The following is a 205,715-nucleotide window of genomic DNA, read 5'->3' on the forward strand; positions in this document are numbered from 1 at the left end:
ATCGGCATTTCGCGCGAGGCAAACGGCACCTGGTATCCCGGGATCGCAATGCCCTTCAGGATCGCGCGGCGGATCATGCGCTTGGTTTGTTCATCGAGATAGGCGAAATTGTATTCACCCTGATCGAAAATCTGAGCCGTTGCGTTCATTGTGCGGCCCTCCGTTCATCGAGAATTTTGCGATAGCTTTCGAGCCGCATTTCCAGTGTGCCGGTGTGCAGCTCGAACAAATGATTGTCGGCGTCGTAGAAGTAGATGGACCTGCCTTCACCTTCGACGCGGTCGCGCGGCGGCTTGAACTCAAGGCCGAGCGATTGGATCGCGGCAAGCCGGGCCTCGAAGTCCTGTTCTTCGATCTTAAAGGCAACGTGATTGTAGGTGCGCTCGGATAGTGGCTCGCCTTTCATGATCGCAATCCAGACATCACCGACCTGGAAGAACTTTTCCTCGGACAAGGAGAAGGTGTCCTGGCCGCTGTCGTAGACTTCTTCTGCTCTCAAGACCTCGGTCAGAATCTGGGTCATCTTGTACAGATCCCTGACGATGAAGGTCATATGGCTGAGGCCATTGCTCATTCCGCAGCCTCTTTGGCAGCGGTTTCGGCGTCTTCGCGGGCCCGTTTTTCAAACCACTCCCCGCGCATGCGGCGCACCAGATCGAGTTCTGCCTGGAAGTCGACATAGTGCGGCAGCTTGAGGTGTTCGACGAACCCTGTTGCCTGGATGTTGTCGGAATGGGAGAGAACAAATTCACCGTCTTGTGCCGGCGCAACCTGTTCTTCGCCGAGTTCTTCCCAGCGCAGGGATCGGTCGACCATCGCCATGGACATGGCCTTGCGCTCGACTTGTCCGAAAACGAGGCCATAGCCGCGCGTAAAGGCGGGCGGAGCCTTTGCCGAACCCGCAAACTGGTTGATCATCTGACATTCGGTGACTTTGATCGTGCCGAGCGTGACCGCAAAGCCGAGTTCTTCTGCAAAAAACTCCACTTCGACCTCACCGTACCGAATTTCACCGGCAAAGGGGTGCGTTCGGCCGTAACCGCGCTGCGTGGAGTAGGCGAGCGCGAGCAAGAAGCCCTCGTCGCCGCGTGCAAGGTTTTGCAGACGCAGATCCCGGTCTGCCGGAAAAGACAGCGGATCGCGGGTGAGATCGCCCACCGGGGCGTCTTCATCGGCTGCCGGGTCCGGTTCGATCAGGCCTTCCTCTCCAAGGAGATCGGTGACGCGCGGCATCGGTTCGTCTTCGACCGGAGCCGTTTCTGCATCAAGGTCCCCGCCTTCACCTTCAGCGGCAAGGGCAAAATCCAGAAGCCGGTGGCTGTAGTCAAAGGTTGGGCCGAGCATCTGGCCGCCTGGCAAGTCCTTGTAGGTTGCCGAGATCCGGCGTTCGACAAGCATCTTGGCCGTGTCGACGGGCTGGCTGTAGCCGAACCGCGGCAGCGTCGTCCTGTAGGCACGCATCAGGAAGGCGGCTTCGATCAGGTCGCCGCGCGATTGTTTGATTGCAAGAGCAGCAAGCGTTTCGTCATAGAGCGAGCCTTCCCCCATCACGCGGGCCACCGCGTGTGAAAGCTGTTCGGCGATTTGCTCCAGAGTGAGCGCGGGAACGGAGGTGTCACCGCGACGCCGCTTGGCGGTCAGCTTATGGGCATTGCGGATGGCCTTTTCGCCACCCTTTACAGCAACATACATGGGCTCAGGCCTCCTTTAGAGTGACTGAGGTGGAGCGGGGGAGGGCTGCGATGGTGTCAGTGCCTGCGAAGATCAGGTCGACACCGCGTGGGAATTGGGCGTTGTTTGAAATGACCTGATCCCAGAACACTTGCGGCACTGGGGCTGTTTCAAACGTTTGCGTGTCCTTGATGCCGGGCCCTTCGAGCACAACACCGTCTGCGTTTCTCAGGTTTTGGCCTATCAAGATGAGTGTCGTGGACGTGTCCGGGTATTCCGCCGAGCCCTGATTGAAGCTTGCAAGCGGCAGCATGTTGGCCGGATCTGCGATCAGGGCTAAGGCTGCCTCGACAGGTTCGCTGACAATTGGTGCGCCCGTGTGAAAACGAAGGAAGGCCTTTACGCTCTCGGACTGTGCAAGCTGTTTGTCGAGCCAGACAGGCGTGTCATAGTCGAACAGGGTGAGCGCGATGGCTGCGGCTGCTGGTGTCAGCGGTGCTGGTGGTGTGAGATGGGTTTGACCAAGGACCTGAAGCGTTCCCGGTCGCGCCATAGCGTTCATAATGGTCCGGAAACACCCTTGTGCGTCGTGAACAGGATCTGCAAATCCGGCGGCAAGTGCAGCGGTTGCGGTCATCAGTTGTCTCCCCGCACCATCGTGAAGAAATTGACCCGCGTTGCTTCGGTTTCCTCGCGGACGGTGGTTTTGCGCTCCGTCTGGCTGTTCGAAAGCGGGCCGAGGATGTCCGTCTCGATTTGCGCCCGCGTCTCACCGCGCTGCCAAAGGGCATCAATGACGGCGGATTGCAGGGCCTTGGTCTTGTCGCGGCCAAGGGCGTAGGCGCTGCCCGTCTCACCGCTTTCAAGCTGGACGACGCAGCGGGTGACTGTGACCTCGCCTAGGTTGAACGGGCTACCGGTTCCGCCCATCCGGCCACGGACCATCACCAGACCGGTTTCCGGTTGGCGCACCAGTTCGTAAGGCGGCGGCGCCAGGGCGTTGAATTTTTCTTGCAAAACATCGGCAGGGGCCTGGGCGAGAATGGCAAGGTTATTCTGCCGGGCGGCTTGGTCGCCGGCAATGGTGGAAGACGGTGTGGGCTCGGTCATGAACACGCCTTTGTATTGGTCGGCCATTTATCGGCATCTAAGGCCGGTGCGTGAGCAGGTTGTAGACTTAATTTGTCTATTTGTATAGACAAATAATATGATTGACTCTGAAGTAGCGAAATTTGATGACGGGCGCATGACAGGCCAAACCAAACTCGACCGGGCTGCTGGCATTGCCGTGTGGCGCCAGATCATGGAGATGCTGAAAGCGGAAATCGCTGGTGGCGCCTATGAAAAGGGCAGCCGTTTGCCGACGGAATCGGAAATTGCGTCCCGCTTTGGTGTCAACCGGCACACTGTCCGCAGGGCGATCGCGGCGTTGACTGCAGAGGGTCTTCTGCGCGCTGATCAGGGCCGGGGAACGTTTGTGGCGAGCGCTCCGCTGAGCTACCCGATCAATGCCCGGACACGGTTTTCGGAGATTGTCTCCGGCCAGGACCGCTCGCCAAGCGGCCGCTTGATTGGATCAGAAATCGAAGATGCGGATGCGTTGTTGGCGCAGCACTTGGAGGTTCCGCTGGGAACACCGTTGATCCGTCTCAAGACCTTACGTGTTGCCGACAGTGTGCCAATGATGGTGGGAACCAGCTGGCTTCAGCAGGCCCGGGTTCCGAATTTGGTGGCCGACTATGCGGAATGCGGCACCATTACCGAAGCTTTGCGCCGGGGCGGCATCAAGGACTACAGCCGGCGGGAAAGCCGGATTTCTGCGGAACTGGTCGATACCGAAGATGCTCAGCAGCTTGGCATCGCCTTGGGGCAGCCGGTTGTGGTCATTGAAAGCGTTAATGTCGATCCTGATGGCCGTCCGCTGCAATACACCCGCACACGCGCCGCTGCTGACAGGATCCAGCTCGTTGTGAATGGGGAATGATGTAAGCGGCTGGCCCGATCAAAAGCGAGACCGTTTTCGTATCGCACGCATCTTGGCCAGATAAAGCGGATAAGCTGCCGTTTCTCGAAGACAGGCATAGAGCCATCTGTTGAGTGGTGTCTTTGAAACGGAACGTCCAGGGCCAGAACCTGCCGCTGAAAATCCGAGCGTTTTGAAACACAAAACCGCCCTGGGAAGATGATACCGGTCGGAGGCGATCAGAATATTTTCAAGCTTCTCCCGTCGCAAGATACGCGCGGAAAAGACGGCATTCTCCAAGGTGTTGCGTGACCGTGTCTCGGTGCGGATCGCGCTTTCCGGGACACCCAAGACGATCAGCTCGCGTTTCATGACCTCAGCTTCTGCCGGGGGATGGTTTCCAAGCCCGCCACATCCAATAATAACCGGCGCCGCGCCGGCTTGATAAAGCTCGGCTGCGTGTTTGATCCGCCTGAGAAGTGTCGGGCTGGGTCGCCCGCCTGTCCAGACCGCAGCTCCCAGCAGGACAATTGCGTCGGCTGGCGCCTGTGGATGTTGTCTTGGTTGCATCTTTGTTTGCTTACCTTGCTCGCAAACTATGGGCAATTATTTGCGAGGTCAGTCCGCTCACGCTCTTTCGTTTCCCTGAGCTGAAGGGGCTGTTCGACTTTGGCTCACGAAACCGTGAGGCTCAGAAATGGCTCAAGTCTTGGCCGTGGCCTCGGAAATGTCCCGATCTGCATTATATCCTGCGGTAATGCGCTGCAACAATGTGTGGCGTCCGACTTTTTCCGACCGATAGGAGGATATTCATGGCAGTCGATTTCTCCCGCCGGACCATTCTTGCAGCTGGCGGTGCGGCAATTGTAAGCAGCGCTTCCGGACTGATTGTTCCTGCGCAAGCAAAAGGTGTTGCCCCGACTCCGTCGATGCGCGGCGGCGCCAACAACTACCGGCCTGGAGCGCCGATCGTGGACCGAATTGGCGGCGGCGGCTTCTGGATGACGGGAACTGTGCGCCGGGCAGGTGACGGCGCGCCATTGGCGGGACAACGGATCCAGATTTGGGCACATACGACGGAAGGACATGAACGGGATCCGGAGAGCCACGGCGCTACTCTCACCGACGAGAATGGTGTGTTCCGGCTTGAAATGCCCCAAATTGTGCCAGCCTTTGGCCAGCCGCACGGGCACCTTGCCTATGACAGCGGTGACTTTGAAACCGTGTTTTTGCGCCCCGTGATGCCGAGTTCTCAAGACAAGAGCCTTGAAGCGCATTTTGTATTGAACCCGGCATAGCAGGCCGCGTTCGGAATGAAACCATCCCAAAAGGCCATTCTTTGGGGTCTCATCGGCACAGTTGTGATTGCTCCGCTGGTGGCGGCCGCTTTTAGCCCTTTGCTGGCGTGGCGTGACCCGATTTACATTACCTCCGGTTTCGCCGGCATCCTGGCGATGGCCTTGATGGTTTTGCAGCCGCTCCTGGCAAGCGGATCGTTGCCGGGGGTGTCTCTTGCAAAGAGCAAGTCCGTCCATCGCTGGGTTGGGGGGATGCTGGTCTTGATGGTGGTCCTTCACGTTGGCGGATTGTGGGTCACCAGCCCGCCGGATGTCGTCGATGCGCTTTTATTCAGGTCCCCAACACCCTTTTCCGCATGGGGTGTCATCGCCATGTGGTGCATCTTTGCAGCCGCGCTCGTTGCGGTGCTGCGGCGGGGCCTTCGTTGGCGTCCGAAAACCTGGCAGAAGATCCATTCGACCCTTGCATTGGGTGTTGTGGTGGGCGGCTCGGCTCACGCGTTTCTGATTGAAGGGACCATGGAGCCCGTCACCAAGGCAATCCTCTGTGTTGCCGCGGTTGTCGCCACCCTCAAGGCAATCCGGGATCTCAGGATCTGGTCCGGGCGCGTGGTTGCCAACCCCAACACGAGTACCGGGCGCGTCAGATGATCCGGTAAAGCGTGTCGTCCTTGCGGATGACATGATGCATCAGCACTGCGCCAATATGGACGGCGAACAATCCAAGCAGTATCCAGGCGCTCCATTCGTGAACTGCTGAAAAGATTGGTGCGATATCCGGGCTTTTGCCGATCGGGCTCCACACCTCAACAATACCGAACCACTTCAGCGGAAAACCATGCGCATTGGTGGCAAGAAAACCCGAGACCGGTATAAGGATCAAAAACAGATACAAGAGACCGTGGACCGCTTCTGCGGCATTTTTCTCAAGCGGTGGAGCTTCGTGGCGTGGCGGTCTGTTCAGCCAGCGGTTCCCGACCCGGATCAGCATGAGCCACAAAACAAGAAACCCGATGCTCTCGTGCAAGAGATAGAAATCGAGCACGACATCTTTCTTGGCAAACCCAATCATCAGCCCCAACGGCCAGGTCAGCAGCACAAGCAGCGCAATTGCCCAATGCAACAATCTGGAGGGAGCCGCATAGCGGTTTTGGGTGCCAATGGCTGCCATGTTTCATCAATCCCGTGATTTGATAATGCCTATCAAGTCTGGTGTTTGCATATCAGGCGGAATGCACAACTAGTGTGATAGACAACACGTTCACGGGACATGCCCGCCGATTTGCGATGCCTTACGACCAGAACTTCGGCACATCCTTGGTCGCATCCCAATAGCCCCGGGCGTGCTGCCACATGGCTTGGCTCTGGGCTTCATGCCAACCGATCGTGAATCCGATGGCTTGTCCGGCGGTCAACGCATTCTTGCCGGTCACATTGCTCATTTCGGGAAGGCGTTCTGCCATGGCGACATCATTGAGATAGCCGAAGATATCTTGCAGGCGTTTCATCCGCTTGAGCAGCGGTTTGACGGCATCTTTCGGGTAAAGGCTCCCGAAAAACTCAATGCCATACCGCAGCTTCTTCATGGCTTTGCGCATCTCGTGACGCTCCGGGATGGTCAACTCGTCCAGACGCTTGCCGTATTTGTTGACCTTCTTCCACTGTTTGGCGAGGGCTTGAGCTGCAAAATCCTCAATTGGCTGCGCCAGAAAGCTGCTCTGGTCAAAGTTCTCCGGATCGAGCCATCCCCGGCCTTCCGTGTATGCCGCCAGATCGAGCAGGAACGCGTTCACCTCTGCGGATTTTAGATGGGTGACCAGTGCGGTGCGGGTGTCCTTGCCGCGGGACGCATGAAGATCGGCGAGCAGCGCGTCAAAGGAAATGCTTTGAGGTGCTTTGTCCACGACCGGTTCGACGATCTCGTCAATCAGAACATCGAAATCGCGCAAGGCACCGGCTTCGGCTGCGATGGTTCTGGCCAGCTGATCCAGCGGCGCCATGGTCGCCGGATTGAGGGCTGGCTTGAACAGCCGGAATGCACTGCGAAGCCGGCGCAGGCCAACCCTCAGCTGATGCGGCCCTTCCGGGTCTTCACTAGCGAGAACCGCTAGGCGGTTTTCCGCAATCTGCGTGAGGCAAGACCGCAGCACATCGCGGAAGGCATGTTCCACGGTGATGCCTTGCTCAAACACCACGTTTTCAGCAAAGAAGGGAACGGCTTTTCCGTCCGGTTGGCCTTCGGCGAACCGGTAGCCGCGTTCGGCCTTGCTGTAGGGTGAAAAGCGGAACGGCACATCATTCAAAAGCTGCTTGGCAACATCAAAAAGTGCGGCGCTTGGTCCAGCCTTTAGTTCCATCTCCAGTTCCACCAGCGGATGGCTTTCCGGCCCGGCGAGAATGTTACCCGTGTCGAAGGCAAGTTCGATATGGGCGCCGTCGGTCTCCCGGGTCAGTTGACGCGTTGTGCGCTTCATGACCGTTTCAAAGCACTCGGAAACACCGGCGTCGCCGATCGTCTCGACAAGTTTTGCGCGCACGTCAGCATCTTCAATGACAGAAAAATCGAGCGCACGTCCGGGAACGGCATGTTCGGCCTCAACTGCGGAGGACAGGCCACCCATGACACCTGTTCCCAGCTTTGCGGTTTGCACCCAGCTGCGGCCGGATTTGCGCACACGCAAGGAGATCTTGGCCTGGCGGAGGGCTTGGTCCGGCGTATCGAAATAAATTGATTGTAGGGTCTTGGTGACCGATCGGGAGGCGGCAAAATCCTTAAGTGCGCCAGACCGTTTGATTTCGTCCTGCGCTGCCGGGTCCAGTTCGAGTTTGAGCTCGATTTCACGTGCTGATTTGGTCATGGTGAAGATGTATCGAAAGGTAAAAAGCTTGTCTAGAAAAAGCGCACAATTTGCGCCTTTCTTCGCCGGCAAAATTTCTTAAAGTTGGTCAAGCGCATGCAATCAGCGCGTTGACCTGCGAAATGTTGGAACACCTTGCGGCCCATGATTGCGGTGTGGGCGCCAGAGCCAGAGCCTGTGCTTGTGTCTGCCTCCGTCTCAGATCTCTGATCAAGCGGGTCCAGTGCTTTTTCGCTTCAGATCTGCCGCTCCAACGGTGCAATGATGCTGCGGCTGGTCAAGCCATTAGTGACTTCAGACAGCCCTTCAAATTGATCGTGGATAGTTTGCGGATTTGAGGCGTATCTGTGCTTGCATCGGCACGGGGGCGGTGATATTCACGCACCTCGGTGTCAGTTGCCCCTCTGGCGGAACTGGTAGACGCGCGGGATTCAAAATCCCGTTCCTTCGGGAGTGCCGGTTCGATTCCGGCGGGGGGCACCATTCTCGGCGAGAAACGTTTCGCGCGCCTTCAAGCACTTCCAATATGCTAAAGTCCCAGAAATGGACGCATCTGCGCTCGCATGCTCTGCGTCGGACAGAGACATTCTCGCGCGCTGACCTATTTTCTCTTTTGAGCAAAAAAAACGGCGGCGCGTTGGCGCCACCGTCAGGTTCATTATGCGGGTAATTGTGGACGTTATGGTCCAACAACTCCATCAACAATGATCGTATTGGTTCCCAGCAGTTGGGTTCCGGTGCTGTCATAAGCTTCCAGTGAAATGGAGAAATGACCAGCATCACTTTCAGCTTCCCAATACGTGACCGAGCCCTGTTTTGTTCCATCAAGATTATAATCATTGCCTAGGAACGTGTTGACATACCTCTCGAACGAATTAGCGAACCCATAGTTTTGAGAGTTTTGAGATACGTATGTCGGGTCATTGGAGTCATTTTCGCCAACATTATCGGAGATGATGATATTGGTGCCATTCGCGGAAGTGATTGCATTGAAAAGCGCATTCACTTGGGCGTTGTCGGAAGATTCATACAGCCAGTTTCCGCCGTCCGCTTGATCGAGGACGAGAGTAACAAAAGACTCGCCGTTTTCAGTTGGGTCGACATCAAACACTAGTTTGAACACATAATCAGCTAGTGTGGGTGCGTCGGCATCAGTACCATCAATGTCAGTCGCTATCGAGAAGTCGAAACTCCAGCGAGCTACGTTCTCTGCTCCACCACTACCGCCTGGTTGGTTCCAACTTGGTGCGTCCCAACCAGTTGCATCCAGGTTCTTGTAGATTGAGGTTTCGACTAAATCCGTCGAAGCACTATCTGCGTAGTCACCAACTTTACGCTCCTTGACCTTGATACCGAGTTCAATTTCTTGATCCACAAGCTGAACAATTCGGAACAGATCGTTTGAGTTGCCACTCCCTGCCCACATGTTGCTGCCGTCACTGGCAATGTCATCAAGCTGTCCGGTTGTCAGTTTGATGTTGCCATCTGCTCTGCTGACGCCATTGGCGATGTCCCAGTCCTTGGCAGTTTGAAAGTCGTCAAGGGTGTTTGCATTACCAGATGTGTATGGGCGATCTCCAAAGGCTTGGGCAGAGGTCGTTCTCGGATCACCGAGTGTCGGCCAATCGTAAAGGGAGTCGTCCAAATCTTCGAAACGGCTCTTTATAGGGCCGTCACCCAAGTTTCCAAGCAGATTGTCGTGAAGTGTCTGTTGGCGGCTGGTATAATCACCACTTGTTTTAACGACATCCAGAGACGCTGAGTTTCCAGCTTGGTTCAGATAATCGACATAGTCATTGCCGAGATAGACGAACCGTTCGTTTATGAACACATTGTAGTAATTGGCGCCACCTGCATAAAAGTCGTCGAATGAATCCCACCACGCTTTAAATGCGTCCAAACGGGAACCATTCACGGTAACACCATCAGGTAAGATGGACTTGTTGCCATCAAGCTCTGAGAATGTAAATCCGGCAACAGTGGGGTTGGTTGGGTTTTGGTCAGACTGCCAGACATTCGGGGACTGCAGTGTCTGTTGTTTTATGTTTCCAAAATCGACCCCAGTGATATCGAAAGTTCCGCCAGAACCGAAACCGACTATGTCTATTGTCCCGGAACCAGAGTCCGGGAACAATTGGTTAACTGTAGCACCGGAGATTTTCGCTTCGAAACCATTTAGGTCAATGGTTTTTACGTCTGCAAGATCGAAAGCTTGGCTTCTTTCAGCGTCGTTGCTTGCCGTCACAAAGAGTGTATTGCCGGTTATCGTAATTACAGCATTAGCGCTACTTAAATTTACTAACTCGATTTCGCCGTTTTCAATTGTTGCAACTGGAACAATGGGGGTGCCTGGTGCATCTGGATCTGCAGGAGAGTCATCAGGGTTACCGCTCGGTGTGCCGCTGTTGTTGGGTTGATCGATCGGGTCGCCGGCGGCGTTTTGCGCGCCAGAACGACCTTCGTCAAATCCGATCAAGAGCCAGTGCTCATAGCCGCTGGAGAATGTTCCGTTGGCGATTGCGTCTGCGATGTCTGGATTTGCGGCAAGGTATGCTGCTTCGTCAAAGCCTTCGCTCGTTTGCGAGGCGACAGACGCATTCGGCGACCGGCCTTCGCCGGCACCGTGATTGATGAAGTGCAGGAATGGACTAATGCCGGACGCTGCAACGTCCGGGTTCTGTTCCAGGTAATAGGTCGGATTGAAGATTGCGTTCGGACTGCGACCTTCCGTTTCACCAAATTGGTTGAAGTGGTTGAGCGGATTGATGCCGGCGGCAGCAACGTCGGGGTTTTGTTCCAGATAGAACGATGTGTCGAAATATGGGTTTGGATCTCGGCCTTCTGAAAAACCAAACTGATTGAAGTGTTGCTCAGCGCTCTCAAACAAACCTGCTTCAATCGCAGCAGCAACATCAGGATTTTGGGATAGATAAAAGTCTGAGTCGAATGATGATGTAATAGAAAAAGCCATGAATACCCCCTACTAGCTTTCGCTTGACTAAAAAACTCCGGTACAAACGGGATAGTTGCAGGCTTCAATTATTAAATTTTTTATTAAAATTATCAATATATTAATTAACACGGTAATTACCGGTATTTTGTTGATCAAAATTAAGCTATTGAAATTATTGATAAAATAACTCCTCTTCGCGTAAATTAATTTACCGTAAAGGTTAACAGCAAGCAACTTTTACGCGCAAAGCAGAAAGAAATAGGTTTGATTATGTCACTAGTGACAATAATCGTGCGCTGCTTGAAGTGTTCATCAAAATACTAAGGCTTCTCCTGTAATTTGTTAGCCGGTGAACAAGTGGCCATCCCTGGTTGTCAAAACTGGCTGCCGGCAAATATCTGATTGATTTCGAAAGACTGGACAAAGTGCCAAGCACTGAAATCCTTGGTCCCTGTGATGCTAATGTCCCGTTGATGAATGAAGCTTTGGCTTTTCGTTTGATGTAGCAACCGGGCCCTGTCGACCCCAACCATCTCGTCTGCCAGAAAACATCCGAGCATGCCGGTGCTGGCCGCCGCTGAAGTTCGGTGGCCAGGGCCACGCTTATGCCTAAGCAATTGTAAATGTAAATAACGAAATTTTAGTATTAATTTCAAGTTAATTGCATGTTCAAAAAATATTAATGACGTTCCAACAAACAAAAAATACTAGAATTTCGATTCAATAATTTTTACCACCTGCCGCGCATACTGCCCTCAAAAGCAAATAACAAGCTAATGCGTCAAATATTCAAATAAACAGGGGCGGTGTATTCATTTCACCGAATGAAAACCTATGTGCGGACTTTGTCACAGTGCTCTTTGTGACGGGATTGAGCATGCCCAAGACGGTACATTTGCCGCCGCTGCAGCATCGGGTCCCGGTGGCACCACTTCCCTCAACTATATCATCGGGCAGTTGAACCGCGGCGATTACAGCTGGGGCGGTATTGCTGTTGTGACCTATTCTTTCGCCAAGGTACTTCCAAGTTATGCGAAGGGCCTGGACGAGTACGACGGGTTCAATAGTTTCAACAGCCAGCAGATGGACATGGCGCGGCTAGCCCTGGAGGCATGGTCTGATGTTGCCGACATAACCTTTCAGGAAAGCAATTCGTATTTCGCGCCGATCCGGTTTGCCAACTCCGATACGTTGGCGGACTATTCGGCGGCCCATGCCTACCTTCCGGGATTTTCCTCTTGGGCCGGTGATGTCTGGGTGAACAGTGACTACGCTTATAATACGGCTCCGGAAATCGGGAATTATGGCTACAAAGTCCTGGTTCACGAGATTGGCCATGCCATCGGCCAGCCGCATCCGGGTGACTACAACGCCAGCGGCGGCAAGCTGAGCTATCAGAACAACGCCGCTTATGCCGAAGACAGCGCTCAGTATTCGATCATGTCATATTGGGATGAGAGCCATACGGGCGCTGATTTCGGAAATGCTTTTGCCCAGACCCCGATGCTTCACGATATCTTGGCTATCCAGGCAAAGTACGGCGTGAACATGTCGACGCGGACTGATGACACGGTTTACGGATTCAATTCCAACACAGAGTCACCGATTTACGATTTCAGTCAGAACACTGCGCCAGTCTTTTCGATCTGGGACGCAGACGGAACAGATACGATTGATTTCTCTGGCTATTTCGTCGATACGGTCATCAATCTGAACGAAGGCGGCTTTTCGAGCGCTGCCGGCCTCACAAACAACATCTCGATCGCCTATGGCGCAGTCATTGAAAACGCGATTGGTGGTGCGGGAGATGATGTCATCATCGGCAACCAGTGGGACAACCTTGTTGATGCCGGTGCTGGAAGCGACGTGTTCGTCCTTAACCATAGTAGTTCTTCAGCAGACACCTACGTCTTTGACAATGGTGAGACCATTGTGTTCAGCAATCACGGTACGGACCGGCTGACCAATGTCGAAACCATTTCTTATGCCGACGCTGACCTCGATGTTATCGCGCAAACGCAGATTTCAATCCTCGAATATGCCGCGAGTTATGAGGATGTCGAAGAGGCATTTGGTACGGACGAAGAGGCACTCTTTGACCACTTTGTCGAGTTCGGTTTGACCGAAGGCCGGACGATTGATTTCTCCGCCCTTGATTACATCGCCTCGCATGAGGATTTGATCGAGGTCTTCGGGGCAGATGCGGAAGCTGGCGCCCGGCACTACATCGAATTTGGCCGGGCTGAAAATCGGGAAATCACCTTTGACAGTGCGGCGTTCCTTGAGGCGAACCCGGAGTTGGTTCAGCTTCAGGGCCAAGAGGTCAATGCTGCGAAAATGTTCATAGAGATGTAATCACCGGACGGGTGCCGCGGTTGGCATTCGTTGAAATCCATAGCGCAGCTCGCGCCACGTCAGTGCTGGTTTGTTTACCCTTGGTTTCAAACCGTTCCCAGCCTGAATTTCGTTAGGTGACTTTTTGCATTGCAGCAGGTATGGAGGCGTCATGATCAGACGCCTTTATGACTGGACCCTGTCCCTTGCTGCCGGACCTCGCGCACCTACCGCGCTGGGGTCGGTTTCGTTTGTTGAAAGCTCGTTCTTTCCGATCCCGCCGGACATCTTGTTGATCCCGATGGTCATTGCCCGGCGCGAGAAGGCCTGGTGGTATGCGCTGCTGTGCACGCTGACCTCTGTTGCCGGTGGTGTGTTCGGCTATTTCATCGGCATGTTTCTGTTTGAACAGGTTGCACAGCCGGTGCTCGCGTTCTACGGCAAACTCCACTACGTCGAGGAATTCCGCCATATCTTCGCCGAGTGGGGCTGGTGGTTCGTGTTTATCGCCGGTGTGACCCCGTTTCCCTACAAGGTGATTACAGTTGCCTCCGGGGCTGCAGGTCTAAGCCTGCCAATCTTTATTCTTGCAAGCATTGTCTCCCGGGGGATCCGGTTCTTCATCGTCGCTGGGCTCTTGTATTTCTTCGGCCCGCCGATCAAGGACTTTATCGAGAAACGCCTCGGTCTTATGTTCACCGTGTTCGTCGTGCTTCTGGTCGGCGGTTTCGCCGCGCTGAAGTTTATCTAAGCAAAGAGGATCCGATGTCCGCTGAAAAACTGGCGCAGTCGTTGACACTCCTGCTATTGGCCGGTGGCCTTGTGGTGATTGGAACGGCTTGGGGATATCAGCTGATTGGCGGTTATGTCCCCTGCAAGCTGTGTTTGGAGCAGCGAATTCCTTTTTATATCGGGTTGCCGATGGCCCTTGTTTCATTGGCTGCCTTGGTGACTGGTCGCAAAGGGATTGCCGCGATCCTGTTGCTGGGTGTTGCGGTTGTGTTCGCATATGGAGCTGGCCTCGGGATTTATCAGGCCGGAGCGGAATGGCAGTTCTGGGATGGCCCGAATGATTGCGGCGGGGGCGCTGCTGCTCCGGCATCCGCTTCCAACATGCTGCAAGCCTTGCAATCGACCCGGGTTGTCAGCTGCACGGAAGCCAGCTGGCGGATGCTGGGCCTGTCCTTTGCCGGGTGGAATGCTGTTGCATCTGCCGGGTTGGCCGGACTTGGGCTTCTTGCTGCCGGAATTTTGAAATTCCGGGTCCCCATGGCAAAGTCACCGGCATGAGCACGTCAAAACACAAGGCCGATCAGGAAAGGCGCGACGAGGCGCTGAGAGCGATTGACCGCGCGCAAGCGGAAAGCGAAACGGTTGTTGGCTCGACCTTTGTTCGCATGGCCGATCGTGCGCGGGACCATATGAGCGCGGCCGATAAGGATGCCGATGACCACATCGAAGTCTGGGGCACGCGCATCGGACGGTCGCTTGGGTTGATGTTTGCAATTGGTCTGGTGATTTACCTTGCCGTTACCTACCTGTAAGTAATCTTCCAACTGAGTTGGGAGGCTCGCGAAAAAGGAAATACAGCGCTCACTGGAGCCTGGAACAAAATATGGCGTCAATTCATCCAATCAGTCGAAGCCACTGGACCGACCTCAAAGCGCCGGACCTGAAAGACTTTGAGGCAATGGCCAGCGAAACACTGGCAACCATGCCGGACGATCTGCTGCTTCGCTGCGGCAATTTGCAGATCACACTTGCCGAATACGCACCTGATGATGTTCTCGATGCACTGTCGATCGAAGATCCGCACGACCTTCTAGGGTTGTTTGAAGGTGTCGGCTTGGACGAGGGCGAAGAGCTGTCCCATACTGGGCAAATGCCAAATCGTATCTGGCTCTTCCGCCGGCCCATTCTGGATTATTGGGCCGCAATGGACGAAACGCTCGGAGATGTGGTCGCCCATGTGCTTATCCATGAGATCGGTCACCATTTCGGTTTGAGCGATCAGGACATGGAGCGTCTTGAGGCCGCTGCCGACAGATGATGCAGCGGCGGCAGCCTCAAGGATAGTCGGGCTGCATTTATTCGGCAGCTTCCGTCTTGGCGCGCTCGATTGATTCCACAATCATGCGTTTTGCAGCTTCTGCGCCTTCAACACCCGTCACTTTCACCCATTTGCCAGGTTCCAGATCCTTGTAGTGCTCGAAGAAGTGCTTAACCTGGTCGATGGTGATTTGCGGCAGGTCGGTAATGTCCGAAACATTGTCGTAGCGCTTGGTGATCTTGTGGCTTGGCACCGCAATGATCTTTTCATCCTGGCCGGACTCGTCTTCCATCAGGAGAACACCAATCGGACGGCAGGTCATGATGGCGCCAGGTACAACAGGGCGCTGGTTGACGACAACCACGTCGATCGGATCGCCATCGCCGCAAAGCGTGTGCGGGACGAAGCCGTAGTTCCCTGGATAGCGCATGGGCGTGTAGAGGAAGCGGTCGACATACATCGCGCCTGCTTCTTTATCCATCTCATACTTGATCGGTTCACCGCCAACGGGGACCTCAACAATTACGTTGATATCTTCCGGCGGGTTTTTGCCAATCGGCACGGCGTCAATACGCATCTGTGAACTCCTGTTGGATCGTTGCGCCGTCTATCGCAATCCGAAGGCAGAAGTTCAAGTCTTTAGTTTTGCATTGCACCTAATTGATTAATGGCCCGGAAGTGGCGCGGGCGTACCAGATCCTTACCTTAGAAAGCATAATGGTGAGCCTGTCAGAGCGTTCGCCTCGGCCAGATGTAGATGAGCAATTCGAGTCGTCTACCGCCGATCCGGTGCCATGATTTCCCGGCGATTTGGCCTCCCACCGCACGATAGAACTCCCGGGCAGGCGTGTTGTCGCTGAGCACCTGGACGGCAAGCCCTGAGCCATGTTGCTCGAGGAATGATGCCCGGATGTCTTCAAAAAGCCTGCGGCCGAAACCCAGGCCCTGATACTCCGGTTTGAGATAAAGTTCGTATATCTCTCCATCCATGCTGGTATTCGTTAGCCGGCACGGGCCAAAGGTGGCATATCCGGCCGGAACATCAGCAACGGATAGGATCTTGATGTTGACGCCGCGCGCCAGAGCTCCGCGCCACCAGTTTTCGCCCCGCCTTGAGACCATTCGCTGAAGGTCAAGGCCATGTAACACGCCGCGATAAGCGCCGAGCCAGGCTTCGCTATGGATGTTGGCAAGCGCTTCGCAGTCTGCCGGTCTCGCCGCACGAAGATCAATCAGGTCAAGAGTCATCTTGGGAAAAGAATACTACAAGGCGTCCGCAGGGGAAGCTTGAAACGTTTTCGGTTCGGGAAAACTGCCGGAATTCTTGAGACTGGCCGTCAAAGGTGCCCGGTAATGAAAAGGGCCGGCGTGTTGCCGGCCCTTCAGTTGCCCTGATGTTTGACTCAAAAAATCTGGTCGCTCTACATTCACCACGGGGGGCTGGGGGGCTATTGCATACCGCGGTGCCCGTAGACCGTTCCCATCAAGGTATGATGCTAATATGGGTGTGCTTTTTGGCTGGCCAAGGGCTGGAATGCGGCGAAAACATGAAAATTTTGGTATTCTTTCTTGAAAAGTTGCCCAAGCGTCAGTTTTTGATGTTTTTCGGTCACGATTGATGAATGAAAGCAACAGTTTCTCAGCTTTCTACCGGCCTGCACTTGCAATTCGCGGCGAACCACGACCATCATGACATCTGGATGACATGCACCAAGCAAATGCTGACGGCAGCGCAAGGTGCAAGGCGGTTCAAAAGGGAGGCGGAATGAGCGAAGCCGATGATAGCGCATCTCAGCACAGCCGGAGCTTGAGCCTCAACGGACCTGGGCATAAAGCTCCTCCCTCCTTACCAGTGGTGTCCTTCAACCGCCGGGAACTCGATGTCATCCTCAGGCTCTATGGCCGCATGGTCGCCGATGGTGAGTGGCGGGACTATGCAATTGACATTCTGAATGACAGGGCTGTTTTCTCAATTTTCCGCCGCGCCTCTGAAATGCCTCTTTATCGCATCGAAAAGGATCCTAAACTTGCGCGGCGGCAGGGCGCATATTCGGTCGTCGCGACTGGTGGCATGATCCTGAAACGTGGCCACGATCTTGCGCAGGTTCTGAGAGTTCTGGAAAAGAAAAAGCATCTACGGGTCGTCGACGCCTGACACAGGGCGCACGGCTCGAAACCCGGAGCGGTCTCTACTAAACTCGAGGTCGCCGCTTGCCCGTTTTTCACGTGCTGACCATCTGAGATTTGGAAGCGACATCTTTTGTCAAAAGACAACAAAAAGCCCGGCGCAATGGCCGGGCTTTCTACATTTATGATGGTGCGCAGATTATTCGCGGTTGCCGAACAGCTGCAGCAGCATCAGGAACATGTTGATGAAGTCGAGGTAGAGACGCAGAGCGCCCATCACGGACTTCTTGGTGGCAACTTCACCGGAATCGCCCTCGTAGTACATTTCCTTGATTTGCTGTGTGTCGTAGGCAGTCAAGCCAGCGAACACCAGAACACCAATCACGGAAATCGCGAACTGAAGCGCGGAAGATCCGAGGAAGATGTTCACCAGGGAGGCGATCACGATACCGATCAGGCCCATGAACAGGAACGAACCCCAAGCGGACAGGTCCTTCTTCGTGGTGTAGCCGAAGATGCTCAGCGCACCGAACGACGCTGCGGTAATGAAGAACACGCGCGCGATCGATCCGCCGGTATAAACCATGAAGATCGAGGATAGGGATACACCCATCAGGGCGGAGTAGACGAGGAACATCGTCCGAGCGGTTGACGCGCTCATGGACTGGATCCGGAACGAGAGCCAAAGCACCATGCCGAGCGGCGCCAGCATGACCACCCATTTGAGCGGTGAGGCAAAGATGGCGTTGCCGAGCGGTGTCAAACCTACGATCGAGCCAGCGTCGTTGGTCACGACGGACATCATGTAGGTACCGATGGCAAAGAAACCGGTCAGCGCGAGGCCGAACGTCATGTAGTTGTATACGCCCAGCATGTAGGCGCGCAGGCCCTGATCGATGCCGGCCTCGGCACGAGCGCCGGCAACCGAGTAAGCGCCTTGAGATTGGCGGTCAAAGGTCGACATGGTCTTAAGATTCCCCTTCGTTCAAAACTTGTGCGCGCAGGGAATCCTGCAGCACAGCTCCCTCAACATATGGGAGAATACGGACCCTAGCACAAGATGACTTTCCTGAAAAAATCGCAATCTTTCTGCTACGGCCCGTATTTCCGGCCCTTATGATTAAGAAGAGTTCTTATTTCATGGCTTTAAGACGGCTTTCGATCTGCCGATCGCAAGTGCCTTGTGGCCAGCGGAAGATTTCTTCTGCCTTGAAATCCATAACTTCTTTTGTGGTGTCGCGCATGACTTCCGGCGTTACGCCCGGCTTGAACCACTGAAGAACGCCATAATCGCCGCCAGCATCCGTGAAAAACGCCAAGGGTTTGCCGTCTTCCATGATCCCGACACGGCCCACGCGAACATCTTCGACGGTCACATTGCGCGCGTTTCCATCAATGGTCAGCTTGGATTTGGTCAGGCGGAGTTTTTTTCCGGCAGATTGCGGTGTGCCGGTCCAGGTGCCGCCGGTCAGCCTGTTGCCCTTGTTTTCAACCGAGAGGCAAGAATTCTTGTAGTTCGGGATCGACAAACGGTTCGCGGAAACCTCGATCGGGTCCTTACCCTTTTCAGAGATGGTGTATTTCATCTCATGCTCCCCGGTCCGATAAACGCGGATGCCGACCGGGGTGAAGCCGCTGTCACCGATTGAGCGGGTGAAGAAATCAAACTGGTTGGCGTCATTGGTTCCCGCGCGGCGGTAAAGCCAGCGCTTCGGCAGGCCGTCTTCCCAAACCAGCCAGTCGCTGACAACGAGGCCGCGCTTGCCAGCCGGATCATTCAGCTGCCAAACGCCGGTGTGAAACGGGCTTTCAGCTTGAGCGGCCGGCACGGCAGACAGCATGGTCAAAGCCGCAATTGAGGCTGCTAGAGTGGTCTTAAACATGGAATTCAAACGATAGCCCGGCATTTCGGAGTGCCCCTTCAAGAGATAAATCTCTCTTCCGATATCCAAGATAACCGCAGGACGCAAGGCGCGCCGGATGTAATGCGGCGCACATTTGCGGTCAGTTTGATGAAATTTTTCTGACGGTTAACACGGTCTTTGGCCACATCAGAGGTTTCTAAGAACCGGTGCAGGTTTTTCGCCAAGAACGCGCCAGGTTCCGATCAGGCCGAACCCGACAGTCAGGACAAGCGCAATTAGGGCAGCACTGAACGCCGTGACCGGCAGCAGTGTAAAGGTTCCGCCCATGATCGCAGTGATGACATACCAGGCAGCAATGCCGCCCGCCAAAACGGCAAACACGGCTGTGACAAGGCCAAGGATCGCATATTCGAGGCCATAGGCCAGGATCAGCCGCGTTCGTGTGGCGCCAATGGTCTTCAAGATGACAGCGTCATAGATGCGGCTGCGATGCCCGGCGGCGAGTGCGCCTGCTAAGACAAGAATGCTGGCAATCAGCGTGATGGAGGAGGCGCCGCGGATCGCCCATGCGAGCTGAGCCACGATGTTGTTCACCTGGGAGATCGCATCTTTCACGCGGACGCTGGTGACGGTCGGAAAGCTGCTGGAGACGGTCTTCAACAAGGCCAACTCGGTGTCTGTCTGGACGTTATCATCCCAGCCAAGGGTCATCAGATGTGCATGAGGCGCCCCAGCAAAAGTGTTGGGCGAGAACACCATGACGAAGTTGATGCCAAGCGACTGCCATTCCACGTCCCGCGTATTCGCAATCTCTGCGGAGATTTCGCGACCAAGAACGTTCACAGAAACGGTGTCGCCGATCTTGAGGCCGAGGTCTGTTGCAGCCTCCGCGTCAAAGGAGACCAGTGGAGGCCCGGAATAGTCCTGCGGCCACCATTCACCGGTCGCCAGTTCCGAGTTCGGCGGGAGCGTAGCCTCGTAAGTGATGCCGCGGTCGCCGCGCAGGACCCAGTCGGACCCTTCTTGGGCGGGCACGAAATCATCGCTGCTGATGCCGTTGAGGCTGACAATCCGGCCGCGCAACATCGGCACACTTTGAAGGTCTGCGTTTGGAGCTTCGTCGCGTAGCAGGGTTTCGAAGGCGTCCCGCTCGTGGCTTTGAATGTCGACAAAGAAGAAGCTAGGTGCCTCTCCAGCGATGGTCGCAGTCAGTTCCCGGCGGAGGTTTCCATCAATCAGGGTCAGGGCGACCAGCAGGGAGAGGCCCAAGCCAAGAGACAGAACGACGGACGGCGTCAGGGCACCAGGACGGTGAATGTTGGCAATCGCCAGCCGCAACTCTGTGGAGCGGACCGGAGGCAGGCGTTTGGCGAGCCACATGATGATCCGTGCCACAACCACCAAAAGCACAAAAGCCCCGGCGGACGCTGCGATATAGATCGTGGCAATTCGCTTGTCATAGGCCAGCAGGATGGCGATGGACGCAAGGACGACCACGGTGAGAGCCGTGGCGAACAAATAGCGTTTGCGGGGCCATTTGGAGCCTGCCGCCACAATATCGCGGAACAGGGCGGTAGGTGGAACGTCATGAGCCCGGCCAAGCGGCCAAAGCGCGAAAGCCAGCGCTGTCAAAAGACCATAGACAAGGCCCAGGCCCAGTTCGCTTGGATAGATGCCGACCGCAAGTTTGACCGGAAGAACATTGGAAAGCGCAGCACCAGCGGCAAACGGGATCATTGCTCCAATGACCAGCCCGATGCCAATCCCGATAAGGGCAAGCGCCAGCATCTGAACCAGATAGATCTGGAAGACGAAGCCGCCGGTTGCGCCCAGGCACTTGAAGCTTGCAATGACTTCCCGTTTTGTTTCCAGGAAGGCCCGGACCGCATTGGCAACGCCAACGCCACCCACAACGAGAGCTGTGAGACCAACAAGCGTCAGAAATTGTGCAAACCGGTCGATGCTGCGCTGAAGGCCGGGAGATGCGTTGGCTCTGGAGCGCACCCGCCAACCGGCATCAGCTTCGGTTTGTTCCGCTACTTCCTCGATCTGTTTAAGCTCGCCGATGCTCGGCGCGGGATCCATGCGAACCCGGTAATGCCAGCGGACCAAACTGCCCGGCTGAACGAGACCAGTTGCGCCGATGGCCTCGGTGGAGATCATCAGCCGGGGGCCGAACTCCATTCCGCCCGCGAGTTTGTCGGGCTCAGTTTCAATGACGTCTGTGATTTCAACACTCGTGCGGCCAAGCTCAAGTGTGTCACCAACTTCAACATCAAGACGGGCCAGCAGGGCCAGTTCGGCCACAGCTCCCCAGCGACCGTTACGCTGATCCAGTGCGTCCACAAGGCTTTGCCCTGATTGCAGCTCGAGCGCGCCATAGAGCGGATAAACATCATCGACCGCCTTAAGCTCTACAAGCGCCTGGTCTGCCGTGTCTGCGCGTCGGGCCATTGCGCGCAATGTCGCGACTTCCGAAACTGCACCGAGACTGTCGATATAGCTCCGCTCGTCCTCATTCACTTGACGATGAACCAGACGGAAGGACAGATCGCCGCCCAAAATGGCTTGGCCTTCCTGGGAGATCCCTTCGGTCAAGGCTCGGGAAACCGAGGTCACACCGGAGATTGCGGCCACCCCAAGCGCGATACAGGCAATGAAAATGTAAAAGCCCTTCAAGCCGCCGCGCAGTTCGCGCAGGGCAAACCGGAGGGCGAGGCGGAAGGTCTGGTTGTTGCGGCCAAGCTCGCCGGACACAAATCCGCTCATGCGGACACCTGTTCTTGCGTTGCGGCCAGATTTTGGGTGGTTTCTTCTATTTCGCCCGAGCGGACCCGGATGACCCGGTCACATTTTTCGGCAAGGGCCGGATCGTGCGTCACAAGAACCAGCGTGGTTTTGCGGTCGCGCTGCGCAGAGAACATCAGGTCGACGATCTGTGCGCCGGTGCTTTCATCCAGGTTCCCTGTCGGCTCATCTGCGATCAGGATTTCCGGCTCCACGACGAGCGCGCGCGCAACGGCGACCCGTTGTTGCTCTCCGCCGGACATCTGTGCTGGATAGTGGTGCATGCGTTTTCCAAGACCAACAGCCTCAAGCTCTGCCTGGGCCTTCTTGAAGGCGTCCGCATCGCCGGCGAGTTCAAGCGGCACTGCGACGTTTTCCAGCGCCGTCATATTCGGGACAAGGTGAAACGACTGAAAGATGATGCCGACATTGCGGCCTCTAAACAGCGCCAGTTGGTCTTCTGAAAGTCCGCCGAGTTCTGATCCGGCAACGACAACGGACCCCTCATCGGCGCGTTCCAGTCCGGCCATCACCATGAGGAGGGTCGATTTGCCCGAGCCGGATGGTCCGACCAGGCCAACGGATGTGCTCTTTCCGATCTCCAGATCAATACCCTTCAGGATGTGAACCTGTCCGGCCCCTTCTCCAAGGGTCAAGTGGACATTTTTCAGGGCAATGGCTGGTGTCGTCGTCATCTTTGGGCCTTTATAACGGTCATATGTTGGCCGTTCTGGCCATCACATGCCCTCGACAAGTGGTCACTTTGCGACCATATGGGCCTGTTGTGCCAAGTCTTCCAGTCAGGAAAGTGTATTAGAGTGTATCGTTTCTTTCTGTTGTTCATGCTGCCTCTGTTGTGGTTGGGAACCAGCACTGCAAAAGCCGCTGATCTAAAGCTCGTTGTGCTGGGAGACAGTTTGTCCGCCGGTTATCAGCTGCAGGCCGGGGAGGGCTTTCCGGAACAGCTGCAAAAAGCGCTCGATGCACGCGGGCATTCTGTGGACGTCGTCAATGCCGGTGTTTCCGGTGACACCTCCTCCGGTGGACTTTCCCGGCTCGACTGGTCGGTAGGAACTGACGCTGACGCGGTCATCGTCGAGCTTGGAGCCAATGATGCCCTTCGCGGCATTCAGCCGGACCTGACACGGAACAACCTCACACAAATCGTGAAACGCCTGACCGATAAGGACATTGCGGTGCTTGTTGCGGGCATGCTCGCCCCACGCAATCTTGGTGAGGACTATGCTGCCTCCTTCGACCCGATCTACAAAGACATCGCCGAGGCCCATGGCGCATTGCTCTATCCGTTCTTTCTGGAAGGTGTTGCGCTGAACCCGGATCTTAATCTCGCCGATGGCATTCACCCGAATGCGGAGGGCGTTGGCGTCATTGTTGAAAACATTCTGCCGACGGTCGAAGAGTTGCTGGTACAAGCCTCCAAAAAGTAGCATTCAGACATCTCTGATCCTGCCGAACACAAATTACCTGTAAACAAGGATATCCCTCATGGAACTGCGCACGCTTGGCCGCACGGATATAAAGGTCAGCGCATTGTGCCTTGGCACAATGACCTATGGCGAACAAAACACGGAAGCCGAAGGTCATGCTCAAATGGATTATGCCCTGGAGAAGGGGATCAATTTTTTCGATACAGCCGAGCTCTATGCAATTCCGCCAAAGAAGGAAACGCAGGGGCGGACGGAACGGATCATCGGCACATGGTTTAAAAAAACCGGCAACCGGGACAAAGTCGTTTTGGCGACCAAGGTTGTCGGCCGGACCGGCATGGATTGGTTCCGCGAGCACGGCAAAGGCGCCAGCCTGACACGTGCGGAAATCGAATTTGCGGTCGACCGGAGCCTGAAAAACCTTCAGACCGACTACATCGACCTTTACCAGATCCACTGGCCGGATCGGAACATGAGCAACTTCGGCGCTAATCCGGCGCGCTGGGCTCCGCCGGAGCTGCATGAAGACGAGAACAGCATCGAAAGCACGCTGGAAGTGATGGCGGACCTGGTGAAAAGCGGCAAGGTCCGCCACATCGGGATCTCCAATGAGAGCTCCTGGGGCACCATGCGCTATGTTGCGGCCTCCGAGCACCTTGGTTTGCCGCGGGTCGCCTCGATCCAGAACACCTATAATCTGGTCAACCGCACTTTCGAAACCGGATTGGCAGAGATCGCCCAACGGGAAAGTGTTGGCTTGCTTGGATACTCCGCGCTCGCGCAAGGCTATCTGACGGGCAAGTACAGGAATGGCGCAATGCCGGCTGGCTCCCGCAAAGTGCTGTTTGACCGCCTGCAACGCTATGAGCACCCGCGGTCGATCGAAGCCTATGACGCCTATTTCAATCTGGCAGATGAAGCCGGCCTCGATCCGGCACAAATGGCGATTGCCTTTGCCAAGTCCCGTGACTTCATGACGTCCGTCATTCTTGGGGCAACGCGGATGGATCAGCTGGAGAATGACATTGCTGCTGCTGATGTGACGTTAAGCAGCGACGTCCTTGAGAAGATCGACGCGATTCATCAGGAATTCGGCAACACCGCGCCGTAACTGACGTTCACGTTTTCAAAAGAATCAAACTACAGTCTCCCCCTCGAGCCGGGCAAGGAATTGCCCGGCTCGAAATCTCTCTCCACACAAAAACTGCATTGTCTTCAAAGTGTTGGTTTTTTGTCTTGCCAATTTCATCAAGTTGATTCCTGATGGGGACATCAGCGTTTGGCGGAGGGAACACCTATGCCGCGGCTTTTTACAGGCCTTGAGATTCCGTCTGAGACGGCCCTCATGTTGTCCATGCTCCGGGGAGGCCTTCGGGGCGCCCGCTGGATCGATCCGGAAAACTATCACATCACTCTGCGCTTCATTGGCGATATCGATGATCGCACGGCGGATGAAGTGGTTGATGCACTCGACCGGATCCGCCGCGATCCCATTGAGATCAGACTTGATGGCCTTGGGTCCTTCGGCAACGGCAAGCCACACGCGGTCTGGGCCGGTGTGCAGCTGACATCGGCTTTGTCTGAGCTTCAAAGCGAGCAAGAGCGCATCCTGCAACGGCTTCACTTGCCGGCAGAGAGGCGCAAGTACGTGCCTCATGTTACTCTCGCCCGCTGTAAAACATCCAACAATGAAGATGTTGCCAAGTGGTTGTGCGAGCGCGGTAACTTCCAGGCTCCGCCATTTATTGCAGGCCGGTTCGTCTTGTTCTCTGCAAAATCAAGTGTTGGTGGCGGGCCATACTTGGTGGAAGAAGCTTACCCACTGGCAGCTTGAGTGTTGCGCGAAGGTCCGATCTGCGGGTTTGCGGATCGGATGTCCAGCGGAAGCGCGAGATTTAGCCTCGACCCTGTGAGATCGCGTCAGTGACGAAGCTTCCGTGGACGCGAATTGTGACCGTCAGACATTTTCCGCTGAGTTTTGATTGATAATTCGGAATTTGGTTTGCTGGCTTAGTATTTAACCGTATTCATCATCTTTTGGTTGTAGTTTGAAAAAATTTTCAATCGGAATACATTCAAATTTTCAGTTTTCAGAGATCAGTCGTAAAGGAAAATTAATTCGTTTTGCTTCTTCTGTACTTACCTTTCGTGAGTTGTGTAATGCATCTTACGGTAATAAAAAAGAGTCTGTGCAATCATGAAGTCAATCACCAATCTGTCGATCGCCGCGCGAGTGGGCAGTCTGTCGGCCATCACCGTTGTTGCAATCGTTCTCCTGTTTTTTGTCGCCCGGCATAGCCAGGAGCTTGTCAGCACTGAAAATGATCGCCTCGCTGAATACTCCCAGATGGACTATTACGTGTCCCAGGTGCTGGCGAAGGCGCAAGACATGCGGCGGTTGGAAAAGGACTTCCTGCTGACGAAGGATGAAACGCTAACAGCCACCTATGATGAGCGGTACGGCGAAGCTGTTGAATTCCTGAAGCTTACCGCAGAAAAACCGGAAGCTGCCGATCAGATGCCGGTGATCGAAAGCCTTGAGAGTACGCTGGCACAGCACAAAGCAGATTTCGATGCGATTGTGGCTCAATCGAAAGAGATGGGGCTGGACGAAAAAGTCGGCCTGAAGGGCGAACTCCGCGGCGCGGTACATAACGTTGAAGAGCGCCTAAAAGCAGCGAACCTCGATGCACTGACCGTCAAGATGTTGATGATGCGCCGCCACGAAAAGGACTTCATGCTACGTGGCGCCGACAAATACATTGGCCGGATTGATGACCGGCGCAGTGAATTTGCAGAAATGCTTCCCAACAGCGGTTTGCCGGACGCAGAGCAAAAAGAAATCAGCGCCCTTCTCGATGCATACCATGCCACTTTCAAGAAATATGCTGAAAAGGCCCAGTTCATTGATGCGCAGGTCGCAGCCGCTGACGAGACGTTTGCGAAGATCATGCCGGATTGGTCAAAGCTGTCCGAAGCCGCTTATCTCGGCAAGCAGGCTGCCAGTGCCGGTCTCGACTCTGCGCGCAGTTTCTCGAACAACCTCTTCCTTGTGATCGGGTCGATCAGTTTGATCCTGGCGATTGGTCTCGGTTGGCTGATCGGACGCAGCATCACACGCCCGATCAAAGACCTCACCGGAGTCATGAATGAATTGGCGGGTGGCAACAACGATGTGACTGTCGGCTATGCTGACCGCGGCAATGAAATTGGCAGCATTGCGCGTGCCGTAGAAGTCTTCCGTGCAAACGCCATCCGGACCTTGGAGCTTGAACAGGAGCAACAGGATCGCACGGCGCGGGCCGAAGAAGAAAAACGCGCGTTGATGGAGAATCTGGCAAGCCAGTTCGAAGCTTCCGTGGGTGCAATCGTGGAGCGTGTTTCCAGCACCGCTGCCAATCTGGATCAGAGCGCACAGACCATGGCACGTGTCTCGGAAAACACTAGCGAACGCGCTGAAGTGGCAGCGTCAGCCTCTGCCCAGACGACAGAAAATGTCTCCGTCGTTGCGTCCGCTGCTGAGGAAATGACCGCGTCAATCAGCGAGATCAATGAGCAAATCATCCGTGCGTCCGCTGCTTCCAAGAGCGCGGCTCAGGATGTGACCGGCACCGCTACCCAGATGGAAACACTTGCCAACATGGCCGACCGCATCGGCGAAGTTGTATCGATGATTTCCGATATTGCCGAGCAGACCAACCTCCTCGCACTGAACGCGACCATCGAGTCCGCCCGCGCCGGTGAGGCCGGGAAGGGTTTTGCGGTTGTTGCCAGCGAAGTGAAGGCACTTGCGAACGAAACGGCCAAGGCAACGGAAAACATTTCGGAGCTGGTGACCGAAATTCAGGCGGAAACAAAAACAGCCGTCGGCTCCATTGCGAAGATCGGTGATGTCATGCGCGATCTCGAACAGTCCTCGACCGCGATCGCGTCCGCCATGGAAGAGCAGGGTGCAACCACCCAAAGTGTTGCGGAGAATGTTGCCCAGGCTGCGAACGGTACTCGGGACGTCTCGGACAGCATCGCGGTTGTGAAAGACGCATCAGTGGAATCCAGCCATGCCACGCATGCGGTTCAGTCCAGCATCAATGATCTGACCGAACAGTCCAATTTGCTGCGCGATGAAGTGAACCGCTTCCTCGGCCAGATCCGGGCGGCTTAAACGGAACGGTCAGCGATCCAGCAGCTTGGCATAAACGTCGAGTGTCTTGGCGCACATTGTTTCAACGGTAAAATTCCGGCTCGCGTGGGTCAGGCCCCGGCCTGTCAATGCGAGCCGGTCTTCTGGTGATAGTGCAAGCGCAGTCTTGATCGTCGAGGCCAGCGCATCGCTGTCACCAGGCGGAACGCGCCATCCGGTGCGGTCTTTTTCTGCAGCATCGGGCGGTGCCAGCACGGTTTCGGGCACTGCGCCAAGGTCAGAAACGATGACTGGAACACGGGCAGCTTGTGCTTCAACAGCGGCTCGGCCGAAGGCTTCCGGTTCGATCGAGGCAACAACAGCCAAATCGGACAGCGCCATGGCCGCCGGCACGTCTGTGCAATGGCCGACCAGCCGGACCTGATCCTGCAGGTTCCAATCGGCAATCAACTGCTTCAACTCTGCCACATAACCGTCTCGGCCTTGAGCATCGCCGGCAAGAATGGCAATCGGTGCCGTTACTCCGGACGCCTTCAGTGCGCCCATGGCCTCGATCAACACCCTCTGGCCTTTCCAGCTCGTCAAGCGGGCCATGTTCATAATAATCGGACGGCCAGTGGGAACGCCCCAACTGTCTTTCAGGGCCTGCCGGCGAAGGGCACTGACGTTTTCCGGCGCAAGCCCCTTCAAATCCGAGCCGCGATGGATCACGGTGATGCGGTCTTTCGCAAAGGGGTGCCGGCCTGAAATGAGGTTGGCGATGTATTTTGAGTTCGCAATGACGGTGTCGCCGCGGGCCATGATTGAATTGTAAAGCCCTTTGACCGCATTCGATTGGCTGTAGCTGCCGTGATAGGTGGTGACGAACGGAATGTGTGTCCGCCGGGCGGCAAAGAGCGAAGACCAGGCCGGAGCCCGGCTTCGGGCGTGAATGATGTCAACGTTCTGAGCGCGGATCAGATCGCTCAACAAGCCTGCATTTTTCCAAAGAGTGATCGGATTTTTTGATTTGACCGGCAATGTGAAATGCTGGGCACCGATGTCTTCCAGCTCGCGCACCATCTGCCCGCCCTGGCTGGCTACGAGTGCGGTTCCACCTGCAGCGATAAGAGCGCGGGCAATGTCGACAGTGGTGCGTTCCGCGCCCCCGGAGTTCAGATCGGGGATCACTTGCAGTACGGTTGGGGCGGTGGGCAGGGACACCAGCAGGGCTCCGGGCGGTCTTTTAAATGACGGATGGCTGTGCCAAAGGACACCAGCAGAAGAAACTGAAAGAGAGCCATAGTATGGGCGCGGCGGAACCGCAATTCATTGAGGTCGGAAAAAACGGTCAGAGGCGGAAAATCGCTGTCCGGAAAGAAGCAGGAAGATCGCCCGGTCTCATGTGGCTGTCGGGTTTCAAGTCTGACATGAGCGGAACCAAAGCCGAGGCCCTGTCTGCATTTGCTCGGGAGCGAGGGCAGGAAACGGTTCGCTTTGACTATTCCGGGCACGGACTATCGGAAGGCGCATTTGAAGAGGCGTGCGTGTCCGATTGGCTGGAGGAAGCCGAGGCGGTGTTCGACACCTGCACGGGCGGCGAAACCATCCTTGTCGGCTCATCCATGGGCGGCTGGATTGCTCTTATCCTGGCTCTCTCACGCAAGGAAACAAGCCGGATCAAGGGTTTGATTTTGATCGCGCCAGCGACTGACTTTACGGAAGAGCTGATGTGGAAAGAGCGGTTCTCGGACGATATACGTGCGGCTATCTTGCAGGACGGACGCTGGGAGCAGCCGTCCGACTACAGCGATGATCCCTATGTCATCACCCGCAAGTTGATCGAAGACGGGCGGTCTCATTTGCTGTTCGGCAGCTCTCTTCAGATCGGGGTGCCGGTGACGATCCTGCAAGGTGCGCTGGATCCGGATGTTCCACTTGGTCATGCGGAACGGCTGGTGCAGGCTCTGCCGCAGGATGATGTCACGTTTACAGTCGTGCCGGACGGTGATCACCGTTTGTCGCGGCCGGAAGATATCGAGTTGCTGATCCGGTCTGCCGCCTCCATGAGTGGGGCCGTGTCCTCCTAAACGCCCTTGGGAGCGGCTTGCGGATTTCGATTGGCGGCGCCTTAGCGGCCTTGAATGACTTCCTTCTCGCAATCCAGAAGGTGAATGGTCATCTCTGTGTAGAGGCTGAACTCGCTCACCTTCGATGCTCGACCGCGCAGGAACATTTCAACATCATTGGATGCGTAGTTGGCCGCACTGGTTTTTCGCAAGAAACAGCTGCAACGGGGCGCATCCATATTGCTTTTGCTCTCACACAAGGCGGAGTGTTCGCTTGGCTGACCTGAGCCACCGGACGTTCCGTCTGCCGTGCAAATTTGACGTAGTTCATCCAACTTGGCGAGTGCCTGCGCAGACAGGCGGCCCGGTTCGTTGGCGTAGTAAAATGAGAGATCGACGTTGGAAAGATTTGTGTCCAGTGACTTGGTGAAAATGCAGCCGCATTGGTCTGCCGAGAGGCCCAGCTCAGTCTGGCAGGCGTTCGACATTCGTGCCCATCTGTTTTCAGACGCTGAGAGCGGTTCGCTGGCAAAAGCGGGTGTCAGGACAAACCCAAATAGAATCGCGAAGAAACAGACAATAGTTCTCATTGCACCACCGAAACCTCACTAGAGCCCTTGCCATGAAGCCTTAGCGCAGAAGTCTTTACGGGCGATGTATCCCAGATCGATGGTTTCCGATTAGACCGGCAGGGTTTCCTTGCCCTGTTTTTGAACACGATACCAGGCCCAGAACAGCCGTGCTGCGACGCCTCTGTTCGGTGCCCAATCCAAGGCAATCCGGTCTAGTGTTTTTAAATCCGGCTTTTCATTGAGTTCGAACGCGTCGCGAACAGCGATTTGAAGGGCAAGGTCTCCACTTGGAAAAATATCCGGGTGACCTGCGCAAAAGAGAAGAAATATGTCGGCCGTCCATCGCCCGATCCCTTTGATCTCGCACAATTGGGTGTGCGCGTATTCGGCTGGGGCAGTTGCCAGCCCCGCCAAATCGAGGCCGTTCTGACACGCTGTTGTTACGGCGCGTAGAGTTCTGATTTTGGGTTTGGACAAGCCAACTGCGGCCAGATCCTCATCGCCAAAGCAGGACAGGTTCTCAGCGGTCAATGGCGTGACCAAGGTCTGCAAGCGGGCAAAGATTGCGCTCGCGCTGGCAACGGAGACCTGCTGGCCGGTGATGATGTGCGCCAATCCTTCAAAGTCAGCTGGCCGACGGCGCAGGGGCAAAGGACCTGCAATCTCAGAAATGCTCTGCAAGCGTGGATTTGCAGTAAGAAGCTCCGAAAGCCCCCGGTTCAAGTCATCTTCTGTGTGAATTGGCTTCATCACGGGACTTCGACGATCTCCAAGCTTGCGCAAGGGTAATGGAATGATAGGAACGGTTAGCCGTAAAAGACCCGCAGCTTCCAATCAACCGTTCTCAAACTTCATGACTGAGCCCGTCTTTCGTTTCGCGCCTTCTCCGAATGGACATCTGCATCTTGGCCATGCCTTGTCGGCCTTGCTCAATGCCCGGGCGGCTGTGGCATTGCATGGCCGGTTCCTGGTGCGCGTTGAAGACATCGACCAGATCCGGTGCACGCCTGAGCTGGAACGGGATATGTTTGAGGATCTGGCGTGGCTTGGGGTTCCGCTTGATGAGCCGGTGCTGCGTCAGTCGGAAGCCTTTCCGCACTACCGCTCGGCGCTGGAAAAGCTTCAGGACCTGGGGCTGGTCTATCCGGCCTATATCACGCGGGCCGAGATCAAGCGCTTCGTCGCGGGTCACGAAGAAAAGGGCAGCGCTTGGCCACGGGATCCGGATGGCGCGCCGCTTTATCCTGGAGACGATGCGGTTCTAAGCGAAGCGGAAAGGCAAGAACGGTCTCAGAGTGATGCGCCCTTTGCGCTCCGGCTTGATATGAAGGCCGCTCTGGAACGCATCGGAGAACCGCTCACCTGGCAGGAGTTTGGCGCGGAAGGGCATGCGTTGTTCGAACCAGCGAAATCCATCGCTGTGGATGCTGCAGCCTGGGGAGATGTGGTTCTGGCCCGGAAAGACACACCGACGAGTTATCACCTCTCCGTTGTCGTCGATGACGCGCGTCAGGGGATCACGGATGTACTGCGCGGCCAGGATCTCTATGCAGCAACAAGCGTCCACCGCGTTCTGCAAAAATTGCTGGACCTGCCGGAGCCGCGCTACCGCCACCACCGGCTGATCCTTGGAGACGATGGCCGTAAGCTGTCCAAGTCAAACCAGGACACAAGCCTGCGATCCTTGCGGGACGCCGGCGCGACCCATGCGGATCTTCGCAAGCGTATTGGGCTCTAATGCTCCGCCCCATTCACTACATCCTGAGGACATACTCCAGGAACCAGATCCAGAGACTTGTCGTCAAAACGGCCAGCGCTGTGGTTACGGTGATCGCGTTTGCTGACATGGCGTGACCGGTGCCGTATTTGTTCGCGAAAACATAGGCATTGATCCCGGTTGGGCAGGCGGCCGTCAAAGTGGAGACCGCCACCCAGAGCGGTGGCAAGTTGAAAACGAAACACCCCAACGAGAACACGGTTGCCGGCATGATGACGATCTTGATCGCTGACAGAACCAGACCGGGCAGTATGTTGCCGCGCATGCCATATTGAACAAGGCTCATACCCAGAGAAATCAGGGCGAGAGGCAGTGCGGTTGCGCCGATCCGGTTCAGCAGATCACTGGCCAAAGACGGCAGGTCAAACCCGGTCATGCGCCAGCAGAAGGCGGCGATTATGGTGATCACAAGCGGATTGCGGATCAGGCTCTTCGCGGCGCTTTTAATCAAGGTCAGTACCGGTGGGCTTTCCCTGCCGCTGTCATGGGCAGCGGCCCGCTCCATAACAATCGCCATCAAAACGGTCATGAAAGCCAGGTGGATGGAAACAATGAGCAGCAAGGGGACCAGGCCGTCATCTCCGTAAACCGCTGCGACCAGCGGTAGACCGACCAGAATTGTATTTGCAAAGGCCGCCGAGATCGCTCCGATCGCACCGGCACGGGCATCGCGCCCGAAGCCTTTGCGAATGACGAGAGTTCCAAGTGTCCAGGCGCACGCGATCCCGAGAAAATAACTTGCCCAAAGCGCCCATGGCAGTCCTGCCGACAGGTCTGCTGTCACTAGCGTCCGGAAAATCAGGATCGGAATGGCGACCACATAGACAAATTCGCCGAGCGCTTCGCTTACCTTCATGCTGAGGATTTTGGTTCGGGCCAGGCCGTATCCAAAGCCGATCAGAAGAAAGACAGGGGCGACGATTGTGAGTGTTTGAACAAACATGCCTTTGACGGGGCTTGAGCATGGCTGGTGGACACCGGCCAGCGGGGAAGGTAAGCAAGTCTGTCATACTGGTTCGCTGGAGATCGGGACGCAAGCCCCTGATGCCATCCGTTTTGAATTGGGGTCGCGCCGAATGGCTGAATACGATGAGGACAGTGTCAATCTTGCGCTTCTGGCGCATGATTTGCGCACGCCCTTGGGCGCCATGCGGCTGACAGCTGAACTGATTGAAACAGGGCCTTTGAATGATGCGCAATCAGAGCAACTGTCCGTGCTCATGAGGGCCATCGACTCTCTCGAGCAGATGACAACGGAATTGATTACGGACGCAGCTCCTGGGGATGTGGGCGAAGATGCAACTGTTTCAATATCATCACTTGTTCACGATTGTGCAGATTTGTTCCGTGTCGCTGCGGAGAAAAAAGGCCTGAAACTCACGGTCCGGCTTCAGGACACGGCTGGCGCGTGCCAGACTGGTGCTGCTGGCCAGCTCCGACGGGCTGTCTCTGCCTTGCTTGACAATGCGATCAAGTACACGGAGAGAGGCGGGATCAGTCTTGAGGTGATTTCCTGTCCGTTTCCTGAAAAGCAGCTTGGATCCTCCGAGCAATCGACTGCGAGCACTGCAGACGCCTACTGGGTGAGCCTCTCCATCACAGACACAGGACCTGGTATTGATCCAACGGAACGGGATGATCTGTTCCGTCCTTTTGTGCGAGGGCGCAGAGCTCGGGAAAACACACCGGGCAGCGGTCTTGGTCTTTGGGGAATCGCCCAAACGGTCCGGCAAATGGGCGGCGTCTTGAACCACTCCTCCCCGGAGGCGGGCGGCAGCCGCTTCGAAGTGCAAATTCCTGTAAGGCCGGCCGCGCCCGGGTTTAAAGTTGCCAAGATTGCTTCAAAGGCGGGCGCGGAAGACAATGAACTTCCTGACCATGTCCTGATCGTGGACGACAATGAAACCAATTGCCGCCTCTTGGCCGCCTTGTTGGAGTCCTTTGGCGTGACCTCCGACATTGCTCATTCGGGCGAAAATGCGATTAGACTGGCTCTGGAGAAGGAATACGGGGCCGTTCTCCTGGATCTTCACATGCCCGGCATGGGTGGTCTTGAAGTTGCCCAGGAGCTGCGCCGAAACCGGCCGGCGGAGGAGTTGCCGCTCATAGCGGTTACTGCAGCTCTGGAAGCCTTCGGCGATGACTTACTGCGCAAGGCTGGATTTATGGAGGGGTTGGGCAAGCCGCTGGCGCCGTCTGCTCTTTACGATGTCCTCGTAAGAGCGCAGCAACTCAAGAGTGTTCACTGGATCTAACCAGTCGTCGAGACGGGCAGCGGTGTCGCAATTAGGCTTTTGCGATCTCTATTGCCAATTCGAGCGCATCGGCGAGGCGATCATCGCCCCAGAACAGTTCGCCATTTTGAAGCACGAAACTGGGTGCACCGAAAATACCTTTTTCTTCCGCTTCGCCGACAGATGCGCGCAACGCGTCCTTTACTTCTGGCGATTTAGCAGCCTCAAGAACGTCCTTGGCAGGAGCGCCTGCCTCCAGGAGGAGGTGCGCCAAAAAGGCTTCATCGGAAATGTCCTCACCGCTGCCGAACTCGGCAACAAAAACGGCGCGCGTGAAGTCGCCGATCCAAGGCTGTGTCCGCCCTGCCTGAGCAATCCGCGCGGCCAGCAATCCGGCCTGAGGAAATGGATCCGGGATAGTCAGCGGCAAGCCATACCGGGCGCATCGGCGCTCCATATCCCGCCACATGTAACGGCCTTTGGCCGGATAAAGGTTGAACGGCGACGTGTCCCAGCCGCTCTTCTTGAAAATCGGGCCAAGCAAGAATGGTCTCCAGGATACGTTTACCCCGGCATCCCGCGCCTGTGTTTCAATCCGCATTGCAGACAAGTAACTGTAAGTAGAACCGAATTCGTACCAGAACTCGATCGTCGGCTGCTTTGACGCATGCAGTTGAACAACGTTGGACTGGAGTTTCGGGTCAGTGGTCATGGAGCGATCGAGTTTTTCATGAAGCACGCCGGAGAAAACGGCAGGAAAGGATTGGATGCGCAACGGGGATGCGGTAAACAGCGGCCATGATCGACACGCGTTTGACAAAGCATATCCAGAACATTGCCTCAAGCAAAGCTGTTGCTTGGTGCATCGCACATCCGTTCTTGGCCACCATCGCCTATGTCGCGCTGGTGTCTGCGTTTTTTCTGGCCTTTCCCCGAACTGATTTGTGGGTAAGCGGTTTTTTCTACAGTCAGACGGATGGCTTTTGGGCGCAACACAATCCGTTCCTGCAAAAAGTCCGGCATCTTGGACCGTATCTGGTTCAAACGATCGCCATCTGTTCGGTGGCCATTTTGGTGATCAAGTTTTTGCTGCCGGGCCGGCCTCCAATCGTGCCGCTGCGAAAGCCGGTGTTTCTCATCTCCACATTGATCCTGGGACCGGGCATCCTGGTCAACTCGATCCTGAAGGACAACTGGGGTCGCCCACGGCCGCGCTCGATTGAGGAGTTTGGCGGGGAGTTGCCGTTTCAACCGGTCTGGAAAATGACCGATTACTGCGAACGGAATTGCTCGTTTACGTCCGGCGAAGGGGCTGCGGGTATCTGGCTCGTGACGATGGCGTTTCTGGTTCCGGCTTCTTGGCGGAAGGCGGTTCTTGCGTTTGTGCTGCCGCTGTGTCTGATCCTGTCAATCAACCGGGTCGCCTTCGGCGGGCATTTCTTCTCCGACACCATGTTGTCCTGGGGGCTGACGTTCCTTGTGATCCTGAGCGTCTATTGGCTGCTTTATTTGAAAAAACCGCCCCTCATGACGGATCAGGGGCTGGACGAGTGGTTCACCCGAAACGGCCGGCGGCTGCATCGTTTGGCAAAACGTCTTCTAGTCCGGCTGCGTCAAGCCCTTCGCGGTTCCGGGAGCGCACAGTCGGAGAGCTAAAGAGCCCAACGGGTCACTTTTTTCTCGGCCGAGTGCGTTTGAGGATCCGGGCAAATCGCAATGGCGACCGGTCTTCCACCCAGGTGATCATGCCATTCAGGTGCGGTGCTGACTTGCGGCGTTTGCGCAAGTGGCGGGCTGCGCTCCGGCTTGTGCCGATGATGACCACACTGCCGAGCGCCAAGAGCGGCACGCCAGTCGGGATCGGCAACCATACGGTCGCCAGGCCGAGCAGGATGAGAACAGCGGCCAACAACCACCACAGGATTTTCATTTCAGCGCCAGAAATTAAAACGATCAACTTCTGATTAGCGCAGCGACTGACACGGATTTATGAACCTCTTGGTTCGAACGTCACAAATGCGCCTTCAAAGCGGTCAGCAAGGATCGGCTGCCACCATCAATCATTTGGTAGACCCGTTCGAAACCATCATCGCCGCCATAATAGGGATCCGGCACATCTGTTGGCGGTGAGTTGAGGAACAAACGCAGGCCCAGATGGTCCTTCCTGGTGCGTGATTTCAGCGTGCTCAGGTTGTTTGAGTCCATCGCCAAGATGAAATCAAACTGCGTGAAATCGCGATCCGTCACCTGGCGGGCCCGTTGTGCGGTCAAGTCAATTCCGTGCCGTGCGGCGACCTCAATCGATCGGGGGTCCGGAGGGTCTCCAGCATGCCAAGCGCCCGTTCCGGCTGAATCGATTAGGACACGATCGCTCAATCCGGCATTTTCCACTGTGGCGCGAAAAACCCCTTCGGCGAGTGGTGAGCGGCAGATGTTGCCAAGGCAGACGAAAAGTACTGAAGTCATAAGCTTATCAACCGAGCATAGTCGCCGCTGTCAAGCGGATCGGCTGCGGTCCTGACACTTGCTGTCGGGTACACGTTTTGAAAACCATCCCTCAGAGTGCCGGGCGCCGAGTTGTGAACCACCGGCACAAAGGTCGATGAGGGAAAAAATGAAGGCGTCGGGTTTGGCGGTGATTGAAAGACTCAGCAAGGTCAGGTGGCCCGTTTGGCTGAAGGGGCTGGCTTCTGCTGGCATCAGTTCAACGGATCCCTATGTCCGGCGACGGCAGATGGTCGTGAACGTTTCGGCGCTGGTTGGTATCGCTGACAACCTGTTTCATACGATCCAGAACCTGACCTATGCATTTCATGAACTGATGCCGCTCAGCATCTATGGGATCATCATGATCTGCCTGTTTGCCGCGACTTCGCGATTGCATCGCTTTGGCGACAACGTTGCAGCGATCTATTTTGTAACAGTGATTGCGACCGGAAACACGTTCGTAGTTTGGACGCTGGGTTTGGAAAGCGGGACACAGGCCTATTTTGCCCTCGGTGGTGCGGCCTTCATCTTTTTTGGAGTGGGACATTGGCGCCTTTTCGCAGGCTGTTTCTGTCTTGCTCTGGTTCTTTTGGTTTCTGCGTACGTCTTTGCGCCGAACGTTGGGCCTGTGATGCCTCATGACCTTGCCTTTCGAAAGCAATTGGCAGCGCAGGTCATGGTCAATGTTCTGATCATCTCCAGTGTCTTGATTGTATATGCCTTGACGGCGTTGCATCGCGCTGAAGCTGCTTTGGCAGCCGAACACGAGCGAGCCGAAACCCTGATCGAGACCATCATGCCCCGGGCAATCGCAGACCGGCTAAAAAAGGCGCCGGAAACACGAATTGCTGACCGGCATGACGCTGTGACCGTGCTCTTTGCGGATCTCGTTGGGTTCACTCCTGCAGCGCGGAACCTTCAACCGGATGAGGTGGTCGGGTTTCTTGATGGCCTGTTTCGGGCTTTCGATCATCTGGTCGAAGAGTTTGGCGTTGAGAAAATCAAGACGATTGGGGATGCGTACATGGTTGTTGGTGGCCTGAATGGTCCGCCCCACGAGGCTGCGGTTGCGGTCGGTCATCTGGCGCTCAAGATGATGAGTGTGATCCAGTCCAGTGAACCGCTCAGTGGTGTGCATTTGAACTTGCGGATTGGTATTCATACTGGACCAGCCATTGCCGGTGTTATTGGAAAGCGGCGGTTTTCCTACGATGTTTGGGGGGATGCCGTAAACGTTGCGAGCCGCATGGAATCGCATTCCGTGGCCGGAGAGATCCAGGTGACGGACGCATTTCGTAAAACGGCCGGGCCTAATTTCGACTTTCAAGAGCGAGGCGCTGTTGAAATCAAGGGTGTCGGCAAGATGCAGACAGCCTTCTTAAAGGGAGTGAAGCATGGTTGAAAAGCTGACGCCGGAGGAGCGCTCTGCTGGTTTGGAGAGCCTAGAGAACTGGCAACTCGTCAGTGGCCGGGATGCAATCACCGCGACTTTTAAATTCGGTGATTTTTTGGAAGCATTTGGGTTCATGACACAAGTTGCCCTGGCCGCAGAGAAGATGAACCACCATCCGGAGTGGTCGAACGTTTACAATACTGTCGAGATCACCTTGGCAACACATGACGTCGGTGGGCTGAGCGCCTTGGATTTAAAGCTTGCGAAAAAGATCGATCAGATCGCGGGTAAATAATCGCGCCGTGACGAATATTCCGGCGTTTGGGGGTATCCAAAGAGCCGGCTCCGAACTCTGCGGTTCGTTTCCGTTCATCCAGTAAAACGGCTTAGCCCTTCCGGATCACGAAGCTGTGCCCTGTTTCGGTCTTTTCTTTGTCGACCAATGTATGGCCCTGTTCCTGACAGAAGTGCGGGATGTCAATTTCCGCCATCGGATCCGTTGTTTGGACAGTGAGTTCTGCTCCGGCATTCAGTCTTGAAAGTGCTTTTTTTGTTTTCAGAACCGGAAGCGGGCATTTCAGGCCCATCAAATCCAGGGTGTTTTCGGTCACGCGCAGAACTCCATTCACAGCACCTTGCTTAACTTGCATATATATCCTGGAAACGGGCGCCGAGAATACCCTGGTGGTGCCGTGAAAAGAGGATCCTTTGATGAGCGATGGTCTGGTAAGTCCGATAGACGTCCTGGACTTTTGGTGGGAAGCGGGCGCAGAGAAATGGTTCGCGCGGGACGACGGATTTGACGCGCGCTGCCGGGATACGTTCCTTGCTACGATCAAGGCGGCACAGCAGGGCGACCTGGATGAATGGGCTGAAACGCCGAGTGGCGCGCTGGCTTTGATTCTTCTGCTGGACCAGTTCACGCGTAACGTCTTCCGAGGATCTGCGGAAGCATTTGCCGCCGATCCAAAAGCGGTTGCGATAGCAGAGGCTGCTGTCGCACGTGGATATGACAAGGCCTTCCCGAAGGCGGTTCGGGTATTCTTTTATCTGCCGTTTGAGCATGCTGAAGATATGCAGCTTCAGGAGCGTGCGGTGGATTTATGCCAGCCGCTCGGAAATACGGAGTTTTACCACTACGCATTGATCCACATGGATGTCATCCGCCGCTTCGGCCGATTTCCGCACCGAAACGACATTTTGGGCCGGGCGTCTACCGAAGCCGAGATCGCCTTCTTGAAGGGTGGTGGATTCTCTGCCTAACCTTACGGCCTTCCAGGTTGCGTTTGCGGCAGATCTTCGGATCTGCCGTTTTTTTATGCGTGTGTGCGCTGCACAAAAATTTTGCCTATTGTTTCAGCAAATTGAACTCACCTGTTTAATTCTTGTGCAAAATTGTTGCCTGAAAAACCATCACTACCCCGCTCGAAAATCTGCTCGCCGTTGAAATTCTTAACCGGTAAACGCCGGAAAACAGCCGTTTATTGAATCAAATCTTCAAGTTGGCACGGTCTTTGTAAAGAAGAGCGCAACACCGGTTCGTGTGCCGACTGTCGGCGCCACCAAGATCCAAGGCCCATCCAGAGGGGAACAACGGACATAGAGGCGGATCGGTTGCGGAGCTTCTTCGCCGGGAAGGGGCACTAAAGAGGGGAATGGAACGAGCAATGAAAATAGTGATGGCCATCATCAAGCCGTTCAAGCTCGACGAAGTGCGCGATGCCTTGACCGGCATCGGCATCCAGGGGCTCACGGTTACAGAAGTGAAGGGCTACGGCCGCCAAAAGGGTCATACCGAAATCTACCGCGGGACCGAATATGCGGTCAGCTTTCTTCCGAAGCTGAAGATCGAAGTCGCCGTAGACGGCGGATCTGTCGACAAAGTCGTCGAGGTCATCTCCGGGGCCGCAAAGACCGGTCAAATCGGGGACGGCAAGATCTTTGTCTACTCCATCGATCAAGTTGTTCGCATCCGCACCGGCGAAACCGACGCCGAAGCTCTTTGACATTCAGGTAAGGAAACGTACTCATGAAAAAACTTGTCGCTAAGGGCGCGGCATCGCTGGCTCTCTTGAGCCTCTCCGCCTTGCCGGTATTGGCTCAGGACGCTGAAGCAGCTCCGGCCGTCACACCGGAAGTCGCCTACATCTTCAACACCCTGTTGTTCCTGATCGGTGGTTTCCTGGTCATGTGGATGGCTGCTGGTTTCGCCATGCTCGAAGCCGGCCTTGTCCGCTCCAAAAACGTCTCCATGCAGTGCCTGAAGAACATTTCCCTGTACTCCATCGCAGGTTTGATGTTCTGGATCACTGGCTACAACCTGATGTACACCGGCGTTGACGGTGGGTTCATGGGTTCCTTCGGACCGTATTCCTTCGATCCGGTCGGCGGCGATGCTCTGGACACCGGTTACTCCACTGCATCTGACTGGTTCTTCCAGATGGTGTTTGTGGCAACCGCAGCATCTATCGTCTCCGGTACACTGGCTGAGCGTATCAAGCTCTGGCCGTTCCTGATCTTCACCGTTGTTCTGACCGGCTTCATCTACCCGATCGCAGGTTCCTGGCAGTGGGGTGCAGGCTGGCTCTCTGAAATGGGCTTCTCCGACTTCGCCGGTTCTACGCTGGTTCACTCCGTTGGTGGCTGGGCAGCTCTTGCTGGCGCGATCATCCTCGGTGCCCGTAAAGGCAAATATGGTACGGACGGTGCCGTTCATCCGATGCCGGGTTCTTCCATGCCGCTTGCAACACTGGGTACCTTCATCCTGTGGCTCGGCTGGTTCGGCTTCAACGGTGCATCCCAGCTCGCAATGGGCTCCATCGGTGACGTGACCGACATCTCCCGCATCTTTGCAAACACCAACATGGCTGCTGCTGCCGGTGTTGTTGCTGCGGTCATCCTGACCCAGGTCATGTACAAAAAAGTTGATGTCACAATGGCTCTGAACGGTGCTCTGGCAGGTCTTGTTTCCATCACAGCTGAGCCGCTGGCTCCGAGCGTATGGCAAGCCGTCTTCATCGGTGCCATCGGTGGTGTGATCGTTGTCTTCACTGTGCCGCTGCTCGACAAGCTGAAAATCGACGATGTTGTTGGCGCAATCCCGGTCCACCTGATTGCAGGTATCTGGGGCACGCTGATTGTACCGCTGTCCAACGACGGTGCATCCTACGGCACCCAGATCGTCGGTATTGTCTCCTACGGCGTGTTCACACTGGTTGCATCCGGCATCGTCTGGTTCATCCTGAAAGCTGCCATGGGCATCCGGGTCTCCGAAGAGGAAGAGGCTCTGGGTCTCGACAAGGTCGAGATCGGTGTCGAAGCCTATCCGGAATTCGGAACCGGCTCTCAGCGCATGTAAATCGCACTTTTGGACGGTCGCCAGAAATGGCGGCGGTCCGGCCCGGCGGGGTTTGGCTCAACATCTTTCCCCAGCCGGCCAACCGAAATCTCCCAGGCGGTCTATTGGCTCGGACCGCAAACTTGGACCCCCGGGGATTTTCCCCGGGGCTTTTTTTATGAAGATCGGGGCGTAATGCCGTCGGGCGCAGGTGAGAGAAGCAGTTGGCTACTTTTCGAAAGCCTGATTGGCGGGCCGCTAGCCGAAAACGGCCTTCAAGGCCTTCGCTTTGCTCCGCAGTGAACGCTCCAATTTGAGATCCACAGCCGTGAGGCTTGCGAGCGAAGATCCCAAAGGACCTTTTGACAGGACCAATGTTCCAATATCGACCCGGCCGCGCCAAAGCGGTTCGATCATGGAATGACCGGGGACAGCCAGAGAGTCCGCTTCAAGAATGTCCGGGCTTTGCAGGTTTTGTTTCATGGAGATGGCTGCGATCTGTGCGCCCGGTGACATCCGCGCAAACGTCTCATTGAACGCAATCTTCCAGGAGAAAACGTGAGACCCCTCAATGAAAAGGATGAGCGAGGCGATCAAGGTGTCTCCAGCCCAAAGCTGATCAATGCGAACGCCATTGTTCAAAGAGCGGTTCTTGATGACATTTCTGGAGAAGAGCGCTGTCTCCGGGTTGCTTGAGAGCGCGGTACCAGCGCGACCTTTCCAGCCTTCGGCTTCGAGCTTTAAAAACTCTTCGAAGCCTTCGATTGCCTCTTCACCCACTAGATGGGCGATCCGAATTGGGCCGTGATCCTCCAGCCGGCGCAGTTGTCTGCGCATTTCTTTGCGGCGCTTTCCGGACATCGCTGTTTTGTATTGGATTTCTCCAAGGTCTCCGGAGCTGTGGCCTGCGCGGGAAAGCTTCTCGGCCCAGCGGTTTTCCCAGCCGGTTATCTCTTCAGCCAGCGATGCGACCCGGCTCTTACAAGGCAGAAAGGGCATGGATATGAGGTTTGCCGATCCGGCCCCAGCCCGGACAAATGCAGCGACATCGTCAGGTCCGCCCGTGTCACGCAAAAGCGGCGTCCCGAGCGGCGCATAGAAAGAAGTCCATGTCGTCTTTATCGGAACAGCAAGCCCAGCCCGGCGACGCCCGATAGGTGCTGCCATTCGCCAGTTTAAGGAACCCTTTGCCCGTATCACCAGGAGGCGGACCGCTGCTGCCGGAAATGCCTGCAGAAAAGGCTGAAGAAACTCCGGTGTAAAAAAAGGATTTGGATCAACGGAGTTGTCTGCCAGATCCTGCCATTGGTCCAACGGCGTTTCGGGCGCGAGCGGGTCGAGCCAGAGGACTTCCAGCTGATCCCTCCTATCCGATGGATCGGTCAAGCGGCGGCGTTCCTAGCTTGAAACATCAATGGCAAAATGAACGTTGTGATATTGAGCTTTCGTTTGGCGGCAAAAGCAAGAGCGGTGGTTTCAAATAAAATTGCGCAACTCGTGGCAACAGCAGCGCCCATCAATCCGAGCCATGGGATGAAAATGAGATTGAGAACGACGTTCAAGACAAACGTGGTTCCATAAATGACCGCGCAGGTTTTCTGCAGTCCGGTCATGGTCAACAGCGCGTCGGCTGGACCGATAGAAGCACGTGCAAGCACGCCAATCATCAGCACGGCAATGAGCGGATACCCATCTGCGAAACCGGATCCAAACAGTTCAAGGAGCCAAGGGGCAATGATCAGCAAGCCGACCCCGGCTCCAACGGACGGCCAGAAGGTCCAGTGCACCGCCTGACGCACATAAGCTGCCAGGCCGGTCATGTCATCGCTGTGCAGGTAGCGGGAAAACCGGTGCGCGGAGGCGGCGCGTACGGCAAAATAAACAAAATGCACCAGAGCCAGTGTCTTGGAGGCTGCGAAGTAGATTGCAACCTGATCCGGTTCTTCAAAGAAGCTCACCATTATGACATCAGCACTGGTGATCAGCTGGAGAAAACCGTCGACAACCAGCATCGGCAGGGAAATCAAAATCCAGAGCCGAACATCCGTCTTTTTTGGCCCTCTCGGCAAAACCGGCTTCAAACGCTGGTTGAGGTGAACGTGCTGGTAGGCGGCGACCAGAAACGCCGACAAGACAGCTGCCATCGCCGCAGTGGTTGCGGTTGCTTTACCCGCAAAGACCAGAAAAATCAGAATGATCATCAGGAGTGCCGCTGGGCGCCAGATATAGGTTGGCAGCATTGCCAGGAACGGCCAGTCGTAACTGCGCGCGATACCGTCTTGTGCCATGGCGTAGGAGAAAAATGGCAAGGCGAGCAAGGCAACGGACAACGGAACAACGTAACTCGGATCGATCACCGGCTGCAGCAATGCGATGACCCCAATCCCGGCACCGGCAATCGCCGATCCGATCAGGAACACCGACCGGCGGCTCGTGCTGATGAAACCCCGAAGGCTCTCCGGATCTCCGGCCTCGCGGTACTTAGGAATGAATTTGCTGGCGGAGGAGGAAAATCCGCCACAGGCCATGACGCCAAGGATAATCACAAACGTCCAGGCGACGGCGAAGACGCCGTAATCATAGGCACCAAGCATTCGTGCGAGGACAACCTGGGACAGATAGGCAAGCGCTGCGCCGCCTACACGAATTCCGAACGTTGCGATGGCCATCCGCTGTGCGGCTTGATTGTCCGTTCCACCCGCCCCCAATAGGCCAAACGCCCGCGTGGCCAGTTGTTTCAACTGCGCAGCAAGGGTCGCGTCCTGACCGGTATTGGGCGTCGAGTTGTCCGGAGACTGCACGAAAAATTCCTTTTGCGTATTCTTCCGTATTTATGACATGGGGACATTAATATTCCGTGGCTTGCAGCTGCGGAAAGGCCAAGACGACAACGTAAAGATCGTATTGCAGAGCAGTTTGCATGAGAGAGTGCGCTTGCCATTTCCCTCAAGATCGCACTAACAAGGCAAACGAACTGTACGATTTTCCGGAGCGGTGTCCTGACCCTTATTGCTGAGAACCTGACCATTGATCGCGGCGGGCGCCGGGTGTTTCAAAACCTCTCTTTCACTCTCAGCCAAGGCACAGCCCTTGTGGTGACCGGCGCGAATGGTATCGGCAAGTCTTCACTGTTGCGCACCCTGGCGGGCCTTGTTGCTCTGGCGGGTGGCACGATCCGTTACGAGAGCGGTGAAGATGACAGGCCAGCGCATGAACACGCTCATTATTTCGGCCATCAAGACTCGGTGAAGCCAGCTTTGTCGGTGCTCGAAAATCTTGAGTTCTGGCAAAGTTTTACAGCACCTACGGCTGCAGCTGGTTTTGCCGGCGAGCCGCGTAAGCCGATGGAGGCTTTGGAACTGCTCGGGATTGGTCATACCGCACACTTGCCCGCTGCCTATCTGTCTGCGGGGCAAAAACGGCGGTTGTCGTTGTCCCGGCTGTTGGTAACTGCGCGGCCGATCTGGTTGATGGACGAGCCGACCTCTGCACTGGACAAGAATTCCGAAGCCCTGCTTCTGAGTTTGATGAATGGCCACCTGGAAGCCGGTGGCTTGATCGTGACGGCGACCCATACCGAGTTGGCGTTGACTAAAAATCAGACATTTCATCTGGAGGCGGCACAACCGGCTGAGCAGGCCCTTGAGGAGGGCTTCCTATGACAGGCTGGGCTATGGCGTTGTTTCAACGGGACTTGAGGCTGTCGGTTCGGGTGGGCGGCAGTGCCTTGGTCGGTGTTTTGTTTTTCCTGGCTGTTGTTACGGTCATTCCTTTCGGTGTTGGCCCGGATCTCAATCTGCTCTCACGGATCGGTCCGGCGATCCTCTGGATCGGGGCCCTGCTGGCAACGCTGCTTGGATTGGATCGCCTGTTTCAGGCGGATCGCGATGACGGAACACTTGATCTCATGTTGATGGCAGGGCGTCCCTTGGAGCTGGTTGTTCTGATCAAGTGTCTGGCGCATTGGACCGCGACAGGTTTGCCCCTGGTGGTCGCCGCGCCGGTGCTCGGTATCTTCTTGAACCTAGATCCGGTCTCCATGGCGGCGGTCACTGCAACGCTGCTGGTTGGAACCCCGGCGCTCACGTTAATTGGCGCAATCGGGGCGTCATTGACGGTTTCCTTGCGCCGTGGCGGCTTGCTGCTGGCCGTTCTGGTTGTCCCGCTCGCGATACCTGTTCTGATTTTCGGCGTCAGTTCGGCCGATGCTGCGATCCGTGATCCGGTGCCCTTCCTGACGCCGTTTCTGATCCTGTGTGCGCTGTCTCTCATTGCGGCCGTTGTTGGCCCGATAGCATCTGCCACAGCACTGCGTTTTGCGTCAGACTAACGCCATATTGATCGCCCTCAATGCCTCCTGCGGCAGACTTGTCCATTGAAGCAGGCAAAGCTCTAGATTAGAACGGTTCCATGGCATTCTGGGATTACGCAAATCCGACGCGGTTTTTGAGGTTCGTGCAGGTGGTCCTCCCCTGGTTGACAGGGCTGTGTCTCCTGTTGTTCGCGGTCGGGCTTTACATGAGCTTCTTCGTCGCGCCGGAGGACTATCAGCAAGGGGACACGGTGCGGATCATGTACATCCATGTTCCTGCCGCCTGGCTGTGCATGATGTGCTACTCGGTCATGACCCTGTCATCGATCGGCACTCTGGTCTGGAAGCATCCGCTGGCGGACGTTTCGGCGAAAAGCGCTGCTCCGATCGGTGCGGCTTTCACCTTTATGGCGCTCGTGACCGGCTCCTTGTGGGGCAAGCCCATGTGGGGCACCTACTGGGTCTGGGATGCCCGCCTGACGTCCGTCCTCGTCCTTTTCATCATGTATCTGGGCCTGATGACACTGTGGCGCACGATGGAAGACCCGATCAAGGCCGGGAAAGCTGCGGCTGTTCTGACGCTCGTCGGCGCCCTGAATCTGCCGATCATCAAGTTTTCCGTCGATTGGTGGAACACGCTTCATCAGCCGGCAAGTGTGATGCGGTTTGATGGCCCGACCATTCACCCGGATATCTTGTGGCCGCTGTTGGTGATGGCCGTTGCCTTCACGCTGATGTTCTTCGTTCTTCACTTGATGGCCATGCGCAATGAAATCCTGCGGCGGCGTGTCCGCGCTCTGCGGATGCGTGCAGCGAGTGCCGCACAGCCAGGTCCTGCCGGGGCCGCCCAACCTGCGGAGTGACGTCATGGATCTTGGACCACACGCCGGATTTATCCTCGCTTCTTATGGCCTTTGCCTATTAACGGTTCTGGTCCTGATTGCCTGGGTGCGATTGGACAAGGCCGCGCAGGAAAAAGCTCTGAACGACCTCGCTGACCAAGGCATCAAACGCGCAAGGCCGGAAGACAGGAGCACTCAGGTCTCATGAGCACACTTGAAAATGGTTCGGGATCTGAGCCCAAAAAACGTGGCTTTCCGGTCCTCGTTCTGCTGCCCTTAATCGTTTTTGCAGCGCTTGCCGGGCTGTTCCTGTTTCAGCTGACGCTCGGTGACGACCCAAGCAAGATCCCGTCCGCGCTGATCAATAAACCTGCGCCGGAGTTTTCCTTGGAGCCGCTTGAGGGCTTGTCTGAAAACGGCGCTCCAATGCCCGGATTTTCGCGTGAAGACCTGATCGGTCAGGTTTCCGTCGTGAACATCTTTGCGTCCTGGTGCGGCCCGTGCCGGCAAGAGCACCCGCTCCTGGAAGAATTGGCGAAGCTGGATGGGTTTCAGCTGCTGGGGATCAACTACAAGGACAAAGCCGCGAACGCGCGCCGGTTCCTTGGAAGTCTCGGCAACCCTTATGACCGCATCGGTGTTGATGACAGCGGACGGACAGCCATCAACTGGGGTGTCTACGGCGTTCCGGAAACCTTCATCGTCGATAAGACCGGCACCATCCGCTACAAGTTCATCGGCCCGCTCGATCCGCAAAGCTATGAGACCGGTTTCCTTCCGGAACTGCGGAAGATTATGGCCGAGGGGTGAAACCCTCGCGCTGATCACGGGCTGTCTTTCAATTTTCACAAACGTGCGAAAAACCGGTGGTGCGCGCGCTATCACCGCCACGTGACTCGCTCTTTACAAGGTGCCTGCCTATGTTACTGAAAACAGTTACGGGACAAGAGCCAATGGTGGGCATCCATACCCGGACAGCACGACACGCTGTCCGAGCGTGTTTCATTTTTGTTTGCGGATTATTTGCGGCGGGCATTTCCTCGAATGCTGCGAACGCGGGGCCGCAGAAGGTCGTCGAGCTCTTCACCAGCCAAGGCTGCTCTTCCTGCCCGCCAGCTGATCGGCTCGCTGAGCAGCTTGTACAGGAAGAGGGGGATATCCTGACGCTGGTTTTGCCGGTCGATTATTGGGATTACCTTGGATGGAAAGACACGCTTGCGAGCCCGGTTCATTCGCAGCGCCAGCGTGCGTACGCTCAAAAGCGCGGCGACCGGTCGGTTTATACTCCGCAGATGGTGATCAACGGTGAAGAACATGTTGTCGGAAGCCGCGAAGCGGATGTCCGTGCTGCCTTGAAGCGTGCCGAACCGCTGGCTACTGACGTGACACTCAAAATCTCGGATATGGCCGTTGAGGCTAAGGTCAGCGGCGAGTTGCCTGCGGGTGCAAAAATGGCAACCGTCTATTTCCTGCGCGTGCAGGATGAAGCGACAGTGGACATTGGCCGTGGGGAAAATGCGGGCCGCGAAATCACCTATGTAAACGTTGTTCGGGATCTTATGCCGATGGGCATGTGGTCGGGCGGCGAAGAGACGTTCCGCATGGCAAAGACGAAGCTGAACCTGATCAGCGACGCCCGGTGCATTATCCTGATCCAGGTTGAGGACAATGAGGGCCCCGGCCAGATCATTGGCGCCGCGGCGATGGATTGGAAGAAGGGCTTTTAGGTGCTGCTGCCAGCCGGTCCGCACAAGTTCCGAGAAACCGCCAACCCAAAAAAACCCCCGGCCAACAGCCGGGGTTTTTTTGAAAGGCTTTCAGTCCAAGTGCAGTTAGAGGATCGACCGATGATAGATTCCCGGTTTTCACTTGATAGTCCCGATTGCCGGTTGTCTTGAGGGCAAAACCTGTTACCCCTTGCAGCGCTCAGAAAACCAGCGGGCCGCCGAGGCCTTAGGGGGTCTTAATGGCGGTTGGCTCGCAGCTCCGTATTGCCTTTTTCAGCATTGCAATCGGTCTTGTGGTCCTTGGCCTGAAATTCGGTGCCTACTGGCTGACCGGGTCTGTTGCGCTCTACTCCGACGCGCTTGAGACCATCGTCAACGTTGCCTCATCCTTCGCAGCGCTCATAGCAGTCTGGTTCGCTTCCAAACCTGCTGACAGCAATCATCCTTATGGTCATGACAAGGCAGAGTATTTCGCCGCCGTTCTTGTTGGCGTGATGATTGTGTTGGCCGCCTTGTCGATCTTCAGGGCCGCCTGGATGGGGCTTGTACACGGCGACAGTCCCGATTTTTCACCGCTCGGCATCGGGCTGAATGTTCTGGCCGCACTGATCAATGGGCTTTGGGCGGCTTATCTGATGCGGGTCGGCCGAAAAGTCCGGTCGCCGGCGCTTGTCGCCGATGGCAAGCACCTTTTCACCGATGTTGTCAGTTCCCTCGGTGTCCTCATTGGCGTGGTCCTCGTTCTTCTGACCGGTTGGACGATCCTGGACTCGGTCTTGGCGATTTTGGTTGGCCTCACGGTCTTGTGGTCCGGTTGGGGACTGGTCAAAGAATCTGTCGGTGGCCTTATGGACGAGGCAGCTTCAGCCGATGTTCTCGAAAAGATCCGGCTGCAGATTTCCGAGCAAGGCGAAGGCGCGCTGGAAGCGCATGATCTGCGAACGCGTATCGCCGGAAAAACGACCTTCATTGATTTTCATCTTGTGGTTTCCGGCTCCATGACCGTTGAAGCAGCCCATGAGATCTGCGACCGGATCGAGGCAGCCATCAGTGAAGATGTGCCGGGCGCTCGGATTACCATCCACGTGGAGCCGGAACACAAGGCGAAGCATTCGGGTATTCTCGTGCTCTAAGCCTTTTCAATTCGCTGCGAATGGGTCTAATCTCCGCGCTCTTTCTTGTTTTCCGGAACACTCCTGATGCCATTCTGGCGGCGTTTTCGCGCTCAATTTGTTGACCATGTCATTCTGATTGCCGGTGCTTTGTTCATGAGCTTGCCGGTTTACGCCTTGTTTGCAGCAACCACGCATGCGCCTGGCACGCGGATCGCACCTCGCCTGGATATTGGGGCGCATGGTCTTGAGAACTACACCGCGTTTCTCACAACAAGCGCAGGCTTTTCCGGTGATGTGACGGCTGCCCTTATGCTTTGGAATTCTTTCGTTTTCGGGGCAGGATTTGCTGCATTGAAAACCGTGGTCTCGCTTCTGGCAGCCTTTGCGCTTCTCTATTTCAGGGTCCGGTTTGCGACGTTCATCTTCTGGCTGCTGCTGTTGACCTTGATGCTCCCATTGGAATCCCGGTTTCTTGCAACCTACGCCGTTGCTGCCGATCTTGGGCTCGTCAACACGCATGCCGGACTGATTTTGCCGCTCGCCGCGTCCGGACTTGGCACGCTGTTTTTCCGGCAGTTCCTGATGACGGTTCCCGACACGCTGCAAGAATCCGCGCGGCTGGACGGAGCGGGGCCTCTTCGGTTCCTAACCGATATCCTGGCGCCCTTGTGCCTGCCCACCGCATCTGCCCTGTTTCTGGTGCTGTTCGTCACAGGCTGGAACCAGTACCTCTGGCCGGTCATGACCACATCCGATGAAGCGTCCTACACAGTTGTCAGGGGGATGCAGTTTTTCGGACAGAACAGCCTGTCTGGGGTCATGCTCGCCGTTGTCGCGGTTTTGCCTCCGGCCATCCTTGTCATCTTGTTTCAAAGACAGGTGGTTAAAGGTCTCTTCGACGGCTTACACTAACAAATACGGAATGATATGACTTTTGAGGCGATTCTGTTCGACTGCGATGGCGTTCTGGTCGATTCTGAAAAAATCTATGTTGAGGTGGAGCGTGAACATCTCGCCGGGATTGGCCTGGATTATAGTCTGGACGACTACATGAACCGGTTTCAGGGGCTTGGGAGCGCCGATTTCTGGGCCAGGCTGGATGATGATCACCGCGCTTTGGGCAAAGGGCCTCTGCCCGAAACGTTTGGTCCGGAACTCGATGCCGCCACCTTGGAGCGGATCAATTCCGAGCTTGCAGAAATCGCCGGGATCAAGGCCTTGCTCGAAGCGCATGACGGTCCGCGAGCGGTTGCCTCGTCGTCCCGTCTCCACCGCCTGATTCATAAGCTTCAGCACACCGGCCTCCACGACTATTTTGCGCCGCATATCTACTCCGGTGAACAAGTGACCAACGGCAAACCGGCACCGGACTTGTTTGTGTTCGCGGCTGAAAAACTGGGTTTTGCACCGGCAAACTGTCTGGTGATTGAGGACAGTTCCAATGGTGTTCTGGCCGGCCTTGCCGCCGGGATGACCGTCTGGGGATTTGTCGGTGGTGGCCACAGTCATGATGGTCACGCGGAGCAGCTTAAAAGTGCGGGCGCGCACAAGGTGGTGGACAGCCATGCGGATCTCTCCGCCTTGCTGGCTGCCTGACCGTCCGGACTGAGGTAGCGACTCAGGCGACTTCTTCGCGGGCCTGATTGCGCAGAATTCTGCGGATGACCTTGCCTGTCGTGGTCATGGGCAGGGAGTCGACAAACCCAATTTCACGCGGGTATTCGTGTGCGGACAAGCGATCCCGAACGAACGAGCGGATGCTGTCTTCCAGGGCGGGTGTCGGCTGTTCCCCGGTTTTCAGAACCACATAGGCTTTGACGATTTCGGTGCGCAGCGGGTCCGGTTTTCCAACCGCTGCGGCCAGCGCAACGGCCGGATGTTTGATCAGGCAGTCTTCAATTTCCCCCGGACCGATCCGGTAACTGGCAGAGGTGATGAGGTCATCGTCACGGCCGACGAAATGGACATACCCGTCCTCATCCATCACTCCTTGATCCCCAGTGATCATCCAGTCGCCGATAAACTTGTCCTTCGTCGCCTCCGGTTTGTTCCAGTATTCAAGGAACATTACGGGATCTGGACGCTTTACGGCGATCTGACCGAGCGTTTCTGCAGGCACAGGATTTCCGGCTTCGTCAATGATCGCAACGTCATGGCCGGGCGTTGCCTTGCCGATCGCGCCGGACCGGGTAATGCCAAGGGCCGCGCTGGAGCCGAGGACTGCGTTGCATTCGGTCTGGCCATAGAACTCGTTGACCTTGAAGCCGAATTCATCCGCGAACCAGTCGTAGGTTTCCTTGCCGAGCGATTCTCCGGCTGATCCGACACTGCGCCAGTTCAACTTGAACCGGCTGGTCGGGTTCTCGACGGCCCGCAGCATGCGCAATGCGGTTGGTGGAATGAACGCATTGCGGATCTTCTGTTGCTCCAAGAGCCGGAATGCGAATTCCGGATCGAACTTCCGTGAAGCGTGGCAGACGACCGGAACCCCGAGCGACAAAGCTGGGAAAAGGGCGTTCAGCAGACCGCCCGCCCAAGCCCAATCGGCTGGTGTCCAGAAAAGGTCATCCGGTTGTCCAAGGAAGTTTTGCGAGAGTTCGATCCCCGGCATGTGTCCCATCAGCACACGGTGACCATGAAGTACGCCCTTGGGCTGGCCCGTAGTGCCGGATGTGTAGATCATCAAAGCCGGGTCATTCGGGCTGGTCTGAACTGTTTGAAATGCGTCTGAAGCGCGCTCTTGCAAATCAGAAAATGCTTCAACGCCTTGCTCGGTTCCATCAACGGAGATGACCAACTCCAGACCTGGAAGTTGGTCCCGGACCTCGCTCAGCTTGGCAAGGCCTGCGGTGTCTGTCACCAAAGCTTTCGCGCCGGAATCAGACAGCCGGTAGCTGAGGGCTTCCAAGCCGAACAGGGCGGCCAGTGGAACCGCGATCGCGCCGATTTTATACGTGGCAAGATGCGCAATGGCGGTTTGCGGGATTTGAGGCAGGAGCAGGGCGACCCGGTCTCCGGGCTTTACTCCGAGTGCCTGTAAGGCGTTCGCAAACCGGTTCGCAGCCCGGTTAAGCTCCAGGTGGCTCCAGTCTTCGGTCTGCCCGTCGTCAAACACACGCCGGATCGCCAGCCGGTCCGGCGTTGCGGCTGCCCATTGATCGCTGACAATCGCCGCCATGTTGTACGTCGCCGGCTGAGGCCATGCAAAACTCTGTGTGAGCGTGTCGTAAGTGCTGGCGGGCTGCAGCATGTTTCCAGGTCCGGTGCTAAATTTTTAGGCAGCGGAGTGTAGGTGTTGCTTTGCTGCGGCGCAACAGAGGATTTGCGGCCTATTTCCGGGCAAGCGGATGGGCCGTTTCCACCAGTTCCCGCAGCCGCTCATCCAGCACATGAGTATAGATTTGTGTGGTGGAAATGTCCGCGTGGCCAAGCAGTTGCTGGACCACGCGTAGGTCCGCGCCGTTTTGCAAAAGGTGGGATGCAAAGGCATGCCTCAAGACGTGCGGGGAGACTTGCGACGGATCCAACCCTGCTGCAATCGCGAGGTCTTTGAGGTCCCGACCGAAGTGTTGACGGGTCAAATGCCCGCTTCCGCCATGAGAGGGGAACAGCCACGGACTGTTGTCATGAGCGCCTTCCGCCGAGCGCAACCCGACATACATCTTCATGGCAGACTGGGCGGCATGAGACAAAGGAACTAGGCGCTCCTTACCGCCCTTGCCCTTGATCTCAATCAGCCGCGCGTCCCGTAAAGCGGCGGTGACCGGCAGTGCCACCAGTTCGGAAACCCTGAGCCCGGTCGCATAAAGCACCTCGATGAGCGTGTACATGCGCTGCGCGCGCAAGGCGGCTGCTTTTGATTTATGAGAAACTTCTGTTTGCAGACGTGCCGTTTCGATCAAGCGATCGACGTCGTCCATGGAAAGGACTTTTGGCAGGCTGCCACGTTTCTTTGGCGCCGACAACGTCCGGGTTGGATCGTCCTGGCGGCTACCCTCCGAATACAGAAACTTGTAGAACTGCTTGAGGGCCGACAGCCGCCGTGCCTGAGACGTTTCTGCGAACCCGCGGCGGGTGAGGTCGCTCATATAGCCCGAGATGTGATCCGAGTTTGCCTCAGCCAATTTTGTCCGGCCTAAAAAATCGGAATAATCTTCCAGGTCCCGCCGATAGCCTGCCAACGTGTTTTCCGCCGCGCCGCGTTCTGCGGCGAGCATTTCCAGGAAGTTTTCCAGATCAAACCCGGTTGCCATCAGCGGCCAAATCCATCTTTCTTGACCCGCACAGTAATTTCGCGTTCGCGTGGCTCCACGAATGTCGCGAGTGAATAGACCGCGCCGTAGCCGAGTGCGCCCAAGATGAGAAGAACGATCAAGAGGCGTGTGAGCGTTGGCACGGTGGTCTCCGTTGGTGTCGAATCAGACTTCTTTGAATGGTTCCCCAAGCTGTTGTCTGTTGCAAGTTCGCTGCAGAGTGCAAGCGTTGATGTTTCCCGCTGTGCCCTCGTGCGTTTTGCCGCGAATATGGTAAAACGCCGCCATGAAGAAACACGAAAACACCCAGATGTCGCCAAACCCTGCCGATGGCAGGGGGGCAGACACGGTTGATCTGAAGCACCTTGTTGCTGCGCTTGGCAAACGGTCGATTGTATTGGTCGGTATCATGGGATGCGGCAAATCAACGGTGGGTAAGCGCCTTGCTCAAAGGCTCGGCCTGGAATTTGTGGACGCTGACAGCGAGATTGAACGCGCTGCTAATATGACCGTTTCGGAAATCTTTGCAGAACACGGCGAACCTTATTTTCGCAGTGGTGAAGAGCGTGTGATTGCCCGGCTTCTCCAGGAAGGCCCGCAAGTGCTGGCCACCGGAGGCGGTGCTTTCATGAGCGACGCGACCCGCTCGGAAATTGAAACGAATGGCTTGTCGATTTGGCTGAAGGTTGATTTTGAGACTGTCATGGCGCGGGTGCGCCGCCGTTCAACACGTCCGCTTCTGCGCAATCCGGATCCGGAAGGCACCATGCGCAAGCTGATGGCCGAACGCGAACCGGTCTATGCGCGGGCTCAGCTGACGGTGACCTCGAAAGACGTGCCCCACGAGGCCGTGGTTGACCAGATTGTCCTGACCCTCGCAGACCACCTTTATGGACAAGGCTGACTGAGCCTTTCCTGACAACCATTGCAGTTTGGAACCCAAGCAAATGGCAAATCTGGATGCCGCTGACGCCAACACGTCGCAAGCAATGCAAACCGTTCGCGTCGACCTCGGGGTGCGCAGTTACGATATCCGCATCGGACGGAATGTTCTGGAAACTGCGGGCGCGGAAATTGCCGCGGTTCTGCCGGGCGCCCGGTTGGCGGTGATTGTGGATGAAAATGTCGCAAGACTTCACCTTGAAGCTTTTGGTGCCAGTCTGGAGAAGGCCGGGATTGGCTTCACGCCGATCACGGTACCTGCCGGGGAGAGCACCAAGTGCTTTTCGCAGTTTGAGCGCTTGTGCGACGAGGTGCTGAACGCGCGGCTCGAACGCAACGACGCAATCGTTGCGCTGGGCGGTGGTGTGGTTGGCGATTTGACGGGCTTTGTGGCATCTGCGGTGCGCCGGGGCATGGCCTTCATCCAGGTGCCAACGTCCTTGTTGGCGCAAGTCGACAGTTCCGTTGGCGGAAAAACCGGGATCAACTCACGCCATGGCAAGAACCTGATTGGCGCGTTTCATCAGCCGGCGCTCGTATTGGCCGATACAGCGATTCTGGACACGCTCACCCCGCGCGATTTCCGGGCCGGATACGCTGAAGTCGCGAAGTATGGTCTTCTCGGAGATACCGATTTCTTTGCGTGGCTGGAAAGCAACTGGCAGGGCATCTTTGCTGGTGGAAAAGAGCGGGACGAAGCCGTTGCGCGGTCCTGCCAGGCAAAGGCCGATGTTGTTGCCGCCGATGAACTGGAATCCGGTCGCCGGGCACTTCTGAATCTCGGTCATACATTCGGTCATGCGCTGGAGGGCGCAGTGTCCTATGAGACCGAGCGTCTTGTTCACGGTGAAGGTGTTTCGATCGGTATGATGCTGGCGCATGAGTTTTCCGAAAAACTCGGCCTCATTGGAGCAGACACTGTCGGTCGGGTTGAGAAACACCTGACAGATGTGGGACTACCGATCCGGATCACCGATATTCCAGGGCAACTGCCCGGTGTCGAGGTGTTCATGGATCTGATTGCGCAGGACAAAAAGGTGAGCCGGGGTGCTCTGACCTTTGTTTTGACGAGGGGAATCGGGGAAGCCTTTGTCGAAAAGGGTGTTGATCCCTATCTGGTGTCAGAGTTCTTGAAGGAAAAACTGAACCCATGACCGAGACCGCACTTTGGCTCTCAATTGCCGCCATCTTTTTTCTTCTGTTTTTGTCCGGCTTTTTTTCCGGTTCCGAAACAGCGTTGACTGCTGCGTCCCGCGCAAGGGTGCATCAGCTTGAGAAAACCGGAGATTGGCGGGCTCGGGTTGCGGGGCGTTTGATTGCGTCGAGGGAACGCCTGATCGGTGCGCTCTTGCTGGGCAACAATCTGGTCAACATTCTCGCGTCAGCCCTGGCGACAACAGTGTTTCTGGCGTTGTTTGGCGAAGCTGGTGTGGCGATTGCGACCTTAGTCATGACCGCACTTGTCCTGGTATTTGCAGAAGTTCTTCCGAAAACCTGGGCGATTTCCAATCCCGAGCGGTTCGCGTTGACGGTGTCGCCGATCGTGCGCGTTGTTGTCGCGGTGTTCGGCCCGGTTGTGATTGGGGTCGAATGGATCGTGCGCATGCTCCTTAAGATGCTCGGCGTGAACATTGGAGATGATGCGTCGATCCTGTCCGCACATGAGGAACTGCGCGGTGCCGTTGATTTGCAGCACATGGAAGGCGGCCTGGAAAAAGGTGAGCGCGATCGCATCGGCGGTCTGTTGGACTTGGCTGAGCTGGAAGTCTCCGATGTAATGGTCCACCGCACAAATATGGTGGCGCTCAACGCAGACGATGACCCGGCCAATCTGGTTGAGGCAGCGCTTGCCTCCCCTCACACGCGTTTGCCGCTTTGGCGTGGAGAAAGCGATAATTTTGTAGGGGTTCTCCACGCAAAGGACCTGCTGCGAGCTCTTAACCAGGCGAACGGTGATGCTGCGAAAATCAACATCCTCGAAATTGCCGGACCTGCCTGGTTCATACCGGACACGACCAGTTTGCAAGATCAGCTGAATGCGTTCCTGCGGAAGAAAACCCACTTCGCCCTGGTGGTGGATGAGTATGGTGAGGTCATGGGTCTGGTGACCCTGGAAGACATTCTGGAAGAGATCGTCGGCGAGATAGCAGACGAACATGATCTGGAGCTTGAAGGCTTACGCCCGCAAGCGGACGGGTCCGTCATTGTCGATGGCTCGGTACCGATCCGGGATCTCAATCGTGCAGCGGATTGGCACTTGCCGGATGACGAGGCAACGACCATCGCTGGTCTGGTTATCCATGAGGCGCGAATGATCCCGGAAGAGCGCCAGATCTTCACCTTCCACGGCTTCCGTTTCACGGTATTGCGGCGGGAGAAAAACCGGATCACACGGCTGAGAATTATGCCACTCAGCAAAATCCGGGCGGCGGCTTCCGCTTGATCCAATCAGTTGGTTCGGAAATTACGCGGGCTTTTTGACTTCGATGGCCAAGGCGTGAACGCTGCTGGCAAGTTCGTCGGCCAGAACCTCATTGATCGCGCGGTGCTGCCCGACGCGGGACATCGACTGAAAGGCGTCAGCGGCAATCTGAACCCGGAAATGGGTCTCGCCGCCCTCGCGCCAGCCACCATGACCGCGATGGTTTTCCGATTCGTCAATCACATTGAGGTGGGACGGCGCAAAAGCGGCCGTCAGCTTGTCGGTAATGGTCTGTTTCATGCTCATTTCCGGACTTTGGGGAGCATGGATGAAAAGTTCAAGTCTAGGCGTGTGCTGCACAGGCTGATATTGTCTCAGGCTGTTTGATTTCCTGAGCCCGTTTCATCGCCGAAAAGACTCTGGAAGACCGCCAAATACCACCGTCACCGGCTTGCCCGGTGGATACAAGATCCCATAATCGACCCAATGAAACTCGATTCAAAAATATTCGACAGCATCCGGGTGAAGCCGGACAAAGAGCGCAAGGAGCGGATGACCGAAGACCGTCATCCCGTTTGTGAACACCCGGGGTGCAAACGCCCGGGTACACACAAGGCGCCAAAAGGTCGTGACCGCGAAGGCCAGTACTTTCACTTCTGCGTCGACCACGTTCGTGAATATAATAAGACGTATAACTATTTCACTGGCATGGGCGACGATGATGTTCGCAGTTACCAGAAGGACAGCCTGACCGGCCACCGCCCGACTTGGAAAATGGGCGTCAACCGGCAAGCGGCCGATGGACCTGACGGGTTTGACGCAAGGGCATCGATGCGCGGCAATGCGCAACGCCGGGCCGAACAAGTACGCCGCCCGCGCGAAAGAAAGCTATTGACGCTTGAAAAACGGTCGCTTGATGTGCTCAATCTGCCGTACACAGCACGTGGAAGCGAAATCAAAGCGCGCTATAAAGAACTTGTGAAATTAAACCATCCGGATGCCAATGGCGGGGATCGCTCTTCGGAAGACCGCCTGCGGGAAATCATTCAGGCGTACAACGTTCTGAAAAAGGCCGGTTTCCTCTAAGCTTGCAGGCCCCTGCTCGCTTTTCCCAAACGACCCATCCCGGCGCTCCGGGACTGCGGAGGACTGATGACTGAGACGACGACTGCGGCCATGGCGATGCCGGACACTGAAATTTCCGTCGAAGAGGTGTTTGGCTTCAAGTCGGACCTGAAGGTGCCGGCCTTTTCCACGCCGTCAGAGCATGTGCCGGAACCCGATCCCGATTATCTTTTTGACAGGGCAACGACCCTCGCGATCTTGGCGGGCTTTGCGCATAACCGCCGCGTGATGGTGACCGGCTACCACGGGACGGGCAAATCGACGCACATCGAGCAGGTTGCCTCGCGTCTCAACTGGCCGTGTATCCGGGTCAATCTCGACAGTCACATCTCGCGTATCGACCTGGTCGGCAAAGACGCGATCGTTCTGAAGGACGGTCAGCAAGTCACCGAATTCAAGGACGGCATTCTGCCGTGGGCCTATCAGCACAATGTTGCGCTGGTGTTCGATGAATATGATGCCGGCCGTCCGGACGTGATGTTCGTAATCCAGCGGATCCTGGAGTCTTCGGGCCGCTTGACGCTTCTCGACCAGAGCCGGGTCATCCGTCCGCATGCCGCCTTCCGGCTGTTCGCAACAGCGAATACGGTCGGTCTCGGCGATACGTCCGGTCTTTACCACGGCACGCAGCAGATCAACCAGGCACAGATGGACCGCTGGTCGATCGTTACCACGCTGAACTATCTGCCGCACGACAACGAAGTCGATATTGTTCTGTCGAAGGCCAAGCACTTCCAGAACGATGAAGGCCGGAACACGGTGTCCAAGATGGTTCGTCTTGCGGACATGACCCGGAACGCGTTCATCAATGGGGACCTCTCCACTGTGATGAGCCCTCGTACGGTGATCACATGGGCGGAAAACGCGGAAATCTTTGGTGATGTCGGCTTCTCCTTCCGCTTGACCTTCCTGAACAAGTGCGACGACATGGAACAGTCGCTTGTGGCAGAGTTCTATCAGCGCTGCTTCGGTGAAGATCTGCCGGAATCCGCTGTCAACGTTGTAATGAGCTGAGGTCCCTATGGCGCCGCGGCCAGGTAGCAACTCTCTTCCGGGCAACAAGCCCGCCCCGACGACGGAACCGCTGAAACAGTCCGTCGCCGGAACCATGCGGGCTATATCGGGTGAGGCGGAGCTGGAAGTCACATTTTCCGGCGACCGGCCGGGCTTGTCGGGCCTGTCCGCTCGCTTGCCTGAACCGTCCCGTAAGCTGAATGCGCATGAGGTCGCGGTCACACGCGGGCTCTCGGATTCCATGGCGCTGAAGATTGCCTGTCACGATAAGGCTGTTCACGCCAAAAACATGCCCCAAGGCATGGATGCGCGGGCGATCTTCGAAGCTGTTGAGCAAGCGCGCTGTGAAGCGGTCGGTGCCCGCCGTATGCAGGGTGTGGCTGACAACCTGGCTGTGATGCTCAACGACAAGTACCGCAAGTCCGGCGCGCCGGACATCGCGAGCCGGGAAGAGGCTCCCCTTCAAGATGCTCTGTCGCTGATTGTGCGCGAACGCCTCACCGGTGCTCAGCCGCCGGAAAGTGCCGCCAAGCTGGTCGACATGTGGCGTGACTGGGTGGAGAGCAAGGCCGGCGCTGAGCTTGACAGCCTCGAAGCCGAGGTTGAGGATCAAAACGGATTTGCCTCGCGTTTGCGCGATGTTTTGAAATCTCTCGATATGGCAGATGAGCTCGGAGAACAGGACGAAGACCTGGACCCGGATCAAAACGAGGATGAGGGCAACAACGACGAAGCGGAAACCGGAGACGACACCGAGGAGGACAGCGGTGAGCAAGAAGCCGCGCCTCAGGAAATGGAACTCTCCGGCGAAGAGCAAGATTCTGGTCATACGGAAGCCTCTGAAGCCGACTTCGACCAAATGGTCGACCAGGACATGGCCGACGATTCTGAAGAAGCTGGCGAAAGTGACCGTCAGGATCACCCGTTCTCCAACAAGCCGCCTGAATCCGATTATCGGGTGTTCACGACCCAGTTTGATGAAACGATCACGGCTGAAGAGCTGTGCGACACCGCTGAGCTGGATCGCTTGCGCGGGTTCCTCGACAAGCAACTGACCCATCTGCAAGGGGCCGTGGCCCGCCTTGCCAACCGGTTGCAGCGTAAGTTGATGGCCCAGCAGAACCGGGCCTGGGATTTTGACCTTGAAGAAGGTCTTCTGGACACCGCGCGCCTGACCCGAGCTGTGACCGACCCGATGGCACCGCTAGCCTTCAAGCAAGAACGGGACACCAACTTCCGGGATACCGTCGTCACGCTTCTTCTGGACAATTCAGGTTCCATGCGCGGCCGTCCGATTACGGTGGCGGCCACCTGTGCCGACATTCTTGCACGGACCCTGGAACGGTGTGGCGTGAAAGTCGAAATTCTTGGCTTCACGACGAAAGCCTGGAAGGGCGGTCAGTCACGAGAAAGCTGGATAGGTGCTGGCAAACCACCAACACCCGGCCGGCTGAACGATCTGCGCCATATCATCTACAAGTCCGCAGATGCGCCTTGGCGGCGTGCCCGCCGCAATCTCGGCTTGATGATGCGCGAAGGCCTCTTGAAAGAGAATATTGACGGGGAGGCGCTGCTCTGGGCGCATGACCGGTTGATGGCCCGGCCGGAACAACGCCGCATCCTGATGATGATCTCAGACGGTGCACCGGTTGATGACACGACCTTGTCGGTCAACCCGGGCAACTATCTGGAGCGTCACTTGCGCCATGTGATCGAGGACATTGAAACGCGGTCGCCGGTGGAGCTGATTGCTATCGGTATCGGCCACGACGTGACACGCTACTATCGCCGGGCTGTCACCATCGTCGACGCAGAAGAACTTGCAGGCGCCATGACCGACCAGCTCGCCGACCTCTTTGATGACGAGGTCCAGATGGCGGCGCAATTCGGCAGAGGCCGTCAACGCCGGGCTGGACGCAGGTGAGCAGGTTATGAGGGCATGAGCACTTTCTTCTCAAAGATATTAGGGACCGCTGCAGCCGGATTGGCCGCAGCGGTCCTCTCGTTTTCAGCGCCCGTGTTAGCCGAAAGTCTCCTGGATGAAGCCAAAGAGGTCCGTGTAAAGACACGACCGATTGAGACCTTCCATATAGGTCATTCCAACACCGAGTTCGGGAAGCTGACGTTTCTGGGCGGTTTCGAGATCTTGGCGTCCGACCGCAAGACTGGCGGATTGTCTGGGGTGATCAGTCTTGATGACGGCAATCGCTTGCTTGCGGTGACCGATAATGGCCACTGGGTTGCCGCAACGGTCGAGCAAACGGACGAAGGTGCGCCAACCGGTTTGTCGGATCTGCGTTACGCGGTCCTGTTGGGTGCGGATGGAAAGTCACTCAGAGCCCGCTGGGGACATGACACCGAGGCGCTGACCCTCAATGCCACCGGCCTTTACGTGTCTGCAGAGCGCAATCACGCAGTATATCATTATGAGTGGCCGCTCCTGACCGGGGATGAAAGAATGCTTGGTCAGCTGGCCTTGCCGAAGGCGCTGGACAGATTGCCGGGCAACACGGGCATCGAAGCGTTGGCTGCAGGACCAGCAGGTGGTGATCTTGATGGCAAGCTGATTGCGATCAGCGAAACAACACCCAGCGATGAACACGATTTCCTGGGGTTTGTCCTTGGTCCGGACGGCGCTGAAGAGTTCTCTATCAAACGCCATGACCGCTTTGATGTGACAGATGCTGCATTCTTGCCCGACGGAGACCTTCTCCTGATGGAGCGGCGCTTCAATATGAAAGACCTGATTGGTCTCAGGTTGCGGCGGCTTCCAGGCAGCGATCTCAAGGCCGGGGCTGTCTTGGACGGGGAAATCCTTCTGGAGGCGGACTTCAATTACCAGATCGATAACATGGAAGCCCTGGCCGTTCACCAGAATGCGGCCGGTGACACCATCTTGACGCTGTTGTCGGACAACAACCGTTCGCTGCTGCAACGCACCCTGCTTTTGCGCTTCCGTTTGAATGAACAATAAAAAAGGCGCCGCAATGGGCGCCTTATGAAATTGTTGTTGAGCGTTGCCTCAGGCGGCTGATCCGTTTGGCTGCGGCTGGACCATGTTCAGCACGATCCGGTACGGTGCAAGCAGTGCGACAGCGACCAGTATCTTCACCATGAAGTCACCAACCGCCAGCGAAGCCCACAGAGGAACCTGGAATGCGTCGGCAATCCCGAGGAACGGTACCGGGAACGCAAGTGAGCCGTCTTCCATGCCAAAGCTCACGTCGACAAAGGCGAATGCCGCGGCAAAGGCAATCCCGAAGAACAGGAGGGTGTCGATCATTGAGCCGATCAGTGATGAGGCGATCGGTGCTTTCCACCAGGTCAAGCGGCGGAGTCGATCGAAAATCGTCACGTCGAGCAGTTGAGCAACAAGAAACGCTGTTCCTGAGGCGACGAGAATCCGAGGGGTCGTGAAGGCTTCATCAAACGTCCAGAACACCATCGGGACAACAATCGCAATCACAAAACCGGTGAGAACGACTTTCCGGGCTGCGGACGGACCAAAGCGCCGGTTCGTCAGGTCGGTGACGAGAAACGCGATCGGATAGGTGAAGGCGCCCCACGTAAGCAAGTCTGCCAGATTAACTCCGGCCAGCGTGTGCTCGACCGGGAACTGGACCAGAAAATTCGAGGCCACAACGACAATCGCCATCGCGAAGACCGCGATGGCGAGATCGGCCACGGAGAAACTCCGGGTTTTTCCCATTTTTGACCCCTTAAGGGTTAAGCAGCAGCAGCTTCTTCCTGCTTACGCTTGATGCTGACTTTGATCTTGCGTGCGTTGTCGGAAAGCTCAGCGTCGGAAGCCTTCATCAGGTACGCATCAAGGCCGCCACGGTGCTCAACAGAACGCAGAGCGTGGGCGCTAACTTTCAGCTTGAATGTTTCGCCGAGCGTGTCGCTCATCAGGGACACGTTGCACAGGTTCGGCAGGAACCGGCGACGGGATTTGTTGTTTGCGTGAGAGACGTTGTTGCCTGTCATCACGTCTTTGCCAGAGAGTTCGCAACGGCGAGCCATCATATCACCTTTTGTTTTTGTGGCTGGGCCGTTACAGGAACCCAGCAAGACCAACCGGAAGCGGCGCGGACCTGAGGTCCGGCGACATCGTCTCCGGCAATTCTCGGAAAAAAGTTGCTCCGCTATAAAGGGAGTGTGCACGAACGTCAAGACATCTGCGCGCCTTTGATGCGATTCCTTACTTTTATTCCGCATTCGGCAATGTGTTAACCAGTGAGTTACCAAGATTTAGAAGAATTGACACGGTTCGCAAGGGTGATTTCATGCTATTGTTGACCTTGCGGAACATCCTTGGCGCGGGGGCGCGAACGCCGCCGGCAGTGCGGCGCGGAGGTTTTGAAGTGATTGGTATAAAGTCAATTGGACGGATGGCAGTTCTGCCGTTTCTGGCAGGAGCTCTCCTGATTACTCCGGCGCACGCTAAGAAGAGCACCGTCGGGGGTGTCTACTCCATATCGATTGCCGGGTTCAAGGTTGCTCGAGGGACTCTCTCTCTGGTGATGCAAGGCAACGCCTATTCGGCAAAGGTCGCGATGGCGCCGGCTGGGATCGGAACACTGTTTTCGACCGGAAAGGGCGGCGCTGAGGCATCCGGCTGGCTTGTCGGTTCCAAGGTGGTGCCGTCTAAGTACCGCATGGCCTCTCATGCGGCCAATCTAGATTTCTATGTCAACCTCAACCAGGGCTCGGGCAACATCCGGTCCATGGAGGTAACACCGCAATTCAAGCCGAATGCGGAGCGCATCAAGGTAACAAACCGCCATCGCCGCAACGCGATGGATCCCCTAAGTGCTGCGTTGATGCCGGTTCGGCGGGCAAAGGACAGCCTCGGTCCGAAAGCCTGTTCGCGCAAATTGCCGATTTTTGACGGTTGGACCCGGTTCGACATCAAGCTGTCCTACCAGGGCACCAAGGAAGTTTCCGGCCGCGGTTATGACGGTTTGGTCGTGGTTTGCAAAGCCAAATGGGTTCCGGTTGCCGGTCACCGTCCATCTAAAGAGTCGGTGAAATACATGGCAAAGGCGCCCATGGAAATTTGGCTGGCGCCGATGGGCCGGGATAATGTTCTGGTGCCTTACCGGATTTCGATTGCAACGAAAAATGGCCGATTGCTGGTTGAGGCTTCAAAGCTCAACATTGATGGCAATGGCAGCGATCGGGCTGCTCGATAGCTTCATTTCCGGGATCCAACCTCCTGCGTTCGATGGTCTTCTATTGAATGCCAAGCCAGTCTGTTGCAGAAGTTGATCAGGCTGGCGGGATCTGAGTTGCCGGGAAAGCTTGCACCACTTCCCGTCTCTTGATACAGCCCTCATAACCATGCCGGTGGGACACCTGTGCTGCCGGCTCTTGATTTTCGGCTCCGTAACAAGCTGCGGGTCCGACATGTTTCAGGTTAGCGAGTACATGCACAGCTATTTGGAATTCGAAAAGCCCGTCGCCGACATCGAAGGCAAGATCCAGGAATTGCGGGCATTGGCCGCAGAAGATGGTGAAGCTGTTCATGTTGAAAGCGAGATCGACCGGCTGAAAACGAAGTCCGCGCAGACGCTGAAAGACATCTACGCGAAGCTGACACCCTGGCAGAAAACACTGGTGGCCCGTCATCCGGACCGGCCGCATGCGATTGAATACATCACCGGGTTGATCGAGGATTTTACTCCGCTCGCAGGTGATCGGAACTTCGCTGAAGACCATGCGCTTGTGGCTGGCATTGGCCGGTTCCGTGGCCAGTCCGTTGCCGTGCTTGGCCAGGAAAAAGGGCACGATACTGAAACCCGGCTGAAACACAACTTCGGCATGGTCCGCCCGGAAGGCTACCGCAAGGCTGTGCGCGTCATGGAAATGGCTGAGCGTTTCGGTTTGCCGCTAATTTCTTTCGTAGACACATCCGGTGCTTATCCAGGCCGCGGTGCCGAAGAGCGTGGTCAATCCGAGGCTATCGCCCGGTCGACGGATGCCGGCCTTGGGCTTGGAACGCCGTCTGTTGCCGTGGTGATCGGTGAGGGCGGCTCAGGTGGCGCGATCGCAGTTGCCACGGCCAACAAGGTCTTGATGATGGAACATGCCATCTATTCGGTGATTTCGCCGGAAGGGGCGGCATCCATCTTGTGGCGTGACAGCGCAAAGGCTCAGGACGCAGCAACAGCTCTCAAGATCACAGCTCAGGATTTGAAACAGCTGGGTGTCATCGACAGCATTGTCGATGAACCGGTTGGCGGCGCGCATCGTGCTCGTGAGATTGTCATCGACACCGCCGGATCCGCGATCGAGGAAGAGTTGAAGCAACTGGCCGGGCTGAGCGCCGATCAGCTGCGCAAGCAGCGGCGCGAGAAGTTCATCGCTATTGGCCGGACGCTCTCCTGATCCGTCTTTTCTGACGAGATTTTGATGAAAGGCCGCCACTTGGCGGCTTTTCGCCATTGTGTGGCCAGATTCTGCCGTCACTGAGGCAGGACTGCGAAAGGAGCCAGCGGGATAGCTGTGTTTATCACCGGATTGTGGTTCGCTGCCTTTCTGCAGATACAGTAACGTATCATCAACCATCCTTGCCTAGCTTGATCTTTGGGGGCGAGATGGGAGTTTTGGCCAGCCGATACGCAAACGGCTGAACAAGATCCGATCAGTTTGGGACAGGTATATGATCTTCGGGCGTTTCTCGTCTTCAGCGGAAAACCGGCAGGCGGACCATCAACGCATGCATAAACGTGCGTACACTCGCGTTGCAGCCGTTCTCTTGGCCGGCGTGTTGGTCGGATGCCAGGCCGACGACTTCGCTTCTGGTCCCAACAAGCACAAAGCTCCTGTGAGCGCGTCCATCAAGCGCAAGATGGCCGACCTCAACATGCCGTCCAATTCACCGATCATGATCCGGATTTTCAAGGAAGAATCCGAACTGGAGGTCTGGAAGCAGACACGGACGGGCAAATTCAAGCTCCTGGAAGAATTCGAGATCTGCAAATGGTCCGGCAAACTTGGACCGAAATTCAAGGAAGGTGACCGTCAGGCCCCGGAAGGTTTTTATGAAGTGACGCCAGCCTTGATGAACCCGAACTCCAGTTACCATCTGGCGTTCAATCTCGGGTTTCCAAACCGGTATGACCAAGCCCATGGGCGCACCGGCTCCCATCTGATGGTTCACGGCGCGTGCTCTTCACGCGGCTGCTATGCCATGACTGATGAACAGGTGCAGGATATCTACGCGCTGGCCCGCGACAGCTTCAAGGGCGGGGCACGGTCGTTCCAGGTACAGGCGTTCCCGTTCCGGATGACGCCAGAAAACCTGGCAAAGCATCACGACAGTGAGCACTTGGCATTCTGGAAGATGCTCAAGACCGGATATGATCATTTCGAAGTGACCAACACGCCTCCGGCAATCTCTGTCTGCGAAAAGAAATACGTCTTTGATGCAACCCCGTTGGCTGATGGGGTGCCGTTCCGTGCCAGTGCGAAGTGTCCGGCCTATGAAGTCAGCCCGCGTATTGCCATGGCGGTTGCGGCCAAGCAGAACCGCGACAGCGAGAAGTTTGAGACCATCGTGGCCCGGCTTGATGCCCGCGAAGAGCGCAAGCAGCGGTGGGAAGACCGGCAAAGCCAGATTGCCGAAGTCCTGAGCTTCGGCGATGAGGGTACGGAAGACACCGTCGCCGCCGCATCAGAAGCTGCATCGGCAGAGACGCCACCAACGGCCGTCGCAAATGCAGAGTCTCCAGCGGAAAATCAACCGGTGGAAGCCGCCTTTGCAGCCAACAATGAAAGCCGGTCGAGCTCCTCAGCCAACTTCTTCAAGCGCTGGGTGCCCTTCGGGCCGAAGGCTGCAGAAGCTGGTGTTGGTCCGATCGCGACCGACGTTGTGCCGGCTCAAAAACCCTAAAAATCGCCCCTATTTGGCGAGCTTGGGCAGCCCGGTAGAAACACCCTCTCGGATGACGGCAGGATTATAGGCCTTGCGGTCAAAGATATCGCGCACCATCGGCTCGAAAGTCTCCAGCGGTTCGCTGTTGTAGTCCGGATCGAAGGACGCCTGATCCCAGCGCTCGCAGAAATCCGCGCACGCCTGAAAATGCGGGTGATCCTTGAACTGGTCGCGGGCGTTTTCATCCCAGTTGTAGTGCTTAGCGTAATAAAGCATCTGGAAGATGCCATGATGCTCAACCACCCAGGCTACCTCGTCGCGCACGAATGGACGGATAACTTCGGCGGAAAACCGGTCGTGGTTCTGCGGTGCCAAGCCATCACCGATGTCATGCAAGAGGGCACCGACCACCCAGTCGATGTCGGCGCCTTCCCGGAGCGCACGGGTTGCCGATTGCAGGCCATGCTCCATCCGGGTGATCTTGTAACCCGTCATGGTGTCCTCGCCCTGCCGTTTCAGCTCGGCGAGGATCCGCTCGGCTGTTGCAGCATGAAACGGCTTCTCGGCCTCTGCCAGAAGATCGTAATCCTCCTTGGTGCCGTCCTTCATCTGTGTGAAAGAGACCGTTTTCATCAGCTTGCCTCCAGTTGGTCTTGAACCGGAACGCTCGCCGATTTGGTTTGGAAAGTCTATCCGGTTATTTCGGCATCAAGGCCCAGTAATCGAAATCGAGAATGACCCCGTCTTCGTATTTGCCGTCGGCACCTTTCAGCGGGAAATCGGCACAGGCGCGGTTTTTCGTGGCGACGAGCCGCAGCCGCAGGGCGGCAACGTCCGACCGGCCATCGATCTCTGCCTTCTCCAGAACTTCCGACCAGGCATAAACGGTGTCGCCAGCAAAGAGTGGGGCCACATGCCGTCCGCCATTGATCCCGGCAACATGGAAGGCATTGGCAAGGCCGTTGAACGAGAGCGCCCGGGCCAGCGAAATCACATGACCGCCATAGATCAGGCGTTTGCCGAAGCGGCTTTCTGCTTCCGTGTGCAGGTTGAAATGCACCTTGGCCGTGTTCTGGTAGAGCCGGGTCGCCATCTGGTGCTCGGCCTCTTCCACGGTCACGCCGTCGACGTGGTCGATTTTTTCGCCCACTTCGTAGTCGGCCCAGCGGAATGGCGAGCCGGAGAGGTCATTTTCCCAGTGGACGGTATCAAGCAGCGGCACGGCGTTGCCGAGCGCCTGCGGGTCGATGGCAGCGGGCAGATCCGGCACAACAGCATCGGGCGGCGGGCTGGTCACATCGCGCTTCTTCACCATGACCCAACGCACATAATCGAGCACTTCCGTGCCGTCGTCCGAATAGCCGGTGGAGCGCACGTAAACGACGCCGGTTTTGCCGTTGGAGTTTTCCTTCTTGCCGATCACTTCGGAGACAGTTGACAGCGTGTCACCCGGGTAAACGGGCGCAAGAAACCGGCCGCCGGCATAGCCGAGATTGGCAACCGCGTTCAGCGAGATGTCCGGCACGGTCTTGCCGAAGACCACATGGAACGTCAGGAGATCGTCCACCGGAGCGTGGGCATAACCGAGCGCACGGGCGAAAGCATCGGAGGACTGGACTGCGAAACGAGAGCCGTAAAGCGCGGTGTACAGCGCCTGGTCGCCGGAGGTGATCGTGCGCGGCGTGGCGTGTTTGATCACCTGACCGATTTGAAAGTCCTCGAAAAAATTACCCGCGTTCGTCTTGCTCACCCGTGCCTCCCATGAAATTTGCATTGGCCGGATTAAACCTGTTTGCGGCGCACAAGAAAAGGCCCCCAAAAGACGAAAGGGCGCCGACTATCAGCGACTGCCCGTCAACTGTTGGCGGCATGAGTTTTCCGGACCTGTCCCGGGGGCATGTGAAACACCCGTTTGAAGGCGCGGTTAAAGGCTGGTTCCGACTGGTAGCCGAGACTGGCCGATATGGCGGCGATGGGCTGGCTCGTCTCCAGGAGCCTTGCACGGGCAAGATGCATCCGCCAAACGGTCAGGTATTCGATTGCCGGCATCCCAACGAGTTCGGTGAAGCGGGCTGAGAAGGCCGAGCGGGACATGCCGGCAACGTCGGCCAGCGTTTCCAGCGTCCAGCTCTCGGCCGGAGCCCGGTGAATTGCCAGCACGGCCCGGCCGATCTGGGGGTCGCGGGCGGCTTTCAACCAGCCCCTGTTGGCCTCCGGGGCCGTGTTAATCCAGCGTCGGATTGCCTCGATCACCACAACATCGGCAAGCCGCGTGATGACGGTTTCGCCGCCCGGTCTGAGCTCCCGCGCTTCCCTCGCGATGAATTGCAGTGTGCCCTGCAACCAGCTGCCGGCATCCTCTGTCCAGGTGTCGATCTTCAAGACTTCAGGCAAGAGCTGCATCAACAGCCCGCTGGCAGCATGATCGAGGCGGACGATGCCGTACATGATGCTGGTTTCCTCACCGCCGCCGCCAAACTCCAGCGTTTCATAGAGCTCAGTGACCTTCCGGATTGGCAATTCATCAAGTGTCAGAAGCGGTGTATCCAAATCGCTTCGGAAGTTAAGCTCCTGACCCTTGGTCATCAGCACCAGGTTGCCTTTTTCCACCTGAAACGGGTCACCGCCGCCGACCGTCATCCAGCAGCGCCCGCCGATGATCACGGCGAAACTCATCACATTATCAAAGCCGGGGATCGCAACGCCCCAGGGGGCGGTGAGCCGGGACTGGCAATAAAATGTGCCGGTGAGTTTTAGAAGGTGCAGAATTTCACCAAGAGGGTCGCCAAGCGGCTGGGCAATGGCATCCGGGTTCGGCACATGCGGGGTCGCGGTCATCATCATGTACATGACTGTGCCACGAAGTTTCCTGTTCGTCCATGTTCTCTGGACGATCGGATAAGAAGTGAGGACGTTCGAGAATTGTTCGTCTCTTCGAAATCCATATCTTCGGGTCATCGCAACAGTTGATCCGGAGAGGACCCATGCAAGACAAGACCATTCTCGTAGTCGGCGCGACCGGCAAGACCGGCTCCCGCATCGCCAAATCGCTTGAAGACAAAGGCATTTCCGTTCGCCGCGGATCTCGCAGCGCGCCGGTGCCGTTTGATTGGGAGCAGCCACAAACCTGGGGTCCGGCGCTTCAGGGCGTCTCGGCTGCTTATGTGTCTTACTTTCCCGACATTGCCGTACCCGGCGCTGTGGAGCAGGTCGAGGCGTTCACCAAAACTGCGAAGGATGCCGGTGTTGAAAAACTGGTGCTTTTGACCGGCCGCGGCGAGCATCACGCGGAACGCGCCGAAGAAGTTGTCCGCACGTCCGGACTTTCCTTCACCATCGTCCGTGCCGCCTGGTTTGCGCAGAATTATTCGGAAGGCGCATTGTTTGAGCCTGTCATGGCCGGTGTGCTGCCGATGCCGGGCGGTGATATCCGCGAACCGATTGTTGATGTCGATGACATTGCAGCGGTGGCGGTCGCCGCGCTGACCGAGGACGGGCATGACGGCGAACTCTACGAAGTCACCGGTCCGCGTCTGATGAGCTTTGCCGATATGGCGCAGGAACTTTCTACTGCGATCGGACGCACCGTTCAGCATCTGCCGATCTCCTTCGAAGAATTTCATGCAGAAGTTGCCCGCTCCAGCGGCGAGATGATCGCCGGTGTCATTACCGAGATCGCCCGCGAAACACTGGATGGCCGCAACGCCCATCTTACCGATGGGGTACAGCGCGCCCTTGGCCGGCCGCCGAAAGATTTTGCGGACTATGCCCGGGATGCCGCGCGCTCCGGTGCCTGGTCGGCAGCTGCCTGAAGTGTGTGAAGAAGGAGATCCATCATGCATATCCCGTGGTTTGACAGAGCAATCCTTGGCGTCGCCGGTGTGACGGCGCTCGGCATCGGCCTTGCCATCGCCGCCGTACCGGCAGGTTTTTACGCCGCCTATGACATCGTCCTTGGCGGCAATCCGAGCCTTTTGAATGAGCTGCGCGCACCGGGCGCCAACCTGGCAGCGCTTGGGGCTTTCATTCTAGCCGGAGCGTTTCTGTCCGGTGTGAGCCGGCTTTCCGCAGCGCTTGGTGCCACCGTCTTTCTTGCCTATGCCTTTGGCCGGTGTGTCAGCCTGGGTCTGGACGGCGCACCGCACAGCGGGCTGGTGACGGCGCTGGTGGTTGAGCTGGTGATTGGCGGGCTGTGCCTCTTGAGTGTGGTCCGGCAGACCAATGCAGTCCGGTTTTCAACGCTCACGCAAAGGACCGCCTGACCGGGAACTTCTCGAGCGGCCTTGATCCCGGCTCGGCGGCCGGGACGGCACAAACAGACATGGCAAAAACATGCACGGCGCAATGAGACTGCGCCAGAACCAAAAGCGCCGCGAGGACCTCCTCCGGCGTTTTTGCTGTGTCGCCTCCCGTCTGGCACAGGAGTGGCGGGGCGCGCCAGGCTTTGCCTTGCGCTACTTGTTCAAATTGTTTCTTCGGCAAAAGCTGTCACGCCCCGCCCGGGCTGTTTCTCATGGCAATGGTGGATCCGCCTTACGAACAGACGCTTGGGTGTTACCACCCCCGCACCGCGCCCTCCGCAGCCGCACCGCCCCACCCAGGTCTACGGTCCCCGGGATCATTACCACCGGACCTGCCAGGAAAGAACCGTTACCTCTTTCCCCCAGCCCCGCCCAGCCTGTTCCCTCCCAAGGGACGGTCCCCCGGAAAGCCCGTTGAACAGGCACGGGGAAAGTATACGGGCAGGGGTGAGGGGCGTGGATAAGATTATTTGCGGGGCTTTATCCGCATTACCGTCCCGGACTTGAGGAACCTGTCCTGGACCCGATCCGGGGGACCTGTCTGTCCGGCTTAGGTCCCGGCTCAGAGGCCGGGACGGCGCGGCCTTTATCGACACTCCGCCGTCATCCCATGGCTTGACCATGGGATCCATACCGTTTCCTATCAGCACATGCAGAAGCGCTATTGGGTCTACATCCTGACAACGCGCAAGGGCGGCACGCTTTAAACCGGTGTGACGAACGATCTGTGCAGACGGCTCCATGAACATACTTCGGGCATCGGGGGGCGATTCACCGCCCGCTATGCACTCAAACGGCTGGTCTGGTATGAGGAGCATGCGACCGCCATTGAGGCAATCACGCGGGAAAAGGCCATAAAACGCTGGCCTAGAGCGTGGAAAGCCGATCTGATCGAGGCCATGAACCCGGACTGGTTTGATCTCGGCCGGCACTTAAATTTGTGAGGTTTGTTTCCTGCCTGCAAGGACTTCACCACATGGAGATGTCACGGAGTGGATCCCATGGTCAGGCCATGGGATGACCGGGTGCGGGGAATGGCGTTTGCCAAGCCCGCTGCGGTTGTTCTGAAGTTGATCCAGGGATTCTCGCTCCGAGAACGCCATGGAAAAGGTAAGGCCCCAACAAACCCATCGGCTGTCATCCCCGCCTTGTGCGGGGATCCATTGGCTCCGGAGTTATCTGGAAGGGGCGGAGACGGAAGGGAGCCTAGATGGTCAAGCATGGTATGAAGGCAGGAGAATTTGATAAAAACAAAAAGCCCGGATCTTTCGACCCGGGCTTTTCAAATTCAGACCGCCTAGAAAATCAAAAAACTCAGGCGCTTTCTTTTTTCAAGGCGCGTTCCTGGCGCTTGCGCTCGTGCGGGTCGAGTTCGGCCTTGCGCAGGCGGATGCTGGATGGGGTGACTTCGACCAGCTCGTCGTCCGCGATGTAGGAGAGCGCGGCTTCCAGCGTCAGGCGGATCGGGGTGGTGAGTTTTACCGCATCGTCCTTGCCTGCAGAGCGGATGTTGGTCAGCTGCTTGCCTTTCAGGACGTTGACTTCCAGATCGTTGCCGCGGGTGTGCTCGCCCACGATCATGCCCGGATACACCTTGGTGCCCGGATCGATCATCATTGGGCCGCGGTCTTCCAGGTTGAACAGCGCGTAAGCCACGGCCTCACCCGTGCCGTTGGACAGAAGCACACCGGTGTGGCGGCCTGTGATCGGGCCCTTGTAGGCTTCATAGGCGTGGAACAGGCGGTTGAAAATCGCAGAGCCGCGCGTGTCGGACATCAGTTCGGCTTGGTAGCCGATGAGGCCGCGGGTCGGGGCGTGGAACACCAGACGGGTGCGGCCGCCGCCGGACGGTTTCATTTCCAGAAGATCGGCTTTGCGCTCCTGAAGTTTTTGAACGACGGCGCCGGAGAATTCCTCATCGACGTCGATGATGACTTCCTCGATCGGCTCCAGACGATTGCCGGCGTCGTCGAATTGATAAACGACGCGCGGACGGCCAACGCCGAGCTCAAAGCCTTCGCGGCGCATGTTTTCGATCAGGATCGCCAGCAGAAGTTCGCCGCGGCCGGAAACGATGAAGGCGTCTGGCTCGTCGGTGTCTTCCACTTTCAGCGCGACGTTGCCTTCGGCTTCCTTCATCAGGCGCTCGCGGATGACGCGGGACTGAACCTTGGAGCCTTCGGTGCCGGCGAGCGGGCTGTCGTTGACGCGGAAGGTCATGGAGAGGGTCGGCGGATCGATCGGCTGGGCCTGGATCGGCTCGTCAACACCCGGCGCGCAGAGCGTGTCGGCAACGGTTGCCTTCGTCAGCCCCGCAATTGCGACGATGTCGCCGGCTTCTCCCTTTTCGATCGGTTGACGCTCCAGACCGCGGAAGGCGAGGATTTTCGAGACACGGCCGGTCTCGATCTGCTTGCCGTCGCGCGACAGGGCCTTGATGGCCATGTTCGGGGTGGCGGTTCCGGAGACAACACGTCCGGTCAGGATGCGGCCGAGGAACGGGTCGGATTCGATTGTTGTCGCCAGCAGCTTGAATTCGCCGTCTTCGGCTTCCGGCTCGGCGACCTTGTCGAGAACCATGTCGAACAGCGGATCCATGTTGTCCTGCGGTCCGTCCGGCTCCAGCGCCATCCATTCCTGCTTGGCAGAGCCGTAAAGAACCGGGAAGTCGAGCTGGTCTTCGTTGGCATCGAGGGAAGCGAACAAGTCGAACACTTCGTCCAGAACCTCGTCGGCGCGCTGCTCCGGCTTGTCGATCTTGTTGATGGCAACGATCGGCTTCAGGCCGAGTTTCAGTGCTTTGCCAAGAACGAATTTCGTTTGCGGCATCGGGCCTTCGGCAGCGTCGACCAGAAGGATCACGCCGTCGACCATGTGCAGGATGCGCTCCACCTCGCCGCCGAAGTCGGCGTGGCCAGGGGTGTCAACGATGTTGATGCGGGTGTCTTTCCACTCCAGCGAGGTCACCTTCGCCAGGATGGTAATGCCACGTTCGCGCTCGATGTCGTTGGAGTCCATCATGCGTTCTTCGGTGCGCTGGTTGTCGCGGAACGCACCGGATTGCTTCAGGAGGACGTCGATCAGAGTGGTTTTGCCATGGTCGACGTGCGCGATGATGGCAATGTTACGCAGTTTCATGAGTAGGCTCCAAAAGACATGAAGCGGGTCCCACTGGAACCCGCAGCACATCTGGATATGAATTTCCGGGATCGGCTGCAGTCTGGTTCTGCCGGGCCGAATTTGGCGCCTTTATACGCGCAGTCCTTGAATTGTGCAATGCAGTGGTAGTTCTGCGCATTGACAGAAATGAACCTCCGCCCTAACTAGTAAGGTATCCTTATTAATTTGAGCTGTTCATGACACTACCTCCACCCAATATCGGTGTGACGATGCTGATTGTTGACTTGGCGCGCATGCTGCGCCGCCAGTTCGAGGCAGCCCTTGCCGATGTCGAGACAGGCTTGACCGTTGGCGAGGCGCGGACGTTGTTTTACGTCTGGCGGATGCCGGGTCAGCGGCAGGCGGTTTTGGCCGATGCGATGTACGTGGAACCGATGACCCTGGTGGGCTATCTCGACTCGCTCGAAAAGTCTGGGCTTATCAAGCGCCAACCCGATCCGTCCGACAAGCGTGCGAAACTGGTGCTGCTGACCGAAGACGCCGACCCGCTGCTGGAGCGCATTAGCGTTGCTCTTGAGGGGGTTCGGGCGCGAGCGCTGGAAGGTGTGATGGGGGAAGACCGCAAGGTGCTGGAAACCCTTCTTCAAAACATGAAGGATAGTCTTTTGCTGCTTTCGCCGAACGGGAAGGGCAAATGACAGCAACACCCGCCACTTTGATGAGTGCCCGCAGAACGGCACTGCTCGGCGCCGGTCTTGTGGCCGTCGGGCCCATTTCCATGGCGCTTTATACGCCGGCCATGCCGGCGCTGGTTGAGTTTTTCGGCACGACTGATGGCGCGGTGAAGCTGACCCTGACGTCCTATTTTGCCGGATTTGCCGCCACACAGCTGGTGTGCGGGCCATTGACCGACGCTTTCGGTCGCAAGCCGATCACAATCCTGTTTCTTGGCATTTATCTGATTTCCAGCGTGCTGGCGACGTTCAGCCCGACAGTAGAGTTCATGGTGGCAGCCCGTGCCCTTCAAGGGGTTGGCGCAGCGATCGGGATTTCTGTCTCGCGCGCAATTGTGCGGGATCAATTCACCGGTCAGGCGTCCGCGCGGATTATGAACACCATTGCCATGATGCTGGCGCTTGGGCCGGCGCTTTCGCCAACGATCGGCGGATTCGTGCTCGAGCTGTTCAGCTGGCGGGAAGTCTTCTGGTGCATGGTGATCTACGGCGTGGCGCTGATGGCGGCCGTGACCGTGTTTCAAGTGGAAACGAACCCATCGCCGGGCAAACATCACCTGAACCCGCGTCAGCTCGCCATCAATTACACCACGCTTTTGAAAGATCCACGGTTTCTGGCACCGGCAATCCTGATCGGCTGTGGCCTCGGCAATATCTATGCCCTCGCAACCGTGCTGCCCTTCGTGCTGATCTACGAAGTCGGCCTGTCGCCCTCTGTCTTCGGCCTCACCATGATCCTGCAGTCCGGGTCATTTATCTTCGGGACCGTGGTAACCGGTCAGCTCTTAAAGGTAACTGACGCGCACAAGCTGGTGCCCTTCGGATTGGTCATGCTTGTCGTTGCCTCTGTCTTGATGTGCGGCATGACACTGACACAAGCGCCCTCCGTGGCGTCCGTCATGGCACCCGTTGGCTTGTTCGTATTCGCCTTGGCGTTTGTTCTTCCAGCAAGTTTTACAGATTCCATGGCTCCGTTCCCGCACATTGCAGGCGCAGCTTCGTCCATGCTGGGGTTCCTTCAGTTTGGCGGCGGTGTGGCCGCGAGCCTGATCGTGGCCGTTGTCGGTGATCCTGTTCTCGGGCTTGCTTTTGTGCTTCCGGCCATGCCGGTGGTAGGCGTTGTCTGTTACCTGTTGCTCCGCGGCCAGGACACCCAGCACGCCGCAGCCGAATAACCACATCATGATTATCCCGTGTCCGCGGGATTCATTTGCTTGACCTGCCGTCAAGAGCGGGGCATCAGACGAGGCTTCTGGTCCAATTGGTGGACGATGAAGGACGACTGATGGCCAAAGCTGCTGCCTACACCTTGCCGGAGAGCCGGGCCCATGTGATGGGCATTTTGAACGTGACACCGGATTCCTTTTCCGATGGCGGCCGGTTCGATGCGACGGACAAGGCACTTGAGCATGCCCGGTCCATGATCGCCGATGGGGCCGACATTTTGGACATTGGCGCGGAAAGCACACGGCCCGGATCTGAACCGGTTGCGCTAGAGGACGAATGGTCCCGGCTTGCACCGATTTTAGAACCTGTTTGTGAGCTTGGGTGTCCGGTCTCGATCGACACCTACAAGGCGGAGATTGCGCGCCGGGCTGGTGCTGCAGGTGCCGCGCTCGTCAACGATGTCTGGGGCTTGCAAAAAGATCCGGCGATGGCCGACACGGTTGCCGAGCTTGGCGTGCCGGTCGTGATGATGCACAACCGCGATCACGCCGATGCCGATATTGATATCCTCGCTGACATGGACCGGTTCTTTGAAACGTCCATGGAATTGGCTGAGCGGGCTGGCATCGCGAAAGAAAAACAGATCCTCGACCCGGGATTTGGTTTTGGCAAAACCATTGATCAGAATTTTCTCATTTTAAACCGGCTGGAGACCCTGCAGAAGCACGGCTTGCCTATTCTTGCCGGCGCGTCGCGGAAACGCATGATCGGCGCGGTTTTGGGCGTTGAGACCGAGGAACGGCTTTTTGGCTCCATCGCCGTGCATATGACAGCCGTTATGAAGGGTGCTTCAATAATAAGAGTCCATGACGTACGTCCACATTCCGATTGTGTGCGTATATCGGAGGCAACACGATTGGAACGGAACCCCGTATAAATGACCCTCCATCAAACAAACCTTGTCACGGCCGAAGTGGCTGCACCGACCCGATGTGCCCTCGGCCTCGGGTCGAACATAGGCGACACGGCCGCGCATTTGAAAAAAGCGCTGGAGCATCTGGACGCCAGTGAAGGAATTACGGTTGTCGCCAGATCGTCCGACTACCGCACACCGCCCTGGGGGCCGGTTCCACAGGACGACTATCGGAACATTTGTGCCGTCGTCGACACCACCTTGGCGCCACAGGACTTGTTAGCGCGGTGTCTTGCCATTGAAACCGAGCTGGGCCGGGTCCGCGATGTTCGCTGGGGACCGCGGATCATTGATATTGATGTCCTGATTTACGGGACCCGGACCGTCAACGAGCCCGATCTGGAGTTGCCGCACCCTCGCATGGGAGACCGCGCCTTTGTTCTGATCCCGCTCGCTGAAATCTGGCCGGATGCGCCGCTGGCGGGCGGTCAGACAGCCGCGGATGCTCTGACAACCTGCCCCGATCAGGACGGCGTGGTGAAGATATCCGGGTGATGACCGGCCAGAGCAGTGGTGGATTGCTTTACGGCCTGAGGCTGATCTTAGGCTAAGCCTACAAAACTCTTCATGTGAAAGCGGCCATTAGCTTCGTTAGGCGCGTGGCTCTGGCCGATAGGACAGGCTTTGCGGGCGTGGCATCCGGTCCAGCATCCGGCATCTGGTGTGCCGCCGAGATACTGAAGGCACCGTGGGACGTCATAGCCTGTGTCCAATTGAATGGCGTCTACCGGGCAGGCCGTCAGGCAGGGTTTTTCCTGGCATGAGATGCAAGGACCAGGAGTGTCTCCGGGTATGGAGATGTCCAGCTCGTCGGCGGACAGAAAGGCGGCCCGGAGCCCGGCCCAAGGTCCGTATGTTGTGTGCGTGAGAAGTCCAAACGGGCTCTGGGAGAACCCTCCGCACTTCAAAGCCCATTTTTGAAACGGATGGTAAGGCGGGCCGTCAAACGGAAAGAGTGGTTCGTAGCCGAAGTCAGCGGCAAGTTTTCTCAACACCCGCCGTGTATACCGATCCATCGGATCCGATTTTCCGTCTTCAGCTTCCGGTGCTGCCTTGAAAACTGGCCATAGGCTTGGGCCGGTACTGCCGATTATCAGCAGGGTTTTGGGCGCAGAGCCGCCGCCGATCTCCGGCACATGGTCTGTGCTGTCCGGCTGAAAACCACCGATCAAAAGAAAACCCGCCGCAACAAGCTTTTCGGAAAAGCGGGTTGCGGCGGGTGTGTTCATGGCTCAGCCGAGCCGGTTGCGCTTGGCAAGCGTGCGCAGGCGCAGAGCGTTCAGCTTGATGAAGCCGGCAGCGTCTTTTTGATCGTACGCACCGTGGTCATCTTCAAAGGTCACCAGCTCTTCTGCATAGAGCGAATAAGGTGATGCACGGCCGACAACGATCACGTTGCCCTTGTAGAGTTTCAGGCGAACGGTACCGGTCACGTGCTCCTGGCTCTTGTCAATCAGGGCCTGCAGCATTTCCCGCTCAGGCGAGAACCAGAAGCCGTTGTAAATCAGCTCGGCGTAGCGCGGCATCAACTCGTCTTTGAGATGGCCTGCCCCGCGATCGAGTGTGATCGATTCCATGGCGCGGTGCGCCTGCAGCAGGATCGTGCCGCCCGGGGTCTCATAGATGCCCCGGCTCTTCATGCCGACAAACCGGTTTTCAACCATGTCCAGGCGGCCGATGCCGTTGTCACGGCCATAGTCGTTGAGCTTTGCAAACAATGTGGCCGGGGACATTTTTTCGCCGTTCAAAGAAACCGCATCGCCCTTTTCAAAGCCGATCTCGATTTCTGTGACAACGTCCGGGGCTTCGGTTGGGTCAACAGTACGCTGGAACACATAGTTCGGCGCTTCCTCGTTCGGATCTTCCAGAACCTTTCCTTCCGAAGACGAGTGCAGCATGTTGGCGTCCACTGAGAACGGGGCTTCGCCGCGCTTGTCTTTCGGCACTGGGATCTGGTTCTTCTCGGCGAAGTCCAAGAGGTCGGTCCGGGATTTGAAGGTCCAGTCCCGCCATGGGGCGATCACCTTGATGTCCGGGTTGAGCGCATAGGCGGAGAGCTCGAAGCGAACCTGGTCATTGCCTTTGCCGGTCGCGCCATGGGCAACCGCATCGGCGCCGGTTTCTTCGGCAATCTCGATCAAGCGCTTGGAAATCAGCGGACGGGCAATCGAGGTGCCGAGCAGGTAGACACCTTCATAAACGGCGTTGGCCCGGAACATCGGGAACACGAAGTCGCGAATGAATTCTTCGCGCAGGTCATCAATGTAGATTTCCTTGATGCCCATCATCTCGGCTTTTTTGCGCGCCGGCTCCAGCTCTTCTCCCTGACCGAGATCTGCCGTGAAGGTTACAACTTCGCAGCCGAGTTCGGTTTGCAGCCATTTCAGGATGATGGACGTGTCGAGGCCGCCGGAATAGGCCAGCACGACTTTCTTGATGTCACCATACGCCATTGAGGGAGGATCCAGTTCGTGAGTTGTGCGGAGAGGTCCGCTTCGTTGAAATTTTGCGGCAATTTAGCCGGTTCTATTCGCCGCGCAAGCCCCAGAAGCGCGCAAAGGACTGCCGTTTCAAAGATCCTTCACTTGAAACACGCGTGGAGCGGGCCGCAAAGAGGGTTGCAATTGCCAGCCGGGCGTTTGAGGGTGTCGGAAGAGCGGGGCCAAACCATGTGGGGGCTGGCGCGGAGGACCCATGAACCTGATTGATTTCAAGCTCGATGGCTATGACTACCTGACCTTCTTGATCGGTGTTCTCGCGGTTGTCGCCTTCTTCTATGTCATGATCACGCTGGGCGGGCTTCCTGGCAAACTCGCGGAGAAGCGCAAGCACCCGCATGCTGAATCCGTGAAACTGGGCGGTTGGATTGGCCTGTTTACGGTCTTTCCCTGGATCCACGCGTTGATGTGGTCCTATCACGACTCCCTGACGATCGACATTCGCAAGTTGCCGAAGGGGGGGGAGATCAAGGCAAACGAAGGCGCCGGGGATGGAGGGGCGGATCAGTTGTCAGCGACGCCGGTCCTGTCCAGTGCCACCGGTGAAGCCGAGGCTCAGGTCAGCGCGCAATCAGAAGAGCTGCCCAAGTCCGGGGGCGCGGCATGACGATTGCCCTTCTGATCCTTGGGGCCTATGGCATCTTTGCCTGGCTGGTTTTCTACAAGTTCAAACTTCTGAAGTTCAACGTTGCCTGGGGTGTGGTGACCTTCTGGGTTGGGTTTCACGTCCTGTTTCTTCTGGTCGTGTTCCTGCGCTTCTTCGCGCCTTACACGATTGACGGACATGTGATCCGCCAGACGATCCAGATCGCACCCCGGCTGCCGCATCCAACCTTGTTGCAAGAGGTGTTCGTCACTCAGAACCAGCCGGTCAAGAAGGGCGACAAACTCTATCAGTTTGAATCGACGCTCTATGACGCCCAGCTCGCAGAGGCGCAGGCGAATCTGGTCGAGGCCCAGCAAAATGCGTTGATCCTTCAAGAGGATGTCGTTCTTGCGCAGGATCAGTTGGCTCAGGCTGAGGCCAATGAAACCTTCGCGGCTGAGCAAGTCAAGCGCTACACGGATCTTGTTCCGAAAGGCGGTGCCCGCCAGGAAACGCTAGATCAATGGACGGCACAATTGGCTGGGGCAAAAGCGCAGGTGGCCGAGGCCGAGGCGAATGTGACAAAAGCGCAGCTCGCTGTCGCGGCGCAAATCGATGGTGTGAATGCCCAGGTGGCGGCGGCGCGGGCCCAGGTCGACCAGGCACAATATTATGTTGATCAGACGACGATCTATGCGCCGGAGGATGGCCGGATCATCAGCCAGCAGGCGCGGCCTGGACTTGTTGTTGGCGGCTTCCGGATTGCGTCAATCGCCGCCTTTGTTGCAGACGCAAATCCTTATTTTCTTGGAACCTTTTATCAGGAACACCTGAAATTCGTGGAGCCCGGCCAGCCGGTTGAGGTTGCCCTCGATATTTATCCCGGTCAGGTGTTTACCGGAAAAGTGAAGGCGATTTGGGAAGGAACCGGGCAAGGTCAGATCAAGCCGAGCGGAAATGTGCCGAACTTCCTGTTCATGCATCCGCAGGGGCGGTTTGCGGTTGAGATCGTGATGGATGAAGATCCGGCGCTGAAGCGATTTCCGGGCGGCGCTCATGGAGCTGCAGCGATCTATACGGGCGGCGGCGGAGAATGGGTGTCTGTGCTGCGCCGGGTCAATATGCGGTTGTATGCCTGGGTGAATTTCATCATCCCGTTTGATGTGTAGGTGGTGACGGTGAGCGTGTTTCGACAATTGGGTTTGGTCGCAAGCCTTGCAGGCGCCGCTTTCTTGTCCGGGTGTATGGTCGGTCCGGATTTTGAGCGCCCCGAGGCGCCGGTGCTCGACAGCTGGAGCAAGGGCGCAAACCTTACCGTTGATCACCGCACCGGCTTTACAACCCGCAGCGCTGCCTCCGTGCCGTGGTGGCATGTTTTCAAGGATGAAACGCTGAATGGCCTGATTGCTGAGGCCTACCGCCAGAACGTTGAACTGCAGGCAGCGGGTGTCCGGGTTTACCAGGCGCGCGCTCAGCTCGGTATCGCGCGCGGCGAGCTGTTTCCTCAGGTCCAGAAGTTGAAAGGGAACTCGGAGAACATCCGGTTCAGCACGCAGGATCCGATCATCCGCGACCTTGAGCGCGCCGGGCTGGTGGACAGTCATATCTCGCGCGTTTCTGCAGGATTTGATGCGGCCTGGGAAATTGACATCTGGGGCAAGATCCGCCGGGACGTTCAATCCGCCAAGGCCAACTTGAACGCCAACCTGGCGTCCTACGACGATGCGTTGGTGACGCTCACCGGGGATATTGCGGCGACATACGTAACCATTCGGGAGTTGCAGCAACTCGTCGCCTCGAGCCGGAAAAATGCCGCGCTTCAAAAAAAGTCTCTGAACCTCACGCAGCTCCGGCTGGAAAATGGCGTTGCATCCCAGTTGGATGTTCATGAAGCGACCGTTCTTTACAACAATACCCTGGCAGCCATTCCGGGCTATGAGGCGGAACTTGCGCAGGCCTACAACGCCATGAGTGTGTTGTTGAGCGAGCCGCCAGGTAAAATGAAAGCCCGTTTTTCTGGCCGGTCTGACTTTCCCCGGGTGCCGGCGGAGGTCGCGATCGGCGTTCCGGCGGACATGCTGCGCCGCCGGCCCGACATTCGCCAAGCCGAGTACATCGCAGCTGCCCAATCGGCACAAATCGGTGTGGCGAAGGCAGATCTCTTCCCGGCATTTACCATTGCCGGGGCGATCGGTGTACGGGCAGATGATTTTTCAAATCTCTTTACTGGCGGTGCAACAACGGCCCTCTTCAATCCCGGTTTTTCCTGGAATTTCCTGAATTACGGCCGGATTCAGAACAATGTCCGGGTGCAGGATGCCAAGTTTCAGGAAGCCTTGTTGAACTATGAAAACACGGTGCTGTCCGCTTATGCGGAAGTGGAAAACGCGCTGACCGGGTTCTTACGGTCCAAGCAGCAAGCGCTTTACCTTCGGCGGAGTTTGAGGGCGGCTCGCAGTTCTGTCGGCGAGGTGGAAGCCCAATATGAAGACGGCACTGCGTCCTACAATCGCGTGGTCGATGCGCAAAAGAGCCTGCTTGTGGCCGAAGAACGGCTGATTGCTGCGGAAGCGAATGTGCTGACCAACCTCGTTGCAGTTTACAAGGGGCTCGGCGGTGGCTGGGCGCCAGAGAATGTCCGCGGTCTCATGTCAGATGAAACCCGGGCTCAAATGGCGGACCGGACACGCTGGGGACAGCTTCTGGATAACCCTGTGGGACCTTCGGGAAAAAGCTAGGATCAGGACCCGATGGGCTGATCAAGCAGACTTTTTTGCGGCTTCAGTTTCCGGTGCAGCATATTGCGCCAGGAACAGATCGACACTTTCGTTGATGATCTTGTCCATCTCATCCCGTTCGGCGACCCGATTTGCATAGATGTTCGGAAAAAAGCTGCGCGACTTGATGAGGCCGAGAAACTGCTCTGCCGCAACGGCCGGATCTCGAACCGACAAACGCCCATCGGATGTCGCCCGCTCCATGAACTCTGCGAAAATGCTGAGCTTGGTCATGCGGGCGTTCATGTCCGCCGCCAGTTCTGGATCCCGGATCGTTTCGCTCATCACCATGCGGGCAAGGTTCATGAAGCACGGAGAAACCATCAGCTCGCCCTCGGCCCAGCCGAGTTCGATCAAGGCATCGCGGATCGGTTTGTCCCGGTCATAAGGGACTTCAAGCGCTGAATTGACCTGGTCTGCCAGGCATTGGTTGATCGCTTTGAAAAGCGTTTCCTTGCTTTCAAAGTGATTGTAGACGGTCCGTTTGGAAACCTGCGCCCGTTCCGAAATCCGGTCCATGCTTGCACCGGCAAAACCTTTTTCCTGGAACTCGGCGATGGCCGCTTCGACGATTTGTTTCTTTTTCTGGTCGGATACCGACATTGTTTACCCAGCGCTTCTTATCGCTCTTTAATCCCAAAATTTGAGCCCTATGTAAACTAGGGCGTTTACAGATGCAGATCTAGAGATTACACTGCACAGTGTAGTTTACATCCTTCAGCCAGTCTAGGCCAGCCAAGGGAGACGCCTCCTCATGTCTGTAACTTTGAAAATTAACGGGGAAACGCGCACGCTTGATGCGGATCCCGAGAGCCCTCTGCTGTGGGCTCTGCGCGACGAGCTCGGAATGACCGGCACCAAATTCGGGTGCGGCATCGCATCATGCGGTGCTTGCACGGTCCACTGGGACGGTATGCCGATCCGCTCCTGCCAAACCATGGTCGGTGACCTTGAGGGCGCCGAAATCACTACAATCGAAGGCGTGAACGGGAAAGCTGCCAAAGCCGTTCAGGAAGCCTGGAACGAGCTGGACGTGCCGCAGTGCGGGTACTGCCAGTCCGGTCAGATCATGGCAGCCACGGCGCTTCTGACCGACACCCCAAAACCGACCGACGAAGACATCGACGCAGCCATGGACGGGAACGTCTGCCGCTGTGCGACCTACGCCCGGATCCGCAAGGCAATCCATGCCGCAGCCGACAAGATGGAGGCCTAAGCCATGTTGCATCTCCTCCAAAAACCTCTTGAAGCCCCAAAGCCGAGCCGCCGCACATTCCTGAAAATGTCAGCCGGTGCAGTTGGTGGTCTGATCATTGCCGCCAAGATGCCAAACGCGGCGAAAGCCGCTGCCGATGCGGGTGAATTCGTTCAGCCGTTTGTGCACATCCGACCGGACAACACGGTCGTGGTCCTGTCCAAACACCTCGACAAGGGTCAGGGCACGGCAAACGGTCTGGCAACATTGGTTGCTGATGAACTCGACGCATCTCACGAGCAAATTGTGCTGGAGCTGGCCCCGTCCAACCCACAACTTTATGCCAACAGCCTGTTCGGCGTTCAGGGCACGGGCGGGTCTACAGCCATGCCGAATGCCTTCATGCAGTACCGCCAGGCGGGTGCAGCCGCAAAGGCGATGGTTGTCTCCGCGGCTGCCAAGGAATGGGGCGTGCCGGCCGGTGAAATCACCGTTTCCGGGGGTGTTGTTTCTCATTCCTCCGGCAAATCTGCAACGCTCGGTGAGCTTGCAGGTTTGGCAGCAAACGAAGATGTTCCGGCGGAACCGGTACTGAAAACACCGGACCAGTGGGTCTATATCGGCAAGTCTTTCCCGCGGAAGGACGTCAAGAACAAAACGGTCGGTGCGCCGAACACCTACACCATCGACTTCAATCGTGAGGGAATGCTGACCGCAACAGTTGCGCGTTCGCCGCGGTTTGGCGGCACGGTCAAGTCCTTCGATGCGACTGAAGCCAAGAAGGTCGCAGGTGTCGTCGACATTTTCCAGATCCCGAATGGCGTTGCCGTGGTTGCAGAAAGCACCTGGCCGGCCATCAAGGCACGCGAACTTCTGGAGATCGAGTGGGACGACAGTGCGGCTGAGACCCGCTCCACCGACGCGATGATGACCGAACTCAAGGACATGACCACCAAGCCGGGCCTCAAGGTTCGCGAAGATGGCGATGTCGATGCCGCCTTGGACGCGTCGGCGAAGGTCATGGAAATCGACTACGATTTCCCATTCCTTGCCCATGGAGCCATGGAGCCGCTGGATATAGTCGGCGAGTTCGACGGTGAAACAGCACAGTTCTGGTTTGGCTCGCAAATCCCGACCATCGACCACAACGTTGCCTCCACCATCCTCGGCATTCCTTTCGAGAATGTCAGCATCAACACGCTGTGGGCCGGCGGGTCCTTTGGACGCCGGGCGCAGGGGGATGCACACCCAGTCTCGGAGATTTCCTTCCTGTTGAAGGCGATGCGGGAAGCCGGCATGGAGCCGCGGCCGGTGAAGATCGTCTGGACACGTGAAGACGACATGGCTGGCGGTTACTACCGCCCAATGTCAGCCCACAAGATCAAGGTTGGTCTCGACGGCGACGGCAACGTCACGGCGGTGAAATACAACATCGCGGCGAAGTCCATCATCAAGGGCACTGCCTTTGAGCCGATGCTGATGCCGAATGGTGTGGATCACAACATGACCGAAGGGGCATCCGACACGACCTATTCGTTCCCGATGATGAACATGGATCAGGCATTCCAGGAAACGCCGGTGCCGGTTCTATGGTGGCGGTCCGTGGGGCACACCCACACAGCCTATGTCATGGAAACGATGATCGACCGGATCGCAAAGGAAACCGGCAAAGACCCGGTGGCTCTGCGCCTTGAGCTTCTCAAGGACGATCAGCGCAAGACGAATGTGTTGAAGCTGGCTGCCGAAAAGGCCGGTTGGGACACGCCGTTGCCGGAGGGCCGTCACCGCGGCGTTGCCGTTCACAAGTCCTTCGGGTCTTATGTGGCGGAAGTCGTCGAGATTTCCTTCCGCGAGGATGGAACGGTCAAGGTGGAAAAGGTCACGGCAGCTGTCGACTGCGGAGTGCCTGTTAACCCGGACAACATCCGTGCACAGGTTGAAGGCGGAATTGGATATGGTCTCGGTGCAATCCTGCGCAACCAGGTGACGCTCTCCGACGGGTATGTCGAAGAGACAAACTTCGACACCTACGAGTCGCTGCGCATTTCCGACATGCCAGAAATCGAGGTGCATATCGTTGCCTCGACCGAATCTCCGACCGGCATCGGCGAACCGGGAACACCGCCAATTGGCCCGGCTGTGGCCAATGCAATCGCGGCCGCAAAGGACGAGTGGATCACAAGTCTGCCGTTCACGAAAGCCGGTCTGGTCTAGGACGAATCAGATCACGAATGCGAAAGGCCGCCCTTGAGGCGGCCTTTTTGCGGTTATGGGATCAGAGCGCTGTTACGCCCTGCGCAGAGCAACGATCCCGGCAACGGCAAGGCCGTACAGCAAGTGCCCAAAGAACGAGGCAAATGCCAGATCCCCAAAACCCAGAAACGCTGGAAAGCCGGCGACCAGGTGCGCCATCACATACATGGCAAAGATCCAAAGGCCGATGCCAAAGCCTGCGCCTGTCAGTGACCAGGGAAACTCGACCGGCAGAAGCCGGGCGATGGGTTGCGCGACAAAAAGGTATCCGAGTGGATAGATAATGAGACCGGTTGCTATGTGGATCGTCTCGGCCAGAAAACTGGAGGATATCCCGAAACTGGATTTGATAAGGCCCGCAGGCTCCAAGGGTCCTCCGATTAAAAGAGGTGTTACACCCCGCGCCCAAACTTCCCAGACACCGGTGGCAACCAAGCCGGCGAGAAGCAGAGTGATGGTTGTGGCTGGGGTAAGAGGAGGGAGGAGGTGCGGCGCACTTGGCTCGCGGCGGCGGGAGCCGCTGTAATCAATACTCGTCATGACGATCTCCGGGGGTTTCTGTTCGGCAGAAAAGCCGGGACCAACCCCGGCAACCCGTGAAATGGGGATTCAAAGCGTCACGTTCAACTCACAGATGAGTTAGGAACTGATCGGTTTGGCAAAGCACTTATGCGTCCGACGCAACTCTTCCTGTCATGATCCCAAACCGTACCGCTCAAGTATCATTTGAAGAGAGCCATCGGACCGCATCACGTCAAACGCCTCCCGGATCGGCCGAAGTATTTCTTCAGGCGTTTCGAGAGTTGCAGCAATGGAAACGTCGAACCGGTCCAGAACTTCGCCCGGAACCAATCGCTCCGGATCGAGCCCCTCTCGTTCCATCGACCAGAGCGCCAGCATTCTGAAACTGATCATTGCGTTCGAGTTGCCATACGCCAACATTTTCACCATGGAAAAATTGTCTGGCGCGACGTCCAGATTTTGAAGCCCCAGCCGGATCCCGAGTTCTTCCATCGCAGATCCGCCCTGTACTGTGATGCTTGGGAGTTTGCGCGCAGCCTCGAGTGTCAGGATGGGACCGCCGTCAATGGTGTAAAGGCGGACTTCTTCGGTGAGGATCGGGACGACCCATTTGTATCGCGTCTCGCGGTCCGGCGTGCGCGCCAATGGCGCCATCAGGACGTTTTCGCCCTGTTTCAGGGTCTCCATGGCTCTGCGCCAAGGCAGCGAAACGATTTCCAAAGGAGCGTCCAGACGCGACAGAAGTTCGCGCACCACGTCAATGACAAATCCGGTTCGGCCTTCATCAGATGGCAGGGAGTAGGGCGGCACTTCCGCGGTTACAAATATATATCGTTGGGCAGCCATAGACGTCGTCAGCGGACCAAAGCCGAGGCTTGAACAAATCCCGAATACAATATGTCTGCGTGTAACTCGCCTTGCGGCCATATTCTGTCACCCAGCAACCCTACATTGATTGTAGTTGGTGCACGGGCGTTTGCTGGCAAGGTGGAAGCAACAATCCTACGGTTTGATCCACTGGATACCGGGACGAGATTGTCCCGGCTTTCTTCAATATACCGCGGCCTTTTTTGCCGCCAATGCATCCCGGTCCTTCTTGCGCATGCGCTCAGAGGCTGATTTCAGCTGCCCGCAGGCGGCAAAGATATCGCGGCCGCGCGGGGTGCGGATCGGAGAGGCGTAACCGGCCCTGTTGACGATGTCTGCGAATTCCTCGATCCGCTCCCAGTCGGAACAGGCATATTGGGAGCCCGGCCATGGGTTGAACGGGATCAGATTGATTTTCGCCGGAATGCCTTTGAGCAACCGAACCAGCTCCAGCGCGTCTTCGTTGCTGTCGTTGATGTCTTTCAGCATAACGTATTCAAAGGTGATGCGTTTGGCGTTCGACAGGCCTGGATAGTTGCGGCAGGCGTCCAGAAGTTCCTTGATGTTCCACTTCTTGTTGATCGGCACCAGGATGTCGCGATCCTCGTCCCGAACAGCATGGAGGGAAATTGCCAGCATGCAGCCGATCTCGTCACCTGTGCGGAAAATCTCCGGGACAACGCCGGATGTCGACAGGGTGATCCGTCGTTTGGAGAGCGACAGTCCGTCCCCATCTGAGGCGATGAGCAGGGCCTTTTTGACGTTCTCGAAATTATAGAGCGGCTCGCCCATGCCCATCATGACGATGTTGGTGACCAGACGGCCTTCGGACGGCACGATCGCGCCTTGCGGCGTATGTGCATCCGGAAAATCTCCAAGCCGGTCGCGAGCGATTAGTATCTGGGACAGGATCTCTTCAGATGTCAGATTGCGGACCAACTTTTGGGTGCCGGTATGGCAGAAGGTGCAGGTGAGGGTGCAGCCGACCTGGGACGACACACAAAGCGTGCCACGGCCTTCTTCCGGGATGTAAACGGTTTCGACTTCGACAGGGTTTCCGGCGCCGCGCGGCGGAAACTGGAACAGCCACTTGCGGGTGCCATCAACGGAGATCTGTTCCGACACGATTTTCGGACGGGCGATGGTGAACGCCTCATCCAGCTTGGCGCGCAAATCCTTGGCGATGTTCGTCATTTCCGCGAAGTCGGAAACGCCGCGCACATAAAGCCAATGCCACAGCTGCGACGACCGCATACGCCATTGCTTTTGCGGCACGCCGATCGTTCCCAGAGCTTCGCCAAGTTCCTCGCGCGACAGGCCGATGAGCGTCGGCTTGTCTTCATCTGCGCCCGGAGTTGCTGCAATGCCTGTAACTGTTTGCGCGTTGGGATTTTCCCGCGCGATGTCGAGCGTAACCGCCATTTTGTGATCCGTTTTTTGTCCGGCCACGAAAGCGTGCCGCCTGCCGCGGCGGCGCTGATGCCGGTTCACCTGTTATTGTCAGGGAAATGCTGACGGTCTCAAAACCACAAAGCGCCCGGAAAATCAAGTTTTCCGAGCGCAACGGAGCTATGCGTGAAGCCGTCCGGGAGACGATGCCTGCCGTTAGCGGCAGGCCTGACTTGCTGTGTCGATGGCGGCAGTCACGCCGGAGAGCGAAAACTTGTAGGTTGTCCGTGTCCCCCGGCTGGATTCACCATTTACGGACATCTCACGGCCAGCCTTCATCGCGGCAACCAACTGAGCCTCCGTGGCGGCGTTTTCGACCCAGGCGCCGTCATTGTTGGTGAACAAGGTAAAGCCTTGTCCGTCCACATCCACACTGACAGACGACTTGTCCTTAAACGGATAACCGACCAGCAGGCTCGGCTCAGAACTGACACCTTCGGCCGGACGGGACGTCACGAAGAAGAAGACATCGCCGTGGTTTCTGTCGCCGGGAAGCATCGTCGTTGGTTTGGTCAAAGCGTAACAAACTTTGCCGCTGCCACTCGTCAACGCGTAGGCCGCCCAATCCCTGTGCTGTTTCAACAGCGTCGGGGTCTGTGCGAACGCTACCGCAGTTGAGGCGGCGAAACCTGCCAGGGCCAGTACCAGCGTTTTTGCTTTCATGATCTCCACACCGTTTGGTTTGGGGTTCCGGTCAAATTTAATTCAATTGCCGACACACATATAAACGTTGCTTTAATGATAACTTAAAGCGGGTTACGAAAGGGTTGAAGCCCCAAAGCCGACAATTCCTTTCTTTAGAATGCAAAGGCGCGCCCTCGCGAATGTTCATCATTGCCTCTCGCGAGAAAACAGGGCGACAGTGTGGCGATGTTGCTGTTCCCTCTTCCGAATTGCGCCGAACCTGCTAAACAGAGGGGACTGAAGTGGAGTTGATTGGCCTTTGGCACAAACGCAATATTTTTCCGATCTGATTGTTAAGGTCGCGACAAGCCGGGATAAAGCGGCGTTTGTCGAGCTGTTCGATCATTTCGCACCGCGTCTGAAAGGCTACCTGATGAAACAGGGCGCCGATGACGCCGTTGCCGAAGAAGTCGCACAAGACGTCATGGTGACACTATGGCGCAAGGCTGACCTGTTTGATCCACGCAAGTCGTCTGCAAGCACCTGGTTGTTTCGTATCGCCAGGAACCGCCGGATTGACCGGTTGCGGCGGCAAAAAACCGCAGAGCTGGATCCGGAAGAACCCGCATTGCAGCCAACGCCGCTTCCCGATGTTGCTGATGAAATGGATGCCCGGCTCCGCGAAGAGCGCGTGAGAGCCGCGATGGCCTCGCTTCCCGATGAGCAAAAAGAAGTCGTGCGCCTTGCGTTTTTCATCGGGCTGTCGCACAGCGAGATTTCCGACCAGACAGGCTTACCGCTTGGAACGGTAAAATCTCGTATTCGTCTCGCCTTTGGCCGGCTCCGTCAGCTGATAGAGGCTGACGAAGCTGTCGACGTGAACTGATCAATTCCCCGGAACAACCCGCCCGGTCCGACTGATTGGGCCGCCGCTGACATGCTTTGGGCGTTCAACAGTCGGGGCACCAGACGACACGGCCCTGTCCGCATACCGGCCCAGGGCACGGTGCCGGTCATACATGACGATAGCGCCAGCCATGGCGACATTGATGCAGAACTTCGTCGGAATTTTCACCACATGATCGCAGCGTTCAAGCATTTGCGGTGAAAGTGACCCTCGTTCTGGGCCCAGCACATAGGCGGCCTGCAGGGGATGACCGAAGCTTGGCAGGTCGATGGACTCGTCCGTCAGTTCGATCCCGACCAGCTGGCAGCCGCGGGGAAGGTCCATGGTGTCCACGCTGTCCCAGTCAAAAGTCGGCAAATGTCCCGGGCTTTTGGAAGTGTCCGATTTAGGGGCCCTGCGGATCTTCTGTTCGGCGTCCACGGTGAAGAAGAAGCTCGCACCAAAGGCATGAGCGGACCGCATCAGCGTTCCAAGGTTCATCCGTTTTGACAGGCCTTCGGCTCCGACCGCGAAATATCCGCGCATTTTTCTTCCGTTCTTCGTTCATTATGATGGATTTCCGGTCTCATACCCGAAAGCCGTCGCAGTTTGAACCTTTGCCGGCAGGATCAATTGCCGACCTTGCCAGCCGTTACGACTTTTGAGCCAGTTCCCCTGTCTTTCATGGCTTGCTAAGCATAGACAACGTATCAGAGTTCCTGATTGAGAGAGTGACCCGTGAAAGCTTGTATTTGCCCGTCCTACGGCCCGCCATCAAATCTCGTCATCGAGGAACTCGCAGATCCGGTGGCCGCAACTGGCGAAGTCGTCGTTGCCGTAAAGGCCTGTGCGCTCAACTTCTTCGACACCCTGATCATTCAGGGCAAATACCAGTTCAAGGCCGAGCCGCCGTTTTCTCCGAGCGCGGAATTCGCCGGGATTGTCGAACAGGTCGGCGATGGTGTCACGGAATTTGCCGTCGGTGACCGGGTAATGGGCTACATGGTTTTTGGAGCGGCGCGGGAAAAAGTGGTCATCATGCCGGATTCTCTGGTCAAAATGCCTGACGACATTTCGTTCGAGACCGCTGCCGGTCTCACAGTCACTTATGGCACGACCCTCCATGCGTTCCGCGACCGGGCCGACCTCAAGGCAGGGGAAACTGTCGCGGTTCTCGGGGCATCCGGTGGTGTTGGTCAGGCCGCCGTCGAGATCGCATCGATCATGGGCGCCAAGGTGATCGCCTGTGCCTCGTCGGAAGAAAAACTCGCCTTTGCAAAATCTCTTGGGGCTGATGAGTTGGTCGATTACTCCAATGCCTCGCTCAAGGACACCTTGAAGGAGCTCACTGGCGGCGCCGGTGTCGATGTCGTCTATGATCCGGTTGGTGGAGATCTCGCCGAACAAGCGCTTCGGGCGACCGCTTGGGAAGGGCGCTTCCTGGTGATCGGTTTTGCCTCGGGGGATATTCCGAAAATCCCGCTTAACCTCACCCTTTTGAAAGGCTGCGACATCCGGGGTGTATTCTGGGGCGCGGCGATCAAGAAAGATCCGGACGGCCACAAAGCCAATATGCGCCAGCTGCTGGCCTGGGTGAGTGAGGGCAAGCTCAAGCCGCACATTCACGCTGTTTATCCATTTGAGAAGATAGGAACGGCGCTGGATGAAATTGCGGCACGGAAGGTGTTTGGCAAGGTTATTCTCGTGCCGTAGTCTGGCGGAATTACCGTCCATTACTCAGAAAGCTGCCATCCATGTCCTCCATCGTCGATGTTCGCGTTACCGTCGCAGATCTCTCCAACGGTGCCGCGTGGATGTGTGGCAGGCTCATGCCGATTTCCGAGGCCGCATTGCCTGTCACAGATTGGGGGCTGATCCATTCAGACATCACTTATGATGTGGTCCCGGTACTGGACGGTGCATTCTTTCGCTTGCCCCATTATCTGGCCCGTTTCCGCCGCTCGATGGACGAACTGCGGTTGGACCCCGGGTTGAGCGATGATGCGATAGAAGACGCCCTTCAATCACTCGTGGCGGCGACGGGATTGCAAAAGGCCTATGTGGCCATTGTCACCTCCCGGGGCGTGAACCAGGTGCCGGGTTCGCGAGACCCGAGGGACTGCAAGAACCACTTCTTTGCCTGGTGCGTGCCATATATTCACGTCATCCGGCCGGAGATCGCGGAAAGAGGCGCCCATGTTCATGTTGCCAAGACCGTGCACCGGATTTCGCCCGGCAGCGTCAATCCGAAGGTCAAAAACTACCACTGGGGGGATTTCACCAGGGGGCTGTTTGAAGCCAAGGACCACGGCGCGGAGACTGTCATCTTGCTGGATGATAATGGCAATGTGACCGAAGGACCGGGCTTCAATGTGTTTGCCGTGAAAGGTCGAACGCTGGTGACGGCCGAAAGCGGTGTTTTGGAAGGCATCAGCCGTCAGACGGTGCTGGATATCGCGGCAGAACAGGGGCTTGAGATCGAGATCCGGGCTTTGCCGCTCAGCGAGCTCTTCGAGAGCGACGAAGTTTTCATCACGACATCCGGTGGCGGCGTCGCTCCGGTCACGCGGGTGGATGACCGGATCTTTTCAAATGACGCGCCGGGTCTGATTACCACAGCGCTGCACAAGGCCTATTTTGAATGGGCCGCCCGTCCGGAAAACCGGACGGAGATTTCTTATCGGGATTAAGTCTCAAACACGGCAACAACAGGCGCGTGGTCGGATGGTTTTTCCCAGCCGCGGGCATCACGCAGCACTTCCGTGCTCTTGATGTGGCTTGATGCCGGTTCGGACACCCAGACATGGTCCAGACGGCGGCCCTTGTCGGCTGCCGACCAGTCTTTTGCCCGGTAGCTCCACCATGTGTAGAGCTTTTCCTCCATCGGTGTGAACTGGCGCATGGCGTCCAGCCAGCCGCCGGTTTCCCGCACGTTTTCGAAAAGCTCCGTCTCGATTGGTGTGTGTGAGACGACCTTCAACAGTTTCTTGTGAGACCAGACATCGTGTTCATAAGGGGCGACGTTCAAGTCACCGACCAGAACGGCGGGTTTGGCTGTTTCTGCGCCTTGCAGCCAGTCTTGCATTTCGCCAAAAAAGTCGAGCTTGTGGCCGAACTTGTCGTTTTTTGTCCGGTCGGGCTCATCGCCGCCCGCCGGCACATAGAAATTGTGAACCCTCAAGGCTGACCCGTTGAACGGCACATCGACTGCCACATGCCGACTATCGCCAACATTGCAGAAATCCCGCTTCTCGACATTGCTGAGCGGCAGCTTGGAAATCGTTGCGACCCCGTGATAGCCCTTCTGGCCATTGATGGCCATGTGCTCATAGCCGGCCGCCCGGAAGGCTTTTTCCGGAAAATTTGCGTCCGGGCATTTGGTTTCCTGTAGGCAAATGACGTCCGGTGCGACTTCCTCGATCAATTGTTCGACAATCGGCATGCGCAGACGCACGGAATTGATGTTCCAGGTGACGAGTTTAAGCCGGTTTGTCATGAGGATCCTTGGGCTGATCAGCCGTGAATGAGAGTTTGGATGAAGCCGCGTATCGCGCAGCGGCGGGATCGTCAACAATAGTCTCCACCTGGTCAACCCGATACCATCATCTCTCCTGACAAAGGATATGGGCCCCTATGTCTGAAAGAGCCGAGGGAACCTTGCATGGGGATGCAGTTTGATGGCTCTGTTGCCGACTTTGATCCGCCGCATTTCAGCCGTAGTCAGATGATCGTGAAGATGCCTACGTAATTTTGCTTGGAAATTCGAGTTTCGTCCACGTTCCGTTAGGAAGTCCATAGCATTTTAGCGGTTGAAAAAACCTTTTCTTAACCCTGCCGAGGTTGCTGTGCTCGCAATGATCAAAACGGTTTGTTCTTTGGTCGGTTTCGCGTTTTTGAGCGCGTGTTCTGCCTATGATTTTCCAGATCCGACACCGGAGGACTTTGCGGTTCACGGGATCGATATCTCAAGATGGCAGGGGGATATTGATTGGGACCGGGTTCGCCAGTCCGGCGTTGCCTTTGCCTGGATCAAGGCTACCGAAGGTGGGGACCACGCCGATCCCCGGTTTGTCGACAACTGGATTGGGGCCCGGAAAGCCGGTGTGCGGCGCGGGGCTTATCACTTCTATTACTTCTGCCGTCCGGTCGAGGAACAGATCTCGTGGGTCAAGGAAGTTGTTCCGGTCGATCCGCAGGCTTTGCCGCTGGTTCTGGATATGGAGTGGAACGCGCACTCCAAGACCTGTACGACGCGTCCGCCTCGGGAGCGGATCCTTCCGGACATGAAGCTCTTTCTGGACGAGATGGAGCGCCACTATGGCAAGCGGCCGGTAATCTATTCATCCGTGGACTTTCACCGGGATCGCCTTGTGGGGGCGTTCCCGGACGAACACTTCTGGCTGCGCTCAGTGGCGACTTATCCGAACAACATCTACGAACAGCGGGACGACTGGGTGTTCTGGCAATACACCGCAGAAGGCAGGATCCCGGGCATCAAGGGTGATGTCGACCGCAATGCCTTTTTCGGCACGAAGTCGCAATTCCGGGATTGGCTGAACGGCGAGCTGAAGCGCTAGTCTCATCCGTGTTGGCTGGATCAGTTCACCTTGATCTGGTGGGTGACATCCTTGCCGTTGCTGACGGTGACTTGCTTGAAGCCAATCAGTTTGCAGAAATCGAGGAAGTTCAATTCCTGCGGCTGATCGGTCCGGGCGAAGAGCTCTGTGCCCCTGGCCATGGAGGTCAGCGACGCCAAAAGGGCGCGCATCCGGTAGAGCGTGTCGTACTGACCGTCGCCTTTGGCGACGATGATCAGTTTTTCCAACTCCGCGCCCTTGGCAAACAGGTGGTAGCCCGGGGCATAAGCTTGTTTCGACTGCTGAGCGGCAAGGCCGATCACAAAGGCTGCTCTTGAGCGCTTGTTTGCATCAAGGGCTGTTTCGACGTTTGAAATGTAGGGCTCACTGGTCTGAGGAGCTGGATAATAATAGCCCGCATGCGAATCGAAGGCACTGGACGGCAGCGTGGCCGCCGTCAAAACCGCCGCTATACATGCGCCCTGAAATGCCCGGCGTGCGCAGGCCTTTAGATAAAAATCGATCACGTTTTGAGCCCCCTTGAAGATAAGGCTCTATGAAGTCTGGTCTTCTGACCGAAATCAAGGGCGAACATGATACCGTCTGAAGGCGGAAACGCTTGAGGGTGCTATACTTTCGCCACGTTATCGGCTCACATGGTTGATGTCTGGGCAGATAAACAGGAGTTTTGAGAATGTTGAACCGCTTTGCGATGGCTCTGGCCGCTGCGGTCCTGACAATGACACCGGCTCTCGCCCAGTCCGGCGGCCCGGCAATCGCCTACACCACGGCTAATTTGAACATGCGCGCTGGGCCTGGAACCAACTATCCGGTGCTAACCACCTTGCCGCAAGGCGCTGGTGTCACCGTGTTCGGCTGTACCGCCGACTTTCAGTGGTGTGATGCGGCCTTCACTTCGGTTAAAGGTTGGGTCTCGGGGAAATATCTCAGCTATGGCGTTCAGGGCCGGTATTATGGCCAGCCGATTCCGCGGTCCGGGATCTATGTGGGTGTGCCGCGCTATCAACGGAACTACCCGGTCTATGGGCGTGGTCCGGTGAGGGTTCAGCCCCTGCCCGGCTACCGCCGTTACTGACCCGACGATCGATCCGGCAAAGCAAGGAGCGCCCGTATTTTGGCGGGCGCTTTCGTTTGGCAATGGCTGCCATCCTCCCGCACCAAGCCGTTCTTTTGAGTAGTTTGAAACGTATATTGGAAGATATCGTTTCATTTCTGTCTGTATTATATTTAATAATTTCATTAAGTACTTGTGGGCCCTTCAGAAAACTGCGCTGGATTTGCGACATGAACCGTAGATGAATGGCTCTGTTGCAATTGGGCCATCTTAAATCTCCACATCATTGCGGTGTCATGGGCAGTTTTTTGGAGAGAAGATCATGTTGAAGCAAGCAGCATTGGTGATGATGGCCGCAGGGTTTCTAACGCAGCCAGCCATGTCCCAAGCAAATGCATCAGTCGCCTACACCACAAGTGGGCTGAATATGCGGGCTGGGCCCGGAACCAGTTATCCTGTCATAACAACCCTGCCGCAAGGCGCGGCAGTCCAAATTTCGGGATGTACTGCTGGATATGGCTGGTGTGATGCGAGCTACGGGAACATGTCCGGATGGGTTTCGGGAAGCTATCTGGTCTACGGAACGCGTGGCAGTTACTACCGCCAGCCTATCCCGAGTGCGGGCGTCTACATCGGCGTGCCGATTATTAACCGGAACGTGACCATCTACAATCGGCCGGTGCGCCCGCGCGCTTATGCGCCGCCACCCCGCGGCCCGCGTGGTCCTTATTATCAGCCGAGACCGCCGCGTGCTGTTGCACCCATTCTGCCGGATCGCCCGCCGCGGGCCCAGGTCAGACCGCCCCGTCCACACCAGCCGATGCAACCGCCGCGTGGTCCCAGGCGTTCCTGATCAGGTTTATTGAGTCGGCGCCGGAGCAGCCAGGACAAGTGACCAGAAGACCTTGTGCTTGGCATTGGCGGAATAGGTTGTCGCGATGCCGAGGCGGGTGGCGGAATTTGCGAGAAGCACCTCGTTGTGTTTCGGAGATTCCCGCCATCCGGAAAAGGCTTCCGCAAAGGTGCGATAACCGGCACTCACATTTTCAGATGCCGCGGTTTTGGGCTCCCCGATCGCGGCCATGCGGGTTTCCAATTGCAGATTGGACGCAAGCGATGCCTGAACCGTTCCGGCGGACGCCATGGCGTTGGCTTGGGTCTGCGCAATGGAGGTCAGTCGCGGGTCGGGCGTGACGGCCGGTAAACCGTTGTTGATGCGGTATTGCGAGATCATCTGGGCGGCCGTTGCCGGATCAACCTGTCCGTCTGTTTTTGCCAGATCCTGATAAAACGGCGGCGTCTGCAGGCGATCGCCCATGCAGGCGGACAGCCCCAAGGCCGCAAGCCCGATAGGGATCAACATGAGTCTGGAGAGGGATCGCCTGGCTGTCGCACGCATGTTCAATAAGCGCCTGTATCTGGAATGCATCGTGATTCGATGCAGGAACAGTGTCGGCGAATAGCAGCAGAATTGGGACTGGTTCGACAAGCCATGTGATCAATGCAGAGAGGGCTGCCCACAGATGGCGAAAGTCTGACGGTGCCAGCCAACAAAAAAGCCAGCCCGAACATCGGGCTGGCAGGCTGCATTAGGCTCTAAGCCTTCGGGGAGAATGGTTGATCTAGCGTTTTCCCGCTTCAATCACGTCTTCCAAGGTCCGCAGACCCGTCGTCGGCGCACAAACAAGAACGGACATGTTGCCTGGTGCGTGTTCGTTCTTCCACATCTTGGTGTGCGCTTGCGGGATCTGATCCCACGGGAACACTTCAGACATGTACGGATCGATCCGGCGTTCAATCATGAGCTTGTTGGCGGCCGATGCCTGCTTCAGATGCGCAAAGTGCGAGCCTTGCAGGCGCTTTTGGTGCATCCACATGTAGCGGACGTCAAAGGTGCAGTTGAAGCCCGACGTGCCGGCACAGATCACGACCATGCCGCCCTTTTTACAGACGAACGTTGAGACAGGGAATGTTGCTTCGCCCGGGTGCTCAAAGACGATATCGACGTTGTTGCCTTTACCAGTGATGTCCCAGATCGCCTTGCCGAACTTCCGCACTTCCTTGAACCAGTCGGCATATTCCGGTGAGCCGACCTTCGGCAGCTGGCCCCAGCAATTGAAGTCCTTGCGGTTCAGGACGCCCTTTGCACCCAAATCCATGACGAAGTCACGCTTGTCTTCGTCTGAAATGACACCAATGGCGTTGGCGCCCGCTGCCGTGATCAGCTGGATCGCATAGGATCCAAGACCGCCGGATGCGCCCCAAACCAGAACGTTCTGGCCCGGCTTCAGCTCATGCGGGTGGTGACCGAAGAGCATCCGGTAGGCGGTTGCGAGGGTCAGCGTGTAACAGGCGCTCTCTTCCCAAGTCTGGTGCTTCGGACGCGGCATCAGCTGCTGCGCCTGAACCCGTGTGAACTGGGAGAAGGACCCATCCGGGGTCTCGTAGCCCCAAATGCGCTGGGAATTGGAGTACATCGGGTCGCCGCCGTTGCAATCTTCGTCGTCGCCGTCGTCCTGATTACAGTGGATGACGACCTCATCGCCGACTTTCCAGCGCTTGACCTTGTCACCAACGGCCCAAACGATCCCGGATGCATCTGACCCGGCGATGTGGAACGGCGCGCCGTGGCCGTCGAACGGGCTAATCGGCTCGCCAAGGCCGGCCCAAATGCCGTTGTAGTTGACACCGGCGGCCATCACGAGAACCAAAACCTCATGGCTATCCAGTTCCCAGGTCGGCACGACCTCAAGCTTCATCGCGTCTTCCGGAGCGCCGTGACGTTCCCGGCGGATCGCCCACGCATACATGTTTTTAGGAACGTGACCGAGCGGCGGGATTTCACCGATTTCGTAGAGATCTTTCAACGGAGCGTCTCCCCGCGTTTGGTTGTCATTGGCTTGCGCTGTTGCTGTCACTCTCCCCTCCCAGGGCTGTCTTTGGCGCGATTTTCTTTCGCATGTGCAAAAGGCTCTATCGGGGCAAAACCCCAATTTGCGCAACTATTGTTCAAAAATAGATGCGTATCTATACGACTATTGCTTAACTTGCGTTTTTTGGCCAGTCGTATTTTGCATTGCAAGAGAAGGGTTTCGCGCGCGCGCAAACTCCGGCACACTGTTGGTCTTGGGAGATAGACCGGTAAATCAGGTGCTACAGGGAAAAGAAGACTGGCAAAATAAGGCCTTAGGAGGAGAAGCGGCATGAGCGCAGCAGGCGATGGCAAGGTAGAGCGGGACCGTCCTTGGATCTTCCGCACCTATGCGGGGCATTCCACAGCCGCCGAATCCAACAAGTTGTACCGAGGGAATTTGGCCAAGGGGCAGACCGGACTGTCCGTGGCTTTCGATTTGCCCACACAAACCGGTTATGATCCGGATGATCTTTTGGCGCGCGGTGAAGTGGGAAAGGTTGGTGTGCCGGTGGCCCATCTCGGCGATATGCGGACACTCTTCCATGAGATCCCGCTGGAGCGCATGAATACGTCGATGACGATCAACGCGACCGCGCCGTGGCTTTTGTCTCTTTATATAGCAGCAGCTGATGAACAGGGCGCAGACCGTAAGCTGCTCTCCGGCACAACACAGAACGACATCATCAAGGAATACCTTTCCCGCGGCACTTATGTGTTCCCGCCGGCACCTTCGCTCAGTCTGACGACGGATGTCATTTCGTGGACCTATTCCAACATGCCGAAGTGGAACCCGATGAATGTCTGCTCCTACCATTTGCAGGAAGCAGGCGCGACGCCGGTCCAGGAATTGTCCTTCGCGCTGGCGACGGCTGTTGCGATTCTCGACAGCATGAAGGCAAGCGGAGCGATTCCGGAGGAAGATTTCCCGAAGGCGGTTGGCCGGATCTCCTTCTTCGTTAATGCAGGCATGCGTTTCGTCACTGAAATGTGCAAGATGCGCGCTTTCACAGAGCTTTGGGACGAGATTTGCCGCGAGCGCTACGGCGTGGAAGACGAGCGCTACCGCCGCTTCCGCTATGGCGTTCAGGTAAACTCCCTTGGCCTGACGGAGCCGCAGCCGGAAAACAATGTCTATCGCATTCTTGTTGAGATGCTGGCCGTGGTTCTGTCCAAGAACGCCAGGGCTCGCGCTGTCCAGCTTCCGGCTTGGAACGAGGCGCTGGGCCTGCCGCGTCCGTTCGACCAGCAATGGTCGCTCAGAATGCAGCAGATCCTCGCCTACGAGACCGATCTTCTGGAGTATGCAGATATCTTCGACGGGTCTGCGGAAATTACCCGCAAGGTGGAGGAGCTGAAAGCCGAAGCCCGCGAGGAACTTGCGCGCATTGATGCGATGGGCGGGGCGGTTGCGGCCGTTGAGTCCAGCTACATGAAGCGCAAGCTGGTGGAAGCCAACTCGGCGCGCCTTGCCGGGATCGAAAGCGGTGATCAGGTCGTGGTCGGCGTTAACAAGTGGACCGAGACCGAGCCATCCCCGCTGGCAGCCGGCGAAGACGGCGGCATTCTGACAGTGCCCGAGCATGTCGAGGGCGAGGCCATCGAGAAGGTCAAGGCTTGGCGTGAGGCGCGGGATCAGGCGGCTGTTGATGCGGCCATTTCCGAACTGCGTGCGGCAGCCCAGGAAGGGCGGAACATCATGGAACCGTCCATTGCTGCGGCAAAAGCCGGTGTGACGACCGGGGAATGGGGCCGCACCTTACGTGAAGTCTTCGGTGAGTACCGGGCTCCAACGGGGGTTGGTCAATCCGTCAGCGACGACGCTGGTGATCTGGCCGCCGTGCGCGCGGATGTGGAAGCTGCGTCAGAAAAACTCGGCCGGCGTCTCAAGTTCCTCGTCGGCAAACCCGGGCTGGACGGGCATTCCAACGGCGCGGAACAGATTGCCGTGCGGGCACGCGATTGCGGCATGGAGGTCGTTTACGAGGGCATTCGCCTGACCCCTGCCCAAATCGTCAATGCGGCGGTGGAAGAAGACGTTCACGTCATTGGCCTCTCCATTCTTTCAGGATCTCACCTGGCTCTGGTGCGCGATGTAATGGATCTCCTGAGAAGCTCGGGTGCGGATGACATTCCTGTTGTTGTCGGTGGCATCATCCCGGATGAAGATGCGGCGCAACTGAAAGCGATGGGAATTGCTGCGGTTTATACGCCCAAGGACTTTCAGCTGACCGATATTATGGCCGATGTCGTTAAGATCGTTGGTGGTGCCGCTGAAAAGGCTGCTTGATCTCTAAATCTTGCCCCGGCGCCTTGCTTGCCGGGGCAATTGTTTTGGTTTTGGCGCCACAGGTCAGTGCGTCCTAAGACCGAGCCCGTGTCCTTCCAGTTGTGTGTGTCCTGTTTTCCAGTATCTGCTGTAATTTATTTGCCTGTTAACCAGTCAAATTTCTAAACTACAGTCTCTCGGCCGAGTTATTTCCTGGTTTCAATAAGATTTAACTCTATCCGTGAACAATCGTCGCGTCCTTTTTCTGATGGAAGAGTGCGATGGCGGATAGTTTTTTCGGGAACTGGTTCTTAAAGCTAAGTTCAATTCGTGACCGGATGAGTTTGCGGCAGCAGATCTCGCTGGCCACCGCCGGTCTATGCTTCCTGTCCATTATGGTGGCCGCGATTGTTGCCTCCACCATCGCGCGCCAGGCAGCCATAGAAGAGACCCGTCAGGATTTGGTTCTGATTGGGCAATCCATGGCCCAGACTCTCGATCAGGACATGTTCAACAGGTTCCGGGAGGTTCGGAACATCGCCGAGCTTGAAGTGTTGCGGCCCGTTTGGAAACGCAACCCTGATGCAATTCGCGACGTTCTGGATCAATTGCAGCAAAGCCTGCCTGTCTACGCCTGGGTCGGATTTGCTGCCCCGGATGGCACCGTGATTGCCGCAACGCAAACCATGCTTGAAGGGCAGTCGGTCGCTGAACGCCCTTGGTTTATCAATGGGCTCACAGGCCCAACGGCTGAGGATGTTCATAAAGCCAAACTGCTCGACAAATTGCTCCGCACTTCTGAGGACGAAGAACCGTTCCGATTTGTTGATGTCGCCATGCCGGTTCGGGACGAGTACGGAACAATTGCAGGTGTTCTTGGTGCGCATATGAGTTGGTCCTGGGCCTATGAAGCGCAACGAAAGTTCATGAGCCACACTCTGGCAAAGAAGCAACTCGAGATCTTTGTCCTGTCGGAGGATGACGAGGTGCTGGTCGGACAAGAACTCTTGGCCATTGATGAACATAACGTAGACGCGGAGGTTTTTACCTTTGACGCTGATGCGGCCGACATGCTGACGGTGATGGTTCCGACGCAGGGGTTTTCCGAATATGAGGGCCTTGGATGGAAAGTCGGTGTCCGTCAGCCAATGGCCGTCGTCACGGCCCAGGCGGATCGTATGGTCCTGATGATTGTGCTGATTGGTTCGGTGATCGCAGTGTTCGCGGCGCTGATATCGTGGTTCGTCTCACGAAACCTGTCTAATCCCCTGCTGCAACTCGTTGCAGCCATGGACCAGATTGGCCGGTCTGCAGACGAGGGCGCAGTGCCGCGCCAAAGCGGATCGCGTGAGGTGTTGCAGCTCTCTGTTGCGATCAGGTCCCTGTTGCGTCGACTCGGCGTCGTGGAAGCCAAGGAGAAAACGGCTCTCGGTCAGCTGGAAGAGGTTCACAGCGAGTACAAGAAACGGATCCAGACTTCGGAAGAACGCAATCGCCAGCTCGGTGCGGACTTACGCCATCTGAAAACCTTGGCCGAGCAGGATCCGCTAAGCGGTCTTATGAACCGGCGGGCTTTTCAACCCTTTGCTGATGATGCCTGGTCTACTTTTGATCGGCATCGGCGCGTCTTCAGTGTCCTGATGATCGATGCCGATCATTTCAAAGCAGTCAATGACACTTACGGCCACCAGATAGGGGATGATGTGATCCGCACGATCGGCCGGATCATCACAGAAGAAGTTCGCACCACCGACAAGGCCGCACGCTTCGGCGGCGAGGAGTTTGTCCTGCTCCTCCGGGAGAATGATGCAAACGGCGCCTGGGTGCTGGCAGAGCGGATTCGGCTTCGAATTGCATCAGAGGCGTTTCAGTCGGACCAAGGAACCTTCAATATAACCGTCAGCATCGGGCTTGCCGAAGTGACGGTGTCTGATCGTGACGTGGAGGACACCATTGCGCGGGCCGATCATGCACTTTATTCGGCCAAGTCCGCAGGTCGCAACCGCGTCGCCGTCGACATGCCGGGTTCCCAAAGCAAATCCGCCTGAGACCAAAAACAAATCTGTCTCATGTGTTTACCCTTCGTAAACACTTGTTAACCGTTCGCAGTGATACTCTAGGAATTCCGCCAGAAGGCGGTTAATCTGTGAAGGCCAGGAGGCCGAAATGGCGACGACGATTGAAAGGCCCATCGCGGCCCAGGTCGTGGCGCATGCGACAGAGTATCCCGCGGACCGGGACGGTGATAGCACCGGATATGGCCGCGACAAAAAGCGTACCGCAGAGCGCCAGGATCAAGATACCGGTTCCTCGACTGAAGACCCGGCCGTTCTCATTGACGATCAGCACACTGTAGATCATACCCTTGACGGGATTGCTGCCTACAAGGCGGCAGCTCTTGAAGTTCTGGAGCCTGGCGTTGATCACGGACCTGTTCATCCGTTGCCCGGACCGGTCGACAAAGTGCCGCCGCAAAATGTCAGGCATGCCTATGAAGATCACCCGGACGGTGAAGAGCCACCGCACGCAGTAAATGTCGCGACCTGAGCCGCGTAAGGCTTAGTCAATCGGGTGCAATCAGTGCTGTTTTTCCTTGAAATCCGCCGGGAAACGTCTCATACCGCGCGGCGTAGGTGATCCTACGTATTTTTGAGCGTGTCGGTTGGCTCGCGAAAATCAGATCAAGCAGGGGCGGCCAGAGGTGATCGAAACAATTCTTGGATTGGCGGCGCAAAACCTTTTGTCGCCTATCATCTTGTTTTTTGCGCTTGGTTTGGGAGCGGCATTCGTCCGCTCCGACCTGACGATCCCGGAAGCGGCCGCCAAATCCCTGTCGATCTATTTGCTCTTTGCGATTGGCTTCAAGGGCGGGGTGAGTGTCAGTGCGCACGGGATTGATGCGACCTTGATCCTGTCGCTGGTGGCCGGTCTGATACTGTCGTTCGCGCTGCCGTTCCTGGCGTTTGCTCTTTTGCGTGGCATGACACGGTTGAGCACGGTGGATGCGGCTGCTGTCGCTGGTCACTACGGCTCAATCTCGATTGTGACATTTGTCGCGGCAACGTCGGTTCTGCAGAGCCAGGGCATTGCCAGCGAAGGCTATTTGGTGGCTGTGGCCGCTGTGATGGAAGCGCCGGCCATTTTGTCCGCGCTCTGGATCGTTGCGCGGTTCTCTTCAAGCGCGGAAGCCAAGGAACGTGAACAGGACACGCAGGGCCTGTGGCGTGAGATCTTACTCAATGGCTCCATTGTGCTGTTGGTTGGGTCGTTCCTGATCGGTTTCCTAACCGGCGAAGACGGCCTCAAGGAAATCGAAAGTTTCATTGTTTCGCCGTTCAAAGGCGTGCTCTGCCTTTTCCTCCTCGACATGGGTCTTGTCGCGGGGCGTGGTTTGCGGGCCAGCGCCCACCAACTGCGTCCGGGCTTGATCAGTTTCGGCATCCTGATGCCGATGCTGGGATCGGCGGCCGGATTGATCGCCGCCAGCCTGATCGGTCTGTCGACCGGTGGGGCAGTTCTTTTGATGACCTTGAGCGCGTCTGCTTCCTATATCGCGGTGCCTGCGGCCATGCGTGTTGCCTTGCCCGAGGCCAATCCGTCTATTTATCTCACAATGTCGCTTGGAATAACCTTTCCATTCAACCTGACACTTGGCATACCGCTGTACTTAAGTGTCGCGCAGGCAGTGGGGGGATAAGCCATGGAAATGAAACAGGCCAAGCGGGTCGAGATCACGATCGAAGCGCCGATGGAAACGCGTTTGACCAACGCGCTCGACCGAGCAGGGGTCACCGGCTACACGATTTTGCCGGTGCTTGGGGGCAGTGGCCGGTCAGGCCGGTGGAGCCGCGAGGGACAGGTGTCCCGCGCCGGCGGCATGGTTTCGATCATTTGCATTATCCGTCCGGAACGCCTGGATGAGCTCTTGGAAGCTGCATTTGGCGTGGTTGAACGCCACATCGGCGTCGTCTGCGTGTCCGATTGTCAGGTCCTGCGCGCCGAGCGCTTCTAAGATCCCAGCACTCCAGACATTTAGCCACTTTTGCTGAGGGCGTGTACGTACTTCCCCTGATTGGGCGCGCTTGAGTGATCCCGTAAAACTGTTGGACTGCACTGCGTGCGCCAATGCTCAGGAGATCACGGCGATGGCATTCCCATCCGAATTGCTCAACGGATACAGCCGTTATCTGAACAAGGGCTTCGTGCGCCATAAGGAAATCCAGGAACATCTTGCGATCTACGGGCAAACGCCGGAAGTCATGGTGGTGTCTTGCTGCGACAGCCGTGTAACCCCGGAAGGTATTTTCGGCGCAGGCCCGGGCGAGTTGTTTGTTGTGCGCAATGTTGCCAATCTCGTACCGCCGTTCGAAGCAACCGAAGGCCAGCACGGCACAAGCGCGGCCATCGAATATGGCGTGACCGGTCTTCACGTGAAGCACATCGTGGTCATGGGCCACTGCAAGTGCGGAGGCATCCAGGCCTTCCGCGAAAGCGCCAATCAGGATCATGCACAGAAGGGCTTCATTGGACGCTGGATCAAGCTTCTGGAACCTGCAGCGATCTCAATGGCATGTATGCCGGTCGACAAGATCGAAGACCCGCAGCTGGCCATGGAATATGCTGGCGTGCGGCAATCCCTAAAGAACTTGATGACCTTCCCATTCGTCAAAGAGGCGGTTGAGCGGGGAGAGCTGCAGCTGCATGGCGCCTGGTTCGACATCGGGTCTGCGGAACTGCGGGTGATGGATCCGGTCACAGAGCGTTTTGAAACCGCAGACGGCCCGGAAGCCTTGCCAATCCCGACGGTCGCCGCTGAATAGTGCGGGTTGCTTGATTGGGCCTAGCCGGCTGAGCAGTTTTTTGGCATCAAGCGGTTCCAATTCTGATACCTGCTCTAAGGCCTTCCCATGACAACTGAAACTGCGATTTACCAGCGTCTTGCCAAGTACAACACCTGGATGACGGAAAAAGCCTATGTGGCCGCGGACAAGATGAGCGATGCGGATCGCAGGGAGGACCGCGGGGCTTTCTTCAAATCCGTTCATTCCACGCTCAATCATCTCCTATTTGGTGATCGCGCGTGGATGCGCCACTTCACGGGCCGGGATTACGAGGTCGGCGGCATGGGCGTTGATATCTTCGAGGATTACGAAGCTCTCAAGGCCGCGCATTTCGAGATCTGCGCCGATATTGAAGAGTTTGCTGGTGGATTGACTTCAGAGTGGCTGGCCGGGACCTTGGAATGGACCAGCCGCAGTGACGGTCAGACCCGGACCCGGCCGCGCTGGCTGTGCCTGACGCACATGTTCAATCACCAGACCCATCACCGGGGCCAGCTGTCCACGCTCTATATGCAGGCCGGGATCGACATCGGCAAAACGGATCTGCCGTTCATGCCGGATCTGATGTAGTTGAAGTGGGTTCCGTCAGCCCCGGGTTTTCTCGGTGCTGACGGAACCGGTCAAGGTCTTTGAACAAGAGATCGAGAAACTTTCGGACACGTGGTTCAAGGTGTTTCCTTTCCGGATACAGTGCGAGTATAGGAATGGACCCGCAGGCCACGCTTGGTAGAACCGTTTCCAGTTGACCATCCGCCAGTTCGTCTTCGACAAGCAGCCGTGGCAGGAGAGCGATTCCCAAACCGGCCAGACCGGCATCTCGCAACGCGCTGGCATTGTCGACACGAAGGCGGGAGTGGCCGGATACGCGGGTCCAAATGCCCTCTTCTTCACTCAGATGCCAGCCCTGCCTTTCCGGATGTGTTCCAAAATATAGGAGATCCAGCGGTCCGAGCTGTTCGATGGATTGGGGTCGAGCGCGATCAACGAAGTAACTTGGTGCGGCGCAAAGCACTGCTCGATCAATCAACAGTGTCCGCATGATCAGTCCCTGGTCCGGTTCGGTGACACCGATCCGAATGGCCAGGTCATAATTATCAGCAACGACGTTTTCGACGCGATCTGAGAAACTGATTTCGACCTGGATGTCAGGCCAATCCCTAAGGTAACGCTGAACGGTCGGTAACAGGAGTTTTCGCCCCATCGCTCCAGGGGCAGCGATGCGCAAGGTGCCTCGGGGTGTGCCGGCGGAATGTTGCAATGTGGTTTCTGTTTCTTCGATTGCAGCGCGTATTTGCATTCCGTGCCGATAAAGGTCCTCTCCTTCCGGTGTTAGGGACATCGCCCGGGTTGTTCGGTTGAGCAGGCGGGTTCCATAGTGATCTTCAAGTCGCGCAATTGCCTTACCTGCTGTTGAGCGGGTGAGACCAAACGCTTTTCCTCCGCCGACAAAACTGTTCTTATCGACAACCGACATGAAAATCAGAATGTCATTGACCCGCGATCCAATCATTTCTACCTGCTATTTGGCGAAAAAATTTCGTTACTATTACGAAAATAGATCGCTAATGAAATCGCGTAAAGAGAAGCCCAATCTCAAAAGCAAAGGGTTTCCAAATGTCCAACACACTTCAGCGCCTAAACCCAATCGACCTGCCTGATGCCGGCAAAATCGGATATTCGCAGATTTCAATTGTCGAACCGAAGCGACTTGCTTTTGTTTCTGGCCAAGTTGCCTGGAGTGCCGATGTAGCACCAACCCCTGCGGCATTTTCCGAACAAACCGCTCTTGTGGTTAGAAACCTGGAACGGGCCTTGGAGGCGATTGGTTCAACGCCCCATGACATTGTTCAAATGCGGATTTATGTTACTGATCTGACGAACGAAACGCTGTCCGAGGCCATGAAGCATCTCACTGTGTTTCTTGACGGTGCGCGTCCGAGCCTCACGGGAATTGGCGTTGCGAAACTCGCCAGCCCAGACTTACAAATCGAAATTGAGATGGTGGTGCAGGCAGCGTAGGCGCCTTCGCGACGTTAACTCGCAAACAGCAACGCGCTTCCAATAACGACCAGACCGGCACCGGCCCAGGCGCCAAGGGCCGGAATTTCCTTGGTTCGCCACCAGAGCATCGGCAGCATCAGGGCGGGTGTTGTCGCTGACAGGGTTGCGATGATGCCAACTTCACCGCCGGACAGCGCGAACAGGATCAGCGTCATGCCGACGCCCATGCCGAGAAAACCGGAAAGCGCGATCAGGCCAACGAGGGACGGGGTAAACCGGCCTGCCGGTTTCACCCAGGAGACCGGAAGGCGGGTCAATGCCAGAAGGCAGAGCGCAGCCATGCCGACGCGAAGGCTGGAGGCGGCAACCGGATCGGCGCCGGTTTCCATCACCGGCCGGGCGATCAACGAGCCGATGGACTGCGACAGGGCAGCGGCCAGTCCCAGCAAGACGCCGGCCCACAGCGGCCCGCGAATGCTTTCCCACTGGTGCAGCTGGGATTTGCGTTTGCCGAAGCGGATGGCCAGCAACACGCCGCTGAAGGTGATGAGAATTCCGAGGATCTGTGTGACCGTCAGGTCTTCGTTCAAGAGCAGCCAGCCGAGGATTGCCGACATCGGCGCATTCAGCGAAAACAGCATCGCTGTGCGGCGCGGGCCCATGCGGTTCAGCGTCAGGAAAAGCGCCGTGTCGCCCATGAAGATCCCGATCACGCCGGAGAGCATCAGAGGGACAACATGGTCGGAGCTGATTGATCCCCAACCGGTGGTGAGCGCCACCCAGGCAATCAGCATCAGCGCGACGAGCACCATGCGGGTGCAGTTAAAGGCAATCGCACCCAAGTGCTGCGCCGGCCCAGCCGATATCAAGCCGGTTAGAGCCCAAAGGGCGGCGGCACCAAGAGCGGCAGCTTCATAGACGAACATTCTCTTTAAGACCGCGCGGCAAGATCAGCCGGAAGAGCTGCTTCGCCCGTCCAGGCCGCGTCAAAAAACGCCGTTTCAAGCCTGCTCATTCGGGTAAAGATCACTGCCAGCCGCTCCTGTTCATCTGCGCCAAGCGAGCCGCCAACGGCATCCATCTCTTCGCGGATCCAGTTGACGAAACTCACAAAACCCTCGACCGCATGCAAATCGATCCATTCGGCGAGATAGAAGTGTTGCGGGCGTGGCTTTTGTGCTTCGCGCAAACCCCAGGTCAGATAGCACCACTCGGCGCACAGGAGGCAGGCCAGGCCCTCGGCATAGGTGCCTTTGCCGGAGGAGGTGAGAAGCAGCTCCGCGAACGCTCGGGTCACTGGACCTTGAGCGGCTGTTTCATAGACGGAAGGAGATACGCCAAGCGCCTCGAAAGAGCGCAGGAAATAGTCGTTTTCCTCCGATGTCAGCAAAGCCAGAAAACCAGACAGGCGGGCCTTGGAGCGCATGGAGGGCGCTTTGGCGACGAGATACCCGAGTGTCGATGCAAGATCGGTGATGAAGGTGTAGTCTTCAATCAAATACCGGGCATAGGCGTCATCCGGCATGCTGCCGTCGCCGATTGCCTTGGTGAAGGCATGACCGGTGGCGGCGCTCCAGTGCGGTTCGGCGCGGGCGGCAAGCCAGTCGGTAAACCGGGCATCGGGTATGCTTGTCAGGAAATCCTGAAAGGATCCGGGAAAAGCCTCGGGCATGGTGCCGGGCTCCTTGTTTTGAAAATTGCTGGCGAGATAAGAAAAAACGGGCGCCAGAGGGCGCCCGCTTAAAAAGGATCAGGCTGCTGCCTTTTTCGGAGTGATCAGGCCTCGGTTCACCAGAACCTCGGCGATCTGAACCGTGTTGAGCGCTGCGCCCTTGCGTAGGTTGTCGGAGACAACCCACATGTTCAGGCCGTTCTCGATGGTTGCGTCTTCGCGGATGCGAGAGATGTAAGTCGCGTCTTCGCCTGCAGATTCATACGGCGTGATGTAGCCGCCGTCTTCGTGCTTGTCGATGACCAGGCAACCCGGGGCTTCGCGCAGGATGTTGCGGGCTTCTTCCGCCGTGATCTCGTTCTCAAACTCGATGTTGATGCTTTCGGAGTGGCCGATGAAGACCGGGACGCGAACGGCGGTGCAGGTGACCTTGATGGCCGGATCCAGCATCTTCTTGGTTTCGGCCAGCACCTTCCATTCTTCCTTGGTGTAGCCGTCTTCCATGAAGACATCGATGTGCGGAATGACGTTGAACGCGATCCGCTTGGTGAATTTTTCCGGCTCAATCGGGTCGTTCACGAACACGGCGCGAGTCTGGTTGAACAGCTCTTCCATAGCGTCCTTACCGCCACCGGACACCGACTGGTAGGTGGAGACAACAACGCGCTTGATCTTGGCATGATCGTGCAGCGGCTTCAGCGCAACAACGAGCTGCGCAGTGGAGCAGTTCGGGTTGGCGATGATGTTCTTCTTGGTGAAACCGGTGATGGCATCGGCATTCACTTCAGGAACGATCAATGGCACGTCCGCGTCGTAGCGCCAGGCGGACGAATTGTCGATCACAACGCAGCCTTTCGCGCCAATCCTCGGAGACCATTCCTTGGAAATGGTGCCGCCAGCGGACATCAGGCAGATGTCGGTGTCGGAGAAATCATAATTCTCCATCGCCTGGACCTTCAGCGTTTTGTCGCCGAAGGAAATATCCGTGCCTTGAGAGCGGCGGGACGCCAGCGCGACGACTTCGTCCGCCGGAAAGCCGCGCTCTGCGAGAATGTCCAGCATCTCCCGGCCAACGTTTCCGGTTGCCCCAGCAATTGCGATCTTGAAACCCATGTGACTGTCCTTGTCCGTCTCCCCGCTTCACCGGCTGCCGAGGATATCAGGCATGCCAGCTTCCTGGCGCCTCCCATCCCCGGGGAGGCGGGATGAGCGGCACCTTAAGCGGTGGTCTTGGTAGTTTTTGTCGTGTGCTTGAATGTGGCTTTGGCAGGCGTCATCGTCCCGCCGCGCATGAAGGTCACGCTAGCAAGGGCTTCAGACATCATATCCAGAATGTCGGCTTTCAGCCGGGTCATCGGAAACTCACATTCGACAAAATTCGAGACGGCGCTCTTTTTGCCCGGAAAACCTTGAGAGTCAATACGCAAAGCGGCCAGATCCGGCCTTTGGGATTTCGTTTGTTGCTGAAAGGCGACGGTTTCTTCGATCAATCAAACAGCCGGCCCGGTCCGCGCCCTTTGGTTTCAATCCCGGCCAGCTTCATCATGTGCCAGGCAAGCGCGGAGTTGGAACTGATGACCGGCTTGCCGAGTTCTGTTTCACAGGCCTCGATCACCGGGAACGTCCGCAAGTTGGTGCAGGAGGCGAATACGGCATCCACGTCCTGGTCCTTTCCGACCGTACAAATGGCATCCATCGTCGAGGCTGGTGAAATCCGGGCCACCACGGCTTCTTCGGATTGGCCAAACGAGCATAACTGCACAACGGTAAGACTATTGTCTTTAAGCAGAGAAACAACCGCTTCGGAAACTTCGGCGATATAGGGCGTGACCACCCCGATCTTTTTTCCGTTCAAGTGCTCAAGCGCGGCCAGCACAGCTGTAGCCGGGTTGGTTACTTTGGCGGTCGGATGAGCTTTTTGAACGGCTTTGGCAACTTCCTCCGAGCCTATGATGGTCGAGGCGGATGTACAGGCATAGCCAATGACATCCAGAGCTCGGGCGTTCGGGAGAAGGGCAGCAGTCCCTGTCAGTTGCGCTTTCATGCGCATCAGGGTTTCGGAGGTGACTTCCGGGGCGCTTTCGATGCGGGTGTGATTTAAGGTCACGCCGTCGATGTCGAACAAGGGCCGGAATTCGTTTTCGATCGTCTCGTCCGCCTGCAGAACGATCAGCCCAAGGGCGGCTTTGTGGGCAAGGCCGTTGTCTGTTTGGAAATTGAGGTCCATGGTATCGCTCTTGTTATTAAATGACCGGAATTTCCGGATCTGCCGGCGTCGATAGGAATTCCGGTGCGCCGTCGCGGATGACGATGTTTTCCTCGTGTACCAACATCTTTCCACCGCCAAGATCAATGCCCGGTTCCAGGGTCAGAACCATCCGCTCCTGAAGGACCGTATTGTCGAACGCGGTCAGGGACGGCGTTTCCGTCAGCTGGATGCCGAGCCCATGGCCCATGCGGCCGACGTCGCCTTCAGATTGGCCCAGAACATCGGTCATGGCTTTGAAGAGATCCGCGCAGGTTTTGCCGGGCCGGGCAATGGCGGCCGCGGCATGCACCGCTTCGACAAGTTTGCGATGAGCTTGCCAGACAGGATCGCTGGCATGGCCGATCGCATAATTCCTGTCAAAGTCGCAAAAGTAGCCGCTTTTTACCGCGCCCGTGTCGAGCATGAGCACATCACCTGCCTTAAGTGGTGCATCGGTGGGCGGTGAAATCACATCGCCATACCCGCCCGTACCGGCGCCGCCGACGAGATAGGGCACCTCGTCCGCGCCGCGCTCCAGAAGATCGATCTTGAACCTTCGAAAGGCACTTTTCAGACTTTGGCCTTCGTGAAATAGGTCGGTCGCGCTTTCAAAGCTGCGCGAGGCGATCTGGCAGATTTCCCGGTGGATCGCAATTTCTGCTTCAGATTTGATATTGCGCACCGACTGGACAAGCGCGCTGGCGTTCCGGAATTCGCTACCGGGAAGGTTTGCCTTGATCCTTTCAAAATCCATGAGCGGCATACGCAGGGAACTCTCGCGGCCCATCGGCATCCCGACCACCGCGTAGGGTTTGAGCGCATTGCTTAAGAGACTGACCCCCTCATCTGTGGGGTGGGGCGCTGCAAATGTCCGGATATCATCAACCCAAGTACTGGCCATCAAATGCGCGCCGATTTGCGGGATGACGGCGATGGGTTTGCCGGTTCGGGGAAGTATGCAGAACCAGGGCCGCGCCGGGCTTTGCCAGAAGAGCGTGCGAAACCCTGTAAAATACCGGACCTCGGCTTCGGTCGTGAACAGAAGCGCGTCGAGACTCTGTTCATGCATCAAGCGCTGAGCCCGATCTGCACGATCCTCAAATTCTGTCACGGCAAAATCTGCTTCTGACATCGGCGCTTCTTTCGGGTGTTTGTTTTACTGTCGAAGCAATGCGTTTGGTATCAAGGCTTTGACTGTTCGATGGAATTGATCTCGATGCGCAGAGAGGATCAGTTCTTTTCAATCTACTCAAGCGATTTTTCCGATATCGGGCTGCCGGGACAAGGGCGAACAAGCCTGCAAAACGCCTTGCCAGTCGCCAATAAATCAATATATCATGATTTATGGATATAAATTTCGCATTGGGGGCCTTCGGTGCTCTTAGCCAGAAAACACGACTGGATGTCTTTCGCCTTTTGATCAAGGCCGGGCCGGACGGGATGAGCTCGGGAGAAATCGGAGAAGTATTGGGTGTCCGGCAAAACACCATGTCCGCAAATCTCAGTGTTTTGCTTCAGGCAGGGCTGGTGAAGAACGAACGGGAGGGCCGCAGCATCCGCTATTTCGCGAATATGGACCGGACGCGCGATCTCCTGACGTTTCTGCTGGCTGATTGTTGTGGTGGCCACCCGGATTTATGCGCGCAGGTTATGGAGATCGTGACCTGTCAAGCCGAGACAACGTCAAATGAAGACCATCGGGAAGGTTTGTAATGTCAGATAAAGCCTACAATGTTCTCTTTCTGTGTACGGGCAATTCCGCCCGCTCGATTATGGCCGAGGCGATCCTGAACCGCGACGGTCGCGGCCGTTTCAAGGCCTTTTCTGCCGGCTCCACGCCTTCTGGATCTGTGCGGCCGGAAGCCTTGGCGCTCCTTGGAAAGATGAATTACAAAACTGAAGATGCCCGTTCAAAGAGCTGGGACGAATTCGCGGCCCCGGACGCCCCGGAAATGGATTTCGTCTTTACAGTTTGTGACAATGCGGCCAAGGAAAGCTGCCCGGTTTGGCCTGGGCAGCCGATGAGTGCGCATTGGGGTGTGCCCGATCCTGTGGCTGTGGAGGGCAACGAGACCGAGCAGCAATTGGCTTTTGCCGAGGCTTTCCGGATGTTGAGCAACCGGATTTCGATTTTTACAAGCTTGCCATTGACGTCGCTCGATAAATTGTCCCTGCAGAAAAAGCTGGACGAGATCGGCAGCGCCACCTGAACCAGGTTATTCGGCCGGGGCGTCTCCACGGCGTGCCGGCCGGAATGTCACAAGCGCAAGCGCCAAAGTGATTATAGCGCAGGCGGCGATCGCGCCTGTTAGCGGCAAGGCCGTCCGGTCGAAGAACGGTGTGCAGAGGCCGATCATCACACCGCCTGCCACCATCTGCAGCGTGCCGCCGAGCGAGGACGCCATCCCTGCATGTTCGCCATGGTCTTCAAGAGCCATGACCATCGCAGGAGCAATGACCTGCCCCAGAAACGAGTTTGCAATAAACAAAAGCGCCATCAGGACCGGCAGGCCGTCTATTCCCGACCAGACCAGGATGAACAGTGTCGTTGTCGCCGCCGTGAAACCACCCACACCCACAAAGGCAACACGGGCCATGCCGTGGCGTTCGCCCAAGGGGGCGGCGAATTGAGACGAGGCAAAGAAACCAACCGCGTTGATTGCAAAGACAATGCTGAAGCCAGTCGGGGTGAGCTCATATTGGGTCATGTAGACCAGTGGTGCGGCGGCAATGAACACAAAGAAGCTTGCCAGCGCAAATCCGCCAATCAAAGTCAGTCCCAAAAAGCGGGCGTCACCGAAGAGATAAATCGTGCTGCGAACCAGGGCAGTTGCATCAATTTTGCTGCGCCGCTCGGGCGGCAGCGTTTCTGGCAGCTGGAAAAAGATCATCACCATCGATGCGAAAGCTAGAACGCCAAGGGTCAGAAATATCAGCCGCCAGCTGCCGAATGTGATGAGCACACTGCCAGCCAGTGGTGCCAGCATGGGCGAGACGCTGAAGACCAGCATAACCAGCGCCATAAGGCGGGTTGCTTCGGTCCCGGTATGTAGATCGCGGACAACAGCGCGCACAATCACCATGGGCGCGCCTGCTCCAATCGCCTGAACCAGCCGGCCGAGTGTCAAGGCGTCAACATCAGCAGCCCAGGCGCACATCAAAGACCCGATAATATAGACGACAAGCCCGAGAAACACGGGCAGGCGCCGGCCATAGCGATCGGCAAGGGGGCCATAGATCAGCTGCGCCAAACCGAACGCGATGAAATACACGGTGAACGTGAACTGGACTGCTGCATCGTCCGTGTTCAAATCAGCCACGATCTGCGGCATGGCCGGCAGATAGAGGTCAATGGCGAAGGGACCAACAACGGCCAAAAGGCCCAGCACAATGGCCGAGCGCACAAATCCAATAGACATGAAAATCCAATCTCAAAGCGCCCGGCAGAAAGATGATGGCCGGGAGCGCAAAGAAACACCCATACAATCCGCTTGTCGAGCAGTTTTCAGAAACGATGGTTTTGCGACCGGGAGTTCTGGACTTCGGCCGGGCTTCCGTCGACGCAATCGTGATTGGAATGAAACGTCTGTTTTTGTTGAAGCAGTGTACCGCTGGGCACTCCGGCGGCATTGAGTTTGTGACGGTGGGGCACTAGGTTCACCGTCACTCTGTCTAATGGGAAACCGTCAATGCTTTATGCCCTGATCTGCACCGACAAACCCGGTGCCCTGCAAACACGTCTCGATAACCGCGAAGCACATATCGCTTTCTTGAAAGGCATGGGAAATGGCCTGAAGGCAGCTGGACCGTTTCTGGATGACGATGGCAACATGACCGGGTCCCTTGTGGTGATTGAAGCGGCCAACCGGGATGAAGCGCTTGCGATCTCCGAGGAAGACCCGTACGCAAAAGCCGGTTTGTTTGAGAGCGTTGAAATCCGGCCCTGGAATTGGGTCGTGAAAAACCCGGAGAATGCATAAGTGCAGTACTGGTTGATCAAATCCGAACCGGACAAGTGGTCTTGGGAGCAGCAAAAAGCCAAGGGCGATGCCGGTGAACAATGGGACGGCATTCGCAATTATCAGGCGCGTAACAACATGCGGGCCATGGAGATTGGCGATAAAGCCTTCTTCTATCACTCCAATATCGGCAAGGAAGTCGTCGGTGTTGTTGAGGTCTGCAGCGAGATCCATCCAGACACCACAACGGATGATCCACGTTGGGAATGCGTGGACTTCAAGGCCGTGTGCGACATGCCGAACCCGGTGACACTGGCACAGGTAAAGGCGGAGCCGCGTTTGGAAAAAATGTCCCTGGTGACCTCCATGCGTCTGTCGGTTCAGCCCGTCACGGAAGAGGAATGGAAGATCGTCTGCGAAATGGGCGGACTGTCCAAGCCAGCCTGATCCGACACCCGGTTTTTGGAAACGCTTTTGGCCCGAATTACCGATCCTGAAAAGTTTATCCGGGAAGAAACCCGGATAAGGCCCGTGCCGCATGCGGAAGAGATCTCTCTTCATGTTGCAGATGAGGCGATGGATCTGTGGCAAAAAACGGAGGAGGAGCTGGGCGAGCTTGGTCTGGCTCCGCCCTTTTGGGCGTTTGCCTGGGCCGGCGGCCAGGGGCTGGCCCGGTATGTTCTCGATCACCCTGAATTGGTGCGTGACAAGCGGGTTTTGGACTTCGCCTGCGGGTCTGGTCTTGTTGCTATTGCGGCAAAAATGGCAGGTGCCGGCTCTTGTCAGGGGGTCGACATTGACCCATTTGCCATCGCGGCATCCCGGATTAACGCGGACTTGAATGGCGTCGTTGCTACGTTCGCAGAAGGAGATATCACACGGTCTTCCGTTCCGGATGTTGAGGTCGTGTTTTGCGGGGACGTGTTTTACGACCGGCATATAGCCGATCAGGTTATGACATTCTTGGACGCGCTGATTGAGGCCGGAATCGAGGTTTATGTCGGTGATCCGGGCCGGTCTTATCTGCCGAAGGAACGGCTCAAGGAACTGGCCGAATACCAAGTGCCTGTTGTTGGTCAGTTGGAGGATAACGAAATAAAGAATACGCGCGTCTACAAGGTAGCGGAAAAACAATCCTGAAGTCCGGTTCGGGCAAGGACATCCTTGCCAAACCGTTCGCATGTGTGACATTTTCCACCAACTGACAGTCTCTTCCGTCTTGGCCGCACATCATGCGCTGACGCGGACACCCCTTCAAAACTGAAGTTTTTCAAGGAGTTCTTCATGCCCATCGTAAATCGTCTCGCAGATCTGGCTGATGAGATCACAGCGTGGCGCCGCGACTTTCACGAAAATCCGGAAATCCTCTACGAAACGGTCCGCACGTCCGGCAAGGTTGCCGAGCTCTTGGAAAGCTTCGGTCTGGATGAAGTCGTCACTGGCATCGGCAAAACCGGTGTTGTCGGCGTGATCAAGGGCAAGAATGGCGGTGCTGGCAAGACGATCGGACTACGCGCAGACATGGATGCACTTCCGATCGAGGAAATCACCGGAAAACCCTACGCGTCGAAAGTCCCGGGCAAGATGCATGCGTGCGGCCATGATGGCCACACCGCGATGCTTCTGGGCGCTGCAAAGTATCTGTCAGAAACCCGCAATTTCGACGGCACCGTTGTTGTGATCTTTCAGCCGGCCGAAGAGGGCGGTGCCGGCGCAAAAGCCATGATCGATGATGGTCTGATGACCCGTTGGCCGATCGATGAAGTTTATGGCATGCACAATTTTCCGGGCATGCCGGTTGGCGAGTTCGCGATCCGTAAAGGACCGATCATGGCCGCGACCGATGAGTTCCGAATTGTTATCACCGGGCGGGGTGGTCACGCGGCCAAGCCGCATGAAACCATCGATCCGATCGTAACCGGCACGAACATGGTCAATGCCCTGCAGACGATTGCGAGCCGGAATGCCAACCCACTGGATTCTATCGTTGTATCGGTTACCGTCTTCAACGGCGGGAATGCGTTTAACGTGATCCCTCAGGAAGTAACCTTGCGTGGAACTGTTCGGACCTTGAGCCCGCAGATGCGGGATTTGGCAGAAGAGCGCATGAACAAGATCGTGACCTCTGTTGCCGATGCATTTGGCGCCACCGCTGAGCTCACGTTCCTGCGCGGCTATCCGGTTACGGCCAACCACGATGAGCAGACCGACTTTGCAGCTGGCATTGCCGAGACCATCGCCGGAGAAGGCAAGGTCAACCGGTCGATTGACCCGATGATGGGCGGTGAAGACTTCTCCTTCATGTTGGAAGAACGTCCGGGCGCTTTCATCTTTGCGGGCAACGGCGACAGCGCAGGGCTGCACCATCCGGCCTATGACTTCAATGACGAACTTATCCCAGTTGGTTGTTCCTATTGGGTCAAACTGGTTGAAACGGCAATGCCGCGCGCAGCTTGATCATATGTGCTAGAAAACGCCGGAGTACCTCCGGCGTTTTCATTTCAGGTTCCTGCCGTGTCTTTTCTATCTTCCCGCCTGCCAATCATCCCGGCTTACGTCCTCGTCGGCGCCATCGTCGGTGTTCTTGTTATTCATCCGCTCAATCTGGTGGTGGTTTGGTGGGAACTGGCGCGCTTTTCAGAAACGGCGCCGCTGCTCATCGAGTTTTTGAACGCCCGTTTGTGGTTTGTGCTTCTGCCCCGTCATTGGGACGTCGCAGTTGCCTACACCCTCGTTGGTGCCATCGTGGGTCTCGCCTTCGGTGTTTTCACCCGCAACTATCTGCGGGCCAGTGAGGCCTACAAATCCCTACGCGAAGAACAAATTGCGCTTGTTCCGCAACTGATTGCGCAGGGTGAGACTGATCGGGTCGAGTTCAAATCATCGCTGCGGTGGGACGTTCAGGAAAACAGGATCAATCGCGGACTGGAAAAGGTGATTGCGAAAACAATCGCCGGGTTCTTCAACGCCAAAGGTGGGCACCTGATTGTTGGTGTCGATGACGACGGCAAACCGCTTGGCCTTGCCAAAGACCTTGCCACCCTGCGGAGCCCCGATCACGATGCCTTTGAGCGAACTGTCAATGATATCGTTTCGAAGAACCTTGGGGGTGATTTATGTCCCTATATTCATACGGTTTTTTCTAGTGTTGGCGGGGAAGATGTTGCGATGATCATCATCCGGCCGGCACCGCGCGCTGTGTACCTCGAAGAAGGCAAATCATCGATTTTCTACGTGCGCAGTGGCAATTCCACGCGCCAGCTCGATGTTCGCGAGGCGCTTAATTACGCAAACACACGATGGTCGTGACAGCGTGAGCCTGGTTGACTTCCTCGTTCCTCAAGACCTGTCGGGTCTGGCAACGCTGTTGCTGGTTGCTTGCAGCTTCCTCACATCTGCTTTGACGGCAGCCGTCGGTTTGGGCGGGGGCATTGCTCTGATTGCGATCATGGCGCTGATCATGCCGCTAAATGCCCTGGTTCCTGTGCACGGCGTTGTCCAGTTCGGCTCCAATGCGGGCCGGGCGATGGTCCAGATCAAACATGTCGATTGGCTGATTGCTGTTTGGTTCGCAATTGGAGCTGCGGCAGGGGCGGCGTTGGGAGGCTCCATCGCGGTTCAGTTGCCGGCAGCCATTTTGAAAGCAGGGATCGCCCTGTTTGTCGTTTGGGTGGTTTGGGGCAGACCGCCGAAATTGGGCGGTATGAAAAAACGGGCCATGGCCGGTGCCGGTTTTGCGTCGACGTTCCTGTCCATGTTTTTCGGAGCTGCCGGGCCGATTGGCGGATCGGTGCTGTCTACGCTCGGTCTCACCCGCCATCAATTCGTTGCAAATCAAGCGGTTACGGCCATGATGATGCATGTCTTCAAGATTGCTGCGTTCGGCCTTCTTGGATTTGCATTCGCACCCTGGCTGGGTCTTATCATTGCGATGATCGCTAGCGGATTTCTTGGAACACTTGCAGGTAGCCAACTGCTTGGGCGGATGAATGAGCAGGCCTTCAAAAAGGGATTCCGATGGGTGATGACGGCCCTTGCATTGAACCTGATGCTACAGGCGTTGGGTGTGTTTTGACGGCGTCTTGAGCCGGCGCGGCGACAATAGAATTGATGGCCTCACGATAAAAATTAACGGCGAGGAAACATCACGTTTCAAAAAACGCAACGGCTTCGAAACTCAAACCGGATAGTGTCAATTTTAACAATCTCAACATATTGGATTGAAACGGTTTTTTGTTGCCGTAACCAATTGATAACCAACAAGTAATTTCGCCGTCTAAGTTACACACATTGGCTGCGCGCCACAGATAAGCTTCAACCGTCAACACCTTGAAAAACAAGGCTTACTTCATGACGGCACAACCGGCGTTCGTCCCATTGCTGAATGGATTTCCAAGTACGCATGCTTTCCTTGAAAGCGCGGAAACGCTCCTCGATTACGCGTTTCAGCCCATAGTCGATGCGCATTCTGGCGATGGATACGGGTTTGAAGCGTTGCTGCGCAATGTGGGGCAGCTGGGATTTCAAACGCCTTGTGATGTCTTTGATTTCGCGGCAGATGCCGGTGTTCTGGTCGAGCTGGAATGTCTTTTAAAGAAAAAGGCGATCCGGAAATTCGTCGCCATGCCCAATCGAGGCAAGACAAAACTGTTCCTGAACGTCGATGCCCGCCTGTTGGACGTCGATGGCTTTTTGTTCGACGAAACAAAGCTTCTGCTGGATGAGGGTGATCTGTCCGCCGCGCAGATTATTCTGGAGGTCAGCGAAACAGGGGACGTTAATGAGACGTGCCGGTTGAATGAGTTCACCAAACGCGGGCGCGAACTCGGGTTCGGTTTTGCAATCGACGATTATGGCCGCGGATACGCGCAGCTGAAATCCTTGTATGAGGTTGAGCCTGATATTTTGAAAGTGGACCGGTTTTTCGTCCAGTCAATCAACACCGACTCCCGCAAGCGGTTGATGGTGAAAACCGTCGTTGATATCGCGCATGTTCTTGGTATGCGCGTGGTCGCAGAGGGTGTTGAGACAACGCAGGAACTCGCGGTCTGCAAGGCAATCGGCTGCGACTTGATCCAGGGGTATCTGGTGTCGCGGCCGTTCCAGGATCTGGAAGAAGCAGAAATCCGTTATCCGGTTGTGGCCACAGCTGTGAAACGGACGCCAATGATGCCGCGGGACGACGTTGATCTGGTGGCCCGTGAAATCCGGCCGCTGGTGCCGCTTCAGGACAATGCCCGGATGGAGGAAGTCCTCAATCTGTTGCGGGCTGGCCGTGCTAATCCTTTCATTCCGGTGATCAATTCGAGCGGCGAACCCCGTGGTCTGATCCGGGAAAAGGATATCAAAACTTTCGTTTATATGCCGTTTGGCCGGGATCTTCTGCTCAACCCGGTGATGAGCAACAGCCTGGCGGCGTTTACGCACCGGTGTCCGGTGGCCAACGTCAATACGCCGCTTGATCAGCTCGTTGCGATGGTCGCGGATGAAGATGACGAGGCCGGCGGCATCATCATCACGAAAAACGGCAAGTACAGCGGCTTCCTGACAACAACATCCTTGCTGAAGATTTCGAATGAAGTCCGGATGCGTGCCGCGGAAAACCAGAATCCGTTGACCAAAATGCCCGGCAACGCGCTGATCATTCAATATGTCCAGAACGATGCCCAGAGCCCGGACATTGAGCGGTCATTTTGCTATCTCGATTTCGATAACTTCAAGCCGTTCAACGATGCCTATGGCTTCACGCTTGGAGACCGGGCGCTGCTGTTGTTCTCCGAATTGATGAAGCGCATGGCGACCAGTGAGAACGTGTTTGCCGGCCATATTGGCGGGGACGACTTTTTCATTGGCGCCCGCGGGCGGACGTCGGAAGAAATGCGGCGGATGGTCTATGATCTGCAAGAAGAATTCCGCCATCAGGCGGAGAGCCTCTATGATCCGGCGGACCGGCTTCAGGGATACATCGAGGCGTCTGACCGCCACGGTATTTCAAGGAAGTTTCCGCTTTTGCGCTGTTCGGCAGCCATTTTGCACCTGCCGGTTGGCCTGAGTGTCGATCGCAAGGACATCCTGGGCCGTCAGATCGCAAGCTTGAAAAGTGAAGCGAAGGGCAATCCGGTTGGCATTGCCGAAGCAACGCTCGGACAACTTTTCCAGCAGCCCGTGCACTGAGGCCTACTTATAACTTACGCAGCGCGCTTGACCTTTCCGTAGGCGTTGCTTGAGTTCTTTGCAACATCCCGTGCCTTGCCAGAAAGCGGCAGGCGCGGTAACCCAACGCCATCTGTTTCTATAATCTGCGGGATGGTACGCCAAATGGGCTCTCAAAACTTGCTGCTTTTGCCGGGTGACGGCATCGGCCCGGAAATAATGGTCGAAGTGAAAAAGGTCATTGCCTGGTTTAACGCCAAAGGCGGTATGGCTTTTGAAACCGACGAAGGTCTTGTGGGCGGGTCCGCCTATGATGCGCATGGGCAATCCATTTCCGAAGAAGACATGGCGAAAGCCATGGCGGCTGATGCTGTGATTTTCGGTGCGGTGGGCGGTCCGAAGTGGGACAATGTGGCCTACGAAGTTCGCCCGGAAGCCGGCCTTCTGCGCCTTCGCAAGGACATGGAGCTGTTCGCCAACCTGCGGCCGGCGATCTGTTATCCGGCACTTGCCGATGCCTCCTCGCTCAAGAAGGACGTGATCGAGGGCCTCGACATCCTGATCGTTCGGGAACTGACTGGCGGTGTCTATTTCGGGGAGCCAAAGGAAATCACCGATCTCGGCAACGGCCAGAAACGCGGTGTCGATACGCAGGTGTATGACACCTACGAAATCGAGCGGATTTCCAAGGTCGCATTCGAGCTGGCACGCACCCGGAACAACAAAGTCACGTCCATGGAAAAGCGGAACGTGATGAAGTCCGGCGTTCTCTGGAACGAAGTCGTGACGCAAACACACAAGAACGGCTTTGAAGACGTTACTCTGGAGCACATGCTGGCGGACGCCGGTGGCATGCAGCTTGTGCGCTGGCCGAAGCAGTTCGACGTGATCGTCACCGACAACCTGTTCGGCGATATGCTGTCAGACGTTGCCGCTATGCTGACCGGGTCCTTGGGCATGCTGCCGTCCGCCTCGCTCGGTGCGCCAGATGCTAAGACCGGCAAGCGCAAGGCGCTTTATGAGCCGGTCCACGGCTCTGCTCCGGACATTGCCGGCACAGGTGCGGCCAACCCGATTGCGATGATCGCATCCTTCGGAATGGCTCTGCGCTACTCCTTTGAGGAAGTTGCAGCCGCCGACCTACTGGACAAGGCCATCGCAAACGCTTTGGACAAAGGCCTGCGCACCAAAGACATCGCAGCTGAAGGCGAAGCCACTGTGTCGACCGTTGAAATGGGCGATGCCATCGTCGCCGAACTGGACGCTCTTAAGGGCTAAGCAAATCCTTGTTTGCACCCAAGGCCGTCACCGGGTATCCCGGTGGCGGCTTTTCCTTTATTTGACCTGAGACTGTTATGATCGAAGATAAAATCGCTCCGTTTCTCGGTACCTGGATCCTTGATTCTGAGGCCAGCGAATTCGAGCAAGGCGATCCGCCCAAAAGTGCGACGCTGAAGATTGAAGACAATTTCGGCATGGCGGTTTTCACCATGAACCAGGTTTCAGCTGATGGAGATGTCACCAACGACAGCTTTGAAGCCGTTCCCGATGGGCCCGAAGTCAAGCTCGGGAAAAGCGGTTTGGTCGATGCTATGCGGCTGGTCTTTGCAAATGACCGCAATCTGGTGTCCGAGGCCCGGCGCGGAGGCCTCACCATCATGAAGGCGGAGCGCGAACTCTCCGAAGATGGGCGTACGCTGACAGTGACACAAACGGTCCACCTCGTCGACGTCGCCAGCTTTACAAACGTATCGGTTTACCGCCGCGCGCAGTAGTTTATGGGAATCGAATTCGGTGGTCGCTGACTGCAGCTCAGCGCCAGGAGGTTTTTAGGGCAATTTCAAGCTACCCGAATTTATATCGACCCCCCTGACCTCTTTCTAATGCGGCCTTAGAGAAATATACGGAGGTTGCATAAAATTTGAGAAATGCAACCGCAGATTTAATAATGTATTAACCGTACTCACCAACCCTCGCGTGTAATTAGGGAGGGTTCCATGTGGGATCGTTTGTCTATTCGTTTTAAAATTCCAGCTGCAATACTGGGTTTTGCACTGGCCGTTGGCGCGGGCATTGGCCTGAGCAGCTATTTTTCTGCATCCAGCGAAATTCAAAAGCTGACAAAGAGCCGGTTGGAAGCGATTGCAACCAATCGGGTCAGCGAGCTGTCAGACTATTTGCACACCATCGAAGCAGATCTGAAGCTCGTCAGTACGCTCCCGTTCGCGCACGATGCTCTGTCAGCCTTTGATGGTGCCTGGCAAGAGATTCAAGGCGATCATACAGAGATCCTGAAGGCTGCCTATATTCGCGACAATCCACATCCGCTTGGAGAAAAACATCTCCTTGATACCGCTGGCGGCGAAACCGCCTATGATGCCGCTCACGCGGAGTTTCATCCCTGGTTTCGGGAGTTTCTGCTCGAACGCGGCTACTACGATGTTTTCCTGTTCAACCCGGACGGCGACTTGATTTATACGGTCTTCAAGGAAGAAGACTATGCGACCAATTTCAAGGTGGGTGGTCCATGGTCTGATACGGATCTCGGGCGAGCGTTTCGTGCGGCAAATGATGGTCCTGCGGATGCGATCCACTACTTTGACTTTGCGCCCTACGGACCGAGCCATGGTGCACCGGCCAGTTTCATCTCCATGCCGATGATCGAAGATGGCGAGAGAGCGGGCGTTCTCGTCTTCCAAATGCCGATTGACCGGATCAATCAACTGATGAACCGGTCTGCCGGATTGGGGGACAGCGGTGAAACGCTGATTGTCGGGTCGAACGGGTTCCTGCGGAACAATTCCAGGTTTACGGATGAGAACGACATACTTCAAACCCAATTCCAAACCGAAGCGTCGGATGCGGCCTTGAATGGCCAGACGAAAGTCATGATCGGTCCGGCGCACCGGGATGGGCGGTTTATTCAGGTCGGCAAGTCCTTTGAGTACCAAGGTGTGACTTGGGCGGTTTTGGCAATGCAGTCCGAAGCCGAAGCAATGAGGCCATTGACCGATCTCAAATTCTGGATGGGGACCGCGGGGGTTGTCTTGTTCGCCCTTGCCGGAGTGGGCGGATATCTGTTGGCATTGACCTTCACCCGCCCACTTGGACAACTGATCGGCAATATTCGGGACCTGATAGATGGACGTCTCGACACCGTGGTCGAAAATGATGACCGGGCTGACGAGCTCGGAGACATGAAACGAGCGATGAAGGTGTTTCGCGACAACGCCCTTGAGGTGAAGCGAGGTGAGGCTGCGGCGCAGGAACGCCGTGCGCAGGAAGACGTGCGTCGATCCGAGATGGACAGGCTGGTCAATCGTTTCAAAACCCAGATCTCTAACATCCAGTCACAGTTGTCGACGCAAACTGACGTGATGAGCGCGACTTCGGAAAAACTGGTGGGGATCGCGGAGGCATCTTCAGACTCCGCTGATGGAGCGCTCGCAGCGGCACGTCTGTCTGACGACAGCGTTCAGTCGTCCGCGTCCGCTGCCGAGGAACTCAGGATTTCCATTCAGGAGATCAATCAACACACAACCCGCGCATTAAGCATCACTCGTGGGGCGGCCGAGACGGCAAAATCGACGGATACCGATGTCAAGGAGCTCGCCGGAACGGCAGAAAAGATTGGCGATGTCATCAATATGATCCGGGACATTGCAGAGCAAACCAACCTTCTTGCGTTGAACGCGACGATAGAAGCGGCCCGTGCCGGTGAAGCCGGGAAAGGTTTTGCCGTTGTGGCGGCTGAGGTGAAAGAACTGTCGACGCAAACCGCAAAGGCAACCGACGAGATTTCATCTCAGGTCGCGGCCGTTCAATCGTCCACCAACCGTGCGGTAGAGGCAATCCAGTCCATCGGACAGCATATGGATACGGTTGAAGAGGTGACCGCGGGAATTGCCTCTGCTGTCGAGGAGCAAGGCGCTGCAACAGGTGAAATCAGCGAGGCGATGGCGCGCGCGGCCCAAAGCAGCCGCAGCGCAACTGATAACGTCAATGTCCTGCAAAATGCCATTACGGAAACGCGCGGCAGTTCTAATGAAGTCGAAGAACTCAGCCGTGTTTTGGCGGATGTGAGCAGTTCCCTGAGCAAGGCGGTCGACGATTTTTTGAACAGCGACATCTGGGAAAACGATCAGGACAAAGCTGCCTGATCCAGGCAGACCGCAGCAGGTTGGGGTTGGGAACTCCTTTGGATGCTTGCAGATGCAGCGTTGGAAATGACTGTTGCCCGTGATAGCGGTGCGAGCTCCGTTCCCGCAGGATAGCGTCTTCATGAAACAGTTTATCAGTGCCGTGTCACTTCTCGTACCGGACTATGACGAAGGGTTGGAATTTTACGGCAACGTGCTCGGTTTTCAGGTGATTGAAGACACGGAGTTGGAGCCGGGCAAGCGCTGGGTCCTGGTTGCCCCTCCTGGAAGCACGGAAACGCGGCTTCTCCTTGCCAAGGTAGATGGGCCGGAGCAGCAGGCAGCCATCGGCAACCAGACCGGCGGGCGGGTGTTCATGTTTCTAACGACCGATGACTTCGATCGGGATTACGCCGCTATGTCGGAGAAGGGGGGCCAGTTTCTGGAGGCCCCGCGGCGCGAACCCTATGGCACAGTGGCGGTGTTTCAGGATCCGTTTGGAAACAAATGGGATCTGATCCAGCCTGCGTGAGACCGGGATACCTAGCCGGCCTGCATTGAGGCAATTGCCCGGCGCATGAATTCCAGAAACTGCGCGGTTTCCTCTTCTGTGAAATCGTCCAGCGCAACGGCGTTTTGAGCCATGGCGGCATCGATGGCATCGTTCTTGAGCGCCCGCGCCTTGGGCGTGAGATGGATCCGCTGAACCCGGCCGTCTTCGTCACATGGTTTGCGTATCACGAGGCCGTCGCGCTCCATACGCGACAAGGTGTTTGCCAGCGTTGCCTGTTCAATGTCGAGTGCTGCGACCAGGTCTTTCTGCGTCTGGCCTTCCTTCTGCCACAGCGCGACAAGTGCAGGGAATTGGCCGGTTGCTAGCCCGAGGGGTTTGATCCGCCGTTGAAGGCCGGACGCAAACAGGCGCGCCATATGATTTGCCAGATAGCCGGCTGAAGAATTTTTTTCGAATGCCATGCCTTGCATATACGATACATAGCATGCTATGTAAATAAATATAGCTTGCTATTTAATGGAGATTGCAAATGCTCAGTAAACGAACCACCCGGACTCTCGCGATTGCTGCATCGGCCCTGTCAGTTTCCGCTCAAACGCCAGCGCAGGAGTTGTCACCCAAAGAACCGGTTACGCTCATAAATGCGTTTGAAGTGCCGGCGGACCAGGTTGAGACAACGATTGAAGGCTGGAAATCTGCGCGCGCTTTTCTGGAAACCCAGCCGGGTTACATCGAAACCCAGCTTCACAGATCAATCATGCCGAAAGCCAGGTTCCAGCTTGTGAACGTTGCAAGATGGGAGAGTGCCGATGACTATGCCGCGGCAATCCAAAAATACCGTGAGAGCGGCGCTGCGGACGCGCTCAAGGGAACTGTGTTTCATGCAGCTCTCTCCGTGCCGATCGAACAGGAGGATGGGTCGTGATGGTTCGAGTCGTTTCGAAAACCCGAACCCTTCACTGGTTGATTGCTGTGTTCGTGGCGTTGGCGCTTGCGACGGGCTACATGGCGCAGCAGATACCATCCATGAGCGGTGAGTTCCTGAGGATCCATCTCGAGGCTGGTTTGCTCGCCGGATTGTTGTCCGTGGTGCGTTTAGCCGCCTGGCTGGTTGCAGGAGGACAGGCTTCGACGATTGGGCATCAATCAAAAGGGATACATTGGGCGGCCAAGATGGTTCACGGCTTTCTGCGCGTTCTGCCCGTGATTCTTCTGGTGAGCGGGGTGGGCATGTTGGTTTTGACAGGCGCTGCGCCCGAGATCCTGAGCGGCAACACTCCCGATCCAGAACTTCTAGCCCAAGCTCCGCCGCAGTCTTTGCATCATCGAGCGGCCTTCGCCCTTTTCGTCTTGATAACGGGCCATATCGCTGCAGCCATATGGCATAGGCAGGCCAAAAGGGGCTGGAAACTGCAAAAAGAGCCTCAAAGCACAATCTCATGAAGACAAGGCTGCCGAGAAGGGCAGCCTTTTCGTGTTGATGTGTCTTGCAGTGCTAGGCGTCTCAAAAAAAGTCGGTTTCTGATTTCAGCGGCCTGGCCATGAGGGTGTTCAAAGCTTCGTCAATCGTCATGTCTTCACTGACCATCCGGGCGACGGTGTCACAAATGGGCACCTCGATCTCATGCTTTTGAGCCAATTTGACCGCGACTTGCGCCGAGTATGCCCCTTCAGCCAGCTTGCCGCCTGCGGCGATCAGCTCCGAGGCCATAAAGCCTTCACCGAGCCGCATTCCAAATGAGAAATTGCGCGACTGAGTAGAGGAGCAGGTCAGTACAAGGTCACCCAGACCGGACAGGCCTGTCAGGGTTTCGCCTTGTGCCCCCATCGCGCTGCCAAGCCTGTTCAGTTCTGCAAATCCGCGTGCCGTCAATGCTGCTTGCGCACTGGCGCCAAGTTTTCTTCCAGCTACTGCGCCACAAGCGATGGCAAGGACGTTCTTGAGCGCGCCGCCAATTTGTGTTCCGAGGACATCGATCGAGGCATAGGGACGGAAGCAGGGCGATTGCAGCGCTTCGCAAAGGCTCAGAGCTGTTTTTGCCGTGTGTGCGGCAACGGTAACTGCTGTCGGGAGGCCCTTAGCGACATCGTCAGCAAAACTCGGTCCGGACAAGACCCCGGGTTCTATGCCGGGAAGCTCTTCCTTCATCACCTGCGACAGAAGCTTGCCGGTGGTCTGCTCGATGCCCTTTGCGCATAAGACAACAGGTCCGCGCACAGCGCCGGTCTCTTTGAGAGCGCTCAGGATGGCTCGGGTAGATTGTGCCGGTGTCACAAGCAGAATCGCATCTGCATCGGCGGCATCTTTCAAAGTCGAGGTTGCATTCAGATCTTCATCGAACGTGATCCCCGGCAAATACTTCGTGTTCTGCTGCTTGCTCCGGACTTCAGAGATTGTTGCAGGATCCCGCGCCCAGAGGCGCACGGTAGTTCCAGCCCGAGCCGCAGTTAAAGCAAGCGCGGTGCCCCAGGCGCCGCCGCCGATGACACCGATCGACTTAACGGCCCCCATTGATCTGCCCTTCCATGCGCGACCGTAGTGTTTCAAGCTGCGCTCCAAACCCTTCAAAATAACGGGTCTCGGGCGGCGCTTCCTCTGAGAACAAATCAACCCAGAACAGGCGGAACCGGATTGGTGCTCCACCCGCGCTTGGCGTCATTTCAAAATGTTCCCATTCGTCAGCGGGCTTTTCCGGAATCGTGCCGTGAAAATGCCGTCTGCGATGAAGGCCATCGAGAATACCGGGCACATTGTCGATGAAGTGATCCTGGTCGGCGAACGATTCGAGGGCGATATCCAAGGTTAGTCCGGTCTCCTCGGAAAATTCGCGTATTGCCCCTTGAAGATAACTTTCGCCTGGATCGAGCGTGCCGCCGGGCACCTGAAGATCCGGCCGCGGATTGTCGGCTTCTTCGAACACCAAAAGCTCCGGTCCGCAGGTCAGATAGACATAGGCTTTGTGAAAGATCTTCATCGGAGGTTTCCGCTGCGCGCTGTGGTGCCTGCTTCGTATCAGTCCCGCACGGGCAGAAAAAGACCAAGTTGCATATCTGCCTGATTTGATTGTCTAAAGCCGTCCCTGGAACGAACTTCAAGTTAAAAAATTATTGTAACACAATAAAAAATGATTGATTTCAAGATTCGGATCAACTATCAGAACTCCCGCGGCAGGGGTCTTTCGACCCAATTTATTGCTTATCGGAGCCCCCACTGATGAATTTTGGCACTCTTTTCCCACGCCTTTCCGTGACTGCAGTCTTGGTTGTTAGTCTGACGGCTTGCGGTCAAACCGGTTCGAATTACCGGCCGATCGTCGACGGTCCGATGGGGTATACCTACGAAAAGGATCTCGGAGATTGTAAAGCTCTTGCCGAACAGCGGCGTCTCTTTAGTGACGAAACCAAGATGGCTGCCTTGGCTGGCGCCGCAATCGGTGGGGTGCTGGGAGCTGTCGAAGACGACGATGGAAAAAATGCTGCGGGGAACGCGGTGGCCGGGGCCTTGGCCGGAGGGGCTATCGGGGCTGGCGGCGGTGCTCTCAACGCGCATGGCGAACGCAAACAGATCGTCATGAACTGCATGCGTGGACGTGGGCACCGGGTTGTCGGTTAACTCCGGGGCCGGTGTGACCGGCTCCCATTTCAACCTGTTTTTTTGCCGAAGAACGGTTGGCAAAGATTGATTGTCAAAGTGATTCCTAACCGGAGATTAACCAGTCTGACCTATCGCTGTTATGTCGAAAACCGCAGCGGCGTTGGTCATGGAACACATCGAAATTGCAGTCGCGACCCTTTTTCGGTCTATCGTGGCGATCGGCGTTCCCAGCGAGCGCATTTTTGTCCTCTATGTTTTCAGTACCCTGGCGATCGTCTATGTCGTATATCGCTTCCGCAAACCCACCGTTGCGTTTCTCAAATTCTGTTTCCCAAAAGACATCTATCTGCACCCGTCTGCAAAGCAGGATTATCTCTATTACTTCTGGATGGCATTGCTGAAGGGTGTTCTCGTTGCTGTTCCCTTGGCTTGGCTTGGAACGAGCATCCATGGGATTTGGGTTGAACCTGCAACGCTGCAAGCGGGCGAAGCAGCGGACCATAGTTTTTGGTCCATTCTTGCCTTTTCCTTTCTGCTTCTGCTGGCCTTCGATTTTGCAGTATTTTTCACGCACTACCTGCAGCACAAGGTCCCGATCCTTTGGGAGTTCCACAAGGTTCATCACTCTGCAGAGGTGTTGACGCCGCTTACAGTTTTCCGGATGTCGCCCGTTGATCTAATCGTTACGGGTGCAGCAGTGGTTATCTGCGAAGCGGGCGCCCGTGCGCTCTGGTTGATGTTTATCGGGCCCGCGCCTGACATCTTCGCAATTCTTGGAATCAACGTAGGGATCTTTCTTTTCTACCTGTTCGGCTACAACTTGCGCCATTCGCACATCTGGCTGTCGTATCCCGCCTGGTTGAGCAGTCATTTGGTCAGCCCGGCCATGCACCAGATCCACCACAGCAGTGAAGTCCGGCATTGGGACAAGAACATGGGGCTGGTCTTCTCCTGGTGGGACTGGCTGTTCGGGACGCTTTATATTCCGAGAGAAAAAGAGACCTTCAAATTCGGAATTGACGGGCATGAGGCCAATCCTTTTCACGCCTCCCACGAGATGTTGTGGAAGCCGTTCATTTGGGCCTGGCGGCGGGTAAGCAGACGAGTGAAACAAGTCTTCTCCGTTATAACAGCGTGCCTCTTGTGCCTTCTCGGACCAACGCAGGACAGTGTGGCTGATGAGAGCTACAGCCCGCCCTCTTTGCATCTTGAGGACCTAACCTGGACCGAGGTCAGGAAAGCTCTGGACGCGGGCTATACGCACGTGATCGTTCCTTCCGGTGGAACTGAGCAAAACGGTCCCCACATGGTGCTTGGGAAGCACAACATCGTGGTTAGGTACACCTCTGGTGCATTGGCATCACAGCTTGGCAAGACGCTGGTTGCCCCTGTTGTGACCTATGTCCCGGAAGGAGATATCGACCCGCCGACAGGGCATATGCGGTTTCCGGGGACCTTGACGATATCGGAAGAGACCTTTGAAGACATCTTGGTGAGTACCGCGCAGAGCCTGCTCCAACACGGGTTCTCAAGGGTCTACTTCATAGGTGACAGCGGTAGCACCCAGCGGGGTCAGAAGGCTGCGGCGGACCGGATGCGCGGCGGTTGGTGGTCGTCTGCCCCAGCCCAGGTGTTTCAGATCAGCGATTACTATTTTGCCGAGGCAAACGGGCAAATCACTGAGCTTCAAGAACAAGGGTTCAGCTTAGAGCAGATCGGGACACATGCCGCTATAAGGGACACATCCGAAGTAATGGCACTCAAAGCCGATGGCGTACGCGATCTCGCCAATGCTGTTCTCGGCTTGCTGAAAGCAACTGGCGAAACAGGTGTCATAGGAGAACCGTCCCTGGCCAGCGCGGACATTGGTCGGGTCATGCTCAATTTGAAAGTGCAAGCCGCCCTCGCGCAGATCCGTGCTTTACCGGAACCCGGTCTCTAAGGACGTCTAGACTTTTGCGCCTTTTTTTCCGGCGCCCAGCACACCGGCGTTGGACTGATCGAGTGGCCAGCGCGGACGGGGCGGCAGCTTCATGTCATCTACGGGGCCTTCCAGTAGACGTTCTATTCCGGCCCAAGCAATCATGGCTGCATTGTCCGTGCAAAGCGCCATGGGGGGCGCAATGAAACGGGCGCCAGCCTCGTCAGCAGCGGAGAGCAGGCTGCTGCGGATCTCCTGATTGGCGGCGACGCCTCCTGCCACGACGATGCTCGGTATTGTCTCCGGATAACGTTCCCGAAAAAGTTCCAAAGCCGATTTCGTGCGCGCGGAGAGTACGTCTGCGACAGCACGCTGGAAGGCGGCACACAAGTCCGCAACAGTCTGATCATCGACCGGTTCCAGTTTTTTTGCCTGCGTGCGAAGAGCGGTTTTCAGACCAGCAAACGACATGTCCAAGCCGGGCCGGTCGAGCAGTGGTCGTGGCAGTTTGAAACGGGTCACGTCCCCCTTTTTCGCCATCTGCTCAACATGCGGGCCGCCGGGATAGGGCAGGCCGAGAAGTTTTGCGGTCTTGTCGAACGCTTCACCAATCGCATCGTCAATGGTCGTTCCGAGGCGTTCGTAATCGCCAACCCCGCGTACGAGCAAAAACTGACTGTGCCCGCCAGAAACAAGAAGTAGCAAAAACGGAAAGTCCAGATCATCGGTCAGGCGCGCAGTGAGCGCATGGCCTTCCAGATGATTCACTCCAATAAGAGGCTTACCGGCGGCCATGGCAATTGCCTTGGCAGTCATGAAGCCCACGATCACACCGCCAATGAGCCCGGGGCCGGCCGTTGCGGCGACAGCATCAATATCATCCCAGGAACATTTTGATTTCTGGAGCGCTTCGGCAACAATCTTGTCCAGGATCTCGATGTGTGCACGGGCCGCAATTTCCGGCACCACGCCGCCGAATTCCGTATGTTCGTCGATCTGCGACCGGATGACATTTGATAGAACGTTTTTGTCGAGCGGTCCGCGCACCACGGCAGCTGCGGTTTCATCGCAACTTGTTTCAATGCCCAGAACCGTTAATCGGGTGTCCGCTCGATTTTCATTGACGAAGGTCATTGGTCTTGCCGCAGTTATTTGTGCTAGATCATATACCAGAAAGAACGAACAGACCCGGCGCGTCTTTAGCCGGGCGTAGCATTTGGACGGTAAACCTTGCAATCAAATCCTTTGCGCATCGGAACACGGGGCAGCGCGCTGGCTCTGGCTCAAGCCCATGAAACCCGCGCCCGGCTGATGGCTGCCCATGACCTTCCAGAGGACACCTTCGAAATCGTGGTGATCAAGACCTCGGGAGACCAGATCCAGGACCGGCCCTTATCTGAAGTCGGCGGGAAAGGCCTGTTCACCAAGGAAATTGAGGAGGCCATGCTGGATGGGCGTATTGATCTGGCCGTACACTCGTCCAAGGACATGCCGACCGTTCTGCCGGACGGTTTGGCACTGACCGCCTTCTTGCCGCGTGAAGATGTTCGGGACGCATTTTTATCTCCCAAAGCCAAAACCCTGATGGATTTGCCGCATGGCGCGGTGGTCGGATCCAGCTCGCTGCGCCGCCAGGCGATGATCAAACGCCTTCGCCCCGATATTGATGTGGTGATGTACCGCGGCAACTTGCAGACCCGTTTGCGCAAGCTCGCAGAGGGTGAAGTGGATGCGACACTGCTGGCCTATGCAGGCTTGCGCCGCCTTGGCCTTGAAGGGGAGGTGACCAGTCTTCTCGAAACCGAGGATTTTCTGCCGGCTGTTGGCCAGGGCGCGATCTGCATCGAAAGCCGTGAAGGCGACGAACGAACGCTTGAAATGCTGCAGGCAATCCATGATCGGGAGACCCGAATCCGTCTTGATGCGGAACGCGCATTCCTTGCGGTTCTGGATGGATCCTGCAGAACCCCGATTGGCGGTCTGGCCCTGTTGAACGGCGACGAGTTGACCTTGAAAGGCACAGTTTTGAAACCGGACGGCTCCGAGGTTCATGATGAGGTGCGTTCCGGCCGCGCAACTGATGCTGTTCAAATCGGCCAGGCAGCAGGTGAAGCCTTGAAAGCCAAGATGGGGCCTGGGTTCCTCTCGAGCCACTGAGCCGATGCGTTTCCTTGTGACCCGTCCGCAACCCGACTGCAAGAGAACAGCCGATCGGTTGCGGGCCTTGGGACATGAGGCGGACGAAATGCCCCTGCTGCAGTTTTGCCCCTGTCCGCCGCCAAGTTTTGATCTTGCCGGTGTTGACGCTTTGGCGCTCACCAGCCGCCGTGCTGTTGATGCGATCACTCATCACGCACAGCTGACACAATTGACGTCTCTGCCTACCTTCACGGTTGGAGACAAAACCGCCGCAGCCTGTCGGGCGGCGGGTTTTGACGACGTTCGCTCCGCTGATTCCGATGTGGCGGGTCTGGCCAACCTGATCTTGTCGTCAGCTGGATCTGACTTGCGCAAGGTCCTTTATCTGTCCGCAGAACAGCGATCCGGCGATCTCGGGGGACTTCTGGAAAAGGGTGGCTTCACTTGTCAGACCCTTCCCGTTTACCGAATGGAGCCTGTTCCGGACCTGCCAAAGACTGTCTTTCCAGGGCTGACAAATGAAGACTATGACGGTGTTTTGGTGTTTTCGCGCCGCACTGGCGAAATCCTCGCGAGGCTCCTCACCGCCAATTTGCCAGAACACATTTTTTCCAATTTGCCGGTCTACGCAATTTCCGGCCAAGCAGCAGCAGGTCTCCAGGGCTTTAATGACGTTCATATCGCCAGCGCGCCGCGTGAAGATGCGCTCTTCGATCTGTTGTTAGCAGAGTGTTAACCCGAACCGGGGGAGTCGTTGTTTTGCAGCGCGCAAGACTCTTTGCCGCGGTGCTACCGCTTTGCAAAGAGACGTGTATAGTTAAGATCTTGGGACTGGCTGGGTGCGGGAGAGAGATAGATGGCAAGTGACAACAAAACTCCTGGCGGAACATCATCATCCGATGGCAAAGGATCCGGTTCATCCGCAAAATCGGGAAGCTCCGCCTCCAGTTCTGGGTCGTCCGGATCGAAGCGTCCGGTCACAATTGATCTGAAGCCGGAGAAGGTGAGCGACAAATCACCGTCTTCGACAGCATCCGGGACATCCGGATCGTCCAAGCCCGCCGAGTCGAAAACGTCCCCAACGACAAGTTCCTCAACATCTTCAACGCGTCCGTCGAGCGCCGCGTCATCTGCGACTTCGTCTTCGTCGACCGCTTCCAAGCCCGCTGGTTCGGCCGCAAGTAGCACGTCCTCTCAGTCCGCTTCGAAGCCGACGACATCAGCTACGGACGCTGGAAAGAGCAGTTCGAGCAGCACATCGGCAAGTGCGGCAACAAGCAAACCGTCTTCCAGTTCCAGTAGTTCGGCGCAGAAACCCGCATCCGGATCTGCAAGTTTCTCCAATCCGCCCGCGGCTCAGGAAAGCAGCGGTGTTGGTGCGTTCGGTGTTCTGATCGCCGCGGTGATCGGCGGCGTCCTGGTGCTCGGCGGAGGCTTTGGTCTCTATCAGGCCGGCATCGTCAAGCTGACACCTGAGCAGGATCAGGAGATGTCCCGCGCGCTGACAGCAGCAGAACGGAAAATCTCGGATCTGGAAAGCCAGCTGAGTGCGCTTGGAACGACTGTTTCCGGACAAGACGTCAGCGGAGCTCTTTCGGATTTGGAGAGCAAAGTCGCTGCCATGGAGCAGTCTTTGGCAGAAGCCGCCCAGTCTGGTGGAGCTGATGTGTCTGGTGCCGTCGATGCGTTGAAGCAGGACTTTGATGCCTTGAAAGCCGATCTGGCTTCCGGTTCTGCGACGTCTGCAGACGGAACGCCTGTAAATCTGGCGCCGCTGGAAACCCGGCTGAGCAGCCTGGAAGATACGGTGAAAGCCGCAGCACCCGTCGATCTCGCCCCAATCGAGTCCCGACTTACCGAACTGGAAGGCGGCACAACGGCTGCATCGTCAGAGACGGAAAAACTGTCCGGTTCCGTGACGGACCTTGAAGGTCAGGTCAAAGGTTTTGAGACGCAGCTGACCGAGCTTCAGACGCGTTTGCAGAACACCGAGGCAACAGCAAAAGCTGCGCAAACGGCGGTGTCGACCTCAGATGTGTCCTTGAAGACCCTTGCGGACAGTCAGGCGCGGGCGACCGAAACACTTTCGAGCCTCTCAGCAGACATTCAGTCCGTCGGTGCAGCCAACAACGCCGCACTTGAAGATTTGCGGGCTGAACTCGACAGCTTGTCCAAGAGACTGGCACAAGTTGAATCGACCATGGGCGATGCAACGGCGCGGGAGACCGCGGCGCGGGCCTTGTCTGTGTCGGCTCTGAAATCGGCAGTGGATTCGGGCCGTCCTTATGAGACAGAGCTTGCAGCCGTCAAAGCAGGCCTTCCGGCAGATATGGACCTGTCCGCGCTTGAAGCCCACGCAAAGACCGGTGTGGAGCCAGTGTCTGTCCTGATCGCGCAGTTCCCGAATGTTGCGCGCAGCGTCTACCAAACCTTTGCGGAACCGGACGAGTCCGGTGACGTCCTCCAGAGTTTCCTGGCAAGTGCCCGGTCGCTTGTGGCAGTGCGCGGGCCGGGTAATGCAGATGGCACCGGACCGGATGCTGTCTTGCGGCGGATGGAAAATGCTGTCTCCAAGGGAGATTTGAGCGCGGCGCTTGCGGCCTCCAAGGATCTACCGCAAGCGGGTCAGGACGCAGCGGCGGACTGGACAAACCGGGCAGAGGCACGGGTTGAAGTTGATGCGCTGACGGACAAGGCGTCTCAGGAAGTTCTGAGCGCGCTTGCGAAAAACGACAGCTGAGCCGGCGGCCGCTCAACGGCCGGCCGGAATTGAGTTTATTCTGCCGGGATGGTCCGGCGCACTTTGGGAGCGACACCGATGATCCGCGTCCTCATCTTTTTCGCCATGCTGTTTTTGGCTGCCCTCGGGTTTGCCTGGATGGCGGATTTGCCTGGAACGATATCGGTCAGCTGGAACGGCTATGTCTGGGAACAGCCGCCGGTGGTGGTGGCCCTGGTGGTGGGCCTTGTTCTCGTCGCGTTTCTTGTCGTTGTCGGGTTTATCCGCGCGATCCTGAAGTCGCCGCAAATCGCTGGCCGTTTCTTCAAGCAGCGCCGGAAGGACAAAGGTTACACAGCTTTGTCGCAAGGGTTGATTGCACTTGGCACGGGCAATGCCAAAATGGCACGCCGCTATGGTCTTGATGCAGACAAGCTGCTGAACGAAGAACCGGCGACAAAACTTCTTCTTGCGCAAACGGCGCAGCTTGCCGGCAAGGACGGCGAAGCGCGGCAGCGCTTTGAAGCCATGCTGGACGATCCGCAAACCAAAACGCTCGGTTTGCATGGCCTGTTTGTCGAGGCCGAACGCCAGAAGGAACCCGTTGCCGCGCGCCATTACGCCGAAGAGGCCGCGAAATCCGCGCCGGGTCTGGAGTGGGCCGGGAAAGCCGTTCTCGGGTATCAGGCGGTTGCCCATCATTGGGATGAGGCGTTGAAAACCCTTGAGCGGAACTACACGTCCAAGCTCCTGGATAAAAAGGCCTATCGCCGTCAGCGCGCAGTCATCCTCACCGCGCTTGCCCACAAACTGGAGGACAACGATCCGGACCGGGCCTTCTCGCTGGCAAAAGAGGCGCACGGGTTGGCACTGGACTTGGTTCCAGCCGCTGTCATCACATCTCGGCTGGCGACCCGCCGGGGCGATATCCGCAAGGCGTCGAAAGTGATCGAGGCGACCTGGCGGTTGTCGCCGCACCCGGAGTTGGCCGAAACCTATTCCCATGTGCGCACGGGCGATTCAGCTGTTGACAGGCTGAAGCGTGCCAAAAGCCTTGCGGCGCAACGCGCCAACACTGCAGAAGGGGCCATCGCGGTCGCCAAGGCTGCATTGGAAGCGCGCGAATTTGAAGAGGCCCGCACACAGCTGAAGAAAGTGCTGCAATCCGAGCCGACCCGGGCGGCCTTCATCCTGATGGCCGAAGTGGAAGAGGCAGAGACCGGCGACAAGGGCCGGGTCCGCGATTGGCTTGCACGGGCGGTCAAGGCGCCGCTCGACAAGGTCTGGATCGCCGACGGCGTGGTGTCTTCTGAATGGCAGGCCGTGTCGCCTGTGACCGGGAAGCTTGACGCGTTCCAATGGTCATCGCCGGGCAGCCTCAACGAGGAAGATGGTGTTCTGTTGGAAGACAGCCTGTTTGAGGCCCCTGTTCTGCCTGCGGCTGCACCTGCACCAGCCCAGGAACCTGCTGCAGAGCCAGCGGCGACCGCACCTTCGCAGCTCAAAGACGCGTCCGATGAAAAACCGGAAGAGGCCGCCGAAGCCACGGTTGTTGAGTTGAAGGCCGAGCCTCAAAGCGAGGAGCCGTCAAAAACGACCAAGGAGGCGGAGCCTGCGCCAAACGCTAAATCCGACGCAAAAGCGACTGCTGCTCCGGTTAAAAAGGAAGGCTATGAGGGGACAACGGACGATGTGAAATTCGCTCCGGCCCTCAAGGACTTGCCGGACGGTCCAACAGCTTCAACTCTGTCTGATAAGGCTTCCGCTCCCGCGGCACCTGAAAAAGATGCCGGTGCAGAGAAAGCCAAAACAGATGAGGCTGAAAAGGTTGTTTCAGACGCCACACCAGACAAACAGGCCGCTGAACCTGAGTCCGGGGTTAATGGCACATCTGAGGACAGCAAGTCTGATGAGAAAAAGGCCAAAGACGAGGACTTAGATCGTCCGATTGAATTTCCTCTCTCGCGCATGCCGGATGATCCGGGCACAGATGATGACGAGGACGCGGACGACAAGAAGAAAGGTTCCCGCCCCCGGTTCTTTAACTAGGCTGGGGAGGGAAGCTTCAATCCGGAAAGTACTGATGACCTGAACGTGTGGTCATCATTTCCTGGACCCGGAAAAGCCCTTGCATCCGGATCGAAGCTCCGGTAATTAGCGGCCCACTCGGGCAGCGACAGTTTTTGAGGACTGCCTTTGAGATCGTCTCTTGGAGTTGTTCAAGAGCCAAGCCGCTGTAGCTCAGTTGGTAGAGCACGTCATTCGTAATGATGGGGTCGTAGGTTCGAGTCCTATCAGCGGCACCACCTTCTCTTATTGCGCTATCGGCCTTCGGCCTACTTGAGCGCTTTCCTAGAACGCTTTTCTCATTTGCACCACTTCTTCAATGGTTATGACACACTATGAAGAGCGCAGCACCGCGATCAGCGGTCGGCGGCGCATATGAATGCGCCACCACTTGGGCAGTATCCTGACAGCTCAGCGGTAACTCGATGAGTAGAATGTCAGTTCATTCGTGCACGGGTTGGCATCGCTCTGGATGGAGCCATCCGGTTTGACGATCAATTCGATCAAGTTGCTGGTGATCGCCCGGTAGTAGCGGGTGCCGTCTCCATCAAAGGCCGTCAAATGCCATATGACGTAGGCTTTGCCGTTTTCCTTCGGCGTAATCTCGCAAACCGCCAAAGGTGCTGCCGCTTTGACTTTGGAAATGGTATCGTCAGCATGCGCGGCTGCACAAAAGCCGATCGCAAATGCCGCAGCAGCAAAAACGCTCATCCGCGCTGACAGTTGGCTTATCATCCAGTTATCTCCTGAAGTGTTCTCATAAGAGGCTACGCCTCACTCTATGCGGCTCCCTCAGCAGAGTACAGGCTGAGATGATGCCTCGGGGACTGGCTGGTGTTGATGCCACGGGTAATCGGCAGTTAGTTTCCAAAAAGGGAAATCAATTCCAACATTATGTCATTTTACATTACCAAGTGAATTAGTAAAAACTGAATTCGGGAGGAGACATGTCTCCTGTTTAATGGTGGGATAGGCTTCAATAGGGTGAAAATTTGTGTGCCAGCGGCACCTTGCACCCGATAAGCTTGGGCAACCAACAGCGCGAATGAGGCGCGGCCACAGCCGGACTGGTCTATTTCTTGTATTTCCGGCGTAGGAGGAGGAACGATCATGGATTTCAAGGCGGTTTTCGGCGCAGCCCTGTTGGCGCTCGGCGCAACATCAGTGCAGGCTGCAGATCACGAATTCAAGCTGCACCACTTCCTGGGCGAAAAGGCCCCGGCACACTCCAAGATGCTGGTGCCCTGGGCTAAGCAGGTGGAGGAAAATTCCGGCGGCAAGGTCTCCATCGAGATCTATCCGGCGATGACTTTGGGCGGCCGTCCGCCGGAGCTGATCAACCAGGTTCGCGACGGTGTTGTGGACCTTGTCTGGACGGTCAACGGCTATACACCCGGCCTGTTCCCGAGGTCTGAAGTCTTTGAGCTGCCGGGGGTCCACAAGAACGATACCGCAGCGACCAATCTGGCGCTTAAGGAACTCTTCGAGAGTGATCTGAAAGACGACTACAAGGGCGTTGAGGTCATGTTCCTCCATGTGCATGCCGGTCAGGGCATTCATATGCGCGACACGGAAGTGCGGTCAGTCGCAGACCTCAAGGACAAGAAAATCCGGATCCCGACACGCACGGGCGCCTGGGTGATTGAAGCGCTTGGCGCGTCCCCGGTTGCAATGCCGGTGCCGGAACTTCCACCTGCACTGCAGAAGGGTGTGATTGACGGGGCGATGATCCCTTGGGAAATCATTCCGCCGCTGAAGATCCAGGAGCAGACCAATTACCAGATCGAAGGTGCGGACAAGGAACGCTTTGGCACGACGGTGTTCCAGGTGTCCATGAACAAGGACCGCTGGGACAGCTTACCGGAAGATATCCAGAAAGCCTTCCGCGATGCATCTGATGCTGCCTGGTCGAAGGAAGTTGGCGATATCTGGGCTGGTGCAGATGATTTTGGCATTGGGCTCGCGGTGAAGGCCGGCAACACGCACATCACCTTGACGCCAGAAGAAACCGCGGAGTTCAACACAGCGCTTGAGCCGGTTGTCGGCCGCTGGGTCGAGGAAGTCTCCAGCAAAGGCATCGACGGGTCCGCTTTGGTGGACAAGGCCCGCGCCGCTGTTGCGAACAACGCGTCCAACTGATGCCGACAGATCACCAAACAGGCAATTCCGGGTTCACCGGGATTGCCAGCTGGGTCATCACGGTGTGGGCTCTCCTCGGCGGCGGTGTTCTGTTGGCCGTCGTCGCGGTGAACATGATGTCCATCATCGGATCCATGTTCGGTAAGCCTTTCCCCGGTGACTTTGAACTCACGGAAATGGGCGTCGCGATCGCAGTCTTTGCGTTCCTGCCCTTTTGCCAGCTGACAGGCGCCAATGTGTCAGCGGATATTTTCACAGCTGGAGCCTCGAAGCGGTTGATCGCGTTCTTCACGTTGCTTGGCTCACTGGTTGCGCTTGGGTTTGCGTCTCTGCTGATCTGGCGCATGTTCCACGGCATGCTCGACCAAAGAGAATACGGTTATACGACCACGATCTTGCAGATCCCGCACTGGTTGGCGTTTGTTCCGATCCTTGTGTCCCTTGTCTTGCTGGCCCTTGCAGCGCTCGTCACTTTGATGCGTGACACTTCAGCCCTGTCGAAAGGATAACGATATATGGCAGACGCTGTTGTTCTCGGCGTGGGCGGGCTCGTCGCGCTGATCATCCTGATTGCGATCCGGATGCCGATTGCCTACGCGATGATCCTGGTCGGCGGCGTCGGAACCATGCTGCTCAACGGGCCGGCGTTGGTCTTCAGCCAGTTGAAGACGTTGGCTTACGGCCAGTTCTCCATCTACGACCTGTCCGTCGTGCCGATGTTTGTTCTGATGGGGGCGATCGCCTCCAAGACGGGGCTCAGCCAGGCGCTGTTCCGGGGGGCAAATGCCTGGCTTGGCTGGCTGCGCGGTGGCACGGCGATGGCGGCAATTGCAGGCTGTGCCGGATTCGGGGCGGTGTGTGGTTCGTCCCTTGCGACGGCCTCCACCATGGGCAAGGTCGCATTGCCGGAACTGCGCCGCTACAAGTATTCCGGGGCCCTTGCCACCGGGACACTGGCGGCTGGCGGAGTGCTCGGAATCCTGATCCCGCCTTCTGTTGTCCTGATCATTTACGCGATCATCGTTGAAGCGAACATCGTGACGATGTTCATGGCGGCGTTCCTGCCCGGCCTGCTGGCCGTCGTCCTCTTCTTGCTGACCATTGCGATCTATGTGGCGATCAAGCCGGAGGCCGGCCCGAAAGGCGGGATGCCGGACCGCCGGGAGTTCATCGAGGCAACGGCCGGAATGATCCCGGTTCTGCTAATCTTTGCTCTTGTGATTGGCGGTATCTATTTCGGCTTTTTCAACCCGACCCCGGCTGCTGCTGCCGGTGTGTTTCTCGTCCTGGTCTTCGGTCTCTTGCAGCGCAAGTTGTCCTGGCCGGACATGCTGGGCGCGCTTAAAGAAACGGCTGCGACCTCGGGCATGATTTATCTGATCATACTTGGTGCGGAACTTCTGAAAATCTTCATGTCGCGGGTGCGTCTGCCTCAGGAAACCGCTGCCTGGATCGCCGGTTCGGGCCTAGAGCCGATGACGGTCCTGATCCTTCTGCTCGTTGCGCTTATCCTGCTCGGCTGCCTGATGGACAGTCTGTCGATGATCCTGCTGGTGATCCCGTTCTTCTGGCCGGTTCTGGTCGAGATAAATGGCGGGATCTATCAGGGCGCTGACGGCGCCGGGTTCGGCATGAGCACTGAAGATCTGAAGATCTGGTTCGGGATCCTCGCGCTCATTGTAGTGGAGCTTGGACTGATTACGCCGCCGGTCGGAATGAACGTGTTCGTGATTTCCTCCCTGGCCCGCGACACCCCGATGATCGAGACGTTCAAGGGCGTTGCGCCCTTCTTTGGCGCGGAGCTGGTGCGTGTGGTGCTTCTTGTCAGTTTCCCGGCGCTCACGCTGTGGCTGCCGAGTGTGCTCAGTTAGCGCATATTGCGGTCTATTGGCTTAAGGCCTGTCTGGCTTTGCGTTTGAAGCGAAGCGGAGAGCTATCTCGACCGCCGGGCAAATATCTCGGCGGTCATTTCCTTGCAGGCCGGTATGACCGTTGCCGGATCAAGAACGGCGTCCCAGTCGATCCCATTGGGCGCCAGTTCCTTCAAGGTTGATTTGAAGTCAGCCTGTGACGCGGCCTTGGCAACAATGTCTTTGGCTTCGGCTCTCGGAACGCCGTTCTTGGCAAGCGCAAAGCTGGCGGCCTCTGCCATGATTTCCGGATGGTTTTTGAAACCAGCGGAAATCCGTTCCGGGTTCGCAGACATGCTGTCTGCAAGCGCTTGGGCGTGGCGGAGGGCTGCGCCGGTTGCAATCAACATCTGGGGCAAGAACGCCCATTCCAGTGGCCAGCGCGCGCCGTCGCGCTCTTCTGCAGGACTGGCCGCTGCCGAAATCCCACCTGCGGACGTTTGCACGATGGTGTTGAGCGTCAGAATGGCTTCGGCCTGAACCGGATTGGCCTTTTGCGGCATTGTCGAGGATCCGCCGCCTGTTCCCGACGAGACCTCCGCAATGTCTGAGCGGCCGAGGAGAAGAAGATCGCCGGCCATCTTGGCGAGACCGGCGGTGAGGGCTTGTAGCCAGGCGGACAGCGCGAGGATATTCGATCGGTTCGTGTGCCAGGATGACGAAAAATGGAGCTTGAGTTCCCTGGCAAGGGCTTCTGCGATCCGCGGTCCATCTGGCACCACGGCACCGTTGATTCCGGAAGCCCCGCCGAACTGGATTTTCAGAACTTTCTTGCGAAGATCTGGCAGGTCGGCCTCAGCGTCAATTGGGCCGTGTGCCCATTGAGCAATCCGGTAGCCGAACGTGACAGGTGTCGAAATCTGCGACCGTGTCCGGCCGGCCAGAAGCTGATTGGCGTGCCGGACGCTTTCTGTTTCCAAAGTGTCGATCAGTTTGCCAAGGCGTTCTTCCAGCACATCGAGGCAGCTCTTTGCCTGGAGAACCAGCGCCGTGTCCATCACGTCTTGGCTGGTGGCTCCCCAGTGCAGCCAGCTGCCTGCGTCGTCACCGGCGATCTTTCTCAAAGAAGCCACAAGTGCGGGAACGGGAATTCCAGCAGACCGCGTGCCGTTACTCAAAGCATTCGGCTCAATCTCACTGGTTTCCAGCGCAGAGACGATCGTTGCAGCCGCACCTTCCGGAATGATGCCGAGGGCGCCTTGCACTTTTGCGAGAGCCTGCTCGAACCGGATCATATGAAGGAGATCGGCATCCTCATCCAGCCGCAAAACCAGATCGGCGTCGGAGTAAAGATCGGAAAAAACCGGGCTGGAAAACAGGGAAACAGGCATGAAACCTACGTTCAGACAGAGGATGCCTGATCAAGAAACATCGAAGACTAGATCAGCGGGCGTTTAATCGGGATCGATTTCACGTCCAAAGCTGATCGATTTTTAGTGGTCGAGCACCTTCGGGCGTCTTCAATCAAAACGCCCGATGCTCTAGCCGTCAAGCGGCTTGGAGCGGAATCTGCAAGATCTCGCGTGCCTTTTGCCAGTCCGCAACCGGCCGCTCGTACTTTTCGCAAAGCTCAACCGCCCGTTTGACCAAAGCGGCATTGGACGGAGCAAGCCTGTCCTTGTCGAGGCGGATGTTGTCTTCCAGTCCGGTGCGAGTGTGCCCTCCGGCCGCGATCGACCACTCGTTGATGGTCAGCTGGTGACGGCCGATGCCGGCAGCACACCATTCGGCATCCGGAACGAGCCGTTCGACAGTCTTGATGTAATAGTCGAACACATCCTTATCGACGGGCATAGCGTTCTTCACACCCATGACGAACTGGACATAGAGACTGCCTGGTATGCGGCCGTCCTTGTTCATCGCCGCTGCCTGGTGAATGTGGCTGAGATCGAAAGCCTCGATCTCCGGCTTGATGGTGTAGGTCCGCATTTCTGCGGCCAGCCAATCCACAAGATCCGGCGGGTTTTCGTAAACCCGCGTTGGGAAGTTGTTCGAGCCAACGGAAAGGGAGGCCATGTCCGGCTCAAGCGGCAGCATACCGCCGCGCGCTTTTCCAGCGCCTGAACGCCCGCCGGTCGAGAACTGGATGATCATGCCGGGGCAGTGTTTTTCAAGACCTTCCTTTAGCCGAGCAAATTTCTCCGGATTCGAAGACGGGCTTTGATCCTCGTTGCGCACATGGGCGTGGCAGATTGTGGCACCGGCTTCAAAGGCCTCGTGCGTGCTTTCAACTTGTTCGGCGACTGTGACCGGCACAGCTGGATTGTTTTCTTTTGTCGGCAACGAACCGGTGATCGCAACACAGATGATGCAGTGTTTGCTCATGTCCGCCTCAAATGTCGAAAAAGACGGTTTCGTCTTCGCCTTGCAGCTTGATATCGAACCGGTAGACCGGCGTGCCGTCGCTGTCTGTCCGCTCTGCAATCAGCGTTGCCCGGCGGCGCTCCCACTCGATCAGATTGAGGACCGGATCGGCTGAATTGGCCGCCGCCTCATCTGAAAAATAAAGCCGGGTTTGCAGGCCAACATTTATCCCGCGTGCAACGATCCAGAGGCTGATATGCGGAGCCATTTGACGACCGTTCAGATCCGTGACCGCACCCGGCTTGACTGTCTCGAATGTCCAGTTTCCGGTCTCGAAATCCGGAATGACCCGGCCCCAGCCCCTGAACCCGTCCTCAACTTTACCACGATGCTCTGGATGGGCATAGATGCCGTCTGCATTGGCCTGCCAGGCTTCCAGAAGCACGTCCTTGATCGGAGACCCCATGCCATCAATGACACGGCCCTCAATGCGGATGCGTTCGCCCTTTGCGTTTGGCCCGGCAATGTCATGCCCGAGCTCCTGGGCGTAGATGTCAAAACCGGCGGCTCCGGGCGCAAGGCCGATGTGGACATAAGGGCCCGCCGTCTGGGAGGGGGTTTCTTTCAAATAGTCCAGTGTCTGGCGCATGATCAGTTCCCCTCCGGCCGGTTTTCAAACAGCGTCGACCGGCGCCCACGCAACACGATGTCGAACTTGTAAGCGATGGTATCGAGGGGGATGGTGGCGTTGAGATCCAGCCGTGCGACAAGTTGATCAACCGCCTCCGGGTCGGGAATGGAGTTCACGATCGGGCATTTGGCGATCAACGGGTCGCCTTCAAAGTAGCACTGCGTGATTAGGCGCTGTGCGAAGGCGGAACCGAAGATGGAAATATGGACATGGGCCGGCCGCCAGTTGTTCACCCAATTGCGCCAGGGGTAAGCCCCGGGCTTCACGGTTCTGAACGCGTAATACCCGTTCTCGTCCGTTAGTGTGCGGCCACAGCCGCCAAAATTCGGGTCGATCGGCGCGAGATAAGTGTCCTTCTTGTGGCGGTAACGGCCGCCGGCATTGGCTTGCCAGATTTCGAGCAGTGTGTTCGGAACCGGCTTTGCATTCTCGTCGAGAACCCGTCCATGAAGGATGATGCGCTCGCCAATCGGGCTTTCGCCCGGTTTTGCGTAGTTCGACAGAAGATCCTTGTCGAGCGGGTCGATGTCGTTGTGTCCAAAGACCGGTCCGGTGATTTCGCTGACTGTCGTTTCCAGGCTGATCATCGAATACTGAGGGGATCTGGAAACGCTTGTCTTGTAGTCCGGCGTCAGCGCGGGCGGCTGCCATTGCCGGTCACGCTGGTAATAGGGGCCTGGTTTCATTGTGGCGTTCCTCCCGGCCGGCGTTATTCGCCCGCCTCCTCCCGTTCCATGTCCGCGTAAGTGTCCTTGGCAATCTTGAGCGCCTGGTTGGCCCGCGGAACTCCAGCATAAATCGCGACATGCTGGAAGGCTTCCAGAACATCCTGCTTGCTAGCACCTGTCCGGGCCGTTGCTCGGATGTGCATGGCAATTTCCTCAAAATTCCCGAGAGCTGCCAAGAGGGCCAGCGTCAACATGGAGCGCTCGCGCGGGCTGATGCCGTCAGATGCCCAGACCGTTCCCCAGGCCGCCTCGGTGATCAGTGTTTGAAAGGGCGCATCGAGATCCGTCTTGGATGCTTCAGCGCGATCAACATGGGCGTCGCCCAAAACGGAGCGGCGGACATCCAAACCCTGCTCATACCGGTCAGACATGAGCGCTCTCCTTCAAAAAATCCTGCAAATGGCCGGTAAACACGTCAGCCTGCTCAACACAGGGCAGGTGACCAGCGCTTGCTATCTCAATGAACTTGCTGCCACGGATCAGGTCCGTGGTGGCCTTTACCTGCGCCGGGGGGCTGGCCAGATCCTCAGATCCGGCAATCCCCAAAACGGGAAGCGTCAATTCAGAGGTTGTCGCGGTGAGATCCGTCGCGGCCAGGGCTTCACTGCAGCCGATATAACCCTCAGCTGGCGTCCGGCTCAGCATGTTGCGCCAGGCAATGCATTCGTCAGAGTGCCGGAAAGGGCCGGAGAACCAGCGGTCCAGAACAGCATCGGCGATATTTTCGACACCGCCTTTGCGGACTGCGGCAATCCGGGTCTGCCACATGTCTTCTGTGCCCATTTTTGCTGCTGTGCAGGCCAGAACAAGACTGGTCATGCGATCCGATTGGCGATGGGCCAGCAGTTGTCCGATCATCCCGCCAATGGAAAGGCCGACCAGCAAGAATTGCGATACTTCGATATGGCCGAGCAATTCCTCCAGATCTACGACCAGATCCGTCATGGAGTAAACATCAGAGGGGCAGGAGGAGAGGCCGTGGCCGCGCTTGTCGAAGCGGATGTAGCGGAAGCCTTCTTCGGGAAGCCGGTCGATGACCTTGTCCCAGAGCCGCAGATCCGTGCCGAGGGAGTTTGCAAACACGACAGGGGAGCCGGTCGGGTCACCATCTTCCCGCCAGTGAATGTCCGCATTTGTGAGCCGTGCGATGTGCATCAGTAGGGCAGTCCCACATAGTTTTCGGCAAACCACTTTTGGGCGGTCGGATTGTAATGCAGAGATTCAATTTCGGCCCGCTGCATTTTCAGATCAAACTCGGATTGATCCGGGAACCGGTGCAGCAGATTGGTGGTCGCCCAGCTGAACCGTTCCGCCTTCCAGACCCGCGCCAGCGCCGTTTCCGAGTAGGTGTCGATGCCGGTGCTGTCCTTGTCGAGGTAGTAGGCTGACAACGCGCGGTGGAGATAGTGAACATCTGACGCAGCAGTGTTGAGGCCCTTTGCCCCAGTCGGAGGCACGATGTGCGCAGCATCGCCGCAGAGGAACAATCGGCCCCAGCGCATCGGCTCGCTAACAAAAGATCGCAGAGGCGCAATTGATTTTTCAATCGACGGCCCAGTGACGAGCTTTTCCGCAATGTCTTCCGGCAGGCGGCGTTTGAGTTCTTCCCAGAACGCGTCATCGCTCCAGTCCTCGACATTGTCGCTGAGTTCGCATTGGACGTAATAGCGGGACAGGTTTTCATTGCGCATGGAGCAGAGTGCAAATCCGCGGGTGGAGTTGGCGTAGATCAGCTCTTCGTGCACGGGCGGCGTTTCGGACAGGATACCCAGCCAGCCGAACGGAAAGACCTTCTCATAGTCTTTGCGGACAGTATCCGGGATGGTTTTCCGGCTGACTCCATGAAAGCCGTCGCACCCTGCCACGAAATCGCAGTCGATACGGTGCTCGCTGCCATTCTTCATGTAAGTGACGTATGGTGCGTCCGTATCGGCATCGTGGATTGCGGCACCCTCTGCTTCGAAGATGGTCTTTGCATCGGACGCCTCGCGGGCGTCATAGAGGTCGCGTGTCACCTCTGTCTGGCCGTATACGATGACGCTCTTGCCGATCAGATCCTCGAAGTTGATCGAGAACATCTCGTTTTCATAGGAAATACAGGTGCCTGTATGGACAAAACGCTCCTTGTCCATGCGCTCGGACACGCCAGCCTCGCGCATCAGTTCGACCAGACCCGTTTCCAGAATGCCGGCCCGGATTCGCGCAAGCACATAGTCCTTGGTCTTTCGTTCCAGAATGACCGCGTCGATCCCCTTCATGTGCAAAAGTTGCCCCAGCAGGAGCCCGGAGGGACCTCCTCCAACAATGACAACTTGAGTACGCATCTAGACCTCCACGCGTTTTTGAGCATATTGTTTATCTGAAATGGTGAAGTAAAATGACAAATTAGGTCATTTGATTTCCGAAATGGATAAGTAAATGATCGATCGGCGGATAAAATTCCGACACATCCAATGTTTTGTCGAGATTGCGCAGGAACGCAGTCTGAAGCTCGCTGCCGACAAGTTGAACCTTACTCAACCGGCCATATCCAAGACCCTCAAGGAATTGGAGGAAACGATTGGCGCGACACTGATGACCCGCAGCCGCGCGGGGATATCGCTGACGCCGCAAGGCAAGATGTTCCTGCATTTTGCCCAAATTTCCCTAGCCAGCCTCCAGCAGGGCCTGGACGGTGTGGTCAATGCCGGCGAGGAGGCGCGAGCCACGTTGACCGTTGGAGCTTTGCCGAGTGTTTCGGGAAGCTTCTTGCCCGCTGCCATCCGTGAATTCCGGGACTTGGCCCCAACGGTCATGCTGAAGATCCTGGATGGTCCGCATGGATATCTCATCGAGCGGTTGCGGCTGGGTGAAATCGATGTTGTGATTGGCCGCCTCGGACGCCCGGTCACCATGGAAGGGGTTTCGTTCACGCAGCTTTATTCTGAGCGGGTCGAGTTCGTCGTCCGGGCTGGTCATCCGCTCCTGGAAGCTCCGGATATCAAACGCATTGTTGATTGGCCGGTGCTCTATCCGCCGGAGGGGTCTGCCATCCGGCCCTTGGTTGAGAGGTATTTGATCGCCAACGGCGTTGCGGAAATTCCGAACCGGATCGAGACCGTGTCCGGCGCATTCGGTCGTATTTATACGCGTCAGTCGGACGCTGTCTGGATTATTTCTTCCGGTGTGGTGCGCAATGAAACGGCTGATGGCGATTTGATCCGCCTGCCGTTCGAAAGCGACATCACCAAAGGGCCGATCGGGTTGATGACGCGCCCCGATGCCCAGCCGAGCCCGGCCGAGCAGGTCTTCCGGCTGGCTGTTCAAACCGCCATTGAAAATTTGGGACTCTCCTCATGAGCAAGACTGCGACGACTTCTGCCAATGGCGATGCTTTGCGCTCTAAAAGTGCAACAGAAGAGATTGTCTCCATCACATCCGGAGGGGCTCTGCTCAGCCGGATGAAAACGATTGGCATTGACTATATTTTTGCAAATTCCGGAACGGATTTCCCGCCGGTGATCGAAGGCCTTGCAGAGGCTGATGCCAAGAACATCGATCTACCGGAAGCGATTGTCATCCCGCACGAAAGTGCGGCCATGGGCATGGCGCATGGTTATTACCTCGGCACTGGCAAAACGGCTGCAGTGATGGCGCATACGAATGTTGGTCTCGCCAACTGCGCGATAGGCGCGATCAACGCATCCATCGAAGACATACCAATGATGCTCTTCTCCGGGCGAACCCCAACAACGGAGCAGGGGCGGTTCGGGTCGCGAACCGTTCCGATTGGCTGGGGGCAGGAAATGCGCGATCAAACCGCTTTGGTCCGGGAAGCCTGCAAATGGGACTATGAGCTGCGGTTTCCCGAGCAGGCTGTCGAAACGGTTGACCGGGCAAAAGCGCTTGCCGAGACAACACCGCGCGGTCCGGTCTATGTGAGCTTGCCGCGCGAGGTCCTATGCGAGCCTTGCCCGGCGGACCAATTGGGCTCGCCAGCGATTATGGTCGCGCCGCAGCCGGGTATCGACCAAGCCGCCATTACACGGGCAGTCGAACTTATTTCCCAAGCTGACAATCCAGTGATTTTCGCGCAGCGCGGAGCCGGTGGCGCCGACGGCTTTGCAGCTCTTGCCGGGATGGCGGAGCGATGGGGCATGCCTGTCTGCCAGTATTGGGCTGTGCGGCTTGCGATGGATCTCGATCATCCCATGGCTGCAGGCAACGATCCGGCAGTTCTTCTGGAATCCGCAGATGTCGTTCTCGTTATCGACAGTCTTGCTCCCTGGGCACCGGACAAACACAAGCTAAAGCCCGGATGCAAAGTCATACACCTTGGCCAGGATCCACTCTTCAGCAAAGTACCGGTGCGAAATTTCCAGTGCGACCTCGCGATTGCCTCCGACGTGCAGCCGGGAATCGTCGCTTTGAAGGCAGCTTTGGATGAGCTTGAACTGTCCGAAAAAGCAGCGCCGAGACGGGCTCAATGGGCTGCGCGCAACAAGGCAAACCGGCAAGCCGTTTTGGCATTGGCTGAAGCCGATGGATCGGGGCGCATCACCAAGAATTTAGTCAGTCTGTGCCTGTCCCGCGTATTGGGGGATCAAAAAGCATCGGTGCTTTCAGAACTCGGCTGCCCTCCTGCGCCTATGAGTTTAAACCACTGGCAGGCCTGGTATCAGGAGCCCCATGCGGGCGGGCTCGGCTGGTGTTTTCCAGCCGCTCTTGGCATGAAGCTCGGCGCATCGGATCGCACCATTGTGGCGACCATGGGAGACGGGTCGTACATGTTTTCCAACCCGGTTGTCTGTCATCAAATTGCAGAAGCTCTCGACCTGCCGATCCTAGTGATCGTATTAAACAATGCAGAGTGGGGTGCGGTGCGCCAGTCTGTTCTGGATCATTATCCGGAGGGCTATGCGGCCCGAAGCAACAGGATGCCGTTGACCCAATTGTCGCCGGTGCCGGACTTTACGCATGTTGCCAAGGCCAGCCGCGCCTTCGCTGCTCGTGTTGAACAGGCGGCAGATTTGGAGTCAGCTCTCAAAGAGGCGCTCAAGCAAATCGAGCAAAACAAAACCCTCGCATTTTTGGATGTTGTTGTGTCGCGGTAGATTTGGCTTGCGTTGGTACTTGCGGTTTTTGATATAAAACTGATTGTTCGTTCAGGTTAAGGCGTTGTTTGAGTAATGATGCCAGTAACCGAAATTATACGAATGATGTGAAATAACTTTACTTGAACAACTGCATAGTTAGGCCGCTGGCATCATTTTGCATGGCCGTTTCTGCAATGGGGAAGCCGTGCTGCACAAAATAATACGCGTGATGATCGCGGACGACAGCTCAATCGCTCGGGACATCGTTGCGGAAGGTATTCAGGCCCATCGTGGTGAACGCTATATCGAGATTGAGCAAGCGTCGAATGGTCGGGCGGCCCTCGAGATACTCCAAGCGAAACGCATCGACGTCGCCTTTGTCGACATTCACATGCCAGGCCTGAACGGTCCGGAAGTCGTTTCGGCAATGCGCGATACCCAGTCGAATGACTGTTTGACCGTGGCCATGTCGAGCAGTCTCGATGATAAGGCGGAATCGGTGCTGAAGCGATTTGGCGCCTATCATTTCCTGCAAAAGCCCTTCAGCCCCGCGGAAATCTCCGAGATTATTGCCACCTATCGCATCATGACCCGATCCTATCCGATCCTGGTTGTCGACGATTCTGGAACAATGCGGAAACTGACCCGAAAAGTTTTGGAAAGCAGCCGTTTCGAGTTTGAGGTTTCAGAAGCAGATAGTGCCGATGCGGCGTTGAAAGCGCTTTCTCGCGGCAAATTCGAACTGGTCTTGACCGATTTTCACATGCCGGGTGTAGACGGTCTGGAGTTGGCCGGTTCCATTCGGGATTTATCCAGCAAGGTTGGCATTTACATGATGTCGACAAACGATACGACGTATCTCGAACGGTCTGCCGCCTTTGTCGGAATCTCCGGTTTCTTGAAAAAGCCCTTTAACGCGGCTGACATCGATATGCTGATGCACGACTACCTGGAAATTGACAAGCCGAAGTTCGGCAAGGTCAGAGACGTGTTCAGTTTCATTGAGCGCGAACGCAAGGCCTCCTGAAGAAACAAAGCCACGGGTCTGTAACCAGATCACTTGTATTGCCGGGATTAAAATCAAATTTTCCCGGTATTATTTGCCGTTTTCCTACAATCATTTTGGATAGTGCTGTGTCTGTCTTGATTACGGACGGTCAAGTTGATTCAATGGAAGAATCAGAACTTCAGCGGATGTGTAGCGATTTCGCCCCGATACCAAGGAGCGCGGCGTGGGCAAAACAGCACGGCTTGAATATCTCCGGCGCATATTACCTTTAGGCCTGGCGGTGCTCGGCATTGCGGGTTGGTTTTACTTTATGACGCTGCTCAGCAGCATCATGTGCTTGGTGGCTGCGGCTGCGATCTATCTTGCGCCGCCCCGGCCACAGCCGGCCTCCGGTGCGATCCGGCCAGTGTCCCGCCCGTCCGTCCTGACACTCGACCTGATTGGTTTCGGGCTCGGACTGGTTTTTCTCCCACTCGCGGTTCTCGGTCTCGCATCGGCAACGGGTGCCTTGGCAGCTTTGGCTCTGATTTGTTTGCTCACGGCCAGTTTGTCTCTTGTTTTCTTCACGGTCGCCGTGCGCCAGGAAACGTCTTGGGTGCGTTTTTTCGGCAACGGTTTCGAGTTCACGCAATTCGGCTTGCGGGTGCGTGTGCCTTATGCCGATCTTGAAAAGGTCAGCGTGAAGCTGTGGCATGCATCGGGGGCCGTTGCTTGGTTCCAGTCCACGATTGGCTCCAGTGGGCGGAAAAAAGCGGTGCTGCTGAACGGTGAAGAAACAACCAAAACCCTGGTCTTCCGCCGCAACGACGGGTCCACATTTACGATCTCATCTGAGCTCATTCCGGACCTCCAACGTGTCTTGATTGGCATGGACCGCGCTGAAGTGGATTTGCCGGAAGGCATTAGCGAATGGCAACGCAAGAAAATCCGGCGGCGGCGGGAAAAAATGTACCGCGTTGAGGAGCCTGCACCGAAATCCGAGCAACTCGATGTCGCCCGGATTGCAGCTTTGATCGAGCACGCCCGGCGGAACGCGTAAGGCGTCTGATCCTCAGTTCGTCCAGGCTGGTTTTCTTTTTTCAAAAAACGCAGATGTGCCCTCATTGGCGTCCGGCGTTTCCCACGTGTCCGCCAGTCTTTGGATCGTATCGTCGATGACAGCGTCTGTAATCACGGGGCCAAGAGACCGGGCAAGGGCCTTTGACGCTGCAACGGCTGCCGGCGCGGCGCTCAGATAGGGTTTGATTTCCTTTTCAATGGCCGCATCGAGGGCATCGGCGCCCACCACTTTGGCGGCGAGATCAAGATCCCGAGCCTCTTCCGCACCGAAAATGCGCGCCGACATGAACACCCGGCGCGCCTTGCCTTCGCCCATCCGGGCCAGGACGTAGGGGCTGATGGTCGCCGGTATTAGGCCAAGCCGAACCTCGGTCAGGCCGAACTTCGCAGTGTCGACGGCAACGACAGTATCGCAGACGCTCATCATGCCGATGCCGCCACCGAAGGCCTGGCCCTGTACGCGCCCAATCACCGGTTTTGGCAGTTCATTCAGAGCTTTCAGCATCATGGCGAGCTTGCGGGCTTCGGCCATGCGTGTGTCGCGGTCAGCCGCCATCTGTTCGCGCATCCAGGCGAGATCGCCCCCGGCGCAAAAGCTTTCGCCTGCGCCTGTCAGGACAACAACACGGACCGAACCATCAGATCCGAGTTGGTCTGCAGCGTCCGTAAGTTCGTCGATCATCTTGGCCGACAGGGAATTATGCTTTTCCGGGCGGTTCAGGGTCAGCGTTGCAACGCCGCGGTCATCCGTTTCAATCGAGATCGTCTCAAAACTCATGCGGTGTCACTCCGAAGGGATTTTGCAAATTCGGCAAGCTCGGCCAGTTTCTCAAGTTTGAGCCCGGTCTCAAAACCGCGGCGCTGCATCAGCTCTGCAACGGCCTCTGTGGCGACGTTGCCCTTGGCGCCGGGGGCATACGGGCAGCCGCCCAGTCCGCCAATGGTGCTGTCGAACGTGCGCAGGCCTTTCTCAAGGCTGACCTCGATGTTCTCCAGCGCCCGGCCCTTGGTATCGTGATAATGCCCGGCGACCTTTTCAGCTGGCACCACGGCGAGAACAGCGTCGAGCATCCGGCCAATAGTTTCCGGTGTTCCAGCACCGATCGTGTCCCCAAGAGAAATCTCGTAGCAGCCAAGCTCGTATAGGATCTTTGCGACTTCGGCGACCTTCTCAGGCGGCGTCGGGCCGTCATAAGGGCAATCGGTAACGCAGGAAACATAGCCGCGCACCGGCATTTCGTCCTGACGGGCTTTTTCCAGCAGCGGCTTGAAACGTTCGATGCTTTCTGCGACCGAGCAGTTGATGTTCTTCTTGGAAAAGCCCTCAGAAGCCGAGCCGAAGATGGCCACCTCATCGGCGGAGACTTTCAGAGCGGCCGTGTAGCCTTTGACGTTCGGTGTCAGAACCGAATAGACGACAGCCGGATGGCGATAGATCCCTTCCATGACCTCTTGCGCATCGGCCATTTGTGGCACCCATTTGGGGCTGACAAAGCTGGTGACTTCGATCTTGTGGAAACCGCATTCGGAAAGACGGTCGACAAGCGCAATCTTGTCTTCCGTCGGGACAAACCGCTTTTCGTTCTGAAGCCCGTCGCGCGGACCCATTTCGAAGATGGTGACAAACTCGGACATGAGCGCTTTTTCCTTAATCAATCTCAGCCGCGCGGGCGCGGAGCTCACGCCGGATGACCTTGCCGGTTGTGGTCATCGGCAGAGCGTCAACGAACTCGATTTCGCGCGGATATTCATGGGCGGCGAGCCGTATCTTGACGAAGTCGGCGATCTCCTTGGCCAAGGCGTCGGACGGTTCGACATCCTGCTTCAGGATGATGTAGGCCTTGACGATCTCGGTGCGCTGGGCATCGGGTTTGCCGATGACACCGGCCATCGCAACGTCGGGATGCTTGATCAGGCAGTCTTCGATCTCGCCGGGCCCGATCCGGTAGCCGGAGGAGGTGATGACATCATCGTCCCGGCCCACGAAACGGATCCAGCCGCCCTCATCCATCTCGCCCGTGTCGCCCGTCAGCAGCCAGTCACCGGCGAACTTCTTCTGCGTGGCGTCCTCGTTGTTCCAGTACTTCAAGAACATAACCGGATCGGGCCGCTTGACGGCGATATTGCCGAAGGTGCCGGAGGGCAGAACCTCACCGGCATCACTGACGATGGCCAGCTTGTGCCCCGGTACAGCCTTGCCCATGATGCCCGGCCGCGCGCCCATGATTTCAGAGCAACTTGAAACGATCATGTTGCATTCGGTCTGGCCGTAGAACTCGTTGATTGTCCGGCCGAAGGTTTTGCGGCCCCAGTCGATGAGCTCGGCACCGAGGGTTTCGCCGCCGGAGGCGACAGTTCGCAAATTCAACTGCCAGCGGTCTTCCGGGGCATCGAGCTGGCGCATCATCTTCAACGCCGTTGGTGGGATGAAAGCGTTGCGGATATTTTGGTCTTGTAGCAGCTGGAAGGCCGCTTCCGCAGTGAACTTCTTGAAACGGCAGGCCACAACAGGGACACCAAGATAAAGAGCCGGCATCAGTACATCCAGAAGGCCGCCGATCCATGCCCAGTCCGCCGGTGTCCAGATCCGGTCTTCTGGCTGGCCGAGAAAATCATGACTCATCTCAACGCCGGGGAGGTGCCCAAGCAAAACCCGGTGCCCGTGGAGTGCACCCTTCGGCTGACCTGTCGTGCCGGAGGTGTAGATGATGATGGCTGGGTCGTCTGGCTGCGTATCGACGGGTTCGAAAGCTTCTTCGTGACCTTCCATTGCGGCCCAAAGATCATCAGCGCCATGGTGCGCGCCATCTGCACAAAAGACGGTTGTTAGTTCGGGCAAGCTGCCGTGGATTTTTTCAAGCTTCGCCGCACCGCTTTCATCCGTAATGACGGCCTTGGCGCCAGAATCCTTGAGCCGGTATTCCAGGGCTTCTTCGCCAAAGAGGACGAACAGCGGGATGGAAATCCCGCCGAGTTTCAGCGCAGCGATATGAGCAAAGGCTGTTTCCGGGCGTTGCGGCATCAGGACGCCAATCCGGTCGCCCTGCTGAATGCCCCTGCTCTTCAGAAGGTTGGCCAGCTGATTGGAAAGCCGTTTCAACGCGCCATAGGAATAGCTGTGGGCGGGTTGGCCTTCTTCGGCATAGACCAGAGCTTCGCGGCGTGGTTCCTTGTCGGCCCAGGCGTCACAAATCGCGACACCGATGTTGAACCGCTCCGGGATATGCCACGAAAACCTCTCGGTCAGCTCCTTGTAGGTTTTTGCCTCAGGCAGCAGCATCGGCTTCCTCCGCAAGAACCAGAAGGATCGTTCCGTCGGTCACCTGTTCGCCCTCATTGACCATCACTTCACCAATGACCCCATCGCGCGGGGCTTTCAGCGTGTGTTCCATTTTCATGGCTTCCAGAATGATCAAGGGTTGATCCTTGGTGACCGCATCGCCGGCCTTGGCGTTCAGCATTTTGACAAGGCCCGGCATTGGGGCAATCAGCTGATCGCCCGCACCGGCAGCTTCCTCGTCAGAACTCAGCGCGTCCGGCAGACCAACCGTGAAGGCATGACCGGACATGAAGACCGTAAGTCCTTTGCCATCGTGAACCACGGAACCGGAAGCCCGGTGGCCGTTGCTGTCATAGGTGATGGTGCTGTCATCCACCTGAATCAGGGTGAAGTCTTTCGGACCGCTTTCCAGATGCACGGTGAACTTGTTTTGGCCCTGAGCGTGAACTTCAACATCCCTGCGCTCACCGGCAATTTCGAGAAGCGCGAACTGACGTGAAGCACTCCAGATCCGCCATCCAGCGAGTGTTTCGAACGGATCATTTCCCTCGGCTGGACGGGTGAGGCCAAGCGCGGTCAGTGCAGCAAGCGCGATTGCGTCTTCCGGCATCTCCGGCTCGGCGATCAGGCTTTCCAGGTCGCGGTCGATCAGGCCGGTATCGACGTCCCCTTTGGCAAAGCCCTCATGGCGGCAAAGCGCAGCCAGGAACCCGGCGTTGGTCACGCAACCGGCAACTTCCGTCACCTCGAGACTGGCGAGCAATTTGCCAAGCGCAGCGTCACGCGACGGGCCGTGTACGATGACCTTCGCGATCATTGGATCATAGAAAGGGGAAATCTCGTCTCCTGCCCGGACACCGCTGTCGACGCGGGCCTGGGTTTCTGGAAGAACGAGGTGCTCCAGCGTGCCGATCGCGGGCAAGAAGCCCTTCGGTGCATCTTCTGCATAGAGGCGGGCCTCAAAAGCCCAGCCGTTGATCGAAAGATCTTCCTGCGCCTTTGGCAGAGGCTCTCCTGAGGCAACACGCAGCTGCCACTCGACGAGGTCCTGTCCCGTGATCAGCTCTGTTACCGGGTGCTCAACTTGCAGACGCGTGTTCATCTCCATGAAATAGAAGCGGTCGGCACGCAGACCTTCGGAAACGTCAACAATGAATTCGATGGTGCCGGCGCCGGAATAGTTGATCGCCTTGGCCGCCTTAACGGCCGCCTCACCCATGGCCGTGCGCATCTCTTCCGGCATGTCGGGGGCCGGAGCCTCCTCAATGACCTTCTGGTGGCGCCTTTGCAGCGAGCAGTCGCGCTCAAACAGATGCACGGCATTGCCATGATTGTCGCCGAAGACCTGGATTTCGATGTGACGCGGCTTGGCGACATATTTCTCGATCAGGACCTGGCCGTCACCAAAGCTTGCCTCGCCTTCGCGCTGGGCGGATTTGAGCGCGGAGATAAAGTCTTCCGCCCGTTCAACCTTGCGCATGCCTTTGCCGCCGCCGCCAGCGCGCGCCTTGATCAAAACCGGATAGCCGATCTTGCCGGCCTGGATCTGCAAGAAACCAGGGTCCTGGGTCTCCCGGTGGTAGCCCGGTACGACCGGAACGCCAGCCTTTTCCATCAGTGCCTTGGCGGCGTCTTTCAGGCCCATGGCGCGGATGGCATTTGCGCTCGGGCCGATGAAGGTGATCCCGGCCGCGTCCAGCGCGTCAACGAAGTCCGGGTTTTCCGACAGGAAGCCGTATCCCGGGTGGACCGCCTCTGCGCCGCTTTGTTTGCAGACCTTGATGATCTTGGCGATCTGCAGATAGCTCTCGGAGACAGGAGCCGGGCCGATGCGGTACGCTTCGTCGGCCATCGCAACGTGTTTGGCGTTTGCATCGGCGTCGGAATAGACAGCCACGGTTTTAACGCCGAGTTCGCGGGCTGTTTCCATGACCCGGCAGGCGATTTCACCACGGTTGGCAATGAGGATTTTCTTAAACATTGTCAGATGCCTTCCGTCTTAAGGTCTTCAACCACTTTGAATCGTTCGCACACGAGCATTATTTCCGGATCAAAGCCGCCATTGCGCTCGAAATAGCTCTGGTGGTCTTTTTGCCAGCCTTCGAGTGTGTCGTTCTCACCTTCTGCAAGTGCAAAGTCCGCCAACACATCGCAAAAACGGGATTGGGTCAGTTCGAGCGTTTCAATGACGAGGGCCGGAGACCCGTCCCAGTTGAGAACGATATCCATGCGTCCGACTTCGGGCATCGCTTCGCCGCCGTCTGCAAAGTCGCGCAAAGCACCGCACGTCGCGGTCTTTTTACCTGCGCGGACCAGGCCGATCAGAAGGCTGCTGAGTTCGGGTCCGTCGCCGAACTTGAAGGTTTCTGCCCCCGGATATTTCTTTTTGAGTTCTTCCAAGGTCATCACATCACATCCGGAACAGGCCAAACTTGGTGTCTTCGATCGGGGCATTCAGGGACGCCGACAAAGAAAGACCCAGAATGTCGCGGGTTTTACGCGGATCGATGATGCCGTCATCCCAAAGCCGGGCTGAGGCATAGAGCGGGTGACCCTGTTCCTCAAACTGGTTGATGATCGGCTGTTTGAATTCGGCTTCGTCTTCCTTGGACCAGCTGCCGCCCTTGCGCTCGATGCCGTCGCGGCGAACGGTTGCCAGAACGCCGGCGGCCTGTTCCCCGCCCATGACAGAGATGCGCGAGTTCGGCCAGGTCCACAGGAAACGCGGCGAATAGGCCCGGCCACACATGCCGTAGTTGCCGGCACCAAAAGACCCGCCGACCAGCATCGTGATTTTCGGTACCTTCGTCGTGGCAACGGCGGTCACCAGCTTGGCACCGTCCTTCGCGATCCCGCCGCTTTCGTATTTCTGGCCGACCATAAAGCCCGTGATGTTCTGCAGGAATACCAGAGGCACCTTGCGCTGGGAGCAGAGTTCGACGAAATGCGCGCCCTTGACCGCGCTTTCGGAGAAGAGAACGCCGTTGTTGGCGATGATGCCGACCGGCATGCCGTGAATATGGGCAAAGCCGCAGACCAGCGTGGTGCCATAACGGGCCTTAAACTCGTCAAATCTTGAGCCGTCGACCACGCGGGCAATGACTTCGCGAATGTCATAGGGCGTTTTCAGGTCCGCCGGGACGACGCCGAGGATTTCCTCCGGATCGTAGAGCGGATCTTCGGGCGTCTGCAGGGCAAGCTGCGAGGCTTTGGTGCGGTTGAGGCTCGCGATGGACCGGCGGGCGATGGCAAGCGCATGCGCGTCATCACGCGCAAGGTGATCGGCGACGCCAGACAAACGGGTATGGACGTCACCGCCGCCAAGGTCTTCTGCGGACACCTCTTCCCCGGTGGCCGCTTTCACCAGAGGCGGACCGGCAAGGAAGATGGTGCCCTGGTTCTTGACGATGATGGTCTCGTCCGACATGGCCGGAACATAGGCACCGCCAGCCGTGCACGAGCCCATCACAACCGCGATCTGGGCAATGCCTTTCGCCGACATGTTGGCCTGGTTGAAGAAGATCCGGCCAAAGTGGTCACGGTCCGGGAAGACCTCATCCTGGTTGGGCAGGTTGGCACCACCGCTGTCGACCAGATAGACGCATGGCAAGTTGTTCTGCTCGGCGATTTCCTGGGCACGCAGGTGCTTCTTCACGGACAGCGGATAGTAGGTGCCGCCTTTGACCGTCGCGTCATTGGCCAGGATCATGACGTCCTGTCCTTCGACCCGGCCAATACCCGCAATCATACCGGCCGACGGTGCTGCGCCATCATACATGTCGTGGGCGGCCAGCATGCCGACTTCCAGAAACGGCGAGCCCGGATCCAGCAGGCGGGAGACACGTTCGCGCGGCAGGATCTTGCCGCGGGAGACATGGCGCTCACGGGCGGTTTCGCCGCCGCCGTCCAGCGCTGTTTGTGCAGCGGCCTTGATCTGCGCCATGGCGTCTTCATGCGTGGCCTTGTTGGCGGTGAACTCGGCGCTCTTGGGCGATAGGCTCGATTTGAGGATGCTCATGCCATCCGGTCTCCGGTGTCTGGATTGCCAGGATTATCGTTCGTTTCTGGGGTGATGCTTTTGCGCACCATGTTGAGGTAAAGCGTTTCGATCTCTTCTTTCGACAGATCGCCGCCGGGCCGGTACCAGGCCGGAATGCCGGTCAGCATGGCGATGATCGCACGTGTCGTCACTTTGGCGTTGTCGATGTGATAGCGGCCGCTTTCTGCGCCTTCGCTCAAGATCTCTGTCAGAATGGTTTCATAGCGCCGGCGCTCGGCCTCGACGATCGCGAAGTTCTCGGCATCAAGGCTGCGCAATTCCATATAGGCGATGAAGACTTCATCTGCGCGTTCCAGGTGATACCGGATGTGAAATCGCACAAAGCGTTCGATCGGGTCGGTTTCATCCGGGAAATCTGCAGTGTCCCAAGCCGCCAGCAAGTCGGCCATGTGGCTCAGCATCAAGTCTTTCAAAATGTGCTGCTTGGTGGGGAAGTGATTGTAGAGCGCACCCGGCTGAACGCCGACCTGGGTTGCGATGTCGCGCATGGATACGGCTGCGTATCCTGACGCCGCAAAAAGCCGCAGGGCCGCTTTTCGAACCTTTTCTGCAGTTTCCAGGCCGCGTTGCCGCGGCTGCGGGCGTGCTGAAAGCGCCATTACGTCTCCTCCACTTGCGTCATATTAATGAACGTTCATTCATTTAGCAAGTGGATTCCGAGGTATGGACTTTGAGGGAGCGCATTGCGGCGGTTCATCGACTGACGTTACTGTCAAACTCCTGTCATGGATTTCGGGCTCTCAGTGCAGGTGAGACGCGTTTAAATTATGCATAAGGAACAGTCGGATGAGTGAGGACGCCAAGACCTGGGTGGAAAACGAGTGGGCCGACAGCATGGATGAAGAACTCGAGATGGAAATCGATGATTTCCTGATCGCCAAGGATCTTCAGTACATTGCTGACAAGAAGCACAAATCCCCCCTCGACCGGAAAACCTATTTCCACGAGCTGTTGATGCTCCAGGCAGAGCTGGTGAAACTGCAAGACTGGGTTCAGCATACCGGCGAGAAGATCGTCGTCATATTCGAAGGCCGAGATGCTGCTGGCAAAGGCGGTGTGATCAAGCGGATCATGCAGCGCCTTAACCCGCGGGTGGCCCGTGTTGTTGCCTTGCCGGCGCCGTCAGACCGCGAAAAGAGCCAGTGGTATTTCCAGCGTTATGTGCCGCATCTGCCGGCGGCTGGTGAGATGGTGCTGTTCGATCGCTCCTGGTACAACCGGTCAGGCGTTGAACGCGTGATGGGGTTTGCGTCAGAAGATCAGGTCGAGGAATTTTTCAACGACGTTCCGGAATTTGAGCGCATGCTGGTCCGATCCGGCATCCGGCTGATCAAATACTGGTTCTCCATCACCGATGAAGAGCAGCAGCTGCGCTTTCTGATGCGCATTCATGATCCGTTGAAGCAGTGGAAGCTGTCGCCGATGGATCTGGAATCCCGCGTGCGTTGGGAAGACTATACCAAGGCCAAGGAAGAGACGTTCGAGCGGACCAACATTCCCGAAGCGCCGTGGTTCATCGTGGAAGGGAACGACAAGAAGCAGGCCCGCCTCAACTGCATCAGCCATCTCTTGTCGATGCTGCCGTACGAAGACGTGCCGCATGATCCAATTACCCTGCCGGAACGCCGGTTTAACCCGGACTACGAGCGCAAAGTTCTACCGGAACACCTTTACGTGCCTGATAAATACTGATTGTTTTGGTAAAAGAAATTGGCAATCCCGGCCATTGGCCGGGATTTTTGTTTGAGGTGCAGGAGATAAACATGAGCGGCACGAAGCAAATCCGGTGGGGCGTTCTGTCAACGGCAAAAATTGGCCGGGAGAAGGTCATTCCTGGGATAAAATCGTCCGAGACCGGACATGTTGCAGCTATTGCTTCCCGTGGCCTCGAGCGTGCCCAAGACGCGGCCGATCAGCTTGAAATTCCCAAAGCCTATGGGGCCTACGAGGATCTTCTGGCCGATCCAGATATCGATGCGATCTACAATCCGCTGCCGAACCATTTGCATGTGCCGTTGACCCTGCGGGCGGCAGCTGCCGGAAAACATGTCCTGTGCGAGAAGCCGATTGCCCTCAACGCGGACGAGGCACGTCAGCTCCTGAGTGCCCAAGAAGGCCGGCTGATTGCGGAAGCCTTTATGGTACGCGCCCATCCGCAATGGATCAGAGCCCGTGATCTGGTCCGGTCCGGAGAATTGGGCGAGTTGAAAGCGATCCAGGGGTTCTTCAGCTATTTCAACGCGGACCCGGCGAACATCCGAAACAATGCCGAAATCGGCGGTGGCGCGCTGCTCGATATCGGATGCTACACGATGCTGGCCGGCCGGTATTTTTTTGAAGCTGAGCCGCACCGTGTTGTTGCGCTGATCGACCGGGATCCGGAATTCGGAACTGACCGGACGACGAGTGCCTTGCTGGACTTCGGGCAGGGCCGTCATTTGAGTTTCACCGTGTCCACCCAATTGACGCCGCATCAGCGTTTCCAGCTTGTTGGAACGAAGAAGCGGCTCGAACTACTTATTCCCGTCAACGCGCCGCAAGGCGGGGCAACCGAATTAAGGCTCGATGACGGGTCAAAGCTCGGCGATGGGTCCGCGGTGACCGAGAACATCGCGCCTTGCGATCAGTATGCCGAAATGGCAGATGTCTTCGGCCGTGCCATTCTTGGTGAAGTACCCCTTTCTTTTGGGGTGGAGGACGCAATCCAGAACATGGCAGTTCTGGATGCGTTGTTTCAATCCGCAAAGGACGGTGGTTGGGTGTCTCTCAGCCAGAGCACCTAAGCCAAAGGCTCGAAGTGATATCCGTCGCTGCCGGTTGCTGTCAGAGTGCCGAAGTCCGGGGCCTCAAGATGGGTTGCCGCGAAAGGGATCTGCTCGGCGGCGAGTTCGGCAAATAGAGTATTCCGGGTTGCTGCCGCTGTCTCAGGCGCGCTGTCCAACGCATAGTGGACGTCAGCATTAGCAAACTGCAGAACGCCGGACACCAGGGCATCCCCCAGCAGCATCACCTGTTTGCCGCCACTTGAGATCCTGACGACCTGATGGCCGGGCGTGTGTCCTTGGGCACTCGTGACATGAATTCCATTTTCCAGGTCCGCATCCCCGTCATGAAGTTTGATTTGGGAGGCGATTGGGCGTGCCAAGGACTGGATTAGTTGGACGATGGGTCTTTTGTCCTCCGGTACGGCCTCCACCAGGTTTTCGTCGGTCCAGAACGCCCACTCGCTGTTTTGAAGGTGGACAGTTGCATTGGGAAACAAGCTTTGACCGTCCGCAACCAGGCCGCCGATGTGGTCGGCATGCATGTGAGTCAGAATGATGTCTGTGATGTCGTTGGCCGCGTTTATTAGGAAAGACCCCGATGCCGTGATGAATCCGGTCTCGGGAAAACGCGCTTTTAGCCAAGTTCCAGACCCTGCATCCACGAGAACCTTTTTGTGTCCGGTTTCGATCAGCCAGCATGTTGCGCCAAACCGGGTGGTTGGACTGACCGCCTGGATCTCTTCATCGCTTGCATTGGAGAAATAGGCGGCGGGAATATCGAGATGGCCATCTGAAAGTGGCGTGATTGCGATGTCGCCGATGTGCAGAGGACTTGTGGTGCTTGTAGTTGACATGAGAGCTCCATGAATTTCCATTGTCCTCAAATGTACAGAAAGTACCGATGAGTGCGATTGGCGCAAATGACAGATCTTGTGCTAGATACGCCAGATGGTGGCACGCTCCTACAGTTTGGCGATTTTGGCTTATCCGGGCTGTCTTCAATCGGCCGTCTTGGGGCTTCAGGATGTGCTTGGGTATGCCGCAAGTATTTCGGAGCATTCGGTTGCCGTTGAAACGATCTCGACCTTTGTGCCGGGAGGCCGTTCGTTCGACGCACTGATCCTGCCGCCCTCTGCATCGGAGGTGCGTGCAGCCGATGTGCCGGAATTGCCACGATACACAGCTTACCAGCACGGGAAGGGTGCGGTTGTCTGTTCCGCCTGCACCGGGGTTACCTTTATCGCAGAAGCTGGCATTGCTGCCGGTCGACCGGTAACCACACATTGGGGGCTGGAACAGAGGCTTTCCAAGCGCTATCCGGACATGTCCTTCAATACTGATCAACTGTTGATCGAATACAGCGACCTCATCACGGCTGGTGGCTTGATGGCCTGGGTCGACCTCGGCCTAGTGGTCATTGAACGATTTCTTGGGTACGGCGTGGCCGCACGCACGGCTGGCTACTTCATCGTGGACATGCGCCGCCGGGATCAGCGCCGGTTCAGGCGGTTTTCACCGCATCTGCGGCATGGCGATGCGGCTATTTTAAAATCACAACACCTGATCGACGCGCGATATGCAGATGCCCTGAGCGTTAAGGAAATTGCCAGCGCTTCCGGGCTGCCGGATCGCACGTTTTTGCGCCGGTTCAAGGCTGCGACAGGAATGACGCCCAATGGATACTTGCAAGAGTTGCGCATAGAGCGGGCCAGGGATTTGCTGAGCGAAACGGGCCGGACTGTATCGGATATCTGCTTTGCCGTCGGTTATCAGGATCCGCCGTCGTTCAGTCGGCTCTTCACAAAACTGACGGGGCTCACTCCAAATGCCTTTCGCAAACATTTTGCCCGCCATGACGGGCAACAAAAAACCCCGCCGATTGGCGGGGTTCTGTAACGTTTCTGACAGGTCGCTTACTTAATCGGAGCCAAGACCATCACCATCTGGCGGCCTTCCAGTTTCGGATGGGATTCCACCTTGGCAATTTCCGAGGTCTCATCACGAACCTTGTGCAAAAGTTTCATGCCGAGATCCTGGTGCGCCATTTCGCGGCCCCTGAAACGGAGCGTGACCTTCACCTTGTCGCCGTCGTTGAAGAAGCGCAGCATGTTTTTCATCTTCACCTCATAATCATGGGTGTCGATGTTCGGACGCATCTTGATCTCCTTGATCTCGACGGTCTTCTGCTTTTTGCGGGCTTCTGCAGCTTTCTTCTGTGCCTGATATTTGTATCGGCCGTAGTCCAGAATTTTGCAGACCGGCGGATTGGCATTCGGCTGGATTTCTACAAGATCCAGACCGGCATCCATGGCGATATCCATCGCCTCTTCGGTCGATATAACGCCGCGGTTGGCGCCTTCGTGGTCAATAAGCTGGACTTCGCGAACGCGAATTTCTTGGTTTGTGCGCGGGCCTTCCTTCGTGGGAGGCGGGGCGCGGAACGGACGGCGAATGGTCGCAAACTCCTCTGCGGTTTCAGTTTAATTGGCTTTCAAGCCGTTGTTTATACGCAAACGGCCCCGGAACGTTCGCTCCAAGGGTCTCGCCGCGTCTTCTCGAACGCCAAGCCCCAAGCTCGTGCCAAACGCCCAAAAAGTCAACCAAAAACACCGATCTTGGGCCTTTGACAGATCTTTTTTGAGCGGCGTGCAACCTTGTTACATTTTCAATCTTGCTCGACGCTGTAAATCAGTGGCGTCTTGCAATTGGATGGTCCGGGCGCCAATTTGACCCTCCATTGCCGAAGCAGGAGATCCGATTGAACGGAACGTTGTTCATCTGGCAGCTCATCAAAATCATCGTGGGCTTTGTCATAGCCGTTATCGCCTGCGGATTGTTTTTGTCCTGGGGGCTGTTTCAGCCTGGATCTCCGCAGGCCGATCCCGCTGCGTTTGCGGCCATGATCGGAACGGCGTTTGTCACTGCGAGCGTCCTGGGCGCTGTTGCGTTCGTCCCTGCAGTTTGTGTCATCCTGGTTTCCGAAATCGCGCGGTTGTCAGGGATTGTTTTTCATGTTGCAAGCGCCGGTGCCATCGCCTTTCTACTCTGGACTCTTGATGGGACAGCGGACGCTGGGTTAAGGCCCGGTAGTCCGGTCGTGCTGGCAGCCGGCTTCGTATCCGGGGCTGTTTACTGGATCATTGCAGGACGGACCGCCGGGAGCTGGCTTCCGCGGACAAAAGGTCTACCGCATGACGAGAAAGCAACGGACGAAGACTTATAGTTCTCCGTCCTCCAAAGCATCTTTGGCGGCCTGGTAATGGTCCGGCCGAATATGGGCCCGGATCATCGAAATCGCTGCCATCAGCACCGTTGCATCATCTCCAAACCCGACGCCCAGGATAAAATCCGGCACCACGTCGAGCGGTAAAACAAAATAGGCCAAAGCAGCAAGCAAGGTCCCGCGCACCTTTGTCGGCGTGGCAGGATCAAGCGCGCAGTAGTACCCGGCGACAACATCTTCCATAAACGGAACTTGGCGCGCCGCCTTCCGGGCTGTTTTTAACAGTTTCTGACGGACCGTTTCATTTTGTTCCTCTTCCGGTCCGAGAATTTCCGGGTCGAATCCCAGATCTTCAAATGGGGATGAGGAGGTCATTTCAACGTAATTCCTGTTCGCGGCATACAAATGATATGGGCATGTGAGCCAGAATTACAAATAAAGTTTACCAAGCGTTCCTGGCATCTTTGTGTGATTATTGTCACTTTCATCAGTGATGAGAAGCGTAATGTTTAGGCTGAGGGGCGTTTCGTTAACGGGAGGATCGTTATGAGATCATATTTTCAATCTTCTGCGATGGCTTTGTGTCTCGTCTTGCCATTAGCGGTTTCGGTCAATGCCGGTGAAACCCCATCCCCGGACGGTGCGAAGGTCTATTTCATCAATTTGAAGGACGGTGACAGTGTCAAAGGCGCGGTCTTTATCCAGTTCGGCTTGACCGGAATGGGCGTGGCGCCGGCCGGTGTTGAAAAAGAAAAAACCGGCCATCACCATTTGATTATCGATGAAACGATTGAAGGCGAAGAACTCAACGAAGCTATCCCGGCCGATGACAATCACAAACACTTTGGTGGCGGGCAGACCGAAACCACAGTTGAGTTGGCGCCCGGCGAACACACGCTGCAGCTGGTTTTGGGCGACTGGAGTCACATCCCACACAACCCGCCAGTAATGTCCGAGCGGATCACGATCACGGTTGAATAGAAAAAGGGCGCCGATTGGCGCCCTATTGTTTGATCATGCGTTGCCGCGGGTTTCCAGCAATCGGCGGGCGATAACTTGCGCCTGGATCTCTGCTGCACCTTCAAAGATGTTCAGGATCCTTGCATCGCACAGCACGCGGGAGATGGCGTATTCAAGAGCGAAGCCATTACCGCCATGGATCTGCAGTGCGTTGTCCGCAGCGGCCCACGCGACACGGGCCCCAAGCAGTTTGGCCATGCCAGCTTCCAGGTCGCAGCGCTTGCCGGAGTCTTTCTGCCAGGCTGAGAAATATGTCAGCTGACGGGCAATCATGGTCTCGGTCGCCATGAGTGCGAGCTTGTCGGAAACGCGTGGGAAACTGATCAACGCCTTGCCAAACTGAACACGATCCTCTGCGTAGCGCAGTCCGATATCCAGTGCGGATTGCGCAACACCGATGGCGCGGGCCGCGGTCTGGATTCGGGCGCCTTCAAATGTCTGCATCAGCTGTTTGAAGCCTTCGCCTTCAACCTGACCCAGCAGGTTTTCCGACTTTACTTCGAAATCATCGAAGGCGATCTCGTATTCCTTCATGCCGCGATAGCCAAGAACCTCGATCTCGCCGCCGGTCATGCCGTCTGCCGGGAACGGATCTTCATCCGTTCCGCGCGGTTTTTCGGCAATAAACATCGACAAGCCCTTGTATCCGGGCTCAGCCGGATTGGTCCGGGCTAAGAGGGTCATGATGTCTGCGCGCACCGGATGGGTGATCCAGGTCTTGTTGCCCGATATCTTCCAGGTGTCGCCGTCCTTCACCGCCCTTGTCTTGAGCGAGGCAAGGTCGGAGCCGGTATTCGGTTCGGTAAAGACGGCGGTCGGCAGGATTTCTCCGGAGGCGATTTTCGGAAGCCAATGCTCCTTCTGCTCCTGGGTGCCGCCACACAGGATGAGTTCAGCGGCGATTTCCGACCGGGTACCAAGTGAGCCGACACCGATATAGGCGCGGGAGAGCTCCTCGGAGACAACACACATTGCCTCTTTGCCAAGACCGAGCCCGCCGTATTCCTCAGGGATGGTCAGTCCGAAAACGCCGAGTTCCGACATCTGACTGACAACTTCGAGCGGAATATACTCGTTTTTCAGATGCCACTCATGGGCATTGGGCACGACGGTGTCTTCAGCAAACTTCCGCATTTCGTTGCGGATCTGCTCCATGGTTTCATCGAGGCCGCCATCACCGAAGGTCGACTGTCCTGCCTGCGCCCGGATCAGCTCCGTGAGACCTTCGCGAACTTCAATGGTGTTGCCTGTTGCAATGACAGCATCCATGTCTGCGGTCCGGACCGAGCGGGCCTCGTCATCGGAAATGCCAAGATCGGCAAGGCGGACGAATTCGCCCTGGTTCATCGGGATCCCGCCGAAGATCTGCGCCACGTATTCCGCAAAGCCGAGCTGAACGATCTTGTCTTCCAGATCGCCGTAGCGGCCGCTCTCGGACAACCGCTGTGCGTAGGCATCAAGCTGGCGGAGCGCTTCGACATATGTTGCAAGCCATGCCAGCCCGTGTGTTGCACGTTGTTCTTCTTCCATCCGGCTTGAAGAAATCCGCCCGTCCACCGTAACGCGCTCGCGCACACGCTGCGCTGCGAGATCAAGGAGACCGTCCAATTTATGGACGATCGCGTTGGTTCGCTCAGATAGAGTCGGCTGCATTTCTGCGGCCTTTATGGCTGCGGTGGACATTGGCATCTCCGTTTTCATTTGTTGCGCGCGCGCGCATTTTCTTGAAGCTATGTTGCGTCGCACACCGGGCTTTGTCGAGCCAAAACTTGTTGGTCTTTCGAAGGGGGCTGTCATAACGAGGGCACAGACTTGACGACAGCTCCCGGCCAAGCAACATGAAACCTATGAGTCTTTACCTTTTTGCCAAGGCATCTTTTGCTGTGCTGAAAGATGCAATCGGTCATTTTTCACGTGATGACGGCTTTGCAATGGCCAGCCATGTGGCATTGTCCGGTCTGCTCGCGATTTTCCCTTTGCTTATCTTCATTGCGTCTCTTGCGGGTTTTTTTGGAATGGTCGGTGCGGCAGACACGGTGTCTGAACTTGTGTTCGACGCCTGGCCGAAAACTGTTGCGGCCCCTGTCGTCCGTGAAATCGAAAACGTGCTGACGGTACCCCGCAGTGACTTACTCACTTTTGGTGCGGTGGCCGCATTGTGGTTTGCATCCAATGGGGTCGAGGCGCTTAGAACGGCGCTGAACCGGGCTTACCGGCAGGTTGAAAAGCGGTCCTTTATCCTGTTGCGCATTCAATCGCTGGCTCTTGTGATCCTGGGCGCGGTGATCCTGCTGGCCTATACATTTCTTGTCGTTCTTGCGCCGCTTGGGATCGAGGCTCTGAGAGGATTTGTGCCTCAGGTTGAAACATTTTTGTTGTCGATCAATATCGCCCGCTACACGCTGGCCGGGTCATTGTTGATTGTCGGGCTTTTCATGACCCATTGGCTGCTGCCTTCTGGCAAGCGGTCTTTTTCAGACATCTGGCCGGGCGTGATTGCCACCCTGCTCTTGTGGATCGTTTCAGGCAGTGCCTTCGGGGCGTATCTCGCGCGGTTTGCCAATTATGTCTCAACATATGGCGGTCTGGCTGGGATCATGACTGCGTTGATCTTCCTATATATCTGCTCGCTCGCCTTTATCTTGGGCGGCGAGCTCAATGCCGCGATCGCGCGGCAACGTGCCTTCCGCGATCGTCAATTGGGTCGGCAGCAGCAGGCTTAGGTCCGTTTTGGAGCCGCGCGGATCATCAAGACCGCGCCGACCACCAAAGCCATGCCGGCTATCTGGATCATCGAGAGGGTTTCTCCAAACAGGAAATAGCTCTCAATGGCTGTTGCGACCGGCACGAGGTAAAACAGGCTAGCCACTTGCGAAACCGCACCCTGGCGGATGAGTAGCATCAACAACATGATCGCGCCGATCGACAGCACCAAAACAAGCCAGGCAAGCGCTACGATCAACTCGCCCGACCACGTGATTTGCCAAGTCTCGAAAAGGCTGAGTGGTGTTGTGACCAAAAGGGCGCCGACATATTGCCAGAAGGTTGCTGCCAGAAGATCGGTGTTGGGTACGAAGCGCTTTTGATAAACCGTGCCAACACTGATTGCGATAACAGAAAAGAAGACAACACTGATCGTAACGAGTGTGATGCCAGACCCAGCAAGATCAAACCTGGGTCCAAGCACAAGACCGAGGCCGCTCAGGCCAATCGCCATACTGATCCAGTGTTTGCGACTGATCACTTCTCCGATCATACCAACTGCAAAAATAGCTGTCAGAACCGGCTGCAATCCGACGATAATCGCTGAAGCTCCAGCAGGCATGCCTTGTTTGATGGCCCAGAAAACGCCGCCCAGGTAGATCCCGTGGACCAGCATGCCGGTCACGATGCAGTGGCCAATTGCCTTTTTGTCCTTCGGCCAGGATTTCACCCAAAACAGACCGAGAAGGAACAAAATGGGCAAGACCGCAGCGAACCGGACCGTCAGGAAAGCCATTGGTTCGATGTACGGCGCCCCCAGCTTTGAACCGATAAAACCGGTTGACCATAGAAGAACAAAAAGCGCAGGGGCAATTTTGGCCAGATATGCCAAGTCAATCTCCGGGGGTGGTTCGCCAAACCAGCAAAGTGGTCGATGAGGGGAAATGAAAAAGAATGATTTTCAGATTAACCGGAAATTGGCAATTTTAGCTAACTCTGAGGAAACACTATTTCTCTCAGGGGACATAAGCCAGTGGCAATCGGTGCGCAATCAACTTTTGGAGTTTTGTCCAAACTCTCGGTCAAAGTGCGGGTTATGGCGCTCAGTCTTGTGACAGTCGTTGGCCTCGTCATCATCGGCGGGGTTTATTTCTGGAGCCAGGGCGAGCTGAATTCGGCTTTTAGCAGGATGAACCAAAGTGCCGATCTGGCCGAAGAAGTGGCAGCGCTCTCTGAGACGGCAGCACGGCTGCAGATCATTGAAAATCAATACTTTGCAGCGCCCTCTGCCGAAGCGTTTCAAAGATTCACAACCGAAATGATTGTCGCGACGGATTTGGTTGCCAAGCTGGAAAACAATCCTGCCGCGGCGAGCTACGCCGCCCAGGTTGCCGATGTGAAAGATACGCTAGAGGGCACAAGCGGCGCGTTCGAGATGCTGGACAGCGTCCGGCAGCAAATCGGTTATACGAACCAGGATGGGCAGCTGGCACGCCTCGATTCGCTCACTGGTGCAGTGAAAGATCGTTTGTTTGAAGAAATGAAGTTTGGCGGCGGCCCGGACTTTGAAAAGCTGGCGCGCGCTATCCTCGCTGTGCAGCTCGCGGAAAAAGAATTCACCCTCAACAGCACGCCCGAAGCAATCGGCGTCTTCGATGAGCAGTTTGCGGCGTTCGAGAAACTGCTCAAGAGGGTCTACATTCAAGATGCGATCAAGAAAGAGCTCGCCGATAACATGACGGCGTATCAGGAGACGTTTGCCCAGTATACGGCAGCGGTTGAGCAAGAGACGAGCAGCACCGCCCTCCTGGAAAACCTTTTTCAACTGGTGCCACCGCACATCGACGCTCTGAATGCCGCTGCAAAAGACCTGCAGGCGCAGGCTGCCACTCAACTCGAGACTGCCCGGTCGATCGCAACCTATGCAATTGGTGGGACCATTCTTGGTTTGCTGATCTTGTTGCCTGCAATCGCATTTTTGGTTGGTCAATCGGTAGCCGGACCGTTGGCGCATCTCCAGAAAGCCATGGAAGCCCTGGCGGGTGGTCAGACAGACATCGCCTTGCCGGAAGCAAAGGGTAAAACTGAACTTGCTGCCATTGCCCGGACGGTTTTGGTCTTCCGGGACAATGCGGTCGAGAGATCGCAGCTTGCAGCAGCTCAGGAACAGGAAAACAAGGCTCGTGAAGAACGTGTCGCCCGTCTGGAAGACATTATCGGCCGGTTTGAAGGCACGGTAACTGACGCGCTCGGCAGTTTGGACCGGGCCAATGACGAACTGCGCCAGACCTCGCAATCAATGGAACAGGCGGCCGACGATGTGGCGGATCAATCGTCTGGTGCAACGGGTGCGGTGAGAACAGCTGCGGAAAATGTCACATCGGCAGCCCAGTCTGCGGACGAATTGGCAGCCTCGATTGCCGAGATCTCAAATCAGGCAACCCGGTCTACGGAAGTTGCTCAGCAAGCCGTTTTAAGTGCCTCCACAACGGTTTCGACCATGCAGGAGCTCTCCAGCGCGGCAGAACGGATCGGCGAAGTCATGAGCCTGATCCGGGATATTGCAAGTCAAACCAATCTGCTCGCTCTGAACGCGACCATCGAAGCCGCGCGTGCCGGTGAAGCCGGTAAGGGCTTTGCGGTTGTTGCTGCCGAGGTCAAGCAATTGGCTGATCAGACATCGAAAGCGACGGAAGAGATCGCGATCCAGATTGAAGCCATCCAGGGATCGTCCGGTCACGCTGTGCAGGCCATTGAGGATGTCAGCAAAATTATCTCCGACATGGAAAACCTGGCATCGTCGGTTGCAGATTCCGTTCAGCATCAGGATCAGGCGGTCCGAGAGATTTCCGACAACGTTTCTAGTGCGTCTCAGCGGTCTGATGAAGCAGCCGATCGTATGACGAGCGTTGGATCCGCTGCAGAACTTGCCCGAACCAATGGTGCTGAGGTCGATAAACTGGCGCAATCCCTGTCTCAGCAGGGCGGGCTGATCCGTCAGGAAATCGCGACATTCCTGCAAGGTGTTCGCAGCGCCTAACGCATAGGCGAGAAGTTTCAAAAGCCGCTTTGCCAACCGGGACTTAATGCCCCGCTGGCGGGCGGCTTTTCTTCGTGCTAGGGACGAGTCTGATTGCACGAAGAAGGTGAAACGGGATGCAGGAAGAGATCGTCATAGTCGGGGCTGGTCAAGCTGGTGCCCAGGTCGCTCAATCGCTTCGTCAAGGTGGTTTTGAAGGCGCGTTGCGGCTCATCGGCGACGAGGCTCATCCACCTTATCAACGCCCGCCACTGTCCAAAAAATTCCTGGCTGGTGAAATTGGCGCCGAAGGGCTTTGGCTCCGGCCGCCAGCGTTCTACACGACCAACACCATCGACCACATCCCAAATACAAGTGTCGTTGGAATCGATCGGTCGGCAAAACGTGTTCAGCTGGAAAACGGCGACACCATATCTTACGGAAAACTGGTCCTTGCGACGGGAACCAAAGCGCGTCTCCTTCCAATCAAAGGCTCTGAAAAAGACGGCGTGGTCACATTGCGCTCCATTGGCGATGTTGATGCGATCCGTGACCGTTTGTCGAAGAGCCAGAACCTCGTCATCATCGGTGCCGGTTACATCGGTCTGGAGGTCGCTGCAGTGGCCCGCGCGCTCGGCAAGGATGTCTGCGTGATTGAAGCTCAGGACCGGCCGATGAAGCGGGTCGTGAGCGAAACTGTGTCGGGCTTTTTCGCGAAACTGCATTCCGATAATGGCGTTCAACTGCGTTTGAACACAGGCATTGAAGCGCTTGAGGGTGGAGAGGCGGTCGAATCCATCAAGCTGAGCAATGGAGACAGTGTCCCGGCCGACCTTGTGCTTGTCGCCGTTGGCGCCGAGCCAAATGATCAACTGGCCGCAGATGCGGGGCTGGATACAGACAACGGTGTTCTTGTTGATGGTGCAGCTCAGACAAGCGATCCGGACATCTATGCCGTTGGCGATTGCACCCGGTTTTATTCTGGGCGGTATTCACGCTCTGTGCGGATGGAAAGCGTCCAAAATGCGATTGATCAGGCCAAAATCGCGGCCCAGGCGTTGCTGGGGCAGGAGGTCGATTATGATCCCTTGCCGTGGTTCTGGTCGGATCAGTATGAAATCAAGCTGCAGATCGCGGGCCTGTCGGAAGGGTATGACAAGACAATCGTTGTCGGCGACCCAGCCGCTAAAAAGTTCTACGTTGCGTATCTGAAAGAAAATGCACTTATTGCGGTCGACAGCATCAATTCACCGCGCTCGCACATGATGGCGCGGCGGGTGATCGGCGAGATCTGGCGGGACGACCTGCTCCCGGACGCATAGACGATCAGCCATTGAATACAGGAGCGTTAGCGTTGAAAACCGATAACGCTCCTGCAAGTCCCCTCAGCATGTCGGCTGGCCGAGCGCCTCATTCTGCAGCCGCGTTTTGAAGAATGAGGCGGGTGGTTTCTTTTGGTATTTCCAGATGCACCATGTGACCAACGCGCTCAAATATGTGCGTGGCAACAATGCCAGGCAGCTTGTGCGCCTGCCGTGTCGGTAGAACACGGTCCTGAGTTCCCCAAAGCACCTTGATCGGCATCGGAAGCGCTGCCATGTCGTCCCGCGGCAAAGTCTTTTGCACGGAGCCGTCGATGATTTCGTCGGCGATCGCCGACAGAGTTGCCGCGCCTCCTGGCCGGGCCCGGCTTTCTGCAGCGGTTTTTGCGAGGAATTTGGGAAGCTTGAATTCCCAGCCGAAGAACTGCTCGAGAAGAACTTCCATTTCCGCTGTCTCAGAGGCAACCGCATAGCGCCGCAAAAGCCGATGATTGATTTCCGGTCCAAATCCACCGGGCGCCAAAAGCGTAAGACTGGCAACCAGCTCCGGTGCACGCAGGGCAACCAATGCGGCAACGGCGCCACCCATGGAATGCCCAACCAGATGCACGCGTTTCAGTTCCAGCGCTTCAAGGGATTGTGTGACAGCTTTTGCCGAAATCCCAGCGTGACCAACCTTGGGCCAATCCAGTGCTTCGCCGTGACCGGGCAGATCAAACGCCAGAGAGCGTTTGCGGCTGGCAAGACCAGTTTGAATGTTCACCCAGGTTTGGCGGTCGCCTCCAAAGCCGTGCAGCAAGATGACAGGTGCGCCGTCATCTCCGGTCTCGCAGACTTGTTCGCGAAAGGGCAGGGTCGTGCGGGGATTTGGGCGAAGGTCTGTCATGGGTATCCGTTTGGTATCAAGAAATTGAGATCAGGAGTGTGGTGCGCCGGGAACGGGCAGAGGTTCAAGTGAAAAAAGCGGTTGGCGGTCGGTAAAGCCGTCCAGCTCATAGGCTCCAGCATTTTGAGCGCGATCGCCCGCAAATTCAGCGATTTCGCTGGTCATGAGAACGTCGGACTTGATCCGCTTGGTCAGATGTTCGATCCGCGCAGCGGCGTGAACCGTTTGACCAATAACCGAGAAGGTCAGCCGGTTTGCAACGCCGATATTGCCGAACATGACACGGCCGGTCGAAAGAGCGATGCCTGCGTTCATTGTGTGATCGGTAGAGATGGTTTTGTTGATGTCATGGAGCCTCCGTCGGGTCTCATCAGCCGCCGCAATGGCCCTTTGGACCGCTTCTGAGAGTGATCCCTTTTGTGTTGGGAAGACACCCAGAACCGCATCGCCGATAAAGTCGAGGACTTCGCCGCCCTGCTGGAGGACCGCGCCGGCAGTTGCTTCAAAATATGTATTCAGCCACTTGAGATAATCTTCGGGACCCAGCGCATCTGCAATAGCCGTGGAATTGCGCATGTCACTGTAATAAATCACCGCGTCGATGGTCTCGCCATCTCCATGGCGGATTTGTCCATTCAGTACTTTGGTTCCTGCGATGCTGCCGAGATATGTTTCGGCGATGATTTTTGTTATATGGCCTTGAAGCACGGCCCTTGCGGCGAGGGCGAGTCGTTTCTGGATGTAGTGTATCGCGTTGAGGGCATCTTCAGAAAACCCGTCTTCTTCTCGAGTTGCCCAGCTTAGGATGATCCCGGTGTTTGGATACTCACCTTTGATCGCAGGTATCTCCATGTGGGTCGGGATAACCAAGTAATCCGTGTAACCTTCCGAGGCCAAACGGTTCAGGAGCGGAAATTCGGTTTGTGAATTGGCATTGGTCAACCGCCGGCGAAGCATCGGCTCTTCATTGATCAAAACTGCCCGAATGGGGCTTTGCAGCCAGTCTTCCGTATCTTCTTCGGAGTGCTCGATCTTTTCATGGTAGACCTCGCCGCCGTTTTCCCAAAAGGCGATTTCCGCCTCAATCATGGGGTGAAGCGTCGACCAGACAAGAATTGCGCGATCGACTGGAACGTGGCATTGGCGTAAGCGTTCACACATTTCGGCAAAAAGGGTGGTCATATCCGGGTCGCCGAGTGCCTCGCCGATCAGCCAATCCTCGATGCCATCGATTTCCATCATGTCGATCATGCGGGAAGGTTAGACCCTTTTCTCAATTGTGCCATCAGGCTTTCTAATCGGTGCGTTCATCGTCTACAGATGTGGCGACGCTTCCCGGCGGTACAATGATCCAATTGATCGTGAGGTCCGGAAAGGTGCCATAAGAGTGGAACGGCAGCGTGTGTTGGCCCCGGCGGCTGGCGTTTGGATAGAGTTCTATTATCCGGCCAGCAGGTTCTGAGTTCTCGCCGCGCCAAAGGATCATCACGCCCTTTTTCTGGACATCATCTAAGTCGATCCACGGGCTCAATGTTGTGTTGTGCTCCAAGAACATTGAAGGTCTCGATGCGGCGTGAAGGGTTACATTGGCTGTCGTCCACTCATCTCCGGCGACATACGCCAGTTCAGTACCTGTTTCCTTTTCCCAGACATCAGAGAGGAATTCCGCGACTGCCTTGCCTGGATAATGAATGCGGGATTGTTTGGTCTTCCAGAGAGGCTCCAGAACAGCTTGCCCAAAGAGGACGCCCAGAAAAATGGCCTGGATGACGATAGCGCCTGTAAATGCGCGTTTGGGCGCAGACCAAAAAGCCGGAAGATGAAAATATCGAACTGCCACCAACCCGGACAGGACAAAGAGTGGCGTGCCCCACATATGTTTGAATTCACTGCCTGTTACAGCAGATGCCAGTAGCACTACGGCAAGCGGTACAAAAGCGAACCAGACAAGGAATCTGTCGGCTTCAAGCGTAAGTTCAGATCCGCGGGTGAAGGACCATGATGTCTTCGCTGTTTTCAACTTTTGCCAGCTAAGGCCAAGCAACGCGACTATGAAAAGCCCGGCGTGATTGGCGACCTGTGCCAAAAGGAAGTTTATCGGATTGTAAACGTGGTCGAACAATGAACCTGCTGCATTGCTTCGGCCGATGGCATAACGGAAGGTCAAAAAGTCAGTTTCATAAAGCCAGTATAAATGGGGCCCTACCAGAAGAAGGAACGAAATTGAGCAAATCCATGGCCCGGAGGTTGCGAGATACCTGCGCCCGTCAGTGTAAACAAGGGCGTATAGTCCAATTGTGCCGATCAACAGGAAGACAAAGTATTTGGTGTAGAAGCCAATTGCGGCGACTGCCCCCAACAGGATCCAGTATCGGACTGCGCCTGAATTCAACGCGCGCAAGAAGAAAAAAACCATTCCTGCCCAGACCGGGATCTGGAGGATATTCGGGTTGAACTCGGGTACGGGGAGGGTGAAATAAAACGTTACGCTGGTAAGCACGATTGCCCAGAACCGTTGTTGTTCTGAAAAGCCAAGCTCTTTTCCTATCAACCAGACGAAACAGTATCCGATGCCAATGCTTATTGCGCTCAGCCAATAGGCTCCATAGGCGTGTCCACCGGTCAGGTGATAGCTCAATTCGAGCAGCCAGGCCTGCATAGGCGGGTGTTTGGTATAGCCGAGTTGAATGTCTCTGCCCCACGCAAATCCTTCAACGACATCCAGCGGCGGATTGGGGAAGCTCAAGGTTGGAACCAGTGCATAAAGAAGGCATAGAAGCCCTCCATACAGAAGCGCAGCGCGGCTGGCGTTCATCAATTACTCCAGTCCAATCACGGATCAACTTCGGTGTGCGAAAAAGCCCAGAAGCGGGTGCCAATAAATGTAAGGGACGGAACAATTGCGATCGAAACCATCAAACCGAGCAGATCCGGCCAGGGCGTAAGGTTCAGCCAAAGAGCCAATACGCTAGAGTTGAGCGTGAAGCCTGATGCCGCGATCAATAAGAATCTCAGCATTGCCTTCAATGCGGTCTTTTCTTGGCGGAGGTGCGAGAAACTCCAGTAAAAGTGGCCTGAAAAGGAAACGCCAAACGCAACCAGAAAGCCGGCGAAATTTGCCAGCATTGGCGGAAGCAGTCCGCTTTCCAGGAGAAAGCCGGCCACAGTGGCATGGATGAGCGTTGCAACAACGCCGACCACCGCAAATCTCCCGGCAGCATTGGCTTCCGTTTTCAGTGTTTGACGTTTGCGGTCAGTGATCATGTTCATCTTGCTTATGGGTTTGCTGAGGAGTGCTCTCAATGACATCCTGCAGTAGGTACACCGGCCGTTGCTTCGATTCATTAAATAGCCGGGTCACGTACTCACCGATCATTCCGATTGAGAGCAACTGGATTCCTGAGAAGAGCAGCACTGCAACCATGATGGAGGTGTAACCTGGAACGTCGATGCCGAAAATGATTCCCCTGATCGTGAGATAGATGGCATAGGCGAAGGCGAGGATTGACACCAGAGCGCCGCCGTAAAACCACATCCTCAAGGGCATCGTTGTAAAGCCCGTGATGCCGTCGAGCGCGAAGTTCCAGAGTTTCCAGTAGTTGAACTTGCCGTCGCCTGCCTTCCGCGGGGGGCGTTCATAAGGAACAGCCATGGCGGGAAAACCCACCCAGGCGAACAGACCTTTCATAAATCGGTTTCGTTCCGGTAACTGAAGCAGCGCATCAATTACCGCCCTGTCAATCAGGCGGAAATCACCGGCGTTCGGAGGCATGTCAATGTTCGAAAGCTTGTTGAAGACCTTGTAGAACATGCCTGCAGTCGATCGCTTCATCAGTGTGTCTGATGTTCGATCCACCCGCAGGCCATAAACCACATCATAGCCGGCCCGCCAGCCATCAATCATTTGGTGGATCAATTCGGGTGGGTCTTGAAGATCTGCATCGATGATGACGCCGATGTCGCCTTTGGCGGCCTCTAAACCGGCAGATAGGGCCGCCTCCTTGCCGAAGTTCCGAGAGAGGCCGAGCAGCCGTCCGGGTAAGCCGTTGGCGAGCCTTTTCGTCAAGATGTCGGCCGTTGCATCGCTGCTACCATCATCGATGAAAACGTATTCGTATTGCAGTCCTGTTTCCTCGAGAACGCGTTTGGTCTCCTCCAGAAAGTGTCCGATAACGTCTTCTTCGTTGTAGACCGGCACTATGACGCTGATCATAGGACTTTCCGTTCGGAGTTCTTTCCGGCGGGATACGTAGATTTTTGGGGCTTGTTTTGGCTGCATTGATACGGTGGCTTTTTGGATCTTCGCGGCAACCTGCCGGAAAAGACCGAGAAACGCCAGCCTTTAGCAAACTGCGGAAGCAAAATAGTGCTTTAGCGTTTGCTTTGGTGGTTCAGAGCAAAAAAAGCCGGCGCTCATTTTGAGCGCCGGCTTTTGCTATTCGTTAGAATCGCGTATGGTTACACAAGCGCTCCGTGACAGTGCTTGTATTTCTTGCCGGACCCGCACGGACAGGCTTCGTTGCGGCCAACTTTTCCCCAAGTCGCAGGATTGTTTGGATCGCGCTCGCGGCTTGTTTGGGGTTGAGCGTTCGGCTGCGCCATTTCGTCTTCACCGGTCATCGGGTTGATGTGATGCTCATGCATCTCCGGCATCTGCGGCATTTCCGGTGGCTGTTCGGTTACCAGCTCAACGCGAAGCAGCTGAGCTGTCGTGATTTGGCGCAGTTGTGCCAGCATTGATTCAAACAGGGTGAAGGATTCGGTCTTGTATTCCTGCAAAGGATCGCGTTGACCGTATCCACGGAACCCGACCACGGAGCGCAGATGGTCAAGGTTGGCCAGGTGCTCCCGCCACAGATTATCAAGCGTTTGAAGCAGAATTGCCTTTTCGACCCGGCGCATGACTTCGGGCGTGTACTTGGCGACTTTTTGGGCCATGGCCTCGTCAGCCGTCCGTGTCAGCCGTTCCTTGACCTCTTCATCCGCGATACCTTCTTCGGCCGCCCAATCCTTGATCGGCAAGTCAAGGTTCAGGTACTTGCGGACTTCTTCCTGAAGTCCTTCGGTATCCCATTGTTCCGGATAAGCGCGCTCTGGAATGTGGCTTGCGACCAGATCGTCGATTACGTCGTGCCGCATATCCGTCACAGCATCCTGGATCGCGTCGCTGTCCATCAGGTCGATACGTTGATCGAAGACGACCTTGCGCTGGTCGTTCATCACGTCGTCGAATTTCAGCAGGTTTTTCCGGATATCGAAGTTTCGCGCCTCGACCTTTTGCTGCGCCTTTTCAAGAGCTTTGTTAATCCACGGATGGATGATTGCTTCGCCTTCTTCCAGGCCCAGCTTCTGGAGCATTGAGTCCATGCGCTCGGAGCCGAAAATCCGCATCAGATCATCGTCAAGCGATAGGAAGAACTTGGAGTGGCCCGGATCGCCCTGACGGCCGGAACGACCACGCAGCTGGTTATCGATACGGCGGCTTTCATGCCGTTCGGTGCCGATCACGTAAAGACCGCCGGCTTTGAGTGCTTCTTGTTTGAGCTCCTCGACTTCGGCCCGGATGGCAGCTTCCTTCGCAGCTCGTTCTTCCCCTTCCGGCATCTCGCCAAGGGTCATTTCGATCTGCATGTCGGCGTTGCCGCCGAGCTGAATATCCGTACCACGGCCGGCCATGTTGGTTGCGATCGTTACAGCGCCTGGCAAACCAGCCTGAGCAACAATGAACGCTTCCTGCTCGTGATAGCGCGCGTTCAAAACGGCAAAGACCTTGGACTTGCCGCCGTCCTTCTTCTGCGCGGCGGCAAAGGCGGCCGGATCGCTCAAATCGATCTGCTTGTAGCCATGTTGCTTCAAAAGCTCAGCAAGGATTTCCGACTTCTCGATGGAGGTCGTGCCCACCAGGATCGGTTGCCGGCGTTCCTTGCACTCATCAATCAATTTGACGATCGCGTTGAATTTTTCCTGGAAGGTCCGGTAAACCTCATCATCGTCATCGATCCGCTGAACAGAAACGTTTGTCGGAATTTCAACGACTTCCAGCTTATAGATGTCGGCAAATTCGTCCGCTTCCGTTGAAGCTGTACCGGTCATGCCGGCAAGCTTGCCGTACATGCGGAAATAGTTCTGGAACGTGATCGATGCGAGTGTTTGGTTTTCAGGCTGAATGCGGACCTTCTCGCGCGCTTCCAGGGCCTGATGGAGACCTTCGGAGAACCGGCGGCCCGGCATCATGCGGCCGGTAAACTCATCGATGATGACCACTTCGCCATTGCGGACAATGTAGTCTTTGTCTCGTTGGAAGAGTTTGTGAGCTTTCAGAGCTTGTTGGAGATGGTGAACGATTGAGACGTTCTCCACGTCGTACAGCGAATCTCCCTTCAGAAGATCTGCTTCAGCGAGCAGGCCCTCGAGCTTCTCGTTGCCCGCCTCGGTGAATGTTGCTGACCGCGCCTTTTCATCGAGCTCGTAATCCTCCTCCGTGAGGTTCGGAATGAAAGCGTCAACGGTGTTGTAAAACTCGGAGCGGTCTTCCAGGGGACCGGAGATGATCAATGGTGTCCGTGCTTCATCGATCAGAATTGAATCTACCTCATCGACAATTGCGAACGCATGTCCACGTTGCACCATTGAAGCGCGGTCATGTTTCATGTTGTCGCGAAGATAATCAAAGCCGAATTCGTTGTTCGTTCCGTAGGTAACGTCAGCGGCATAGGCTGCACGGCGCTCTTCATCCGACAGGCCATGTGTGATGCAGCCAACAGACAGTCCCAGGAACTTGTAAACCTGCCCCATCCACTCGCTGTCGCGCTGGGCCAGGTAGTCGTTCACGGTGACGACGTGTACACCTTCCCCCAACAAGGCGTTCAAGTAGACAGGTGCCGTCGCCACAAGGGTCTTACCTTCACCCGTTCGCATTTCCGCGATTTGACCGGAGTTCAGCACCATGCCGCCGATCAGCTGGACATCGTAGTGACGCTGACCGAGCGCCCGTTTGGCTGCTTCGCGCACTGTTGCGAAAGCCGGTGCAAGGATGTCGTCCAAAGACGCGCCGTTTGTCAGTTGTTCGCGAAATTTCTCCGTCTGGGCGCGAAGGTCCTCGTCCGACAAAGCCTGGATCTCTGTTTCCAGAGCGTTGATTTGCTCAACTCTCGCCCGGAATGACTTCACTTTCCGGTCATTTGAAGATCCGAATAACTTACGTGCTATTGCGCCGAGGCCAGCCATGTGGCGGTCCTTCCTTTACGGTCGGTGTCACTGGCAATCTGACACCTGCCCATGAAATCGTCTCAATTTGTTGTACACGTTGCACACGTAGCGCAGCGCGCTGGCCAACTCATGTGGCCGAAAAGATGCCATCCCAGCCTCGCAGCAGGGCCGCCCGAGAGATAAGAGGGGGGTGAATGCTTGTCAACGCTGCTGGAATAGGCAATGTACCCGAGCCCTCGTGTTCCGAGGGATAAAAGAGATATGTTCCCATAGGTAAAGGTTTTCTCATGCTCCGAAATTCGATGCGCCGGCCAGTCAAGGCTCTTGCCGTTTCCTTCATGGCGCTGACGCTCGGATCGGCTTCTTTGTCGGCGGCCGAACCTGAAGATGTCGTTGCCAAGGTTGGCGATGCGGTCATCACGGAAGCCGATATTGCGTTTGCTGCCCAGGATTTGGGTCAAGAGCTGCAACGTTTCCCGCCGGCACAATGGCGCCAGTTGCTGCTCGACGTCATGATCGACATGGAGTTGCTGGCTCTGGCTGCGAAGAATGATGGCCTCGATCAGGATCCGGATTTCAAGAAACAGCTTGAGTTTCTTGAGCTGCGCGCCCTGCGCAACGCTTATCTCGGCCAGAAGATTAACGGTTCTATCTCTGATGACGACGTGAAGGCCGCTTACGATAAGGAATTCGCGGATTTCGAAGGTCCTGAAGAGATCAATGCCCGTCATATTCTGGTAGAGGACAAAGCAGCAGCAGAAGCACTCATCACTGAGCTTGATGGCGGTGCCGACTTCGCTGAGCTCGCCAAGGAAAAATCCACAGGACCTTCGGGGCCGAACGGTGGTGATCTTGGCTTTTTTGCAAAAGGCCAAATGGTGCCGCCATTTGAGGAGGCAGCCTTTGCATTGGAGCCGGGTACCTACACCAAAGAGCCGGTTGAAACCCAGTTTGGATGGCACGTCATCAAAGTGGAGGACAAGCGCCGGCAGGAAAAACCTGCTTTGGAAACCGTTGAAACAAACCTGCGTCAGCAACTTGCGCGAGAGCGTTACGAAGCGCGTATGATTGAGCTGAAGGACGAATTTGCTGTCGAGATCTTGGATGAACAACTCGCCAATGTAGAGGGCGAGAAGCCCGCGGCTGAGTAAACAGCGATTTCAGTGAGGAATACCCGGTGGCCACGAGGCCGCCGGGTTTTTGTTTGCCTGCGAGGTCGTGTTCTTGAAAAGGCTTGCAGACCCGCTTGCCTCTGGCTAGGGACAACGACAGCTTTTTCACGCATCCCGGAGCCGATCCTATGTCGACAACCGTTTCACCACTTGCACCTAAATCCTATCCGGATATGCCGGACATCGAGGGTGTGACTTTTGCGACAGCCGGCGCTGGGATCAAGTATTCCGGCCGGACGGACGTTTTACTCGCGTCGCTGTCTGAAGGGACTGCAGTTGCAGGCGTTTTCACAAAGTCTAAATGTTCATCCGCTCCAGTTGACTGGTGCAAAGGGATCCTGAGTGAAGGGCACGCCCGGGCCCTTTTGGTCAATTCAGGAAATGCCAATGCGTTCACCGGGAAAAAGGGTAAGGCCGCGGTTGCCAAATCTGCTGAGATTGTTTCCAGCGCAATGTCTTGTCCTCAGAACGAAATATATCTGGCGTCGACCGGGGTGATCGGGGAACCGCTTCCAGCTGAGAAGTTTGAAGGGGTTGCGGATGACTTGGTGGCAGCGCAGGGGCAGGCAAACTGGTTGGATGCTGCCAAGGCCATAATGACAACGGATACCTATCCGAAACTTGCGACAGCTACCGTAGAGCTCGATGGCGAGACGGTGACGATCAACGGCATCGCCAAGGGGGCGGGCATGATCGCACCGGATATGGCGACGATGCTGTCATTTATTTTCACTGATGCGCCCATAGCGCCTGGCGTCCTTCAGACAATTCTCGGGCAAAACACCGAGACTTCGTTCAATGCCATCACTGTCGACAGTGACACATCGACCTCTGACACCGTGCTGTTCTTTGCGACCGGTGCTGCGGAAAAACGTGGCGTGGAGGCTGTTTCCGAGATCGATGATCCCAGGACCGAAGTGATCCGGGCAGCACTCGCAGACGTGATGACGGATCTGGCGCACCAAATCGTCAAAGACGGTGAAGGCGCACGCAAGTTTGTTCAAATTTCTGTTGAAGGCGCGGAGAGCGACCAGTCGGCAAAGCGAATTGCCCTTTCGATTGCCAATTCCCCACTCGTGAAAACCGCCGTTGCTGGTGAGGACGCCAATTGGGGGCGGGTAGTTATGGCTGTTGGCAAAGCAGGGGAACCGGCCGATCGCGACCGGCTGGCGATTTGGTTTGGCGATGTTCGTGTCGCTATAGAGGGGGAGCGCGATCCGGATTACAGCGAAGAGGCAGCCTCCGCCGTAATGAAAGACGAAACGATTCCGATCCGGGTAGATCTCGGGATCGGGGCAGGTGAAGCAGTTGTTTGGACATGTGATCTGACGAAGCAATATGTAGAAATAAACGGCGACTATAGAAGTTGATCGTCGATTAATTAAATTGCGACGGATTTATCATACCCCGCGAAAACTGTTTCAAAATCGGACAAAGAACAATGACCAAGATCGTACTTGTTGCTGCTTGTGCGCTTGTCGATGTTGATGGACGTATCCTGCTTGCGCAGCGTCCTGAAGGTAAATCGATGGCGGGTTTGTGGGAGTTTCCGGGCGGAAAGGTCGAAACTGGTGAGCGCCCAGAGGAGACTTTGATCCGTGAACTGCGCGAAGAACTCGGAATTGAGGTTAATGAAGCGTGTCTTGCCCCTTTGACTTTCGCAAGCCACGCTTATGAGGACTTTCATCTTCTCATGCCACTTTACATTTGCCGAAGATGGGAAGGCACTCCCCGCGGCCGGGAAAATCAGGCACTTAAGTGGGTTCGGGCCGTAAGACTGCGGGATTATCCAATGCCAGCGGCGGATGAACCACTCATTCCGCATATTATGGATGCAGTCTAGAGCCGGTGAATATTGGGATTAGCGAAATGTATTCAGTGACCAAGCAGTTCCTAGTTCACCAGTTCACTCGTTTAATTCATGATCGCAGCGGTGCCACCATGGTTGAATATGGCTTGCTTGTCGCTACGCTTAGCATCGCGATCCTATTGACTATTGGTAGCATAGGAGGAACGGTCCGAGATGACGTTTTTCAAGTTATCTCCGATGTCATGCTGACGGGCGCAAACGAAGCCGCGCAAAACTAAAAACCGGGAAATTCCTGATTTTCAATCCCGTTTCAATCCAACTTCTTCTGTTCCCAAAGCATCGGCCAGCCGGGTTTTGGCTGACCCTGGTTTGAGAGGTTTTTGCTGGCTCGAATGTGGTGCCCACCCGAGCAGGGTGACCATGTTGAAGGTTGCGCGGACCCGCCCATCTGGATCTGCATAATCCTGGGAATACAACTCAGCAGCCCTTAAAAACACCGTCTTTGGTAGAGGTGTTCTACTGCGTTCCCTCAGGATGTTCGTCGCGCCCATCGCCTTCAAGTCAGCCATCAAATCAAACATGGAATTGTAGCGGACGGTTAGAGGATCCATGTCAGTGACTGGCAAGGCAAAACCGGCACGCTGCATAAGTCCGCCCAAATCTCTGGTATCTGCGAAAGGCAGCACACGCGCTGCAGCGCCGCCCCTAAGCTCCAGTTCTGCTCGGGTCAGGCAATCTCGCAATTCCGTCAGCGTGCCCGCACCGGCGAGCGTTGCCAAAAACAATCCGTCAGGCCGCAATGCCCTTCGGATTTGAATAAGGGTTCCTGGCAGGTCGTTCACAAATTGCAATGAAAGTGCGGACACGATGAGATCGGTGGACTGATCTTTTAGAGGCAGCATCGCATCATCTGCGACAAAGGCCGGAGCGGTCAGGTGCGGGTCTGGTTGCCATAGATCCGCTCTGTAAAGAGTTCCGACTTTGCCAGTCGCTCTAAGCAATGACTCGACATTCCCGCAGTGGCCGCCCAGATCAATCGCCGTATCGAAAGTCCTCGTGATTGTAGATAGCCGCTCTTCGAGATCTTCTGCGACTGCCTTCAACAAAAAATCTGAACCGAGCTTAGCGTTCTTTAGCGCCGCTTTGCGCCTCATCCGCAGCAATTTACGGTCAAACAATTCGGGTTGCGCACTCACAGTTTTTGCCTTCCTGTACTTTCTTGCCATCGACATAGGTCAATTGCAAAGATGCGTCAAAACCATCTGCCAGTCTCAGAAGTATGATTGCATCTTGTGTTGCTGTGGGCCTCGTGCACACACTTTGAGTGTATGAGGTGCGAATGATGTTCAAATCCTTTGTGACTTTGCCAGCGATGACAGCTGGGGGTTACCTTCTTGATGCCTTATTGCCGAGGCGCTGCCCCTGTTGTGAGTGCGGTGTTGCCAGCGGTCTCGGCTTGTGTGGCAGCTGCTGGCAACAAGTCCGATTTTTAGAACAGCCTTGGTGTCAGAGAATGGGAACACCGTTCACCCACGATGTCGGCGAAAAAGCACTGAGCCCGCGAGCCATTGCCGACCCGCCTGAATTCGACCGTTTGAGGGCTGTCGCCTTCTACACAGGGCCGGTAAAGGATCTGGTTTTAGCGCTAAAGTTTGCACGGCGCAGAGAATTGGCGGAGGCTATGGGCACATGGATGGCGCGTTCAGGTACAGAGTTTCTGGGTGATAGCCTGGTCATCCCAGTGCCGCTCCATTGGACGCGCCTTTGGCAGCGCCGGTTCAATCAGGCCGCGGATCTTGCACGTGTTGTTGCGAACATCTCAGGCGCAGACTACGCCCCGTTCATATTAAAGCGGACGAGGCGGACACAGCAACAAGTCGGGCTGCCTGCAAAGGCGCGCAAGCGCAACGTGCGGCGGGCCTTTCAAGTGCCGGACAATCAACTGCAAAAGCTCACTGGGCGAAGTGTGGTTCTTGTCGACGATGTTTACACGACAGGGTCCACAGCGAGCGCGTGCACCAAAGTGCTGAAATCTGCAGGTGCAAGTACCGTTGACGTCCTGACTTTTGCCTTGGCAGATCCTGCCAATCACGAAGACGTTGACCGTCCTGATTAAGCAAGTCGCCCGAAATTCTTGAGTTTTCGGGCTATCAAACGCATATACCGCTGCAAGCAACTTCCATTGCGCACTATGGAGACGATCTGCTGTGCGAGAAAAGGAAATCAGGAATGTCTGACGTCACGATTTACACACGGCAACTCTGCGGGTTCTGTACTGCTGCGAAGCGCCTTCTGGAAAAGAAGGGTGTTTCGTTCACCGAGCATGACGCGACCTTTGACCCAAAACTGCGCCAGGAGATGGTGCAAAAAGCCAATGGCCGGTCCACATTCCCGCAGATTTTCATCGGTTCAAAACACGTTGGTGGGTGCGATGATTTGCATGACCTTGAACGTGCAGGCAAACTGGATCGGTTGCTCGCTTCCTAACGTAAAAGGAGCAGTCACTGATTTCCTTTTGAGGATGAACGAATGGCCACCTTCAAAGCGGCATGTATTCAACTGCGCAGTGGTAAAGACATTGAGCAAAATGCAAGTGTTGCGGAGCAGTTGATCCGTCAAGCAGCCGAGGCTGGAGCGACCTACATCCAGACACCGGAAATGTCCAATGTTCTGGTCCGAAGCCGCGAAGAGCTGATGGAACGGATCGGGTCTGGCACTGCCGATCCATTCTTGAAGATGGCGCAACGGGTAGCCTCAGAGCTCAACGTGTCTCTTCATCTCGGTTCGTTGGCTGTCATGAAAGACAGCGGCAAAGTCGCCAACCGGGCTTTTTTCATTGGCACAGATGGCGCAATTCAAGCGTCCTATGACAAGATACACATGTTCGATGTCGATCTGCCAAATGGCGAGAGCTGGCGGGAGTCGGCAACTTATGACCCGGGTCAGGAAACGATATTGACGGATGCGCCCTTTGGGCGTGTTGGCATGGCTGTGTGTTACGATGTTCGCTTCCCAGCCGTCTTTCGTGAACAATCACGGCGCGGTGCGGAGATCCTGACCGCACCGGCAGCTTTCACTCGGCAGACTGGTGAAGCGCACTGGCATGTGCTACAGCGCGCCCGCGCAATCGAAAACGGCGCCTACATGATCTCCGCGGCCCAAGGCGGTGTCCATGAAGACGGCCGTGAGACCTACGGCCACAGCCTGATGGTCGACCCGTGGGGAAAGGTCATTGCCGAGCTGGATCATGATGAGCCGGATTTCATCGTCGCGGCTATTGAGACTGAGAATGTTGCCAAGGCAAGGGCGCGCATTCCCGCCATCGCAAACGAGCGGGCATTCGCGTCTCGTATTGCCCATGGTCTGAAGGAGATACCTGCGTGATTAAATACACGCTTGTTTGCGATGCACCGCACAGGTTTGAAGGCTGGTTCCGTAATTCGGAAGACTTTGACATGCAATGCGGCCGTGGCCTTGTGACATGCCCGGTCTGTAACAGCACAGATGTCAAGAAGGGTTTGATGGCGCCTGCTGTGTCGACGTCGCGGAAAAAGGACGCCATGGCGGTTCCTGATATCACTGAAACTGCGCCGCCTCCTCCAACCGCCGCGCCAGCATCCAGTTCACAGGTTCCAGCTTCTGCCAGTGACGTCAAACCGCAAGCTTCTGCGCTCATGCCCAATGATGTGCGTCAGAAAGAGATTGTAGAGGCATTGCGGCTGGTGCGTGCCAAAATGACAGAAAATTCTGAAAATGTTGGATCTTCTTTTGCCTCTGAGGCCCGCAAGATCCACTACGGCGAAGCGGAAGAACGAAATATCTACGGTGAAACCTCACCGAAAGAAGCGATGGACCTTATCGACGAAGGAATTTCCGTTCTTCCTCTGCCTGAGTTGCCTGACGACAAGAATTGACAAAGCTGCCGGTCGCAAAACACTGTGGCCGTCAAAGGTGGAAAGGCAGCTGTCGCGCTGAACCTCTCCGAATCCTGTTTATGACGTTGCAGCTGTCTTCCGGCGTGCTTTGGGCTTCTCGACTTCCTGCATGCTTTCTTCGACCGCCCTGCTGAGTTCGCTCACGGTCTCCATCGCTGTTTCGTTCAATTCTTCCGCGGCTGCAGCGTTCTCGGTGAAGCTCTCGCGCATCAAAGCGGCTTGCTTCTCAAAGTGCGCCTGATACTCGCTGGTCATTTTCGAATAGAAAGCCTGCAGTGTGGCAAAGGTTTCCTCTGGTGCCGTGCACTGGCTGAGTGATTTCGCACACTCAAAATCTTCGTGAAACCGGTGGTTTACAAAATCCATATGGTCTTCGAATGCCTTTCCGGCATGTGTCCACATGGTTTCTCCCATTTTCTGGAAACTGGCGACGGCCTTGGCTTCCATCCGGTCTTCGCGTTCGGCAAACGCCCAGTTGGAAAATGCGGGCATTGGCCATTCCGGCATCATGCCGGTGAGATCGAAACTTGTCGTATTACGTTTGGTTGGCATTGGACCCTCCGCTTGAAAATGGCTGTTCCGCGAACGCCGGCGGGGGAATTTTTAAGCCGGCGTTAGTTCCGGTTCGTGGACACTGCAATCTGAGCAGCGCCAAAACATTTTTTTTTGACTTTACGGCAGATATGCGGCCTAACTTTGATGCAGGTCAATTTTTCACTGCGGCATTTTGGACACTAAGCAAAGGCTAGAACCACTTCTCAGGCATCGTTCAAGAAATTGCGCAGTGCGCCGGTCACTTCATCCGGTTTTTCCAACGTGGAAAGATGTCCGCTACCTTCGATAATGGCCAGGCCGCTGTTCGGAATGAGCGAGTGTATTTCTTGCGCTAGCTCAGGAGGCGTCAGGGTATCGCCATCTCCGACCAGAACGAGCGAAGGGCAGGATATCTCATGAAGCCGTCGCCGCGCATCGGGTCGATGGATCAGTGCTGTCTGTTGGCGAATAAAGGCTTCTGGACCAGTGTCCGATGCCATCTCGACAACGATTTGTTTGAGATCTTGGTCGTCTTGCCGTCTCTCGTGGACAAACCCGGGAAAGAGCAGTTCAGGAACCTTTTCAAAGCTCCGTTCCCTGGTCAGTCTAATCAGGAACTCGCGCCGCTCTGTTTGTTCCGCAGTATCCGCACGCGCATTCGTATCCAGTAGCGCGAGCTTGCTAACCCGCTCCGGTGCCTCGCGCATGATTTCCATCGCGATATAACCGCCCATGGACAGGCCAATCAGAGAGAATCGCTCGGGCGCTTGTATCAATATGTTGGCCGCGATCGCTTCAATCCTGTCATGCTCGCGGTGATTGGCAACCATGATCGGACGGTCCGCGAATGCAACGATTTGTGGTGCGTACAGGGCTTCGGTGCACAGAAGACCTGGGACAAACAGAAGCGGATCGCTCATCAGGACGCCTTGGGCCGTTCGGCGAGCAGCATGTAGTTGACGTCCATGTCTCGCGAACGGGCCCAGGTGTCGGTGATGGGGTTAAAACTCACACCGGACCGGTCAATGATGGTCAGGCCTGCTGCGTTGAGAGGAGATTCGATTTCGGACGGTTTGACCAGTTTTTCGTAGGAATGCGTGCCCTTCGGCAGCCAACGCAAAACGTACTCCGCCCCCACAATTGCCAGAGCATAAGCCTTTAACGTCCGGTTGATTGTCGCAACGAACATGAGGCCACCTGGGCGGACCATTTGGCTCGTCGCATTGAGGAAAAGCGGGACATCAGCGACGTGCTCAACGACTTCCATGTTCAGAACGACGTCGAATGTTTCGCCGGCCTCGGCCAACGCTTCCGCTGTTTCGGCGCGGTAGTCGATGTCCAAGCCCGAGGATTGCATGTGGAGTTTTGCAACCTCTATGTTGGTTTCAGAGGCATCTGCGCCGACGACACCGGCTCCGAGCCGGGCCATCGGTTCGCTCAAGAGGCCTCCGCCACATCCGATGTCCAGAAACCTTAGGCCCTTAAACGCGTCCGGAGAGTTTAGATCTCGGTCGAATTGACGGCAGACCTCCTGTTTGATGTAGGACAGCCGTACCGGGTTGAATTTGTGCAGTGGTTTGAACTTGCCGGTCGGATCCCACCATTGATCGGCCAACGCGGAAAACCGGGCAACTTCATCACTGTCGATCGTTCCGTTGGTTTTTTGTGCCGTACTTGTCATCTGAAGACCCTTCATCGGAATGCCGGCGCGCGTCACTCCGTATATTTCAAAAGTGTTCTCTGTCGTTCCAAGGTCGCAGCCTATTTGTCAAGCCAACCTGTTGCAGCATCGCGACGCACCCTGTATGCATGTCCGCCGATCCAACAGGCGCGACCGGCGCCCCGGGAAGTCATAACTAGAATACGAGTGGTATGGCCCGACTGGTTTTAAAATTTGGCGGGACATCGGTTGCTGACCTCGATCGCATCCGCAATGTCGCACGCCACGTCAAACGGGAAGTGGACGCAGGTCACCAGGTCGCTGTTGTTGTGTCAGCAATGTCCGGGCAGACCAACAAGCTGGTTCAGTTCTGCCGTGACGCTTCACCGCTGCATGATGCCCGCGAGTATGACGCGGTCGTTGCTTCAGGCGAACAGGTGACTTCTGGCCTCCTGGCCATTGTCCTGCAGGACATGGGCGTCAATGCACGCTCTTGGCAGGGGTGGCAGGTGCCGATCAAGACGGACGAAAATCACGGTGCCGCGCGCATTCGTGAGATCGATGGTGCGTTCTTGACCGAGCGGCTTGAGCAAGGACAGGTGGCTGTTCTCGCCGGCTTTCAGGGCATTTCGCCGGACAACCGGATTTCGACGCTTGGCCGGGGCGGGTCCGACACCAGCGCGGTTGCGATCGCAGCGGCCATCAAGGCTGACCGGTGTGATATCTATACAGATGTTGACGGGGTCTACACCACCGACCCGCGGATCGTCCCGCAGGCACAACGCCTTGACCGCGTCTCGTTTGAAGAAATGCTAGAAATGGCGTCCCTTGGAGCGAAGGTTCTTCAGGTGCGGTCGGTTGAAATGGCCATGGTGCACGGTGTTCGCACATTTGTGCGGTCAAGCTTTGATGACCCGGATGCACCGCAGACTGGCCAGGACGGCCTTCCGGTAGGTACTCTTATTTGCGACGAGGATGAACTCGTGGAACAGCAGGTTGTCACCGGCATTGCATATGCCAAGGACGAAGCTCAGATCTCTATCCGTGACGTGGCGGACAAGCCGGGGGTCGCTCAATCCGTTTTCGGCCCGTTGGCGGATGCCAGCATCAACGTAGACATGATCGTTCAGAACATCTCTCCCGATGGCAAGACGACTGACATCACGTTCACGGTTCCTGAAGCGGATTTCGCCCGGGCGAAAAAAGTTTTGGAAGACAATCGCGATGAGATCGGTTTCCAAAACCTCGAGGGCGCAGCCGATGTGGTTAAAGTGTCCGTCATTGGCATTGGAATGCGGTCTCATGCCGGCGTCGCAGCCCAGTGCTTTAGCGGTTTGGCGAGCAAGGGCATCAACATCCGTGCGATCACGACCTCGGAAATCAAGATTTCCGTTCTTATCGATTCTGCCTATGCGGAACTTGCAGTCCGGACTCTCCATTCGCTATACGGTTTGGACGGATAAGAATCCGTGAGTCTGGTTTCGGCGTAGTCGAGACCGGGTTTTTGCTTAGCGGGATCACTCGGGGGCGGAATGCGCAGCAACCTAGCAGGACCGCGCCTATTGCTCCGCCGGCTCCGGGAAGTCATGGCGGAGCCCATCAAGGCGCAGGAGCGTCTCGACAAGATCGTTGTTCTGATCGCGTCGAACGTCGTCGCCGAAGTGTGTTCCGTTTATATTCTGCGTGCCGATGGGGTTCTTGAACTTTACGCCACTGAGGGCTTGAAGCGCGAAGCTGTTCACAATGCTTCATTGCGCGTTGGGGAAGGCCTGGTTGGTCTGATTGCGGCAGAGGCCCGTCCCCTTAATCTCCCAAATGCAAGTGCGCATCCCGGCTTCGCCTATTTGCCGGAAACCGGGGAAGAGGCTTATAACTCCTTCCTCGGCGTGCCGATCTTGCGGGCAGGGCGGACGCTTGGGGTTCTCGTTGTCCAGAACCAGTCTCACCGCACCTATCTCGAAGACGAGGTCGAAGCCCTTCAGACCACAGCCATGGTCATCGCGGAGATGGTTGCGGCTGGAGAGCTTGAGGCGATTTCACAGAAGGCAACCGGGTTGGATATGTCCCGGCCGATCGCCTCGTCAGGCGTTGGTTTGGCCGAAGGTGTTGGGTTGGGGCACGTGGTTCTTCATGAGCCGAGAGTTGTTGTCACCAATCTCATCTCAGAAGATGCAGACAAGGAAAAGCAACGGCTTGACGGTGCAATCAATCGTCTGAGGCTATCGATTGACGACCTTTTGGCCAGCGGTGAAATCGCTGCGACCGGCGAGCATCGCGAAGTGCTGGAAGCCTATCGCATGTTTGCCTACGACCGCGGCTGGATCCGGAAGATTGAAGAAGCGATCAAAAACGGTCTGACGGCGGAAGCCGCCGTTGAAAAGGTGCAGAGCGACACGCGTGCCCGGATGTTGCGGCAGACAGACCCGTACCTGCGCGAGCGCCTGCATGATCTTGACGATCTTGCGCATCGGTTGATCCGCGAATTGATGGGCCGCGAGCACGGCCCCGGGATCGACGAGCTGCCGCAGGATGCCATCATCATCGGCCGGAACATGGGCGCTGCCGAGCTATTGGATTATGGCCGCGACCGGATCAGGGGACTCGTTCTTGAAGAAGGTGGTCCAACCAGCCACGTGACAATTGTCGCAAGAGCGCTCGGCATTCCAGCTGTCGGTTTGGTCGATGACATCGTCAGCCTCGCCGATGGCGGCGATGCAATTATCGTTGACGGGGACACGGGCGAGGTTCATCTGCGCCCGGCTGCGGATCTTGAAAATGCGTATGCAGAAAAAGTCCGCTTCCGCGCCCGGCGACAGGCTCAATACCGGCGGTTGCGCAACAAACCGTCGGTCACCAAAGACGGCGTTGAAGTCGCCCTTCAAATGAATGCGGGCCTCCTGGTGGATCTGCCGCATCTGGAAGAGGCCGGTGCAGCCGGAATTGGGCTGTTTCGGACAGAACTCCAATTCATGGTGGCCTCGTCGTTTCCCAGGATGCGGGATCAGCAAGCCCAATATACTCAAATTCTGGATGCATCCGGCGGCAAGCCGGTCACGTTCCGATCGCTGGATATTGGCGGCGACAAGGTTCTCCCGTATCTCCGGTCTATTTTGGAGGAAAACCCGGCGATGGGCTGGCGTGCCCTGCGGCTCGGGCTCGACCGGCCCGGCCTGCTACGCACGCAGATCCGGGCCCTGCTGCACGCGGCGGCTGGGCGCGATTTGAAACTGATGTTTCCAATGGTTGTGGAAGTCGATGAATTCCTTCAGGCCCGCGGATTGGTCGAGAAAGAACTGAAACACCTGCGCCGTCACGGGCACCCGGTGCCGGAAACCATCCGTCTTGGAGTGATGGTAGAAGTGCCATCCCTTCTGTTCCAGCTTGAAGAACTGCTGGGCCATGTGGACTTTATTTCCGTCGGCTCCAACGATCTGTTCCAGTTCTTTTGCGCGGTAGACCGCGGCAACACTCGCGTTGCAGATCGTTTTGATCCCTTAAGCCCTCCATTCCTGAGGGCCTTGAAACAAATTGTGGATGCGGCAGATAAAGCGCATGTACCGGTGACACTGTGCGGCGAAATGGCTGGTAATCCGTTAGCGGCCATGGCACTGATCGGGCTCGGATATCGAAACTTGTCGATGTCGCCCGCATCCCTGGGGCCTGTCAAAGCCATGCTTCGGACTTTGGATGCCGGCAGATTGAGCGCGCGGCTGCTGTCAAGAATGGAGCCTGGGCATCGCGATAGCGATATACGGGCATTTTTGACCCGCTTTGCCGAAGAAATGGATGTTGCGCTTTAGCAGCTTGCCGAACCTAGCCACCCCATTTTGGGAATTCAGGAGACACAGCGCGTATGCTGGCGCGTCACAAACTCGATAACCTGCTCGATCGCTTTGCCGAACTTGAACACATGATGTCCGCCAATCCAGACCCGGCATCTTATGTGAAACTGTCCCGTGAATATGCCGGGCTTGAGCCTTTGGTCCTAAAGATCCGGGCCTTGGTCAAGGCAGAGGAAGACCTGAAGGGTGCTGAAGATCTGATCGAAGATCCGGCTACCGATCCTGAGATGCGGGAACTTGCGGAACTTGAACGGGACGAACTCTCCGAGAACCTTGAGCTTTTGACGCAGGATGTCCGCATCGGTTTGCTACCCAAGGATGAAGCCGACACCAACGATGCGATTTTGGAAGTCCGTGCTGGTACCGGAGGGGATGAGGCCGCGCTTTTTGCCGGTGATTTGTTCCGGATGTATCAGCGCTACGCCGAATTGCGCGGATGGAAAGTTGAAATTCTCTCCGCCAGTGAAGGTGAGGTTGGGGGCTTCAAGGAAGTCATTGCTTCCGTTTCCGGGGAAAATGTTTTTGCCCGGCTGAAATTCGAATCTGGGGTTCACCGCGTTCAACGGGTGCCTGCAACCGAATCCGGCGGGCGGATTCACACCTCCGCTGCTACTGTTGCGGTTCTTCCTCAAGCGGAAAACGTTGATATCGATGTTCAGGATAGCGATTTAAGGATCGATACCTTCCGGGCGTCCGGTGCGGGCGGCCAGCACGTCAACACGACGGATTCTGCGGTCCGCATAACGCACATCCCGACCGGGATCGTTGTCGCGGTTCAGGACGAACGTTCGCAGCACAAAAACAAGGCGCGGGCGATGCAGCTACTGCGCGCCCGGATCTATGATGAGGAGCGGGAGCGGGCTGCGAGCGAGCGCACCGAGGCGCGCCGTTTGCAAGTTGGGTCCGGGGACCGTTCAGAGCGCATCCGCACCTACAATTTCCCGCAAGGCCGGGTCACCGATCACCGGATTGGATTGACGCTCTATAAGCTTGATCAGATCATCGCCGGAGAAAGCCTTGATGAGGTGATCGAAGCCTTGATCCTGGATTACCAGGCAAACCTTTTGGCGTCGGAAGAAGCCTGATTCAAGAAGGCAGCTCATGAAAACCGGGGCGCTTTATCGCCAGATCCGCGATCAGTTCCGTAGCGGCAAACTGGAAACACCGGAACTGGATGCGAAACTCTTGGTCAGCGCCGCTTTGCGGATATCTGTCTCAGAGTTGTTGCTCAGCGAAAGCGAGGAGGTCCCGGATGCAGCAGCTGGTATCGCGTTGGAGTACGCAACGCAGCGGCTGAACGGAAAACCGGTTGGCCGGATACTTGGAGAACGTGAGTTCTACGGCCGGACCTTCCGGCTAAATCATGCGACCCTTGAGCCGCGTCCGGACACGGAAACCCTGATTGAAACTGTCCTGAAGGACTGTGATCCGGTCCGGCCGCTGACAATGTGTGACATTGGGACGGGAACAGGGGCCATCGCTGTGACCTTACTTGCCGAGTTGTCGAAAGCGATCATGGTTGCGGTCGACATCTCAGAAGCTGCGCTGGGCTGTGCAGCGAGCAATGCCGATAATCATGGGGTTGGTGACCGCTTTCTTCCCATTCGTGGTGACTATGCAGCCGCGTTGCAGCACGGATTTGACTGGGTGATAAGCAATCCCCCCTACATAGGCACGCCGGTTTTGAGTGAACTTTCCAAGGATGTGCTGCAGCACGATCCGATTCTTGCCTTGGATGGCGGCGCAGACGGCCTGCAAGCCTATCGGCAGATCGTTTCGCAGGCGGCTTCCATTTTGGTGCCGGGTGGGCGAATAGCTTTGGAAATAGGCTATGATCAGGGCGAAGAGTTGAAAAACCAGCTGCGTCATCATGGCTTTGAGGCAATTGATATCATTCAGGATCTTGGTGGGCGTGACCGGGTTGCAACAGCTCGCCGGGTTTAATGATCATGATTTAATCTTGCTGCGAAAAAGCACTTGGAAATCGTAGCGGAACGGGGTACGTTCGGCTTGCCGAGACCGGAGATGTGATAAGCGTTTAAGCGGGGCATACGCATCCGGCAACTTCACAAAATGTGCTGACTTGCGCAGTGAATGTAGTTGTCAATCGGGCTAACCGGTTTTTGGACTGTCGGAGAAAAAGACATGGGCACTGGCTTTCAGCCGGGCTTCCAGCGTCTGACTTTTCATTGACAGCTGCAGGCCATCACGGGTTGGTTTCGGCGCGTATTTCGTATCGGTTTAAAGATATTCCGATGTTTGGTCGGCCATGGGCTGACCGCCGTTCCTTAAGAGAAAACGGCAGGATGAGACCAGGAAATCAAAGCAATAAGCGTATGCGCGGACGGGGCCGCAAGGGACCTAATCCGCTAACCCGGACTTATGAATCCAACGGTCCTGATGTGAAAATCCGCGGCACAGCGATGCATATTGCGGAGAAGTATCAGCAGCTTGCCCGCGATGCACAGGCATCGGGCGACCGGGTGATGTCCGAGAATTACAATCAGCATGCTGAGCACTATCTCCGTATTGTAGCGGCTGCACAGCCGCCGCAGCAGAACACGCAGCACACTGCGCGTCATGAGGCGGACGACAACCAGGATCAGGCAGCCGTAAACGGCTCTGGCGGATCTCAAGGCAGTGACCAGCCGTCAAAGCCATCCGCAGATAACACCGTTGTTGATGGAGATGCTCCGCAGCCGTTTATCGACAACATGCCGGTGATTGACCAGGAAGGCCAGGTGAACGGGGCAGCTCAGGCGTCTGATGAAGCCGGCGAAGCTGAAGAGAAGCCGCGCCGCCGGACCCGGACGCCACGGACCCGTACCCCGCGCAAAGCTGCATTAGAGGCTGGGTCCGAAAATGAAGCACAAGCTGGTGCCGGCGGTCCTGAAGCTGCGGATGAAGGCGAAGAGCAACCAAAACCACGGCGCCGGACAACCCGGACACGTCGCACCAAAGCAACGGAAGATACACCTTCCGAAACGGCTGCGGCTGGTGAATGACGCCAGCGTCAAACAAGCTCTGAATGATAAGAAAACGGCGTCCATTTGGGCGCCGTTTTTATTTTGCCCGGCAATCGGGCAGTAATTTGGTGCAGGGGGCTTTTGTGATTAAAATGCAACACTATATTGGGTAGGCAGTGCTTTACGAGGCTGCGCAGATGCCCGCCAAGGGGTCTGAAACTCAAAAACGTTCCCCACGCTTCGGGTGGTGCGGACGGGAAGGGGATTGCACATGAACTTTGAAAAATATACCGAACGGGCCCGTGGGTTCGTTCAATCTGCCCAGACATTTGCATTGGGCCGTGGCCACCAGCAATTTACTCCGGAACATGTTCTGAAGGTCCTTCTGGATGATCCGGAAGGTATGGCGAGCGGTTTGATCAGCCGGGCTGGCGGAGATGCAAAAGCGCTCAAGGGCGATCTTGAAGGCATTCTCGACAAAATGCCGAAAGTCTCCGGTGGCTCTGGTCAGCTTTACATGCACCAGGCAACCGCGCGGCTGTTTGATCAGGCAGAAAAGATAGCTGACAAGGCCGGCGACAGTTTCGTGACTGTCGAGCGTCTGTTGCTGGCTCTGGCCATGGATGCAGACAGCGAAGCTGGCAAGTTGTTCAAACGTCACGGCATCACGCCGAATGCCTTGAATGAAGCTGTCAATCAGTTGCGCCAAGGCCGAACGGCTGACAGTGCGACGGCTGAAAACCAGTATGAAGCTTTGAAAAAATATGCCCGGGACCTGACCGAGGTGGCGCGGGACGGAAAACTTGATCCGGTGATTGGCCGCGACGAGGAAATCCGCCGCACGATTCAGGTCTTGTCACGGCGGACGAAAAACAACCCCGTTTTGATCGGTGAGCCGGGCGTTGGCAAAACCGCGATTGCGGAAGGTTTGGCGCTCCGGATCGTCAACGGCGATGTTCCCGAGTCCTTGAAGGATAAACAGCTTCTCGCGCTCGACATGGGGGCTCTGATCGCTGGTGCAAAGTACCGCGGTGAATTTGAAGAGCGTCTGAAATCCGTCTTGTCTGAGGTTGAGGCCGCAGCTGGTGGCATCATTCTCTTCATCGACGAAATGCATACGCTTGTTGGTGCGGGCAAGGCGGATGGTGCTATGGATGCATCGAACCTCCTGAAGCCTGCGCTCGCCCGCGGAGAGCTGCACTGTGTCGGGGCCACGACGCTCGATGAGTACCGCAAACACGTTGAAAAGGATGCAGCGCTTGCCCGCCGTTTCCAGCCGGTTTTCGTAACCGAACCGACAGTGGAGGACACGGTTTCGATCCTGCGCGGGATCAAAGAGAAGTATGAATTGCATCACGGTGTGCGCATCACCGACTCGGCAATTGTTTCGGCGGCATCGCTGTCAAACAGATATATCACGGACCGGTTCCTGCCGGACAAAGCCATCGATCTTGTGGACGAGGCGGCCAGCCGCTTGCGGATGCAGGTGGATTCCAAGCCGGAAGAACTCGACGAATTAGACCGTCGGATCATCCAGCTCAAGATCGAACGGGAAGCTTTGAAGACAGAAAGCGACGAAGCGGCCAAGGACCGCCTTGGAAAGCTTGAAAAGGAACTGACCGAACTGGAGGAGCAGTCCCAGACACTTACCAGCCGTTGGCTTGGGGAGAAGGAAAAACTGAACCTTGAGCAGAAGATCAAGGAGCAGTTGGAACAGGCCCGGATCGATCTGGAGATCGCACAGCGTCAAGGTGATTTGGCGAAGGCCGGGGAACTGGCTTACGGGGTTGTTCCGGATCTGGAACGCAAACTGGCTGTCGCTGAAGCGTCCGAGGACAGTGACGCGATGGTGGATGAGGCGGTCACTCCGTCACACATCGCCCAGGTCGTATCCAAATGGACGGGCATTCCGGTCGACAAGATGCTGGAGGGCGAGCGTGAAAAGCTGCTCCGGATGGAAGACGTTCTCGCTGGCCGAGTGATTGGTCAGAGCGAAGCGATTCATGCGGTTTCGACCGCCGTGCGGCGGGCGCGCGCCGGGCTTCAGGATCCGAACCGGCCGATCGGGTCGTTCATGTTCCTTGGACCTACGGGGGTTGGTAAAACCGAACTCACCAAGGCTTTGGCCAGCTTTCTGTTCGACGATGACAGCGCAATGGTGCGCATCGATATGTCGGAATACATGGAGAAACACTCTGTTGCCCGGTTGATCGGCGCCCCTCCCGGCTACGTCGGATACGAGGAAGGTGGTGCTCTCACCGAAGCGGTTCGTCGGCGTCCGTATCAGGTCGTGCTCTTTGATGAAATCGAAAAAGCGCACTCCGATGTCTTTAACGTGCTGCTGCAGGTCCTCGATGATGGCCGCTTGACGGATGGTCAGGGCCGGACTGTGGACTTCAGGAACACGCTGATCATCATGACCTCGAACCTCGGATCAGAGTTCCTGGTCAACCAGCCTGAAGGCGAAGACAGTGACGCGGTACGCACTGAGGTAATGTCTGTGGTCCGCGGGCATTTCCGTCCGGAGTTCCTGAACCGACTTGATGAGATTGTTCTCTTCCATCGGCTGCAGCGGTCTCAGATGTCGGCGATCGTTAAGATTCAGCTTGAGCGCTTGCGCGGTCTTTTGACTGACAGGAAGATTACGCTCAATCTGGACGATGGGGCCCTCGGCTGGTTGGCTCAAAAAGGGTACGATCCTGCTTATGGTGCGCGCCCGCTGAAGCGGGTGATCCAAAAGGATGTCCAGGATCCGTTGGCTGAGAAACTGCTCGCCGGTGATGTGCTGGATGGGCAGACAGTGAATGTGTCTGCGGGCACGGACCGCCTGCTGTTTCAGGTGGCAGGCGCTGATAGCCAAGCCGCATAACCGAAGCGCAGCTTGAGATAAGTTAAAGCCCGCGGAGCAGCTGCTTCGCGGGCTTTTCAATTTCTCCGATCTCTGCTCTTTACGCAGGCCGTTTTAATTCAATGACGCGATCCGGGAAGGCTTGCGGGCTCTGTCGAGCAAGGTGTCGATCCGGTAGCGCTCCGCCTCAAAGGCTGTGCGCAGTTCGCCGTCCAAGGTCCGCCCCTTTGGCAACTTGATCCGCATTGGGTCCATAAAGCGGCCGTTGACGAGTACTTCGTAGTGCAGATGCGGACCAGTCGACAGGCCAGTGGAGCCTACATATCCGATAACGGTGCCTTGGTTGACCCTGGCACCCTCTCGGATCCCTTTGGCGAACCCGGTCAAGTGACTGTAGGTGGTTACATAGCCGTTCGTATGCTGCAGCTCGATACGCCGCCCGTATCCGGAACTCCAACCGGCTTTCTTGATTGTCCCATTGCCAGCCGCGAAAATCGGGGTGCCACGTGGCGCTGCCCAGTCCACACCACGGTGCATCTTCGTGTATCTGTGAATTGGGTGGCGGCGCATGCCGAAGCCAGACCTGAATTTGCCGCCGTTCAACGGTTTCCGGATCAGGAATTTCTTTGCGCTCTGGCCAGAGTCGTCATAAAAGTCGATGACATTGTCATCCGGCGTCCGGTAGCGGTAAAACTCGCGGTTTGTATTTCCGGTTTTCAAAGACGCATAAAGGATTTTCGGCGGGCCGCCGGCTTCGCTTTCGGTAAAGAACAGCTCAAGTGCGTCACCAGGCTGGACTCGGGCATTGAAATCGACATCAAACGAGAACATCCGGATGAGATCGTCGATGATTGCTTCCGGCATGTCCTGTTCGAGGGCCGTCTGGTAAAGGCTGTCGTAGATTGCGGGCGTCGGACCGCCATAGGAAATTCGGTCGGCCTCTTCAAACGCATTCGCCAAAAACGTGTCGGGTTCTTTGGCTTCGATGTAGGATCCGCTGTCGGACCGGGCCACAGTCGCCTGATGTTCGGTATCTGTGTACAGACTGATCCGTTCCGGACGCATTCGCTCCAGATTTTCCGGATCCGGTGCATACGCGATCCGCAGCCGTTGACCATCCTCGATTTCCGTAAAGCCGAAAACATCTCGGAATGCATCATTGATGATAGCGGCTTCCGTATCAGTGGCCTCGTGTTCCAGCAACAGATCAGCGAGGTCTTGGCCCGAGCTCAATGGGATGATTTTTTCATCCATGCCGGCAAACCGGATTTCTTCCTCCCGTTTGGAGACGAAGGAGACGTTTTCCGGCGTGATGCGCACGGCGAACCGCTCGAGATCGGGCTGAAGCGCAAGGTTGAAGTCAAAACGGCCCGGATCAACCAGTGTCTTTGCGGCCATCTCAACCGTGTCGATCGACATGGTGCGTGCGATTTCGCGCACGGAGAGTTCAATCTCGGTTTCAGTGGGGGTCGCATCCAAGGCAATCGAGTTGCTTTGTGATGGGAACGCGGTCAGACTGATACTGACTTCACTTTCAAGCTTTGCCCCATAGCTGGAGTCGGCCAAGAGTAACGTTTCAGCTCCAGGTGCCCCGCCGTCGTCGTTCAAATCCTGATTGTCTGCAAACATTGCCATCGGATTGAAATCGGGGATGAGTTGGGCGAGATCCGGATCGGACCGGGTCGCAAGGCTGGCACTTACGAAAATATGAGGTTGCACCCGGATATTTTCGCGCTCCCCAACTCGGGTTACCACATTGACGTCAAGCACCTGTTTGTTGGAATACTCGGTGGCGGTTCGAAGCACCCGGTCGCCCTTCGACCCACGCCCGCCAGTTTCGAGATAACCGTTGGCACCAAGTTCAAACGATGGTGTGGCTGCAACACTGTACTGTCCGTCCAATGCGGCCGTAAGCGCGCCGCCCATCAAGACCAGAGATGTCACGCCTGTTAGAACAGTTCCGGTCAACCACCTGAAAGAGACTTGCCGACGGTCCGGCAATCCCTGCCCTGCCTCATAGGACCGAAGGGGAGGTTCATTCCCGAGGTCAATTTGCGATCGTTGATGGTTATGGAAGGGCCCAAGATGCATGTGTAACCGGTCCGGTCCTTTCAATCGCTCAATGAAGCGGTGCTGCAAATATAAAGCGGTGTGCGCCCTGCAGGTTAACAGCTGAAGACGCTAAATGCCGGTTTTCGGCAAAAACGTCAAACATTCATCTTCAGAAATTACCCTGATTGCCCGAGAAATAAGGGCCTATGTCTGAAATCCGGCATAAATATGTTACTAGAAGACCGGCATTTGTGACGAGAAACCGGAGGCCCCAATTAGGCTAATACAGTCGAACTGGTCCGACATTATATATAAACGCCTCTGGGGCCGGGCTTTTGCCAAGTGTGAGAGCAGGCTTCGATACATACATATGAGGCGAGCTAGAAGGGCCCGGTGTCTTTCATAAGACATTGTAAAAACAAACAATTCCAGCATTTCTGTTTTTTGTGAATCTTTTTTGACAAACTGTGTTGACTCCAACTGGGGCGATGCGTATAACCGCCTCCATCGACGGCGGCGCTGCTGACGCGGCGCTCTTCACCGTCGGTTCTACCGAAAGATTTGAACCAAACGCCTCAACAAGGCCTCGGCTCTGTGTCTTCCGGTGTCGGCAATTCAAGCCGCATTCGCTCCGGTGAATGGTTCATTGACAATTTGATATTTGAAGGAAGGGAAGCGTAGGCGGCGTTGGTCTTGCGATGCTTGGGTCTTTAGGGGCTTGAGTGTTTTAAGAGTTACGCAGGTACGCTGATCTTTCAGACAAGGAAG

The 205,715-nt window shown here is 56.5% G+C and carries 209 protein-coding genes and 2 tRNA genes (1 of these 211 only partly in view); 119 read left to right on the forward strand and 92 right to left on the reverse strand.

Annotated features, from left to right (window positions below):
• The 5 genes in view from ACVDG4_RS21400 to phnG are tightly spaced (at most 4 nt apart) and all read right to left on the reverse strand, a layout consistent with a single transcriptional unit that may run on beyond the window.
• On the reverse strand, window positions 1–149 hold the 5' end (the start) of the coding sequence (locus tag ACVDG4_RS21400) for an alpha-D-ribose 1-methylphosphonate 5-phosphate C-P-lyase PhnJ (RefSeq protein ID WP_447236601.1). 787 nt of this gene lie to the left of the window's left edge; only the first 149 of its 936 coding nucleotides appear in the window; it begins with the start codon at window positions 147–149; the stop codon falls past the left edge of the window.
• A complete protein-coding gene (fosX, locus tag ACVDG4_RS21405; RefSeq protein ID WP_447236602.1) occupies window positions 146–574 on the reverse strand; it encodes a FosX/FosE/FosI family fosfomycin resistance hydrolase in 429 nt (142 codons plus the stop codon). The genes ACVDG4_RS21400 and fosX overlap by 4 nt, the downstream gene beginning before the upstream one ends.
• On the reverse strand, window positions 571–1,692 hold the full coding sequence (locus ACVDG4_RS21410) for a carbon-phosphorus lyase complex subunit (RefSeq protein WP_447236603.1): 1,122 nt from the start codon (window positions 1,690–1,692) through the stop codon (window positions 571–573). The genes fosX and ACVDG4_RS21410 overlap by 4 nt, the downstream gene beginning before the upstream one ends.
• 4 nt (window positions 1,693–1,696) lie before the next feature.
• On the reverse strand, window positions 1,697–2,308 hold the full coding sequence (gene phnH, locus ACVDG4_RS21415; RefSeq protein WP_447236604.1) for a phosphonate C-P lyase system protein PhnH: 612 nt from the start codon (window positions 2,306–2,308) through the stop codon (window positions 1,697–1,699).
• The gene (gene phnG / locus ACVDG4_RS21420) at window positions 2,308–2,808 is read right to left on the reverse strand and encodes a phosphonate C-P lyase system protein PhnG (RefSeq protein WP_447236605.1); all 501 of its coding nucleotides are present in this window, start codon (window positions 2,806–2,808) and stop codon (window positions 2,308–2,310) included. The genes phnH and phnG overlap by 1 nt, the downstream gene beginning before the upstream one ends.
• Before the next feature lie 109 nt (window positions 2,809–2,917).
• On the opposite strand from phnG, the gene phnF reads away from it, so the two are divergent.
• Window positions 2,918–3,655 (forward strand): phosphonate metabolism transcriptional regulator PhnF, encoded by a 738-nt coding sequence (phnF, locus tag ACVDG4_RS21425; RefSeq protein ID WP_447236606.1) that lies wholly within the window; start codon window positions 2,918–2,920, stop codon window positions 3,653–3,655.
• Window positions 3,656–3,673: 18 nt separating this feature from the next.
• On the opposite strand, the gene ACVDG4_RS21430 is transcribed toward phnF, so the two are convergent.
• Window positions 3,674–4,204: a YdcF family protein gene (locus ACVDG4_RS21430; RefSeq protein WP_447236607.1), complete on the reverse strand. Its 531-nt coding sequence runs from the start codon at window positions 4,202–4,204 to the stop codon at window positions 3,674–3,676.
• Window positions 4,205–4,446: 242 nt separating this feature from the next.
• Here ACVDG4_RS21430 and ACVDG4_RS21435 point away from each other — a divergent pair, with 242 nt between their 5' ends.
• Entirely contained in the window at window positions 4,447–4,932 is a 486-nt protein-coding gene (locus ACVDG4_RS21435; protein WP_306149737.1) for a peptidase associated/transthyretin-like domain-containing protein, read from the forward strand.
• Between the two features lie 15 nt (window positions 4,933–4,947).
• Window positions 4,948–5,583 carry a ferric reductase-like transmembrane domain-containing protein gene (locus tag ACVDG4_RS21440; protein WP_447236608.1) on the forward strand — a complete coding sequence of 212 codons (636 nt, stop codon included), beginning with the start codon at window positions 4,948–4,950 and terminating at the stop codon, window positions 5,581–5,583.
• On the opposite strand, the gene ACVDG4_RS21445 is transcribed toward ACVDG4_RS21440, so the two are convergent.
• Together ACVDG4_RS21445 and ACVDG4_RS21450 are read right to left on the reverse strand one after the other, a co-directional pair.
• A complete protein-coding gene (locus tag ACVDG4_RS21445) occupies window positions 5,576–6,103 on the reverse strand; it encodes a cytochrome b (RefSeq protein WP_447236609.1) in 528 nt (175 codons plus the stop codon). The genes ACVDG4_RS21440 and ACVDG4_RS21445 overlap by 8 nt on opposite strands.
• Before the next feature lie 121 nt (window positions 6,104–6,224).
• Window positions 6,225–7,790, reverse strand: a complete 1,566-nt coding sequence (locus ACVDG4_RS21450; RefSeq protein ID WP_447236610.1) for a CYTH and CHAD domain-containing protein — start codon at window positions 7,788–7,790, stop codon at window positions 6,225–6,227.
• A 398-nt stretch (window positions 7,791–8,188) separates the two neighbouring features.
• Between ACVDG4_RS21450 and ACVDG4_RS21455 the strand changes: the two genes are divergently transcribed.
• A tRNA-Leu gene (locus tag ACVDG4_RS21455) sits at window positions 8,189–8,273 on the forward strand.
• A gap of 196 nt (window positions 8,274–8,469) precedes the next feature.
• On the opposite strand, the gene ACVDG4_RS21460 is transcribed toward ACVDG4_RS21455, so the two are convergent.
• Window positions 8,470–10,761, reverse strand: coding sequence for a hypothetical protein (locus ACVDG4_RS21460; RefSeq protein ID WP_447236611.1), 2,292 nt, complete (start codon window positions 10,759–10,761; stop codon window positions 8,470–8,472).
• Window positions 10,762–11,577: 816 nt separating this feature from the next.
• On the opposite strand from ACVDG4_RS21460, the gene ACVDG4_RS21465 reads away from it, so the two are divergent.
• From ACVDG4_RS21465 to ACVDG4_RS21485, 5 genes are all read left to right on the forward strand, one after another.
• Window positions 11,578–13,098 (forward strand): M10 family metallopeptidase C-terminal domain-containing protein, encoded by a 1,521-nt coding sequence (locus ACVDG4_RS21465; RefSeq protein WP_447236612.1) that lies wholly within the window; start codon window positions 11,578–11,580, stop codon window positions 13,096–13,098.
• 151 nt (window positions 13,099–13,249) lie between these two features.
• The gene (locus ACVDG4_RS21470; protein WP_209176232.1) at window positions 13,250–13,828 is read left to right on the forward strand and encodes a YqaA family protein; all 579 of its coding nucleotides are present in this window, start codon (window positions 13,250–13,252) and stop codon (window positions 13,826–13,828) included.
• 14 nt (window positions 13,829–13,842) lie between these two features.
• A complete protein-coding gene (locus tag ACVDG4_RS21475) occupies window positions 13,843–14,367 on the forward strand; it encodes a disulfide bond formation protein B (protein ID WP_447236613.1) in 525 nt (174 codons plus the stop codon).
• The gene (locus tag ACVDG4_RS21480) at window positions 14,364–14,621 is read left to right on the forward strand and encodes a hypothetical protein (protein WP_133952454.1); all 258 of its coding nucleotides are present in this window, start codon (window positions 14,364–14,366) and stop codon (window positions 14,619–14,621) included. The genes ACVDG4_RS21475 and ACVDG4_RS21480 overlap by 4 nt, the downstream gene beginning before the upstream one ends.
• Window positions 14,622–14,692: 71 nt before the next feature.
• Window positions 14,693–15,127 (forward strand): metallopeptidase family protein, encoded by a 435-nt coding sequence (locus ACVDG4_RS21485; protein WP_133952452.1) that lies wholly within the window; start codon window positions 14,693–14,695, stop codon window positions 15,125–15,127.
• 37 nt (window positions 15,128–15,164) lie between these two features.
• Here the strand turns inward: ACVDG4_RS21485 and ppa are convergent, their stop codons facing one another.
• Together ppa and ACVDG4_RS21495 are read right to left on the reverse strand one after the other, a co-directional pair.
• On the reverse strand, window positions 15,165–15,704 hold the full coding sequence (gene ppa / locus ACVDG4_RS21490; RefSeq protein ID WP_133952449.1) for an inorganic diphosphatase: 540 nt from the start codon (window positions 15,702–15,704) through the stop codon (window positions 15,165–15,167).
• A gap of 152 nt (window positions 15,705–15,856) precedes the next feature.
• The gene (locus tag ACVDG4_RS21495) at window positions 15,857–16,375 is read right to left on the reverse strand and encodes a GNAT family N-acetyltransferase (RefSeq protein WP_447236614.1); all 519 of its coding nucleotides are present in this window, start codon (window positions 16,373–16,375) and stop codon (window positions 15,857–15,859) included.
• Window positions 16,376–16,892: 517 nt separating this feature from the next.
• Between ACVDG4_RS21495 and ACVDG4_RS21500 the strand changes: the two genes are divergently transcribed.
• A complete protein-coding gene (locus ACVDG4_RS21500) occupies window positions 16,893–17,282 on the forward strand; it encodes a DUF2794 domain-containing protein (RefSeq protein WP_306149727.1) in 390 nt (129 codons plus the stop codon).
• Window positions 17,283–17,453: 171 nt separating this feature from the next.
• Here the strand turns inward: ACVDG4_RS21500 and ACVDG4_RS21505 are convergent, their stop codons facing one another.
• The 4 genes from ACVDG4_RS21505 to ACVDG4_RS21520 form a co-directional block, all read right to left on the reverse strand.
• Window positions 17,454–18,218 carry a Bax inhibitor-1/YccA family protein gene (locus ACVDG4_RS21505; protein ID WP_133952443.1) on the reverse strand — a complete coding sequence of 255 codons (765 nt, stop codon included), beginning with the start codon at window positions 18,216–18,218 and terminating at the stop codon, window positions 17,454–17,456.
• Window positions 18,219–18,387: 169 nt separating this feature from the next.
• Window positions 18,388–19,206 (reverse strand): hypothetical protein, encoded by an 819-nt coding sequence (locus tag ACVDG4_RS21510; RefSeq protein ID WP_420339544.1) that lies wholly within the window; start codon window positions 19,204–19,206, stop codon window positions 18,388–18,390.
• Window positions 19,207–19,305: 99 nt separating this feature from the next.
• Window positions 19,306–21,888, reverse strand: coding sequence for an ABC transporter permease (locus ACVDG4_RS21515; RefSeq protein ID WP_447236615.1), 2,583 nt, complete (start codon window positions 21,886–21,888; stop codon window positions 19,306–19,308).
• Window positions 21,885–22,601 carry an ABC transporter ATP-binding protein gene (locus ACVDG4_RS21520; RefSeq protein ID WP_209180074.1) on the reverse strand — a complete coding sequence of 239 codons (717 nt, stop codon included), beginning with the start codon at window positions 22,599–22,601 and terminating at the stop codon, window positions 21,885–21,887. The genes ACVDG4_RS21515 and ACVDG4_RS21520 overlap by 4 nt, the downstream gene beginning before the upstream one ends.
• 123 nt (window positions 22,602–22,724) lie before the next feature.
• On the opposite strand from ACVDG4_RS21520, the gene ACVDG4_RS21525 reads away from it, so the two are divergent.
• The 4 genes from ACVDG4_RS21525 to ACVDG4_RS21540 all read left to right on the forward strand — a co-directional run bounded on the left by ACVDG4_RS21525 (window position 22,725) and on the right by ACVDG4_RS21540 (window position 27,516).
• Window positions 22,725–23,354 carry an arylesterase gene (locus ACVDG4_RS21525; protein ID WP_447236616.1) on the forward strand — a complete coding sequence of 210 codons (630 nt, stop codon included), beginning with the start codon at window positions 22,725–22,727 and terminating at the stop codon, window positions 23,352–23,354.
• Between the two features lie 58 nt (window positions 23,355–23,412).
• Window positions 23,413–24,465: an aldo/keto reductase gene (locus tag ACVDG4_RS21530; protein ID WP_447236617.1), complete on the forward strand. Its 1,053-nt coding sequence runs from the start codon at window positions 23,413–23,415 to the stop codon at window positions 24,463–24,465.
• 186 nt (window positions 24,466–24,651) lie between these two features.
• A complete protein-coding gene (thpR, locus tag ACVDG4_RS21535; RefSeq protein ID WP_133952435.1) occupies window positions 24,652–25,188 on the forward strand; it encodes an RNA 2',3'-cyclic phosphodiesterase in 537 nt (178 codons plus the stop codon).
• Between the two features lie 363 nt (window positions 25,189–25,551).
• Complete coding sequence (locus ACVDG4_RS21540) at window positions 25,552–27,516, forward strand: methyl-accepting chemotaxis protein (protein WP_447236618.1); 1,965 nt, start codon at window positions 25,552–25,554, stop codon at window positions 27,514–27,516.
• A 9-nt stretch (window positions 27,517–27,525) separates the two neighbouring features.
• Here ACVDG4_RS21540 and ACVDG4_RS21545 read toward each other — a convergent pair whose 3' ends face one another.
• Complete coding sequence (locus ACVDG4_RS21545; protein WP_447236619.1) at window positions 27,526–28,698, reverse strand: glycosyltransferase family 4 protein; 1,173 nt, start codon at window positions 28,696–28,698, stop codon at window positions 27,526–27,528.
• A gap of 26 nt (window positions 28,699–28,724) precedes the next feature.
• Here ACVDG4_RS21545 and ACVDG4_RS21550 point away from each other — a divergent pair, with 26 nt between their 5' ends.
• On the forward strand, window positions 28,725–29,564 hold the full coding sequence (locus tag ACVDG4_RS21550) for an alpha/beta hydrolase (protein WP_447236620.1): 840 nt from the start codon (window positions 28,725–28,727) through the stop codon (window positions 29,562–29,564).
• Window positions 29,565–29,605: 41 nt separating this feature from the next.
• Here the strand turns inward: ACVDG4_RS21550 and ACVDG4_RS21555 are convergent, their stop codons facing one another.
• Window positions 29,606–30,133, reverse strand: a complete 528-nt coding sequence (locus ACVDG4_RS21555) for a hypothetical protein (protein WP_447236621.1) — start codon at window positions 30,131–30,133, stop codon at window positions 29,606–29,608.
• Window positions 30,134–30,223: 90 nt separating this feature from the next.
• Window positions 30,224–30,865 carry a DNA-3-methyladenine glycosylase family protein gene (locus ACVDG4_RS21560; RefSeq protein ID WP_447236622.1) on the reverse strand — a complete coding sequence of 214 codons (642 nt, stop codon included), beginning with the start codon at window positions 30,863–30,865 and terminating at the stop codon, window positions 30,224–30,226.
• Window positions 30,866–30,968: 103 nt separating this feature from the next.
• Here ACVDG4_RS21560 and gluQRS point away from each other — a divergent pair, with 103 nt between their 5' ends.
• Window positions 30,969–31,853, forward strand: coding sequence for a tRNA glutamyl-Q(34) synthetase GluQRS (gene gluQRS / locus ACVDG4_RS21565; protein WP_447236747.1), 885 nt, complete (start codon window positions 30,969–30,971; stop codon window positions 31,851–31,853).
• Window positions 31,854–31,869: 16 nt separating this feature from the next.
• Here gluQRS and ACVDG4_RS21570 read toward each other — a convergent pair whose 3' ends face one another.
• On the reverse strand, window positions 31,870–32,835 hold the full coding sequence (locus ACVDG4_RS21570) for an AEC family transporter (protein ID WP_447236623.1): 966 nt from the start codon (window positions 32,833–32,835) through the stop codon (window positions 31,870–31,872).
• On the opposite strand from ACVDG4_RS21570, the gene ACVDG4_RS21575 reads away from it, so the two are divergent.
• Window positions 32,834–34,147, forward strand: a complete 1,314-nt coding sequence (locus tag ACVDG4_RS21575; protein WP_209176216.1) for an ATP-binding response regulator — start codon at window positions 32,834–32,836, stop codon at window positions 34,145–34,147. The two genes, ACVDG4_RS21570 and ACVDG4_RS21575, sit on opposite strands and share 2 nt — an antisense overlap.
• A 31-nt stretch (window positions 34,148–34,178) precedes the next feature.
• Here the strand turns inward: ACVDG4_RS21575 and ACVDG4_RS21580 are convergent, their stop codons facing one another.
• Window positions 34,179–34,838, reverse strand: a complete 660-nt coding sequence (locus ACVDG4_RS21580) for a 2-hydroxychromene-2-carboxylate isomerase (RefSeq protein WP_447236624.1) — start codon at window positions 34,836–34,838, stop codon at window positions 34,179–34,181.
• A gap of 86 nt (window positions 34,839–34,924) precedes the next feature.
• Here ACVDG4_RS21580 and ACVDG4_RS21585 point away from each other — a divergent pair, with 86 nt between their 5' ends.
• Window positions 34,925–35,782 carry a phosphatase PAP2 family protein gene (locus ACVDG4_RS21585; RefSeq protein ID WP_447236625.1) on the forward strand — a complete coding sequence of 286 codons (858 nt, stop codon included), beginning with the start codon at window positions 34,925–34,927 and terminating at the stop codon, window positions 35,780–35,782.
• 13 nt (window positions 35,783–35,795) lie between these two features.
• On the opposite strand, the gene ACVDG4_RS21590 is transcribed toward ACVDG4_RS21585, so the two are convergent.
• Both ACVDG4_RS21590 and ACVDG4_RS21595 read right to left on the reverse strand, forming a co-directional pair.
• Window positions 35,796–36,056 carry a hypothetical protein gene (locus ACVDG4_RS21590; protein WP_447236626.1) on the reverse strand — a complete coding sequence of 87 codons (261 nt, stop codon included), beginning with the start codon at window positions 36,054–36,056 and terminating at the stop codon, window positions 35,796–35,798.
• A gap of 80 nt (window positions 36,057–36,136) precedes the next feature.
• Window positions 36,137–36,592 carry a low molecular weight protein-tyrosine-phosphatase gene (locus ACVDG4_RS21595; RefSeq protein ID WP_447236627.1) on the reverse strand — a complete coding sequence of 152 codons (456 nt, stop codon included), beginning with the start codon at window positions 36,590–36,592 and terminating at the stop codon, window positions 36,137–36,139.
• Window positions 36,593–36,740: 148 nt separating this feature from the next.
• On the opposite strand from ACVDG4_RS21595, the gene ACVDG4_RS21600 reads away from it, so the two are divergent.
• Window positions 36,741–38,015 (forward strand): adenylate/guanylate cyclase domain-containing protein, encoded by a 1,275-nt coding sequence (locus tag ACVDG4_RS21600; protein ID WP_447236628.1) that lies wholly within the window; start codon window positions 36,741–36,743, stop codon window positions 38,013–38,015.
• On the forward strand, window positions 38,008–38,301 hold the full coding sequence (locus ACVDG4_RS21605; RefSeq protein ID WP_447236629.1) for a 4a-hydroxytetrahydrobiopterin dehydratase: 294 nt from the start codon (window positions 38,008–38,010) through the stop codon (window positions 38,299–38,301). Before ACVDG4_RS21600 ends, ACVDG4_RS21605 begins: the two co-directional genes overlap by 8 nt.
• Window positions 38,302–38,392: 91 nt before the next feature.
• Here ACVDG4_RS21605 and ACVDG4_RS21610 read toward each other — a convergent pair whose 3' ends face one another.
• Window positions 38,393–38,656, reverse strand: coding sequence for a sulfurtransferase TusA family protein (locus ACVDG4_RS21610; RefSeq protein ID WP_133952411.1), 264 nt, complete (start codon window positions 38,654–38,656; stop codon window positions 38,393–38,395).
• Window positions 38,657–38,717: 61 nt separating this feature from the next.
• Between ACVDG4_RS21610 and ACVDG4_RS21615 the strand changes: the two genes are divergently transcribed.
• The 3 genes from ACVDG4_RS21615 (at window position 38,718) to amtB (ending at window position 41,364) form a co-directional block, all read left to right on the forward strand.
• Window positions 38,718–39,269, forward strand: coding sequence for a DUF924 family protein (locus ACVDG4_RS21615; protein WP_447236630.1), 552 nt, complete (start codon window positions 38,718–38,720; stop codon window positions 39,267–39,269).
• Between the two features lie 404 nt (window positions 39,270–39,673).
• Window positions 39,674–40,012, forward strand: coding sequence for a P-II family nitrogen regulator (locus ACVDG4_RS21620; protein WP_040452614.1), 339 nt, complete (start codon window positions 39,674–39,676; stop codon window positions 40,010–40,012).
• 23 nt (window positions 40,013–40,035) lie between these two features.
• Window positions 40,036–41,364, forward strand: coding sequence for an ammonium transporter AmtB (amtB, locus tag ACVDG4_RS21625; RefSeq protein ID WP_133952408.1), 1,329 nt, complete (start codon window positions 40,036–40,038; stop codon window positions 41,362–41,364).
• A 237-nt stretch (window positions 41,365–41,601) separates the two neighbouring features.
• Here the strand turns inward: amtB and ACVDG4_RS21630 are convergent, their stop codons facing one another.
• Together ACVDG4_RS21630 and ACVDG4_RS21635 are read right to left on the reverse strand one after the other, a co-directional pair.
• On the reverse strand, window positions 41,602–42,729 hold the full coding sequence (locus ACVDG4_RS21630) for a GNAT family N-acetyltransferase (protein WP_447236631.1): 1,128 nt from the start codon (window positions 42,727–42,729) through the stop codon (window positions 41,602–41,604).
• Window positions 42,726–44,144, reverse strand: a complete 1,419-nt coding sequence (locus ACVDG4_RS21635; protein WP_447236632.1) for a lipopolysaccharide biosynthesis protein — start codon at window positions 44,142–44,144, stop codon at window positions 42,726–42,728. Before ACVDG4_RS21635 ends, ACVDG4_RS21630 begins: the two co-directional genes overlap by 4 nt.
• 207 nt (window positions 44,145–44,351) lie before the next feature.
• Between ACVDG4_RS21635 and ccmA the strand changes: the two genes are divergently transcribed.
• The 9 genes from ccmA (at window position 44,352) to ACVDG4_RS21680 (ending at window position 50,935) form a co-directional block, all read left to right on the forward strand.
• Window positions 44,352–45,005: a heme ABC exporter ATP-binding protein CcmA gene (gene ccmA / locus ACVDG4_RS21640; RefSeq protein ID WP_447236748.1), complete on the forward strand. Its 654-nt coding sequence runs from the start codon at window positions 44,352–44,354 to the stop codon at window positions 45,003–45,005.
• The gene (gene ccmB, locus ACVDG4_RS21645) at window positions 45,002–45,673 is read left to right on the forward strand and encodes a heme exporter protein CcmB (RefSeq protein ID WP_447236633.1); all 672 of its coding nucleotides are present in this window, start codon (window positions 45,002–45,004) and stop codon (window positions 45,671–45,673) included. Before ccmA ends, ccmB begins: the two co-directional genes overlap by 4 nt.
• Before the next feature lie 80 nt (window positions 45,674–45,753).
• On the forward strand, window positions 45,754–46,518 hold the full coding sequence (locus tag ACVDG4_RS21650) for a heme ABC transporter permease (protein WP_008196280.1): 765 nt from the start codon (window positions 45,754–45,756) through the stop codon (window positions 46,516–46,518).
• A gap of 4 nt (window positions 46,519–46,522) precedes the next feature.
• Complete coding sequence (gene ccmD / locus ACVDG4_RS21655; RefSeq protein WP_133952398.1) at window positions 46,523–46,705, forward strand: heme exporter protein CcmD; 183 nt, start codon at window positions 46,523–46,525, stop codon at window positions 46,703–46,705.
• Window positions 46,702–47,307 carry a DsbE family thiol:disulfide interchange protein gene (locus ACVDG4_RS21660; RefSeq protein WP_133952396.1) on the forward strand — a complete coding sequence of 202 codons (606 nt, stop codon included), beginning with the start codon at window positions 46,702–46,704 and terminating at the stop codon, window positions 47,305–47,307. Before ccmD ends, ACVDG4_RS21660 begins: the two co-directional genes overlap by 4 nt.
• Before the next feature lie 143 nt (window positions 47,308–47,450).
• Entirely contained in the window at window positions 47,451–48,224 is a 774-nt protein-coding gene (locus ACVDG4_RS21665) for a DUF1223 domain-containing protein (RefSeq protein WP_209176206.1), read from the forward strand.
• Window positions 48,225–48,463: 239 nt separating this feature from the next.
• A complete protein-coding gene (locus tag ACVDG4_RS21670) occupies window positions 48,464–49,357 on the forward strand; it encodes a cation diffusion facilitator family transporter (protein WP_447236634.1) in 894 nt (297 codons plus the stop codon).
• A gap of 66 nt (window positions 49,358–49,423) precedes the next feature.
• Entirely contained in the window at window positions 49,424–50,251 is an 828-nt protein-coding gene (locus tag ACVDG4_RS21675; RefSeq protein ID WP_447236635.1) for an ABC transporter permease subunit, read from the forward strand.
• A gap of 15 nt (window positions 50,252–50,266) precedes the next feature.
• Window positions 50,267–50,935: an HAD family hydrolase gene (locus ACVDG4_RS21680; RefSeq protein ID WP_447236636.1), complete on the forward strand. Its 669-nt coding sequence runs from the start codon at window positions 50,267–50,269 to the stop codon at window positions 50,933–50,935.
• Window positions 50,936–50,957: 22 nt separating this feature from the next.
• Here ACVDG4_RS21680 and ACVDG4_RS21685 read toward each other — a convergent pair whose 3' ends face one another.
• The 3 genes from ACVDG4_RS21685 to ACVDG4_RS21695 form a co-directional block, all read right to left on the reverse strand.
• Window positions 50,958–52,589 (reverse strand): AMP-binding protein, encoded by a 1,632-nt coding sequence (locus ACVDG4_RS21685; protein ID WP_447236637.1) that lies wholly within the window; start codon window positions 52,587–52,589, stop codon window positions 50,958–50,960.
• 79 nt (window positions 52,590–52,668) lie between these two features.
• Window positions 52,669–53,592: a site-specific tyrosine recombinase XerD gene (gene xerD, locus ACVDG4_RS21690; protein WP_447236638.1), complete on the reverse strand. Its 924-nt coding sequence runs from the start codon at window positions 53,590–53,592 to the stop codon at window positions 52,669–52,671.
• Window positions 53,592–53,735, reverse strand: coding sequence for a hypothetical protein (locus ACVDG4_RS21695; RefSeq protein ID WP_008192774.1), 144 nt, complete (start codon window positions 53,733–53,735; stop codon window positions 53,592–53,594). Before ACVDG4_RS21695 ends, xerD begins: the two co-directional genes overlap by 1 nt.
• A 143-nt stretch (window positions 53,736–53,878) precedes the next feature.
• Between ACVDG4_RS21695 and ACVDG4_RS21700 the strand changes: the two genes are divergently transcribed.
• The 3 genes from ACVDG4_RS21700 to ACVDG4_RS21710 are packed head-to-tail and all read left to right on the forward strand — an operon-like array spanning window position 53,879 to window position 56,977.
• Window positions 53,879–54,496 carry a shikimate kinase gene (locus ACVDG4_RS21700; RefSeq protein WP_420339566.1) on the forward strand — a complete coding sequence of 206 codons (618 nt, stop codon included), beginning with the start codon at window positions 53,879–53,881 and terminating at the stop codon, window positions 54,494–54,496.
• Window positions 54,497–54,539: 43 nt separating this feature from the next.
• Entirely contained in the window at window positions 54,540–55,688 is a 1,149-nt protein-coding gene (gene aroB, locus ACVDG4_RS21705; RefSeq protein ID WP_447236639.1) for a 3-dehydroquinate synthase, read from the forward strand.
• Window positions 55,685–56,977, forward strand: coding sequence for an HlyC/CorC family transporter (locus ACVDG4_RS21710; protein ID WP_133952379.1), 1,293 nt, complete (start codon window positions 55,685–55,687; stop codon window positions 56,975–56,977). The genes aroB and ACVDG4_RS21710 overlap by 4 nt, the downstream gene beginning before the upstream one ends.
• 21 nt (window positions 56,978–56,998) lie before the next feature.
• Here ACVDG4_RS21710 and ACVDG4_RS21715 read toward each other — a convergent pair whose 3' ends face one another.
• A complete protein-coding gene (locus tag ACVDG4_RS21715; RefSeq protein ID WP_420339569.1) occupies window positions 56,999–57,262 on the reverse strand; it encodes a BolA family protein in 264 nt (87 codons plus the stop codon).
• Between the two features lie 180 nt (window positions 57,263–57,442).
• Between ACVDG4_RS21715 and ACVDG4_RS21720 the strand changes: the two genes are divergently transcribed.
• The 4 genes from ACVDG4_RS21720 to ACVDG4_RS21735 all read left to right on the forward strand — a co-directional run bounded on the left by ACVDG4_RS21720 (window position 57,443) and on the right by ACVDG4_RS21735 (window position 62,069).
• A complete protein-coding gene (locus ACVDG4_RS21720) occupies window positions 57,443–58,042 on the forward strand; it encodes a DnaJ domain-containing protein (protein WP_133952375.1) in 600 nt (199 codons plus the stop codon).
• Between the two features lie 66 nt (window positions 58,043–58,108).
• A complete protein-coding gene (cobS, locus tag ACVDG4_RS21725; protein WP_008192290.1) occupies window positions 58,109–59,095 on the forward strand; it encodes a cobaltochelatase subunit CobS in 987 nt (328 codons plus the stop codon).
• A gap of 7 nt (window positions 59,096–59,102) precedes the next feature.
• The gene (gene cobT, locus ACVDG4_RS21730) at window positions 59,103–61,019 is read left to right on the forward strand and encodes a cobaltochelatase subunit CobT (RefSeq protein WP_447236640.1); all 1,917 of its coding nucleotides are present in this window, start codon (window positions 59,103–59,105) and stop codon (window positions 61,017–61,019) included.
• A gap of 15 nt (window positions 61,020–61,034) precedes the next feature.
• The gene (locus tag ACVDG4_RS21735; RefSeq protein WP_447236641.1) at window positions 61,035–62,069 is read left to right on the forward strand and encodes an esterase-like activity of phytase family protein; all 1,035 of its coding nucleotides are present in this window, start codon (window positions 61,035–61,037) and stop codon (window positions 62,067–62,069) included.
• Window positions 62,070–62,117: 48 nt separating this feature from the next.
• On the opposite strand, the gene ACVDG4_RS21740 is transcribed toward ACVDG4_RS21735, so the two are convergent.
• The gene (locus ACVDG4_RS21740) at window positions 62,118–62,804 is read right to left on the reverse strand and encodes a queuosine precursor transporter (RefSeq protein ID WP_447236642.1); all 687 of its coding nucleotides are present in this window, start codon (window positions 62,802–62,804) and stop codon (window positions 62,118–62,120) included.
• 17 nt (window positions 62,805–62,821) lie between these two features.
• Window positions 62,822–63,118, reverse strand: a complete 297-nt coding sequence (gene rpmB, locus ACVDG4_RS21745; protein WP_055671930.1) for a 50S ribosomal protein L28 — start codon at window positions 63,116–63,118, stop codon at window positions 62,822–62,824.
• 263 nt (window positions 63,119–63,381) lie between these two features.
• Here rpmB and ACVDG4_RS21750 point away from each other — a divergent pair, with 263 nt between their 5' ends.
• The 3 genes from ACVDG4_RS21750 to ACVDG4_RS21760 all read left to right on the forward strand — a co-directional run bounded on the left by ACVDG4_RS21750 (window position 63,382) and on the right by ACVDG4_RS21760 (window position 66,992).
• Entirely contained in the window at window positions 63,382–64,290 is a 909-nt protein-coding gene (locus ACVDG4_RS21750; RefSeq protein WP_209176196.1) for a DUF3108 domain-containing protein, read from the forward strand.
• Window positions 64,291–64,525: 235 nt separating this feature from the next.
• Window positions 64,526–65,485: an acetyl-CoA carboxylase carboxyltransferase subunit alpha gene (locus ACVDG4_RS21755; RefSeq protein ID WP_133952638.1), complete on the forward strand. Its 960-nt coding sequence runs from the start codon at window positions 64,526–64,528 to the stop codon at window positions 65,483–65,485.
• Window positions 65,486–65,816: 331 nt separating this feature from the next.
• On the forward strand, window positions 65,817–66,992 hold the full coding sequence (locus ACVDG4_RS21760; protein ID WP_447236643.1) for a L,D-transpeptidase family protein: 1,176 nt from the start codon (window positions 65,817–65,819) through the stop codon (window positions 66,990–66,992).
• Window positions 66,993–67,001: 9 nt separating this feature from the next.
• Here ACVDG4_RS21760 and ACVDG4_RS21765 read toward each other — a convergent pair whose 3' ends face one another.
• From ACVDG4_RS21765 to ACVDG4_RS21775, 3 genes are all read right to left on the reverse strand, one after another.
• On the reverse strand, window positions 67,002–67,607 hold the full coding sequence (locus ACVDG4_RS21765; protein WP_447236644.1) for an HD domain-containing protein: 606 nt from the start codon (window positions 67,605–67,607) through the stop codon (window positions 67,002–67,004).
• Between the two features lie 64 nt (window positions 67,608–67,671).
• Complete coding sequence (locus ACVDG4_RS21770) at window positions 67,672–68,724, reverse strand: MaoC family dehydratase (RefSeq protein WP_447236645.1); 1,053 nt, start codon at window positions 68,722–68,724, stop codon at window positions 67,672–67,674.
• A 104-nt stretch (window positions 68,725–68,828) separates the two neighbouring features.
• Window positions 68,829–69,932 (reverse strand): AraC family transcriptional regulator, encoded by a 1,104-nt coding sequence (locus tag ACVDG4_RS21775; RefSeq protein ID WP_447236646.1) that lies wholly within the window; start codon window positions 69,930–69,932, stop codon window positions 68,829–68,831.
• 26 nt (window positions 69,933–69,958) lie between these two features.
• Here ACVDG4_RS21775 and ACVDG4_RS21780 point away from each other — a divergent pair, with 26 nt between their 5' ends.
• From ACVDG4_RS21780 to ACVDG4_RS21790, 3 genes are all read left to right on the forward strand, one after another.
• Complete coding sequence (locus ACVDG4_RS21780; RefSeq protein ID WP_447236647.1) at window positions 69,959–70,786, forward strand: NAD(P)H-binding protein; 828 nt, start codon at window positions 69,959–69,961, stop codon at window positions 70,784–70,786.
• Between the two features lie 24 nt (window positions 70,787–70,810).
• The gene (locus tag ACVDG4_RS21785; RefSeq protein WP_447236648.1) at window positions 70,811–71,236 is read left to right on the forward strand and encodes a DUF4345 domain-containing protein; all 426 of its coding nucleotides are present in this window, start codon (window positions 70,811–70,813) and stop codon (window positions 71,234–71,236) included.
• A gap of 752 nt (window positions 71,237–71,988) precedes the next feature.
• On the forward strand, window positions 71,989–72,219 hold the full coding sequence (locus ACVDG4_RS21790) for a GIY-YIG nuclease family protein (RefSeq protein ID WP_447236649.1): 231 nt from the start codon (window positions 71,989–71,991) through the stop codon (window positions 72,217–72,219).
• Window positions 72,220–72,589: 370 nt separating this feature from the next.
• Here the strand turns inward: ACVDG4_RS21790 and typA are convergent, their stop codons facing one another.
• A complete protein-coding gene (typA, locus tag ACVDG4_RS21795; RefSeq protein ID WP_447236650.1) occupies window positions 72,590–74,413 on the reverse strand; it encodes a translational GTPase TypA in 1,824 nt (607 codons plus the stop codon).
• 218 nt (window positions 74,414–74,631) lie between these two features.
• Between typA and ACVDG4_RS21800 the strand changes: the two genes are divergently transcribed.
• From ACVDG4_RS21800 to folK, 4 genes are all read left to right on the forward strand, one after another.
• Window positions 74,632–75,093, forward strand: coding sequence for a MarR family winged helix-turn-helix transcriptional regulator (locus ACVDG4_RS21800; protein WP_133952355.1), 462 nt, complete (start codon window positions 74,632–74,634; stop codon window positions 75,091–75,093).
• Complete coding sequence (locus ACVDG4_RS21805) at window positions 75,090–76,304, forward strand: multidrug effflux MFS transporter (RefSeq protein ID WP_447236651.1); 1,215 nt, start codon at window positions 75,090–75,092, stop codon at window positions 76,302–76,304. The genes ACVDG4_RS21800 and ACVDG4_RS21805 overlap by 4 nt, the downstream gene beginning before the upstream one ends.
• Window positions 76,305–76,414: 110 nt before the next feature.
• Window positions 76,415–77,233, forward strand: a complete 819-nt coding sequence (gene folP / locus ACVDG4_RS21810) for a dihydropteroate synthase (RefSeq protein WP_447236652.1) — start codon at window positions 76,415–76,417, stop codon at window positions 77,231–77,233.
• Window positions 77,234–77,764, forward strand: coding sequence for a 2-amino-4-hydroxy-6-hydroxymethyldihydropteridine diphosphokinase (gene folK / locus ACVDG4_RS21815; RefSeq protein ID WP_447236653.1), 531 nt, complete (start codon window positions 77,234–77,236; stop codon window positions 77,762–77,764).
• Between the two features lie 47 nt (window positions 77,765–77,811).
• Here folK and ACVDG4_RS21820 read toward each other — a convergent pair whose 3' ends face one another.
• Together ACVDG4_RS21820 and ACVDG4_RS21825 are read right to left on the reverse strand one after the other, a co-directional pair.
• Window positions 77,812–78,498, reverse strand: coding sequence for a hypothetical protein (locus tag ACVDG4_RS21820; RefSeq protein ID WP_447236654.1), 687 nt, complete (start codon window positions 78,496–78,498; stop codon window positions 77,812–77,814).
• A 3-nt stretch (window positions 78,499–78,501) separates the two neighbouring features.
• Entirely contained in the window at window positions 78,502–79,722 is a 1,221-nt protein-coding gene (locus ACVDG4_RS21825; protein WP_209176187.1) for an argininosuccinate synthase, read from the reverse strand.
• Between the two features lie 241 nt (window positions 79,723–79,963).
• Here ACVDG4_RS21825 and ACVDG4_RS21830 point away from each other — a divergent pair, with 241 nt between their 5' ends.
• From ACVDG4_RS21830 to ACVDG4_RS21840, 3 genes are read left to right on the forward strand one after another with little or no spacing between them, the layout of a single operon-like run.
• Entirely contained in the window at window positions 79,964–80,374 is a 411-nt protein-coding gene (locus ACVDG4_RS21830; RefSeq protein WP_447236655.1) for a DUF3302 domain-containing protein, read from the forward strand.
• Window positions 80,371–81,522: an HlyD family secretion protein gene (locus tag ACVDG4_RS21835; protein ID WP_447236656.1), complete on the forward strand. Its 1,152-nt coding sequence runs from the start codon at window positions 80,371–80,373 to the stop codon at window positions 81,520–81,522. Before ACVDG4_RS21830 ends, ACVDG4_RS21835 begins: the two co-directional genes overlap by 4 nt.
• A 9-nt stretch (window positions 81,523–81,531) precedes the next feature.
• Entirely contained in the window at window positions 81,532–83,091 is a 1,560-nt protein-coding gene (locus ACVDG4_RS21840) for an efflux transporter outer membrane subunit (RefSeq protein ID WP_447236657.1), read from the forward strand.
• Window positions 83,092–83,112: 21 nt separating this feature from the next.
• Here ACVDG4_RS21840 and ACVDG4_RS21845 read toward each other — a convergent pair whose 3' ends face one another.
• A complete protein-coding gene (locus ACVDG4_RS21845) occupies window positions 83,113–83,733 on the reverse strand; it encodes a TetR/AcrR family transcriptional regulator (protein ID WP_447236658.1) in 621 nt (206 codons plus the stop codon).
• Between the two features lie 151 nt (window positions 83,734–83,884).
• On the opposite strand from ACVDG4_RS21845, the gene ACVDG4_RS21850 reads away from it, so the two are divergent.
• Together ACVDG4_RS21850 and ACVDG4_RS21855 are read left to right on the forward strand one after the other, a co-directional pair.
• Window positions 83,885–84,346, forward strand: coding sequence for a (2Fe-2S)-binding protein (locus ACVDG4_RS21850; protein ID WP_040451073.1), 462 nt, complete (start codon window positions 83,885–83,887; stop codon window positions 84,344–84,346).
• Between the two features lie 3 nt (window positions 84,347–84,349).
• The gene (locus tag ACVDG4_RS21855) at window positions 84,350–86,539 is read left to right on the forward strand and encodes a xanthine dehydrogenase family protein molybdopterin-binding subunit (RefSeq protein ID WP_447236659.1); all 2,190 of its coding nucleotides are present in this window, start codon (window positions 84,350–84,352) and stop codon (window positions 86,537–86,539) included.
• Between the two features lie 72 nt (window positions 86,540–86,611).
• On the opposite strand, the gene ACVDG4_RS21860 is transcribed toward ACVDG4_RS21855, so the two are convergent.
• The 4 genes from ACVDG4_RS21860 to ACVDG4_RS21875 all read right to left on the reverse strand — a co-directional run bounded on the left by ACVDG4_RS21860 (window position 86,612) and on the right by ACVDG4_RS21875 (window position 90,079).
• On the reverse strand, window positions 86,612–87,118 hold the full coding sequence (locus ACVDG4_RS21860) for a hypothetical protein (protein ID WP_409686987.1): 507 nt from the start codon (window positions 87,116–87,118) through the stop codon (window positions 86,612–86,614).
• Between the two features lie 153 nt (window positions 87,119–87,271).
• Window positions 87,272–87,946: a substrate-binding periplasmic protein gene (locus ACVDG4_RS21865; protein ID WP_447236660.1), complete on the reverse strand. Its 675-nt coding sequence runs from the start codon at window positions 87,944–87,946 to the stop codon at window positions 87,272–87,274.
• 204 nt (window positions 87,947–88,150) lie between these two features.
• Window positions 88,151–89,389 carry a dual-specificity RNA methyltransferase RlmN gene (rlmN, locus tag ACVDG4_RS21870; RefSeq protein WP_409686993.1) on the reverse strand — a complete coding sequence of 413 codons (1,239 nt, stop codon included), beginning with the start codon at window positions 89,387–89,389 and terminating at the stop codon, window positions 88,151–88,153.
• A gap of 183 nt (window positions 89,390–89,572) precedes the next feature.
• A complete protein-coding gene (locus ACVDG4_RS21875; RefSeq protein WP_133952321.1) occupies window positions 89,573–90,079 on the reverse strand; it encodes an invasion associated locus B family protein in 507 nt (168 codons plus the stop codon).
• A gap of 280 nt (window positions 90,080–90,359) precedes the next feature.
• Between ACVDG4_RS21875 and ACVDG4_RS21880 the strand changes: the two genes are divergently transcribed.
• Window positions 90,360–90,926, forward strand: coding sequence for a sigma-70 family RNA polymerase sigma factor (locus ACVDG4_RS21880; RefSeq protein ID WP_133952319.1), 567 nt, complete (start codon window positions 90,360–90,362; stop codon window positions 90,924–90,926).
• Here ACVDG4_RS21880 and ACVDG4_RS21885 read toward each other — a convergent pair whose 3' ends face one another.
• Entirely contained in the window at window positions 90,927–91,472 is a 546-nt protein-coding gene (locus ACVDG4_RS21885; protein WP_209176179.1) for an RNA methyltransferase, read from the reverse strand. It abuts the gene before it with no gap.
• A gap of 192 nt (window positions 91,473–91,664) precedes the next feature.
• Here ACVDG4_RS21885 and ACVDG4_RS21890 point away from each other — a divergent pair, with 192 nt between their 5' ends.
• On the forward strand, window positions 91,665–92,639 hold the full coding sequence (locus ACVDG4_RS21890; protein WP_447236661.1) for an NADPH:quinone oxidoreductase family protein: 975 nt from the start codon (window positions 91,665–91,667) through the stop codon (window positions 92,637–92,639).
• A gap of 41 nt (window positions 92,640–92,680) precedes the next feature.
• Window positions 92,681–93,616: an aminotransferase class IV gene (locus tag ACVDG4_RS21895; RefSeq protein ID WP_447236662.1), complete on the forward strand. Its 936-nt coding sequence runs from the start codon at window positions 92,681–92,683 to the stop codon at window positions 93,614–93,616.
• Here the strand turns inward: ACVDG4_RS21895 and xth are convergent.
• The gene (gene xth, locus ACVDG4_RS21900; RefSeq protein WP_447236749.1) at window positions 93,613–94,422 is read right to left on the reverse strand and encodes an exodeoxyribonuclease III; all 810 of its coding nucleotides are present in this window, start codon (window positions 94,420–94,422) and stop codon (window positions 93,613–93,615) included. The genes ACVDG4_RS21895 and xth overlap by 4 nt on opposite strands.
• A gap of 358 nt (window positions 94,423–94,780) precedes the next feature.
• On the opposite strand from xth, the gene ACVDG4_RS21905 reads away from it, so the two are divergent.
• On the forward strand, window positions 94,781–95,503 hold the full coding sequence (locus ACVDG4_RS21905) for a glycoside hydrolase family 25 protein (protein ID WP_209180027.1): 723 nt from the start codon (window positions 94,781–94,783) through the stop codon (window positions 95,501–95,503).
• Window positions 95,504–95,523: 20 nt separating this feature from the next.
• Here the strand turns inward: ACVDG4_RS21905 and ACVDG4_RS21910 are convergent, their stop codons facing one another.
• Window positions 95,524–96,030 carry a hypothetical protein gene (locus ACVDG4_RS21910; RefSeq protein ID WP_447236663.1) on the reverse strand — a complete coding sequence of 169 codons (507 nt, stop codon included), beginning with the start codon at window positions 96,028–96,030 and terminating at the stop codon, window positions 95,524–95,526.
• Window positions 96,031–96,197: 167 nt separating this feature from the next.
• Here ACVDG4_RS21910 and ACVDG4_RS21915 point away from each other — a divergent pair, with 167 nt between their 5' ends.
• Both ACVDG4_RS21915 and ACVDG4_RS21920 read left to right on the forward strand, forming a co-directional pair.
• A complete protein-coding gene (locus ACVDG4_RS21915; protein ID WP_447236664.1) occupies window positions 96,198–96,599 on the forward strand; it encodes an SH3 domain-containing protein in 402 nt (133 codons plus the stop codon).
• A 301-nt stretch (window positions 96,600–96,900) separates the two neighbouring features.
• On the forward strand, window positions 96,901–97,431 hold the full coding sequence (locus tag ACVDG4_RS21920) for an SH3 domain-containing protein (RefSeq protein WP_447236665.1): 531 nt from the start codon (window positions 96,901–96,903) through the stop codon (window positions 97,429–97,431).
• Window positions 97,432–97,437: 6 nt separating this feature from the next.
• Here ACVDG4_RS21920 and ACVDG4_RS21925 read toward each other — a convergent pair whose 3' ends face one another.
• Window positions 97,438–97,896, reverse strand: coding sequence for a CAP domain-containing protein (locus ACVDG4_RS21925; RefSeq protein WP_447236750.1), 459 nt, complete (start codon window positions 97,894–97,896; stop codon window positions 97,438–97,440).
• A 304-nt stretch (window positions 97,897–98,200) separates the two neighbouring features.
• On the reverse strand, window positions 98,201–99,496 hold the full coding sequence (ccrA, locus tag ACVDG4_RS21930; RefSeq protein ID WP_133952301.1) for a crotonyl-CoA carboxylase/reductase: 1,296 nt from the start codon (window positions 99,494–99,496) through the stop codon (window positions 98,201–98,203).
• Window positions 99,497–99,781: 285 nt separating this feature from the next.
• Here ccrA and ACVDG4_RS21935 point away from each other — a divergent pair, with 285 nt between their 5' ends.
• The 7 genes from ACVDG4_RS21935 to ACVDG4_RS21965 all read left to right on the forward strand — a co-directional run bounded on the left by ACVDG4_RS21935 (window position 99,782) and on the right by ACVDG4_RS21965 (window position 107,169).
• Window positions 99,782–101,779 (forward strand): methylmalonyl-CoA mutase family protein, encoded by a 1,998-nt coding sequence (locus ACVDG4_RS21935; protein ID WP_447236666.1) that lies wholly within the window; start codon window positions 99,782–99,784, stop codon window positions 101,777–101,779.
• A gap of 260 nt (window positions 101,780–102,039) precedes the next feature.
• Window positions 102,040–103,806 carry a sensor domain-containing diguanylate cyclase gene (locus ACVDG4_RS21940; protein WP_447236667.1) on the forward strand — a complete coding sequence of 589 codons (1,767 nt, stop codon included), beginning with the start codon at window positions 102,040–102,042 and terminating at the stop codon, window positions 103,804–103,806.
• Window positions 103,807–103,924: 118 nt separating this feature from the next.
• Window positions 103,925–104,305: a hypothetical protein gene (locus ACVDG4_RS21945; protein ID WP_447236668.1), complete on the forward strand. Its 381-nt coding sequence runs from the start codon at window positions 103,925–103,927 to the stop codon at window positions 104,303–104,305.
• 115 nt (window positions 104,306–104,420) lie between these two features.
• Entirely contained in the window at window positions 104,421–105,455 is a 1,035-nt protein-coding gene (locus ACVDG4_RS21950) for a sodium-dependent bicarbonate transport family permease (protein ID WP_447236669.1), read from the forward strand.
• A gap of 3 nt (window positions 105,456–105,458) precedes the next feature.
• Window positions 105,459–105,770 carry a P-II family nitrogen regulator gene (locus tag ACVDG4_RS21955; RefSeq protein ID WP_055673291.1) on the forward strand — a complete coding sequence of 104 codons (312 nt, stop codon included), beginning with the start codon at window positions 105,459–105,461 and terminating at the stop codon, window positions 105,768–105,770.
• Window positions 105,771–105,903: 133 nt separating this feature from the next.
• Window positions 105,904–106,578: a carbonic anhydrase gene (locus tag ACVDG4_RS21960; RefSeq protein ID WP_306149669.1), complete on the forward strand. Its 675-nt coding sequence runs from the start codon at window positions 105,904–105,906 to the stop codon at window positions 106,576–106,578.
• A gap of 87 nt (window positions 106,579–106,665) precedes the next feature.
• On the forward strand, window positions 106,666–107,169 hold the full coding sequence (locus tag ACVDG4_RS21965) for a DinB family protein (protein ID WP_447236670.1): 504 nt from the start codon (window positions 106,666–106,668) through the stop codon (window positions 107,167–107,169).
• Here ACVDG4_RS21965 and ACVDG4_RS21970 read toward each other — a convergent pair.
• The gene (locus ACVDG4_RS21970; protein WP_447236671.1) at window positions 107,150–108,109 is read right to left on the reverse strand and encodes a LysR family transcriptional regulator; all 960 of its coding nucleotides are present in this window, start codon (window positions 108,107–108,109) and stop codon (window positions 107,150–107,152) included. The two genes, ACVDG4_RS21965 and ACVDG4_RS21970, sit on opposite strands and share 20 nt — an antisense overlap.
• A gap of 104 nt (window positions 108,110–108,213) precedes the next feature.
• On the opposite strand from ACVDG4_RS21970, the gene ACVDG4_RS21975 reads away from it, so the two are divergent.
• Window positions 108,214–108,618, forward strand: a complete 405-nt coding sequence (locus ACVDG4_RS21975; RefSeq protein WP_447236672.1) for a RidA family protein — start codon at window positions 108,214–108,216, stop codon at window positions 108,616–108,618.
• A 14-nt stretch (window positions 108,619–108,632) separates the two neighbouring features.
• Here the strand turns inward: ACVDG4_RS21975 and ACVDG4_RS21980 are convergent, their stop codons facing one another.
• The 6 genes from ACVDG4_RS21980 to ACVDG4_RS22005 form a co-directional block, all read right to left on the reverse strand.
• Window positions 108,633–109,526 carry a DMT family transporter gene (locus tag ACVDG4_RS21980; RefSeq protein WP_447236673.1) on the reverse strand — a complete coding sequence of 298 codons (894 nt, stop codon included), beginning with the start codon at window positions 109,524–109,526 and terminating at the stop codon, window positions 108,633–108,635.
• Window positions 109,527–109,531: 5 nt separating this feature from the next.
• Window positions 109,532–110,272 carry a TenA family protein gene (locus ACVDG4_RS21985; RefSeq protein ID WP_447236674.1) on the reverse strand — a complete coding sequence of 247 codons (741 nt, stop codon included), beginning with the start codon at window positions 110,270–110,272 and terminating at the stop codon, window positions 109,532–109,534.
• A 78-nt stretch (window positions 110,273–110,350) separates the two neighbouring features.
• Entirely contained in the window at window positions 110,351–111,385 is a 1,035-nt protein-coding gene (locus ACVDG4_RS21990; protein WP_447236675.1) for an aspartate-semialdehyde dehydrogenase, read from the reverse strand.
• A 104-nt stretch (window positions 111,386–111,489) separates the two neighbouring features.
• Complete coding sequence (locus tag ACVDG4_RS21995) at window positions 111,490–111,627, reverse strand: hypothetical protein (RefSeq protein ID WP_306149664.1); 138 nt, start codon at window positions 111,625–111,627, stop codon at window positions 111,490–111,492.
• Window positions 111,628–111,758: 131 nt separating this feature from the next.
• Window positions 111,759–112,499 carry a maleate cis-trans isomerase family protein gene (locus tag ACVDG4_RS22000; protein WP_447236676.1) on the reverse strand — a complete coding sequence of 247 codons (741 nt, stop codon included), beginning with the start codon at window positions 112,497–112,499 and terminating at the stop codon, window positions 111,759–111,761.
• Between the two features lie 16 nt (window positions 112,500–112,515).
• Entirely contained in the window at window positions 112,516–113,652 is a 1,137-nt protein-coding gene (locus ACVDG4_RS22005) for a M24 family metallopeptidase (protein ID WP_447236677.1), read from the reverse strand.
• Between the two features lie 212 nt (window positions 113,653–113,864).
• On the opposite strand from ACVDG4_RS22005, the gene ACVDG4_RS22010 reads away from it, so the two are divergent.
• Together ACVDG4_RS22010 and ACVDG4_RS22015 are read left to right on the forward strand one after the other, a co-directional pair.
• Window positions 113,865–114,233 carry an ArsR/SmtB family transcription factor gene (locus tag ACVDG4_RS22010; protein ID WP_209180012.1) on the forward strand — a complete coding sequence of 123 codons (369 nt, stop codon included), beginning with the start codon at window positions 113,865–113,867 and terminating at the stop codon, window positions 114,231–114,233.
• Window positions 114,233–114,730: an arsenate reductase ArsC gene (locus ACVDG4_RS22015; RefSeq protein WP_209176161.1), complete on the forward strand. Its 498-nt coding sequence runs from the start codon at window positions 114,233–114,235 to the stop codon at window positions 114,728–114,730. The genes ACVDG4_RS22010 and ACVDG4_RS22015 overlap by 1 nt, the downstream gene beginning before the upstream one ends.
• Window positions 114,731–114,736: 6 nt before the next feature.
• Here the strand turns inward: ACVDG4_RS22015 and ACVDG4_RS22020 are convergent, their stop codons facing one another.
• Window positions 114,737–115,939, reverse strand: a complete 1,203-nt coding sequence (locus tag ACVDG4_RS22020) for a multidrug effflux MFS transporter (protein WP_306149660.1) — start codon at window positions 115,937–115,939, stop codon at window positions 114,737–114,739.
• A gap of 270 nt (window positions 115,940–116,209) precedes the next feature.
• Here ACVDG4_RS22020 and ACVDG4_RS22025 point away from each other — a divergent pair, with 270 nt between their 5' ends.
• The 11 genes from ACVDG4_RS22025 (at window position 116,210) to ACVDG4_RS22075 (ending at window position 127,303) form a co-directional block, all read left to right on the forward strand.
• The gene (locus tag ACVDG4_RS22025) at window positions 116,210–116,500 is read left to right on the forward strand and encodes a YciI-like protein (protein ID WP_306149658.1); all 291 of its coding nucleotides are present in this window, start codon (window positions 116,210–116,212) and stop codon (window positions 116,498–116,500) included.
• Window positions 116,501–116,926 (forward strand): EVE domain-containing protein, encoded by a 426-nt coding sequence (locus tag ACVDG4_RS22030; RefSeq protein WP_306149657.1) that lies wholly within the window; start codon window positions 116,501–116,503, stop codon window positions 116,924–116,926.
• Window positions 116,927–116,953: 27 nt separating this feature from the next.
• Window positions 116,954–117,619, forward strand: a complete 666-nt coding sequence (locus ACVDG4_RS22035) for a class I SAM-dependent methyltransferase (RefSeq protein ID WP_447236678.1) — start codon at window positions 116,954–116,956, stop codon at window positions 117,617–117,619.
• Window positions 117,620–117,763: 144 nt separating this feature from the next.
• Entirely contained in the window at window positions 117,764–118,936 is a 1,173-nt protein-coding gene (locus ACVDG4_RS22040) for a M20 aminoacylase family protein (RefSeq protein ID WP_133952267.1), read from the forward strand.
• Window positions 118,937–118,993: 57 nt separating this feature from the next.
• On the forward strand, window positions 118,994–119,788 hold the full coding sequence (locus tag ACVDG4_RS22045) for an AlbA family DNA-binding domain-containing protein (protein WP_447236679.1): 795 nt from the start codon (window positions 118,994–118,996) through the stop codon (window positions 119,786–119,788).
• A 4-nt stretch (window positions 119,789–119,792) separates the two neighbouring features.
• Window positions 119,793–120,554, forward strand: a complete 762-nt coding sequence (locus ACVDG4_RS22050; protein ID WP_447236680.1) for a sulfite exporter TauE/SafE family protein — start codon at window positions 119,793–119,795, stop codon at window positions 120,552–120,554.
• 275 nt (window positions 120,555–120,829) lie between these two features.
• The gene (locus ACVDG4_RS22055) at window positions 120,830–122,653 is read left to right on the forward strand and encodes a GGDEF domain-containing protein (protein ID WP_447236681.1); all 1,824 of its coding nucleotides are present in this window, start codon (window positions 120,830–120,832) and stop codon (window positions 122,651–122,653) included.
• Between the two features lie 144 nt (window positions 122,654–122,797).
• Window positions 122,798–123,910 carry a 3-isopropylmalate dehydrogenase gene (gene leuB / locus ACVDG4_RS22060; protein ID WP_447236682.1) on the forward strand — a complete coding sequence of 371 codons (1,113 nt, stop codon included), beginning with the start codon at window positions 122,798–122,800 and terminating at the stop codon, window positions 123,908–123,910.
• 77 nt (window positions 123,911–123,987) lie between these two features.
• Window positions 123,988–124,407 (forward strand): hypothetical protein, encoded by a 420-nt coding sequence (locus ACVDG4_RS22065; protein ID WP_209176154.1) that lies wholly within the window; start codon window positions 123,988–123,990, stop codon window positions 124,405–124,407.
• Between the two features lie 222 nt (window positions 124,408–124,629).
• Complete coding sequence (locus ACVDG4_RS22070) at window positions 124,630–126,792, forward strand: methyl-accepting chemotaxis protein (protein ID WP_447236683.1); 2,163 nt, start codon at window positions 124,630–124,632, stop codon at window positions 126,790–126,792.
• 121 nt (window positions 126,793–126,913) lie between these two features.
• Window positions 126,914–127,303 (forward strand): VOC family protein, encoded by a 390-nt coding sequence (locus ACVDG4_RS22075; protein ID WP_447236684.1) that lies wholly within the window; start codon window positions 126,914–126,916, stop codon window positions 127,301–127,303.
• A gap of 11 nt (window positions 127,304–127,314) precedes the next feature.
• Here ACVDG4_RS22075 and ACVDG4_RS22080 read toward each other — a convergent pair whose 3' ends face one another.
• The gene (locus ACVDG4_RS22080; protein ID WP_447236685.1) at window positions 127,315–127,746 is read right to left on the reverse strand and encodes a MarR family winged helix-turn-helix transcriptional regulator; all 432 of its coding nucleotides are present in this window, start codon (window positions 127,744–127,746) and stop codon (window positions 127,315–127,317) included.
• Between the two features lie 68 nt (window positions 127,747–127,814).
• Between ACVDG4_RS22080 and ACVDG4_RS22085 the strand changes: the two genes are divergently transcribed.
• The gene (locus ACVDG4_RS22085) at window positions 127,815–128,210 is read left to right on the forward strand and encodes an antibiotic biosynthesis monooxygenase family protein (protein WP_447236686.1); all 396 of its coding nucleotides are present in this window, start codon (window positions 127,815–127,817) and stop codon (window positions 128,208–128,210) included.
• Window positions 128,210–128,728, forward strand: coding sequence for a cytochrome b (locus ACVDG4_RS22090; protein WP_447236687.1), 519 nt, complete (start codon window positions 128,210–128,212; stop codon window positions 128,726–128,728). Before ACVDG4_RS22085 ends, ACVDG4_RS22090 begins: the two co-directional genes overlap by 1 nt.
• Before the next feature lie 61 nt (window positions 128,729–128,789).
• Here the strand turns inward: ACVDG4_RS22090 and ACVDG4_RS22095 are convergent, their stop codons facing one another.
• Together ACVDG4_RS22095 and ACVDG4_RS22100 are read right to left on the reverse strand one after the other, a co-directional pair.
• Entirely contained in the window at window positions 128,790–129,797 is a 1,008-nt protein-coding gene (locus ACVDG4_RS22095; protein WP_447236688.1) for an NAD(P)H-dependent glycerol-3-phosphate dehydrogenase, read from the reverse strand.
• Window positions 129,784–130,260 (reverse strand): NUDIX hydrolase, encoded by a 477-nt coding sequence (locus ACVDG4_RS22100; RefSeq protein ID WP_209179998.1) that lies wholly within the window; start codon window positions 130,258–130,260, stop codon window positions 129,784–129,786. Before ACVDG4_RS22100 ends, ACVDG4_RS22095 begins: the two co-directional genes overlap by 14 nt.
• Window positions 130,261–130,499: 239 nt before the next feature.
• Between ACVDG4_RS22100 and ACVDG4_RS22105 the strand changes: the two genes are divergently transcribed.
• Entirely contained in the window at window positions 130,500–130,898 is a 399-nt protein-coding gene (locus ACVDG4_RS22105; RefSeq protein ID WP_447236689.1) for a hypothetical protein, read from the forward strand.
• A gap of 148 nt (window positions 130,899–131,046) precedes the next feature.
• Window positions 131,047–132,822, forward strand: coding sequence for a creatininase family protein (locus ACVDG4_RS22110; protein WP_447236690.1), 1,776 nt, complete (start codon window positions 131,047–131,049; stop codon window positions 132,820–132,822).
• Window positions 132,823–132,828: 6 nt separating this feature from the next.
• Here the strand turns inward: ACVDG4_RS22110 and tsaD are convergent, their stop codons facing one another.
• Entirely contained in the window at window positions 132,829–133,935 is a 1,107-nt protein-coding gene (tsaD, locus tag ACVDG4_RS22115) for a tRNA (adenosine(37)-N6)-threonylcarbamoyltransferase complex transferase subunit TsaD (RefSeq protein WP_447236691.1), read from the reverse strand.
• 96 nt (window positions 133,936–134,031) lie between these two features.
• Between tsaD and hemC the strand changes: the two genes are divergently transcribed.
• Together hemC and ACVDG4_RS22125 are read left to right on the forward strand one after the other, a co-directional pair.
• Window positions 134,032–134,958, forward strand: coding sequence for a hydroxymethylbilane synthase (hemC, locus tag ACVDG4_RS22120; protein WP_447236692.1), 927 nt, complete (start codon window positions 134,032–134,034; stop codon window positions 134,956–134,958).
• 4 nt (window positions 134,959–134,962) lie between these two features.
• The gene (locus ACVDG4_RS22125) at window positions 134,963–135,676 is read left to right on the forward strand and encodes a uroporphyrinogen-III synthase (protein ID WP_447236693.1); all 714 of its coding nucleotides are present in this window, start codon (window positions 134,963–134,965) and stop codon (window positions 135,674–135,676) included.
• A gap of 53 nt (window positions 135,677–135,729) precedes the next feature.
• Here the strand turns inward: ACVDG4_RS22125 and ACVDG4_RS22130 are convergent, their stop codons facing one another.
• On the reverse strand, window positions 135,730–136,128 hold the full coding sequence (locus ACVDG4_RS22130) for a hypothetical protein (protein ID WP_409687116.1): 399 nt from the start codon (window positions 136,126–136,128) through the stop codon (window positions 135,730–135,732).
• A 6-nt stretch (window positions 136,129–136,134) separates the two neighbouring features.
• Window positions 136,135–136,284 (reverse strand): hypothetical protein, encoded by a 150-nt coding sequence (locus tag ACVDG4_RS22135; RefSeq protein ID WP_209179992.1) that lies wholly within the window; start codon window positions 136,282–136,284, stop codon window positions 136,135–136,137.
• A 58-nt stretch (window positions 136,285–136,342) separates the two neighbouring features.
• On the opposite strand from ACVDG4_RS22135, the gene ACVDG4_RS22140 reads away from it, so the two are divergent.
• The 3 genes from ACVDG4_RS22140 to ACVDG4_RS22150 all read left to right on the forward strand — a co-directional run bounded on the left by ACVDG4_RS22140 (window position 136,343) and on the right by ACVDG4_RS22150 (window position 139,965).
• Window positions 136,343–137,680, forward strand: coding sequence for a COG4223 family protein (locus ACVDG4_RS22140; protein ID WP_447236694.1), 1,338 nt, complete (start codon window positions 136,343–136,345; stop codon window positions 137,678–137,680).
• A 78-nt stretch (window positions 137,681–137,758) separates the two neighbouring features.
• Window positions 137,759–139,708, forward strand: a complete 1,950-nt coding sequence (locus ACVDG4_RS22145; RefSeq protein WP_447236695.1) for a heme biosynthesis protein HemY — start codon at window positions 137,759–137,761, stop codon at window positions 139,706–139,708.
• A gap of 181 nt (window positions 139,709–139,889) precedes the next feature.
• Window positions 139,890–139,965: transfer RNA gene (locus ACVDG4_RS22150), tRNA-Thr, on the forward strand.
• A 172-nt stretch (window positions 139,966–140,137) separates the two neighbouring features.
• On the opposite strand, the gene ACVDG4_RS22155 is transcribed toward ACVDG4_RS22150, so the two are convergent.
• Window positions 140,138–140,461, reverse strand: a complete 324-nt coding sequence (locus tag ACVDG4_RS22155; protein WP_447236696.1) for a hypothetical protein — start codon at window positions 140,459–140,461, stop codon at window positions 140,138–140,140.
• Between the two features lie 375 nt (window positions 140,462–140,836).
• Here ACVDG4_RS22155 and ACVDG4_RS22160 point away from each other — a divergent pair, with 375 nt between their 5' ends.
• The 3 genes from ACVDG4_RS22160 to ACVDG4_RS22170 are packed head-to-tail and all read left to right on the forward strand — an operon-like array spanning window position 140,837 to window position 143,736.
• Complete coding sequence (locus tag ACVDG4_RS22160; protein ID WP_447236697.1) at window positions 140,837–141,865, forward strand: TRAP transporter substrate-binding protein; 1,029 nt, start codon at window positions 140,837–140,839, stop codon at window positions 141,863–141,865.
• Window positions 141,865–142,374 carry a TRAP transporter small permease gene (locus tag ACVDG4_RS22165; protein ID WP_447236698.1) on the forward strand — a complete coding sequence of 170 codons (510 nt, stop codon included), beginning with the start codon at window positions 141,865–141,867 and terminating at the stop codon, window positions 142,372–142,374. Before ACVDG4_RS22160 ends, ACVDG4_RS22165 begins: the two co-directional genes overlap by 1 nt.
• Window positions 142,375–142,380: 6 nt before the next feature.
• Window positions 142,381–143,736 (forward strand): TRAP transporter large permease, encoded by a 1,356-nt coding sequence (locus ACVDG4_RS22170; RefSeq protein ID WP_447236699.1) that lies wholly within the window; start codon window positions 142,381–142,383, stop codon window positions 143,734–143,736.
• A gap of 62 nt (window positions 143,737–143,798) precedes the next feature.
• On the opposite strand, the gene ACVDG4_RS22175 is transcribed toward ACVDG4_RS22170, so the two are convergent.
• The 7 genes from ACVDG4_RS22175 to pobA all read right to left on the reverse strand — a co-directional run bounded on the left by ACVDG4_RS22175 (window position 143,799) and on the right by pobA (window position 149,822).
• Entirely contained in the window at window positions 143,799–145,106 is a 1,308-nt protein-coding gene (locus ACVDG4_RS22175) for a lyase family protein (protein WP_447236700.1), read from the reverse strand.
• A gap of 157 nt (window positions 145,107–145,263) precedes the next feature.
• The gene (locus ACVDG4_RS22180; RefSeq protein ID WP_447236701.1) at window positions 145,264–146,100 is read right to left on the reverse strand and encodes a 3-oxoadipate:acetyl-CoA acetyltransferase; all 837 of its coding nucleotides are present in this window, start codon (window positions 146,098–146,100) and stop codon (window positions 145,264–145,266) included.
• 7 nt (window positions 146,101–146,107) lie between these two features.
• On the reverse strand, window positions 146,108–146,728 hold the full coding sequence (gene pcaG, locus ACVDG4_RS22185; RefSeq protein WP_447236702.1) for a protocatechuate 3,4-dioxygenase subunit alpha: 621 nt from the start codon (window positions 146,726–146,728) through the stop codon (window positions 146,108–146,110).
• A gap of 2 nt (window positions 146,729–146,730) precedes the next feature.
• Complete coding sequence (pcaH, locus tag ACVDG4_RS22190) at window positions 146,731–147,456, reverse strand: protocatechuate 3,4-dioxygenase subunit beta (RefSeq protein WP_447236703.1); 726 nt, start codon at window positions 147,454–147,456, stop codon at window positions 146,731–146,733.
• A gap of 23 nt (window positions 147,457–147,479) precedes the next feature.
• The gene (gene pcaC, locus ACVDG4_RS22195; RefSeq protein WP_447236704.1) at window positions 147,480–147,869 is read right to left on the reverse strand and encodes a 4-carboxymuconolactone decarboxylase; all 390 of its coding nucleotides are present in this window, start codon (window positions 147,867–147,869) and stop codon (window positions 147,480–147,482) included.
• Window positions 147,862–148,653 (reverse strand): 3-oxoadipate enol-lactonase, encoded by a 792-nt coding sequence (gene pcaD, locus ACVDG4_RS22200; protein WP_447236705.1) that lies wholly within the window; start codon window positions 148,651–148,653, stop codon window positions 147,862–147,864. Before pcaD ends, pcaC begins: the two co-directional genes overlap by 8 nt.
• On the reverse strand, window positions 148,653–149,822 hold the full coding sequence (gene pobA, locus ACVDG4_RS22205; RefSeq protein WP_447236706.1) for a 4-hydroxybenzoate 3-monooxygenase: 1,170 nt from the start codon (window positions 149,820–149,822) through the stop codon (window positions 148,653–148,655). The genes pcaD and pobA overlap by 1 nt, the downstream gene beginning before the upstream one ends.
• Before the next feature lie 94 nt (window positions 149,823–149,916).
• On the opposite strand from pobA, the gene pcaQ reads away from it, so the two are divergent.
• The 4 genes from pcaQ (at window position 149,917) to ACVDG4_RS22225 (ending at window position 154,621) form a co-directional block, all read left to right on the forward strand.
• Entirely contained in the window at window positions 149,917–150,837 is a 921-nt protein-coding gene (gene pcaQ, locus ACVDG4_RS22210; protein WP_447236707.1) for a pca operon transcription factor PcaQ, read from the forward strand.
• The gene (locus ACVDG4_RS22215) at window positions 150,834–152,591 is read left to right on the forward strand and encodes a thiamine pyrophosphate-requiring protein (RefSeq protein WP_447236708.1); all 1,758 of its coding nucleotides are present in this window, start codon (window positions 150,834–150,836) and stop codon (window positions 152,589–152,591) included. The genes pcaQ and ACVDG4_RS22215 overlap by 4 nt, the downstream gene beginning before the upstream one ends.
• 187 nt (window positions 152,592–152,778) lie before the next feature.
• Window positions 152,779–153,600 (forward strand): response regulator, encoded by an 822-nt coding sequence (locus tag ACVDG4_RS22220; protein ID WP_133952199.1) that lies wholly within the window; start codon window positions 152,779–152,781, stop codon window positions 153,598–153,600.
• Window positions 153,601–153,805: 205 nt separating this feature from the next.
• Complete coding sequence (locus tag ACVDG4_RS22225; RefSeq protein ID WP_447236709.1) at window positions 153,806–154,621, forward strand: hypothetical protein; 816 nt, start codon at window positions 153,806–153,808, stop codon at window positions 154,619–154,621.
• Between the two features lie 12 nt (window positions 154,622–154,633).
• On the opposite strand, the gene ACVDG4_RS22230 is transcribed toward ACVDG4_RS22225, so the two are convergent.
• From ACVDG4_RS22230 to ACVDG4_RS22260, 7 genes are read right to left on the reverse strand one after another with little or no spacing between them, the layout of a single operon-like run.
• On the reverse strand, window positions 154,634–155,419 hold the full coding sequence (locus ACVDG4_RS22230) for a crotonase/enoyl-CoA hydratase family protein (RefSeq protein WP_447236710.1): 786 nt from the start codon (window positions 155,417–155,419) through the stop codon (window positions 154,634–154,636).
• Entirely contained in the window at window positions 155,416–156,276 is an 861-nt protein-coding gene (locus tag ACVDG4_RS22235; protein ID WP_447236711.1) for a hydroxymethylglutaryl-CoA lyase, read from the reverse strand. The genes ACVDG4_RS22230 and ACVDG4_RS22235 overlap by 4 nt, the downstream gene beginning before the upstream one ends.
• Window positions 156,277–156,289: 13 nt before the next feature.
• Entirely contained in the window at window positions 156,290–157,921 is a 1,632-nt protein-coding gene (locus tag ACVDG4_RS22240) for an acyl-CoA synthetase (RefSeq protein WP_447236712.1), read from the reverse strand.
• On the reverse strand, window positions 157,908–159,902 hold the full coding sequence (locus ACVDG4_RS22245; RefSeq protein ID WP_447236713.1) for an acetyl/propionyl/methylcrotonyl-CoA carboxylase subunit alpha: 1,995 nt from the start codon (window positions 159,900–159,902) through the stop codon (window positions 157,908–157,910). Before ACVDG4_RS22245 ends, ACVDG4_RS22240 begins: the two co-directional genes overlap by 14 nt.
• A gap of 2 nt (window positions 159,903–159,904) precedes the next feature.
• Window positions 159,905–160,327 (reverse strand): ASCH domain-containing protein, encoded by a 423-nt coding sequence (locus ACVDG4_RS22250; protein ID WP_447236714.1) that lies wholly within the window; start codon window positions 160,325–160,327, stop codon window positions 159,905–159,907.
• Window positions 160,328–160,331: 4 nt separating this feature from the next.
• Window positions 160,332–161,939, reverse strand: a complete 1,608-nt coding sequence (locus tag ACVDG4_RS22255) for a carboxyl transferase domain-containing protein (RefSeq protein WP_447236715.1) — start codon at window positions 161,937–161,939, stop codon at window positions 160,332–160,334.
• A complete protein-coding gene (locus ACVDG4_RS22260; RefSeq protein ID WP_447236716.1) occupies window positions 161,936–162,580 on the reverse strand; it encodes a TetR/AcrR family transcriptional regulator in 645 nt (214 codons plus the stop codon). The genes ACVDG4_RS22255 and ACVDG4_RS22260 overlap by 4 nt, the downstream gene beginning before the upstream one ends.
• A 187-nt stretch (window positions 162,581–162,767) precedes the next feature.
• Between ACVDG4_RS22260 and ppk2 the strand changes: the two genes are divergently transcribed.
• Both ppk2 and ACVDG4_RS22270 read left to right on the forward strand, forming a co-directional pair.
• The gene (gene ppk2, locus ACVDG4_RS22265; protein ID WP_306149619.1) at window positions 162,768–163,673 is read left to right on the forward strand and encodes a polyphosphate kinase 2; all 906 of its coding nucleotides are present in this window, start codon (window positions 162,768–162,770) and stop codon (window positions 163,671–163,673) included.
• Window positions 163,674–163,744: 71 nt separating this feature from the next.
• Entirely contained in the window at window positions 163,745–164,764 is a 1,020-nt protein-coding gene (locus ACVDG4_RS22270; protein WP_447236717.1) for a Gfo/Idh/MocA family protein, read from the forward strand.
• On the opposite strand, the gene ACVDG4_RS22275 is transcribed toward ACVDG4_RS22270, so the two are convergent.
• Window positions 164,761–165,600 (reverse strand): MBL fold metallo-hydrolase, encoded by an 840-nt coding sequence (locus ACVDG4_RS22275; RefSeq protein ID WP_447236718.1) that lies wholly within the window; start codon window positions 165,598–165,600, stop codon window positions 164,761–164,763. The two genes, ACVDG4_RS22270 and ACVDG4_RS22275, sit on opposite strands and share 4 nt — an antisense overlap.
• Before the next feature lie 94 nt (window positions 165,601–165,694).
• Here ACVDG4_RS22275 and ACVDG4_RS22280 point away from each other — a divergent pair, with 94 nt between their 5' ends.
• Window positions 165,695–166,642 (forward strand): GlxA family transcriptional regulator, encoded by a 948-nt coding sequence (locus ACVDG4_RS22280; RefSeq protein ID WP_447236719.1) that lies wholly within the window; start codon window positions 165,695–165,697, stop codon window positions 166,640–166,642.
• A 17-nt stretch (window positions 166,643–166,659) separates the two neighbouring features.
• Here ACVDG4_RS22280 and infC read toward each other — a convergent pair whose 3' ends face one another.
• Window positions 166,660–167,199 (reverse strand): translation initiation factor IF-3, encoded by a 540-nt coding sequence (gene infC / locus ACVDG4_RS22285; RefSeq protein ID WP_133952177.1) that lies wholly within the window; start codon window positions 167,197–167,199, stop codon window positions 166,660–166,662.
• Between the two features lie 305 nt (window positions 167,200–167,504).
• Here infC and ACVDG4_RS22290 point away from each other — a divergent pair, with 305 nt between their 5' ends.
• On the forward strand, window positions 167,505–167,969 hold the full coding sequence (locus ACVDG4_RS22290; protein ID WP_447236720.1) for a translation initiation factor IF-3: 465 nt from the start codon (window positions 167,505–167,507) through the stop codon (window positions 167,967–167,969).
• Here the strand turns inward: ACVDG4_RS22290 and ACVDG4_RS22295 are convergent.
• Window positions 167,964–168,344, reverse strand: coding sequence for a YkvA family protein (locus ACVDG4_RS22295; protein ID WP_306149614.1), 381 nt, complete (start codon window positions 168,342–168,344; stop codon window positions 167,964–167,966). The genes ACVDG4_RS22290 and ACVDG4_RS22295 overlap by 6 nt on opposite strands.
• A gap of 171 nt (window positions 168,345–168,515) precedes the next feature.
• Between ACVDG4_RS22295 and ACVDG4_RS22300 the strand changes: the two genes are divergently transcribed.
• Window positions 168,516–168,950, forward strand: a complete 435-nt coding sequence (locus tag ACVDG4_RS22300) for a DUF4399 domain-containing protein (protein WP_447236721.1) — start codon at window positions 168,516–168,518, stop codon at window positions 168,948–168,950.
• A gap of 33 nt (window positions 168,951–168,983) precedes the next feature.
• Here ACVDG4_RS22300 and ACVDG4_RS22305 read toward each other — a convergent pair whose 3' ends face one another.
• A complete protein-coding gene (locus tag ACVDG4_RS22305; protein WP_447236722.1) occupies window positions 168,984–170,672 on the reverse strand; it encodes an acyl-CoA dehydrogenase family protein in 1,689 nt (562 codons plus the stop codon).
• A gap of 155 nt (window positions 170,673–170,827) precedes the next feature.
• Between ACVDG4_RS22305 and ACVDG4_RS22310 the strand changes: the two genes are divergently transcribed.
• Window positions 170,828–171,712: a YihY/virulence factor BrkB family protein gene (locus tag ACVDG4_RS22310; RefSeq protein WP_209176111.1), complete on the forward strand. Its 885-nt coding sequence runs from the start codon at window positions 170,828–170,830 to the stop codon at window positions 171,710–171,712.
• Here the strand turns inward: ACVDG4_RS22310 and ACVDG4_RS22315 are convergent.
• The gene (locus tag ACVDG4_RS22315) at window positions 171,709–172,584 is read right to left on the reverse strand and encodes a DMT family transporter (protein ID WP_420339650.1); all 876 of its coding nucleotides are present in this window, start codon (window positions 172,582–172,584) and stop codon (window positions 171,709–171,711) included. The genes ACVDG4_RS22310 and ACVDG4_RS22315 overlap by 4 nt on opposite strands.
• Window positions 172,585–172,788: 204 nt before the next feature.
• Between ACVDG4_RS22315 and ACVDG4_RS22320 the strand changes: the two genes are divergently transcribed.
• Window positions 172,789–174,732, forward strand: coding sequence for a methyl-accepting chemotaxis protein (locus ACVDG4_RS22320; RefSeq protein ID WP_447236723.1), 1,944 nt, complete (start codon window positions 172,789–172,791; stop codon window positions 174,730–174,732).
• 116 nt (window positions 174,733–174,848) lie between these two features.
• Window positions 174,849–176,033, forward strand: a complete 1,185-nt coding sequence (locus ACVDG4_RS22325) for an NAD(P)/FAD-dependent oxidoreductase (protein ID WP_409687200.1) — start codon at window positions 174,849–174,851, stop codon at window positions 176,031–176,033.
• An 88-nt stretch (window positions 176,034–176,121) separates the two neighbouring features.
• Here the strand turns inward: ACVDG4_RS22325 and ACVDG4_RS22330 are convergent, their stop codons facing one another.
• The 6 genes from ACVDG4_RS22330 to secA all read right to left on the reverse strand — a co-directional run bounded on the left by ACVDG4_RS22330 (window position 176,122) and on the right by secA (window position 184,146).
• Window positions 176,122–176,919, reverse strand: coding sequence for an alpha/beta fold hydrolase (locus tag ACVDG4_RS22330; protein WP_409687203.1), 798 nt, complete (start codon window positions 176,917–176,919; stop codon window positions 176,122–176,124).
• 30 nt (window positions 176,920–176,949) lie between these two features.
• A complete protein-coding gene (locus tag ACVDG4_RS22335; protein ID WP_447236724.1) occupies window positions 176,950–178,170 on the reverse strand; it encodes an adenylate/guanylate cyclase domain-containing protein in 1,221 nt (406 codons plus the stop codon).
• 43 nt (window positions 178,171–178,213) lie between these two features.
• Window positions 178,214–179,734 (reverse strand): glycosyltransferase family 39 protein, encoded by a 1,521-nt coding sequence (locus tag ACVDG4_RS22340; RefSeq protein WP_447236725.1) that lies wholly within the window; start codon window positions 179,732–179,734, stop codon window positions 178,214–178,216.
• 17 nt (window positions 179,735–179,751) lie between these two features.
• Window positions 179,752–180,183 (reverse strand): GtrA family protein, encoded by a 432-nt coding sequence (locus ACVDG4_RS22345; protein WP_447236726.1) that lies wholly within the window; start codon window positions 180,181–180,183, stop codon window positions 179,752–179,754.
• A complete protein-coding gene (locus ACVDG4_RS22350) occupies window positions 180,173–181,132 on the reverse strand; it encodes a glycosyltransferase family 2 protein (RefSeq protein WP_409687214.1) in 960 nt (319 codons plus the stop codon). The genes ACVDG4_RS22345 and ACVDG4_RS22350 overlap by 11 nt, the downstream gene beginning before the upstream one ends.
• Before the next feature lie 245 nt (window positions 181,133–181,377).
• The gene (secA, locus tag ACVDG4_RS22355; protein ID WP_447236727.1) at window positions 181,378–184,146 is read right to left on the reverse strand and encodes a preprotein translocase subunit SecA; all 2,769 of its coding nucleotides are present in this window, start codon (window positions 184,144–184,146) and stop codon (window positions 181,378–181,380) included.
• A 269-nt stretch (window positions 184,147–184,415) separates the two neighbouring features.
• Here secA and ACVDG4_RS22360 point away from each other — a divergent pair, with 269 nt between their 5' ends.
• From ACVDG4_RS22360 to ACVDG4_RS22375, 4 genes are all read left to right on the forward strand, one after another.
• Window positions 184,416–185,279, forward strand: a complete 864-nt coding sequence (locus ACVDG4_RS22360; RefSeq protein ID WP_447236728.1) for a peptidylprolyl isomerase — start codon at window positions 184,416–184,418, stop codon at window positions 185,277–185,279.
• A gap of 149 nt (window positions 185,280–185,428) precedes the next feature.
• A complete protein-coding gene (gene argJ / locus ACVDG4_RS22365) occupies window positions 185,429–186,670 on the forward strand; it encodes a bifunctional glutamate N-acetyltransferase/amino-acid acetyltransferase ArgJ (RefSeq protein ID WP_447236729.1) in 1,242 nt (413 codons plus the stop codon).
• Window positions 186,671–186,741: 71 nt separating this feature from the next.
• Window positions 186,742–187,143, forward strand: a complete 402-nt coding sequence (mutT, locus tag ACVDG4_RS22370) for an 8-oxo-dGTP diphosphatase MutT (RefSeq protein ID WP_420339660.1) — start codon at window positions 186,742–186,744, stop codon at window positions 187,141–187,143.
• Window positions 187,144–187,169: 26 nt separating this feature from the next.
• Complete coding sequence (locus ACVDG4_RS22375) at window positions 187,170–187,388, forward strand: Flp family type IVb pilin (RefSeq protein ID WP_447236730.1); 219 nt, start codon at window positions 187,170–187,172, stop codon at window positions 187,386–187,388.
• A gap of 21 nt (window positions 187,389–187,409) precedes the next feature.
• Here the strand turns inward: ACVDG4_RS22375 and ACVDG4_RS22380 are convergent, their stop codons facing one another.
• Complete coding sequence (locus ACVDG4_RS22380) at window positions 187,410–188,306, reverse strand: class I SAM-dependent methyltransferase (protein ID WP_447236731.1); 897 nt, start codon at window positions 188,304–188,306, stop codon at window positions 187,410–187,412.
• A 176-nt stretch (window positions 188,307–188,482) separates the two neighbouring features.
• Here ACVDG4_RS22380 and ACVDG4_RS22385 point away from each other — a divergent pair, with 176 nt between their 5' ends.
• The 4 genes from ACVDG4_RS22385 to ACVDG4_RS22400 all read left to right on the forward strand — a co-directional run bounded on the left by ACVDG4_RS22385 (window position 188,483) and on the right by ACVDG4_RS22400 (window position 191,024).
• Window positions 188,483–189,226, forward strand: a complete 744-nt coding sequence (locus ACVDG4_RS22385; RefSeq protein WP_447236751.1) for a ComF family protein — start codon at window positions 188,483–188,485, stop codon at window positions 189,224–189,226.
• A gap of 113 nt (window positions 189,227–189,339) precedes the next feature.
• Entirely contained in the window at window positions 189,340–189,597 is a 258-nt protein-coding gene (gene grxC, locus ACVDG4_RS22390; protein ID WP_306149600.1) for a glutaredoxin 3, read from the forward strand.
• A gap of 42 nt (window positions 189,598–189,639) precedes the next feature.
• Window positions 189,640–190,494 (forward strand): carbon-nitrogen hydrolase family protein, encoded by an 855-nt coding sequence (locus ACVDG4_RS22395; RefSeq protein WP_447236732.1) that lies wholly within the window; start codon window positions 189,640–189,642, stop codon window positions 190,492–190,494.
• Window positions 190,491–191,024, forward strand: a complete 534-nt coding sequence (locus ACVDG4_RS22400; RefSeq protein ID WP_409687236.1) for a DUF1178 family protein — start codon at window positions 190,491–190,493, stop codon at window positions 191,022–191,024. Before ACVDG4_RS22395 ends, ACVDG4_RS22400 begins: the two co-directional genes overlap by 4 nt.
• Before the next feature lie 78 nt (window positions 191,025–191,102).
• Here the strand turns inward: ACVDG4_RS22400 and ACVDG4_RS22405 are convergent, their stop codons facing one another.
• From ACVDG4_RS22405 to ubiG, 3 genes are all read right to left on the reverse strand, one after another.
• Entirely contained in the window at window positions 191,103–191,597 is a 495-nt protein-coding gene (locus tag ACVDG4_RS22405) for a hypothetical protein (RefSeq protein ID WP_447236733.1), read from the reverse strand.
• A 206-nt stretch (window positions 191,598–191,803) separates the two neighbouring features.
• The gene (locus ACVDG4_RS22410) at window positions 191,804–192,499 is read right to left on the reverse strand and encodes an alpha/beta fold hydrolase (RefSeq protein ID WP_447236734.1); all 696 of its coding nucleotides are present in this window, start codon (window positions 192,497–192,499) and stop codon (window positions 191,804–191,806) included.
• Entirely contained in the window at window positions 192,499–193,260 is a 762-nt protein-coding gene (ubiG, locus tag ACVDG4_RS22415; RefSeq protein WP_447236735.1) for a bifunctional 2-polyprenyl-6-hydroxyphenol methylase/3-demethylubiquinol 3-O-methyltransferase UbiG, read from the reverse strand. The genes ACVDG4_RS22410 and ubiG overlap by 1 nt, the downstream gene beginning before the upstream one ends.
• Window positions 193,261–193,451: 191 nt before the next feature.
• Between ubiG and ACVDG4_RS22420 the strand changes: the two genes are divergently transcribed.
• From ACVDG4_RS22420 to clpB, 6 genes are all read left to right on the forward strand, one after another.
• Window positions 193,452–194,702 carry an aspartate kinase gene (locus tag ACVDG4_RS22420; RefSeq protein ID WP_008196107.1) on the forward strand — a complete coding sequence of 417 codons (1,251 nt, stop codon included), beginning with the start codon at window positions 193,452–193,454 and terminating at the stop codon, window positions 194,700–194,702.
• A gap of 69 nt (window positions 194,703–194,771) precedes the next feature.
• Window positions 194,772–197,039 carry a phosphoenolpyruvate--protein phosphotransferase gene (gene ptsP / locus ACVDG4_RS22425; protein ID WP_133952134.1) on the forward strand — a complete coding sequence of 756 codons (2,268 nt, stop codon included), beginning with the start codon at window positions 194,772–194,774 and terminating at the stop codon, window positions 197,037–197,039.
• Between the two features lie 53 nt (window positions 197,040–197,092).
• Complete coding sequence (gene prfA, locus ACVDG4_RS22430) at window positions 197,093–198,166, forward strand: peptide chain release factor 1 (protein WP_306149595.1); 1,074 nt, start codon at window positions 197,093–197,095, stop codon at window positions 198,164–198,166.
• A 16-nt stretch (window positions 198,167–198,182) separates the two neighbouring features.
• The gene (gene prmC / locus ACVDG4_RS22435; RefSeq protein ID WP_447236736.1) at window positions 198,183–199,025 is read left to right on the forward strand and encodes a peptide chain release factor N(5)-glutamine methyltransferase; all 843 of its coding nucleotides are present in this window, start codon (window positions 198,183–198,185) and stop codon (window positions 199,023–199,025) included.
• Window positions 199,026–199,417: 392 nt separating this feature from the next.
• The gene (locus tag ACVDG4_RS22440) at window positions 199,418–200,086 is read left to right on the forward strand and encodes a DUF4167 domain-containing protein (RefSeq protein WP_447236737.1); all 669 of its coding nucleotides are present in this window, start codon (window positions 199,418–199,420) and stop codon (window positions 200,084–200,086) included.
• Between the two features lie 232 nt (window positions 200,087–200,318).
• Window positions 200,319–202,916: an ATP-dependent chaperone ClpB gene (gene clpB, locus ACVDG4_RS22445; RefSeq protein ID WP_447236738.1), complete on the forward strand. Its 2,598-nt coding sequence runs from the start codon at window positions 200,319–200,321 to the stop codon at window positions 202,914–202,916.
• A 93-nt stretch (window positions 202,917–203,009) separates the two neighbouring features.
• Here the strand turns inward: clpB and ACVDG4_RS22450 are convergent, their stop codons facing one another.
• Entirely contained in the window at window positions 203,010–204,839 is a 1,830-nt protein-coding gene (locus tag ACVDG4_RS22450; RefSeq protein WP_447236739.1) for a M23 family metallopeptidase, read from the reverse strand.
• Between the last annotated feature and the right edge of the window lie 876 nt (window positions 204,840–205,715).

The organism is Roseibium sp. MB-4 (genome assembly GCF_053005265.1).

What these genes read in the sequence shown, in the direction of transcription:
- fosX (WP_447236602.1), bottom strand. Translation starts at nt 574, where the DNA reads ATGAGCAATGGCCTCAGCCATATGACCTTCATCGTCAGGGATCTGTAC.
- ACVDG4_RS21410 (WP_447236603.1), bottom strand. Translation starts at nt 1,692, where the DNA reads ATGTATGTTGCTGTAAAGGGTGGCGAAAAGGCCATCCGCAATGCCCAT.
- phnH (WP_447236604.1), bottom strand. Translation starts at nt 2,308, where the DNA reads ATGACCGCAACCGCTGCACTTGCCGCCGGATTTGCAGATCCTGTTCAC.
- phnG (WP_447236605.1), bottom strand. Translation starts at nt 2,808, where the DNA reads ATGGCCGACCAATACAAAGGCGTGTTCATGACCGAGCCCACACCGTCT.
- phnF (WP_447236606.1), top strand. Translation starts at nt 2,918, where the DNA reads ATGACAGGCCAAACCAAACTCGACCGGGCTGCTGGCATTGCCGTGTGG.
- ACVDG4_RS21430 (WP_447236607.1), bottom strand. Translation starts at nt 4,204, where the DNA reads ATGCAACCAAGACAACATCCACAGGCGCCAGCCGACGCAATTGTCCTG.
- ACVDG4_RS21435 (WP_306149737.1), top strand. Translation starts at nt 4,447, where the DNA reads ATGGCAGTCGATTTCTCCCGCCGGACCATTCTTGCAGCTGGCGGTGCG.
- ACVDG4_RS21440 (WP_447236608.1), top strand. Translation starts at nt 4,948, where the DNA reads ATGAAACCATCCCAAAAGGCCATTCTTTGGGGTCTCATCGGCACAGTT.
- ACVDG4_RS21445 (WP_447236609.1), bottom strand. Translation starts at nt 6,103, where the DNA reads ATGGCAGCCATTGGCACCCAAAACCGCTATGCGGCTCCCTCCAGATTG.
- ACVDG4_RS21450 (WP_447236610.1), bottom strand. Translation starts at nt 7,790, where the DNA reads ATGACCAAATCAGCACGTGAAATCGAGCTCAAACTCGAACTGGACCCG.
- ACVDG4_RS21460 (WP_447236611.1), bottom strand. Translation starts at nt 10,761, where the DNA reads ATGGCTTTTTCTATTACATCATCATTCGACTCAGACTTTTATCTATCC.
- ACVDG4_RS21465 (WP_447236612.1), top strand. Translation starts at nt 11,578, where the DNA reads ATGTGCGGACTTTGTCACAGTGCTCTTTGTGACGGGATTGAGCATGCC.
- ACVDG4_RS21470 (WP_209176232.1), top strand. Translation starts at nt 13,250, where the DNA reads ATGATCAGACGCCTTTATGACTGGACCCTGTCCCTTGCTGCCGGACCT.
- ACVDG4_RS21475 (WP_447236613.1), top strand. Translation starts at nt 13,843, where the DNA reads ATGTCCGCTGAAAAACTGGCGCAGTCGTTGACACTCCTGCTATTGGCC.
- ACVDG4_RS21480 (WP_133952454.1), top strand. Translation starts at nt 14,364, where the DNA reads ATGAGCACGTCAAAACACAAGGCCGATCAGGAAAGGCGCGACGAGGCG.
- ACVDG4_RS21485 (WP_133952452.1), top strand. Translation starts at nt 14,693, where the DNA reads ATGGCGTCAATTCATCCAATCAGTCGAAGCCACTGGACCGACCTCAAA.
- ppa (WP_133952449.1), bottom strand. Translation starts at nt 15,704, where the DNA reads ATGCGTATTGACGCCGTGCCGATTGGCAAAAACCCGCCGGAAGATATC.
- ACVDG4_RS21495 (WP_447236614.1), bottom strand. Translation starts at nt 16,375, where the DNA reads ATGACTCTTGACCTGATTGATCTTCGTGCGGCGAGACCGGCAGACTGC.
- ACVDG4_RS21500 (WP_306149727.1), top strand. Translation starts at nt 16,893, where the DNA reads ATGAGCGAAGCCGATGATAGCGCATCTCAGCACAGCCGGAGCTTGAGC.
- ACVDG4_RS21505 (WP_133952443.1), bottom strand. Translation starts at nt 18,218, where the DNA reads ATGTCGACCTTTGACCGCCAATCTCAAGGCGCTTACTCGGTTGCCGGC.
- ACVDG4_RS21515 (WP_447236615.1), bottom strand. Translation starts at nt 21,888, where the DNA reads ATGAGCGGATTTGTGTCCGGCGAGCTTGGCCGCAACAACCAGACCTTC.
- ACVDG4_RS21520 (WP_209180074.1), bottom strand. Translation starts at nt 22,601, where the DNA reads ATGACGACGACACCAGCCATTGCCCTGAAAAATGTCCACTTGACCCTT.
- ACVDG4_RS21530 (WP_447236617.1), top strand. Translation starts at nt 23,413, where the DNA reads ATGGAACTGCGCACGCTTGGCCGCACGGATATAAAGGTCAGCGCATTG.
- thpR (WP_133952435.1), top strand. Translation starts at nt 24,652, where the DNA reads ATGCCGCGGCTTTTTACAGGCCTTGAGATTCCGTCTGAGACGGCCCTC.
- ACVDG4_RS21540 (WP_447236618.1), top strand. Translation starts at nt 25,552, where the DNA reads ATGAAGTCAATCACCAATCTGTCGATCGCCGCGCGAGTGGGCAGTCTG.
- ACVDG4_RS21550 (WP_447236620.1), top strand. Translation starts at nt 28,725, where the DNA reads ATGACGGATGGCTGTGCCAAAGGACACCAGCAGAAGAAACTGAAAGAG.
- ACVDG4_RS21555 (WP_447236621.1), bottom strand. Translation starts at nt 30,133, where the DNA reads ATGAGAACTATTGTCTGTTTCTTCGCGATTCTATTTGGGTTTGTCCTG.
- ACVDG4_RS21560 (WP_447236622.1), bottom strand. Translation starts at nt 30,865, where the DNA reads ATGAAGCCAATTCACACAGAAGATGACTTGAACCGGGGGCTTTCGGAG.
- gluQRS (WP_447236747.1), top strand. Translation starts at nt 30,969, where the DNA reads ATGACTGAGCCCGTCTTTCGTTTCGCGCCTTCTCCGAATGGACATCTG.
- ACVDG4_RS21575 (WP_209176216.1), top strand. Translation starts at nt 32,834, where the DNA reads ATGCCTTTGACGGGGCTTGAGCATGGCTGGTGGACACCGGCCAGCGGG.
- ACVDG4_RS21570 (WP_447236623.1), bottom strand. Translation starts at nt 32,835, where the DNA reads ATGTTTGTTCAAACACTCACAATCGTCGCCCCTGTCTTTCTTCTGATC.
- ACVDG4_RS21580 (WP_447236624.1), bottom strand. Translation starts at nt 34,838, where the DNA reads ATGACCACTGACCCGAAACTCCAGTCCAACGTTGTTCAACTGCATGCG.
- ACVDG4_RS21585 (WP_447236625.1), top strand. Translation starts at nt 34,925, where the DNA reads ATGATCGACACGCGTTTGACAAAGCATATCCAGAACATTGCCTCAAGC.
- ACVDG4_RS21590 (WP_447236626.1), bottom strand. Translation starts at nt 36,056, where the DNA reads ATGAAAATCCTGTGGTGGTTGTTGGCCGCTGTTCTCATCCTGCTCGGC.
- ACVDG4_RS21595 (WP_447236627.1), bottom strand. Translation starts at nt 36,592, where the DNA reads ATGACTTCAGTACTTTTCGTCTGCCTTGGCAACATCTGCCGCTCACCA.
- ACVDG4_RS21600 (WP_447236628.1), top strand. Translation starts at nt 36,741, where the DNA reads ATGAAGGCGTCGGGTTTGGCGGTGATTGAAAGACTCAGCAAGGTCAGG.
- ACVDG4_RS21605 (WP_447236629.1), top strand. Translation starts at nt 38,008, where the DNA reads ATGGTTGAAAAGCTGACGCCGGAGGAGCGCTCTGCTGGTTTGGAGAGC.
- ACVDG4_RS21610 (WP_133952411.1), bottom strand. Translation starts at nt 38,656, where the DNA reads ATGCAAGTTAAGCAAGGTGCTGTGAATGGAGTTCTGCGCGTGACCGAA.
- ACVDG4_RS21615 (WP_447236630.1), top strand. Translation starts at nt 38,718, where the DNA reads ATGAGCGATGGTCTGGTAAGTCCGATAGACGTCCTGGACTTTTGGTGG.
- ACVDG4_RS21620 (WP_040452614.1), top strand. Translation starts at nt 39,674, where the DNA reads ATGAAAATAGTGATGGCCATCATCAAGCCGTTCAAGCTCGACGAAGTG.
- amtB (WP_133952408.1), top strand. Translation starts at nt 40,036, where the DNA reads ATGAAAAAACTTGTCGCTAAGGGCGCGGCATCGCTGGCTCTCTTGAGC.
- ccmB (WP_447236633.1), top strand. Translation starts at nt 45,002, where the DNA reads ATGACAGGCTGGGCTATGGCGTTGTTTCAACGGGACTTGAGGCTGTCG.
- ACVDG4_RS21650 (WP_008196280.1), top strand. Translation starts at nt 45,754, where the DNA reads ATGGCATTCTGGGATTACGCAAATCCGACGCGGTTTTTGAGGTTCGTG.
- ccmD (WP_133952398.1), top strand. Translation starts at nt 46,523, where the DNA reads ATGGATCTTGGACCACACGCCGGATTTATCCTCGCTTCTTATGGCCTT.
- ACVDG4_RS21660 (WP_133952396.1), top strand. Translation starts at nt 46,702, where the DNA reads ATGAGCACACTTGAAAATGGTTCGGGATCTGAGCCCAAAAAACGTGGC.
- ACVDG4_RS21665 (WP_209176206.1), top strand. Translation starts at nt 47,451, where the DNA reads ATGGTGGGCATCCATACCCGGACAGCACGACACGCTGTCCGAGCGTGT.
- ACVDG4_RS21670 (WP_447236634.1), top strand. Translation starts at nt 48,464, where the DNA reads ATGGCGGTTGGCTCGCAGCTCCGTATTGCCTTTTTCAGCATTGCAATC.
- ACVDG4_RS21675 (WP_447236635.1), top strand. Translation starts at nt 49,424, where the DNA reads ATGCCATTCTGGCGGCGTTTTCGCGCTCAATTTGTTGACCATGTCATT.
- ACVDG4_RS21680 (WP_447236636.1), top strand. Translation starts at nt 50,267, where the DNA reads ATGACTTTTGAGGCGATTCTGTTCGACTGCGATGGCGTTCTGGTCGAT.
- ACVDG4_RS21685 (WP_447236637.1), bottom strand. Translation starts at nt 52,589, where the DNA reads ATGCTGCAGCCCGCCAGCACTTACGACACGCTCACACAGAGTTTTGCA.
- xerD (WP_447236638.1), bottom strand. Translation starts at nt 53,592, where the DNA reads ATGGCAACCGGGTTTGATCTGGAAAACTTCCTGGAAATGCTCGCCGCA.
- ACVDG4_RS21700 (WP_420339566.1), top strand. Translation starts at nt 53,879, where the DNA reads ATGAAGAAACACGAAAACACCCAGATGTCGCCAAACCCTGCCGATGGC.
- aroB (WP_447236639.1), top strand. Translation starts at nt 54,540, where the DNA reads ATGGCAAATCTGGATGCCGCTGACGCCAACACGTCGCAAGCAATGCAA.
- ACVDG4_RS21710 (WP_133952379.1), top strand. Translation starts at nt 55,685, where the DNA reads ATGACCGAGACCGCACTTTGGCTCTCAATTGCCGCCATCTTTTTTCTT.
- ACVDG4_RS21715 (WP_420339569.1), bottom strand. Translation starts at nt 57,262, where the DNA reads ATGAGCATGAAACAGACCATTACCGACAAGCTGACGGCCGCTTTTGCG.
- ACVDG4_RS21720 (WP_133952375.1), top strand. Translation starts at nt 57,443, where the DNA reads ATGAAACTCGATTCAAAAATATTCGACAGCATCCGGGTGAAGCCGGAC.
- cobS (WP_008192290.1), top strand. Translation starts at nt 58,109, where the DNA reads ATGACTGAGACGACGACTGCGGCCATGGCGATGCCGGACACTGAAATT.
- cobT (WP_447236640.1), top strand. Translation starts at nt 59,103, where the DNA reads ATGGCGCCGCGGCCAGGTAGCAACTCTCTTCCGGGCAACAAGCCCGCC.
- ACVDG4_RS21735 (WP_447236641.1), top strand. Translation starts at nt 61,035, where the DNA reads ATGAGCACTTTCTTCTCAAAGATATTAGGGACCGCTGCAGCCGGATTG.
- ACVDG4_RS21740 (WP_447236642.1), bottom strand. Translation starts at nt 62,804, where the DNA reads ATGGGAAAAACCCGGAGTTTCTCCGTGGCCGATCTCGCCATCGCGGTC.
- rpmB (WP_055671930.1), bottom strand. Translation starts at nt 63,118, where the DNA reads ATGGCTCGCCGTTGCGAACTCTCTGGCAAAGACGTGATGACAGGCAAC.
- ACVDG4_RS21750 (WP_209176196.1), top strand. Translation starts at nt 63,382, where the DNA reads ATGCTATTGTTGACCTTGCGGAACATCCTTGGCGCGGGGGCGCGAACG.
- ACVDG4_RS21755 (WP_133952638.1), top strand. Translation starts at nt 64,526, where the DNA reads ATGCACAGCTATTTGGAATTCGAAAAGCCCGTCGCCGACATCGAAGGC.
- ACVDG4_RS21760 (WP_447236643.1), top strand. Translation starts at nt 65,817, where the DNA reads ATGCATAAACGTGCGTACACTCGCGTTGCAGCCGTTCTCTTGGCCGGC.
- ACVDG4_RS21765 (WP_447236644.1), bottom strand. Translation starts at nt 67,607, where the DNA reads ATGAAAACGGTCTCTTTCACACAGATGAAGGACGGCACCAAGGAGGAT.
- ACVDG4_RS21775 (WP_447236646.1), bottom strand. Translation starts at nt 69,932, where the DNA reads ATGACCCGAAGATATGGATTTCGAAGAGACGAACAATTCTCGAACGTC.
- ACVDG4_RS21780 (WP_447236647.1), top strand. Translation starts at nt 69,959, where the DNA reads ATGCAAGACAAGACCATTCTCGTAGTCGGCGCGACCGGCAAGACCGGC.
- ACVDG4_RS21785 (WP_447236648.1), top strand. Translation starts at nt 70,811, where the DNA reads ATGCATATCCCGTGGTTTGACAGAGCAATCCTTGGCGTCGCCGGTGTG.
- typA (WP_447236650.1), bottom strand. Translation starts at nt 74,413, where the DNA reads ATGAAACTGCGTAACATTGCCATCATCGCGCACGTCGACCATGGCAAA.
- ACVDG4_RS21800 (WP_133952355.1), top strand. Translation starts at nt 74,632, where the DNA reads ATGACACTACCTCCACCCAATATCGGTGTGACGATGCTGATTGTTGAC.
- ACVDG4_RS21805 (WP_447236651.1), top strand. Translation starts at nt 75,090, where the DNA reads ATGACAGCAACACCCGCCACTTTGATGAGTGCCCGCAGAACGGCACTG.
- folP (WP_447236652.1), top strand. Translation starts at nt 76,415, where the DNA reads ATGGCCAAAGCTGCTGCCTACACCTTGCCGGAGAGCCGGGCCCATGTG.
- folK (WP_447236653.1), top strand. Translation starts at nt 77,234, where the DNA reads ATGACCCTCCATCAAACAAACCTTGTCACGGCCGAAGTGGCTGCACCG.
- ACVDG4_RS21820 (WP_447236654.1), bottom strand. Translation starts at nt 78,498, where the DNA reads ATGAACACACCCGCCGCAACCCGCTTTTCCGAAAAGCTTGTTGCGGCG.
- ACVDG4_RS21825 (WP_209176187.1), bottom strand. Translation starts at nt 79,722, where the DNA reads ATGGCGTATGGTGACATCAAGAAAGTCGTGCTGGCCTATTCCGGCGGC.
- ACVDG4_RS21830 (WP_447236655.1), top strand. Translation starts at nt 79,964, where the DNA reads ATGAACCTGATTGATTTCAAGCTCGATGGCTATGACTACCTGACCTTC.
- ACVDG4_RS21835 (WP_447236656.1), top strand. Translation starts at nt 80,371, where the DNA reads ATGACGATTGCCCTTCTGATCCTTGGGGCCTATGGCATCTTTGCCTGG.
- ACVDG4_RS21845 (WP_447236658.1), bottom strand. Translation starts at nt 83,733, where the DNA reads ATGTCGGTATCCGACCAGAAAAAGAAACAAATCGTCGAAGCGGCCATC.
- ACVDG4_RS21850 (WP_040451073.1), top strand. Translation starts at nt 83,885, where the DNA reads ATGTCTGTAACTTTGAAAATTAACGGGGAAACGCGCACGCTTGATGCG.
- ACVDG4_RS21855 (WP_447236659.1), top strand. Translation starts at nt 84,350, where the DNA reads ATGTTGCATCTCCTCCAAAAACCTCTTGAAGCCCCAAAGCCGAGCCGC.
- ACVDG4_RS21860 (WP_409686987.1), bottom strand. Translation starts at nt 87,118, where the DNA reads ATGACGAGTATTGATTACAGCGGCTCCCGCCGCCGCGAGCCAAGTGCG.
- ACVDG4_RS21865 (WP_447236660.1), bottom strand. Translation starts at nt 87,946, where the DNA reads ATGGCTGCCCAACGATATATATTTGTAACCGCGGAAGTGCCGCCCTAC.
- rlmN (WP_409686993.1), bottom strand. Translation starts at nt 89,389, where the DNA reads ATGGCGGTTACGCTCGACATCGCGCGGGAAAATCCCAACGCGCAAACA.
- ACVDG4_RS21875 (WP_133952321.1), bottom strand. Translation starts at nt 90,079, where the DNA reads ATGAAAGCAAAAACGCTGGTACTGGCCCTGGCAGGTTTCGCCGCCTCA.
- ACVDG4_RS21885 (WP_209176179.1), bottom strand. Translation starts at nt 91,472, where the DNA reads ATGCGCGGATATTTCGCGGTCGGAGCCGAAGGCCTGTCAAAACGGATG.
- ACVDG4_RS21895 (WP_447236662.1), top strand. Translation starts at nt 92,681, where the DNA reads ATGTCCTCCATCGTCGATGTTCGCGTTACCGTCGCAGATCTCTCCAAC.
- xth (WP_447236749.1), bottom strand. Translation starts at nt 94,422, where the DNA reads ATGACAAACCGGCTTAAACTCGTCACCTGGAACATCAATTCCGTGCGT.
- ACVDG4_RS21905 (WP_209180027.1), top strand. Translation starts at nt 94,781, where the DNA reads ATGATCAAAACGGTTTGTTCTTTGGTCGGTTTCGCGTTTTTGAGCGCG.
- ACVDG4_RS21915 (WP_447236664.1), top strand. Translation starts at nt 96,198, where the DNA reads ATGTTGAACCGCTTTGCGATGGCTCTGGCCGCTGCGGTCCTGACAATG.
- ACVDG4_RS21920 (WP_447236665.1), top strand. Translation starts at nt 96,901, where the DNA reads ATGTTGAAGCAAGCAGCATTGGTGATGATGGCCGCAGGGTTTCTAACG.
- ACVDG4_RS21925 (WP_447236750.1), bottom strand. Translation starts at nt 97,896, where the DNA reads ATGGGCGATCGCCTGCAGACGCCGCCGTTTTATCAGGATCTGGCAAAA.
- ACVDG4_RS21935 (WP_447236666.1), top strand. Translation starts at nt 99,782, where the DNA reads ATGAGCGCAGCAGGCGATGGCAAGGTAGAGCGGGACCGTCCTTGGATC.
- ACVDG4_RS21940 (WP_447236667.1), top strand. Translation starts at nt 102,040, where the DNA reads ATGGCGGATAGTTTTTTCGGGAACTGGTTCTTAAAGCTAAGTTCAATT.
- ACVDG4_RS21945 (WP_447236668.1), top strand. Translation starts at nt 103,925, where the DNA reads ATGGCGACGACGATTGAAAGGCCCATCGCGGCCCAGGTCGTGGCGCAT.
- ACVDG4_RS21955 (WP_055673291.1), top strand. Translation starts at nt 105,459, where the DNA reads ATGGAAATGAAACAGGCCAAGCGGGTCGAGATCACGATCGAAGCGCCG.
- ACVDG4_RS21960 (WP_306149669.1), top strand. Translation starts at nt 105,904, where the DNA reads ATGGCATTCCCATCCGAATTGCTCAACGGATACAGCCGTTATCTGAAC.
- ACVDG4_RS21965 (WP_447236670.1), top strand. Translation starts at nt 106,666, where the DNA reads ATGACAACTGAAACTGCGATTTACCAGCGTCTTGCCAAGTACAACACC.
- ACVDG4_RS21970 (WP_447236671.1), bottom strand. Translation starts at nt 108,109, where the DNA reads ATGATTGGATCGCGGGTCAATGACATTCTGATTTTCATGTCGGTTGTC.
- ACVDG4_RS21975 (WP_447236672.1), top strand. Translation starts at nt 108,214, where the DNA reads ATGTCCAACACACTTCAGCGCCTAAACCCAATCGACCTGCCTGATGCC.
- ACVDG4_RS21980 (WP_447236673.1), bottom strand. Translation starts at nt 109,526, where the DNA reads ATGTTCGTCTATGAAGCTGCCGCTCTTGGTGCCGCCGCCCTTTGGGCT.
- ACVDG4_RS21985 (WP_447236674.1), bottom strand. Translation starts at nt 110,272, where the DNA reads ATGCCCGAGGCTTTTCCCGGATCCTTTCAGGATTTCCTGACAAGCATA.
- ACVDG4_RS21990 (WP_447236675.1), bottom strand. Translation starts at nt 111,385, where the DNA reads ATGGGTTTCAAGATCGCAATTGCTGGGGCAACCGGAAACGTTGGCCGG.
- ACVDG4_RS21995 (WP_306149664.1), bottom strand. Translation starts at nt 111,627, where the DNA reads ATGACCCGGCTGAAAGCCGACATTCTGGATATGATGTCTGAAGCCCTT.
- ACVDG4_RS22000 (WP_447236676.1), bottom strand. Translation starts at nt 112,499, where the DNA reads ATGGACCTCAATTTCCAAACAGACAACGGCCTTGCCCACAAAGCCGCC.
- ACVDG4_RS22005 (WP_447236677.1), bottom strand. Translation starts at nt 113,652, where the DNA reads ATGTCAGAAGCAGATTTTGCCGTGACAGAATTTGAGGATCGTGCAGAT.
- ACVDG4_RS22010 (WP_209180012.1), top strand. Translation starts at nt 113,865, where the DNA reads ATGGATATAAATTTCGCATTGGGGGCCTTCGGTGCTCTTAGCCAGAAA.
- ACVDG4_RS22015 (WP_209176161.1), top strand. Translation starts at nt 114,233, where the DNA reads ATGTCAGATAAAGCCTACAATGTTCTCTTTCTGTGTACGGGCAATTCC.
- ACVDG4_RS22020 (WP_306149660.1), bottom strand. Translation starts at nt 115,939, where the DNA reads ATGTCTATTGGATTTGTGCGCTCGGCCATTGTGCTGGGCCTTTTGGCC.
- ACVDG4_RS22025 (WP_306149658.1), top strand. Translation starts at nt 116,210, where the DNA reads ATGCTTTATGCCCTGATCTGCACCGACAAACCCGGTGCCCTGCAAACA.
- ACVDG4_RS22040 (WP_133952267.1), top strand. Translation starts at nt 117,764, where the DNA reads ATGCCCATCGTAAATCGTCTCGCAGATCTGGCTGATGAGATCACAGCG.
- ACVDG4_RS22055 (WP_447236681.1), top strand. Translation starts at nt 120,830, where the DNA reads ATGACGGCACAACCGGCGTTCGTCCCATTGCTGAATGGATTTCCAAGT.
- leuB (WP_447236682.1), top strand. Translation starts at nt 122,798, where the DNA reads ATGGGCTCTCAAAACTTGCTGCTTTTGCCGGGTGACGGCATCGGCCCG.
- ACVDG4_RS22065 (WP_209176154.1), top strand. Translation starts at nt 123,988, where the DNA reads ATGATCGAAGATAAAATCGCTCCGTTTCTCGGTACCTGGATCCTTGAT.
- ACVDG4_RS22070 (WP_447236683.1), top strand. Translation starts at nt 124,630, where the DNA reads ATGTGGGATCGTTTGTCTATTCGTTTTAAAATTCCAGCTGCAATACTG.
- ACVDG4_RS22075 (WP_447236684.1), top strand. Translation starts at nt 126,914, where the DNA reads ATGAAACAGTTTATCAGTGCCGTGTCACTTCTCGTACCGGACTATGAC.
- ACVDG4_RS22080 (WP_447236685.1), bottom strand. Translation starts at nt 127,746, where the DNA reads ATGGCATTCGAAAAAAATTCTTCAGCCGGCTATCTGGCAAATCATATG.
- ACVDG4_RS22085 (WP_447236686.1), top strand. Translation starts at nt 127,815, where the DNA reads ATGCTCAGTAAACGAACCACCCGGACTCTCGCGATTGCTGCATCGGCC.
- ACVDG4_RS22090 (WP_447236687.1), top strand. Translation starts at nt 128,210, where the DNA reads ATGGTTCGAGTCGTTTCGAAAACCCGAACCCTTCACTGGTTGATTGCT.
- ACVDG4_RS22095 (WP_447236688.1), bottom strand. Translation starts at nt 129,797, where the DNA reads ATGGGGGCCGTTAAGTCGATCGGTGTCATCGGCGGCGGCGCCTGGGGC.
- ACVDG4_RS22100 (WP_209179998.1), bottom strand. Translation starts at nt 130,260, where the DNA reads ATGAAGATCTTTCACAAAGCCTATGTCTATCTGACCTGCGGACCGGAG.
- ACVDG4_RS22105 (WP_447236689.1), top strand. Translation starts at nt 130,500, where the DNA reads ATGAATTTTGGCACTCTTTTCCCACGCCTTTCCGTGACTGCAGTCTTG.
- ACVDG4_RS22110 (WP_447236690.1), top strand. Translation starts at nt 131,047, where the DNA reads ATGGAACACATCGAAATTGCAGTCGCGACCCTTTTTCGGTCTATCGTG.
- tsaD (WP_447236691.1), bottom strand. Translation starts at nt 133,935, where the DNA reads ATGACCTTCGTCAATGAAAATCGAGCGGACACCCGATTAACGGTTCTG.
- ACVDG4_RS22125 (WP_447236693.1), top strand. Translation starts at nt 134,963, where the DNA reads ATGCGTTTCCTTGTGACCCGTCCGCAACCCGACTGCAAGAGAACAGCC.
- ACVDG4_RS22145 (WP_447236695.1), top strand. Translation starts at nt 137,759, where the DNA reads ATGATCCGCGTCCTCATCTTTTTCGCCATGCTGTTTTTGGCTGCCCTC.
- ACVDG4_RS22155 (WP_447236696.1), bottom strand. Translation starts at nt 140,461, where the DNA reads ATGATAAGCCAACTGTCAGCGCGGATGAGCGTTTTTGCTGCTGCGGCA.
- ACVDG4_RS22160 (WP_447236697.1), top strand. Translation starts at nt 140,837, where the DNA reads ATGGATTTCAAGGCGGTTTTCGGCGCAGCCCTGTTGGCGCTCGGCGCA.
- ACVDG4_RS22165 (WP_447236698.1), top strand. Translation starts at nt 141,865, where the DNA reads ATGCCGACAGATCACCAAACAGGCAATTCCGGGTTCACCGGGATTGCC.
- ACVDG4_RS22170 (WP_447236699.1), top strand. Translation starts at nt 142,381, where the DNA reads ATGGCAGACGCTGTTGTTCTCGGCGTGGGCGGGCTCGTCGCGCTGATC.
- ACVDG4_RS22175 (WP_447236700.1), bottom strand. Translation starts at nt 145,106, where the DNA reads ATGCCTGTTTCCCTGTTTTCCAGCCCGGTTTTTTCCGATCTTTACTCC.
- ACVDG4_RS22180 (WP_447236701.1), bottom strand. Translation starts at nt 146,100, where the DNA reads ATGAGCAAACACTGCATCATCTGTGTTGCGATCACCGGTTCGTTGCCG.
- pcaG (WP_447236702.1), bottom strand. Translation starts at nt 146,728, where the DNA reads ATGCGCCAGACACTGGACTATTTGAAAGAAACCCCCTCCCAGACGGCG.
- pcaH (WP_447236703.1), bottom strand. Translation starts at nt 147,456, where the DNA reads ATGAAACCAGGCCCCTATTACCAGCGTGACCGGCAATGGCAGCCGCCC.
- pcaC (WP_447236704.1), bottom strand. Translation starts at nt 147,869, where the DNA reads ATGTCTGACCGGTATGAGCAGGGTTTGGATGTCCGCCGCTCCGTTTTG.
- pcaD (WP_447236705.1), bottom strand. Translation starts at nt 148,653, where the DNA reads ATGCACATCGCACGGCTCACAAATGCGGACATTCACTGGCGGGAAGAT.
- pobA (WP_447236706.1), bottom strand. Translation starts at nt 149,822, where the DNA reads ATGCGTACTCAAGTTGTCATTGTTGGAGGAGGTCCCTCCGGGCTCCTG.
- pcaQ (WP_447236707.1), top strand. Translation starts at nt 149,917, where the DNA reads ATGATCGATCGGCGGATAAAATTCCGACACATCCAATGTTTTGTCGAG.
- ACVDG4_RS22215 (WP_447236708.1), top strand. Translation starts at nt 150,834, where the DNA reads ATGAGCAAGACTGCGACGACTTCTGCCAATGGCGATGCTTTGCGCTCT.
- ACVDG4_RS22230 (WP_447236710.1), bottom strand. Translation starts at nt 155,419, where the DNA reads ATGAGTTTTGAGACGATCTCGATTGAAACGGATGACCGCGGCGTTGCA.
- ACVDG4_RS22235 (WP_447236711.1), bottom strand. Translation starts at nt 156,276, where the DNA reads ATGTCCGAGTTTGTCACCATCTTCGAAATGGGTCCGCGCGACGGGCTT.
- ACVDG4_RS22240 (WP_447236712.1), bottom strand. Translation starts at nt 157,921, where the DNA reads ATGCTGCTGCCTGAGGCAAAAACCTACAAGGAGCTGACCGAGAGGTTT.
- ACVDG4_RS22245 (WP_447236713.1), bottom strand. Translation starts at nt 159,902, where the DNA reads ATGTTTAAGAAAATCCTCATTGCCAACCGTGGTGAAATCGCCTGCCGG.
- ACVDG4_RS22250 (WP_447236714.1), bottom strand. Translation starts at nt 160,327, where the DNA reads ATGACCTTGGAAGAACTCAAAAAGAAATATCCGGGGGCAGAAACCTTC.
- ACVDG4_RS22255 (WP_447236715.1), bottom strand. Translation starts at nt 161,939, where the DNA reads ATGAGCATCCTCAAATCGAGCCTATCGCCCAAGAGCGCCGAGTTCACC.
- ACVDG4_RS22260 (WP_447236716.1), bottom strand. Translation starts at nt 162,580, where the DNA reads ATGGCGCTTTCAGCACGCCCGCAGCCGCGGCAACGCGGCCTGGAAACT.
- ppk2 (WP_306149619.1), top strand. Translation starts at nt 162,768, where the DNA reads ATGAGTGAGGACGCCAAGACCTGGGTGGAAAACGAGTGGGCCGACAGC.
- ACVDG4_RS22270 (WP_447236717.1), top strand. Translation starts at nt 163,745, where the DNA reads ATGAGCGGCACGAAGCAAATCCGGTGGGGCGTTCTGTCAACGGCAAAA.
- ACVDG4_RS22275 (WP_447236718.1), bottom strand. Translation starts at nt 165,600, where the DNA reads ATGTCAACTACAAGCACCACAAGTCCTCTGCACATCGGCGACATCGCA.
- ACVDG4_RS22280 (WP_447236719.1), top strand. Translation starts at nt 165,695, where the DNA reads ATGGTGGCACGCTCCTACAGTTTGGCGATTTTGGCTTATCCGGGCTGT.
- ACVDG4_RS22295 (WP_306149614.1), bottom strand. Translation starts at nt 168,344, where the DNA reads ATGACCTCCTCATCCCCATTTGAAGATCTGGGATTCGACCCGGAAATT.
- ACVDG4_RS22300 (WP_447236721.1), top strand. Translation starts at nt 168,516, where the DNA reads ATGAGATCATATTTTCAATCTTCTGCGATGGCTTTGTGTCTCGTCTTG.
- ACVDG4_RS22305 (WP_447236722.1), bottom strand. Translation starts at nt 170,672, where the DNA reads ATGTCCACCGCAGCCATAAAGGCCGCAGAAATGCAGCCGACTCTATCT.
- ACVDG4_RS22310 (WP_209176111.1), top strand. Translation starts at nt 170,828, where the DNA reads ATGAAACCTATGAGTCTTTACCTTTTTGCCAAGGCATCTTTTGCTGTG.
- ACVDG4_RS22320 (WP_447236723.1), top strand. Translation starts at nt 172,789, where the DNA reads ATGGCGCTCAGTCTTGTGACAGTCGTTGGCCTCGTCATCATCGGCGGG.
- ACVDG4_RS22325 (WP_409687200.1), top strand. Translation starts at nt 174,849, where the DNA reads ATGCAGGAAGAGATCGTCATAGTCGGGGCTGGTCAAGCTGGTGCCCAG.
- ACVDG4_RS22330 (WP_409687203.1), bottom strand. Translation starts at nt 176,919, where the DNA reads ATGACAGACCTTCGCCCAAATCCCCGCACGACCCTGCCCTTTCGCGAA.
- ACVDG4_RS22335 (WP_447236724.1), bottom strand. Translation starts at nt 178,170, where the DNA reads ATGATCGACATGATGGAAATCGATGGCATCGAGGATTGGCTGATCGGC.
- ACVDG4_RS22340 (WP_447236725.1), bottom strand. Translation starts at nt 179,734, where the DNA reads ATGAACGCCAGCCGCGCTGCGCTTCTGTATGGAGGGCTTCTATGCCTT.
- ACVDG4_RS22345 (WP_447236726.1), bottom strand. Translation starts at nt 180,183, where the DNA reads ATGATCACTGACCGCAAACGTCAAACACTGAAAACGGAAGCCAATGCT.
- ACVDG4_RS22350 (WP_409687214.1), bottom strand. Translation starts at nt 181,132, where the DNA reads ATGATCAGCGTCATAGTGCCGGTCTACAACGAAGAAGACGTTATCGGA.
- secA (WP_447236727.1), bottom strand. Translation starts at nt 184,146, where the DNA reads ATGGCTGGCCTCGGCGCAATAGCACGTAAGTTATTCGGATCTTCAAAT.
- ACVDG4_RS22360 (WP_447236728.1), top strand. Translation starts at nt 184,416, where the DNA reads ATGCTCCGAAATTCGATGCGCCGGCCAGTCAAGGCTCTTGCCGTTTCC.
- argJ (WP_447236729.1), top strand. Translation starts at nt 185,429, where the DNA reads ATGTCGACAACCGTTTCACCACTTGCACCTAAATCCTATCCGGATATG.
- mutT (WP_420339660.1), top strand. Translation starts at nt 186,742, where the DNA reads ATGACCAAGATCGTACTTGTTGCTGCTTGTGCGCTTGTCGATGTTGAT.
- ACVDG4_RS22375 (WP_447236730.1), top strand. Translation starts at nt 187,170, where the DNA reads ATGTATTCAGTGACCAAGCAGTTCCTAGTTCACCAGTTCACTCGTTTA.
- ACVDG4_RS22385 (WP_447236751.1), top strand. Translation starts at nt 188,483, where the DNA reads ATGACAGCTGGGGGTTACCTTCTTGATGCCTTATTGCCGAGGCGCTGC.
- grxC (WP_306149600.1), top strand. Translation starts at nt 189,340, where the DNA reads ATGTCTGACGTCACGATTTACACACGGCAACTCTGCGGGTTCTGTACT.
- ACVDG4_RS22395 (WP_447236732.1), top strand. Translation starts at nt 189,640, where the DNA reads ATGGCCACCTTCAAAGCGGCATGTATTCAACTGCGCAGTGGTAAAGAC.
- ACVDG4_RS22405 (WP_447236733.1), bottom strand. Translation starts at nt 191,597, where the DNA reads ATGCCAACCAAACGTAATACGACAAGTTTCGATCTCACCGGCATGATG.
- ACVDG4_RS22410 (WP_447236734.1), bottom strand. Translation starts at nt 192,499, where the DNA reads ATGAGCGATCCGCTTCTGTTTGTCCCAGGTCTTCTGTGCACCGAAGCC.
- ubiG (WP_447236735.1), bottom strand. Translation starts at nt 193,260, where the DNA reads ATGACAAGTACGGCACAAAAAACCAACGGAACGATCGACAGTGATGAA.
- ACVDG4_RS22420 (WP_008196107.1), top strand. Translation starts at nt 193,452, where the DNA reads ATGGCCCGACTGGTTTTAAAATTTGGCGGGACATCGGTTGCTGACCTC.
- ptsP (WP_133952134.1), top strand. Translation starts at nt 194,772, where the DNA reads ATGCGCAGCAACCTAGCAGGACCGCGCCTATTGCTCCGCCGGCTCCGG.
- prfA (WP_306149595.1), top strand. Translation starts at nt 197,093, where the DNA reads ATGCTGGCGCGTCACAAACTCGATAACCTGCTCGATCGCTTTGCCGAA.
- prmC (WP_447236736.1), top strand. Translation starts at nt 198,183, where the DNA reads ATGAAAACCGGGGCGCTTTATCGCCAGATCCGCGATCAGTTCCGTAGC.
- ACVDG4_RS22440 (WP_447236737.1), top strand. Translation starts at nt 199,418, where the DNA reads ATGCGCGGACGGGGCCGCAAGGGACCTAATCCGCTAACCCGGACTTAT.
- clpB (WP_447236738.1), top strand. Translation starts at nt 200,319, where the DNA reads ATGAACTTTGAAAAATATACCGAACGGGCCCGTGGGTTCGTTCAATCT.